Annotated in this window: 187 protein-coding genes and 1 pseudogene (1 of these 188 running past the window's edge); 97 read left to right on the forward strand and 91 right to left on the reverse strand. The window is 40.2% G+C overall.

Annotated elements, in window-relative coordinates; all coding sequences use genetic code 11:
• Positions 1–9: 9 nt before the first annotated feature.
• Together R9C00_02000 and murI are read right to left on the reverse strand one after the other, a co-directional pair.
• Positions 10–1,344, reverse strand: coding sequence for an FAD/NAD(P)-binding oxidoreductase (locus R9C00_02000; protein ID WPO36215.1), 1,335 nt, complete (start codon positions 1,342–1,344; stop codon positions 10–12).
• 236 nt (positions 1,345–1,580) lie between these two features.
• The gene (gene murI / locus R9C00_02005) at positions 1,581–2,420 is read right to left on the reverse strand and encodes a glutamate racemase (GenBank protein ID WPO36216.1); all 840 of its coding nucleotides are present in this window, start codon (positions 2,418–2,420) and stop codon (positions 1,581–1,583) included.
• Positions 2,421–2,644: 224 nt separating this feature from the next.
• Here murI and R9C00_02010 point away from each other — a divergent pair, with 224 nt between their 5' ends.
• The 3 genes from R9C00_02010 (at position 2,645) to R9C00_02020 (ending at position 7,883) form a co-directional block, all read left to right on the forward strand.
• Positions 2,645–5,281, forward strand: coding sequence for a transporter substrate-binding domain-containing protein (locus R9C00_02010; protein WPO36217.1), 2,637 nt, complete (start codon positions 2,645–2,647; stop codon positions 5,279–5,281).
• A 42-nt stretch (positions 5,282–5,323) separates the two neighbouring features.
• Positions 5,324–5,794, forward strand: coding sequence for a DUF2452 domain-containing protein (locus R9C00_02015; GenBank protein ID WPO36218.1), 471 nt, complete (start codon positions 5,324–5,326; stop codon positions 5,792–5,794).
• Positions 5,795–6,005: 211 nt separating this feature from the next.
• Positions 6,006–7,883, forward strand: a complete 1,878-nt coding sequence (locus R9C00_02020; GenBank protein WPO36219.1) for a glycosyltransferase — start codon at positions 6,006–6,008, stop codon at positions 7,881–7,883.
• A gap of 36 nt (positions 7,884–7,919) precedes the next feature.
• Here the strand turns inward: R9C00_02020 and R9C00_02025 are convergent, their stop codons facing one another.
• From R9C00_02025 to R9C00_02040, 4 genes are all read right to left on the reverse strand, one after another.
• The gene (locus R9C00_02025; protein WPO36220.1) at positions 7,920–9,230 is read right to left on the reverse strand and encodes a hemolysin family protein; all 1,311 of its coding nucleotides are present in this window, start codon (positions 9,228–9,230) and stop codon (positions 7,920–7,922) included.
• A 190-nt stretch (positions 9,231–9,420) separates the two neighbouring features.
• Entirely contained in the window at positions 9,421–9,900 is a 480-nt protein-coding gene (locus R9C00_02030; GenBank protein WPO36221.1) for a YcxB family protein, read from the reverse strand.
• A gap of 84 nt (positions 9,901–9,984) precedes the next feature.
• Positions 9,985–10,842: a carboxylating nicotinate-nucleotide diphosphorylase gene (gene nadC, locus R9C00_02035; GenBank protein ID WPO36222.1), complete on the reverse strand. Its 858-nt coding sequence runs from the start codon at positions 10,840–10,842 to the stop codon at positions 9,985–9,987.
• Positions 10,843–10,938: 96 nt separating this feature from the next.
• Positions 10,939–11,340, reverse strand: a complete 402-nt coding sequence (locus tag R9C00_02040; GenBank protein WPO36223.1) for a DUF4783 domain-containing protein — start codon at positions 11,338–11,340, stop codon at positions 10,939–10,941.
• A gap of 463 nt (positions 11,341–11,803) precedes the next feature.
• Between R9C00_02040 and tsaD the strand changes: the two genes are divergently transcribed.
• Both tsaD and R9C00_02050 read left to right on the forward strand, forming a co-directional pair.
• A complete protein-coding gene (tsaD, locus tag R9C00_02045) occupies positions 11,804–12,805 on the forward strand; it encodes a tRNA (adenosine(37)-N6)-threonylcarbamoyltransferase complex transferase subunit TsaD (protein WPO36224.1) in 1,002 nt (333 codons plus the stop codon).
• A 202-nt stretch (positions 12,806–13,007) separates the two neighbouring features.
• Complete coding sequence (locus R9C00_02050) at positions 13,008–13,775, forward strand: metallophosphoesterase (protein WPO36225.1); 768 nt, start codon at positions 13,008–13,010, stop codon at positions 13,773–13,775.
• Between the two features lie 77 nt (positions 13,776–13,852).
• Here R9C00_02050 and R9C00_02055 read toward each other — a convergent pair whose 3' ends face one another.
• Entirely contained in the window at positions 13,853–15,202 is a 1,350-nt protein-coding gene (locus R9C00_02055; protein WPO38757.1) for a Gfo/Idh/MocA family oxidoreductase, read from the reverse strand.
• Positions 15,203–15,458: 256 nt separating this feature from the next.
• Here R9C00_02055 and R9C00_02060 point away from each other — a divergent pair, with 256 nt between their 5' ends.
• Together R9C00_02060 and R9C00_02065 are read left to right on the forward strand one after the other, a co-directional pair.
• On the forward strand, positions 15,459–15,962 hold the full coding sequence (locus R9C00_02060) for a peptidylprolyl isomerase (GenBank protein ID WPO36226.1): 504 nt from the start codon (positions 15,459–15,461) through the stop codon (positions 15,960–15,962).
• A gap of 88 nt (positions 15,963–16,050) precedes the next feature.
• Entirely contained in the window at positions 16,051–16,257 is a 207-nt protein-coding gene (locus R9C00_02065; GenBank protein ID WPO36227.1) for a YwbE family protein, read from the forward strand.
• 14 nt (positions 16,258–16,271) lie between these two features.
• Here the strand turns inward: R9C00_02065 and R9C00_02070 are convergent, their stop codons facing one another.
• On the reverse strand, positions 16,272–17,192 hold the full coding sequence (locus R9C00_02070) for a chromosome segregation protein SMC (GenBank protein WPO36228.1): 921 nt from the start codon (positions 17,190–17,192) through the stop codon (positions 16,272–16,274).
• A gap of 354 nt (positions 17,193–17,546) precedes the next feature.
• Between R9C00_02070 and R9C00_02075 the strand changes: the two genes are divergently transcribed.
• The 3 genes from R9C00_02075 to groL all read left to right on the forward strand — a co-directional run bounded on the left by R9C00_02075 (position 17,547) and on the right by groL (position 20,446).
• On the forward strand, positions 17,547–18,212 hold the full coding sequence (locus R9C00_02075; protein ID WPO36229.1) for an outer membrane beta-barrel protein: 666 nt from the start codon (positions 17,547–17,549) through the stop codon (positions 18,210–18,212).
• 238 nt (positions 18,213–18,450) lie between these two features.
• Positions 18,451–18,729 carry a co-chaperone GroES gene (locus R9C00_02080; protein WPO36230.1) on the forward strand — a complete coding sequence of 93 codons (279 nt, stop codon included), beginning with the start codon at positions 18,451–18,453 and terminating at the stop codon, positions 18,727–18,729.
• Between the two features lie 70 nt (positions 18,730–18,799).
• A complete protein-coding gene (gene groL / locus R9C00_02085; protein ID WPO36231.1) occupies positions 18,800–20,446 on the forward strand; it encodes a chaperonin GroEL in 1,647 nt (548 codons plus the stop codon).
• 94 nt (positions 20,447–20,540) lie between these two features.
• On the opposite strand, the gene arsM is transcribed toward groL, so the two are convergent.
• The 10 genes from arsM to R9C00_02135 all read right to left on the reverse strand — a co-directional run bounded on the left by arsM (position 20,541) and on the right by R9C00_02135 (position 29,521).
• The gene (arsM, locus tag R9C00_02090) at positions 20,541–21,512 is read right to left on the reverse strand and encodes an arsenosugar biosynthesis arsenite methyltransferase ArsM (GenBank protein ID WPO36232.1); all 972 of its coding nucleotides are present in this window, start codon (positions 21,510–21,512) and stop codon (positions 20,541–20,543) included.
• A 136-nt stretch (positions 21,513–21,648) separates the two neighbouring features.
• On the reverse strand, positions 21,649–22,695 hold the full coding sequence (gene arsS / locus R9C00_02095; GenBank protein ID WPO36233.1) for an arsenosugar biosynthesis radical SAM protein ArsS: 1,047 nt from the start codon (positions 22,693–22,695) through the stop codon (positions 21,649–21,651).
• A 238-nt stretch (positions 22,696–22,933) separates the two neighbouring features.
• Complete coding sequence (locus tag R9C00_02100; protein WPO36234.1) at positions 22,934–23,275, reverse strand: arsenosugar biosynthesis-associated peroxidase-like protein; 342 nt, start codon at positions 23,273–23,275, stop codon at positions 22,934–22,936.
• A gap of 130 nt (positions 23,276–23,405) precedes the next feature.
• Positions 23,406–24,116: a DUF2064 domain-containing protein gene (locus R9C00_02105; protein WPO36235.1), complete on the reverse strand. Its 711-nt coding sequence runs from the start codon at positions 24,114–24,116 to the stop codon at positions 23,406–23,408.
• Positions 24,117–24,407: 291 nt separating this feature from the next.
• Positions 24,408–24,839 carry a hypothetical protein gene (locus R9C00_02110; GenBank protein WPO36236.1) on the reverse strand — a complete coding sequence of 144 codons (432 nt, stop codon included), beginning with the start codon at positions 24,837–24,839 and terminating at the stop codon, positions 24,408–24,410.
• A 49-nt stretch (positions 24,840–24,888) separates the two neighbouring features.
• Entirely contained in the window at positions 24,889–25,734 is an 846-nt protein-coding gene (locus tag R9C00_02115; GenBank protein ID WPO36237.1) for a TIR domain-containing protein, read from the reverse strand.
• 79 nt (positions 25,735–25,813) lie between these two features.
• A complete protein-coding gene (locus R9C00_02120) occupies positions 25,814–26,230 on the reverse strand; it encodes a GNAT family N-acetyltransferase (protein ID WPO36238.1) in 417 nt (138 codons plus the stop codon).
• A gap of 42 nt (positions 26,231–26,272) precedes the next feature.
• Positions 26,273–27,031, reverse strand: a complete 759-nt coding sequence (gene eutC, locus R9C00_02125; GenBank protein ID WPO36239.1) for an ethanolamine ammonia-lyase subunit EutC — start codon at positions 27,029–27,031, stop codon at positions 26,273–26,275.
• A 4-nt stretch (positions 27,032–27,035) separates the two neighbouring features.
• A complete protein-coding gene (locus R9C00_02130; GenBank protein WPO36240.1) occupies positions 27,036–28,406 on the reverse strand; it encodes an ethanolamine ammonia-lyase subunit EutB in 1,371 nt (456 codons plus the stop codon).
• Positions 28,407–28,513: 107 nt separating this feature from the next.
• Positions 28,514–29,521, reverse strand: a complete 1,008-nt coding sequence (locus tag R9C00_02135) for an AraC family transcriptional regulator ligand-binding domain-containing protein (GenBank protein ID WPO36241.1) — start codon at positions 29,519–29,521, stop codon at positions 28,514–28,516.
• A 182-nt stretch (positions 29,522–29,703) separates the two neighbouring features.
• Here R9C00_02135 and R9C00_02140 point away from each other — a divergent pair, with 182 nt between their 5' ends.
• The 5 genes from R9C00_02140 to R9C00_02160 all read left to right on the forward strand — a co-directional run bounded on the left by R9C00_02140 (position 29,704) and on the right by R9C00_02160 (position 34,387).
• The gene (locus R9C00_02140; protein ID WPO36242.1) at positions 29,704–30,165 is read left to right on the forward strand and encodes an SRPBCC domain-containing protein; all 462 of its coding nucleotides are present in this window, start codon (positions 29,704–29,706) and stop codon (positions 30,163–30,165) included.
• A gap of 133 nt (positions 30,166–30,298) precedes the next feature.
• Positions 30,299–30,682: a hypothetical protein gene (locus R9C00_02145; protein ID WPO36243.1), complete on the forward strand. Its 384-nt coding sequence runs from the start codon at positions 30,299–30,301 to the stop codon at positions 30,680–30,682.
• Positions 30,683–30,773: 91 nt separating this feature from the next.
• A complete protein-coding gene (locus tag R9C00_02150; GenBank protein WPO36244.1) occupies positions 30,774–32,498 on the forward strand; it encodes an SWIM zinc finger family protein in 1,725 nt (574 codons plus the stop codon).
• A gap of 185 nt (positions 32,499–32,683) precedes the next feature.
• Positions 32,684–33,475: an AraC family transcriptional regulator gene (locus R9C00_02155; GenBank protein WPO36245.1), complete on the forward strand. Its 792-nt coding sequence runs from the start codon at positions 32,684–32,686 to the stop codon at positions 33,473–33,475.
• A gap of 78 nt (positions 33,476–33,553) precedes the next feature.
• Positions 33,554–34,387 (forward strand): oxidoreductase, encoded by an 834-nt coding sequence (locus tag R9C00_02160; GenBank protein ID WPO36246.1) that lies wholly within the window; start codon positions 33,554–33,556, stop codon positions 34,385–34,387.
• Between the two features lie 50 nt (positions 34,388–34,437).
• Here R9C00_02160 and R9C00_02165 read toward each other — a convergent pair whose 3' ends face one another.
• Positions 34,438–36,822, reverse strand: a complete 2,385-nt coding sequence (locus tag R9C00_02165) for an ABC transporter permease (GenBank protein WPO36247.1) — start codon at positions 36,820–36,822, stop codon at positions 34,438–34,440.
• Between the two features lie 354 nt (positions 36,823–37,176).
• Here R9C00_02165 and R9C00_02170 point away from each other — a divergent pair, with 354 nt between their 5' ends.
• The 10 genes from R9C00_02170 to R9C00_02215 all read left to right on the forward strand — a co-directional run bounded on the left by R9C00_02170 (position 37,177) and on the right by R9C00_02215 (position 49,597).
• Positions 37,177–38,352: a hypothetical protein gene (locus R9C00_02170; GenBank protein ID WPO36248.1), complete on the forward strand. Its 1,176-nt coding sequence runs from the start codon at positions 37,177–37,179 to the stop codon at positions 38,350–38,352.
• A 137-nt stretch (positions 38,353–38,489) separates the two neighbouring features.
• The gene (locus R9C00_02175) at positions 38,490–38,939 is read left to right on the forward strand and encodes a GNAT family N-acetyltransferase (protein WPO36249.1); all 450 of its coding nucleotides are present in this window, start codon (positions 38,490–38,492) and stop codon (positions 38,937–38,939) included.
• A gap of 144 nt (positions 38,940–39,083) precedes the next feature.
• Entirely contained in the window at positions 39,084–40,337 is a 1,254-nt protein-coding gene (locus tag R9C00_02180) for an aminotransferase class V-fold PLP-dependent enzyme (protein WPO36250.1), read from the forward strand.
• A gap of 653 nt (positions 40,338–40,990) precedes the next feature.
• A complete protein-coding gene (locus R9C00_02185; GenBank protein ID WPO36251.1) occupies positions 40,991–41,887 on the forward strand; it encodes a hypothetical protein in 897 nt (298 codons plus the stop codon).
• A gap of 241 nt (positions 41,888–42,128) precedes the next feature.
• On the forward strand, positions 42,129–43,544 hold the full coding sequence (locus R9C00_02190) for a sigma-54 dependent transcriptional regulator (GenBank protein WPO36252.1): 1,416 nt from the start codon (positions 42,129–42,131) through the stop codon (positions 43,542–43,544).
• 123 nt (positions 43,545–43,667) lie between these two features.
• Positions 43,668–44,981, forward strand: a complete 1,314-nt coding sequence (locus R9C00_02195) for a Gfo/Idh/MocA family oxidoreductase (GenBank protein ID WPO36253.1) — start codon at positions 43,668–43,670, stop codon at positions 44,979–44,981.
• Between the two features lie 81 nt (positions 44,982–45,062).
• On the forward strand, positions 45,063–45,995 hold the full coding sequence (locus R9C00_02200) for a sugar phosphate isomerase/epimerase family protein (GenBank protein WPO36254.1): 933 nt from the start codon (positions 45,063–45,065) through the stop codon (positions 45,993–45,995).
• Positions 45,996–46,045: 50 nt separating this feature from the next.
• A complete protein-coding gene (locus R9C00_02205) occupies positions 46,046–46,717 on the forward strand; it encodes a potassium channel family protein (protein WPO36255.1) in 672 nt (223 codons plus the stop codon).
• Positions 46,718–46,820: 103 nt separating this feature from the next.
• Complete coding sequence (locus R9C00_02210) at positions 46,821–48,368, forward strand: hypothetical protein (protein WPO36256.1); 1,548 nt, start codon at positions 46,821–46,823, stop codon at positions 48,366–48,368.
• A gap of 281 nt (positions 48,369–48,649) precedes the next feature.
• Positions 48,650–49,597, forward strand: a complete 948-nt coding sequence (locus R9C00_02215) for a hypothetical protein (GenBank protein ID WPO36257.1) — start codon at positions 48,650–48,652, stop codon at positions 49,595–49,597.
• Positions 49,598–49,627: 30 nt separating this feature from the next.
• Here R9C00_02215 and R9C00_02220 read toward each other — a convergent pair whose 3' ends face one another.
• The 3 genes from R9C00_02220 to R9C00_02230 form a co-directional block, all read right to left on the reverse strand.
• Positions 49,628–50,233, reverse strand: coding sequence for a nucleotidyltransferase family protein (locus R9C00_02220; GenBank protein ID WPO36258.1), 606 nt, complete (start codon positions 50,231–50,233; stop codon positions 49,628–49,630).
• On the reverse strand, positions 50,220–50,912 hold the full coding sequence (locus R9C00_02225; GenBank protein ID WPO36259.1) for a VC0807 family protein: 693 nt from the start codon (positions 50,910–50,912) through the stop codon (positions 50,220–50,222). The genes R9C00_02220 and R9C00_02225 overlap by 14 nt, the downstream gene beginning before the upstream one ends.
• A 121-nt stretch (positions 50,913–51,033) precedes the next feature.
• Positions 51,034–51,927, reverse strand: coding sequence for an SMP-30/gluconolactonase/LRE family protein (locus R9C00_02230; GenBank protein ID WPO36260.1), 894 nt, complete (start codon positions 51,925–51,927; stop codon positions 51,034–51,036).
• A gap of 366 nt (positions 51,928–52,293) precedes the next feature.
• Here R9C00_02230 and R9C00_02235 point away from each other — a divergent pair, with 366 nt between their 5' ends.
• From R9C00_02235 to mtaB, 13 genes and pseudogenes are all read left to right on the forward strand, one after another.
• A complete protein-coding gene (locus tag R9C00_02235) occupies positions 52,294–53,343 on the forward strand; it encodes a hypothetical protein (GenBank protein ID WPO36261.1) in 1,050 nt (349 codons plus the stop codon).
• Between the two features lie 235 nt (positions 53,344–53,578).
• A complete protein-coding gene (locus R9C00_02240; protein ID WPO36262.1) occupies positions 53,579–54,793 on the forward strand; it encodes a M48 family metalloprotease in 1,215 nt (404 codons plus the stop codon).
• Positions 54,778–55,026 (forward strand): hypothetical protein, encoded by a 249-nt coding sequence (locus R9C00_02245; protein WPO36263.1) that lies wholly within the window; start codon positions 54,778–54,780, stop codon positions 55,024–55,026. Before R9C00_02240 ends, R9C00_02245 begins: the two co-directional genes overlap by 16 nt.
• Positions 55,027–55,335: 309 nt before the next feature.
• On the forward strand, positions 55,336–56,859 hold the full coding sequence (locus R9C00_02250) for an arylsulfatase (GenBank protein WPO36264.1): 1,524 nt from the start codon (positions 55,336–55,338) through the stop codon (positions 56,857–56,859).
• A 94-nt stretch (positions 56,860–56,953) separates the two neighbouring features.
• Positions 56,954–57,982, forward strand: coding sequence for an HAD family hydrolase (locus tag R9C00_02255; GenBank protein ID WPO36265.1), 1,029 nt, complete (start codon positions 56,954–56,956; stop codon positions 57,980–57,982).
• Between the two features lie 70 nt (positions 57,983–58,052).
• A pseudogene (locus R9C00_02260) lies at positions 58,053–58,685 on the forward strand (AAA family ATPase).
• Between the two features lie 66 nt (positions 58,686–58,751).
• On the forward strand, positions 58,752–59,045 hold the full coding sequence (locus tag R9C00_02265; protein WPO38758.1) for a hypothetical protein: 294 nt from the start codon (positions 58,752–58,754) through the stop codon (positions 59,043–59,045).
• A 219-nt stretch (positions 59,046–59,264) separates the two neighbouring features.
• The gene (locus R9C00_02270; GenBank protein ID WPO36266.1) at positions 59,265–60,197 is read left to right on the forward strand and encodes a DUF58 domain-containing protein; all 933 of its coding nucleotides are present in this window, start codon (positions 59,265–59,267) and stop codon (positions 60,195–60,197) included.
• Between the two features lie 5 nt (positions 60,198–60,202).
• Entirely contained in the window at positions 60,203–60,664 is a 462-nt protein-coding gene (locus R9C00_02275) for a DUF4381 domain-containing protein (GenBank protein WPO36267.1), read from the forward strand.
• Positions 60,665–60,669: 5 nt separating this feature from the next.
• The gene (locus tag R9C00_02280; GenBank protein WPO36268.1) at positions 60,670–61,671 is read left to right on the forward strand and encodes a VWA domain-containing protein; all 1,002 of its coding nucleotides are present in this window, start codon (positions 60,670–60,672) and stop codon (positions 61,669–61,671) included.
• Entirely contained in the window at positions 61,664–63,406 is a 1,743-nt protein-coding gene (locus tag R9C00_02285; GenBank protein ID WPO36269.1) for a VWA domain-containing protein, read from the forward strand. Before R9C00_02280 ends, R9C00_02285 begins: the two co-directional genes overlap by 8 nt.
• Positions 63,400–64,752, forward strand: coding sequence for a BatD family protein (locus tag R9C00_02290; GenBank protein WPO36270.1), 1,353 nt, complete (start codon positions 63,400–63,402; stop codon positions 64,750–64,752). Before R9C00_02285 ends, R9C00_02290 begins: the two co-directional genes overlap by 7 nt.
• A gap of 312 nt (positions 64,753–65,064) precedes the next feature.
• On the forward strand, positions 65,065–66,411 hold the full coding sequence (mtaB, locus tag R9C00_02295) for a tRNA (N(6)-L-threonylcarbamoyladenosine(37)-C(2))-methylthiotransferase MtaB (GenBank protein WPO36271.1): 1,347 nt from the start codon (positions 65,065–65,067) through the stop codon (positions 66,409–66,411).
• Here mtaB and R9C00_02300 read toward each other — a convergent pair.
• Positions 66,401–67,294, reverse strand: coding sequence for a DMT family transporter (locus R9C00_02300; protein ID WPO36272.1), 894 nt, complete (start codon positions 67,292–67,294; stop codon positions 66,401–66,403). The genes mtaB and R9C00_02300 overlap by 11 nt on opposite strands.
• Before the next feature lie 278 nt (positions 67,295–67,572).
• Between R9C00_02300 and R9C00_02305 the strand changes: the two genes are divergently transcribed.
• From R9C00_02305 to R9C00_02315, 3 genes are read left to right on the forward strand one after another with little or no spacing between them, the layout of a single operon-like run.
• On the forward strand, positions 67,573–68,112 hold the full coding sequence (locus tag R9C00_02305) for a sigma-70 family RNA polymerase sigma factor (GenBank protein ID WPO36273.1): 540 nt from the start codon (positions 67,573–67,575) through the stop codon (positions 68,110–68,112).
• Between the two features lie 47 nt (positions 68,113–68,159).
• Positions 68,160–68,573, forward strand: a complete 414-nt coding sequence (locus tag R9C00_02310; GenBank protein ID WPO36274.1) for a hypothetical protein — start codon at positions 68,160–68,162, stop codon at positions 68,571–68,573.
• 31 nt (positions 68,574–68,604) lie between these two features.
• The gene (locus R9C00_02315) at positions 68,605–69,036 is read left to right on the forward strand and encodes a hypothetical protein (protein WPO36275.1); all 432 of its coding nucleotides are present in this window, start codon (positions 68,605–68,607) and stop codon (positions 69,034–69,036) included.
• A 75-nt stretch (positions 69,037–69,111) separates the two neighbouring features.
• Here R9C00_02315 and R9C00_02320 read toward each other — a convergent pair whose 3' ends face one another.
• The 3 genes from R9C00_02320 to R9C00_02330 all read right to left on the reverse strand — a co-directional run bounded on the left by R9C00_02320 (position 69,112) and on the right by R9C00_02330 (position 73,267).
• Complete coding sequence (locus R9C00_02320; protein ID WPO36276.1) at positions 69,112–70,320, reverse strand: Gfo/Idh/MocA family oxidoreductase; 1,209 nt, start codon at positions 70,318–70,320, stop codon at positions 69,112–69,114.
• Positions 70,321–70,455: 135 nt separating this feature from the next.
• Entirely contained in the window at positions 70,456–71,796 is a 1,341-nt protein-coding gene (locus R9C00_02325; GenBank protein ID WPO36277.1) for a Gfo/Idh/MocA family oxidoreductase, read from the reverse strand.
• A 91-nt stretch (positions 71,797–71,887) separates the two neighbouring features.
• Positions 71,888–73,267 (reverse strand): DUF1080 domain-containing protein, encoded by a 1,380-nt coding sequence (locus tag R9C00_02330; GenBank protein WPO36278.1) that lies wholly within the window; start codon positions 73,265–73,267, stop codon positions 71,888–71,890.
• Between the two features lie 239 nt (positions 73,268–73,506).
• On the opposite strand from R9C00_02330, the gene R9C00_02335 reads away from it, so the two are divergent.
• Positions 73,507–77,553: a response regulator gene (locus tag R9C00_02335; protein ID WPO36279.1), complete on the forward strand. Its 4,047-nt coding sequence runs from the start codon at positions 73,507–73,509 to the stop codon at positions 77,551–77,553.
• 61 nt (positions 77,554–77,614) lie between these two features.
• Positions 77,615–78,658: a hypothetical protein gene (locus tag R9C00_02340; protein ID WPO36280.1), complete on the forward strand. Its 1,044-nt coding sequence runs from the start codon at positions 77,615–77,617 to the stop codon at positions 78,656–78,658.
• A gap of 90 nt (positions 78,659–78,748) precedes the next feature.
• Here R9C00_02340 and R9C00_02345 read toward each other — a convergent pair whose 3' ends face one another.
• The 6 genes from R9C00_02345 to R9C00_02370 form a co-directional block, all read right to left on the reverse strand.
• Positions 78,749–80,269, reverse strand: coding sequence for a RagB/SusD family nutrient uptake outer membrane protein (locus tag R9C00_02345; GenBank protein ID WPO36281.1), 1,521 nt, complete (start codon positions 80,267–80,269; stop codon positions 78,749–78,751).
• A gap of 133 nt (positions 80,270–80,402) precedes the next feature.
• Entirely contained in the window at positions 80,403–83,603 is a 3,201-nt protein-coding gene (locus R9C00_02350; protein WPO36282.1) for a SusC/RagA family TonB-linked outer membrane protein, read from the reverse strand.
• Positions 83,604–84,047: 444 nt separating this feature from the next.
• Entirely contained in the window at positions 84,048–86,585 is a 2,538-nt protein-coding gene (locus tag R9C00_02355) for an ATP-dependent Clp protease ATP-binding subunit (GenBank protein WPO36283.1), read from the reverse strand.
• A gap of 235 nt (positions 86,586–86,820) precedes the next feature.
• The gene (locus tag R9C00_02360) at positions 86,821–87,456 is read right to left on the reverse strand and encodes a WbqC family protein (protein ID WPO36284.1); all 636 of its coding nucleotides are present in this window, start codon (positions 87,454–87,456) and stop codon (positions 86,821–86,823) included.
• Positions 87,453–88,184: a tRNA (guanosine(46)-N7)-methyltransferase TrmB gene (gene trmB / locus R9C00_02365; protein WPO36285.1), complete on the reverse strand. Its 732-nt coding sequence runs from the start codon at positions 88,182–88,184 to the stop codon at positions 87,453–87,455. Before trmB ends, R9C00_02360 begins: the two co-directional genes overlap by 4 nt.
• Positions 88,185–88,621: 437 nt before the next feature.
• Positions 88,622–89,188, reverse strand: a complete 567-nt coding sequence (locus R9C00_02370; protein WPO36286.1) for a Maf family nucleotide pyrophosphatase — start codon at positions 89,186–89,188, stop codon at positions 88,622–88,624.
• Positions 89,189–89,581: 393 nt separating this feature from the next.
• On the opposite strand from R9C00_02370, the gene R9C00_02375 reads away from it, so the two are divergent.
• From R9C00_02375 to R9C00_02385, 3 genes are all read left to right on the forward strand, one after another.
• On the forward strand, positions 89,582–91,732 hold the full coding sequence (locus R9C00_02375; GenBank protein ID WPO36287.1) for a carboxy terminal-processing peptidase: 2,151 nt from the start codon (positions 89,582–89,584) through the stop codon (positions 91,730–91,732).
• A 497-nt stretch (positions 91,733–92,229) separates the two neighbouring features.
• On the forward strand, positions 92,230–93,207 hold the full coding sequence (locus R9C00_02380; protein ID WPO36288.1) for a hypothetical protein: 978 nt from the start codon (positions 92,230–92,232) through the stop codon (positions 93,205–93,207).
• Positions 93,208–93,214: 7 nt separating this feature from the next.
• The gene (locus tag R9C00_02385; protein ID WPO36289.1) at positions 93,215–94,144 is read left to right on the forward strand and encodes a DUF6175 family protein; all 930 of its coding nucleotides are present in this window, start codon (positions 93,215–93,217) and stop codon (positions 94,142–94,144) included.
• A gap of 107 nt (positions 94,145–94,251) precedes the next feature.
• On the opposite strand, the gene R9C00_02390 is transcribed toward R9C00_02385, so the two are convergent.
• From R9C00_02390 to R9C00_02400, 3 genes are all read right to left on the reverse strand, one after another.
• Positions 94,252–95,256: a hypothetical protein gene (locus R9C00_02390; protein ID WPO36290.1), complete on the reverse strand. Its 1,005-nt coding sequence runs from the start codon at positions 95,254–95,256 to the stop codon at positions 94,252–94,254.
• Positions 95,257–95,360: 104 nt separating this feature from the next.
• Positions 95,361–96,266, reverse strand: a complete 906-nt coding sequence (locus R9C00_02395; GenBank protein ID WPO36291.1) for an NAD(P)-dependent oxidoreductase — start codon at positions 96,264–96,266, stop codon at positions 95,361–95,363.
• 250 nt (positions 96,267–96,516) lie between these two features.
• The gene (locus tag R9C00_02400; protein WPO36292.1) at positions 96,517–97,002 is read right to left on the reverse strand and encodes a Dps family protein; all 486 of its coding nucleotides are present in this window, start codon (positions 97,000–97,002) and stop codon (positions 96,517–96,519) included.
• Between the two features lie 418 nt (positions 97,003–97,420).
• Between R9C00_02400 and R9C00_02405 the strand changes: the two genes are divergently transcribed.
• Together R9C00_02405 and R9C00_02410 are read left to right on the forward strand one after the other, a co-directional pair.
• Positions 97,421–98,500: a purine nucleoside permease gene (locus tag R9C00_02405; GenBank protein WPO36293.1), complete on the forward strand. Its 1,080-nt coding sequence runs from the start codon at positions 97,421–97,423 to the stop codon at positions 98,498–98,500.
• A 368-nt stretch (positions 98,501–98,868) separates the two neighbouring features.
• Positions 98,869–99,060 (forward strand): hypothetical protein, encoded by a 192-nt coding sequence (locus R9C00_02410; GenBank protein ID WPO36294.1) that lies wholly within the window; start codon positions 98,869–98,871, stop codon positions 99,058–99,060.
• Positions 99,061–99,155: 95 nt separating this feature from the next.
• Here the strand turns inward: R9C00_02410 and R9C00_02415 are convergent, their stop codons facing one another.
• The 7 genes from R9C00_02415 to R9C00_02445 form a co-directional block, all read right to left on the reverse strand.
• Positions 99,156–100,847, reverse strand: coding sequence for a glycoside hydrolase family 28 protein (locus R9C00_02415; GenBank protein ID WPO36295.1), 1,692 nt, complete (start codon positions 100,845–100,847; stop codon positions 99,156–99,158).
• Positions 100,848–100,895: 48 nt separating this feature from the next.
• The gene (locus tag R9C00_02420) at positions 100,896–102,155 is read right to left on the reverse strand and encodes a DUF4861 domain-containing protein (protein WPO36296.1); all 1,260 of its coding nucleotides are present in this window, start codon (positions 102,153–102,155) and stop codon (positions 100,896–100,898) included.
• 37 nt (positions 102,156–102,192) lie between these two features.
• A complete protein-coding gene (locus R9C00_02425; GenBank protein ID WPO38759.1) occupies positions 102,193–103,140 on the reverse strand; it encodes a pectinesterase family protein in 948 nt (315 codons plus the stop codon).
• A 37-nt stretch (positions 103,141–103,177) separates the two neighbouring features.
• A complete protein-coding gene (locus R9C00_02430; GenBank protein WPO36297.1) occupies positions 103,178–104,401 on the reverse strand; it encodes a glycoside hydrolase family 88 protein in 1,224 nt (407 codons plus the stop codon).
• A gap of 3 nt (positions 104,402–104,404) precedes the next feature.
• Entirely contained in the window at positions 104,405–105,751 is a 1,347-nt protein-coding gene (locus R9C00_02435; protein ID WPO36298.1) for a pectate lyase, read from the reverse strand.
• Between the two features lie 88 nt (positions 105,752–105,839).
• Positions 105,840–107,450 carry a RagB/SusD family nutrient uptake outer membrane protein gene (locus R9C00_02440; GenBank protein ID WPO36299.1) on the reverse strand — a complete coding sequence of 537 codons (1,611 nt, stop codon included), beginning with the start codon at positions 107,448–107,450 and terminating at the stop codon, positions 105,840–105,842.
• A 49-nt stretch (positions 107,451–107,499) separates the two neighbouring features.
• Entirely contained in the window at positions 107,500–110,619 is a 3,120-nt protein-coding gene (locus R9C00_02445) for a TonB-dependent receptor (protein WPO36300.1), read from the reverse strand.
• A 309-nt stretch (positions 110,620–110,928) separates the two neighbouring features.
• On the opposite strand from R9C00_02445, the gene R9C00_02450 reads away from it, so the two are divergent.
• Positions 110,929–115,284, forward strand: a complete 4,356-nt coding sequence (locus R9C00_02450; GenBank protein WPO38760.1) for a two-component regulator propeller domain-containing protein — start codon at positions 110,929–110,931, stop codon at positions 115,282–115,284.
• Between the two features lie 44 nt (positions 115,285–115,328).
• On the opposite strand, the gene R9C00_02455 is transcribed toward R9C00_02450, so the two are convergent.
• The 10 genes from R9C00_02455 to R9C00_02500 form a co-directional block, all read right to left on the reverse strand.
• Positions 115,329–116,441 (reverse strand): ABC transporter permease, encoded by a 1,113-nt coding sequence (locus R9C00_02455; GenBank protein ID WPO36301.1) that lies wholly within the window; start codon positions 116,439–116,441, stop codon positions 115,329–115,331.
• Between the two features lie 219 nt (positions 116,442–116,660).
• On the reverse strand, positions 116,661–117,767 hold the full coding sequence (locus R9C00_02460; GenBank protein ID WPO36302.1) for an ABC transporter permease: 1,107 nt from the start codon (positions 117,765–117,767) through the stop codon (positions 116,661–116,663).
• Between the two features lie 12 nt (positions 117,768–117,779).
• Entirely contained in the window at positions 117,780–118,511 is a 732-nt protein-coding gene (locus R9C00_02465) for an ABC transporter ATP-binding protein (protein WPO36303.1), read from the reverse strand.
• A gap of 2 nt (positions 118,512–118,513) precedes the next feature.
• Positions 118,514–119,440: an ABC transporter ATP-binding protein gene (locus R9C00_02470; protein ID WPO36304.1), complete on the reverse strand. Its 927-nt coding sequence runs from the start codon at positions 119,438–119,440 to the stop codon at positions 118,514–118,516.
• Between the two features lie 154 nt (positions 119,441–119,594).
• Positions 119,595–120,488 carry an HlyD family efflux transporter periplasmic adaptor subunit gene (locus R9C00_02475; protein WPO36305.1) on the reverse strand — a complete coding sequence of 298 codons (894 nt, stop codon included), beginning with the start codon at positions 120,486–120,488 and terminating at the stop codon, positions 119,595–119,597.
• A gap of 85 nt (positions 120,489–120,573) precedes the next feature.
• Positions 120,574–121,833: a TolC family protein gene (locus tag R9C00_02480; protein ID WPO36306.1), complete on the reverse strand. Its 1,260-nt coding sequence runs from the start codon at positions 121,831–121,833 to the stop codon at positions 120,574–120,576.
• A 32-nt stretch (positions 121,834–121,865) separates the two neighbouring features.
• The gene (locus tag R9C00_02485) at positions 121,866–122,480 is read right to left on the reverse strand and encodes a TetR/AcrR family transcriptional regulator (GenBank protein ID WPO36307.1); all 615 of its coding nucleotides are present in this window, start codon (positions 122,478–122,480) and stop codon (positions 121,866–121,868) included.
• Positions 122,481–122,656: 176 nt separating this feature from the next.
• Positions 122,657–123,529: an ACP S-malonyltransferase gene (gene fabD / locus R9C00_02490; GenBank protein WPO36308.1), complete on the reverse strand. Its 873-nt coding sequence runs from the start codon at positions 123,527–123,529 to the stop codon at positions 122,657–122,659.
• Positions 123,530–123,671: 142 nt separating this feature from the next.
• Positions 123,672–124,799 carry a hypothetical protein gene (locus R9C00_02495; protein ID WPO36309.1) on the reverse strand — a complete coding sequence of 376 codons (1,128 nt, stop codon included), beginning with the start codon at positions 124,797–124,799 and terminating at the stop codon, positions 123,672–123,674.
• Between the two features lie 52 nt (positions 124,800–124,851).
• On the reverse strand, positions 124,852–125,430 hold the full coding sequence (locus R9C00_02500) for a sigma-70 family RNA polymerase sigma factor (GenBank protein WPO36310.1): 579 nt from the start codon (positions 125,428–125,430) through the stop codon (positions 124,852–124,854).
• Between the two features lie 276 nt (positions 125,431–125,706).
• Here R9C00_02500 and R9C00_02505 point away from each other — a divergent pair, with 276 nt between their 5' ends.
• Positions 125,707–126,264, forward strand: a complete 558-nt coding sequence (locus tag R9C00_02505) for a hypothetical protein (protein ID WPO36311.1) — start codon at positions 125,707–125,709, stop codon at positions 126,262–126,264.
• A 217-nt stretch (positions 126,265–126,481) separates the two neighbouring features.
• Positions 126,482–126,661, forward strand: coding sequence for a hypothetical protein (locus R9C00_02510; protein WPO36312.1), 180 nt, complete (start codon positions 126,482–126,484; stop codon positions 126,659–126,661).
• 729 nt (positions 126,662–127,390) lie between these two features.
• On the opposite strand, the gene R9C00_02515 is transcribed toward R9C00_02510, so the two are convergent.
• On the reverse strand, positions 127,391–128,062 hold the full coding sequence (locus R9C00_02515) for an arginine-tRNA-protein transferase (GenBank protein WPO36313.1): 672 nt from the start codon (positions 128,060–128,062) through the stop codon (positions 127,391–127,393).
• Between the two features lie 536 nt (positions 128,063–128,598).
• Between R9C00_02515 and R9C00_02520 the strand changes: the two genes are divergently transcribed.
• The gene (locus tag R9C00_02520) at positions 128,599–128,892 is read left to right on the forward strand and encodes a hypothetical protein (protein ID WPO36314.1); all 294 of its coding nucleotides are present in this window, start codon (positions 128,599–128,601) and stop codon (positions 128,890–128,892) included.
• Positions 128,893–129,007: 115 nt separating this feature from the next.
• Here the strand turns inward: R9C00_02520 and R9C00_02525 are convergent, their stop codons facing one another.
• The 3 genes from R9C00_02525 to R9C00_02535 form a co-directional block, all read right to left on the reverse strand.
• A complete protein-coding gene (locus R9C00_02525; GenBank protein ID WPO36315.1) occupies positions 129,008–130,435 on the reverse strand; it encodes a glutamate synthase subunit beta in 1,428 nt (475 codons plus the stop codon).
• A gap of 79 nt (positions 130,436–130,514) precedes the next feature.
• Positions 130,515–134,942, reverse strand: coding sequence for a glutamate synthase large subunit (gene gltB, locus R9C00_02530; protein WPO36316.1), 4,428 nt, complete (start codon positions 134,940–134,942; stop codon positions 130,515–130,517).
• A gap of 427 nt (positions 134,943–135,369) precedes the next feature.
• The gene (locus R9C00_02535) at positions 135,370–138,303 is read right to left on the reverse strand and encodes an FAD-linked oxidase C-terminal domain-containing protein (protein ID WPO36317.1); all 2,934 of its coding nucleotides are present in this window, start codon (positions 138,301–138,303) and stop codon (positions 135,370–135,372) included.
• Positions 138,304–138,540: 237 nt separating this feature from the next.
• On the opposite strand from R9C00_02535, the gene bamD reads away from it, so the two are divergent.
• The 5 genes from bamD to R9C00_02560 all read left to right on the forward strand — a co-directional run bounded on the left by bamD (position 138,541) and on the right by R9C00_02560 (position 142,872).
• Complete coding sequence (gene bamD, locus R9C00_02540; protein WPO36318.1) at positions 138,541–139,392, forward strand: outer membrane protein assembly factor BamD; 852 nt, start codon at positions 138,541–138,543, stop codon at positions 139,390–139,392.
• 54 nt (positions 139,393–139,446) lie between these two features.
• On the forward strand, positions 139,447–139,758 hold the full coding sequence (locus tag R9C00_02545; GenBank protein ID WPO36319.1) for a DNA-directed RNA polymerase subunit omega: 312 nt from the start codon (positions 139,447–139,449) through the stop codon (positions 139,756–139,758).
• An 87-nt stretch (positions 139,759–139,845) separates the two neighbouring features.
• Entirely contained in the window at positions 139,846–141,054 is a 1,209-nt protein-coding gene (coaBC, locus tag R9C00_02550) for a bifunctional phosphopantothenoylcysteine decarboxylase/phosphopantothenate--cysteine ligase CoaBC (GenBank protein WPO36320.1), read from the forward strand.
• 7 nt (positions 141,055–141,061) lie between these two features.
• Positions 141,062–141,976 (forward strand): DUF4835 family protein, encoded by a 915-nt coding sequence (locus tag R9C00_02555; protein WPO36321.1) that lies wholly within the window; start codon positions 141,062–141,064, stop codon positions 141,974–141,976.
• A gap of 455 nt (positions 141,977–142,431) precedes the next feature.
• Positions 142,432–142,872: a hypothetical protein gene (locus R9C00_02560; GenBank protein WPO36322.1), complete on the forward strand. Its 441-nt coding sequence runs from the start codon at positions 142,432–142,434 to the stop codon at positions 142,870–142,872.
• 76 nt (positions 142,873–142,948) lie between these two features.
• Here R9C00_02560 and R9C00_02565 read toward each other — a convergent pair whose 3' ends face one another.
• The 4 genes from R9C00_02565 to rpmH all read right to left on the reverse strand — a co-directional run bounded on the left by R9C00_02565 (position 142,949) and on the right by rpmH (position 146,338).
• Positions 142,949–143,461, reverse strand: a complete 513-nt coding sequence (locus R9C00_02565; GenBank protein ID WPO36323.1) for a cupin domain-containing protein — start codon at positions 143,459–143,461, stop codon at positions 142,949–142,951.
• A 123-nt stretch (positions 143,462–143,584) separates the two neighbouring features.
• Positions 143,585–145,255, reverse strand: coding sequence for a S41 family peptidase (locus R9C00_02570; protein WPO36324.1), 1,671 nt, complete (start codon positions 145,253–145,255; stop codon positions 143,585–143,587).
• Between the two features lie 317 nt (positions 145,256–145,572).
• Positions 145,573–146,004, reverse strand: coding sequence for a ribonuclease P protein component (rnpA, locus tag R9C00_02575; protein ID WPO36325.1), 432 nt, complete (start codon positions 146,002–146,004; stop codon positions 145,573–145,575).
• Positions 146,005–146,179: 175 nt separating this feature from the next.
• Positions 146,180–146,338 carry a 50S ribosomal protein L34 gene (rpmH, locus tag R9C00_02580; GenBank protein WPO36326.1) on the reverse strand — a complete coding sequence of 53 codons (159 nt, stop codon included), beginning with the start codon at positions 146,336–146,338 and terminating at the stop codon, positions 146,180–146,182.
• A gap of 423 nt (positions 146,339–146,761) precedes the next feature.
• On the opposite strand from rpmH, the gene pgmB reads away from it, so the two are divergent.
• Positions 146,762–147,409 carry a beta-phosphoglucomutase gene (gene pgmB, locus R9C00_02585; protein ID WPO36327.1) on the forward strand — a complete coding sequence of 216 codons (648 nt, stop codon included), beginning with the start codon at positions 146,762–146,764 and terminating at the stop codon, positions 147,407–147,409.
• A gap of 83 nt (positions 147,410–147,492) precedes the next feature.
• Here the strand turns inward: pgmB and R9C00_02590 are convergent, their stop codons facing one another.
• Together R9C00_02590 and R9C00_02595 are read right to left on the reverse strand one after the other, a co-directional pair.
• Positions 147,493–147,906, reverse strand: coding sequence for a hypothetical protein (locus R9C00_02590; protein ID WPO36328.1), 414 nt, complete (start codon positions 147,904–147,906; stop codon positions 147,493–147,495).
• A 164-nt stretch (positions 147,907–148,070) separates the two neighbouring features.
• A complete protein-coding gene (locus R9C00_02595; GenBank protein ID WPO36329.1) occupies positions 148,071–149,135 on the reverse strand; it encodes a hypothetical protein in 1,065 nt (354 codons plus the stop codon).
• Positions 149,136–149,352: 217 nt separating this feature from the next.
• Here R9C00_02595 and R9C00_02600 point away from each other — a divergent pair, with 217 nt between their 5' ends.
• A complete protein-coding gene (locus tag R9C00_02600; protein ID WPO36330.1) occupies positions 149,353–152,745 on the forward strand; it encodes a two-component regulator propeller domain-containing protein in 3,393 nt (1,130 codons plus the stop codon).
• A 106-nt stretch (positions 152,746–152,851) separates the two neighbouring features.
• Here R9C00_02600 and R9C00_02605 read toward each other — a convergent pair whose 3' ends face one another.
• From R9C00_02605 to R9C00_02615, 3 genes are all read right to left on the reverse strand, one after another.
• Positions 152,852–153,664 carry a hypothetical protein gene (locus R9C00_02605; GenBank protein ID WPO36331.1) on the reverse strand — a complete coding sequence of 271 codons (813 nt, stop codon included), beginning with the start codon at positions 153,662–153,664 and terminating at the stop codon, positions 152,852–152,854.
• Between the two features lie 298 nt (positions 153,665–153,962).
• Positions 153,963–155,618 carry an alpha/beta fold hydrolase gene (locus R9C00_02610; GenBank protein WPO36332.1) on the reverse strand — a complete coding sequence of 552 codons (1,656 nt, stop codon included), beginning with the start codon at positions 155,616–155,618 and terminating at the stop codon, positions 153,963–153,965.
• A gap of 147 nt (positions 155,619–155,765) precedes the next feature.
• Positions 155,766–156,014, reverse strand: a complete 249-nt coding sequence (locus R9C00_02615; protein ID WPO36333.1) for a hypothetical protein — start codon at positions 156,012–156,014, stop codon at positions 155,766–155,768.
• A 300-nt stretch (positions 156,015–156,314) separates the two neighbouring features.
• On the opposite strand from R9C00_02615, the gene R9C00_02620 reads away from it, so the two are divergent.
• From R9C00_02620 to R9C00_02635, 4 genes are all read left to right on the forward strand, one after another.
• Positions 156,315–156,875 carry a sigma-70 family RNA polymerase sigma factor gene (locus R9C00_02620; GenBank protein ID WPO36334.1) on the forward strand — a complete coding sequence of 187 codons (561 nt, stop codon included), beginning with the start codon at positions 156,315–156,317 and terminating at the stop codon, positions 156,873–156,875.
• Positions 156,876–157,015: 140 nt separating this feature from the next.
• On the forward strand, positions 157,016–158,053 hold the full coding sequence (locus R9C00_02625) for a FecR domain-containing protein (GenBank protein ID WPO36335.1): 1,038 nt from the start codon (positions 157,016–157,018) through the stop codon (positions 158,051–158,053).
• Positions 158,054–158,334: 281 nt separating this feature from the next.
• Positions 158,335–161,745: a TonB-dependent receptor gene (locus tag R9C00_02630; protein WPO36336.1), complete on the forward strand. Its 3,411-nt coding sequence runs from the start codon at positions 158,335–158,337 to the stop codon at positions 161,743–161,745.
• Between the two features lie 67 nt (positions 161,746–161,812).
• Positions 161,813–163,237, forward strand: a complete 1,425-nt coding sequence (locus R9C00_02635) for a RagB/SusD family nutrient uptake outer membrane protein (protein ID WPO38761.1) — start codon at positions 161,813–161,815, stop codon at positions 163,235–163,237.
• Between the two features lie 94 nt (positions 163,238–163,331).
• Here the strand turns inward: R9C00_02635 and R9C00_02640 are convergent, their stop codons facing one another.
• From R9C00_02640 to R9C00_02650, 3 genes are all read right to left on the reverse strand, one after another.
• On the reverse strand, positions 163,332–163,604 hold the full coding sequence (locus tag R9C00_02640; GenBank protein ID WPO36337.1) for a hypothetical protein: 273 nt from the start codon (positions 163,602–163,604) through the stop codon (positions 163,332–163,334).
• 16 nt (positions 163,605–163,620) lie between these two features.
• The gene (locus tag R9C00_02645) at positions 163,621–165,051 is read right to left on the reverse strand and encodes an ammonium transporter (GenBank protein ID WPO36338.1); all 1,431 of its coding nucleotides are present in this window, start codon (positions 165,049–165,051) and stop codon (positions 163,621–163,623) included.
• 268 nt (positions 165,052–165,319) lie between these two features.
• Entirely contained in the window at positions 165,320–166,867 is a 1,548-nt protein-coding gene (locus R9C00_02650; protein ID WPO36339.1) for a VCBS repeat-containing protein, read from the reverse strand.
• 198 nt (positions 166,868–167,065) lie between these two features.
• On the opposite strand from R9C00_02650, the gene R9C00_02655 reads away from it, so the two are divergent.
• Entirely contained in the window at positions 167,066–167,317 is a 252-nt protein-coding gene (locus R9C00_02655) for a hypothetical protein (protein WPO36340.1), read from the forward strand.
• 63 nt (positions 167,318–167,380) lie between these two features.
• Complete coding sequence (locus R9C00_02660; GenBank protein WPO36341.1) at positions 167,381–167,749, forward strand: hypothetical protein; 369 nt, start codon at positions 167,381–167,383, stop codon at positions 167,747–167,749.
• A 4-nt stretch (positions 167,750–167,753) separates the two neighbouring features.
• On the opposite strand, the gene R9C00_02665 is transcribed toward R9C00_02660, so the two are convergent.
• Together R9C00_02665 and proS are read right to left on the reverse strand one after the other, a co-directional pair.
• A complete protein-coding gene (locus R9C00_02665; protein ID WPO36342.1) occupies positions 167,754–170,000 on the reverse strand; it encodes an ATP-binding protein in 2,247 nt (748 codons plus the stop codon).
• A gap of 196 nt (positions 170,001–170,196) precedes the next feature.
• Positions 170,197–171,672, reverse strand: coding sequence for a proline--tRNA ligase (proS, locus tag R9C00_02670; GenBank protein ID WPO36343.1), 1,476 nt, complete (start codon positions 171,670–171,672; stop codon positions 170,197–170,199).
• Between the two features lie 326 nt (positions 171,673–171,998).
• On the opposite strand from proS, the gene R9C00_02675 reads away from it, so the two are divergent.
• The 8 genes from R9C00_02675 to R9C00_02710 all read left to right on the forward strand — a co-directional run bounded on the left by R9C00_02675 (position 171,999) and on the right by R9C00_02710 (position 181,045).
• Positions 171,999–173,012: a hypothetical protein gene (locus tag R9C00_02675; protein ID WPO36344.1), complete on the forward strand. Its 1,014-nt coding sequence runs from the start codon at positions 171,999–172,001 to the stop codon at positions 173,010–173,012.
• Between the two features lie 245 nt (positions 173,013–173,257).
• Positions 173,258–174,847 (forward strand): hypothetical protein, encoded by a 1,590-nt coding sequence (locus tag R9C00_02680; GenBank protein ID WPO36345.1) that lies wholly within the window; start codon positions 173,258–173,260, stop codon positions 174,845–174,847.
• 143 nt (positions 174,848–174,990) lie between these two features.
• Positions 174,991–176,217, forward strand: a complete 1,227-nt coding sequence (locus tag R9C00_02685) for an HD domain-containing protein (protein WPO36346.1) — start codon at positions 174,991–174,993, stop codon at positions 176,215–176,217.
• A 72-nt stretch (positions 176,218–176,289) separates the two neighbouring features.
• Entirely contained in the window at positions 176,290–177,321 is a 1,032-nt protein-coding gene (gene lpxD / locus R9C00_02690) for a UDP-3-O-(3-hydroxymyristoyl)glucosamine N-acyltransferase (protein ID WPO36347.1), read from the forward strand.
• A gap of 86 nt (positions 177,322–177,407) precedes the next feature.
• The gene (locus R9C00_02695) at positions 177,408–178,802 is read left to right on the forward strand and encodes a bifunctional UDP-3-O-[3-hydroxymyristoyl] N-acetylglucosamine deacetylase/3-hydroxyacyl-ACP dehydratase (protein ID WPO36348.1); all 1,395 of its coding nucleotides are present in this window, start codon (positions 177,408–177,410) and stop codon (positions 178,800–178,802) included.
• Between the two features lie 201 nt (positions 178,803–179,003).
• Entirely contained in the window at positions 179,004–179,777 is a 774-nt protein-coding gene (gene lpxA, locus R9C00_02700) for an acyl-ACP--UDP-N-acetylglucosamine O-acyltransferase (GenBank protein ID WPO36349.1), read from the forward strand.
• Between the two features lie 96 nt (positions 179,778–179,873).
• Positions 179,874–180,485 carry an ATP-binding cassette domain-containing protein gene (locus R9C00_02705; protein WPO36350.1) on the forward strand — a complete coding sequence of 204 codons (612 nt, stop codon included), beginning with the start codon at positions 179,874–179,876 and terminating at the stop codon, positions 180,483–180,485.
• 107 nt (positions 180,486–180,592) lie between these two features.
• The gene (locus R9C00_02710; protein ID WPO36351.1) at positions 180,593–181,045 is read left to right on the forward strand and encodes a hypothetical protein; all 453 of its coding nucleotides are present in this window, start codon (positions 180,593–180,595) and stop codon (positions 181,043–181,045) included.
• A gap of 97 nt (positions 181,046–181,142) precedes the next feature.
• On the opposite strand, the gene R9C00_02715 is transcribed toward R9C00_02710, so the two are convergent.
• The 4 genes from R9C00_02715 to R9C00_02730 form a co-directional block, all read right to left on the reverse strand.
• Positions 181,143–182,069, reverse strand: a complete 927-nt coding sequence (locus R9C00_02715; protein ID WPO36352.1) for an aspartate carbamoyltransferase catalytic subunit — start codon at positions 182,067–182,069, stop codon at positions 181,143–181,145.
• A 170-nt stretch (positions 182,070–182,239) separates the two neighbouring features.
• Positions 182,240–182,782 (reverse strand): bifunctional pyr operon transcriptional regulator/uracil phosphoribosyltransferase PyrR, encoded by a 543-nt coding sequence (gene pyrR / locus R9C00_02720; protein WPO36353.1) that lies wholly within the window; start codon positions 182,780–182,782, stop codon positions 182,240–182,242.
• Positions 182,783–182,887: 105 nt separating this feature from the next.
• Positions 182,888–183,976: an adenylate/guanylate cyclase domain-containing protein gene (locus R9C00_02725; protein ID WPO36354.1), complete on the reverse strand. Its 1,089-nt coding sequence runs from the start codon at positions 183,974–183,976 to the stop codon at positions 182,888–182,890.
• 388 nt (positions 183,977–184,364) lie between these two features.
• On the reverse strand, positions 184,365–185,057 hold the full coding sequence (locus R9C00_02730; protein ID WPO36355.1) for a head GIN domain-containing protein: 693 nt from the start codon (positions 185,055–185,057) through the stop codon (positions 184,365–184,367).
• A gap of 297 nt (positions 185,058–185,354) precedes the next feature.
• Between R9C00_02730 and R9C00_02735 the strand changes: the two genes are divergently transcribed.
• The 5 genes from R9C00_02735 to R9C00_02755 all read left to right on the forward strand — a co-directional run bounded on the left by R9C00_02735 (position 185,355) and on the right by R9C00_02755 (position 189,283).
• The gene (locus tag R9C00_02735) at positions 185,355–185,915 is read left to right on the forward strand and encodes a hypothetical protein (protein WPO36356.1); all 561 of its coding nucleotides are present in this window, start codon (positions 185,355–185,357) and stop codon (positions 185,913–185,915) included.
• A 4-nt stretch (positions 185,916–185,919) separates the two neighbouring features.
• Complete coding sequence (locus R9C00_02740; protein ID WPO36357.1) at positions 185,920–186,543, forward strand: hypothetical protein; 624 nt, start codon at positions 185,920–185,922, stop codon at positions 186,541–186,543.
• On the forward strand, positions 186,544–187,452 hold the full coding sequence (locus tag R9C00_02745; protein WPO36358.1) for an alpha/beta fold hydrolase: 909 nt from the start codon (positions 186,544–186,546) through the stop codon (positions 187,450–187,452).
• A gap of 44 nt (positions 187,453–187,496) precedes the next feature.
• Positions 187,497–188,216, forward strand: a complete 720-nt coding sequence (locus tag R9C00_02750) for a hypothetical protein (protein ID WPO36359.1) — start codon at positions 187,497–187,499, stop codon at positions 188,214–188,216.
• Positions 188,217–188,323: 107 nt separating this feature from the next.
• Positions 188,324–189,283 carry an alpha/beta fold hydrolase gene (locus tag R9C00_02755; GenBank protein WPO36360.1) on the forward strand — a complete coding sequence of 320 codons (960 nt, stop codon included), beginning with the start codon at positions 188,324–188,326 and terminating at the stop codon, positions 189,281–189,283.
• Positions 189,284–189,303: 20 nt separating this feature from the next.
• On the opposite strand, the gene R9C00_02760 is transcribed toward R9C00_02755, so the two are convergent.
• The 3 genes from R9C00_02760 to rnhA all read right to left on the reverse strand — a co-directional run bounded on the left by R9C00_02760 (position 189,304) and on the right by rnhA (position 192,577).
• Positions 189,304–190,035 carry a transglutaminase family protein gene (locus R9C00_02760; protein WPO36361.1) on the reverse strand — a complete coding sequence of 244 codons (732 nt, stop codon included), beginning with the start codon at positions 190,033–190,035 and terminating at the stop codon, positions 189,304–189,306.
• 203 nt (positions 190,036–190,238) lie between these two features.
• Complete coding sequence (locus R9C00_02765; protein ID WPO36362.1) at positions 190,239–191,609, reverse strand: exonuclease domain-containing protein; 1,371 nt, start codon at positions 191,607–191,609, stop codon at positions 190,239–190,241.
• Between the two features lie 500 nt (positions 191,610–192,109).
• Entirely contained in the window at positions 192,110–192,577 is a 468-nt protein-coding gene (rnhA, locus tag R9C00_02770) for a ribonuclease HI (protein WPO36363.1), read from the reverse strand.
• Between the two features lie 223 nt (positions 192,578–192,800).
• On the opposite strand from rnhA, the gene R9C00_02775 reads away from it, so the two are divergent.
• Positions 192,801–193,247 carry an AraC family transcriptional regulator gene (locus R9C00_02775; GenBank protein ID WPO36364.1) on the forward strand — a complete coding sequence of 149 codons (447 nt, stop codon included), beginning with the start codon at positions 192,801–192,803 and terminating at the stop codon, positions 193,245–193,247.
• Here the strand turns inward: R9C00_02775 and R9C00_02780 are convergent, their stop codons facing one another.
• The 6 genes from R9C00_02780 to R9C00_02805 all read right to left on the reverse strand — a co-directional run bounded on the left by R9C00_02780 (position 193,248) and on the right by R9C00_02805 (position 199,107).
• A complete protein-coding gene (locus R9C00_02780) occupies positions 193,248–193,613 on the reverse strand; it encodes a DUF1304 domain-containing protein (GenBank protein ID WPO36365.1) in 366 nt (121 codons plus the stop codon).
• Between the two features lie 218 nt (positions 193,614–193,831).
• On the reverse strand, positions 193,832–196,015 hold the full coding sequence (locus tag R9C00_02785) for an amylo-alpha-1,6-glucosidase (GenBank protein WPO36366.1): 2,184 nt from the start codon (positions 196,013–196,015) through the stop codon (positions 193,832–193,834).
• A gap of 75 nt (positions 196,016–196,090) precedes the next feature.
• Entirely contained in the window at positions 196,091–197,188 is a 1,098-nt protein-coding gene (locus R9C00_02790) for a glycosyltransferase family 4 protein (protein ID WPO36367.1), read from the reverse strand.
• A gap of 34 nt (positions 197,189–197,222) precedes the next feature.
• Positions 197,223–197,471 carry a hypothetical protein gene (locus R9C00_02795; GenBank protein ID WPO36368.1) on the reverse strand — a complete coding sequence of 83 codons (249 nt, stop codon included), beginning with the start codon at positions 197,469–197,471 and terminating at the stop codon, positions 197,223–197,225.
• Positions 197,472–197,622: 151 nt separating this feature from the next.
• The gene (locus tag R9C00_02800; protein ID WPO36369.1) at positions 197,623–198,039 is read right to left on the reverse strand and encodes an Hsp20/alpha crystallin family protein; all 417 of its coding nucleotides are present in this window, start codon (positions 198,037–198,039) and stop codon (positions 197,623–197,625) included.
• A 288-nt stretch (positions 198,040–198,327) separates the two neighbouring features.
• Positions 198,328–199,107 (reverse strand): hypothetical protein, encoded by a 780-nt coding sequence (locus R9C00_02805; protein ID WPO36370.1) that lies wholly within the window; start codon positions 199,105–199,107, stop codon positions 198,328–198,330.
• Positions 199,108–199,656: 549 nt separating this feature from the next.
• On the opposite strand from R9C00_02805, the gene R9C00_02810 reads away from it, so the two are divergent.
• Positions 199,657–203,124, forward strand: coding sequence for a hypothetical protein (locus R9C00_02810; GenBank protein ID WPO36371.1), 3,468 nt, complete (start codon positions 199,657–199,659; stop codon positions 203,122–203,124).
• Positions 203,125–203,127: 3 nt separating this feature from the next.
• Here the strand turns inward: R9C00_02810 and R9C00_02815 are convergent, their stop codons facing one another.
• From R9C00_02815 to miaA, 4 genes are all read right to left on the reverse strand, one after another.
• A complete protein-coding gene (locus tag R9C00_02815) occupies positions 203,128–204,399 on the reverse strand; it encodes a hypothetical protein (protein ID WPO36372.1) in 1,272 nt (423 codons plus the stop codon).
• 119 nt (positions 204,400–204,518) lie between these two features.
• Entirely contained in the window at positions 204,519–204,905 is a 387-nt protein-coding gene (locus R9C00_02820; protein ID WPO36373.1) for a VOC family protein, read from the reverse strand.
• A gap of 67 nt (positions 204,906–204,972) precedes the next feature.
• Positions 204,973–205,905: a hydroxymethylbilane synthase gene (gene hemC / locus R9C00_02825; GenBank protein ID WPO36374.1), complete on the reverse strand. Its 933-nt coding sequence runs from the start codon at positions 205,903–205,905 to the stop codon at positions 204,973–204,975.
• Between the two features lie 137 nt (positions 205,906–206,042).
• Positions 206,043–206,954, reverse strand: a complete 912-nt coding sequence (miaA, locus tag R9C00_02830) for a tRNA (adenosine(37)-N6)-dimethylallyltransferase MiaA (protein ID WPO36375.1) — start codon at positions 206,952–206,954, stop codon at positions 206,043–206,045.
• Between the two features lie 156 nt (positions 206,955–207,110).
• On the opposite strand from miaA, the gene R9C00_02835 reads away from it, so the two are divergent.
• The 6 genes from R9C00_02835 (at position 207,111) to R9C00_02860 (ending at position 213,448) form a co-directional block, all read left to right on the forward strand.
• On the forward strand, positions 207,111–207,830 hold the full coding sequence (locus tag R9C00_02835) for a type III pantothenate kinase (protein WPO36376.1): 720 nt from the start codon (positions 207,111–207,113) through the stop codon (positions 207,828–207,830).
• On the forward strand, positions 207,823–209,082 hold the full coding sequence (locus R9C00_02840) for a hypothetical protein (GenBank protein ID WPO36377.1): 1,260 nt from the start codon (positions 207,823–207,825) through the stop codon (positions 209,080–209,082). Before R9C00_02835 ends, R9C00_02840 begins: the two co-directional genes overlap by 8 nt.
• 13 nt (positions 209,083–209,095) lie before the next feature.
• Positions 209,096–210,424: a hypothetical protein gene (locus R9C00_02845; GenBank protein ID WPO36378.1), complete on the forward strand. Its 1,329-nt coding sequence runs from the start codon at positions 209,096–209,098 to the stop codon at positions 210,422–210,424.
• Between the two features lie 293 nt (positions 210,425–210,717).
• Complete coding sequence (gene lptC, locus R9C00_02850) at positions 210,718–211,269, forward strand: LPS export ABC transporter periplasmic protein LptC (GenBank protein ID WPO36379.1); 552 nt, start codon at positions 210,718–210,720, stop codon at positions 211,267–211,269.
• A gap of 7 nt (positions 211,270–211,276) precedes the next feature.
• Positions 211,277–211,483 carry a hypothetical protein gene (locus tag R9C00_02855; GenBank protein ID WPO36380.1) on the forward strand — a complete coding sequence of 69 codons (207 nt, stop codon included), beginning with the start codon at positions 211,277–211,279 and terminating at the stop codon, positions 211,481–211,483.
• Between the two features lie 135 nt (positions 211,484–211,618).
• Positions 211,619–213,448, forward strand: coding sequence for an ABC transporter ATP-binding protein (locus R9C00_02860; GenBank protein WPO36381.1), 1,830 nt, complete (start codon positions 211,619–211,621; stop codon positions 213,446–213,448).
• A gap of 11 nt (positions 213,449–213,459) precedes the next feature.
• On the opposite strand, the gene R9C00_02865 is transcribed toward R9C00_02860, so the two are convergent.
• The gene (locus tag R9C00_02865) at positions 213,460–214,446 is read right to left on the reverse strand and encodes a DNA cytosine methyltransferase (protein ID WPO36382.1); all 987 of its coding nucleotides are present in this window, start codon (positions 214,444–214,446) and stop codon (positions 213,460–213,462) included.
• A gap of 152 nt (positions 214,447–214,598) precedes the next feature.
• Between R9C00_02865 and R9C00_02870 the strand changes: the two genes are divergently transcribed.
• Complete coding sequence (locus tag R9C00_02870) at positions 214,599–215,915, forward strand: phospholipase D-like domain-containing protein (GenBank protein WPO36383.1); 1,317 nt, start codon at positions 214,599–214,601, stop codon at positions 215,913–215,915.
• 58 nt (positions 215,916–215,973) lie between these two features.
• On the opposite strand, the gene R9C00_02875 is transcribed toward R9C00_02870, so the two are convergent.
• On the reverse strand, positions 215,974–216,513 hold the full coding sequence (locus R9C00_02875) for an SRPBCC family protein (protein ID WPO36384.1): 540 nt from the start codon (positions 216,511–216,513) through the stop codon (positions 215,974–215,976).
• Positions 216,514–216,851: 338 nt separating this feature from the next.
• Here R9C00_02875 and R9C00_02880 point away from each other — a divergent pair, with 338 nt between their 5' ends.
• A complete protein-coding gene (locus R9C00_02880) occupies positions 216,852–217,952 on the forward strand; it encodes a cellulase family glycosylhydrolase (GenBank protein ID WPO36385.1) in 1,101 nt (366 codons plus the stop codon).
• Between the two features lie 75 nt (positions 217,953–218,027).
• On the opposite strand, the gene R9C00_02885 is transcribed toward R9C00_02880, so the two are convergent.
• Positions 218,028–218,753 carry a DUF1080 domain-containing protein gene (locus tag R9C00_02885; protein WPO36386.1) on the reverse strand — a complete coding sequence of 242 codons (726 nt, stop codon included), beginning with the start codon at positions 218,751–218,753 and terminating at the stop codon, positions 218,028–218,030.
• A 301-nt stretch (positions 218,754–219,054) separates the two neighbouring features.
• Between R9C00_02885 and R9C00_02890 the strand changes: the two genes are divergently transcribed.
• The 9 genes from R9C00_02890 (at position 219,055) to glpX (ending at position 230,096) form a co-directional block, all read left to right on the forward strand.
• Complete coding sequence (locus tag R9C00_02890; GenBank protein ID WPO36387.1) at positions 219,055–220,749, forward strand: BamA/TamA family outer membrane protein; 1,695 nt, start codon at positions 219,055–219,057, stop codon at positions 220,747–220,749.
• Positions 220,750–220,774: 25 nt separating this feature from the next.
• The gene (locus R9C00_02895) at positions 220,775–221,920 is read left to right on the forward strand and encodes a DUF4271 domain-containing protein (protein ID WPO36388.1); all 1,146 of its coding nucleotides are present in this window, start codon (positions 220,775–220,777) and stop codon (positions 221,918–221,920) included.
• A gap of 28 nt (positions 221,921–221,948) precedes the next feature.
• Positions 221,949–222,740, forward strand: coding sequence for a uroporphyrinogen-III synthase (locus tag R9C00_02900; protein ID WPO36389.1), 792 nt, complete (start codon positions 221,949–221,951; stop codon positions 222,738–222,740).
• A 174-nt stretch (positions 222,741–222,914) separates the two neighbouring features.
• The gene (locus R9C00_02905) at positions 222,915–223,877 is read left to right on the forward strand and encodes a type IX secretion system membrane protein PorP/SprF (protein WPO36390.1); all 963 of its coding nucleotides are present in this window, start codon (positions 222,915–222,917) and stop codon (positions 223,875–223,877) included.
• A 155-nt stretch (positions 223,878–224,032) separates the two neighbouring features.
• On the forward strand, positions 224,033–225,073 hold the full coding sequence (locus tag R9C00_02910) for an SUMF1/EgtB/PvdO family nonheme iron enzyme (protein ID WPO36391.1): 1,041 nt from the start codon (positions 224,033–224,035) through the stop codon (positions 225,071–225,073).
• A gap of 256 nt (positions 225,074–225,329) precedes the next feature.
• Positions 225,330–226,163, forward strand: coding sequence for a gliding motility protein GldL (gene gldL, locus R9C00_02915; GenBank protein WPO36392.1), 834 nt, complete (start codon positions 225,330–225,332; stop codon positions 226,161–226,163).
• 37 nt (positions 226,164–226,200) lie between these two features.
• The gene (gene gldM, locus R9C00_02920; protein WPO36393.1) at positions 226,201–227,805 is read left to right on the forward strand and encodes a gliding motility protein GldM; all 1,605 of its coding nucleotides are present in this window, start codon (positions 226,201–226,203) and stop codon (positions 227,803–227,805) included.
• A gap of 6 nt (positions 227,806–227,811) precedes the next feature.
• Positions 227,812–228,735 carry a gliding motility protein GldN gene (gldN, locus tag R9C00_02925; GenBank protein ID WPO36394.1) on the forward strand — a complete coding sequence of 308 codons (924 nt, stop codon included), beginning with the start codon at positions 227,812–227,814 and terminating at the stop codon, positions 228,733–228,735.
• A 419-nt stretch (positions 228,736–229,154) separates the two neighbouring features.
• Positions 229,155–230,096 carry a class II fructose-bisphosphatase gene (gene glpX / locus R9C00_02930; protein ID WPO36395.1) on the forward strand — a complete coding sequence of 314 codons (942 nt, stop codon included), beginning with the start codon at positions 229,155–229,157 and terminating at the stop codon, positions 230,094–230,096.
• 19 nt (positions 230,097–230,115) lie between these two features.
• Here the strand turns inward: glpX and R9C00_02935 are convergent, their stop codons facing one another.
• A protein-coding gene (locus R9C00_02935; GenBank protein WPO36396.1) for an alpha/beta hydrolase crosses the window boundary here: on the reverse strand, positions 230,116–230,686 show its 3' portion. Its footprint extends 398 nt past the window's final position; 571 of the gene's 969 nt are visible here — the last part of the coding sequence; its start codon lies beyond the right edge, outside the window — the gene reads right to left on this strand; it ends in the stop codon at positions 230,116–230,118.

Below are 230,686 nucleotides of genomic sequence, written 5' to 3' on the forward strand. Positions count from 1 at the left end.
CATTTAAGGTTAAAGTCCTATGAGCTCCCTAAGCCTTTTCCTTCGCTTGAGCTCGATAGGATCAGAGGCGTTTTTGGAATTATAAAGTGCAACGACTTCGTGTTCATGGGTTTTGAAAAACTCGGGATCGAAGTTAGCAGCGGAAAGGTTTGCCAAAACATATTTTATATTCCGCTTTTCCCTGAGCCATTTGTCACAGACCTCGTGTCTAAATCGGATACCCATCAAATTTGCCCCAAGGAATTTACCCGAAGCTTTTTCATACACTAGCCGTATAGACTTTTGCCTATTTTCATGCTCCCAATAAATGCTTTCTTCCTTGTCAGACAGGATTGCAGGTACATCGCCGTAGGTTTGGTACTCTATATCAAAAAACTTGGCGGAGTTGAACCAAGGCCCTGGTCGGTAGACTTTCCTATTTCCCAAAATTACTTGAGCCAAGACTTCCCCATGCATCCTTCCGGTGTACCAAACTTGCTCCAATGGCTTTCTGCCTTCAATGGGTTTGGTAAATTGGGCGCAATCGCCAATGGCATAAATATCGGGTAGGTTAGTTTCAAAGTGATGGTTTATCAGTACGCCTCTTTCTGTAGCTATCCCAGACCCTTCCAAAAAGGAGATATTAGGGCGGACACCAGCGGTAAGTCCAACAAACTGGCATGAGATCTCTTCTCCACTACTAGTTATGATAGATTTTACCCTACCATTTTCATCAGGCCTTATCTCTTTCAACTCAGTTCCCAAGCGTAGGTCTATTCCGTTTGAGCGGATTTCCCTGTTCACCATGGCAGATTCTTCCGCAGGTAAAATCTTGTTCCAAAAGCTTTTTTCTCTCACCAAAAAAGTGACTGGAATATGGCGTGAGTGGAACATTTCGGCAAGTTCTATTCCTATCAATCCTCCACCAATAATCACAGCCTTCTTTAAGTCTTTCGAGTATTTTTCAATGTTTTCTAAATCTTGAAAACTATACATCCCCCCTACGCCCTTGAGGTCTTGCCCAGGCCAGCCAAACTTATTGGGTGTAGACCCGCAGGCAATCACCAGCTTATCATAATCGAAGGTAGTGCCATCGGAAAAACGGAGCTGTTTTTCTTCAGGAGAAACTTTTTCTACATAGTTATAGATCAGGTTGAGTCGATTTTTCTTCCAAAACCAATCTTCGTAAGGCTTGGTATTTTCAAATTTCATGTGCCCCATGTAAATATACATTAAGGCTGTTCTTGAGAAAAAGTGCTTGGTTTCGGCTGAAATGATGGTAATTTCCGCTTGGCTATCTTTTTTTCTAATGTGCCGAGCAGCTGTTACCCCAGAAATACCATTTCCAATAATGGCTATACGCATAGGTCAAATAGTTTCAGAGAGATATTGGTATGAAAAAGTTCATATTGGGAATTATATGGAGACTGTTTGTAAAGTTGTTAGCATTCGATCTTCAGTTTGCAAATTCGCTAGTGGTGTGAATTTCCGCTTCTTCTTGTTTACCTTTGCCCAAAAAACAGAGACAAAGCTCTTTTTTGATTTGGCTACATACCTAATTGAATTACGGCATTAATGGTTTCTTTATCCATCATTTTTTTTCAATTTCCATTTTTATTTGGAAAAGAAAAGGGTTCAATTTCCAGCAATGAAACCAGCTTTTTCAGGCTTTCTAAACTTCCGCTTCCATAAAATTCATGAGAAGGCTTTGTATAGGCTCTACTTAATATATTTTGTTCTTTCAAAACGGAGTGGACACGCTTGGCTACGGCAGGAGCAGGGTTCAGAATTTTAGCTTTTTCTCCTACTATTTCGGCTATCAACTCTTTCAGAAAGGGATAGTGCGTGCAGCCTAAAACGATCCTGTCAGCGCCAAAATCTATCATTGGGTTCACATAGCTTCCTACTAGTTTATTGCCCTTTTCAGTGTTCCATTCTCCACTTTCTACCAACTCTACCAAGCCCGTCCCAATCGTTTCTAGCACTTCTACCCCCCTGGCAAATTTTTCTTTCGTGTTGATGAAATGTTGTCCCTTTATCGTCCCTTCCGTAGCCAAGACTCCAATTTTACCTGTTTGGGTGCTGAGGGCAGCAGGTTTTATGGCAGGCTCCATCCCTACAAATTGGATTGGATATTTCTCTCTCAAATACTTAATAGCCGCCGAAGTTGCCGTATTACATGCTACTACTATGAGCTTGCATTTTTTTTCTAACAGGAAATTTACCACCTTTTCCGAGTGAGCAATGATGCTTGCAGTTGGTTGCGGCCCGTACGGGCAGTTTGCCGAGTCTGCAAAGTAGATCGTGTTTTCATGTGGCAAAATTCTTCTTATTTCTCGCCAAACGCTGAGCCCTCCCACTCCAGAATCAAAAATCCCAATGGGGGTATTTTGCTTTTCACTATTTTCCAAAGACATGTTTTCCAAAAGGTATTTGCACAATTTTTTTTCCTAAGATAATGGCTTGCTAGCTATCAATCCTATGCTTTTGTATAAATTAGCAGAAGAACTTAATTTCATTGTGAAAAATCACTTTTGCTATTTGCTCAACTTATGTATTCTGTTTCTTGGCAATGCAACTAACCTATTTGCCAAGCCGCACAAATATGTATTGCTACTTTAAAAGCTATATAGTCGCTAGCTCTTTTAGTTTTCCATTGTAAGGAATGAAAAATATAGTCAAACTCTTTTTGGTAATAGCTACTATCATTTTGGTGGGAGGGGGAGATGTGTTTTCACAGAATACGCCTCTTTTTTCTGGATTAAAAAGCCTTGAGTTTACCGAAGAAGAAAATGCTTGGCTAGCCGCCCACCCTGTGATCAAGTTTGGCTATACGCCTGACTATCTGCCCATAGAATATATGGAAGACGGTGTTTATAAAGGGCTGGCAGCAGACTACTTGCAAATAATTTCCGAGAAAACAGGGGTGAAATTTGAGCCTGTTCCAGAGTTGACTTGGAGTACTTCGGTGGAATTGTTCAAAAAAGGCGAGGTAGATATTTTGCCAGAATTGATAATCACTGAAGAAAGAAGTCAGCTGATGATTTTTACCAAGCCGTATATTCATTTCCCAATGGTGATTATTACCCGAAATGATTTTGGCTTTGTAAGCGAAATAAAAGATTTGAAGGATTATATAATAGCTGTTCCACGAGATTATTACATTAAAGAATATCTCGAAAATGACTTTCCTGAGATTGAGCTAATTATAGCCGATAACCCAGAGGCAGCCTTGAAGAAAGTATCGGTCAATGAAGCAGATGCGTACATTGGTCAGTTGGCTGTAGCCGATTATGTCATCAAAAAATCAGGATATTCAAACCTTAAAGTTGCCGCCCCTACCCAATACGATAATTTTGAAGCAGCCATGGGCATTCGAAAAGATTGGGTGGTTTTTAGGGGTATCGTACAAAAAGTATTGGATAGTATTTCTGAAGAAAGTAGTCAGGCAATAAAGAAACGATGGCTAGATGTAGAATTAGACTTTGAAAAAAAGGAGCGGGAGTTTCGGCAGAGGATGCGGTTGTTATCGCTGATAACTTTGGGAGTTTTGGTTGTAGCCACTTTTTGGACTATTTCGCTTAAGCGACAAATAAAAAAAAGAAGAAAAGCAGAGCAGGGACTTAAAGTACAAAAAGAGTTTATCCAGCGAGTGATAGACAATGATCCCAATTTAGTTTTTGTCAAAAATAGAGAAGGGAGGTTTATCTTGGTAAATAAAGCCACTGCCACTGCCTACAATACTTCTGTAGAGGACTTGCTAAATAAAACACTGGCAGAAAGCCATGTTCATGAACAGGAAGTAGCCGAATATACGTCGGATGACATCAAGGTGATAGATACTGGCTTGCCCATTGTCAAGGAGGAAACATTTACACGGGATGATAAGGGTGTAAAGTGGCTGCTAATCAATAAAGTTCCTATCAAAAATGAAGCAGGTGAAGTTTGTTCACTCGGAATAGCATCAGATATTACTGAGCTCAAACAGGCCGAAATTGCAATTAGAGATAGTGAAGAGCGCTTTAAAGCCTTGGCTGACTCAACTAATGAAGGGGTGATCATCCATAGTTTGGGGAAAGTACTTGGTGTAAATGATGTGTTTTGCTCTATGTTCAAGTTACAGCCAGATAAACTTGAGCAACTTCAGGAAGAGGACCTTATACAAGATGGACTGGAAGAAGGGGTCGCTAAATTTAAAGCAAAGAAAATGTCATTCAAATCTATTGACCTGATGTGCAAAAGGTCTGATGGAACAATTTTCCCAGCAGAGGTTTCGAGTAAGTTTATTGAATACAAGCAGCAAACCACACAGGTGACCACTTTTCGGGATTTGACTGAGAGGAAAAAAATTGAAGACGACCTAAAGGAGACCAACGAAGAATTGAGAGCTTCTGAAGAAGAACTCCGCCAGCAAAGCGAGGAGCTTTTGACAGTAAACGAGATGCTTGAAGCGCAAAAGGTAGAGCTAGAACAAACTATTGCACAATTGAAAACTGCTCAAGCCAAACTGATCAATGCTGAGAAAATGGCTTCTTTGGGTGTGCTTACCGCAGGAATTGCCCATGAAATAAATAACCCTGTAAACTTTGTGCAGTCGGGGATAAGAGGGGTGAGAAATAATTTGGAAGACTTGCTGGAGATAATTGGGAAATATAATGAGATCACTCCGGAAAATGCTTCACAGGGATTAGAAGAGGTAGCAGCACTGAAAGAAGAACTAGAATTTGATTTCATAGTAGAAGATCTCCAACAGGGCATAAAAGATATTTCTACCGGAGCTGAGCGAACAAGTGAAATTGTAAAGGGTCTTCGCACTTTTTCCCGCTCCGACGAGACAGCGTTGAAGTTTATCGATATTCATGAAAATATTGATTCTACCTTGGTTTTGCTTCGTAAGCAGTACAAAAATAAAGTTGCGATAGAGAAGGAGTATGGTGACTTACCTCGTATAGAAGCGTTTCCTGGAAAGCTCAATCAAGTATTTATGAATATACTTTCCAATGCCATTCAGGCAGTAAACGAGCATGGGAAAATTGTAATTTCCACTGAAATACTGGAGGGAAATACCATTCAAATTAAGTTTGCAGATAATGGAAAGGGAATGAGCGAAGAGATAAAAAGAAAAATGTTTGACCCATTTTTCACCACTAAAGAAGTAGGGGTAGGAGTAGGGCTTGGGCTTTCTATTTGCCTAGGTATTATCAAAGATCATGATGGTTCCATAGAGGTGGAGAGCGAAGAAGGAAAAGGGACTTTATTTATTATTTCACTCCCCATTGAGCACAAATCCAGTGAAAGTTAACCTTGTCTCAAACAAGTTTATTGAATAGAAGATTGTAAAGACATGAAGAAAAAAGCAATTGACATATCAGATTTCGATTTTGAGAAAGAAAAGTTAAAAACAACCGAAACGCCAAGTACATTACCTTATGCACATACGGTTGGTGGCGCAGTTATAAAGCCTGAAAATAAAGGCAAGATCAAAAGCAGAGCGATGATGGCGATGCAGCAACAGACGGAAGCCCAAATGGAGCAGCTTTACCAGCAGATGAAGCTACTTGCCGACCAAGCCAATGAGATAAAAGCGAAAGTGCGAATTTCCGAACGGATTTATATGGCTGAAATGTCTTTCGAACCATTGATAAACCATGTGTACCACCTTTACAAAAAAGAGGAAGGAAAAGATATGCTTTCGATGGTAGCTCCAGGCGAGTGGGGTAGAAAACAAAAGAAAATTGAGTTTTTGGCAACAGTAAAACTAATGGCAGATCATACTTGGGAGGTGCTAGAAAAAAATGAGGATGCTGTTTTTTAGATGTAAAAAACAGATAATCAAGTTGTTGTGTGTTTTTCAGAAAGCCGATAATGTATAATGTGTGGGCTTATTCTTTTCCAACAAATTTATTTTACAGCATTTTTCATAATTGGGAAAAAAATGTGCTATGATTACTATATTTACGAAAGAAGGTAAAAGAAACAACTGAAAATAGATTACTGGGAAAAAAAAATCAACAGCTTCAACTCTTATGACGGTGAAAAAACCAAACTCTAGCAAAGGCCTTGGTAGCAGGCAGATAACTAAAAAAAATGTTTCCAAAACTTTACTGACCGAAATAGCATGGGAAGTATGTAACCAGGTAGGGGGCATTTATACCGTCATTAGATCTAAGGTTCCCAGTATGATTGATTTGTGGGGAGAAAACTATTGTTTAATTGGTCCTTACGTGAACAGTAGTGTAAACATTGAATATGAAATCCAAGAAAACCCCAATGATCCATTTTATGTAGCTGCAAAGCGAATGCAAGACAAAGGCTTTGAGGTCTATTATGGAAGATGGTTGGTATCGGGGCGTCCCAAAGCTATTTTAGTAAACCCACACAGCATCATAGATAAATTAGGGGAGATAAAATTTGGGCTATGGGAAAACCATGGAATAGAAACTCCAGATGGTGATTTCATGCTCAATGATGTGCTCACTTTTGGCTTTATGGTGAAGCTGTACCTTGCCGAGCTTGCCAATGAAGAGGTTACTACAAAAAATATCATAGCCCATTTTCACGAATGGATGGCGGGCACGCCAATTCCAGATATTAGAAAGGAAAATATTCCTATCACAACGGTTTTTACCACGCATGCAACCTTACTGGGCAGGTACTTGGCCATGAACGATCCTTTGTTCTATGATTACTTAGGGTTCTACGATTGGCAAAAAGAAGCAAAACACTTCAATATTGAAGCAAATGTAAAAATAGAGCGAGCTGCGGCTCATGGCTCCCATGTTTTTACGACAGTGAGTGAAGTTACCGCTGCCGAATGTAAGCATTTGCTTGGGAGGGAGATAGATGTTATTCTCCCCAATGGTTTGAATATAGAGCGGTTCACAGCAATGCATGAGGTGCAAAACCTCCACCAAAACTTTAAGGAAATGATCCACGAGTTTGTGATGGGGCACTTCTTTCAGAGCTACGCTTTCGATCTTGATAATACATTATATTTCTTTACTTCAGGAAGGTTTGAGTATCACAACAAAGGTTTTGATCTTACCCTCGAAGCCTTGGCTAGGCTCAACTGGAAAATGAAGGAGCAGAACATTGACACTACGGTGGTGATGTTTTATGTGACCAAGAGACCGTTCCATTCTATCAATCCTTCTGCGTTGCAATCAAGGGCGATGATGAAAAAGATTAGGGACACCTGTGAGGCCATTGAAAAACAAGTAGGGGATAAGCTCTTTTACGCTGCGGCCATTAGCCCAGATCTCAAGCTCCCTTCGCTCAACGAGTTTGTGGACGATTACTGGAGGCTTCGCCTAAGAAGGACGTTACAGTCTTGGAAGTCGAATAGCTTGCCTTTGGTGGTGACCCACAACTTGGTAGATGATCAAAAAGATCCTCTGCTGAATTTTGTAAGAGAGTCTGATCTGATAAATAAGTATGACGATAGGGTGAAGATTGTATATCACCCAGATTTTATCCAAAATACAAACCCTCTTTTTGGAATTGATTACGATGAGTTCGTTCGTGGCTGCCACCTTGGTGTTTTCCCAAGTTACTACGAGCCTTGGGGTTATACTCCGCTCGAATGCATTGCCCGTGGTGTTCCAACGGTAACAAGTGACCTTTCTGGCTTTGGGGACTACGTGCTCAAAAATATGGAAGATTATGAAAATAACGGAATCAGCGTGATAAATAGGAGATACCGTAATTATGATGAAGCAGCAAACCAGCTTTGCGATTATATGCTAGACTTCGTGAAGCAAAATAGAAGAGATAGGATTTTGGAAAGAAACAGGGTGGAAAGAGCTTCCGAATTATTTGATTGGCATCACTTGACCTTGGCTTATGATCGTGCTTATTCTATAGCACTTGAGCGCCTTGAAGATGAAAAGAAAAATAATTCGTAAGGGAGCAGCAAGCAACTAAGAAATTATAACTATTCTTTATTGGTCCGATTTAGTTTCGGGATTTTTGATTGTCATTTTTACTTTGTCTATCCTAGCTCCATCTTTTGAGATAATCTCGAAGCTAAATTGGTCATTTTCTACTACATCTTGTAGTTCGGGAATATCTTCGTTTATATGCAAAATGTAGCCTCCTAAAGTATCGTAATCTCCCTCAGGGATTATAAATTTATACTCCTCGTTTAGGTCGTCAATTTCATTTCTTGCACTGAGCAAAAAGGTGTTTTCGTCTATTTTTTTGAATAAAAGGTCTTCATCGTCATATTCATCCACAATGTCTCCGAATATTTCTTCCATGATGTCCTCAATGGTCACTATGCCTGAAGTTCCTCCAAATTCATCTACCACTAAGGCTATACTTTTTCTTTCGGAAATGAACTTGATCATCAACTCATTGGCAAGCATAGTTTCAGGAACTATCACTATCTCATTTGTGACTTCAGCTATCTTTTTAGGCTTTTTGAAAAGATCCAAATGGTGGCAATACCCAATAATATTGTCAATTGAGTCTTTGTAGATAAGTACTTTAGAAAGCCCTGTATCCACAAAAATCTTCTTTAGCTCTTCTATAGGCTCGTTATCTTCTATAGCCACTATTTCCTTTCTAGGAATCATACAATCCCTCACTTTTACCCTTTTGAACTCAAGAGCATTGCTGAAAATTTGTTGGTCTACATCAGGAGAGCTTTCATCATTTTTACCAAGGTCTTCCCTCAAGTTCATGATGTAATTGTTGAGGTCAGTAAGTCCGAAGGCTTGTTTTTGCTCGTTGTATTCCAGCTTGAGCAGCTTGGTGATGAGTAGTTTGGATAAAATAACTACTACCCAGACTATTGGGAAAAATACGTAGTAGACCACCGTCATGGGGAAAACTGCTATGCTCAAAAGCTTATCAGGGTCTACTAGAGCTATGCTTTTGGGAAGGAACTCGGCAGTGGCGAGAACTAAGGAAGTAGAAAGGCATGTTTGGATGATGAGCACCAACGTAGTAATAGTTGACGTACCACTAATCCCAAGTTGTTCTGTTAAGAAAAACTCAATACTAGGTTCGAGTAGCTTTGCAAAGAAATAGCCGTATACTACAAGTGAAATCGTATTTCCAAGTAGCGTGGTAGAAATAAAATAGGAAGGATTGTCAACAAATTTGGATAACAAGCGCCCTGCTAGCAAGCCATTTTTCCGCTGGATTTCAATATGCAGGCGGTTGGCAGAGACGAAAGCGATTTCAACTGCTGAAAAGAACCCTGAAAAAATGAGTGATAAAATAACTAATTTCAGCTCTATGCTCATTCTGTTCTAAATCGAAATTGTTTGGTCAAAAGTGTAGGATAAACCTTTAAACATGCTCTAAAATACATAGAATATTCCAAATAAAATTGGGAAGCAGTTTCATTATTTACTACTTCCCAATTTTTGGTAATAACATATCGCCAACAAAATTGAATCAGTTTTACGTAATTCGGTCTTGCTGGAATTAACTTTACTTAAGGAGGTTTTTTCTTTTCAGAATTGTCTCCAAAAAGCGAATGTCATTTTCAGAACGCAAGATGGTAAACGGCAAATGAATAAATTGAGCCTTCGATAATACAAGTAGAAAAGCCTTTTTCGTCTTTTTTGCTCCTTGGATTTTGTCCCAAGTGATAGGCATTCCTTGCTTAGCATTTAGCTTCATCATTATCTGCCTACTGTCTATCTCGTAGGTCAAGCGCTCAAAAAGAACCTTGTTTTGTTCTAGTTGGGTTACTCCAGCAAATTGGACTAACCAAAAAAGAATGTAAAGGATTATGACGGTGATGGTGATTCCAAGGCACCAACCAAATGCAGGTGCATAAAAGATAGGGATTAGCATAATAGCTACTGGTACGAGCCAAGCCCACCACCATTCTATCATCACATTTTTAAAAGCCAGCCCAATGTAGGTGTTTTTGTCTAGCTGATACTTTTTAGTTTTTACTATCATCTAATTTATAGGTGTTTTAACAATATTAAAGGATAACCAAGCCTGCCAATAGCGTTGGGTTATCCAAATAGAAAATGTTTTTTTCTAGAATGCATTCAGACTGATGTCTAAAATACCAGCAGAGTGTGTAAGAGCCCCCATAGAAATGAAATCTACACCAGTTTCAGCAACTGCTCTAAGGCTTTTTTCGGTAATTCCTCCCGAAGCTTCTGACTGGCACCTTCCGTCTATGATGTCTATAGCCTTTTTCATACGCTCAGGTGACATGTTGTCGAGCATAATTACATCCACATGACCTGTTTCAGCAGCTTCCCTTACCTCATTGAAGTTACGGGTTTCTACTTCTATTCTTAGGTCGAGGTTGTGCTTTTTAAGATAAGCAACCGTATCGCCCACAGCCTTGGTAATTCCACCTGCAAAGTCAATATGGTTATCCTTGAGCATCACCATATCAAAAAGACCGTAACGGTGGTTGGTCCCCCCTCCAATTTTCACTGCCCATTTTTCGAGCAAACGGAAGTTTGGAGTAGTTTTCCTTGTATCCAGTATTTTGGCATTAGTACCTTCTATAAGTTTCACCATGCGGTTGGTGTAGGTAGCTATGCCACTCATACGTTGGGCGCAGTTGAGCACAAGCCTTTCTGCGGTAAGGATGGAAGCTGCTTTGCCCTTTACATAAAGAGCTACTTGGCCTCTTTCCACCTGATCGCCATCTTGGTTAAAAAGTTCAACTTCCAATTGGTCGTCTACATAGGAGAAAATGAGTTTTGCTAAATCCAGTCCAGCTATGATGCCGTCTGATTTTACCATCATACTCGCCTTTTCCCCCATTTTATCAGGGACTGTTGCTAATGTCGAGTGATCGCCGTCTTGGATGTCCTCGGCTAGAGCGGCCTCTATGAATGCGATACAGGCCTCTTCGGTTAAATATTCGTATTTCACGGTGCAAAAATAAAAAAAGACACTAAAAATAGTGTCTCTCTTTGCATCAATAAATTAATTGTTTTATAAACCTCGTTCATCAGGCGTATAAGCCTGTTATTCGTTACCAATGTCAAGCATATCTATGATGTGCTTGCCCTGTTTTTTCTTTATTAACATAAAAACCCTGAATTTCCCACCTCGGTAGCTGTAAGTAGCTATGGCAAATTGAAGTCCTTCGGGCGAGGATCCGCGGTGCACATATTGAAAATCGGTAGCTGGGTATTTAGCAAAAAAGTCACTAAGTACACCTTCAGCTTGCTGTTTATTGTAGCTCGATTTCTCATCGTTGAAGTTGATCTCTACCAAATCGTTGAAGTACTGGCTAATTGTTTCGACACTGCCAGATTTCATGCCTGTTTTGGTGCTTGCGATCACATCATCGCCTTGGGTAAAGCCCGTATTGAAACAGAAGCTCAAGCAAAGCGTGATTACTGGTATAGTAAGTTTCTTGTTCATAGGCACACTATAAGTTTTTTTGTAGGTCGTAGTATTTGTGAAGAGATTAGCGATTTATCAAACATCATTGTTAAAGCTCAATAAGTAAATTGAAGTTCCCAATAGTACTTAAGTTATTGGATGTTTGCTATATATGTTACATCAAATAACCCGCCATTTTAACTATTGCCTGACAAAACTGTACAATAAATACCTTATGAAGGTTTAATGCTATTTTTTATCAGAATATTGCAGAAAGAGCCAGCTTTCATAACAAAGAATTTTTTCTCAAATGTGACCTGTTTTCTTAATATGCGACATTTTCACATAGGCAAATGAAGACAGATGAAAAGAGAATTTTGACAGAAGTGTAGCTCCAAAAGGGTGGTTGTCGGTTCTAACCGGTGCAATTCTCTTATGCAATGGCCATGTAAAGTTATTGAATGTGTAACTTTGCATTAATTTATCAAAATCAGCAATAAAAATGAGTATTATTCTGGCAATTGAATCTTCTTGTGACGAAACCTCGGCAGCGGTAATTAGTGATGGTAAGGTTCAAAATAATGTAGTGGCTACCCAATCGGTACATGAGGAATACGGAGGTGTAGTGCCAGAATTGGCTTCAAGGGCTCATCAGAAAAATATTGTTCCTGTGGTAGAGAAAGCCATCAAAGAAGCTGAGATTAAAAAAAGTGAGTTGGATGCTATTGCTTTCACCCGAGGTCCAGGTTTGTTGGGGTCGCTTTTGGTAGGCACTTCTTTTGCCAAAGGTTTGGCACTTGCTTTAGGAATTCCCCTCATAGAAGTAAATCATATGCAGGCGCATATTCTTGCCCATTTCATAGAAGAACCGCAACCTAGTTTTCCATTTATGTGCCTGACGGTGAGTGGCGGGCATACACAACTTGTATTAGTAAAAAACTACTTGGAGATGGAGGTAGTGGGCGAAACCCAAGACGATGCCGTGGGCGAAGCATTTGACAAAACAGCCAAAATAATGGGCTTGCCCTATCCAGGCGGCCCTTTGATAGACAAATATGCACAGCAAGGAAACCCGTTGGCTTTTTCTTTTTCTAAAGTAAGGCACAAAGAATTAAATTTCTCTTTTAGTGGGATTAAAACGGCGTTCCTTTATTTTTTTAGAGATAATGTAAAAACGAACCCTGATTTTATACAAGAAAACCTTCACGATATCTGTGCGAGTGTGCAGTATACGCTCATCAATATTTTGATGGAACAGTTAGTAAAGGCTACGCGGAAATATGGTGTGAAAGAAGTGGCTATTGCTGGGGGTGTTTCAGCTAATTCGGGTTTGAGAAAAGCCTTAGAAGAAATAGGAAAAGAAGAAGGGTGGGCAACCTTTGTCCCAAAATTTGAGTATTGTACAGATAACGCTGCTATGATTGCAATGGCGGCGCATTATTTGTACGAACAAAAACAATTCGTAGGGCAAGATGTAAGTCCCATGCCCCGGATGAAACTTTAATAGAAATAGGTTATTACAAAATAAACCAAAAGAAAGCTCGTTCCCAGTGTGATTTCAAGCTTTAAGACTAAACCTACCCAGACAAACTTCCTCCGACAAAATTCTATTTGTCAGTCATTAACATTAAATTGTCTAAGAATTATTCACCAATAAACTTACTGGTAAGGAAAAAGCTTCGTGCCAGTTTTCAAACTATATATCTATGAGGGTTCAATACTGTTCCGACCTACACTTGGAAAACCCAGACAACTACAATTTTATTAAAGAAAATGGTATCCAGCCTGAAGGAGATGTCCTTATTTTGGCAGGGGATACTATTGAACTTGGGAGCAACAACGATTCCTACAAACATTTTTTTGATGATATTTCTAAAAAGTTTGAGCAGGTATTTATGATTCCAGGCAACCACGAGTTTTATGGGGGCGCCGATCCAGATGCTTATAATATTCCCATGAAAATTAAGGTCAGGAAAAATGTTTCCTTGGTCAACAATATGTCTGTGGTCTATAAGAATACAAATTTTCTCTTTACCACTCTTTGGTCTATGATCCAGCTTCGTAACGAAGGCATGGTGAAGCAGATGGTTCCTGATTTTAAATTCATAAAATCGAAGGGAAAAGCGCTGACCGTAGTTGGTTACAACTCTCTTTTCAAAAGGTCTTTAAAGTTTTTGGAAATGGCGGTAGATAGGAACGAAGCTGAAAAAACAGTGGTAGTTACCCATCATATGCCTACCAAGCTTTGTAATACGAAAGAATTTGCTGCAAATGACGAGTTAAATGATGCTTTCTGTGTGGAGCTTCATGATTTTATCTATGCTAGTGGAGCCGATTACTGGGTTTATGGGCATAGCCATCGCAATCGTCCTTCTGTGCAGGTGAACCAAACGAAGTTGGTCACCAACCAATTAGGCTTAGTGGAATATGGAGAGCATAATTCATTTGACCCGAAGGCAACTTTTGACGTTTAATTTTTCAAGAAAAAATATATAAAAAGAGCCGATTAGTTTCGCTAAGCGGCTCTTTTACATAAAGTCAAAGAAGGTTTTTACAGCTTAGGTAATTTCCATCCATTGTGGTATTCAGGGGAAATCATAGCGTTGGCTTCTTTGTCATCTTTAAACATGCCAGCTGCTTTGTCCCAATACACTTTTCTGCCTGTTTTGTAAGCAATATTTCCCATATGGGCATTAATAGCCGCCACACTTCCCGATTCTATCCAACACTTTAGCTTAGAGCGGTCATTTGCTTTAATAGATTCCACGAAATTTGCCGCATGCCTTTCTAAGGCGCTTGGCCCTCTAAAGTTTTGTCTGGGTATCGCATCAGTTTTATAAACCTGAATCCCTTTGTCATTTGTTTCCTTTTCAGGAATAAGCTCTAGGCCGCCTCTGTTCACCACGAGCGTACCCTTGTTGCCTATAAAAGCAATTCCCTCGGTATAGCCGTAGTTTCCCCCATCTATTCCCACCGCATGCTCCCAAAGCATAGAAAAGTTATCGTATTCAAAAACGGCTTGGAGCGTGTCGGGAGTTTCAGAAGCATCGTCGGGGTAAGCAAGCTTGCCGCCAGAAGCCATTACCGATTTTGGGGCAACAGCTCCCATTATGTAAAGGGCTATGTCAATTTCATGAACGCCCCAGTCGGTCATAAGTCCGCCTGCGTAGTCCCAAAACCAACGGAACGTGAAGTGGAACCTATTGGGGTTAAAAGGTCGCTTTTTGGACGGCCCTAGCCACATGTCGTAATCCACACCTTTTGGAGGAGCAGAATCTGGTTTTACAGGAACAGATTTCATCCAGCCTTGGTAAGCCCAAACCTTCACCAAGCGTATGTTGCCTAATACACCAGAATTCACAATTTCATGCGCTTTTTGGTATTGGAGCCCGCTTCGCTGCCATTGCCCCACCTGTACCATTTGCTTCGATTCTTTGGCAGCTTTTAGCATTAGGTTGCACTCGCCTATAGAGTTAGAAAGTGGTTTTTCTACATACACGTGCTTTCCTGCTTGTACAGCCTCAATCATGGGCAAACAGTGCCAATGGTCGGGCGTACCTATAATTACCGCATCAATGTCTTTGTCTTCAAGTAGTTTGCGGTAATCACCGTAAAGCTTAGGTTTTTTACCCCGGGCTTTTTCTACGTCGGCAGCGCGCTCTTCTAGCACGTTTTGGTCAACATCGCAAAGTGCTACGCATTCAATTTCATCCATGGCGAAATGTGCGCGCATGTTCGACCATCCCATTCCTTTGCAGCCTATTACGGCGAAGTTGAGCTTTTCATTGGCAGAAACTTTTTTGCGGTTGGTGGCAAATGCTTCGAGGGGGACAGTGGTGGCGAGCCCTGCACCTGCTAATAGGGAAGATCTTTCTAAGAACTTCCTTCTTGAATTATCCATTTTCATGTTTAGGGTTTGTGAGTATAAAAAAATGATTTACTAGAAGAAGACCTCCTTTAGAGACCTTCTTAACGCAATCTATCAAATTATTGTAATATTAAATAGAGCTGTGCCAAGCTTTAGCTTATTCCACATGTTTTCCTTTTTTTAGAGCCAAAGAATAGAAGAAGTGGCTCGTATTCATTGGCTTAATTACTTTTTTCCTGTGTTCTCTGCCCAATGAATTGTAGCTTTGCAAAAAAACACACATATTACTATGATTGAAGGTAACAACAAAGTGATTTCATTGACATACAATCTTTATAAAGATACTGCCGATGGAGAAATGATCGAATCTACCGAGGGCAAAGAACCATTGGTGTTTTTGACAGGTGCGGGGCAAATGATCCCCGAATTTGAGTCAAGTGTAGTTGGGCTTGCTGTAGGAGAAGAGTTTTCTTTCGGTATAAAGTCTGCAAATGCATACGGTGAAAGATCTGACGATGCAGTGCTTGATCTTCCTCAGGACATGTTTATGAACGAGGGTAAAATGATAGATGAAGTACAAGTTGGAAACATTTTGCCTTTGCAAGACAACCAAGGAAATGTACACCATGCAAGGGTACTTTCTATTAATGAAAATACCGTGACTATGGATGCAAACCATCCTTTAGCTGGACAAGATTTATACTTCACTGGAAGCGTCCTTGAAGTAAGAGAGGCTACTGCCGATGAGATTTCTCACGGACATGCGCACGGACCAGGTGGTCACCAGCATTAAGATGCCCTTTACCCAAAAGTCCCTTCAGATTGCTTTCTGGAGGGACTTTTTTATTTTTATGAATATGTTGTATTAAATCAGATTGACCATGCCAGATGGAAGAAAAAGAAAGGATATAGAAATAGGAATAGAGGTGGAAATAGTTCAAAAACAAGATCAGCGAACAGGGGAATTGACCTCGGGGTTTGTAGAAAAGATCCTAACAAACTCGGCACATCATCCACATGGAATAAAGGTGCGGCTAGAAACAGGTGAAGTGGGAAGGGTTAAAAACATCGTTGAAGAAGAATTTTAACCCTTCCTTCTTCTCTATTTAACTATAAAGAATTTTGAACCTATTTGGGCGCCTTCGGCATAAAATTCAGCTTTGTGCCTTCCTTTTTTGAACTCGCTCCCTTTGTTGTAGTCAAAAGTCACTTTTTGCATGCTATTGTCGAAAAGTATTTCCTGCGAAGCGGTGTAGAAAATTTCCTCTCCATCGTACATAAAAGTACCCGAACCCGCAGCGGCGTTGTAGAGTGCAGAACCTTCTGGCTCTATCACACGCATAATAATCGTTTTGCCCCCTAATTCCGCAAGTTTGTTATCGGCTAGATTGAAAATAACCCTAAGCACATCTATCGATTTAGCTTTAAACTCGGTGTCCTCTTTAGCCTTTCCCCTTGAGTTTACGGCTAAGAAAGTTATGTTTTCAGCCTTGAGTGCACCGGCAGCAGAGATTTTCTCTTCCATCTGCCCTTTCTCTTTTTTCAAGCTGTTTATTTCTTGGTTCAAGCTGTTCTTTTGCTCCTTCAAGTTGTAGTTTTCCGAGAGCAATTCTTCGTTCACTTCCTTGAATTTTGCGATCTCCTGATCCTTTCTTTTCAACAAAAACTCATAGCCTTCAATTTTATCTTTGATATCTATATAGCGTTGTTGAGCCATATCACGAGAACGGCGTAGTTCATCTTTCTCTTTTTCAAGTTCATCTTTAATGGTGAGCAACGAGTCTACGTTTCCCCCCAAAAGTTTGATTTCTTCTATCTTATCGTTGAGTTGGGTGCTTATAGAGTCGAGTTTGCCATAAGTAGAAAGTAATTCCATCTGCTTGTTTTCAAGCATCTCTTTGTTCTTCTGCTCGCTCTGCCTGCTCAAAAAGAACTGAACTCCATTGATAATGATCAAAATAGCCAGCACTACTATCACTAGCACTTTCTTGTTGTTATTACTTTTGTTTTCTTCTGCTGACATTTCCTCCGTCAATTTTGATTGGTTATTTATTTTCTATTCGTATTTACCTTTATAAAAGATGTAACCGGTTGATAATAAGAGTTATAGAGTGTGTTTTTGCTTGTGTGCATGTTTCTTGGCTCAAAATTAAGTCATTAGCTGTTGATTTCAAGGTCATTTAACAATTTTCAACTTTTTTAGCCTCTATTCCGCTTTGTTCAGTTTTTCCACTTTCTGGTTAAAAAATGCTACAGCAAGAGTTGGTTCACAATAAAAGAAAAATGAACTGCACAAGTAGAATTTGTACTTGGAAGAAGGTGTAGGTTTTAAACAATCGCTGTAAATTGCCCATCAATTCACTAAGCTCAGCTACAAATGAAGAAACTTATACCCTGTTTGTTTTTACTTTTTCTTACTCAACTCTCTTTTGCGCAAATAGAAATTTCATATGGTCCTAAGGTAGGAATAGGAGCATCTAGCGTGCTTATTGACGACATTAAGGCATCGGACGAACACGCTTTCGAATCCTTGGCGAGAAGTTCAAAATTTACAACCTTCAGCACCCAATTTGGGTTGTTTGCCAATTTTACGAAAGACCTACAAGGCTTCGATTATATATTTGTTCAGCCCGAGTTTTATTTCAGCTCTTTGGGAGGAAATGTTGGATATTATGATTCTTTAGGTGTTCAAACTGGCGAGCGCACAATCCAAAGCGAGCAGTATAGCCGAATAGACTTCCCGGTTTTAGTAGGCTACAAATTTTTTGGGGCGAAGGTCTACGGTGGTCCTTTGTTTAGTTATTTTCTTTCTTCGGGCTCTTCTCTCAATACCGATACCGACTTAGAGGTAGAGCGGAAGTTCAACTCTTCGGGGCTGGGTTTCCAAATAGGGCTAGGAGTAGATGTTGACGAATGGTACTTGGATTTGCGGTATGAAAATATGGGGAACATTGAAAAAGAGACCATAGTTGAAGGAGAAAGTTTTGACCTCAACACTCGGCTTACACAGTTTGCCCTCACCGTTGGCTACCGCTTCGACTAAGCTGTAGAGGCTTCCAAATATCAATTATGACATACTGTGCTTAGGGTTGTCAGTCCTCTCATGTAATATTGTCAGTATAATTTATGCAAAATGGCAGGAAAGTGCAGTGGCACGAGAAATGCTAGTTGGTGATTGAATTTATCATTGAAATAATGTGGTGGCAAACAAGTTTAGAAACTTGCTTGTTCATCACTTGAACTGGTTTTTATTGTTGAACCTTAAATTTAGGTAACAGAAAATGTCAAACGTAAACATTCAACCCCTAGCAGACAGAGTGTTGGTATTACCAGCACCAGCTGAAGAGAAAACTGCATCAGGTATTATCATTCCTGATACTGCAAAAGAGAAACCTCAAAAAGGTGAAGTAGTGGCAGTAGGTCAAGGCAAAAAAGATGAGCCATTGACAGTTAAAGTAGGCAACTCTGTGCTCTACGGAAAGTACTCAGGTACTGAAATCAACGTGGATGGCACTGACTACCTCATCATGAGAGAGTCGGATATCTTCGCTATCGTTTAAGGGAAACCCTCCCTCATCCTGATTTCACAATCATTATTTTAATTAGAAAAAAAACTAAAACATTACCAAAATGGCAAAAACATTAATGTTTGATTCAGAAGCGAGGACCAAACTGAAAAAAGGTGTTGACGCACTTTCAGAAGCCGTAAAAGTAACGCTTGGTCCTAAAGGAAGAAACGTAATCATCGACAAGAAATTCGGTGCTCCTTCAGTAACCAAAGATGGTGTTTCTGTAGCAAAAGAAATCGAATTGAAAGACGCAGTAGAAAACATGGGCGCTCAGCTCGTGAAAGAAGTTGCTTCTAAAACTGCCGACCAAGCAGGTGACGGTACTACTACTGCAACTGTTCTTACCCAAGCAATCTTTGTAGAAGGCTTAAAAAACGTAACTGCAGGTGCTAACCCAATGGACCTTAAAAGAGGTATCGACAAAGCAGTGAGCACTATCGTTGCTCAGTTGCGCGAGAACTCTAAGCCAGTTAACGATTCAAAAGAAATCTCTCAAGTAGCTACTATCTCAGCTAACAACGACTCAGAAATCGGTAACATGATTGCTGAAGCGATGGAAAAAGTTGGAAAAGATGGTGTGATCACTGTTGAAGAAGCTAAAGGAACTGAAACTGAAGTAAAAACTGTAGAAGGTATGCAGTTTGACAGAGGTTACCTTTCTCCTTACTTCGTAACCGACACTGAGAAAATGGAAGCTGATCTTGAAAATCCATACATTCTCATCTACGATAAGAAAGTTTCTACAATGAAAGACCTTTTGCCAGTGCTAGAAGCAGTTGCGCAAACAGGCCGCCCATTGTTGATCATCGCTGAAGACGTTGACGGAGAAGCTCTTGCTACGCTAGTAGTAAACAAAATCCGTGGCGCACTGAAAATCGCTGCTGTAAAAGCTCCAGGTTTCGGCGACAGAAGAAAAGCTATGCTAGAAGATATCGCTATCCTTACTGGCGGTACTGTAGTTTCTGAAGAAAGAGGCTTCAAACTAGAAAGCACTACTATCGATATGTTGGGTACTGCTGAAAAAGTACTTATCGACAAAGACAACACTACTGTAGTAAACGGAGCTGGTTCTGAAGAAGACATCAAAGGTCGTGTGAACCAAATCAAATCTCAGATAGACAACACTTCATCTGACTACGACAAAGAAAAACTACAAGAAAGACTTGCTAAGCTTTCTGGTGGTGTGGCTATCCTTTACATAGGTGCTGCTACTGAAGTAGAGATGAAAGAAAAGAAAGACCGTGTTGACGATGCATTGCACGCGACAAGGGCTGCTGTAGAAGAAGGTGTAGTAACTGGTGGTGGTGTTGCTTTGGTACGTGCCGTAGCTTCACTTGAAGGTATCGAAGTAGAAAACGAAGACCAACAAACTGGTGTGAACATCGTAAGAAAAGCGATTGAAGCTCCATTGAGAACTATCGTAGCTAATGCAGGCCTTGAGCCTTCAGTAATTATCCAGAAAGTACAAGAAGGTGAAGGTAACTTCGGTTACAACGCACGTTCTAACGAATATGGTGACCTAGTTGAGCAAGGTGTAATTGACCCAACTAAAGTTACTCGTTTGGCGCTTGAAAACGCTGCATCTATTGCTTCATTGTTGCTTACTACCGAGTGTGTAGTAGCTGACGAGCCAGAAGCAGAAGGTGCTGGTGGCGGAATGCCAGGTGGTATGCCAGGTGGCATGGGCGGCATGGGCGGCATGATGTAATCAAGCCTCCTCACAATAAGATTAAAAGGGAAGAAAGCTGTACTCGAAAGGGTACAGCTTTTTTTGTTTTGTTGAGACGCATAAGGCATTTTGCCTAACAACACCCGCCACCATCATAAAAATAAGTAGAATCAGAGATGAAAATATCTTCTCTTCCAAGGCTAGCGAGTGCACCAGCAGTTTTATCGCAAACAGCTAGCGGTTGGTTTTGCACCAACACATGTCCCTTTTTATCATCAAACTGTCGCTCATTGCCAAAGTAAATGGCAGTTTTTCCAGTAAACACACACGGTCCATCTTTGGGCATAGGGTCTTTAATAGCGCAAACTTCTAAGCTTTCAATAAAAATATTTTCAGTAGTATCATAATGGTTTGGAGTGAGCATGCGGTAAGGTCGCTTTGCCCTGATTTCTATCGTACCAAATCCTATATCGGTCAGAAGCTTGATATAGTCTTTCATGGGAATAGCTCCGCTGAGGCAGAGTGCCCGTAGCTTTTCATCTTGCTTCAAGTTTTCGGGCATGGTCTGCTCGCAAATAGGATCTGACATCACAAGTTTGCCATGGGGTTTGAGCACTCGGTACATTTCCGCCAAGGCTTTTTTCAAATCCTCGGTGTGGAAAATATTGAACAAGCAGTTTTGAGCGGCTACATCTATGGAATTATCTTCCACGGGCAGTTCAAGGGCATCACCTTTGTGCAGCTCTACAAAATCCGATTTGAACCAAGGGTTTTTGGCTTCGGCTTCTTTAAAGTTTTGGCGGGAAGCATCTAGCATTTCATCCACCACGTCTATCCCCACTACACCTCCTTTTTTCCTGCTGAAATAGGCAAATTGTAACAGCTCCATGCCTCCGCCTACACCCACATACAAGATAGTTGGATTGTTGACCAAATCACGAGGGTGAACGGTGCTGCCGCAGCCATAATTCATTTCCAGCATAATGTTCGGAATATCCAATTCGGGCAATTTCCAAACGGGTGTGGTGGTGCAGCAAAGTCCTACTTCTGGGGTAAGTGCCGCTTGTTTATAAACATCTTTGGTAGTTTCTAAATACGTTGTCATTTCTTTAGTTTTAAAAATTAGGATTATTTTTACACGACTTACGCATGCAGGGACAAACCCTTCAGAAATATCAGTGAACCATGCATTTCAATTGAAATTTTACTCCGAAATACTAGCTATTGCGTAAGTCTTATTATTAAGCAGTTTCCCCTCCACAACTTGAACCAGCACCTGCCGTACATCCGAAGCAATGTTGATTGATCACTATTTCCCGGTTGTTTATTTTGCCCAAATCAAAGTTTTTGATGTGGTTGGGAGCATTTGGTTCTAGCTTGAGATCCAACATTTGGTTAAAATCACAGTCGTAGAGATAGCCATCCCAGCCAATGGAGAGCGTATTGCGGCACATCACACCCATCGCCGCAGCGGGGTTGAACGCATTGACCAGTTTTTCCATATAGCTTTCATACTGGTCGTTATCCACCAAGTATTCCAAAAAGCGACTAACAGGTAGGTTGGTGATGGCGAATAAATTGTTGAATTCAATATCGTAGGTTTTCAGCCTTCGCTTGAACTCGGTTTCCAAGCCCGCTTGGTCGCCGGGAAGAAATGAGCCTGTCGGGTTGTAGACCAAATTGAGTGTTAACCCGCTACCTTCTTTTCCATAGCCTACTTCATTGAGCATCTGCAAGGCTTTTATGGAGCGTTCAAATACGCCCTCGCCTCGCTGGGCATCGGTGCGTCTTGCAGTGAAATAGGGGAGAGAAGAAACCACTTCTACTTGGTGCTTTTTGAAAAATTCAGGAAGATCATGATACTTTGGGTTAGCCAAAATAATAGTGAGGTTGCAGCGAACCAACACATGTTTCCCCATGGCGGTAAGCTCTTCTACAAACCACCTGAAATTCGGGTTCATTTCGGGTGCGCCACCCGTAAGGTCCACCGTGGGGATGTCTGTGCCTTTGAGTGCATCCAAGCACAGTTGCATGGTTTCCCGAGTCATTATTTCCTTTCGGTCGGGCCCGGCATCTACGTGGCAATGCTTGCAAACTTGGTTACACATTTTTCCCACATTCACCTGGAAAATATCAACTCCTGTGGCGGTTAGTGGAAAAATGCCAGTATTTTGAAGTTTCTCTTCAAAAGAATCGCCAATGGATGTATGGCTTAGGAAATCAACTTGGGCACTTGGTGAAGCAAGTTTGTTCCCTCTTTTTTGTAATGATAAAGTTGCAGTTTTCATGTTGTTTAAATTTTGAACAGTGAGATTTTAAGTACGTGGACATAAGAAAGCGTATAGTTGGACGAGGTTGTTTTTTCGTTAGGCGAGCGGTTCCCCGCCGGGACAAAAAATCTACGCATAGCAGAGCTACGTAATGATTTTTTATCGCAGACGGCTAGTCGAAGTATAACGGAAAAAGAAATAGTCCAAATTCACGATTTTTTGTGTTCAGGTACTTAAACCATTTCCTTTCACGGAACTACATGGTCAGGTCTTTCACCTTATTCATCATCTGTGTGCCGTGCACGAGGGAAGCCCCACCTCTAATGGCTACGGCTACATGTACAGCTTCCATCATTTGCTCTTCGTCAGCGCCTTTTTCTAGGCAATCGCTGCTGTAGGCATCTATGCAGTAGGGGCATTGCACGGTATGTGAAACTGCAAGGGCAATCAACGCTTTTTCCCGCGCGGTAAGCGCTCCTTCTTTGAACACGCTTCCGTAGTAATCGAAGAATTTTTTGCCCATTTCTTCTTGGAACTCGGTTACTTTTCCAAATTTCTTAAGATCTTCTGGGTTGTAATAACTTTTGTTTTCAGCCATGATATGTTGTGTTTTTGTGATTTTTAGAAAATAGGAACTAGACGGATTTTTCCTTTTGAGAAAACACGCCTAAGCCAATTGCTTTGGAAAAAGCACCTGACGATATATAGAAAATGAAAAGAGATAAAACTTAGCTAAAGGAAGGAGGTGCTCTCAGTCCAAAAAGGCTAAGGACTAGATTTTTCAGAAGAAAAAAAGTGCTTATTGGATAGAAAGAAGTAGTAGCAAACTTGATCAGCTGCGCTAACAGTTTTTGTAGGTAAGGGGCGATCAGGTTACTTTTTAACACCTTTACAAGATCGGCGGCCGAATCAATATCTTGTTTGCTTGAAAGTATTTCAATATCCAGTTGAGGTTGGCTAGAGCAAAGGCTCAGAAGTTCCCGGAAAACACTACTGGTTTGCCAGCTGATGTTTTTGAAAGCTTCGGGATCAAACGATTCTTGCTGAAGCCCAATAAGATACGTGCCTCCATCAGTTGCGGGACCCAGCACCACTTTTCCCCGTTCCAAAGCCTTGGCACTTTTCTGAATATCTTGGCTTGTGAGGCTAGGGCAGTCGCTGCCGATAGCAATTACTTGGGAAAACCCTTTTGCAAAAACGGATTGAATGGCATGGGTGAATCGCTCTCCAAACGTAATTCCTTTTTGGTCGGGCGTGCTAATGCAAAAGCTTGGATAAGGCGTTTGGGCAACTAGTTTTTTCGTGTGCTCAACTAAATGGGATGCGATGGTACGGTTCGTTTGAGTATTTACTTTTTGGGTAAAGCTTTTTTCTTTCGCCTCTTGGTGGGGAGTGTGCGAAAAGATTAATACAGCGGTATGGTTATTTTTAGTTGGCAAGAAAACCTAAGTACAAATAAGTAAATACTGGTTGAAACCTGCTCTAACAACACATTCCTAAAATTTTAGTTGCAATTTTTTTGATGAGTGTATGTGTGGTAAAGTAATAAGTATGGAAGCTATTTAAACTTTTTCACTGGTTATAGATGTAATACAGTGATTACCTGCTTCTTTAAAGAGTCTAGTTAATTGTTTGTTTTTTATAAATAGGTGCGACCTTTAGGTCGTACATTTTCGATATAATTAAAAGAGACTTTAGCCAAAAATTTAAATCAGTTCATGTCAAAAAAACTATTCATCTTGTTTATTCCTCAACTTATTGATCAACTGTTCACCAATAACAGTAATATCAGCTAACAAAGAAATAATTCGCTGCTGACTATCAAATTCATCATCTATTGAATTGGTTAAAGGATATAGTTTTCGTATACCCTTGTTTAAGTCCTTATTTGATTTAAGGCATTGATCGTAGGTGTTAATTTCTGCAACATGCGCAAACTTGTTTCTGATTTGTGCAAATAATACTAGCTTTTGAGCTTGGCTCTTCTCTAATATATTCATATCAACAATCAAGTTTATTTGTTGGTTTAAGGAAAGAGAACTGCTTTTAGTCCCTAAACTACGAGATGTATCTCTTTCAATCCCTAACCACGCGGCTAGAAATATAGAAATGTTGTATTCGATCTGAACGGAAATATCAATGATTTGATGTCTAGGTTCCAATTATGACACTTTTTTAAGTTTTTTATTAAAGGTGGCGTTGGTATTCAACTCACCCAATCGTCCCAATCACCTTCCCCATCCCAGCCTCAAAATTATCTCCGCTGATGTCCACGGTGAGGGATTCTTTGAACTTTCTTACTATTTCTGGCAGGTTGCTTTCCAATTGTTTGTAGCGGGAAAGCTCGTTTTGCAAATCTTCTACGCCACGTCCCCTGTTCAGCCTTTTTTGCATAAGTTGGCTTATTTCCGCGAGCTCATCTTCCACCTTGTCCAGCGCATCGTCTACAAACCCTCTTCCGAAAAATGAATTATCAATGGCGCAACCGATGAATTTTTTGTTGGCAATTCTTTCCCCTGTCAAAGTTAGTTGGCTTTCCATGGCTACCCAAGCAGAGAGTAGGCTATTGGGCGAGACCAAAGAAAGGGTCACGTCATTTTCCCGCACGCATTTTTCTATGAAGGATTTGATGTCTTCTCCAGCCCCCATCGCTTCCGAGTCGATGGTGACGGTTAGCCCAGCTTCTTCCAGTTTGGCTTTTACTTGTTGCGCCACTTCTTTATCCTTGTGGTTATAGGAAATAAAAACTCGCTTTCCTTGTGAGGAAGAAGAGCTAGGTTGCATTGCAGAGGTTTGGGTAGGTTGGTGTTCAAATAACTCGCTGTTATCATCCAAATAGCTTAGCAGGGCATAGGTAATTTGATTTTTGGTGCGATTAGTATCATCGGTTCTTGCAATGCCCATACGCTCATCTTTTAAGGCTTTGTTTAGCCTAGCCGACTGATGAGTAATATCGCTATGGATGTCGGTGCCTTCTGTGGCAACCAATAACTCTTTCACCGCTTTTTCAAGCTCACCATTGGCTATGAGTTGTTTCAGTTCTTGGATGGAGGGCATACGCATTTTTGTTTATTTCTTCCCGATAACATATTGTTTTGCCATCCAATCTACAAAATGCCTCGAGATTATCCAATACCTATTTTGCAGCCACTTTTTCCATAAAAAGTTCGGGTTTTTCAATCATCTTAAACCCGTATTGCTCGTACAGTCCGTGGGCATCGGCGGTAGCCAAGCCCCAGCGGTACAAGCCCTGAAGTTCTTCTTGTTTCATAATAGCGTCCATCAGCATTTTGCTCAAGCCCTTTTTTCTGTGTTTTTCCAAAATAAACACATCCATTATCCAAGCAAAAACAGCATAGTCGGTGGCTACCCTGGCAAAGCCTACTTGTTGCTCTCCGTGGTAAACCCCAAAGCAAAAGGAATGCTCAATAGACTTCCTTACGGTTTCTATCGTTCTTCCCTTTGCCCAATAAGAATCATTGCTGAGGTAGTTGTGGATAAGCGAAATATCCAGTTTGCTTTTGTCTGTTGAGATGTAATATTCTTGGTTCATGAAAAGCTATTTTTGATTTTTTCATAAACCTACAAACTGTTTTCATTTCTTCAAGCTGCCCAACTCTACTTTTAATTCTACTCCACTAATTTTTCGGGCAAATGATTGTTCAATCAAATAGCATAGAATGTTTGATGCAGCTTCATGGCTTAATCCATCTTCATGAATGTTGGAAATGCAATTCCGTTTTTCATCGGTAAGCCCAGGCTTAGGGGCGTAGGTGGTATAAATTCCCATACTTTGCGGTGAAGAAAGTCCTGGTCTTTCGCCAATCATTACAGCAGTGAATTTTGCTTGGAGTAGTTCTCCGATCTCATCGGCTATGGCTACCCTTCCTTGCTCTACCAAGGCGATGGCAATTTTATGTGTTTCAACATAAGAGGGGAGCATTTTTTTTAAGACCTCTATTGCGTGGTAGTTTACCCCATTGGCAGAAAGTCCATCGCTAATGACAAAAACAATGTCGAATGTGGAGTTTTCTTTTCTTAGCTTAATGATGGATGTTTTAGCCAGTTTTCTTCCCAAGTCAGGTCTTTTCAAATATTCTTGCCTATTCGAAACTCTACTCTTTAATTTAAAAATAGGGATACCTGACTGGGCGAACTGTTGGGTAAATAGTTCGAGGTCCAAATTGGAATAGATGGCATCTTTGGCGTGAGCATGTGCCAGTTTAAATGCGAGTACTTCGTTGAGCGGGAGGCTTCCTCCTACATTTCCTAAGGCAATTCGGGCTTTTGTAAATTCTTTCAGGCTCGCCCAAGGGTCTTCTTGTGCGTGCTGATTTTTTGGTTTCAGACTCATTGTTTTAGTAGCTATTGAGTAGATAGTGAGAAGTTGCGATTGGAAGTCTGTTGCCGTTTTCGTCTAAAATTCCCATGGTCAAAAGCCATTGTTCAAACTCAGCTGCAGGCCGTTTGTGCAAGGCTTTGCGTAGGTACATAGCATCGTGGAAAGAAGTAGATTGGTAGTTGAGCATTATATCATCGGCGCCTGGTACGCCCATGATGAAATTGCAGCCGGCCACCCCCAAAAGGGTCATCAAGTTATCCATATCGTCTTGGTCGGCTTCGGAGTGGTTGGTATAGCAAACGTCCATTCCCATGGGCAAACCAAGGGTTTTGGCACAAAAGTGATCTTCCAAAGCCGCCCGGATAATTTGCTTTCCATCGTAAAGATACTCAGGACCAATGAAACCTACTACTGAATTGACCAAAAAAGGGTTGAACTTTCTTGCCACGGCATAGGCTCGGGCTTCACACGTTTGCTGATCTACTCCTTGGTGGGCATTTGCAGAAAGGGAAGAGCCTTGCCCCGTTTCAAAATACATTACTTGCTTTTCTTCAGCGCATCTCTTTAGGGAAATGGCTGCTTCGTACGCTTCTTCTAACAAGGAAAGGTTCACTCCAAAAGAAGAATTGGTTTGTTCTGTTCCGCCAATAGATTGGAAAACAAGGTCTACCGGAGCTTTATCAATAATTTGCAGCGTGGTGGTCACATGACTGAGAATACAACTTTGGGTCGGGATGTCGAACTTTTGACGGATACCGTCCAACATGTGCAGCAAATTAGCAACTACGTCAGGACTGTCGGTAGCGGGATTAATTCCAATGACTGCGTCTCCGCAACCGTACATCAGTCCATCAATAATACTGGCGGCAATCGCTTTTGGATCGTCCACGGGGCTGTTGGGCTGCAACCGCACCGAGAGCCTTCCTGCTTGCCCCACCGTTGTTCGGAATTTACTTTCCACCACACATTTTTGGGCAACGGCTATCAGATCTTGGTTGCGCATAAGCTTAGAAACTGCGGCAACCATTTCTGGTGTAAGCCCTGAGGCTAGTTCTTTGAGGGTTTTGTTATCGGCTTCGTTGGTGAGCAGCCAATCTCGGAATTGCCCTACAGTAAAGTGGGAAATTGGTTCAAAGGCTTCTTTGTTGTGCGAATCAACAATTAGCCGAGTGATTTCATCTGTTTCGTAGGGAATGATTGCTTCGTCGAGGAAATTTTTGAGGGGTGCATCGGCAAGGGCATATTGGGCAGCTACTCGTTCTTCGTTGCTTTCTGCGGCAATTCCTGCCAAGGCATCGCCCGTGCGGAAAGGGCTAGCTTTCGCCAAAAGTGTTTTGAGGTCGGCGAAAATGTAGTTTTTATTATGAACAGTAAATGTATATCTCATCTGGCATTAATAGAAATTCTAATAAACTAAAGCTACTGAAAAGGAAGGTTGAAAATTGGTTTTCCATATTAAGAAAAGTTGAAGCTTCTTGTCAGCAAAAAAAGAACTCAAGTCTTCCTGAATTCCGAAGGCGTTTTCCCCGTCCAGCGTTTGAAAGAGCGGATGAAGGTACTCGTATCGGCATAACTAAGGAGGTAGGCTACGTCGCCTATGCTCAGTTCTGGATTTGCAAGGTAGTCGATCGCAAAATCTTTCCTAAGCTCGTCAATCAGTTTTTTGTAAGAATATCCTTCGTTTTTTAGCTTTCGCTGAAAGGTTCTCACGCTCAGGTTCAAGTGCCCAGCAACTTGCTCCACTGTGGGGAAATGTGGTTTGATCAAGTTAACCACCGAACGCCTTACCACTTCGTAAAATCCATTTTCCAAATGCATTTTTTCCTGCTTGTCATGTGCATGATTCACAAGAACTTTCAGTAGTTCATAATCGCTGGTGACTACCTTTTCCTCCACCTGCCTTTTGCTCAAAATCAGCGCATTTTCCTTTTGTCCAAACTTAAGTGAAGTAGTGCCCAACACCCTTTCTAGCTCCGCTAAGTTGGTGGGGCGCTCAAATGTCAGCCATATTTCTTTAGGCGTTTGTTTGTGGAAAGTAAGCGACTGAAATTCCCGAATGGTAAATGCCAAATACCCATATAAAGTATGTATTACGCTAATGGGCGCTTGTTTTTCCCAAAGAGGATTGGGCTTCAAACTAAGTTTGAAATAGTCTTTTTCTTCTGAAAGCAGAGTGGGCAGTGCACTGCAACCAAGGTTTGCAAACTCACAACAATATTCGAGAGCTTGCTTCACTGTTTGGCTCGTTTGCGCAATTTGGACAATCAGCCCCGCTGCCGAAAGGTTCAAACTTTCCCCAGCATGCAGCCCAAAAAGTTCATCGTTCGTTTCTTCCACCGCTGCTTTTAACACCTCATTATATTCTTCGGCACTAAGCTTACAATCTTCTTTGTAAAGTTCCTTGGCAGGCTTTCCACTTAGGGCAATTAGTTTTTCCAAATCAGCCCCTTGCTGCGCGGCAAATTGGGCAAGGTTCAACACAAATCTTCCATTGAAATGCATGGGTTTAGAAATTAGAGGTTGGATGCTAGGAGTTAGTAAGGGTCTTGTAGTTTCATACAAGACCGAAGTTAATGATATTTTTAAAACTGGCGCGAAATGCCAATTGTTTGGCGCTTGTAGCAAACCTGCCATCCTAGATTTTCGCCATTTTAGTATTGAACATTAATTCTAAAAAGGAAATCATGAAAACATTACGGTCAGAAATAGTTATTGAAGCATCGGCAGCGAAAGTGTGGGAAGTACTGATGAACCACGAAGCATATCCTGAATGGAATCCTTTCATCAAAAAGCTAAGTGGAAATGTTGCTGAAGGAAATCAAATTGCGGTGATGATCCAGCCTGAAGGGAAAAGTGCGATGGATTTTACCCCGATTGTATTGAAAAATGAGAAAAATAAAGAATTTCGCTGGTTGGGAAAACTGTTTGTAAAAGGGCTTTTTGATGGAGAGCATTTTTTCAAACTCGAAAAAATAGATGAACAAAAAACGAAGCTGATCCATGGGGAGAACTTTAGCGGGGTAATATCAGGCGTTTTGCTTAATATGTTGGGGGAAAGTACCCAAAAAGGTTTTGAACAAATGAATGAAGCATTGAAGCTACGTGTGGAATCAGCTTATTCTAACATAGGAATTCCTGCAAATTAGTTTATAGACTCTTACTTTCTCAACAGGTTTTACGACCAGTTACGGGTTTCTAGTTTTATGAAAACCTTCAGTAGACGCAGATTGTATTGAGTTGCTTTAATAAGATGAAGACGACATTTTAATTTAGAGTGTAATGAGAAACGAAGAAAAAAACTTGAGGGGAGCTTTGATAGCTAATGCTGTTTTCAGTTTTATAAGCGGTCTATTGTTTATGGTTCTCCCTCAGGAACTTGCCCAACTTATGGGCTTGGCTTATCCAGACTGGCTAGTTTTTATTGGGGTTGGCCTGCTAGGTTTTGCTATTATTATTTTGCTGTTGCTTTTTAAGCCAAGGTTGATTCCTGGCCAAGTAAAGGCAATTACTTACCTCGATTGGGGGTGGGTGATTGGGAGCATGTTACTCATTTTAATAGATCCGCTATACTTCACGCTCAAAGGCTTGGTGATAGTGGCGATGTTGGCAATGGTGGTGGCTACTTTGGCTATTTGGCAGGGCAAGGCTTTGGGGAGGTTGTAGAAAGGTGCTTTTTTGAAATTAAATCTCGAAAACTATTGAATTAACCTATGGTTTTGCTTTTTTGTAGTTGGATATTAACAAATACAGGAGCATGACTTTAAAAGATTTTGAGAACGAAGTGGATCAAGTGATACTCGAAAGAGGGTATGCTTATTTTTTGGAAGGGGCGGTAGAGGATTTGGAAAATACAGGTAGGGGAAATTGGTGGGCGAACGTTCAGGGCATTGATGAATATGAAGTGGAAGTGAAGACCCGGCAGACCCAAATAAAAGAATGGGAATGCGAATGTCCGTATGATCATGGACCTGTGTGCAAGCATGTGGTGGCTGTGTTTTATGCTATCCGCGATAATATGGGTGTGGCAGCAAAGAGCAAAAAAGAGGTGAAGGCTGCCAAGAAGGGAAAAGACCCTGTCGAAGAAATTTTTAAAAAAGCATCGAAAGAGGAACTTCAAGCTTTTATAAAAGCACAGTTTAGGAGTTCGAAAGGACTTAAAAGTTCTCTTTTGGTACATTTTGCCGAGTTGACTACCAGCGACCAAACTGAAATGTACCGCACCATAGTTCAAAATATTTATAAAGGAGGGAAGGGGAGGAAAAGTTATATTGACCAAACTGCGGAGAACAAAATAAATAAAGGCCTGAAGGACTTGTTGAAGAAGGCGGAAAAGGCTTTTGCAAGTAATGACCTTCCTCAGGCTTTGGAAATCAGCAAGGTGTTGTTGGAAGAAATCCCTGGTATCCTAAGTAAGATGGATTATGGATCGGCTACGGGCCAGTTACTTGGCGATGCCCATAATTTGTTGATGAATATTGGAGAAAAAGCTCCTGCTATGCTCAAAGACGAGCTTTTTGGCTATTACTTGGAAGAATATCCAAAGCCCAAGTATAAGAAGCTTGGCTTTGGGCAAGCACTTCTTGTTTCTATGCAAGGCCTAATCACCACTAGTTCTCAAGAAAAGAAATTTTTTGATCTCCTTGACAAGGAAATAGCGAATGAGAAAATAGATCATTATATCATTCCTTTGGTTAAGCTGAAAGTGGTTTATCTGATGAATGCTAAAAAGGAAAAAGAGGCTTTGGCATTGATGGAAGAGAATATACGCTTTTCTGAATTCAAGGAAATGTTGATCAATCTTGCTATCAAGAATAAAAACTTTGCAAAGGCAAAATTTTGGTGCAATGATGTTATTGCTGAGGCAGAGAGGGGCAAAAATAATCGCTGGGGAAGAAACTTCAATTGGGAATCCATTCTATTGCGTATTGCCGAAGCGGAAAAAGACACGGCAACTATAAGGAAATGGGCAGAGTTTTTATTTTACAACGATAATTTTTTGGAGGGTTATTATGAATCGTTGAAAGGAGCTTATTCAAAAGAAGAATGGGTTGCAAAGCGAGATGAGGTTATCGGTAAGTTGCTCAAAAAGACAGAGGACAAAGAACCGTTTTGGGTCATTCGGGAGAGGATTCTACCGACCCTTGCCAGCATTTATACATCTGAAAAATTGTGGGATCAATTGTTTGAACTGCTCCAAGAGAATTTTAAAGACTTGAGGTTGGTTTTCACTTTTGGCGAAAACATATTCCCTTATAAACCGAAAGAAGAAGTATTTAGCATATTTGAGAAAAGCTTGAAGTATTACGCACAAGAAACAGGTAAAAGCATTTATAATGATGTTATTAGGATAATGAAGACAATTGACAAAATGGAAGGTGGTAATATCTTAGTGGATAAGCTCATCAAGCATTTTAGGAATATTTATTTTAGAAGGAGGGCTTTTATGGAGAAATTGGACAAGGCTTTTGCTGGAAGATGATTTTTATGTCTGGAGTAAAACGGATATGGTTTTTTTGAAAGGACAATTTTAGGAGCTATCTTGGGCACTTATTTTTTGCACCAACCTCTAAGCTTATAAAAACTCCCTTCCCATATTATTCGATTGGGCATTTTATTAATCAGCCTGATAACCGTACAGAGTTTGAAATAACTCGCTTTGAGGAAATGGAAGAACCTGAAATTGATAGGGTTCACAAGCATACATTTTATGAGATTTTGTGGGTAGATGAAGGTAACAGTTCCCAAACGATTGATTACCAAACCTACGAATTGGGTATGCAAAGCCTATTTTTTATTTCCCCTGGGCAGGTGCATGTATTTGAAGAATGGCAACCGCTCAAAGGCGGGACGATCCTATTTACCGAAGATTTTTTCTTGCTCAACCAGCAAAATAAGGATACCCTGTTTGAATTGAGTTTTTTGGACAATGTGTATACAAACCCTTGCCTAAAACTTTCAAGTACGGAGTTTGGAGAAGTGCGACGTACGATTGAATTGTTGATTAAAGAGAAAAACAGGCAAGAGCCAAGTCTTCAAATTTTACAGTCTTTGTTAAAAGTGTTGTTGCACCAAATTCAGCGAAGCATCGATACGCTATCGGGGGGACGGATTCCCAAAAGACAGCTCATTCTGTTCAAGCAGTTTAGACAATTGGTAGAAGAAAAGTTTGAGCAAAACGTGACAGCGAGTGATTATGCTGAGGAACTCAATGTCACCCAACATCACCTAAACCGGGTAGTGAAAGAGGTAACGGGCAAAACGGCAACCGAAATAATTCGGGCTAGAAGTATGCTAGAAGTCAAGCGGTTACTCACCTTTACCGACCTTACAATCACAGAAGTTTCGGCTTCATTGGGTTACTTCGATAGCTCTTACTTTGCCAAGTTATTTAAAAAAGAAACAGGAAGCTCCCCGAAGGGTTTTAGGAATGAAATGTCCGAAAAATACCGAAACTAGTATTGCTTGTTCTAGTCTGATTTTTAGTTTCCATCCACTTTTGTGACATCTAATTATTTACGAACATAAAAGACATTCATGGAAAAGAGAATTTGGTTAATAACTGGTATTTCGAGCGGGCTAGGTAAAGAAATAGCTGAAAAAGTAATGCTTAATGGTGATTTTGTGGTTGGGACTTTTCGCCAATCCTCACAGGTTAGTGCTTTTAACAAGGAAAATAATGGTAGTGCTTTTGCCATAAAAATGGATGTGGCCGATGCCAATGAGGTGCAAAAGGCTATAGAATTGATAACGGAAAAGTTCGGAAGGGTAGATGTATTGGTGAACAATGCTGGGTTTGGAATAGCGGGGGCAGTGGAAGAAACCAGCGAGGAGGAAACCAGAAAAGTGTTTGAAGCAAATTTTTACGGCGCTTTGCGAATGACTCAAGGTATTTTACCGCTTATGCGAAAGCAAAAGGCGGGACACATTATCCAAATTTCATCTCATTCAGGTTTCAAATCATTCCCGGGATTTGGGATTTATAGTGCGAGCAAGTTTGCATTGGAAGGTTTTAGCGAAGCTGTGGCAATTGAAACTGCTCCTCTGGGAATTAAGGTAACCATTGTCGAGCCAGGTCCGTTCCGAACTGATTTCGCTGGAAGGAGTTTTGCCTTGGCAGCAAGGGAAATAGCAGATTATGCAGGTACTGCGGGTGTTTTTCGACAAAAAATAAAAGGGGTGGACGGAAAGCAAGAAGGTGATCCGAAAAAAGCAGCACAAGCTATTTTTGACTTGGTTGGTTTGGAAAACCCTCCGCTGAGGTTGCCGCTTGGAAAAATAGCTGTAGGAACTTTGCAGGCAAAATTAGATTCTGTTCAAAAAGATGTGGACGGGTTTAGAGAAATTGCGGAAAGTGTGGTGTTTGAATAAGGGGAATAAATTCTGGCCTGTTGCAATCCACAGCAGACCAGAATTGTTTTTTACTCATCGCGTAAGCAATCTACAGGATTGAGCAATGCTGCCCGTATAGAGTGGAAGCTGATAGTGAACAGGGCGATGGCTGCTGCCAGTACCGCAGCTACTACAAATACCGTTGGTGTCAAAATTGTTCTGTACTCAAAGTTTTCCAACCAGTTGCTAGTAAGCCAATAAGCAAGCGGCCAAGCCAACAAATTAGCTATAAGTACAAGTTTCATGAATTCGGTAGAAAGCATTAGAATGATGCGGGGAATGCTGGAACCCAATACTTTTCGGATGCCAATTTCCCTTGTGCGCTGCTCGGCTATGAAAGCAGCTAAGCCAAACAAGCCTAGGCAGGCGATGAACACAGCCAGCCAGGCAAAGCCTGTGATGAGCTTGGAAAAATGGACTTCGTTTTCGTAAAGCTGGGCAAATTCTTCATCGAAAAAGGTGTATTCAAAAGGATCGGTTGGATAGACTTCTTTCCATGTCTCTTCGATCTTTGCCAGAGTATTTTCCATCCCATTGGTCGCAACTTTTGCCACCACTCTGTTTGGGCTAGGGTTGTTCACAATCACTAGTGGCTCAATCTTGTGGCGCATGGAGGCAAAATGAAAGTCTTGCACCAAGCCAACAACGGTATATTCCGTTTGCCCAATGTTCACTTTTTTGCCCACAGGATTTTCCCAATCAAAAGAACTTGCAGCAGCTTGGTTCAAGATCATGGCTGCATCCTCGTCCGTTTGGAAATCTTTGGAGAAGTTTCTTCCTTCTAGTATTTCCATTTTCATGGTCGGGATGAATTGTTCGTCGCATGACATGATGCTATAGATCCACGGATCATCGTCGGAAGTGTAACCTTCGGGAATTACCCTCGTTCTGCCAAAGCCCTGGCCTGGAAGTGAAGATGCCCTACCGATGTCGGAAATTTCAGGATAAGCTTTGAGAGCAGTCAAAAATTCCTCCCCTTTTTCGCTCATTTCTCTGTTGTTGAACCTGAACTGGAGCACCTGTTCCTCGTCAAAGCCTTTATTTTTCGATTTGATATAATCGAGCTGGTTATAGACCGTAAGCGCACCAATAATCATGACGATAGAAACGGCAAATTGGGAAACCACCAAGATCCTACGCAAGGCAGCTCCCTTTCTGCTGGTAGCAAATTTACCTTTCAGCACTTGGGTAGGTTGGAAAGCCGTGAGCATAAAAGCGGGGTAAATACCGGCAAGAATACCTAGTAATAAAACAAAAATGATAATTCCTCCCACAATCAGGGGAGAGGAAAAGATGAAATTGAGAGCTGTTCCGTTGATGGGAAGCTCAACAAAACTATCCACTATACCAACGGTGAGCAAAGCGATGATCATGGAAAACAGACACATAAGAATGGCTTCGCTCAAATGCTGGAAAATTAATTCGCCACGCCTTGAGCCTAGCACCTTCCTTATTCCTACTTCCCGTGCACGTTTGGCAGAGCGGGCTGTAGTGAGGTTCATGAAGTTAAATGCAGCGATGATGATCACAAAAATGGCGACTGCCCCTAGCGAAAATACATAATCGAGGCTGCCTTTGTTGTTGTTCATGCCATCAAACAAAACGCCTTCCGATTTGAGGTGCGTATCTGCGAGGGGTTGCAGCGTAACTTTGAAGTTGCTCCCCACCTCGTGCGCTCGGATAATTTCCTCCATTTTGGCTTCCACTGCTTCTTCGCTGCTTGCATCGTTCAGCACTGCATACGAACTCATACTGATGTTGTTCCAAGAGTTGAGGTATTGCATCAGGCTGGTGTCGCTCTCGGCAGCTACCATGGCTACCATTACATCCATGGTGAGGTGAGTAGGCAGGTCAGAATCTGCCATAATACCCACTATTTCGTAGTCATTATCATCGTTCATTCTGAAGCTTTTGCCCATGGCTGTAGCAATATCTCCAAATGTTTTTTTTGCCATAGCCTCGGTCATTACTGCGGTGTATGGTTTTTCAAAAGCAGTATTTTCGTCGCCTTCTATCAACTGATAATTGAAAACATCGAAAAAGCCATCTTCTACGTAGAGCAAGTTTTCGGCAAAGAACTTTTTGTCTTTGTGCTGTAGCATTGTCCTCCCATTGCTGTTGATCCTCACCGTTTTTTCTACCTCGGGCAATTCGTCTTGCATAGTTGGCGCCAAAGCAGGGAGGGTAATCCCCACCAAGTTGCTCGATACGCCAAGTGCCTCGTCGATAGTGAGCACCCGAAATGTCCTTTTAGAATTGTGGTGGTGCTTGTCGTACGAAGTTTCGTGTAGTACATACAGGAGGATGAGCAAGCAACAAGCCATCCCGATGGAAAGCCCTACGATATTGAGCAGGGAGGTTTGGGCTGAGCGGCGGAGATGCCTAATAGCGGTAACGAAGTAGTTTTTCAACATGGTTTATGTAAGTTGGGGTTGACACTTGTTTCAAATACTATCAAATTAGACTTTCCCTTGTTGCTATTCAAGAGTAACTTTTTCGAGTGGGGATTTTTTTTGATGGGAGGTGTGTGGTGGGAAAGTTTATTTGGGAAACAATAAGCGAATATGGCTTATTAACATATTAAAGGAGTATAAGTAAGGCATTAAAGTAGGTTTGGAATACAACAAACTACAAACTATCTTTGGACAATTAGAACCACATCATATTAACCTTCCTCAACCCATAGGAATCTTCCTTCCCTTTTGCTTAGGGTATACTTTCCGTAAGGTATTTTTTGATTCACAATCAGCTTTTATACAATTATGAAGATGAGAAAACTAATTCTAATTACTTTTTTAGCATATCTAGGTCAGGGGCTTGCCTACTCCCAAATAATATTCGAGCAAGGGTATTTTATTGATAATGACGGGAAGAAAACAGAGTGCTATATTAAAAATTTGGACTGGAAGAATAACCCTACGAAATTTGAGTACAAACTAGCGGCAACTGGCGATATTCTACATGCTTCTATTAAAACAGTGAAGGAGTTTGGAGTAGCACCTCGTATCAAATATCAACGGTTTACTGTGGAGATAGATAAAACACCAAGCCAACTTAGCGACCTAGACCAAAATAGATCTTATAAGTTTGAGAAAGCTACCTTGTTTTTAAAGCCTTTGGTAGAGGGAATGGCGAATCTTTATCTGTACGAAGCGCCCAAGTTTAGGAAGTACTTTTTTAGTGTGGATGGCTTAAGCATAGAGCAGTTAAGGTACAAACAGTATTATGCGGAAGAGGGTAATATAGGGGAAAATGAGGCATATAAACAGCAACTAATAGCCTATATGCCATCAGCCAACATTTCGAAGGTAGAGATCATGAAATTAGACTATAAGGAAAATGATTTGATAAGGATATTCAATAAGTATAATAGGGAAGAAACTGGTGGAGAGTATGTAGAAAAAGAGGTTGAAAAGACCTTGACATCTTTCAAAGTTAAGGTTGGCCTAGAGTATTCTAGCTTGAAGATAGATAGTTATTTAGTACCAAATAAGTTATACGACCTTGGGAGTACGGAAAGTATGTGGCTAGGAGGTGAATTTGAAGTGGTATTGCCTTTTAACAAAAATAAATGGTCTCTTTTGGTTGAGCCGGCTTTTAAGAGTATGAAATTTCAGACTTCTGAAGGAAAGGCAGTGTACCAGTCATTTGATTTGGCATTTGGTCCGAATACTTATTTTCATTTGAGTGAAAAATCGAAGTTGTTTCTTAGGGGTGGTGCTGTTTTAGGGTTCACTTTAAACGGAGATAACCAAGTTGAAGTAAGCAGACCTTTGAAGTTAGATTTAACAGAGGTAAAAGGAAGTTTCTTTTGGGGGTGTGGTTTTGCTTTCGATAAGTTGAGTATAGAGTTGAGAAGGAACAGTAGAGGTGTTTTGGATAATTATAACGATTGGGCTTCAAAACTGACATCCACGGGGTTTATATTGGGCTATAGGTTGTAGGCATTTATTTGAGAACCCTTCGATGTTTCAAAAGAGTTGGAATGAGAATAGATAGGTGTTTTTTATCATGTATTTGTGAACTTTAAGAGGCCTCACTAATCGGTAAAGCTTTTTTTTAGCCAATCTTTTTTAGGAAAGTGAATATTCAATTAAGAAAAATAGAAGAAAGGGACTTTCCCGCCCTCATTGAATTGTTCAAGGAGTTTGCGGCGCTTGAAAAACGCCCTGAGAAAATGGTGAATTCCGTAGAGCAAATGAAGAAGGACAAAGAACTTATTAATGGTTTTGTGGTGGAGAGAGAGGGAGAAATCATAGCATTTATTACGTTTTATTTCATTTACTTATCGTGGACGGGCAAGGTGCTTTACATGGACGATTTGTATGTGACGCAAGAGAACAGAGGAAATGGACTAGGATCGAGGCTTATAAACGAAGTTATTTCATATGCTAAGCAGGAAAGGTGTAAGAAAATGCGTTGGGGCGTTTCGAATTGGAACAAAGCAGCTATTGATTTTTACAAAAACCTAGGTGCGGAAATAGATGAAGTGGAATTGAATTGCCATTTAAATTTGGCAGAAAGGGGGTAAAACAGCTATTGCGTGTAGATAGCTGGGTTATTTTTATTAATTTAAGCTATAATTCAGCTACAATTACTACTATTTACCTCTAACAAAAAATCAATGAAAGAACCAGCTTTAATTCGCAATCGGAGAAGATTTCTGAAACAAGCTATGATAGGAACAACAAGCGCACTTGCTTTGCCTACATTAGCAGCAGCTTCAATTCCTTCAAAATCAACTAGCTTACCCGAGTTTAAATCTGCATTATCTGCTTTTGTCCCAAACGAAGAAAAGTACTGGGAAATGGTGAAAAAGCAATTTACCACAGATGAAAATCTGACGGTAGTAAATGCAGCTAATTTATGCCCCAGCCCCTATTTTGTAAGTGAAAAGGCTACGGCGTTACTGCAAAAATTACAAAGTAATGTTTCATTCCAGAACAGGTCTGTTTTTAGTGAAGAGAGAGAAATAGCCTTGACCAAGTTGGCTAGCTATCTCAATTGTACTCAACCTGAAGTTGGCATCACAAGAAATACATCTGAGGCTAATAATATCGTAGTGCATGGTTTGGACTTGGGAAAAGGAGATGAGGTGGTGCTATGGGAACAAAACCACCCTTCCAATGGTACTTCTTGGGAAGAACAGGCGAAAAGGTTTGGTTTTAAAATAGTTTGGGTCAAGTTACCCTCCAACCCATCATCGAAAGAAGAACTGATTAAACCTTTTGCCGAGGCGATCAATAAGAATACACGAGTGCTTACATTTTCACATATATCAAATGTGTCGGGCATTGCACTGCCAGCTAAGGAACTTTGTGTCCTTGCAAGGGAAAAAGAAGTGCTAAGTTTGGTAGATGGTGCACAGTCGTTTGGTATGTTGGCTATTGATGTAAAAGATTTAGCCTGTGATTTTTATACGGGAAGTACCCACAAATGGCTGATGGGTCCATTGGAAAATGGCATTATTTACATGAAAACCGAAATGATTGATAAGGTGTGGCCTAGTATCATCACTGCTGGCTGGAAACCTGACAGTAATACCGTTGATGAGAAATTTTGTAAGCTTGGGCAGCGGAACGAGACCACAGCTTCTGCCATAAGCGATATTTTGGATTTTCATTTGTCCATAGGCAAAGTACAGGTAGAGGAACGGGTACGCGAACTTAATAGCTATTTAAAGGGAAAACTAGTCCAAAAACTGAAGAATATTGAATTTGTAACACCTATTTCTTCAGAGTTGAGTGGAGGGGTGACTATCTTAAAAATTCTTGGCAAAGAACCTAGAGAGGTATTTGCCAAACTTTATCAGGATTTTGGTATTGCCTGTGCACCTACTGGAGGCTTGCGTTTATCTCCAAATATCTACAACACCAAATCCGACATAGATAGGGTAGTGGAAGCGCTAGTTCAGATTGAAAAAGGATAATTGATTTTCAAAATATCTGTATAACTTATTAAACCAAAAGCTCCATCTAGTTATGGAGCTTTTGTATTTGAGTAGTTGATCAATTAGAAAATGTATCAGTGTTCGTCCGAGTATTTAGCTAATACAACTAGGTAAAGTTGAATTACCACCTGCCATTTGACTAAAAAGGCTTGATGATTAGGGCAAAAGAGCTTAAAAAAAATGTTTTTTTTCTAAAATTCTGACAAGGATTAGAAATAGTTGAAGTATGCATTATTCAAAAAAAGCTGAAAGTCTTGTATTTCTTTTCCCAATTCCCCAATTGGATTCCCTATTTGGTAAAATGCAATTAATATAGATCAGTCCCAGAAATATGAATAAAATCCCGTTTTGAGCGTTATAACAGTACAATTACCTACCAAACCAATCCATTGTTTATCCTACTTACCGAAAATAAAACAACTTTAATCGGGTTGTTTTAGGTCTTCTATCGAATTTGAATGCCTAAAAGCCGTTTTTCGGTACATCACTTGCATTTACACTTATTAAATGAATATCCACCAGTTATTTTTCTTCTTGCAAGGAATTTGAACTGTTTTTATTCGAAACGGGCTCAAAAATTACATCGAGCTATTTTGACAAAAGGTATAGAGATCAAAAATAAACTAATGGACATGGATCAGAAAGAATTAAATATCACAGGAGAAAAAGCCAACAAGATGGGGATCAATAAGGTGATCTTGCTTATTGCTCCTGCGCTTCTTTTGGTGATGAGCTTTTATACCATTTCTCAATTGAACAGTGAGATTGCTACGTATGTAAGCACTCCTAAATATGGTAATAGCCAAACTCGATCTTATACAGAGCAAGAAATCAAAGTAAAAGACGGAGAATATGAATACAAATATGTATTCAAAGACCATAAAGATAACCTAGTGACTTGGGACTGGAGTCTTAGGAAAGAGTTTGTAGATGAAATGAGTGAATCGTTTGGTGTGCCTGTTTCCGATGCTCAAGCTGGAGGTTCTGCTCAAGATATCGTGAACAGAAAAATGGCTATCAAAACAGGTCTGTTTTATGAAGCAGATGGTAAAATAGAACCAAATTATAAGGCAATAGCTGATGTTCATAATATAGTCGCCTCTCCTCTTTATACTCTTTCGGAAGAATATGCAAAAGAAATAGGTGGGAATAGGTTGGATCAAATTGAGACATTGCTCAAGTTTTGCCAAGACATGCCTTACCGCGAGCCACCAGAGAATTACAATGGAAGGTTGATAAAAGGAGTATTTCCCCCATCAATAAGCTTGACCAAAGGCTGGGGAGATTGTGACACCAAAGCGATGATTTTTGCGAGTGCACTTAAGAATAGTGAGGTGTTCAAACTGGTAGTGATTTATTTGCCAAACCATGTGCTGATAGGTGTAAGAGGCGTTCCAAGACCTTACCAGACTGCCGTAAAATTTAGAGGTGAGAGCTACATTGTATGTGACCCTTCTGGTATTAAAAGATTAAGGTTTGGGGAAAGACCTGAAAATGCTGGTCCAATTCAAATGATAAGGGCTATTTAACATTTATTTACTATTTTTGTTGGGTACTTAATAACAGGACAAAAGACCTCGTGTTTTTTGTCCTGTTGTTTTTGTTTTTTAATTAACTTGCTCTTATTAAATTAAGTGAATCCAACCAAACTACGCCTAATAAGTTACCAATGTGGAAGAAACAACACCTGTTTTAGATAGTTGTTGAAAATGATTTAGGTGTATTTTTTTACAAAACAAGCAGTGGTGTGCTTACTATCAGAAGAAAATTATGCCCAAAGTATTAATAGTAGATGATGATCCTTCGTTTTGCCTAATGCTCAAAAAGTTTCTTGAGAAAAATGGGTACGATGCCAAGGAAGTGTTGACGGCAAAGAGTTGCCTGCAATTGTTGATTACAGATGGGGATTTTGACATCATACTTATAGATTTTAGGCTTCCCGATTTAAATGGCCTTGAACTTCTCAAGGAAATAAAGAAAAAGAAACCGCAAGTTCCCGTAATCTTGATGACCAGCTATGCGAATATCCGCACAGCGGTAAAGGCAATGCAAATGGGGGCTTTTGAATATGTAACGAAGCCGATCAACCCAGATGAAATTTTAATTTCCATAAGGGAGGCGCTGGAAACTGGAACTGAAGAAGTAGCAGAACCAGCCAAAGCGGGGAAGGCAAAAGATACGAACACAAGTAAAAGACCCCCTCTTCCTAAATTCCAGTTTATTGAAGGAAACAGTTCCGAGGCGCTCGAAATCAAGAAATATATTGATTTGGTAGCCCCAACTAACCTTTCAGTAATTATTCATGGAGAGAGTGGGACGGGAAAAGAGTATGTTTCTCGTATGATCCACCAGCATAGCCGCCGATCAGATAAGCCATTTGTGGCTATTGACTGTGGGGCACTTTCAGAAGAGCTTGCGGCAAGTGAGCTTTTCGGTCATTTGAAAGGTTCGTTTACAGGTGCTATCAACGATAAAATAGGGCAATTTCAAGCTGCAAATGGCGGTACCTTGTTCCTAGATGAAATTGGTAACCTTTCATATGAAATTCAAGTGAAATTGCTGAGGGCTATCCAAGAAGGCATGGTGAGGCGGATAGGCAGCAACAAGGATGACGCAGTTGATGTAAGGATTATAGCTGCGACCAACGAGGATCTTTCTGAAGCTGCAAAAAGAGGGGATTTTAGGGAAGATCTTTATCATAGGCTCAACGAGTTTATGGTGATAGTTTCGCCACTGAGGAAAAGAAAGGATGATATAGGGCTTTTTGCCAAGCATTTCTTAGAGCGCTCAAATATGGAGTTGGAGAAGGATGTGAAAGGTTTTGACTTTGAGGTAATGCAAAAGTTCTTAGGGTATACCTGGCCTGGAAACCTTCGTGAGTTTAAAAATGTAATCAGAAGAGCTGTTTTGCTCACTCAAGGTGATTTAGTGATGTTGGAAAGCTTACCTGCTGAAATCATAAACCCTCCAGCAGAATCAGTTGCAAGTGCTCCTGAGCAAGAGACTGCTGTCCCTTCTGCAAACTCAGGTACGAACCTGAAAGAGATGATAGAGCGAAACGAGCGGGAAACGATTGTCCGAACGCTTGAGCAAGTGAAGTATAATAAATCGAAAGCTGCTAGACTTTTGAATATTGATAGAAAAACTCTTTACAATAAACTTAAGCAATACGGCATAGATGCTTAGCTAAGCCTATTTGCTTAGTGCTTATTCAGTTTTTTTAGTACATTTAGTAGGAAAAGCTTCTTTTTTAGAAAGGGGCTTTTCCTATTTTTTTGCCTAATACCAACATCGCAACTTATAAATAATATGAAAAAGAAAAATAACCTCGGGACATCAACACGAAGATCATTTATCAAAACTACAGGTACAGCAGCTTTGGGCTCAACCTTGGCTTTCAATATTATTATATCTAAAACTGTGTATGCTGGAAATAGCGATACCATAAAAGTAGGTTTGATAGGCTGCGGGGGAAGAGGTACAGGAGCTGCAAGCCAAGCATTGAATGCAGATGATAACGTGGTGCTCACAGCCATGGCAGATATATTTGAAGATAAACTGAAAAGCTCTTTGAAGAACCTGAAAAAGGAGCTTGATAAGAAAGTAAAAGTCGATGAAGACCATCAGTTTTTGGGCTTCGATTCCTATAATAAATTACTAGCAAGTGATGTTGATATGGTCATTTTGGCAACTCCTCCAGCCTTCAGGCCTGATCATTTGGCTGCTGCCGTAGAAGCAAGAAAGCATATTTTCTGTGAAAAACCTATGGCAGTAGATGCTCCAGGATTTAGGAAAGTGCTGGAAAGTGTGCAAAAAGCGAAGGATAAAAAGCTTTCTCTCGTTTCGGGGTTTTGTTGGAGGCATGACTTCCCCAAACAAGAGGCATTCAAACGAGTACTTGATGGAGAAATAGGTGAAGTGAGGAGTATTTACAATACCTACAATACAGGTGAGCTTTGGAGTAAACCTATGGAAAAAGGTTGGAGTGAAATGGAATATAAAATGCGTAACTGGTTGTATTATAATTGGCTATCGGGAGATCATATAGTAGAGCAGGCGATCCATAGCGTAGATATGATGAGTTGGGCGATGGGCGACGAGATTCTTCCGGTAAGCTGTACGGGAACAGGAGGGCGTCAGCAGCGAACCGAAGAGAAGTTTGGCCATATTTATGACCATTTTGCAATTACCTATGAATATGAAAATGGTGCAAAAGGATTTCATATGAGCCGCCAGCAAAAGTTCTGCGACAGGAGCTACGCCGTGGATATGAACGGGACAAAAGGTCGGGCAATTGTCGATTGCATTAAACGAATTCATAGGGTTGAAAATGGAGAAACGTGGAACTATAGAGGAGAAACCAATAATATGTACCAAACCGAGCATGATGTGCTTTTTGCTTCAATAAGAAAAGGAGATGCGGTGAATGAGGGAGTGAGGATGGCGAACAGCACCATGCTGGGAATTATGGGAAGAATGGCAGCTTACACAGGCAAGACTGTCACTTGGGAGGACGCGATTAAGTCGACAGAAGTGCTAGGTCCCAAAATTGACGAGTACAGTTGGGAATTGGAGTGGCCAACTACGCCAGTGGCAGTACCTGGAGTCACCAAATTCTTCTAGAACGTTACCCCTATTTATACCAGCTTCAACAACAGAGCTGGCAATTGGTTTTCTTCCTTTCAATTTCTTTATACCAATAGAATGAAACCTCAAATCTCTCGAAAAACCTTTCTAAGGTATGGAGTTGTAGCAGCTTCATTGCCTTTTTTTCCAACTGCTCTTACCGTTTGTGCTAAAGAAAACAAGGCTGCGTTTAGCCCTTTGGCAGGAAAGTTAAAAATAAAGAAATCGTTGAAATATGGAATGGTGCAAGAAGGCGATTCTGTGATGGACAAGTTCAAGTTATTGAAAGAAATTGGCTACGATGGCGTAGAGTTGGATTCACCCAATGACTTGGATAAGAACGAAATACTGGAAGCAAAAGCAGCAACTGGCTTAGAAATACCCGGTGTGGTGAATTCTGAACATTGGAAGTCACCGCTTTCTCACCCTGATGCTGATGTAAGAAAAAAATGCGTAGATTCGATGATAACAGCATTGCACGACTGTAAAGCCTATGGCGGAACTACGGTCTTGTTGGTAGCAGGAATGGTCAACGAGAATATTTCCTACAAGGATGCTTATAATCGCTCTCAGGAAGAAATCAAAAAACTGATTCCCATCGCTGAAGAAACAGGGATCAAGATTGCCATAGAAAATGTATGGAACAATTTCTTGCTTAGCCCACTAGAAGCAGCAAGGTTTGTGGATGAGCTAGAAAGCCCAATGGTGGGCTGGTATTTCGATGTGGGAAATGTAGTGAGGTATGGTTGGCCAGAGCACTGGATTCAGGCTTTGGGAAGTCGGATAATGAAGCTCGATATCAAAGAATACAGCAGGAAAATTCAAAAAGAAGAGGGTATTTGGAAAGGCTTCGGAGTGCCAATTTTGGAAGGTGATTGCAATTGGGCAGTAGTGGTTGATGCTCTAGAAAAAGTAGGTTATACCGAAGGTTGGGCTTCTGCCGAGGTAAAGGGAGGCGATAAAAAAAGATTGGTCGATATTTTGGAGCGCATGAAAACAATTTTTAGCTAACCTGTCTTATCTTCAAGTTTCTTTAAAAGGAGAACCAATTAATTTTTTAGATGAAAAGATTTAATGAGTTATTACACTCAAATCGAGAGAACAAGTTTTTGCCTTTTACCATTGCTCTTGCCTTTATTATCTTGTTTGAACCGTTTTTAGATGGAATCCAGACTAGTTTTCCCATAGTCAATACGTTGATCATGCTATCGCTTGTATTAGGAGTTTATAGCATTGGCTATGGGAGGGTAATGCTTAGTTTTGTCATCGTTTTAGTTGCTCTTACCATTGTTTTTAGCATATTGAAAGATGTTCTTCAGATGCGTATTTTTGGACTGCTTCAATACGGCTGTAATATCTTGTTTTTTGGTATTGCCGATTATCGCCTCATTAAATTTGTAGCAAAAAGTAAAAATGTAACCGCAAATATCATCTATGGAGCTATTTGTGGTTATTTGCTTATGGGTTTTATAGGGGCGATGTTGTTTGATGTTTTGACAACCATAGCTCCAAATTCTCTCGACTTTCCTTATACAGATCAGCCTGGCTTTCATGATTTTTTGTACTTCAGTTTTGTTACCCTTTCTACATTAGGCTATGGCGATGTAACTCCCGCTGCGGAAGTGGCACAGTCTCTTTCCATCTTGCTTAGTGTCACAGGACAGATGTATCTTACTGTTTTGGTTGCAATGCTGGTAGGCAAGTACCTTAATGACCAAAATTCAACGAAATAAACCCTTTTTGTTAACACTTGTAAAAAATGATCATTGTTTTTTAGCGTTACTCTTGAGTAATCAATCAGCCCGCAATGCGGACTACTATTAACTACTTAAGTTTATGGCTAACAAAAACAAATTGTCATTTTATAGAACACTGTTGGTTGCCGCCTTTGTTTTGGCAGTTTCCATTCCAAGTTTTGCGCAAGAAACCGAGACAGGGTCAGAAGATTTTGCTTCTTCTTTTTTCGATGACGAGCCCAAAAAAAAGGTAAGAGCACCTGAAGAAGGCGAGGATATGGGTGAATATGCACTCAGCTCTTTGGATAGCATGAATGTGTTCCGTACTAACTTTGGTATCACACAGGTGGGCGATCAGAAGTTTTTCGGGCTGAGGCTCCAACCAGAAATAGCCCTTGGCAAGCTAGGGTTTGGTTTAGATATTCCCGTGCAGTTCAATATGGAAGATGGTTCGTTCAGGACAGATGAATTCAAGGATGGCACAGGTGTATTGAGAATGGTTCGCTATGCAAGGTACGGTGTAAAAAGGCGGGATCCGGTTTATTTGAGAGCGGGTGACCTTACGGGAGTTTACCTAGGTTATGGTTCTCTTCTGAATAACTATACAAATTCGGTGAGTTTCGATAAGAGAAAAATTGGTCTGAACTACGATATCAAAATAGGAAAGCTAGCCGGTATCGAAGGAATGTACAGCGACCTTAACTTATCTTCTTTCAACCTAATGGGGATAAGACCATATGTAAGACCATTTGCCAAAATGCCAATTCCTGTTGTTCGCTCGCTAGAGATAGGCGGAACCTATATGCTCGATAAAGATAATACTCAAATTTCTTCTACGGTAGATAGCATGCAAGTAACCTATGGCAATGCATTTATTAAAGATGGAATGAAAGCTTGGGGTGCAGATTTGGGCGTAACATTCTTGAAAATCCCTTTTATTACTGCTATGGGTTCTATCCAATATTCAAAATTGCTCAAGAACGAGTCAGACTCTCTGGCAAATTACTTTGGCAGCCTTCCTTCGGAAGATATTATTGGAACTCCACTTGAAGATGGTTACCAGTCGGGAACGGGGTTAAGTATTGGCGTTAATGCTAAGGTGAGGTTCATTGCCAATATTTTTAGTTTGGATATTGGAGTAGATAGGTTGTGGTATTCTGATCATTACCTTCCTCAGTTTTTCGATGCGGTGTATGAAATGAATAAAGATGCCAAGGTACAACAATTAGGCTTTGCCAAAAGCATGAAAGGTATTTATGGAAATATGACCTTCAATTTACTTGACAAGGTAAGAATTGGTGGTAGCTTGCTTTACCCTGATGAAATTAGTGAAGAAAACCCTGCTACTGTACGAGTAAATGCCGAGGTGGTAAATTTATTCGAAAAGTTGATCTTGAAGGGAAGTTACATCAAAGGTAATCTAACTTCACTTGACGATGCACTTGTGCTAGATGATCGCTCTTTGGCGACAGTAAGAGCTGCTTATAGGTTGTACAAAGTATTAGTTGTAGGCGTTGATTATCACTGGACTTTCGCAAAAGTAGCAGATGGTTCATATCAACTTACCGATCATGTTACCCCTTATTTTGGATTGAATATTCCGTTGAATTTTGGAGGAAAGAAATCAGTCCCTGAGGAAAAAGAATAGTATAACTTTTATATGAAATGCAAAAGACGATGGGATAACCCCATCGCCTTTTTGTGTTATGAATTACGTAAATATTAATTTTTCCCACCCAGTAGCCTTTTAGATAAACCAAAAGTTGCAAATAGCTGCCCTTTGCTATTGTTTTGAAAACCTTTTTAGGTATTATGCAATCACAACTTTTACCAAATACTGAAATGAGCTGTTTTGTTAAACAATCATTCTTTGTTCATTTTTTTTACAAAATTAGCTATTGAGTATCTGTTAAAAACAAACATTTTCGAATGGAACAAACCTTAATGGCCATCGGGTTTCTGTTGGCAGCATACTCCGTGGTTGGTAATGACGTAATCCAAACCCTTGGTACTTTTCTTAGCTCCAATAGCAAACAAAAATGGTGGGTTCTTTGGCTTTTTGCAGGAAGTATTCTTACGGTTGTGCTGGTATATGGCTGGTTGAATTACAATGGGGATGTTTCGTATGCCCGCCTTTCTAAGGTGAATTTGCCCGTACCGTTCCACTGGTGGTATGTATTGCCTCCTTTGGTGCTCATGGTCATCACCAGGTTTGGAGTGCCTGTAAGTACCACCTTCCTTATTCTGAGTGTATTTTCATCTTCTACGGTAATTGGCAAAATGATTACAAAGTCGGTAATTGGCTATTTGCTGGCATTTGCCGTGGCTATCGTGATCTACTTTATCATCGCAAGGTTTGTAGAAAAGTGGTTCATCGACAATAAGATGAATACCGGTAAAAAATATTGGACAGTTCTTCAATGGCTTTCCACGGGTTTTTTGTGGAGTCAATGGCTTATTCAGGACCTTGCCAATATCTATGTATTCCTCCCTCGCCCACTTCCTGTCGAATACTTAGTGGCATCTTTAGCTGCTATTTTAGGGTTGCTTGCTTATATATTTTACAACAGAGGGGGAAGTATCCAAAAAATCATTACCACCAAAACGAATACGGCTGATATCCGTTCGGCTACCATCGTCGACTTTATCTATGGCTTTATTCTCTTGTTTTTCAAGCAGATGAGTAACATCCCGATGAGTACCACTTGGGTTTTTGTAGGTTTGCTCGCAGGTAGGGAGTTCGCCCTTACCTTTAGATTAGCGCATAGAGAATCGAAGGGCATGTATATTATGGTTCTTAAAGACTTGGGTAAGGTATTGCTTGGCTTGGTAGTGAGTACCATTTTAGTAGTGCTTATCAAGCAATTGGAGTCTTAGAAAGTGAAACAAAGCAGGCTGATCCATAGATCAGCCTGCTTTGTTTTCAATGTAATTTTGAAAGTCTTCTAAGGTATCGATATCCTTTGCCGCCTCAGGAAAAGGGATGCTTTGAATATCATCAGGGTTTGCTTTTACAATTAACTTTGCTCCTTTGTTCGCATTAAGCTTTAGCAAATCTGAGAAATACTTTTTCTTTAGTAAGATGGGCACGCCCACTATTTCCGAATAAGAAGAAGCGATAATACTTTTCTTGCTTGTTGAGGCAAGCTTTTGAAGAGCATTGATATGCTTCGAAGTCACAAAAGGTTGGTCTGCGAGCAGGAGCAAAACGGCATCCGTTTCAGGGTTCTGCTTCAAGGCAGATGCTAAGCCTGAGTTTATGGAACTGCCCATGCCATTTTCCCAGTTTTTGTTTACTACAATTTGAACAGGAAGGCTAGCCAAAACCTCTGTACAAGCTTCGGCATTTGCTCCCAATACCACAGTTACTTTTGTATTATCAGCGCTCAAAGCTGTTTTTGCGACACGCCGAAGCATAGGCTGCCCATTGACGGGCAAGAGCTGCTTTGGTTTTCCCATTCGAGAAGATTGTCCCGCAGCTAAAACTACTATGGAAAGCTTACTCTTTGACATTCAGAATATCGTTTAGCTCCAGCGAAGTGAGTTTTTGAATGCTTTTGATCAGCATCCACAAAGCTAGAAACATAATAAGAGTAGAAGGGACGGCGATTACGGGGAAACTCCAGAAGGTCATTTGCCCAAGCTCTTCGTTGAAGGCTTCTGTGCCAGCAGGGCTTTTTACCAAAACCTTGGCCAATACATAATTAAGTACTGCCGAAACTAAAAAGGAGGCAGCCACGAGGTAAGTGGCAAGTACCAGTTTTTTCTCAAAAACAGGTTTGCTATCTCGTTCGTCTAATATCTGATCTATTTTTTCTACATTGATCAACTGGTCATTATAAATCAGTTTTTTTACCAAAGGAAAAGGGGTCCAGAGGGAGATAATTACTGCCATGCCCAACACCAATGGAACTGCCGCTTCTTTTACGGCCACCCAGCTTGGGTCGAGTTGGAACAAACCAATCACGCCAGTGAGTAAAATACTTATCAGACCAATTACCGAAAATACATTCAATTTTTTCTGTTTGATGAAATCGTAAATACCATAGCCAATAGGGAAGGCAAGGGCAACTACTAGTCCAACAGCTGGGCCAAGTTTTTCAGGGGAGCTGAACTTCATCAAGATCATCACTGGGATAAGGATGTTCAGCAAGAGGTTCATCAGCGGGCTTTCTTTCTTCTTCTGCGTCATTACTCTAGTCTACAAGGTTGTTTTTGTCAAAGATACTGCGAAAAAATAAGCCCCAGTGCATTTTACCGTAGCAAAATACACTGGGGCTAGTTTATTTGACCCTAAGATAATGTTCAATTCATTACTTCCTAAACCTATATTGCTTTTTTCCTTTCACATTTGTGCGGATACTTAGCACTTTTCCAGCGGTTCTAGTTTCTTCTCTTTCTTCGTCGTCTAGTTCTAGCAGCGAAGTGGTGATAAACAATTCTTTCATATCGTCACCACCAAAGCAGCAGCTTGTTGGGTATTTAACTGGCAAAGGAATGTCCTCTATTTTATTTCCGTCAGCATCAAAGTGGGACAATTTGCTTCCTTCCCACATCGCTACCCAGAAACCACCCTCGCTGTCTATGCACATCCCGTCAGGATATTCATCTTTTCCAAAAACTATATGGTCTCTTCGGTTGGAAATATTTCCGGTTTCCAAGTCATAATCATAAGCCCAGATCACATGACGGTTGGTATCGGTAAGGAAAAACGTTTTTCCATCTACGCTCCAGTCCATCCCACTGGTAATGTAAATATCTTCTTCTAATTTTTTTGCTTTCTTGCCGGTTTCAAAGCTATAAAGGCTGCCAATAGGTTTGCTGCCATCATGCTTCATAGTACCTGCCAAAAATCTTCCTTTTGGATCTACCGCTCCATCGTTAAACCGAGTTTCAGGCAAGCTCTTTTCAGGGTTTTCCATAATCTCGAGGATATCAGCTTTTTCATTGTAGTAAGCAAATCCATCTTTCAAGGCTGCCACTACGCTTCCTTCGTTGCAAAGAGCCATCACGCCCAGTGGTTGGCCCATTTCGTAGCCTTTCACAACGCCGGTATTGGCATCTGCCTTGTAGTATTTTCCCCTCAGGAGATCGACCCAATAAAACTTTTTTGCTTTTTCGTCCCAAACCGGACCTTCGCCATGCTCCGAGCGGATGGCAAATCGATGTTTAACTTCGTACGAGTTTAAGATTTCGGTAGTTTTCAAATTATAAGGTTTATATTTTTGCTAAAACTTATTTGATGATTATTACGCCTGATTTACAGAATATTATACATTTTGCCATATAACTTAACAATCATTCAGTAGCTTAACTGTAAGAGCAGGGCTAGTTTCAGCTCTCAAAAGTACAATAAGTCGTACTGCTTCACTGAGCATTTTTACGGATAAATGGTAGGTGCTTCCTCATGATTATTATGTACTTTTATTAATCATCAATTTGTCGTTTATTTGAGCAAAACAATATAGAAACAATTATAGGTCGTAATGATTTGTGTACACTCAAATTCTTAAACTATGAAATATTGCCTATCTCTTGTCTTGTGTTTTATAACTTCGTATACATTTTGCCAGGTGTTTACGAACAAAGAAGTTGGTAAGAAAAATACCGAGTTAATAGATAGCCTGAAAAATACCGAATACCCTTACGTGCTTCCAATTTGGGGCGATAAAGCTACAAAAGCTGGATTTTCGCTGCCTTATTCTGCAGGGCTTGGGGTCAATTATTTGTGGCAAGAGTCAGAACTTGTCATCAACAACTTAAATGTTGGGTTCAATGGAAGTCAAAAGTATCTTCTTGATGATATTGTAAGGTTTAATGAAGCAACTTCTCGGTCAAATATTGTGAATTTTAGACCTGATGTATGGTTACTTCCTTTCTTGAATGTATATGGGATTTTTGCAAAGTCCAGTTCAAGTACTTTTGTTGACTATAGTATATATGCGCCTATTGGTGATGGATTTGAAGAAATAATAAACTTGACCTCTGAAGCAAAGTTTGATGGAACTTCCGCCGGTTTTGGCCTTACGCCAACAATGGGTGTGGGCAATGGCTGGATAGCTCTCGATATGAACTTTACCTGGACCGATATCGATGCGTTAGATAAACCTGCTTTCTCCTTTGTATTTGGCCCCCGGATGGGGAAGTCGTTTAAGCTTAAAAAGCCAGAAAGAAATGTGGCTATTTGGGTTGGGGGATTTAGGGTAAAACTCAATTCTGATACAAATGGTCAACTTCCTTTGGGCGATGTATTGGAAACAGAAGGGATTAATGAAAAATTAGACAATGGTTTTATCAGGTTAGAAGAGGCCCAAATGAAGCTTGATACTTGGTGGGCTGGGCTGACTTCTGTTGAGCAAAAAATTTATCAAGGAGTGTATGATAGGGGAAATGAAGCAATAGGAAAGGTTGGAGGTTTACTCACGGGTGTTTCCAATGCAGTTGACCGCTTAGAAGATTCTACTGTAGAATACACACTCGATAAGAAGCAAAAGAGCTTGTGGAATTTTTTGGTAGGATCTCAGTTGCAAATCAACAAGCACTGGATGATAAGAGCTGAAGCTGGATTTTTGGGTACTAGAACACAGTTTTTAGGAGGGTTACAATATAGGTTTGGATTTTAACTAAAGTATGTTTAAATTTTACCTATTTCACTGGAAATGAACATTTTATAGGGCGTAGCAGAAGCGTCTGCCCGGTTCAAAATAAAATTTTCCACTGGCTCGACACTCGGTAGCGCTACTACTGGGACGCCAGTCCGATACAAAATTTTCTTCCTTTGCGAGAGCCCCAAACTGAGCCGTTTCGGTTTTGGGCCGACACTCGGAAAACTTAAATTTTAAACATACTCTAATACATATGTTTCACACTAGCATTCAAAAAATAATTGCTTTTAGCATTAAGGTAGTTTTTGTTTTATTCTCTTTTTTGTTTGTACCTAAAGGTTTTGCCCAAAGTATAGAGTTAGATAAGCAGCTAGGGATAGAAAATGCCAAGATAGTAGAGGAACAGATGGGGATTGTAGATGACTCTATCATGACGGCTTACGTCAGTTCTGTGGGCAATCGGTTGGTTTCTGCTCTTGTAGATCCAATGTTCGAATTTCATTTTCATATAGTGGACGACCCAGTACCCAATGCTTTTGCCCTCCCGGGAGGATATGTTTATGTGACCCGTGGGATTTTGTCCCTTGTAGCCACAGAAGATGAGCTCGCTTGCGTAATGGCTCATGAGATTGTACATGTATTGCGGAGGCACTCCATAAAGCAGATGAGAAAAAGTATACTTCCTCAAATACTAGAATTACCAGGCAGGGTGGTAGGAGTGGTCAATCAGGATTTGGGGAATATATTGAGTGCACCTATAAAAGCGGGTAACAGTTTGTTTTTAGCTTCTTACAGTAGAAAACATGAAAACGAAGCGGATGAACATGGGGTTGCTATTGCAAGCAAAGCTGGCTACGATCCAAATGCACTCAAGCCTATTTTGACAAGAATTTCTGCGGCAGTAGAGCTCATGACAAATGAGCAAGAGAAAAAGAGTTATTTTGACGATCATCCTTTCACGCCCAAAAGAGTGAGCAACATCAATAAAACAGTGGAAAAACTTACTTGGGAAGAGACTCCAAACTTGTCACTAGATTTTCCTAAACCTATCGATGGCCTGATTTATGGTGAGAGTCCTCGATTGGGCATTTTCAAAGAAAATGTATTTATGCATCCAGAAATGGGTTTTGCCATCACCTTCCCCAAAGGATGGAATAACTACAATCAACCAACCACGGTGAGTGCCTTGAACAAAGATGGGACTGCTGGAGTGTTTTTAGGTTTGATAGACACTTCAAAAACTCCAGAGGAATATGCGAAGGAATTTGAGGCTGTTTTAGCGGAAAAATATGCTAATCTGTCGGTGAAATCCCGCCCTTATGAGAAAAATGGGAACAAAGGCTATTTGGTTTCAGTGGACGATACATCAGGAGAAGAAGTGATATTTATCCATTTTTGTGGCTTCAGGTGGGCGATAACTTGTTCAAAGTCATCGGGATTGCGCCAAAGGAAATGGAAGGAGAGCTAAAGGCAACGGCTGAGAGTTTACACCCACTTTCTCCCGAAGAAAGGAAGGATATTGTAGTTCAGTTTGTGCACATAGTGGAAGCAAAAGAAAACGAAACTTTCACAGAACTATGTAAAAGAACTTCATGTGTAGCCTCACCAGAAATAGTAGCCTTTTTAAATGGTATGAAAGCAGACCAATTACTTGCGAGGGGGCAAAAAGTAAAGGTCATTCAAGATAAGAGGTATAGGTAAGTTCTAATTTCTTGTCATATTAGTAATACTGTGTTATTCTAAAAGTAAAGTGTTGTATCTGTAGAAAATAATTTCTTTCTTGGGACAAGAAACATGTTTCAGACTTGTTTTTGGTAAAAAAAAATTAAACATTTACGATCAAATAGTACTTAGACATATCATAACAACCTAATTTTGAGAGACACTGATTTTTTCTAGAGTCTTCAAGAACTTTCCCAGCAGACTAAATCTTTCAAAAATACCCAACTACTCATTTGAAAGGATTGTAAACTCACTTTTACATATTTTTAATAACATATTTCTGAAACTATGAAACATTTGTTTACGCTATTGCTAGCGGTATGCACTTCTGTTGCTTTTGCGCAGAAAAAGCCTAACATCCTCGTGCTTTGGGGCGATGATATTGGCCAATCTAACATTAGTGCCTATACTATGGGGCTAGTAGGTTACCAAACTCCTAACATAGATCGGATTGCCAAAGAAGGAATGATCTTTACCGATTATTATGGCGAACAAAGCTGTACTGCGGGAAGGTCATCATTCATCACTGGGCAAAGCGTTTTCCGTACAGGTTTGAGTAAAGTTGGTTTGCCAGGAGCAGATCTAGGTTTGAGAAAAGAAGATCCCACTATTGCAGAAATGCTCAAAACACAGGGCTATGCCACGGGGCAGTTTGGTAAAAATCACTTGGGGGACAAGGATGAGCACTTGCCGACCAACCATGGATTTGACGAGTTTTTGGGTAATCTTTATCACCTCAATGCCGAGGAAGAGCCAGAATTGCCAGATTATCCAAAAGACCCTGAGTTCCGCAAGAAGTTTGGCCCAAGAGGGGTAATAAAGTCTTCGGCCGATGGTCCTATCCAAGATACAGGCCCTCTTACCAAAAAGAGAATGGAGACCATAGACGATGAGACTGTGGCGGCGGCTATTGATTTCATAAAAAGAAAAGAAAAAGAAGGTACGCCATGGTTCTGCTGGTGGAACGGCACACGTATGCACTTCAGAACGCACGTAAAAGAAGAGCACAGAGGGATTTCTGGTCAGAATGGGTACGGTGATGGAATGGTAGAACATGATATGCATGTAGGTGAGCTTCTGAAAGTGCTCGACGAGCTTGGGATTGCTGATAACACCATTGTTTTTTACAGCACAGATAACGGCCCTCACAAAAATACGTGGCCAGATGCCGGTGTAAACCCTTTCAGAGGGGAGAAAAATACCAACTGGGAAGGTGGCTGGAGAGTTCCTGCTATGGTAAAATGGCCAGGTGTGATCAAGCCAGGTTCTATCAGCAACGAGATCATGCATCACATGGACTGGATGCCAACTTTTTTGGCCGCTGCGGGTGACTCCAACCTAAAAGAGGACTTGCTAAAAGGAAAGAAAGGAGGGGATATGACTTATAAGGTGCACCTAGATGGGTACAACTTTATGCCTTATTTTAAAGGGGATGAAAAAGAAGGACCTAGGAACGAGATTTTCTATTTCTCGGACGATGGAGACCTTACTTCTTTGAGGTATAATGATTGGAAAATGGTTTTTTTAGAACAAAAATCTAAAGGTACACTGGATGTATGGGCAGAACCTTTTGTGCCTCTACGTGTTCCGTTAATTTTCAACCTGAGAAGAGATCCGTATGAGTTTGCTACTGTAACATCTAACACCTATTATGATTGGTTGTTGGATCATGTGTTCTTATTAGTTCCTGCCCAAGAATATGTTGGGAAATTTTTAATGACTTTTAAAGAGTATCCTCCAAGACAAAAAGCTGCTAGTTTCTCGCTGGATCAAGTGATGGAAAAGCTAGAGGCTGGGTATGATGGGAACTAAAAATTGATTTGATCTGAAGGTTGCGGGTAGGCAAACCGTGCTGGCTCGCAATCTTTTTTATATTTTCTCTCCTTATTTTTATTTAGCTACAATTATGGGCAAGTCTAATCATCCCTTCATCCTTTTTATTGCAATTCTTTTTTTCTTTTCCGCTTGCTCCGAAACCAAGCCTACGGAAGCACCACCCGAAGTAACCATTGACCCACTTCCTTCTTGGAATGATGGAGAAGCCAAAGCGGCAATAGTTGATTTTGTAGAAAAAGTAACCGATTCTAATAACCCTAGCTTTGTAGATGCGAAGGATAGGGTGGCTACGTTTGACAACGACGGCAACCTTTGGTCTGAGCAGCCGATGTATTTCCAGTTGCTATTCGTGATTGACAGAGTGAAAGAATTAGCCCCTGAGCACCCCGAATGGGCAGAAAAGCAGCCTTTTAAAGCGGTACTGGAAAATGATATGGAAACGGTAGCGAAGTCTGGCGAACATGGATTATTGGAGCTGATGATGGCAACTCATGCGGGAATGACTACCGAAGAGTTTGCCCAAACAGTGAAAAACTGGCTAGAAACGGCCACGCATCCTCGCTTTAAAAGACCCTATACCGAACTTGTGTACCAACCCATGTTGGAGCTGCTGTACTACCTTAGTGCCAATGAATTTAAAACATTTATTGTCTCAGGAGGAGGGGTCGATTTTATGCGTGTTTGGGTAGAAGAAGTATATGGAATCCCGAACGACCAAGTGGTGGGGAGCAGCATCAAAACAGAATTTGTGATGGACGAAAACGGTGCTAGAATAATGAGGCTGCCCGAAATCGATTTTATAGACGATAAAGCAGGAAAGCCTGTCGGTATTCATAAGTTCATTGGGCGGAGGCCTATTTTTGCCTCGGGCAACTCCGATGGCGATTTGCAAATGCTTCAATGGACAGATGCTGGCGAAGGAGCGAGTTTTAAGTTATACCTGCACCACACCGACTCGGTGAGGGAGTGGGCGTATGATCGAGAGTCGCATATTGGAAGACTTGATAAAGGCTTGGACGAAGCAGGGGAAAAAGGTTGGACGGTAATTGATATGCAAGAAGATTGGAAGTTGGTTTACCCTTTTGAGTTATCGAACTAAAAGTAGAGTCGAGGTAGGTCTTGGCTTTTATCACTAGAAACTACAAGCTGATTTTTCTAAAAAACAACCCCAAACCACTTCGGTAATTAAAAAAAATATGAGTGAATTATTAACCAAAATAGAAGAACTTAAATCGAGGATAAACCAATCCATAATAGGGCAGGAAAAAGTAGTAGAGAAGATTTTGGTGGTGCTTTTGGCAGATGGAAACTTATTGATGGAAGGCCTCCCCGGCTTGGCTAAAACCCGAGCTATAAAGAGCCTTGCCAAAAATGTAGATGCCAAGCTTAGCCGAATCCAGTTCACGCCCGATCTACTTCCCTCGGATATTACTGGTACAGAGATTTACCAACCTGACAATAAAGAAGAAGCTTTTGTTTTCCAACAAGGGCCAATCTTCGCCAACTTCGTACTGGCAGATGAAATTAACCGAGCTCCAGCCAAAGTACAATCGGCTTTGCTAGAAGCTATGGAGGAAAGGCAAGTTTCTGTAGCAGGAAAAACCTATCCTATGGATAAACTTTTTCTGGTAATGGCTACGCAAAATCCAGTAGAGCAGGAGGGGACGTATCCACTTCCCGAAGCCCAACTCGACCGATTTCTGATGAAAGTGGTCATTGAATATCCGAGTAGCAATGATGAAAAGTCTATTTTGAAACTGGTGAGAAGCGAAAGCAAGGGGCATGCTGTAAAGCAAGAAGCGATAGATAAAGAGGTGATTTTGCAAGCGAGGGAGGAAATCAAAAATGTGGAGACTTCCGATGCCATTGTGCAGTACATCGTCGATTTGATAGATGCGACCCGTTTTCCAAAAAAATACGGGGAAGAACTGGCTAAGTGGATTGAATTTGGCGCAAGCCCGAGAGGGACAATAGCCTTGGACAAATGCGCAAGGGTAGTCGCTTGGCTCAATGGTCGGGAGTATGTAACTCCAGACGATGTGCGGGAGATTATTTACGAAGTGCTTCGCCATAGGCTAATGTTGAGCTACGAGGCAAACGCTGAGGGAATTACTCCCGAAAAAGTGATAGATGAAATATTGAAAGTAGTAGCTGTTGCTTGATATTATTTAGAGGTTAGAAGCAAGAAGTAGTTGCTCTTATGAATCATTTTCTAACCACTTATAAAAGATCTTTTAAAGAAGAAAGCTGGCGCGAGCGTCTCGCTCGTGCCTTAAAATTGGCCTCAAGTGTTCTTTGAACGGTTTCAAAGTTAGCTTGTCATTTTAACTAATACCTACCCCCTTTTTTATTCGAAGATATCATTTGAAAATTCTTTTGTTATGCATTACCCACCCCAAGTAGTCGCGTCTTTGCCAGAGCTAATGAAGCTCGAGTACCTAGTGAGCAGGGCGGGACTTATGCCCAAAAAGCCTGTTTATTCGGTATTGGCGGGACCCTATGCATCTAAGTTGAGAGGGCGAGGATTGGATTTTGAAGAGGCGAGGCTGTATGTAAATGGTGACGACATCCGGAACATAGATTGGAAAGTGACGGCTCGGACCAAAAAGACACATACAAAGGTTTTTAACGAGGAAAAAGAACGGCCAAATTTTACCATAGTAGATCAGAGTAGCTCCATGTTTTTTGGGTCGGTGGAGTTTACCAAATCGGTGATAGCTGCTCAATTGGCGTCACTTTCAGGCTTCAAAGCACTTTCCAAAGGTGATCGCTTTGGCGGGATGATTATTTCAGATGATACTACCGAGTTAGTTAACCCTAAGCGAAACCGGAAATCAGTCTTGCGCTTTTTGCAGCTAATGGTAGAGGCAAATGAGAAAGCTGCCCAGCGAGAGAAGATCCATGCTGAAGGAAATACCTTAAATAAGGCTCTTTTTCAAGCCATAAAATCTATTAGTCATGATAATGTGATAATAGTGATCAGCGACTTTAGTAGTGCCGATGAAAAAACGGTTCAGCACCTTATCAAGTTAGATCAGCACAACGATGTAATTGTAGCCGTCATCAACGACCCTATGGAAGAGGCAATTCCCGACAACCCATTTTTGTTTTCGGATGGGGACAAACAAGTATTATGGAAAAAAGGAAAACAAAAAAGCCACGAAACATTTCGTGAGCAATTTGAAGATCATATCAGTTTTTTCAAAAAGAAATTAACTACCTACAAAATCCCTGTAGTTTCACTCGATACGCTTAGTTCGGCAAACGAGCAATTGAAAACAGTTTTTTCAACTTTTGCCAACAGACACAAATAAGAAATATGCTTGAAACCAACCAAGATATTGGTCAGCTCATAGAGCCACAAACAGTAGCATTTACTTTTGATGCCCTTGGGTGGTATATTTTAATGGCTGTGGGCTTTTTGATATTTGGGATAATGATGGCTGTTAGGTGGGCATCGTACAAAAAAAACAAGTATAGAAGAGAGGCTATTGCCCAAATAGATGACTGTGCGAAGGATGAAAAATTATCCATCAATCAAGTGAATAAAATCTTGAAACAGGTAGCTGTTCATACTTTTGGTAGAGAAAAAGTGGCTGCTTTGTACGGGCGAGAGTGGGTGGCTTTTTTAAACCAAAAAACAAAAAAAGCATTTTTCGAGAAAGAATTGGCTGATTTTCTGTCCATTGCAAATTACCAGAAAAGCAGGTTTTTGGAAGGGAAAGAAAAAGAACTTCTGAAGCACAATGCCGTCAAATGGATTGAAAACCATAGGAGTTAGATTAGATGAAGGAAACTTTTGAAATAGCGTATCCGTGGGTGTTCTTTTTGGCACCGCTCCCCTTGTTGGTTATTTGGCTTATACCTCCGCTCAAAAGGCGGAAAAAAGCCTTGGTAGTGCCTTTTTTGGAAAGGGCAGGCGCTGCAACGGGGCAAAAACCTCGGTCGGGGGCGTGGATAACTCCTCGCAACTGGTTTCGCTGGGTTTCTTTGTTTGTGCTGTGGTTGTTGCTATTGGCGGCGGCATCTTCCCCACAGCTGGTTGGCGAGCCTGAAATGAAAGTTAAAACCTCCAGAAACTTTGTGATAACGGCAGATATTTCCTTCAGCATGGCAACCAAAGATTGGGAGCTAGATGGCAAAAAAGTTACCCGATGGGAGGCTCTGAAAAAGGTGCTGGGCGATTTTATTGACCAAAGAGAAGGGGACAGGATGGCATTGATTTTCTTTGGAACAAATGCCTATTTGCAAGCTCCGCTCACTACCGAACTGGATGTGGTAAAATGGCAACTCGACCAAACCGATGTGGGAATGGCGGGGCAAATGACCAGCATAGGAAAGGCTATTGCCTATTCCCTCCAGCTTTTTGAAGCGGATACTTTGGAGCAAAAAGTGATCTTACTCCTTACCGACGGGCAAGATTCGGGCAGTGAAATTCTTCCGTTAGATGCGGCAAACATGGCGGCGGGGGACAGCGTGGTGGTTTATACACTGGGCATAGGTGACCCTACTTCTTTAAATTCGGACTTGGATGAAGGTACGTTGAAAGAAATTTCGAGCCTAACCAATGGGAAATATTTTAGGGCAATTGATGAGGAACAACTCAAAATGGCTTATAAAGAACTGGGCGAGCTAGAGCCGATAGAATATGAAGAAGAGGATTACAAACCTGTTACGCTTTTGTATTATTACCCGTTGATGGCTTTCTTGGTATTTAGCTTAGTATTCTTTTTTGTGATAAGCTTTCGGAATATCATTATGCAAAAATTACTTTCGAGCAATGGATAGATGGCTAGAAACTGACTTCTCGGAATTTCATTTCCTCCGACCAGATTGGCTTTGGGCTTTTGTGCCTATGCTTGTGGTGCTGTTACTGCTTTTTTTCTCGCAAAGAGAAAATGAAAAATGGCTAAAAGTGATTCCTGATCACCTTCGGGAGTTTATGACCAAAAAAGGGAGTAAATGGGCTGTGGTGCTGCCGATTTTCACCTACGTGCTAGTGGTTTCGCTGGCGGTTCTCGGCATAGCTGGTCCTACTTGGGAACGGGTGGAAGTGCCTGGGGCAAAGACAGAAGCCATGCTATTGATTGGGATAGACCTTTCTAATTCGATGCTGGTGGAAGACATGCAGCCGAACCGATTGGAGCGGGCAAAGTTCAAGATAAAAGACTTACTAGATGCCAAACCAAGGGCGAGAACGGGAATGTTTGCCTTTGCGGGGACAGCCCATATCGTCATTCCTCCTTGCACCGATTCCAAACTGATTTTACACCATCTCGAAACACTGTCGCCTGCCATGATGCCCATTTTGGGGACAAATATGGAGCAAGCAATAAGCCTTGCCGATACGATATTGAGCAGGACGGTTGCCCCAAGTACGCTGCTGCTCATCACCGATAATATTGAACAAGAAGATGTTTTTTATCTTGAAAAATTGGTAAACGAAACACCTCACAGCATAGAACTTTTGGCAATGGCTACACCGCAAGGCGGAGCTGTTCCTTCGTATGGGAAAAGAATTTTTTTTAAAGATAAGGCAGGAGAAAAAGTAGTTTCCAAACTTGACCCCGAAGTGATTTTTCAATTACAGAACCATCCCAAAATTAATGTAAATACGCTTACGCTCGACAACTCCGATATGGAGATTATTGCCAAGAAAGTTCGGGACAATTTGACATTCCAAGAAGAAGATGAAAAAGACGAAAAGCTTTGGAAAGATGTTGGTTTTTACCTGCTCATTCCGCTGTTGGTACTGATTCTTTTTTGGTTCAGAAGAGGGTGGGTAGTGGCGGCAAACCTGGTATTTTGTTTGGTGCTGCCTTCTTGCGGCGAGGTAAAAACGTGGGAAGATCTGTGGTATAGCAAAGACTATCAAGCGCAAAAAAGCTACAATGAAGGTGACTTTGAAAAAGCGGCAGCACTTTACCAAGATCCTTTTAACAAGGGCGTAGCCTATTACAAAGCGGGGAATTACGATGCAGCAATTTTTGCCTTCGAACAAGACACTTCTTTGAACTCGCAGTACAACAAAGGCTTGGCTTTGGTGGCTGCCCAGCGTTTTGAAGAAGCCCAACAGGTTTTTGAAGAATTGGCAGAAGCACATCCAGAATTCGACGCAGCTAAAAAAAGCCTGAAACAGACAGAAGATCGGATGATGGAGATCGATTCGCTGCGGAGTATCGACCCAACTTCTACGAGGCTACCTGAGAACAAAAAAGAAGACCAACCTCCACTTAACGAGCGGACTGCCAAAGGTGAAGACGAAGAATTGACTTCCGACACGCAAGTAGATGAGTTGCCCGAAACGGGTGATAGGGTGACCGATGAGGTGGAAACGGGTGTGCGAAAAGCGGAAGAATTGGAGCGGCCTCCCGAGGATTTTGAGTCTGGAGCTGGTGAAAAGGCTTCGAATGTGCTGCTTCGCAAAATTTCGGACGACCCTTCAGAATTTTTGAAGAGGAAATTTAAATATCAGGTAGAAAAGTATAAGTTAGATTCGGTAAAGACCAAAAATAGATGGTAAGGTTTGTTCAAATAAGCTTGTTGGTGTGTGGATTACTGCTGGGGAATATTGCCAAAGCACAAGTGGAAGCTTTTGCCACGGTAAAGGTTTCACCACGGGAAGTGGTGGTGAAGCAGCCGGTGAAAATCACCATCACGGTACTGACGGCTACTTGGTTTACCTCACCGCTCGACTATGGGAACTTACAGATCACAAATGCCTTCACCATCCCTTTCCAGCGAACCCAAAGCGGAATTCATTACATTGACAAAAAAAAATATGCTGGGCTGGAATTTTACTACATCGTTTTTCCCTACGAAGCAGGAGAGTTTACTTTCCCTCCCCTCGAAATAAAAACCACTTCACCGCCCGAGGGCGATTACAAGGCTGTTCCCGTCACCATTCGCACCAAAGCGGTCACGTTTAAGGTGAACGAAGTCCCTGCTGGAAAAGATGCTGACCATTGGATGGTAGCCAAAAGCGTTTTTATCAATGAAAAATGGAATAAACCATTGGATAAACTGAAGGTGGGCGACGTGGTGGAAAGGACCATTACGATCCGAGCGAATGGAACACTTCCGTCTTTTATTGAACCCTTGGACATTGAGAAACCCGAATTTGGGAGTATTTATCCTAAAACCGCAGAGCTGAAAGACCAACGGGACGACAAAGATGCTAACGGAACGAGGATAGAGCGGTACAGCTATTTGTTGGAAAAAGAAGGCGAGTTTGAAGTTCCTGCGGTGAAGATGGAATGGTGGAATCCATACCTCAATAAAAACTATTTTAGGGAAACAAAACCTCGGAAAATCAGCATTCAGCCTAATCCAGATTTAGACGTGCTAGCTTCGCTGAAGGACTCGCTCGATGCCCTGAATAGGGCAAATGCCCCCGAAGAGGAAGAAGCCGAAGCAACTTATTTTGGTTTGAGCTTGAAGGAATTATTGGTTTTGCTAGCGATTGGTTTGGTTGTTCTTTGGCTTCTTATCAAGCTCTTTTTGCGTGTGATAAAGTGGCAAAAAGCCAAAAGAGAAGCGTACAGGAAAAGTGAAGAATTTTGGTTCGATAAGTTTGAAAAGTCGGTGGGGGCAGATGACCCTAAGGCAAGTTTGAACAGCTTATATGCTTGGTACGACCGGTTTAGGGCTGGAAAATATGCGCCTAATCTGCGTGATGCTTCCTCTGAAGATGAGCTTGAAAAAGAAACAGAGAAAGTAGAACAAGCACTTTTTCATAGCCCTGCCGAAAGCCTTCCTAAAAATGACTTGAGCCAATGGGCAAAAAAGGTGGGACTTCTCCGAAAAACCTTGAAAAAAGAGAATTCAGTCAAAGCAAAAGGGCATTCTTTAGATGGGCTGAACCCGTAGTCTTTTATCTTGTAGCCTTCAGGTTATTCCCGCTCTAGTTTCTAAACTCTATTTTCATTACCTTTGCAGGTTCTTAGGCTGTTGATATTGAGTAGTTCATCCAGTTAATTCTGTCGAATAATTTGGCGATTTTTAAAACAGTACGTCGTTAAAAATACTCGTCATAGCTTCCAGCTATGCCTGCGTTTTTTGCCTCGTTCTGTTTCTAAACTCATCCAAATTCTTCCGACACTATCAACTTGATAAACTACTGAGTTGGTTTGGAGTAGGGGACAAAAACAGCTATCATTTATTCAAAAAGAGGATATCCAGATGGGTACTTTTGCAGAGAAAACGAACAAGAAAGTTGCTTTTTATACATTGGGCTGCAAGCTCAACTTTTCGGAAACGTCTACCATTTCCCGCAAGTTTGAGGAAAGTGGCTACCAAAAAGTTGCATTTGAAGATACGCCCGACATCTTCATCATCAACACCTGCTCGGTGACGGAAAATGCCGACAAGAAATGTAAGCAAGTGGTGAAGTCTGCCAAAAAGATTTCCCCCGATAGTTTTGTGGCTATCATCGGCTGTTTTGCCCAGCTCAAGCCCAAAGAAATTTCAGAAATCCCTGGGGTAGATGCTGTTTTGGGTGCAGCTGAGAAATTTAGGCTTATCGAATTGCTCGATGGATTTGTGAAAGAAGATGCGCCAAAAGTGTTGGCTTCGGAAGTGAGTGAGGCAAATTCGTTTGTAAGTGGCTATTCGCTCAACGACCGCACGAGGACTTTCCTAAAGGTTCAAGATGGCTGCAATTACAACTGTACGTTTTGTACTATTCCGCTGGCTAGGGGAAAGAGCCGCAGCGATACCATTGAAAATGTATTGAAAAATGCGAGGGAAATTTCCCAAACCGATGTGAATGAGATTGTGCTCACAGGGGTGAATTTGGGTGATTTTGGAATTATAGATGGAAGAAGAAAAACGAGCTTTTTTGAACTTGCCAAAGAACTAGACAAGGTTGAGGGAATTGAACGATTCCGTATTTCTTCTATCGAACCTAATTTGCTTGCTAACGAGATTATCGAATTTGTAGCGCAGTCCGAACGATTTGTACCGCATTTCCATATTCCGTTGCAATCTGGTTCAGATAAGTTATTGGAACAAATGCGCCGCCGCTATCGCCGCGACCTTTACACAGACAGGGTGAGGAATATCAAAGAATTGATGCCTAAGTGCTGTATAGGTGTGGATGTGATCGTAGGTTTTCCTGGGGAGACAGAGGAGGAGTTTCTGAACACCTATAATTACCTCAACGAGCTGGATATTTCATACCTGCACGTGTTCACCTACTCGGAACGGAACAATACCGAGGCAGTAGAAATGGGTGGAGTAGTGCCAATGGCAGAGAGGAACAAACGCTCTAAAATGCTCAGGATTTTATCGGAGAAAAAGAGAAGGGCTTTTTATGAAAAATACTTGGGGGAAACTGCTACGGTTTTGTTCGAAAAAGATATTGATAACGACCTTATCCATGGCTTCACCGAAAACTACATCCGAGTTGCAGTTCCTTATGATCCATCGCTTGTGAATCAAGTAAGAAGGGTGAAACTAGGGGAAATCAACGAAAAAGGGCATGTGCTTTCGGAAGTGTTGGAAACAGAGGTGGTTGTTAGCGAGTAGGAACGTACTTTTTGGCAATGTGGTAAAAAAGAATTGCCCCAATAATAATAGCTGAGCCTTCGTAAAAACTTAGGCTCATTTTTTCGCTTTCACCCAAAAAAATCAGGGCAATAATCATCCCGTACACAGGAGAAAGGTTAGCCGTGAGCGTTACGATATAAGGCGAAACCGATCGCATTAGCTGAATAAACTTGGAGTACATGTACACCGAAAAAATGAGTACCAGTACTAATATCAGCAAGGCATCTCTTGGCGTAAGGTTAAGGTTTATGTTCCAGTTGGAGTCGAATACGAAATAGTAGATAGGCGCAAGGGCAATAGTTCCCAGCCAAGCTCCCGCCATTTGGTAAAAGCTAATGATGTAGTGATTGTAGTTTCTACTAAGCCGAGCATTTATAATGGTAACAAGCGCACCAAAAAAACCAGCTATTATACTGACTGTAAGTCCTATAGGATGTTCAAAACCTTGCCGGGTAATCACTACTATACCGAGAATAACTAGCAGTGCCGTAATAATCTGGAGGTAGCTAAACTTTTCTTTGTTGACAAAAGGCGTGATAAAGCTCGTCCAAAGTGGTGATGTCGAAATCCCAATGAGGCAGACCGATGCGTTGGAAATTTTGGCGGAAATAATGAGAAGAATCCAGTAAATGGCAGTAAGGACACCACTCAACATTAATCGTAATGACTCTTCTATGTTGAGCCTGATAGTTACTTTTTTGAAATAAAGCATACTTCCCAAAAATAGGGTAGCAACAATAGTTCGATAAAAAACGATTTCAAATGCAGGAATACTTATGTATATAACAATTACTGGAATAATACTGCTCAGCAGAATTATCAGGTGTAGCCATAAGTAATCACTAAAATTTCTGGTGAGCATTTGGGGAATCTAAAGTACCAAGTCTGCATTAATCGAAAAATCACTAAAAAACTATTTATATTTCTTAGCACCTTCCATATTGCAATATTGAAAAAAGTAACCTAAAAAAATAAGGTTATGCTCAAAATCATTGAAAGTAAGGTGTTTTAGCTTAATATGGCTAAAGCGCGAAGGAGAATAGTCAAGTTTTCTTTAGCGATTAAACTTTTGGTGGAGGAGTTTGTCAAAAGAGGAAAACTAACTAACGCTGTTGCCAAAACCTTTAAATCAAACTTTACTTGGAAGATCAAGAACTGCTAGAGAAATTCAGTGACCCTGCTACGAAGCACTATGCCTATAATTTGCTGGTGAGGAAGTATCAGGAGCGGGTGTATTGGCTAGTGCGCAAGATGGTGATAAACCATGAGGATGCGGATGACCTTACTCAGGAGGTTTTTATCAAGCTATGGAACAAGTTAGATTCTTTTAAAGGAAATTCGCAGCTTTACACTTGGATTTACCGAGTGGCTACCAATGAGTGCCTCAATTTTTTAACTAAGAAAAAACGTAAATACTTCATCCCAATCCACGATGTAGGTGCTGAACTTTCCAGCCAGATTGATAGCGGAGCTTATATTTCGGGGGACGAGGTGCAGAAAAAATTGCAAAAAGCCCTGCTGAAACTACCCGACAAACAGAGGCTAGTTTTTAATATGAAATACTTCGAGGATATGCCTTACAAAGATATTTCGGAAGTATTGGGGACATCTGTGGGAGCATTGAAAGCATCCTATCATTTGGCAGTTAAAAAAATTGAGGCGCAGTTAAGCGACGATTAAACCATTCGCTTTTTTCTTAATCTTAGTAGTATAAAAAAGGAGAAAAAATGAAATTAGAAGATATAGATAAAGGGAATATTTTTCAAACTCCAGAAGGGTATTTTGAGGAGTTATCTACCAAAATACAGGCGAGGGCTGCAAAGCGATCAAATACTAGGTTGGAACAGGCTTTACCTATTTTTAAAATAGCCTTTCCTTCACTCGCTTTTTGTCTGCTACTTTTTTCTTGGTTTTATTTTACTCCAAAGGAGGTAGAGCAGGAGCAAGATATTTTCTCGTCTTTGAGCAAGGCTGATATTAAATTGTATTTGATGGAAGAAGATATCAGCCCTGAAGAACTGGTGGAATTAGCTTCGCAAACTAACGACCCTGTAGGGCTTTATCCGGGCGAAGAGTTGGAAATTACCCCCGAAGTGATCGAGCATTTTATCGATATTGAAGATATAGATGAATATTTGTAGTTGAAATAGAGAAAAAAAAGTCATGCAAAAAATGAATATTATCCGATTGGGAAGTGTACTGCCCCTGCTGTTAGTAGGAACTATAGTTTTTGCCCAACCCAAAAGTAAAGAAACTAGGGAGAAACTGAACCAATACAAGGAGCAGTATATAAGAGAAACATTGGCACTTACGGATGAAGATGCAGCCAAGTTTTTCCCAATTTATAATACTTACGAGGAGGAAAAAAGAACGAACAGGATGAAGCTCAATAAGCTTAAGAGAGGCTTTATGGCTAAATCGGACGAGCAACTTACCGCTGACCTATCAACCATGATGGCCGTGAAGGAAGAAGAGCTTGCTATAGAGAAAAAGTTCCTCGACAAGTTTATGGAAACATTGACCCCACGCCAAGTAGCTGCTCTGTATTATGCAGAGACTCAGTTTAGGAAGAAATTATTAGAAAAGTACGGTCAAGGAAATTGATTGGTATGGAGTACAACATCAAAAAAGCCCGATAAACTAGGTTTGTCGGGCTTTTTTGATGTTGGCAATGGAAGGTTATACATTATACTCATCCTTCCAATAAACTCTTTTGTCGGTCATGATGGCATCTAGTGCCATAGAAACCGCAAATGAAGCTTTAGCTCCAGTCTGGATGTTGGAAATAGGTTCGGTGTTGTTTCGGATTGAGTCGGCAAAATCGACCAAGGCTTGCTTGGAAGGATCCATATTGTCCGATTTTATTTCAATGGACTCGTCCTCAGCCATCATTTTCCTAATAGTGGCTCCGCTCACGCCATCTACCACGCCAAGTTCTTTTTTCTTTTTGCCCTCTAAGTAAGCTCTAGCATCGTCGTAGCCCAAGAACAAGGTCGCTTCATCTCCAAATACTTTGATACGGTAATCGGAATATGAATTGAAGGTGAGGCAAGTATAGGTGGCCTTTACTCCTCCGGGGTAATTGAAAATAACACGGGTGTTATCATAGGTTTCTCTACCATCTTTCCAGTAGTCTATTCCTCCCGAGCCTATTACACTTTCAGGATGCGAATCGGTCACCCAGTTGGCAAAGTCTATTTGGTGAGATGAAAGCTCGGCTAGTAAGCCTTTGGAGTACTCGCGGTACATCCTCCAATTTATCAATCGCTCATTTTTTGGATCATCAACTTTTCTTCTCCAGTCCCCGTTTCTGTTCCATTGGCATTCAAAGCCCATCACCTTGCCTATGTTCCCTTCTTTAATAAGATCGACCACTTTGGTGTACAACCTAGAGCTGTGGTACTGGTGGCCTGTCTGGAAGATTAAATCCTTATTTTCTTTAGACTTGCTGACCATCGCCAATGCTTGTGCGGCATCGTAGGCCATAGTTTTTTCGCAATACACATGCTTGCCAGCATCAAGGGCATCAATGGCCATTTGGGAATGCATGGAAAGCGGAGTAGAGATAAGAACGGCATCAACATCTTTATCCTCTAATAGCTTTCGGTAATCGACGTAGCCTTTCGCTCCTTTCCCAATAAGCTCCTTCGCTTTATCAAGGTTCTTTTGTCTTACATCACAAGCAGCTACCATCTGTATGCTCGGGACATCTTGCATGATTTTCATTAAGCCACGACCTCTGCTGCCTGCGCCTATTACCGCAAGGTTCACTTTATCGTTAGCCGAATGGCTTGCGAAGTTTTTGGCAATAGCTGGAAAACCTACGGCTAAACCTGTGAGTGCTAAGCCACTTTTACCTATGAATTTTCTTCTATTAATTTCATTCATACTTACTTGATGTTTTATTCGAAGTTGGGTTGTGAAGTAATTCCCTCCCTGCTTATTTTTAGAAGGGAGGGAATAAATTTACTAAAGTTATTTGTTAAAGGAGGCATTGAGTTCAACTTCTAAAGGTTGCTTTGCTTAAATAGTTGGTTCCCATCCTTTTTCGTATTCTCTGCCCCAAAGTTTCATAGCAGCTTTGTTTTTAAGAATATGTCCATTTTTAGGATCGCATATCAAGTCAGATTTTGTGCGGTAAGAAATGTTGGCCAAATGCCCCATTAAAGTACTTGTAGCTCCTTCGTCAATTGGTGAGTTTTGCTTTACCGTTCCTTTTACAGCTTCTAGAAAGTTTTTCACATGCAAGTTAGTGGCATTACCGCCGCCGCCTAGGCCAGTAGTTGAGCTTATAGAACCCGCCTTCACTTCTTTTTCCATTTTTCCACTTCTGTCATACAACTTGTAGCCATTTCTATCTACAAATACAGAACCTTCTGTTCCGTAGATGATAGTTCCACGTCCGGCACCGTATGTTTTGAAGCTGTTACGGCTCCTTCCGTCCCATTGGATGATCTTCTTGCCAAATTTAAACGTAGCATCCATAGTATCATACATTTGCCAATCATCGTCCGAATAATGAAACTTGTCAGCGTTTACAGACACATGGTCAGGGAAGTCTACTTGCAATGCCCAGCGGGCAATATCTATTTCGTGTACAGAGTTGTTGCCTGTTTCACCTGTACCAAACTGCCAGAACCAGTGCCAGTTGTAGTCGAAGAAAGCATCTAAATATTCACCCCTTGGAGCAGGTCCTTGGAATAAATCCCAGTCGAAGCCTTTGGGAACAGGAACGGCTTTGGTGTTGTATAAGCTAGGACGATCATTAGAATAAAAAGCAATAGCTTGGTATGCTTCGCCTATTACGCCATTATGAATGTCTTTTATTATTTCTTGTGACTCAGGTGCAGAGCGTTGCTGATTTCCCATCTGGACAATCTTATCGCTGTACTTTTTTTGGTAGGCTACCAAAAGCTCACCTTCGCGAGGGTTGTGGCTACATGGCTTTTCTACGTAAACGTGTTTTCCTGCTTCTAGAGCCATCCATGTGCCCGGTGCATGCCAGTGGTCAGGAGTGGCGTTGATAATCGCATCTACTTCCTTGTCTTCAAGTACTTTACGAATGTCTTTTTCTTTTTTAGGAGTGTAGCCCAATACGTCATTGAGCTCTTTGCCAAATTTGTCCATTTGGGGGAGGTAGATATCACACACATATTTCACATCTACTTTATCTTTCAGCATCTCAAAAGCATCTTTCATGGCTCCAGCTCTCCTCTTACAGCCAATTTGGGCAACGGCTACTCGATCGTTTGCACCTAAAATTCTACCATAGCTTTTTGCTGAAAGCCCTACCATGCCTAAGCCTAGCGCGCCTGATGCAAGCGTTGTTTTTTTTATGAAGTTTCTTCTCGAATCGTTTTTCATATTTATGTTTTTTGAGTAAGTCGGGTTTGATAATGAAGGGTTAACCATTTAAGGCTAACCCTTTTTTGGTGGGTATTTGCGCTTATATTTATTATAATTCTTTGATTTTCACGTTTTTGAAATCTACTTTGTCGCCGTGGTCCTGGAGAAGAATGTGGCCAGTTTCTGCTTCGCCAAAGTTTGGCCAATCTTTGTATTTGCTGTAAGCAACCAATGCTTTCCACATTTGAGTGCCCCTTTCGTATTCTATTACTTTGATTCCATTAAGGTAGTGGGCTACTTTGCTTCCTCTCACTTCTACGCGAGCCCTGTTCCAAGAACCTATTCCGTTAGATCTTTTTTGTCTTAGGTGTGGATCGAAAAGAGTGCCGTTGGCAGGAATGAGGTCATATAGAGAAGCAAGCGTCCTGTTTCCAGAAACACCTTTTTTGGCATCCGGATGCTTTTTGTCGTCCAAGATCTGGAACTCGCAGCCAATAGCCGAACCTTTGCCCGTGTTGAGATCAGGATCTACAAAGTATTTGATACCGCTATTAGCTCCTTCACTCAGCCTAAAATCTACTTCCAAAATGAAGTTTTTGTATTTTTTCTCAGTTACAATGTCACCACCGTTTTCAGATTCAGCACCATCACTTGCCTTAACCGTAAGGATACCATCGTTCATTTCCCATCCTTTTTTAGGGAATTCGCCGAGCTTAGCACCTTTCCATCCTTTGTTTGTTTTTCCGTCCCAAAGGAGTTTCCAGCCTTCTGCTTTTTCAGTATCAGTAAGTTGGTTTTTTAGGTAGCTCACTTCCCTTACTCCCTTCATAGGCTTGCGGTTCTTTTCCAAGCCTTCAGTCATGATTCGGATGTTTCTCCAGCGGATTTCCTTTCCTGCTTTTTCTTCATCATTGCCAATACTATGGACTTGTAAGCCAATGAACCCTTCGGCGGTAAGATCATCGATCACATTTGATACAGGAACGTCGTTTACCCACGTGCGGATAGAATTTCCTACAGCTTCCACTCTGTATTTGTTCCACTCACCATTTTTGTAAGCTTTTTTAGCAGGTAAGTTGTATTCGAGCGGGTATAACCAACCTCGGCGGGCTTCATCGAATATGCCGCCAGACCAGCTTCGTTGTGAATCGTCGCATTCTACTTGGTAGCCATGCACGCGCCCATTGTTATATTCGGGGAGGCTGTTGCTTCTTATCTGCACGCCAGAGTTTAGACCTCTGTCCATTTTCATCTCATATTCCAAGATGAAATCGCTGTAATATTTTTTGGTGGTTAAAAAGGTATTGGCAGTTTTTATTTTACTAGTACCAATAATCTGACCGTCTTCTATGTGGTATTCGGCATCACCATTGAGGACTTTCCAACCTTTAAGATTTTTTCCGTTGAATAGTTCTTCCCATTTTCCATCTTGGGCTTGAAGTCCTATTGCCATTATTAATAGGAGCGAGAGTAAAGAAATGTTTTTCATTTTCAAAATTTAAGTTTGTACGATTTTTAGTAAAAAATTAGGGTATTTGTGAGGTTACAAATGTACTAGCTGAGCTAGGAGGTAGGGAATGGTTTTGGTTCATATAGCGTCTGATTTGTGTCAAAATGTTATATTTATGCTATGAAACAGCTGTTTTTTGTTTCAAGACACAAATCTACCGCTTGTATACTATGTCTTCTTCAAGGCATAGTATTATAGGTTAGCGAGTTAATAGAAATATGAAGGTGAGAAGTAGAAAACTGTTCTTATGGGTAGTTCTTGTAGTGGGAAGTTTGGCGGCTTCTGCGCAGCCAGCTTATTTCCATCATTACAATTCTTCCAATGGTCTTTCGGAAAATTCTGTATTCAATATTGCCCAAGACGATTTGGGGTATATCTGGCTCAGCACGCTCAACGGACTGAACCGTTTCGATGGTTATGAGTTCAATACATTTAAGCCCGAGCCAGGTAAAGAAGGCAGTATCAGTAGCAATTATATAGGAAAGCTTGCAAAAGGAGTTGAAGGGAACATGTGGATAGTTACTAACACAGGCCAGCTCAACCGTTACCTCGCCGCTTCTCAAGCTTTTGAAGTATTTCCTGACTCTATCCTTCCTAGAGGTTTGCAAAATTCTGAAGGAATGGAGGGCTTGGCAGATGGTCAACTGCTAATTGCAACTGATAACAAGTTGATTGTCTTTGATCCAGATACACGTTCGATCACGCCTGTTTACCTTCCCCTGCCTGTAGTCTCGGTGCAAAGCTTAGCAAATGGTATGCTTTGTATAGCTCACAAAAATAGCCTTGCTTTTTACCAATGGGAAGAGCCTTTAACCCTCAAAAAAGTCTACGAAGTTGGGGAAAAGGTATTTGCTTTTAACTTTTATGAGAGTGAGTGTTATTACGCTTCTAGATCAGGCGTGCACCGTCTGAAAAGTGATTTTAGCAGTAATGAACTTCTATTTGTGTTGGACGAACTAAGTGCTTCACAAGTGCCAGAAAGGAAAGTGACCGACATTTCTTATGATGGGGAGCGCTACTGGCTTATTTCTCGCAGGGCTTTGTACAGCGTAAGTTTGGAGGAAGGAGTTTTTAAATTTGAGAGCCACAAGCCAAATGCAAATAGACGAGGGGCAATAGTTGGTGAACTTATTCAGCAATTGTTTACCGATGCGCTTGGAAATACTTGGATTGTTACCTTAAAAAATGGGGTGAATATTTATAATAAAGCAAGAAATAGGTTTGGCTATTATTTTGTCCCTCAAAATTTTGATGAAGAATACTCTGACCCCATCCGGGCAATTCTACCTTTAAAGAAAGATGGCTATTTGGTAGCGTTTGACCGGTCGGGATTGGGTTTGATGGATGCCACAGGGCAGCATTTTACCCCTATTGAGGTTTATAGTGAGCAAATAGAGACCTTTTTCCGATCGATGTATAGAGATAGCCAAGGGAATATTTGGGTAGGGGGCGGAGCAGGTTTGTACTTGTACGATGAAGAAAAACAAACGCTTACCCTCGATGAGGTAACTAAACGCTGGTCTGAAAATATTCGGGCAAGGGTATTAAACGAGTTTGAACCAGGGGAGTTGGTGATTGTAGGGGCTTATATGATATCCTTAGACTTAGCTACTAAAGAGGTTACATTGTACCCTAACCTAGAAGGTAGGCAATTTTCTGCTTTCCGGGATGTGGAAAAAGACAGCGAAGGGAATTTTTGGTTGGCGACAGATCAGGGAGGAGTAGTGTTTTTTTCGGAAACTGATCCAGATAATATTCGAGTTTATAATGTAGAAAATGGTCTTTCAGATAACAAGGCTTATTGCCTGGTGAAGCTTGATGGGAAAATGTGGGTAGGCACGCATAATGGCTTGAATATTATTGATCTTAAAACTAAAAAAATAGAGAGACTTTATGAATCGAATGGGCTGACGGATAATGTAATCTATGGAATCTTTACCGATGAAAAGGGCTATGTTTGGATAAGTACAGGCAGGGGCTTGAACCGTATCAATTCTCAAACCTTGGAAGTAGATGCTTACCTCCACGATTTCTATTTTATGGACGATGCTTTTACCCAAGGGGCTGATGGAAGTATTTATTTTGGTGGGTATACAGGTTTTGTTTCTTTCCACCCTAAGAATTTTGGGCAAAAACCTGAAAGCCCTAAGCCCATCATTCACTCCTTCAAGTTGTTCAACCAGCTTATATTGCCTGGGCAAGAGTTTGAAGGAGAAGTGATGATATATGAGCCAGTTTATCAGTTAGATAAGCTTTCGCTAAAGCATACGAATAATACTTTTTCCTTTGGGTTTGATGCCGTTCCTGTGCTTAGTCCCAACCCAGTTCGTTATCGCTACAAGTTACTCAATTACGAAGACCGCTGGATATATGCCAACCCCGATAATCGACAGGCTTCTTTCACCAACGTACCTCCTGGGAATTATACTTTGCGGATTGAAACTTCCCTCATCGATTCGGATTGGGGGGCATTTTACAAGGAAATAGACATTGTAATCCATCCGCCTTTTTGGGCTACACTTTGGTTCAAACTACTTGTTTCAGCCTTTGTAATAGGAATACTTGTTTTGTTGTATTACTTGCGCTTGGCGCAGATAAAAAGGGCTAACCAAGAGCTAAAACAGCAGGTGGATTTACAAACTTCGGAACTGAAAAAGCAGAACGAGGAAATAGTGAGGCAAAAGGATGAAATGGTAGAGTTGGCCATGAAAGTCCACGCTGCGGATGAAGCCAAACTGAATGTATTTACCACGGTTTCCCATGAGTTCCGTACACCTCTTACGCTCATTATGGGGCATCTGGAAATGCTCCTTACCAAGGAATCGAAAAACCCTACAAAGTCCCTTTCTATGGTGAAGGACAATGCAAAAAGGCTACTTCGCTTGACGAACCAACTGATTGAAGTGCGAAAAATTGACCAAGGAAAATCTAGGCTGCATGTTTCTCATTTCGACCTTAGTAAATTTTGTAAAGAGCTATTTGAAAGTTTTGAACCTTTGGCTAGTAAGCGAAATATCCGACTTCACTTCTTGGATTATTTGAAAAAAAAAGATGTTTGGCTCGACCCTGACAAACTGGAGCATATTTGCTATAACTTGATTTCTAACGCGATCAAATACAGTAGAAAAGGGGGGAACGTAACCCTTAGGTTAGAGGAAGGTGAAGCAGAGGTGTTGCTCAATTTTGAAGACGATGGAATTGGGATTTCTTCTAAAGAGTTACCCCATATCTTCGATAGTTTTTACCGCTCAGAAGCGGGGCAGGGGATAACCGGGCATGGAATTGGGCTCACGCTAGTGAAAGTTTTTGCCGAGCAAATGCAAGGGAATGTGAAGGTAGAAAGTGAGTTGGAAAATGGCAGTTGTTTTAGCGTAAGTTTTAAAAAAGGAAAAGAGCATTACCCTGCTGAAGTGCTGAATGGAAAAAGACAAGTTAGCGCAAAGCCTGCGAAATTAGAGAAAGCTCCTATGCCATCGTTTGAGTTGCCAAGTTCAGGGGCGAAAGTACTGGTGGTGGAAGATAATTTTCAACTAAGGGAATATATACGGGAAGTACTTTCGGCGGAGTTTGCCGTGCAGGAAGCGTCAAATGGAGCAGAGGCGCTGAAAATAGTAGACAATGAAAGCCCTGCATTGGTGGTTTCAGACCTTATGATGCCTGTGATGGATGGTCTGACTTTTGGTAAAAAAATAAAAGAAAACCCGCTTTCGGCTCATATTCCGCTTATTTTGCTTACTGCCAAAACCGATACCGAAACCAAGATAAAGGGCTTTGGCACTGGGGCAGATGATTTTATAGAAAAGCCTTTTGAGCCTGCATTGTTGCTAGCGAGGGTGAAAGCCTTGCTTCATAACCGCAAGTCGGTAAAAACTTGGGCGGAAGATGATTTGCTCAAAGCAGCCGATACCCTCAAAATTGGCAGTACCGATAAGGCATTTCTGGAAAGTGTGAAAAATTGTGTGAAAGAAAACCTTTCCAATCCTGATTTTTCCATAGAAAAAATGGGAAATGAGTTGGGCATGAGCCGCTCCACTTTCTATCGAAAGTTCAAGAGCTTGACAGGACTTTCTGCCAACGAATACCTCAAAAAAGAACGCCTGCGAAAAGCATCAGCCCTTTTACAAGAAGGGAATATTCCAGTTTCTGCGGTTTGCTTCGAGGTAGGCTTCCAGAGCCAAGCCCATTTTCGGACTAATTTCAAAAAAGAATTTGGCACTACGCCCTCGCAGCATAGAGCGGAGGTGGGGGTGAGAAAATTTGGTTAATAACTCAAAGTAAACTCCACAAAATCCTGTACTTTCGAGGTACTGACATCGACCTCGCTTTATGAAAATTGTATATTATATCTTTGCTTCAGCATTGTTGCTGTTTTTACTTTTCCATTTTTCTTCCTCTCAAAAACCTGAGAAAATAACCATCAATGGTTTGAGCCTTGTTGCCCCTCCTCAGCCAGTGGATAGTACTTCTTTCAGTTCGGTAGTGGAGGTGGGTGCTTCATGGGTTGCGGTAATTCCCTATGCTTTTAGCATGAAAGGCAAGCCAAATGTACATTTCGATGCGGAAAGGCAGTGGTGGGGCGAGCATAGTAAAGGAGCGACTGCTCAAATCCAACTGGCGAAGGCCAAGGGACTGAAAGTGATGTTGAAGCCGCATGTGTGGGTGAGGGGACAGGGTTGGCCTGGTGATTTTGAGTTGGAAACTGAGGAAGATTGGGGAGTGTGGGAAAAGGATTACGAAAGTTATATTTTGAAATATGCCCAACTCGCCGATTCGCTAGAGGTAGAATTATTCTGCATTGGCTGTGAGTACAGAAAGGCAGTGGTTGCTCGACGGGAGTTTTGGGAGGGGTTAATCAATAAAGTAAGGGGATGTTTCAAAGGAAAGGTAACCTACGCTTCCAATTGGGATAATTACCAAAACGTAGGATTTTGGGATAAGCTCGATTATATAGGGGTAGATGGGTATTTCCCCCTGAGCGAGCAAAAATCGCCAACGCTAGATGAGCTTTTAACTGGCTGGGAAAAGCCTAAAAACGAACTGGTAGCATTTGCTGAAAAACATGAGAAGCTTTTGCTTTTTACTGAAATAGGCTATGAAAGCACCGATTATAACACTGCGGGTCATTGGATAAAAGACAAACCCAAAGAGCCAAATGAATCTCCCCAGGCAATTGCCTACCAAGCTTTTTTTGAGATTTGGCAAAAGGAAGAAGTATATGCCGGTGCATTTTTTTGGAAATGGTATTTGACCGAACGGAAGGGGCGAAATTATGAAACTGGATTTACACCGCAGGGGAAGGACGCGGAGGGGGTGTTGGGGGAAGTATTTGGGGGGATAAAAGAATCAAAGTTTGATTTAGAAAGTAATTAGAAGGGTAGATAGAAAGAAAAAAGTCCAACGAGTAAAACTCGTTGGACTTTGAAATTTTCGTAATATAAATTAACTGTATTGTTACTACAATTAAATATCTCCCAGTGAAATTTCAGGGTTATTCTGAATTTCAGATTGGGGGATTTTTACAGATAACTCGTCACTATCGATAGCCAAAGTTGTGTTTGGGATATGAATGTGGTTTGATCCTGTCACTATATCTATTTTATTACGCTTTTTAAGAAGGTAAGACTTACCTTCGGCAAAGAACTCAATTCTAGTTTGTAAGATGATTTCATCCAATAATGCTTGTCCAGAAAGTCCATCTATATACGAAGCATCAGGAACTCTTTCCTCTACTACTGCCTTAAGAGAAGTCCTTGCACCAGCTTCATTTCCTGATTTTGCTGCAGATTCGGCATGTAACAAATACATCTCCTCAATACGCATATAAACCAAGTCAGAAGTTACTACTCTAGAAGCTCCACCAATTTGTCTTTCAGGAGAGTAAAATTTATTTACAGCTACATAATCGTCAGCGGAAAAAGCATTGAACTGAAATTTACGGATATCATCTGCAGGTATTGCATTGTATAACTCAAAGTTGATACTCTTATAATCACCAGCCCAAGCATAGCTGTAAGAGAATAAATCCATTTTACCCCACCAAGAGGTAAGACCGAGCCCCATATCAGAGGTTAAATCAGTCCCCCACATCCAGCTTGGATCACTTACGTCATTGAAGCCATTGGTTAAATCTGTTAGTGGTATTTCAACATCGTCTAAATCAAGGAAAGTACCTTGCTCTTCTTTGATCTTAATACTATAGCTACCTGTATTGATTACAGCCTCAGCTTGTGCGGCAGCATTTGCGTGATCTCCCATGGCTGCATAAGTATATGCTAGTAACCCTCTAGCAACATCTTGATTTACTGCAAATTTACCATCCCTTGAGAATCCATCTAACAAGGTGATAGCATCAGTTAAGTCTGATACAATCAAGTTGTAAACATCGCTAGTAGGAGAAAGTGGTTGGTTTGGTACACTTGTATTTCTGTATATGGGGAGTAACATTGAGCTTTGATCATATTCCTCATCAAAATACTGGGCTAGGTAGAAATAGCCATAAGCACGCATTGCTTTAGCTTGACCCATAATATACTGACCCTCTACTGTTTCTGGAGTTGCATCTTCTCCACCAAGACCGTCTATGACAAAATTTGCACCAAAAATAATTCTGTAATAGTATCTCCAAAACTGATAATTGTCTAATTGAGTATAATCTACAGTTATTTGATATTGGGTAAAAGTTGAATACCATCCGTAGATTGTATTTCCTAGTACCAAATCTCCTGAAAGGAAATCACTCATTATATCATAACCCTTCTGTCCGAAATCATCAGCACCTGTAGTACCTCCTGTTTCAGGAAGATACATGTTTGCATATATACCTTGTAAGTTAGATGCTTGTAAAGCTGGGTTTATCTCTGAAATCTCTTCTATCCTATTGGCAGAGATAAATTCCGATGGCTCAGTTTCTAAAAATTCATCTGAGCAACCTATCGTAAAAATTGCGAATGCAATTATGGAAATAATGGTTTTTTTACTCATGATATTATATTTATAAAGACTTATAATTCATTTTGCTTTTCGATACCTATTATATTAATGAGCTAGGTATAAAGGTCAAATGTATGACCGGTTAACCCGAAAGACTAAATAGATAAGTCGTGTAAAAACTTTTTTAAAATTTGATTTTTCCTCCTAAAGTAAAGGTTGTAAGAGGGTCGTAAGTATAGCGGTTAGAATCGCCTTGGATATCTGTTGTTGGATTAAACCCATCTCTTTTCGTCGTTAAGAATAGATTATCACCCGCAACAAAAACATCGAAGCTTTGAATTCTTAACTTTTGAGTAAGAGTTTGTGGGAATGTATATCCTAGACGGACGTTAGAAAGCGTAAAGTAATCTGCTTTTGTTAGGAAACGAGTTGATCTAGAAGAATAGTTTTGGGTCAAATCGTTGTCGTATCTAGGAACATCGGTGATGTCTCCTTCTTGTTGCCATCTATTCCTAATATCGGTATGAAAATTACCTTGTCCCACTTGGTGATTATTCATTAAATCGGCATAAGCGTTGTCATAACCATATCCACCAAGTTGATATCTAAATAGTACTTGAAGATTAATACCCTTATATCCAGCGTTTAAGTTTAGGCCTCCACGTACATCAGGAATTGCAGATTTTCCAACAAACTTTTGAGTGGCAGTGGAATAAGCATTAGTAGTAGTTGCTAAAACATTAGCGTTTGGTTTTTCAGCTAAGTATTCAGTCATTGAACTTATTTCTTCTCCTTCTGTGTAAGCTCCATCACCGTCCAAATCATCATAGTTTAATACCCAAAGAGCATCACCGTTGGCAGGATCAACACCAGCCCATTCTCGCATGTAATAGTCATACATAGAATATCCTACAGCTCTTCCATAACTACCAGAAATATCCAGTGTTTTTTGCTCTCCTGTTGCAGGGTCTATAGGCATTTGAGTCAATTCATTAGAAAGGATTTCACCATTTACTCTTAGGTCAAGGTAAAAATCAGTCTTATTTAAGATGTGCCCTGTGAAGTCAAATTCTATACCTGAGTTTACTAATTTTCCATCATTTACAGTAATGATAGCATAACCCAATGAAGGACCTACTCTACGATCAAAAATTAAGTTGTCAGTAGATTTATTATAATAATCAATTCCAAAATCTAAGAATTTACCTATTTTTCCTTCTACACCTGCTTGGAACATTTTTGCAGTTTCCCAAGTCAAATCAGGATTACCTTTGGTGTCAAAAGTTAATGATGGGGTGCCATTTAGGTTTGTTATTTCAAACAAGTCATACCCAGGGTAATACTCTTGTCCCTGATCACCAGTGATTCCGTAACTAGTTTTTAATTTCAAGAAGTTGATAGCATCGACATCTAAAAAGCTTTCATTAGAAATAACCCATGCTGCTCCAATAGAACCAAATGTTCCCCACTTATCATTAACAAACCTAGAAGAACCATCAGCTCTAATACTTCCCGTAACGTAGTAAGTATCGTTGTAGTCATAGTTAACTTGTCCGAAATAACTTTCTATGGCATAACCTTCTGTATAGCCAGATACTTGTGGGTTTGCTACACCATTGTTGAGGTCAGTGCCAAATGGATCGACAAGTTGTGCTATAGATGCAGTAGAATATTCTCGTGTCCATTTGTTGCTCTCATGTGCTGCCAAAGCTTCCAATGAATGGCTACCAAAGTCTTTGTTGTACCTTAGCAAGTTAGTAAAGTTGTAGCTATTTGTCTGTGTGAAAGATTTGAAAAGTGTACCATTTGCAGACTGTCCTGGACCAAAGAATGGTGAATCTAAATTCTGGTAATCACTTTGTCTAAACTGCCATCCAAAACGAGATTCGAAAGTCAAGTTTTTAGTGAAGTCAATGTTTATGTTAGCATTCCCATTTAAATCGTGAGTAATTCTATTAAAGATACTTATCTCTGCGTCAGAGATAGCGTTGGTAAGACCTCCAAAGCCTCTTTTTTCACCATAGTCATACACTGACCCACCATAATATTGGTTGTCGATTTTATCACCGTTTTCATCTCTTAAAAAGAGCGGATAAATAGAAGGGATGTTATCCACAAACCAGAAAATACTACCTGAGTCTTCTGTTTGACCTGCATTGTTAGTTTCTCCTCTTGAATAACCTACGTTAAACCCTCCCGATAACCACTCCTTTGCTTGGTGATTTACATTTACTCTTGCAGATAACCTTTCAAAATCAGAGTTAATAGAGTAACCTATGTCTTTCAAATACCCAACTGAAGTGAAGTAATTTGTTTTTGCATCACCACCTCCAATTCTAAGGTTTGTCTCCTGTCTAGTAGAGTTTTGGAAAGCATAATCTTCCCAGTTTTCTGGGTCATACTTTCTTGTAACGCCAGGTCTTACCATACCGGTTGCTGGGTCTATTAATTCGCCTCCATCAGCAACATTCCACATGTTGTAAAAGGGATCTACACCAGTTCCTCCATCAAATAGAGCTGCGTTCGCATAAGCAATAGGATCAGCTTCTTCGTTTTGAATACCACGTTGTCTGAGATTGTCCCAACCAATGGCAATATATTCATCAGGAGAGGTTATTTTGCTGTATCTTGGTAATGATGATACGTTACGTCCAATTTTTGTGTCTACTTCAATATAAGTCTGACCACTAGCGCCCTTCTTTGTATTTACTAAGATCACGCCATTAGCCCCCCTTGATCCGTAGATGGCAGTTGCTGTTGCATCTTTAAGAACGGTCATGCTTTCAATATCGGCAGGGTTGATGGCGTTGATACTCCCATAATATGGTACACCATCTACAACGTATAATGGGTCACTATTACCATTTATTGAGCCAATACCACGAATCCTAACAGTAGCAGAAGCACCTGGTTGACCAGTAGTATTGATTACATTCACACCTGCAACTTCACCAGCTAGAGCTTGAGAGATGTTAGATATACTCTTTCTGTTCACTAGTTCCGCATCTACTTGTGTTAGTGATCCCGCAAAAGACTGCTTGGTTGCTGTACCATAACCTACTACAATTACTTCTTGTAGTACTTCATCATCGCTCTGAAGGGTTATGTTTAGTTCTGAATTTGAACCGATGGCCACTTCTTGGGTTTGAAACCCAATATAGCTGAAAATCAGGGTAGTGGCAGAGGCAGGGACGGTCAACTTAAAGTTGCCATCAATGTCGGTAATGGTACCAGAGGTTGCATCACCTTTAATTATGACGTTTACGCCCGGTAGCGGAGATGAGTCCGCTTCTCCAGAAATCACCTTACCTGTGATCGTCCTATCTTGTGCCCATGCAGGTAGCATAAGCCCAAGGGCGAGGACTAATAGTAATACTCGCTTCATAAGTTTGTAATTTAAATAATTGATCTGTTTATAAATGGTTAATTAATCCTTATCAAAGGCCTCATGTACAATTTGAAGCTAAAGTTAATTTAAAATCAATTCAAGGTTGATTTGTAGTTAGTAGATAATCACAATAATTTGGATTATTTGATAGTCAAAAACAATGATGTGAAAGAACGTTTAGTTGTAGTCTGATTGGATAGTCCCTGTTTGGTGACTTAGGTGTATGGTTGGCAAAAATACAATGAAGTTATTAGTAATACAAATGGATCCTAATACTGAGAATGACTAAGGAGCACTTTAGAAAGTAAGTTTATTAGTGGGATAAGTTTTGTTTTTTTAGCATGAAACTCAAGCTTTTCAGCATAAAAAAACAGGCAGTTAAAAAACTGCCTGTCTTGATGAATTGTTTATAAAAATGTGTGATTTGTTCACATTTTATTTTTAAGTCTTAGCTTCGGACTTCTTTCTTACCGTCACCTTGAGCTCTTTTGCCTCTTTGTCATAGTCTGCTAGAAGAGTGTCTCCCTCAGTTATCTCGTTCTTTAGAAGCTCCTCAGCTATAGGGTCTTCCAAGTACTTTTGGATAGCCCTGTTCAAAGGTCTTGCTCCATACTGTGGATCGTATCCTTTATCGCTTAGGTAATCTTTTGCCTCTTCGCTTAGCTCTAGCTCAAAGCCTAAATTATTTAAGCGTTTGAACAACTTGGCTAGTGAAATATCGATGATTTTGTGAATATGCTCTCTTTCCAAAGAGTTGAATACGATCACATCATCAAGCCTGTTCAAGAACTCAGGAGAGAATGCTTTTTTAAGCGCACTCTGGATAGTAGACTTCATCATATCATCCTGATGATCCATCTTGGCTTTTGAAGCAAAACCGATTCCACTACCAAAGTCTTTCAAGTCTCTCACACCAATGTTTGAGGTCATGATAATGATAGTATTTCGGAAATCAACTCTCCTTCCTAATCCATCTGTCAAAATACCATCGTCCAATACTTGTAAGAGTAAGTTGAATACATCTGGATGTGCTTTCTCAATCTCATCAAGAAGGACTACACTATAAGGTTTTCTTCTGATTTTCTCAGTTAGCTGACCACCTTCTTCATATCCAACATATCCCGGAGGCGCTCCTACCAAGCGAGATACAGAGAATTTTTCCATGTACTCACTCATGTCTATTCTTACCAAAGAATCGTCTTTGTCGAAGAGATGAGAGGCTAGTACCTTGGCAAGTTCTGTTTTACCAACACCAGTAGGTCCTAAGAATATGAAAGAGCCGATTGGCTTTTGAGGATCTTTCAGACCAACTCTGGTACGTTGGATAGATTTAACCAATTTTTTAATGGCTTCATCTTGACCAATTACCCTGTCCATGAGCTCATCGCCCATGCCGAGTAGCTTCACACTTTCATTTTGTGCTAACTTGCTAACAGGAATGCCCGTCATCATGCCAATTACCTCGGCAACACTTTCCTCATCTACAGGATAAACCTTTTCGTTGGTTTCTACTTCCCAGCTCTTTTTAGCTTCTTCCAGTTGGTCGAGTAGCTTTTTCTCTTTATCTCTAAGCTGTGCAGCCTCTTCGTACTTTTGGCTTTTTACAACCTTATTTTTCTCCTTTTTAATATCTTCTATTTCTTCTTCAAGTTTCAAGATATTATCAGGAACGTGGATATTATTGATGTGAACTCTAGCTCCAGCTTCATCCAATACATCGATGGCTTTATCTGGTAAGAATCGATCGCTAATATACCTATCCGAGAGTTTTACACAGTTTTGTATTGCCTCTTCGGTGTACTGAACTCTGTGGTGTTCTTCGTATTTTCCTTTGATGTTGTTAAGGATCTCAACAGTTTCCTCAGGAGTGGTAGCATCTACCATCACCATTTGGAACCTACGCGCCAAAGCACCATCTTTTTCTATATACTGGCGATATTCGTCCAGTGTAGTAGCTCCTATGCATTGGATTTCTCCTCTTGCAAGGGCTGGCTTGAACATGTTAGAAGCGTCTAGTGATCCAGATGCGCCTCCCGCACCAACTATGGTGTGGATCTCATCAATAAATAAGATTACTTCAGGAGCTTTTTCCAACTCGTTCATTACCGCTTTCATCCTTTCTTCAAACTGGCCACGGTATTTTGTGCCCGCAACCAAAGAAGCCAAATCAAGCGTAACTACACGTTTGCCAAATAGCACCCTAGAAACTTTTTTCTGTACAATCCTCAAAGCAAGACCTTCGGCAATGGCAGTTTTACCCACGCCAGGCTCACCTATTAAAAGAGGGTTGTTCTTTTTCCTGCGGCTCAAGACTTGGGCAACACGCTCAATCTCATTTTCCCTACCAACAATTGGGTCAAGCTTTCCTTCTTCGGCAACCCTTGTGAGGTCTCTACCAAAGTTGTCAAGCACTGGGGTACGAGATTTCTCCGCTTTGCTACCGCCTTCGCCTCTACTTCCACTGCCACCTCCTGGGCTACCAGTGAACATCCTACTGCTGTCGTCATCAGGATCGTCCGTGTCTGGTCCAGAAATCGGGTTTTCGCTGTGGTATTCTAGCAATTCTTTGATCACCTCATAGGTAATATCGAATTTATGCAAAATCTGTGTGGCAAGGTTATCCTCATCCCTTAAGATAGAAAGCAGCAAATGCTCGGTTCCTATCAGTTGGGCTTTAAATATTTTCGCTTCCAGATATGTTATCTTCAATACTTTTTCCGATTGGCGAGTAAGGGGAATGTTTGCTAGGTTTTTAACATTATGACTTGCAGTGCCCCTTGTGGCCTGCTCAATAGTCTCACGAACTTCTTCGAGTGACACGCCTAGCTTCTTTATCAAAGCGATAGCAATGCCTTCCCCCTCACGGATCATGCCTAGCAATAAATGCTCGGTGCCGATATAATCGTGCCCCAAGCGCAAGGCCTCTTCCCTGCTCAAAGAAATCACTTCTTTTACTCGGTTAGAAAATTTTGCCTCCATAGTATGGTTTTGGATATAATAATGGTCGTTAAAATTAATTTAACCTCTATTCAAATAAAAGGATACAAAACGATTTATCTTAAATAATTCGTAATGTTTTTATAAAGTCTGCCTTTCCAATTCAAGATTATGAATATATTATTGGACTTTTCTATGATGTTGCAAATTTTGCTTACTTATTTTAAGAAATAACCTAAAATCGCCTCATCAAAAGATCTTAACCGAAACAGGCCTATTACACGAATAGTTTCTGCGACTTTATAATCGCCTTCGAATTCGGTCCTTCATTGAATAACAAGTCAATTACACTTAAGTTTTCAATAAAGTTATCAGTGAACAACTGGTGATAGGGGGTTGCATGAATGATACCACCCGAGGATTTATCGCTTATCACTGACCTAAAGTCACGAATTCCTTCTGGTTTGTCTGTTTGGTAGCTGTCAGTTTGGCTAAGCTCTGTGCCGAGCTTCAGGTATTTCAGACAAAGTGTCAGCAAGTCTAGGTTTAGTTCAAACAGGAAACGGTGGTTTGTGTAAATAATTTTGTAAAAAGCGCCTTCATAATGTTCAAAAAATGGAGCGTTGGCATAAGCGGAAGTAATTGCTCTCCAATGTCTATTTTGCCACTTTTCGGTATAATCTATTTGTATATCCTTTATTTTTTGAGGCTTCCTTGCTCCAATTACTGGCACGGTAAGTCTATCCACCTTGTTGGTTGTTTGGATATAGGCTCTGTTGCGAAGGCTTTGCCGCTGGAAGTTTTCTTCCGCTTCTAAAATCACTTTTTGGCTGTTTGCCATTACCGTAAAAAATGCCACATTGGGCAAATAATGCAATTCTATTAGCGATGTGTTTATTTCTTTCCCGCTCATATTTCTTCCTTACTATTCTCTGGCACAACAAAGCTTGGCTGCTCTTCAGCAAGTTTTGCTTTCAAATAATGAATTTTATGTCCCTTTTTGGTGAAGATACTTTCAAAGCGTGTTTTTATGTTATGGTGCTCGGCATAAAGTGGTGATTCGTATAGGTCAAATGTCTTTTCCAGTTCTAGTACTTCAAGTTTTTTTATTTCCTCCAAAGAATATTCAAAAAGAGGTTGGCTATCGGTTTTGAGGCGGATCCATCCACCCGGTTTCATTATTCGATGATAGATACCCATGAAACGAGGGTTGGTAAGGCGGCGTCTAATATCCCTCTTCCGAGGTCGCGGATCTGGGTTGATGATCCAGATATCGGCTACTTCATTTTCAGCAAAAAGATCTTCCAAATGGTGGATTTTTGTGCGTAAAAAGCCCACGTTTTTTAAGCCTTTTTCCTCTGCCTGCGAGCTTCCAAACCAAAGCCTATCACCTTTTATATCTATTCCTATGAAGTTTTTGTTTGGATAAATCTCGCCAAGACCTACGCTGTATTCCCCACGCCCGCAGGCAAGCTCCAATACGATATCGTTGTCATTTTGGAAAAATAACTCGTTCCAATTTCCCTTTATGTTTTCGAAAAGTTTCTTTCCTGCTTCAAGCACATTGTCGCTTGCTTTCACCCCCGAGAACTTCTTCTTTTTGCTCCTCGCCATTTTATTCTTCTGATTGATTTTATGCAAAAATAAAACATTTTAGGAATGCTGGGAGAAGCTAGAGGTTGGAGCTAGGAAATAGAAATATTCGTGAACAGAAAAATCAGTTATAGAAATAAAATATATACAACAAAAGCCGAAAAAGGTTGCTAACTCTAGTGCTTTTGCAAGTTCCTAATCGGGTTTCACCAAAAAGCTTTTGAGTTCCTCTTGTTACGGCATAGGTTTGCTGGTAATTATTTTAGAGCCTCTGGATAGTATTTTTTCTTCTTTTGGGTTGGAGGTGAGGTAAATAGTTTTTTCCACTACTCGCTCTTTCTCGGGTGCGAAAAGAAAAGCCAAGGCAACAGCCAGGATCACAACAGCAGCGCTAGCATAAGCAGGGATTTTGTAGGCAAATATTCCTACCCAAGCAGGCCGATGCTTTTGCTTAAATTGGGCAAGTAAAGCTTGTTTTGGATATGCTATATAAACTTCTTCAAAGCCGTATATAATTTGTCGAGCGGCAGGCCTACCACATTATAATACGAGCCCTCAATTTTTTCTACACCAACCATCCCAATCCATTCTTGGATGCCATAAGCGCCCGCTTTGTCGAAAGGCTTGAAGTTTTTGATGTAAAATTTAAGTTCGGTTTCCGAAAGGTTTTTAAAAGTCACTAATGTTTCGGAGCTAAAAAGGGTTTGCTTTTCGGTGGTGGTGAGGCAAACCGCCGTGATCACCGAGTGGGTGTTGCCCGAAAGTTCTTTGAGCATTTGCAAGGCTTCTGTCTCGTCTTTGGCTTTGCCGTAGAGTTTGTTGCCTAGCACCACAATAGTATCGGCTGTGATCACCACTTCGTCGGCACTCATATCGTCTTCAAAGGCTGAGGCTTTCATCCTTGCCAAGTACTCCGCCACTTCTTTCACAGGGTGGGTATTAGGAAAAATCTCCTCTATTTTTCTTTTCCTTACCTCAAAATCAATGTTGATCGATTTGAGCAATTCTTTTCTTCGGGGAGAGTTGGAGCCGAGGATTACTTTTTTCTTCATGATCTGAATATCTTTAAGGATTAAACTCTTGTTTACAAAGGCATGTTCATCTGATAGTTCATTTGTAAGGTTTTACGCAAAAGTTAAAAAAATAAAAAATTAAATCTTTCTTTTTAAATTGAGCGTTTATCAAAAATAGAATACTATTTCTTTCCGTAAACTTCCTAATAAAAATATAGTAAAATCGACAATATTAAAATACTATTTGCCTTTTATGCCCGAACAACGGAGCTTTAGGGCAAGCTTATTGACCTTTTCTGCTTGGTTACACAAGACCAACGCCTTCTTACATAAGGTATCTGCGGAGTTGTAAAAAGAACAAAAAAAACATTATTTAGTCTTATTATCGTGGGTTTGACGATCTGTGGCTGATTAAATCAAAACTAAATACACATGAAAAAGAAGCTGATATTTATCGCTGTTCCTACTGTGCTCATTCTTATTTTTAGCTTTTCTATTTTTAAGAGCGGACCAGATGGCAGTGATAAAACACTAGTACTAAAGGATATTATCTTTAGGGGATTGATTAACAAAGCTCATTTCAATACCGTAGAGCTGAATGATGATTTTTCCCGCAAGGCATTCGACCAATACCTAAAAAGGGTTGATGGAAACAAGCATTTTTTCATCAAAGAAGATGTGAAGAAGCTGGAGCAATACAAGGATAAAATTGATGATGAGCTGAACGGCCAGCCAAACCCTCTATTGGTGACAACAATTGGCATTTGGGATCAGCGTGTTGCTGAAGCAGAGCAGTATTATAAAGAAATCCTAGCTACTCCTTTCGACTTTGACCAAGATGAAAAGGTGGAATTGGATGGAGAAAAAAGAGAATACGCTTCATCTACAGACGAACTGAGAGAAGAGTGGAGAAAATACTTGAAATACCAAGCTTTGCTTCGTTATTACAATAAAATAGAAGGCCAGGAAAAAGAAGCAGAAGCGGCAAAAAAGGAAGGGAAAGAATTTACCCCAAAAACCAATGAGGCACTTGAGGCCAGCGTAAGGGAAGAGTTGCTAAAAAGCTATAACAACTACTTCGATAGGTTAAATAAAATGGATCACGACGATAAAGCAGCAGAGTACATCAATGCTATTCTTACGCTTTATGGCCCTCACACCGAGTTTTACCCACCAGAAGAAAAAGCCAATTTTGATATAGACATGTCAGGTCAGCTAGAGGGCATAGGCGCTCAACTGAGTTTGATAGATGGAGAGGTTAAAGTCGTGAGAATTGTACCCGGTAGCCCATCTTGGAAGAAAGGTGAGTTGAAAGAGGAGGACGTGATAATGAAAGTGGGGCAAGGTGACGAAGAGCCTATTTCGGTAATGGGAATGCCGTTGAAAGATGCGGTGAAGATGATTAGGGGCAAGAAAGGAACGGAAGTTCGCCTGACCATCAAAAAGCCAGACGGAAGAATCACTGTTTATTCGATTATAAGAGATGTAGTGGTGTTGGAAGAGTCCTATGCCAAATCGGCGATTATCAACCATAAGACTTCTGGTAAAAAAATCGGAGTGATCCATCTGCCAAGTTTCTATGCCGATTTCAGTGGGAAAGGCGGAAGAAGCTCTAGCACGGATGTAAAAGCAGAGCTTGAAAAATTGACCAAGCACAACCCAGATGCGATTTTGATCGATCTGAGGTTCAACGGTGGCGGTTCTTTGCAAGATGTGGTAGATATGACAGGTTACTTTATAGACGAAGGGCCAGTGGTGCAAGTAAACAGCAAATTGGGTGCGCCAACTATTTTGAAAGACAAATCGAGAGGTGTGGTATATGATGGACCGCTAGGCGTGATGGTGAACCACTTTAGTGCTTCGGCTTCGGAGATTCTTGCCGCAGCTTTGCAAGATTACAACCGTGCGGTGATCATCGGTAGCGAATCTACTTTTGGAAAAGGAACGGTTCAGCGCTTCTTGGAATTGGATTACTATCTTAACTCTAGCTACAGCCATTTGAAGCCACTTGGTTCGTTGAAACTGACTATCCAAAAATTCTACAGAATTACAGGAAAGTCTACCCAATGGAAAGGTGTTCGCCCAGATGTGATCTTGCCAGATACTTACGATTTCATCGATATTGGAGAAAAGAGTTTAGATTTTGCCTTGGAATATGACGAGATCGTTCCTCAGAAATTCACGGCACTAAACGATAACATCGACAAAACTGTCCTTTCGGCAAAAAGCCAGAAAAGAGTGAAGGACAATGAAATCTTCCAACTGACCGTAGAGAATGCGAAGAGGTTGCAAAAGCAGCGTGATAAAACGAGCCAAACCCTCAACTTTGAGGAATTTATGGTGGAGCAAAAGAAACTGGAAGAAGAAGCCAAGAAATTCAACGACTTGAAGAAGGTTCACGAAGATATGGAGGTTGTATCGGTAGATACTTTCGACGAAAGCTCAGAGCTGGACAAAATCAGAAAAACTAACATGGAAAGGTGGTACAAAGAATTGAAAGAAAACGTGTACCTCTACGAATCTATGCTAGTGATGGACGATTACACCAACAAGCTTTCAGTAGCTCAGACTGGTGCTGAGTAAGCAAGTTTAGAAATAGTAAAAAGTCCTTCCTGCTACTAGCAGGAAGGACTTTTTTGTGTAAAAATACCTGAGTCATCCTGAACTTGATTCAGGATCTCTCTCCCACACATCAGTAAGGGTTTGCAAATCTCGAAAAAAGGTGCAGCAACCTTATGCCCAACCTCGATAATAGAGCTTTTATGCAATAATGAATTCCTTCTTTTGAATTTAAGGAACGTACTGAATTATTGTGTAGAAATAGATGTGTTAACATTTAATTGCTTCTCAACCTTGGTTAAGCTTTTCTATTTCCTTATATTTAATATAGAACAATGAATCAGCTTTGGTTTATTTTTACTAAATAGCTTAACTACTCACACACTTGTTGCTATAAGTGTAATTGCTCCTTCCAAATTAATTACTATTCTACCACCGTACCCTGCTGATGATAGTGGTAAGTGGATAGAGAGACTTCCTGTATTTGATCAACTCACTTTCTAACATAAACTCAAATAATCATGATTAAAATCAGACTATTTATAGCTCTCTTTATGCTATTTTGTATTTCTACTTCTCAAGCCCAAGTAATAGAAAAGGTTGTAGGTATCACGCCAGTTGCTTATACAAGAACTACATCTAACAGAGATGATGCATTGCGATTGTACAATTACATTCTCAATGCAATGCAGCAAACCAATAGGTTGAAAGTAATTGATAGGCCATTGGGAGGTAAGCATGTAGTTGCAGAGCTTTCTGAGCAAACTAATTCTTCCCATGCCCTAGGGAATGTGGTAAAACAAGGTAAGCAACTTGGGGCAGATTATGTTTTTTTTACTCAAGTTAATACGGCAAATGTACTTACCATAAAAACGAAGGAGGGTGAACTAAAGGGGTATGAGGGTAATTTGTCCATATTTGTAAGGGTGCTTAGTGTAGAGACAGGAGAGGTGGTTTCTACTTCTGTAATCACCCCCAAAGGGGTCACTCCAGTAGAGGGAGCACTTGAAGAAACATTAAAATTAGATGCAAATGCGTCTAAAGTAGGGAATATCTTTGATGTAGGAGGACTTAGTGATTCTCCAGAAGAAGCACTAAGAAAAAGCATGGAAAAAATGGAAACGCAAATAAGAGTATTTGTGGATGAGACTTTCCCTCTAGAAATGTTGATTGCTAAAATTGAAGAAGTTGAACATGGGAAAAAGACACAAACAGAAGTATTTATCCTTGGTGGTAAGTTAACTGGTCTGCGAACAGGCGATAACCTGATTATAAAAGAAATAGTAGAAAGACATATTAAAGAGAAGATATATCACGACGAAGTGGAAAGGGGAAAGCTTAAGGTGATACGTGTGAGCCAAGATTTAGTAGTTTGCAAAATAACAGACGATTCTGATTTGGTTCTGAGTATCTATGAACAAAAGCCCGATATGCTCAAAGTGATCTTTATTCCTAAGTCTGATGTATTTGGATTTGGTTTCACCAAAGGGAAAAAATAACAAGCAGATGCGAATATTTAGCCCTTTTGTAATATGTCTTTTCCTCCTCTGTTCGGACGCAATGGGGCAGGAAAACCAAGGTGTTCAATTTCAGTATTTTTCCATGATGGTCTTACCTTACACGGTAGAGGGGGATAGGATTGAAAAAAAGCTAGAGGAATCGCCAAAGTTGAGGCATGCCATCACCCAGATTGAGGATATGTACCTTTCCAAAGGGTTTCAAGTATATGATTTTGCAGCCCGGTTAGAAGCCTACTGGGATACGGAGGGCTTGCAAGAAAGTACAGGTTATGATACAAAAGCGGGCTTGCTTAATTTCTCCAAGCCTGATATTTATACGGAACTGGAATTCAAGGCTATCGATTGTGGTGGTGGGCAGAAAAAAGCGAGACTTTCCCTCAAAACTTATATGACCAGTTCAGGCAAATTACTCGTGAATAAGTCTGGCGATACCAATTGCTTTTCGGGGGTGGGAGATGAAATGATTTTGTTGGAACGGGCGGTGATGGATATGGAAGAGGAATACACGGCTACTTTGAAACGAGCACTTGATAATATGGCTACTATGGGACAACCAGTTGCTTATAGTATTACCATAGATGATAATGTGAGTTTCGATTTCAACGACAACGTAAAAGCTGATATAGAAGGCGTGGAAGAAGAAGGTGCTTTGGCGGAAATTTTGTCAATTTGGCTAGATGAAAACGTGATTTTCTACAAATCTACAGGAAGTACTTCACAGCTAATGAAGTTTGACGAAGTTCGCTTGCCTCTTATTGACTCCAAATCAAAAAGGGTATATAACGTGGAAAAATTTAATAGAGATTTTCGCAGGTTTATAATCAGCAAAGTGAAGTTTGCTGACCTTCCTGAAGAAACGATCAGCGCAAAAGTGCAGAGGATAGGAGGTGTTACCGTAGTTCATCTGACAAATTAGGCGCCTGAATAAAGTGTTTCGGGATTAACAAAGGGGCTCACCTAATTTAATTATTAGGTGAGCCCTTTTGTTTTATTGACCAACGATGTTCAAAACCTACTATGGAGCTAAGGAAGATCCATTTTTTTGCTTTTTAAAAAGCCGATGAGTTTTTTGTTCAAAATAGCTTCTGGGTTAGTTTTGATAGCTCCACTTTCCTTAAGCACTGGAGTCCAACTATATACTACTTCTTGAGAGCTTAGGTTGATAATGACAACTTCGAAGGGGGCGCTGATAGATGTAGAACTGCTGCCTTCTTGGGTTTCCACTTCCCCTTGGTTCACAAGCATCAAGTATTTTGGGGAAGTTCCATGTTTTATGGAGGAATAATCTCCGCCCATTACCTTGTCGAAAGTTCCGCTGCTTATAAAGGATGATTTGACTACCTGATTACTTGCTTTTAATCCTTTGGCTTTCATAAGCTGGCTTACCGAGCTTGCAAATTGACTGTTGGCTTTATTTTTCGATTTATAGACAACCCCTATAGGGTAGCTGCTCGATGGATTAAAATAGGAAACAGGTGTTTTTTTTACTGGAGCTGGCTCAGTCTTTTTTTCTTCGATAATTTCTGCCTTTTTGCTAGTTGAGATGGTTGAAGGTGATGCTACTACTACCGTGGTTGTATCGTCAGTTGTGTTCTCAGGATTTTTCGCAACTGGCTTTTTATCAGAAAAGTTAACCCATGTAACTATTCCTCCACCAATAAGGATCACCAAGGTAACAATGATGATTAATGGAACTGGTAGTTTTTTGGTAGAAGAACTTTGTATTTGAGATGGTGAATTGGCTTGGGGTGATTGAGCTTGAGAACTGAATAGGTCATCGGGAAGATCATCTATAAAAAATCTTAATGACGCTGTTAATCTGTTATTTTCCAGTTCATAGTCTTCTCTACGAATAGTTCCTGCCCTATTCTCCTTTTCCATCCTATTCCAACGACTCTTTATCTCCATATAATCATTCTGATAATCAGTATATGCAGGGTATTCTAATTGGTTGAGATAATGAAATAATTCTTTTATCTTATTGTGACTGAATAGGTCTCTAAGTGTAGGTTTATCTATTTGACTCATTGGTTCTTTTTGTTTTATAACAATTTAAAGATTTTTAGTATAAAAAACCAATGACCTTCAAAACATCAATTAACTTTGAAGTAAATAGATGGATAAACGGTGTTTTAAAGCGTCAAATACTCCTCAACATTCGCCAATACCTTTTCCGAAAGCCTTCGGAAGGCAGCATCGGTCATGCCCGAGATACGGTCGATGCAGATCACGTTGGGGAGGGCTTGGTGGGCTGCTTCGTTGCCCAGTGCGCCGTCTATGTCCACTATGGCGAAGTTGCCTGCTTGGCTTGCCCATTTGCTAAATGCATCTATCTCGTAAGTAGCACCCAAGGAGGTGTTGATTAGTACCGAGTTGGGTTTCATTAGGTCAAATTCTTTTTTGCCCAGCAAATGTGTGTTTCTTGGCAGGTGCGTGGTGATGGCATCGGCTTGGGGGAGCAATTCTTCGAGCGGAGCATAGCGAATGTGGACAGTTTCTAGGTCGGGTTTTCTGGTTCGACTGAAATAGAGCACGTCCATCCCAAAAGCCACGGCTACTTGAGCGACCATGCTGCCCAGCGTCCCCATGCCTATAATTCCCAAGGTTTTTCCCTTTAGCTCCGTTTGTTTGGGCTTCCACTGGTGCTTGCCCATTCCCTTGCCAAGGTTGATGAGTTGGGCGAATACAAACTCCACCACGCCCTCGTCGCCATAGTCCCGCACGCCTTTTACGGTGATTCCCCGCTTTTCCGCCGCATCAATATCCACATTTGCCGATTCCTTGCTGTAAAGGCTGCAACACATACCTATATATTGAAGGTTAGGGGCTTGCTCTATTACGTTGGCGGAGATTTTAGTCCCCCAGCTCACCAAAAATGCATCGGCATCGCCAATCCGCTCAACAATTTCTGCATCGGAAGCAGGCGGTTCGTTGAAAAGCTTGATGGGCTTCTCGGAATAGCGGGCGAGCTTTTCCAAAGCCCAAGGCTGCAAGTTGGTATTGTCTACGCAGACTATTTGTTTGAATTGTTTTTCCATAGCAAAGGGTAGAAATAGATTTGCCCAAACCTAGTGTTTGTAGTTCGCTTTGGCAAATGGGAGTTTGAGATGCACACTGGGGGAAGAGGGCAAAGTCCAAGACCGAAATGGCTGGTGCGAGGGGTGGCTTGGCTGCACGGGACGAGCCTTGCGTGAGTGTGCCCAAAGACACAACATATAAAAAAGCCCAATACTATAAAGTACTGAGCTTAGTGATCGAGTTGAGTAAATTTATTTTTTGAAGCTTAACTTATGCCAGCCAAGCTCTAAACATCCAAATTGTTTTTTCTATACCTTCTATCAGTCCGCTGGCGAGTGAAGCTGTGCCTTCGTCGTTGTTTTCGCCTGCAAGCTCGAGTAAGCCTCTTAGTTGACCTAGAAGTTCCTGATTGTTATCTATCACTGCTTTTACGGCTTCTTCTCCATCCGAAATATCTAGGAGTGCTTTGATATACGTCTGCTCTGTATACTCAGCAAAGCTATGTAGTGGTCTTCCGCCCAAGGTGAGAATGCGTTCGGCAAGCTCGTCTATAGTGCCGGCCGCCTCATCGTATAAGCCCTCAAACTTCTCGTGAAGAGAGAAAAATGCTTTTCCTTTGATGTTCCAATGGAAGCCTCTCAGGTTTTGGTAGTAAAACTGATAGCTGCTCAATAATGTATTTAATTTATCGACTACAACTGCTGATTGTTGTGCGTCAAGTCCGTTTAGTCCTTCTGTTAAAACTGCGTTTTTCATTTTTGTTGAATTTTTATAGTTAAAAAATACATAGCCGATTGTTCAGCTATTGTTAGTGAAAGGTTTATGCCTTATTGATTACAATACAAAGATAGGAGGTAGAGATTATATATAAAAATTATAATTTTTATATATCTATAATTAAAAGTTATATAATTATTTTGTTCTCCACCATAATAACTATTGAAAAAAAATTATTGTTCGGCTTGTGTGGAGGAAAAAATATGATTTTTAGCATGTTTTGCCAATATTGATGAGGTCATGAGCTTGTTTGGTGCTGAAATGAGGCGACTTCAGGTGACCTGTTTCTAAAATCATAGGCAGGCTCTCATTTCTCCTTATACTTCCCTTTCTTTGCCAAAAAGAAGGCAACAACTTTTGACAGGAATATTTAATTCACATTTTAACCAACTGAAAGATGACTTTAAGAAAAGCAGTTTTGTTGACTATGATACTTGGCTTGGTAGCAGCCTGCCAAGAAAAAAAGGTGGTAGAGATACCTGCAAAAATCCCTGTAAAGGTGGTAGTGATTTCTTTGTTTGAGCAAGGAGAAGACGAGGGAGATAAGCCTGGTGAGTTTCAGTACTGGGTGGAAAGAGTCCCACTTGCCGAAACTATTCCTTTTCCGCAAGGCAATCGCAACCTTCGGTACAATAGCGAGAAACAGATTTTGGGTATTTGTGCGGGAATTGGTACTGCCAAGGCTACCGCATCTATCATGGGCTTGGGGATGGATCCTAGATTTGACCTAAGCAAGGCGTACTTTATAGTAGCTGGAATATCGGGGGTAGATCCAGAAGATGCATCTACAGGCTCGGCTGCTTGGGCAGAGTGGCTTGTAGATGGCGATCTGGCTCACGAGATAGATGCAAGGGAGATTCCTGAGGACTGGACGACAGGTTATCTCCCTCTTCGCCGTAAGGAGCCCTATGAGCTTCCTGCAAGAGCTGATAACGAAGGCGAGGCTTACCGTTTAGATTCGGGCTTGGTCAATTGGGCTTTTGACCTTACAAAAGATATTAAGCTAGAAGATACTGGTGATATAAAGAAAATGAGGGAGAAGTATACGGAGCACCCGAATGCTCAAAAGCCGCCAGTAGTAATGAAAGGCGATCAACTTGCTGCTATGACGTACTGGCACGGTGAGTTGATGAACGACTGGGCGAATGACTGGGTGAATTACTGGACTGAAGGACAAGGTAATTTTGTGACCTCGGCAATGGAAGATACTGGTGTAATGAGAGCATTGCTTTATTTGGGCAAGGCGGGAAAGGTTGACCCGCAGCGCTACTTGGTGCTAAGAACCGCTAGCAACTTCACTATGCAGTACCCTGGCTTAACGGCCGCTCAAAGCTTGGCAGGTGAAAAGCTGGAAGGTGAAGTGGGGTATTCTGCTTTTATTCCTTCGCTGGAGGCTGCTTGGAAAGTGGGGAGCAAGGTTGTTTTTGAGCTTTCAGACAACTGGGAGAAGTACGAAAACGAAATTCCTCATAAATAGTCACATTCCTCTATTTATCTTACATATATGTTTTGAGGTGTATATCGTAAACTAAGTGATGTAAGAATTTGAGAAAAAAATAAAAAAAAATGAGTGATTTTGCTGTTTGATGCAATATTGAGATTTCTGTTGCCGTTATGGTGGTGTAATGTTTGAAATAAAAAGGACTGATTATTGAATATCGTTAACAAAGGCTTAAACCTTGTTTAGATCTCAAGCTAGGTATAACGAATAATAAATGGCACTTTTGTTTCAATTCTTACTAATAACAATTAAATTGTATAGCGTAAATGAAAAGGGATATTTTAACTGAAATCCAATTTTGTTAGGCTATGCAAAAATGATTTCAAACTAAACTTTATACAGCCATGTCAACAGAAGAAAAATTAGAAACTATGGAAGCTGAAGTGAAAGAGCAATTGCAGGATGAGGATTATTACTACGGTCATGTAGAACCTAGGTATCCTAAGTCTTACGAAACTGTTATTTCATCTGCAATCCTTGTAGGAACACTCTTAATAATGGGGGTATTATTACTTTCAACAGGAGTTTTCGGATAAAGAATAATTCTTTTATTTCAACGAAATAAAAGCGCTCTGTAGGACAGAGCGCTTTTTTTATGCAGAGTTTCCAACTTTCGTTGGGTGGTATTATTCTATTTTTCCAATCCGCTGATAAGCGATGGGTCAATTGATGAATTTGTGATATTGATATGTTTGTTGGTTTTTCCTTCAATACTGATTACGTGCTGCCCTTTGTTCTCAACAATATCAGCAGCTAATGCATCTACAGTGACATCGTTGCAGTTGAATATTGTCAATGCTTTTCCTTTCTGTAGTTTGATATCTATGCCTTTCATAGTAAAAGCATCAGAATTGATGAGGAACATTCCTTTGTTTACCTCAAAAGTTGAATTTTCTAAGCTAATGTTAGACAAATGCTTTTCGGGCAAGCCTTGGAAAAAGGCGGCTATTTCGGAGTTGCTAACATGGATTTCCTTGAGGGAAATATTTTTGAACGCAGGAGTTTCTTCTGTTACAGGAGGGAGATCCTCTTCGGTGTCCTCTATATTATTCTTCCCGCCCTTTGTGTCTACAGGAGATTTCCCTTCATAAAAAGAGTTGAATTTGATGGCTTCTGCGGGAATATTCATCATATCAATTTTTGAGATGAAAATGTCTTCTACAACCCCGCCTCTGCCTCTGGTACTTTTAAACCGTAGCCCTATGTCAGTTCCTATGAACGTACAGTTGGAGATATGCATTTTTTTCACTCCACCCGACATCTCGCTACCAATGGTAAAACCTCCGTGACCGTGGAAAACGATGTTGTTCTTGATGATTACGTTTTCTGTAGGCATGCCTCTTTTTCTTCCATCCTCGTTTTTCCCAGATTTGATGCAAATGGCGTCATCGCCCACATCAAATGTATTGTTGTAAATCAGGGCATTTTTGCAAGATTCTAAATCCAGCCCATCGCCATTTTGCGAGTACCAAGGGTTTTTGACGGTCAGGTTTCTGATGATCACGTCTTCACACATCAGTGGGTGAAGGTTCCAAGCAGGAGAATTTTGGAATGTAGGGCCATCGAGCAATACCTTTTTACAATCGACCAAGCTTAGGAGTACTGGTCTCATAAAGTCTTTTACTTTCTCAAATTCTTTAGGGTCGTCAAAATTTGGGACATTGAAATTATCCTTTTGGTCTCCTTTTCTAGATGATTCTGAAGGATACCACGTCTGTTTGTTTTCACTCAGTACTCCACCAGACTTTACCAATTTGTTCCATTGGTTTTCTGTAAGCTTACTTTTTTTCACTGGTCTCCAAGCATCGCCCGAACCGTCAATAATCCCTTTTCCTGTAATGGCTATGTTTGTTAAGTCTTTGCCATAAATAGGGGAGATGCAGCGGTAGGTGTCAAGCCCTTCAAAACTGGTTTCTATAAGTGGATATTCATCAAAATCTTTACTAAAAACGAGAAGCGCGCCATCTTCAAGATGAAGGTTGATGTTGCTTTTGAGCTGGATAGGGCCTGTAAGCCAAACACCTCGTGGGATTATCACTTTTCCTCCACCCTTTTTTGCAGCCATTTCTATTGTAGAGGTAATTGCCTCTTTATTATTGGTGATGCCATCACCCACAGCACCAAAATCAGTTATTTTGACAGAATAATCTTTAAAGGAAGCTTCTTTTACCTTGGGCATTTCAAATTCTATGCCCGCATATATATTATCTTTTTCTACTAACTGAGGTGCGTTTACTGGAGAGGAGGTATTGCAGGAAAATAGGTACAAGGCAAGCCCTGCCATCACCATTCTTCCTTTCCATTTTTTTAGTGGGTTTTTCATTTTCATGTATCTTTTACTGATCTATTAATTTATTAAGGTGTATATTTTTTATAGCTGAACTTTTACTGGTTGAGCTAATTTTTTTGCTGTTTGTTTGATGTATTCAATAAATTCAGCTTCACTTTTTATTCCTCCTTTTTCACCTTCCCAAGCTCCTAAGAAGTAGTAGTCCAGCTCGTTTGTTCCCGAATTTATTTTTACAATATGGCTATGCTCATCTTCTCTAAATCCTTTAAAATCTTTACTTGCAAAAAAGACAGCTAATCCTAAATTGTCATTATTCAAACTTTGTTTTCCATAAGTTGCAATGAAGCCCCATTGGCTCTCATCTCCTTGTTGGGTAAAAAGGGTTGCGTTGTCATCTTTTACTATTCCAGTGCAGTAATTTGCCAAGGCTTCGCTCACTTGGAGCTGGTGGTGGCTAAGGCGAGTACCAGCATGGATACTGAGGTTTGATTCTAGGTCTATGGAAAGTCCTGCCACTTTCCAGCCGAAATAGCTGGTTTTGATAGAAGAATAAATACTGCCATTTTCAGCTATTTTACAGGTTATGCTGTCTGTTTTGTCAATTCTGGTGGCATGGTCTTCTTCAAATACCCCAAAAGCTCCGATGCCCAAAGATTTGCCCACTTTCAACACATCCATGCCCCAAGGTTCTTGTTCGTGGTACGAGTCAAACCCATCTTGTCCTACGTCTTGGAGTACAACATCATGCGTGCTTTTGCCAAAAATATCCGTTGCATTTCGCCAGTCGAGGTAAAAGCGGTAGCCTACTAAGTCGGACTCCCACCCAGGGCCTTCGTACCTGATGTAAAAAGAATGGTCGGTGTGCTTATCAGGTACTCTCAATTCATTTATGTTCTGAAATGTCCCACCTTGATATTCAAACTGTTCATTACCATTTTTTTTCACCACTTCTATCCATTCCCCACCTTCTTTCACCGAAATTTCAGCCTGCGTTTTTTTAGCAAACTCCTTTCGTTTTTGTCCCTCTACTTTTTTTAGTTGGAATTGAAGTTCCGATTTGGCTGAAATGCTGTCTATAATAAATAGTAAAGCCTCGCCCATAGTCTGAGAAGCTATTTCCTCATTGTTAAAAAGTACAGCTATTTCTGTTGCACTTGTATCGTTTAGTATGTTGGCTATTTGCTCCTTATCAATACTGACTAAGCTGTTTCTCAGCAAAATATCGCTTGAGTTGGCTATGCTAAAAGTGCCCTCCTTTGTAGGTTCATTGCTAAATTCCTTCTTTGCACACTGGCTAAAGAAGAGAGGGAATAACAGAAGAAAAAGTATATACCTAGACATATGAATAATTTTTTAAGTAAAGAGCTTGGTTAATAAATTAATGGTCATAGTTCAAGACGGAGTTTTTATTAGGAATCCATCCATCAAATATTTTTTGCAGTGAGTAATGTGAAAGATCTTCTTTGGTCAATTGCTTTGCCCACGGAACTCTTGAAGCAGGGCTAGCCCCTTCTCCTTCCGATTCGAACTCTGCATAAAAAGATGTTTTTTCAGCATCAGGCTTGTTCCAATTATGCCACCCTTCTGGGCGTATATGCTTGCCCAGTTGGCATTTTAAAAAGACGGTTTGCGCATAAGGGCGCCATGGTCTGCCGAGGTAAACTGACTGGTCGGGAGCATCGCCCGTAAGTTTGCAGTTGATAAATACAAACCCATATTCTTCGCCCAAAAGGGTAGAGGCGGCCGTGATATATTGTCCCCCAGTTTTGGAGAATATCTCACAGTTTTCGAAAACAGCCGTGCTCCAGCCAAATATGAAATCGGTAGTTCCTTCTATGTAGCAATTGAGGTAATATTGCCTGCTTCCTTGCCCGTGGGGGTAGAGCGTATCTTGAAATCCTAGGAATTTGCAGTTGGAAAAGAAAACTTCATCGCCATCTACCCTTACGGCTACTGCTTGCCCCACAGCTCCCGATGAGTTTTCGAAAGTTATATTCTCCGCTTGAAAGCCACTTCCATAAATAAAGAAGCTAGAAGAGCCAGAAGTACCCAAGGTCTCTCCAAACTGGTTCTTTTTCGAACTATAATCGTCAAAAGTCAGTATGGTCTTCTCTACGCTTTCGCCAATGAACGAAATGTTTGTTTTGGTTTTGGGAAGGATAAGTTTTTCCTTGTACACTCCATTTTTTATAAAAATCGTAGTTCTGTTTTTCCTCAAATGAGGAGCATGGTCAATGGCAGCTTGCACAGAGGTGAAGTCTCCTTTCCCATTGATGTCAACTATGACGTCGTAATCTTGAGCGACTGCATTGTAACAAAAGAGCATAGAAACCAGGAACAGAAATAATAGATATGTTTTGCTTTTATAAATCACTTTTTTCTGCTTTTTCAAATTCTAATGAAGCCATTATGAAAGGACCTACGCCTTTTGGGTCGTTGTCTCTGATAATTTCATTCACATAATACTCGTAGCTACCGTCTCTGTATGGGTTGCCGCCCAAACCAGCTACTCCGCAAACTTGGGTAAGGCTGATAGTGCCATCATCATTCTTTTGGATGAGATCGCTTACAATCGCTTCGTATCCTTTTTTGCCTGCATCCAAGTATTTTCCATCTAAATAGCCCTTGTTGGCAGATTTTAGTAAGAAGTAGCTGAACATGCTAGATGCCGAGCCTTCTAAATAGTTTCCTTCATCGCCAGGTCTGTCCATCACTTGCCACCACAGTCCTGAAGCATCTTGATTGGCAATGATCGCATCAGCCATTTTTTTGTGGATTGAAAGAATATCGGCACGTTTTGGGTGGTCTTCAGGGAAGAAGTCCAGCACGTCTACCAAAGCCATGGCAAACCAGCCCATTGCCCTGCCCCAAGCATGAGGTGAGCGACCAGTTTCAGGGTTTGACCACTTTTGCTCCCTTGACTCGTCCCAACCGTGGTAGTACAAGCCTACATTTTCATCCCAGGTGTATTTGTCAATAAGATAAATCTGCTTGGCTACATCGTCGTAGATTGCATGCTCGCCAAATTCAGTAGCATATTGGGCTAGGAATGGTGAGCCCATATACAATCCATCAAGCCACATTTGCGAAGGGTATCTTTTCTTGTGCCAAAAACCGCCCTCTGAAGTGCGTGGATGTTCACGCATTTGATCCCTTAATGTTTCTATCGCTAGTTTGTACTTATCTTTGTTCGTTTCCTTATAAACCTCCATCACAAACTTTCCCGGATTCACCCTGTCTATGTTGTAATCCAATTTTCTGTAGGTTAGGATTTTACCGTCGTCCATAATCATGGAGTCAGCATAAAACAGCACATAATCGTAATATTTCTGATTCTTTGTTTTCTGCCACACTTTCCACACAGCCGAGCAAACTAATCCGTTTGAGTATTCCCATTTGGGCTTTTCTCGGAAATCTAGCAGCCGAGGATCGGGGTTTCTCTTCAGCTCAGAGTCTGCCATTTGTACATAAAGAGGACTCTCTTTTTGAGATTCTTCGACAGCGGGTTGGCTGTCAGTCTCTTTTACCTTTTGTGAGCAAGAGGCTAGGGTAATAAAAAGAAATAGGATAGTAATATGCTTTTTCATATATCAATTTTTTTTGATCAGTTCATTTAAGTAAACCTCTATATTAGTATAATTCTTACTGATGGAATACAAGGCATGATCGGTGTTGTCTTTCGGGTCTAGGTCATGCTTTGCTTCCCATTTATCGGGCATTCCATCTTTATCAGTATCAGTGTTAAAATTGTATGTTTTCAACTCAGGCCATCCGCCAACATCCGTTTGGGAGTCGATAATTCCTTTGTGTTCAAAGCCAAATTCTGCCAAACCTTCTTTCACATTCTTCAAAACTCTGCTGTCCACTATGTCCCTAACCAAGCTTGCCCCAGCATGTAGCAGTACGTGCGTGTAGGCATCTTGAGCCGTTTCAGTTTCAATATCCAAAACTAGTATGGGTTCGTCAGTTCTAGCTGAATCGGGGGCATCTGCTACTACGCCTTTCCAGTTGTCGGTGGTAACAGTAGAGTTGCCGTCCAATATGTTTCCTTCCAAATAATATTTCCCGTAGGGCGACCAAGGGTTTAAAATTCTTCCTTTTTTAGAGGTAGAAGTAGCAGGGCCGGGCTTATAATAATTCCCAACTATGTTATGGTTGCCTTCTTCTCCTGCATATGAATTGTTGTCTTTCCAGTTATAGACTACATTGTTCCTGAAGTCAACAACTTCATTTTCTGGGGATTTGTGGTATCTAGCTCCGCAAAACCTAGGGAGCCTGCTTTTGTGGTGAGCCAATAAATTGTGGTGGAACGTAGCACCTTTTCCGCCCCAAATTCCTCCGTAGCCATGTGCTCCTTTTTCATGTACAGAGTGGTTCATACTTTCCGAAATGATGCACCATTGCATGGTGAAATTCTCATTGTCATAGCAAGAGGCTACTTCATCGGAAGCCCAGCTAAAGGAGCAGTGGTCGATTATAATGTCTTTTTGACGAAGCACACTGATGCAGTCGTCTTGTTGTTGTTCCAAATCACCCATTCTTATTCTTAGGTATCGGATGATTACGTTTGAAGAGCTAACTTTTAAAGGGTAGTTTTTGAGGCAAATACCATCTCCTGGAGCTGATTGACCAGCGATAGTAAGGTCGCCGTGGTTGATTTTAAGCTCAGATTTGAGCTCTATAGTACCCGATATGTTGAACACTATTATTCTGGGAAATTTTTGCTTAATGGCTTCACGTAAGCTGCCTTTTCCACTATCGTTGAGGTTGCTTACTATCAAGACTTTTCCTTCTCTTCCACCGGTAGTGTATTTGCCAAAACCTTCTGCTTCGGGAAATGCCAATACGGCATCCTCTCCTTTATGGGAAAAAGTTAGCGCACCGTACGATGTGAAAGTGAAAAAAGCTAGTCCAATAAGTAGTATTTTGAAGTCCATGCTGCTTTGGTAAAGGCTTCTATCCTAGGTCATCTGTGCCTAGGATAGAAGTTTGTGTTTATGATATATTACTCAATAGATAAACTATCTAGTAAGCAGGGTTTTGAGGGAAGTCTTTGTTTTGGTTGAGGTCCAATGCACTTTGAGGAATTGGTCTCAAGATTTTAAGTTCACTGCCCGCTCCATTAAAATTTGACTGGTTTATCAAAGGATTGTGGGCAGAAGCTCTTTCTACCAACTTTCCAGTTCTTTTCAAATCGAACCACCTTTTGTACTCGCCTAGTAGCTCTCTGCCTCTTTCGTCCAAGATGTAATCAAGGTCGAATTCGCCAGCAGTGGCAGGAGTAGCATTTGCACGGTTTCTTACCGTATTAAGTCTAGCCAAACCAGTTCCAGCATCGCCAGTACCAAGGTATGCTTCAGCAGCTACCAAGTAGGTTTCTGCAAGTCTTGAAACAATTACATCTCTTGCACTTGATCTATCCTCGCTAAATAGTGATGATGGATCATCAAATTTTTTCACAATAATGGTATTGAAGTTATCAGAAATATCACCACCTTCAGGGTCGTGAGTGCCATATTTGTGGTAGTTAGCAGAAGGGTTTGCGGCTGAATAAGCAGCACTGTCTGCATCGGTAAACCAAGATGGCTCAAAGAATTCGACAACTGTAAGTCCGCTTTTGTCTTCTACGTCAAAATAATCGTAGTACCTTTCGTAAACCTCAGTCATGAAAGTTCCTTCCCAACGCTCATCACCTTCTTCAAAAAGATCGAGGCAAAAACGAGTAGGGCATAGGTTATATGATTTATAAGGAGCATCACCTGCTACTTCATTACCACCCAAGTAAGAGCCAGACCATTTCTGTTGTTGGCTACCAAGGTCTGTAGGGTCGGTGCTGATTGACGCTTCGTCGAATTGGATAGAGAACAATACTTCTTCGTTCATCTCATTGCCGGGTGTCCAAAGCTCTTCAAAAGAAAGGTTCAAAGACTGGCCGGCAATGGCAGCATCAGCATAAGAAGCCGCTTTTGAAAAATCATCGCTTGAACCGAAAGGCTCATAAGCTCTAGTTAAGTAAACTTTCGCAAGCATGTCTTGTACTGCTCTTTTGTTCACACGACCAGAGAACGCTCCGCTTTCTACTACATTTACAATAGCCTCTAATTCTGAAATGATGAAGGAGTAAACTTCTTCAGCAGAGTTTCTATCAAAACTTGTTTTTGCTTCAGCAATCATCTCCGTAATCAAACTTACGCCACCGTAAGTCTGAACTAACAAGAAATATGCATTTGCTCTTAAGAACCTGATTTCTCCAACTCTTTGAGGCAAGTACTCGGTTTGCTCGGTAAGTTCTGCAAAGTGAAGGGCTGTATTAGCTCTCTGAATGGCAACAAAACACTTGTTGTAAAGAAAGTTTACACCTTCTGAAGCTGAAGTAAGGTCAGAATATTGGCTAAGACCGACTGGCTCAGGGTTTCTACCCTCCATATATAAGTCTGTTCCCGCCATGAATAGCCAAGGATCTTGTCCATAAATTTCCCTGAAGGCAGAATAATTGGCGTTTACCAGAGATCCGTATCCGTCAGGAGTTAGGTAAAATGCTTCTGCTGCTACATTTGACTTGTTTTCTTCTTCTAAATAATCTTTGCAGCTAGTAAAAAAGAATAATAAACTGAATATTACTATTAATTTTTTCATTGTATCATATTTTAAATTTGAGAATAACAAACGTGATTTGAACTTGAATTTAGAATTTCAAGCTTAGCCCAAATTGAGTAATAACACTCGATACACCACCTCTATCCAATGAGGCGTCTGCCCACTCAGGATCGTATCCTTCATAATCAGTGAACACTATTGGGTTCAACACATTTACATATACTCTAAGTTGTTGCATTTTCAGTTTGTCAAGCACTGGCTGGGCAAATGAATAGCCAAGGGAGATGTTATTTACTTTTACATAAGAGGCATCTTTGTAATAGCCTACTCCATCATTTCTCCAGTAAGTACCACCGTTTCTTCCCTGAGGATAACTGTTAGAGGCTTGTGGGGTAAGTCCATAAGGGTTTTCAGGAACATACCAATCTGCAACATCTAACTTTTGACGACCACGGTCACGCATATCGGTAAAGTTTGCATGGAAGTTACTGTACGCTAGCACACCTTGGTTGCTTGTAATAGTGAAATTGAAATCGAAGTTATGTACTTGCAGACGAGAAATGATACCTCCTGTCCAATCTGGGTTAAGAGATCCTAAGAATACACGGTCATCATTAGGGTCGATTTTTCCATCATCGTTCACATCCACCACTTTTGCTTGTCCTTCAGATTGGTTATATTCTGCTGCTTCAGCAGCTTCAGATGCTTGCCAAATACCATCAAACTGGTAGTTGTAGTGTACATCTATAGGTTGTCCGATGAACCAGCCATTTCCTACATCATCACTTTCAGACTGTCCATAGATTTCCTGGATTTCATTGTTGTTTTTAGTGAACGTGAAGATCGTTTCCCAACGAAAATTAGGCTTATCTATGTTTACAGTGGTCAACATCAGTTCCACACCTGAGTTTTTCACCTTTGCTGCATTAGATGTAATACTAGAAAAACCTGTTTCTGATGGAAGTTTTTGGCTTACGAGCAAATCATTAGATATTCTGTTGTAGTAATCGATACTACCTACAATCCTGTGGTTAAGGAAACCGTAATCAACACCTATGTTTGTTTCAGTAGTTTTCTCCCAAGTCAAAGCCTTGTTTGCTATAGAAGAAGATACCCAGCCATTAGCTGCTGTACCATCAAAATCGTAATAGGTTTGTTGGTTAAGTGTGTTGAGAGTGGTATAAGGGCTTACGCTATTGTTACCAGTAGTACCATAACTCAACCTAAGTTTCAAGTCTGTAAGAGCAGTAGTTCCTGATAAGAAACCCTCTTCATTCAATTTCCATGCAATAGCTGCAGAAGGGAAAGATTCCCACTTGTGGCCTTCGGCAAGCACAGAAGCGCCATCCCATCTGTTTGAAACCGTAATTAAGTATTTGCCTTTAAAAGCATAGTTTACCCTTGCTGCAAATGAAAGCAACCTAGAATCATAAAAATTTGAACCTAAATTGTAAGTAGAAGCAATACCAGAACCTACATTATAAAACTGAGTGTCGAATGGCTGTTGCTTAGAAGAAGCAAATGAAGTTTCAGTTGTAGTTTCGAAAATACTATGCAATAGCAAGGCGCTAATTTTATGATCACCAAACTCTTTGTTGATATCCACTTGGTTATCCCAAGAGAAGTTGAAGTTCGTAAAGTTAGATACTTCTGAAGAAGCTTTATTCTCATTTTTACTTCCTACTTCTGTCAGTGCAGTCCAAGATTTACCCCTTTTGTATGTTTTCAGTCCACCAGAGAAGGCTGTTCTGAATGAGAGCCATTCGAGTGGTTGGTACTTTAAAAATGCATTGGTAATCACGTTCCATTGTTTGGTCTCGTCTCTTGAGTTAGCAATCTCGAGCAATGGATTGTAAGTACTTGTTTTATTTACTACAAATTGACCATCTACGTCAGTCAATTTGCCAGGCTGGGGGAAAAGATCACCAATAATGTCCTCGTCGTTTTCGTCAATTGACCAAGGGTGTAAAAAAGGGCTCAGCCTAAATGCTTGGCGCATACCGTTTGAACTACCTCGTTCTATTGTACTTTGTGAAACTGAAACTGTTCCACCAGTCATAAATTTATCGCTGAGCTCTTGGTTAATGCTTGTACGGAAGGTGTATTTGTCCAGTCCTTCGTTGTCAATGTTACCAGTTTCGTTTTGGTAACCTAATCCTATATTATAAGAAGACCCTCCGTTTCTGTGGTTAATAGTCAAATAGTTATTAGACTGATGCCCAGTTTTCAACACAGCATCGTACCAGTCAAAACCATCCAGCTCTTCAAATCTCCTTCTAAGCACCCTGTTTGAGCTAGGAGAAACAACTGCATCGTAAAATTCATCTGGGTTGGTTACAGTATTTGAGTTTACAGTTGCAACGTAGGCTGACAAATGGTAATCTCTCCACTTCTCATAGCTCATCATTTTAGGAAGCCTTGCTGGGTCTTTAAAACCATAAAAGGCATCAAATGAAACACTTGTTCCGCTTGGTACATGTACACCACCTTTGGTTTGTATGATGATCACACCATTTGCGCCACGAGAGCCATAGATAGCCGAGGAGGATGCATCTTTCAAAATATCCATCTTGGCAATGTCTTGTGGGTTTAAGAAATCAATGTTGTCAACAATTACTCCGTCTACCACAAAAAGAGGAGAGTTGTTTGAGCCTAGGGTACTCTTACCTCGAATAGTAACATCAAAGCTATCACCTACACGACCAGTAGAGTTAGAAACCTGTACACCAGCAACACTACCTTGTAGCGACTGGACAGGGTTAGTAACTCCTCTTTCAGTAACCGTTTTTGAGTCAACGCCTACAATAGAGCCAGTAAGGTCACTTTTCTTTTGCGTACCGTAACCAATTACTACTACTTCGTCAAGCTGCTCGAGGTCTGCTTCGAGTATAATATTGAAAGAGGTTTGGTCACCTATGGCTACTTCTTGAGCTTTAAAACCAATGTAGCTAAAAGTCAATACTGCATTTTTCGAAATAGAAATCGCAAAATTTCCATCAATGTCACTGATAACTCCTCGTGAAGTCCCTTTCTCCAAGATGTTTACACCAGGAAGAGGTTCGCCACTGTCAGAGGTAACTGTTCCACTTACTTTTACTTCATCTTGTGCGTAGGCAAAACTTAAGAAGGAGAGTTGAATTGCAAGGGCGAGAAATAATGTCTTAGCAAATTGCTGTAACCCCTGTGCTAGAGGTAGAATGTCTTTCATAATTTTCATATTTTAGTTTGAGAATAAGACAAGCATTATTTTCTTCGCTTGTCTAACTAAGTTAGTATTAGCAATTATAAAGGGTTTGTCTATTTTTGGAGGGGGGCGAACTGTTTGATATGTGGGGGTGAATTATCACTGTGTGTATTTTGGGGGTTGTTTTTTAGATTTGCATGGGCTGAGTTGCTTAAACTTGGCTTCTTAATAAAGAAAATGGAAAGTCCAATGCATGAGAAGTGTTTGCTAGTCTCATTTTTTAAAAACATAAGACTATTATTAGTTTTATGTGTGAGCGTGTGTCTGGGTATTATGCATGTAAATGCTCAGGGAAGATATCACTTTGAGCAATTGGGAACGGTTGATGGATTGTCCCAAAAAAATGTTCAAAGCATATTTTGCGATACTAGAGGGTTTATGTGGTTTGGCACATGGGGTGGCCTGAACCGCTATGACGGAAGGGAGTTCAAGGTATTTAGGTTTGATCCACAAAAAAAGAAAAGCCTTACCAATAATAGGGTGATCGATATTTGGCAAGATCACCATCAGAAAATATGGGTGAAGACGAACGATGGCTACATTCATTACCTTATAGATGAACTTTACGAGTTCGAGACCTTTCCCTATTATTTAAAGTCCCTTGAAGAGAAAAATAGTACCATTACTTGCTTTAGCGAAACTTCTCAAGATGAAATACTTCTCGGCTCCAGTAATTCAGGGCTGTATTTTTTAGAATATGATTCTGCAACTAGCCGCTATACTGACACACAGTACCTAAACCGTGGTGAAACGGCTCTCAGTAGCAATACGGTTAATTTCATTGTACATGATGTACACAAAGATATTTGGATAGGTACACCTAAAGGTCTCAACCATATTTCCCGCAACGAGCTCCTCAAGCCTGAACCCAGTTTTTCCCACTTTTGGTTAGACTATCATTTCACCGTAGCCCTTTCGCTCAATTCTGTCCTATACTTTGGCACAAGACAAAAAGGTATTATTACTTATGACCTCACTACAGGTGGGTTTGGTAATTCGGATAGCAGCTTTGATGAGTTTAACGGAAAGGAGATTTCACATATAAGTGCTTTAAACCCACAGCTTTTACTTATCGGAACCAAAGATCATGGTTTATATATTTATGATTTGAAGTACAAGAAGTTGGAGAATCATTTTTTAGAAGAGGAGACTATAAAAAAGGTGTATAAAGATTCTTATGCTTCCGTATGGATAAATACAGAAAAATTTGGCATCTATCGCCTAGATTCCTCTTTGGCGCATATCCAGCATTATGAGCTTATGCCCGACGAGCTTCATAGAATAGTGGTGGATGAGCGCCAGTTTCTGTACGAAGACTCGCAAAAACAGATCTGGATTGCCACTCATGGAGGAGGGTTGACTTTATATAACAGGGCGGAAGATGAATTTGAGGTGTACACCCACAACCCTCGAAATAGCAAGACGATTAGCTCTGACAATATTTATTGCCTTACAGAAGATCATTCGGGAATGCTTTGGATAGGTGCGGGCTATCCTGATGGTGGTGTAAACAAGGCGATTACTTCGAGCAAAGCATTTACGAAAGTAGAGCTGGAAGAAAATAGTTTCAATGAACATGAAAATATAGTGCGCTCTCTTATGCAAGATCAGCGCAATAACCTATGGGCAGGTACAAAGTCTGGTGATTTGTACATTTTGGATTCTAGTTATAAAACCCTCGCCAAGTTTGAAAACCTACCACTTGTACAAGGAGTAAAGCCTGGGCAAAATATATATACGATGCTACTTGATAGGCATGGTTATATTTGGATAGGTACTAAAGGAGGAGGTGTGTTTGTGAGCGAGAAAACCTTGGGCGAAATTGATTATAACTACCAAAAATTGCGCTTCATAAATTATGTGCACGAACCTGATAATCCAGCCTCTTTGAGTAGTAATATTATTTATTCCCTTATAGAAGACAAGAAAGGGAATATCTGGATAGGTTCATATGAAGGAGGAGTCAATAGGGTAATAAAAAGAGATAATGAGCAGCTTAGTTGTATAAGGATTCATGCAGGAAATTCTGACCTCACCAGTGATTTGGTGAGGGATATGTATCAAGATCGTGAGGATCGCCTGTGGATAGCGACCTCTTTTGGGTTGAATATGATTGACTTAAGCGGAGAACTAGGGCATAGTTTTAAGGTTCACCCATATATTTATGAACCTGATAGGACAACCAGTTTATCGTACAATGATGTTATCCATATTTTTGAAGATTCGCAAGATGGTTTATGGTTTGGAACGCTGGGTGGAGGGGTTAGTAGGCTAATAAACTCGGATCCTGATTCCTTGGTGTTTGAGCATATTAATAAACAAAAGGGATTGGTAAATAATGTGGTGTATGGTGTGATTGAAGATGTTTCTGGAAAGCTTTGGTTTAGCACGGACAATGGCCTTTCTAGGTATAACCCTTTAGACAGTACTTTTGATAACTATGACAGAAGTAGTGGATTGGATACCGATACTTTTAATGAAAACACATTGCTGCAGACATCGAGTGGTGAGCTGCTTTTTGGTTCTAATGACGGGCTGCTGGTAGTTACTCCAAAAAGTATTTCCAAAGAAAGTTTTGAGCCCCCGCTTGTCTTTACCAATTTCCTTATTTTTAATAAAAATGTAGATATCAGTGATCCTGATTCGCCTATAAAGCAGACGATAGAAACGCTTGACAAAATTGAGCTAGAACATTTCCAATCGAGCTTTAGCATTGAATATGCAGCCTTAAGTTACTTTGCCCCTTCTAAAATAAAATACTCCTTTATACTGGAAAATTTTGATATTGACTGGAACGATGTAGATAACCAGAACAAGGCTACTTACACCAACCTTTCTCCCGGGAAGTATGTGTTTAAGGTGAGGGCGGCAAATTGGAATAGTCGTTGGGGAGATCAGGTCGCGAGCCTTCATATTACTATCCATCCTCCATGGTGGAAAAAGCCGATCATGTATGTCTTGTACGCACTATTTTTACTGGTAGTATTTGGAGTGGTCAAGCGATCGTATTCTAACTACTTAAAACTTCAGAATGACTTGAAAGTAGAAAAGCGTGTAAATGAGATCAAACTACAGTTTTTTACCAATATTTCTCATGAAATAAGGACACCTCTCACCCTGATACTCGGACCTATCCACGATATTTTAGAGTCCATGGATATTTCGAAAAGTGTGGCTGCCAAACTGCATTTGGTTGAAAAAAATGGACAGAGGATGTTGCGTTTGGTCAATCAGTTGTTGGATTTCAGGAAGATCCAGCAAAATAAAATGAACCTTCACATCCATAAGGTTGACCTCACGAAATTCTTAGAGGAAATTGTTGAGAATTTTTCTCTGGTAGCAGAGCACAAAGACTTGGAACTTAAGTATAAACATGAAAGTAAAGAGTGTGAAGCATGGGTAGACCCTCAAAAGTTTGACTCGGTTATTTTTAATATTTTGTCCAATGCCATCAAGTTTAGCCCAAGAGGAGGTAAAGTAGAGGTTAATTTGAAAGTTGATGACCCAAAAGTGGTATCGATTGCTGTTTCGGATAAGGGGAAAGGGATTCCCAAGTCTAAAATGCACCAGTTGTTCCAGCGGTTTACGCCCCTCACGCAAGAGGACGATGAGTTTGGAGGAACGGGCATCGGGCTTGCTTATGCCCAAGAAATAATGAAGATGCACCAAGGCGCAATTTTGGTGAATTCGGAAGTAAGCAAAGGTTCGGTGTTTACGGTAAAACTATTGAAGGGAAATGACCATTTCGATGCCAAAGAACTTGAATTATCGGATGAGGTTAAAACTTCATGGAAACAAAAACACCGAAAAGTCATAGAAGATGAGATAGAGGAAGTAGTGACATCGGAAAAAGAAAAGAGCAAAAAGCTGAATCTTCTGATTGTTGAAGATAATGACCAAATTTTGAGCTATTTGAAAGAAAGTCTCGCAAGTGAGTATAATATTTCTACTTGTCTGAATGGAAAAGAAGGGTTGAACTATGTGGAAAAGCAACTTCCAGATTTGATCATTACTGACTTGATGATGCCTGAAATGGGCGGGCTAGAAATGGTTCAGCACCTGAAAGATTCGATAGATACTTCCCACATTCCCGTGATTATGCTGACGGCAAAATCGACGTTGGAAGATCAGATTATAGGAATTGAATCTGGTGCAGAAGCTTATATTTTGAAGCCGTTCAACATGACATATGTGAAAGCGGTAATTTCCAATTTGCTGAAGCAAAGAGATATTATAAAAGGAAGGTCAGTTTTTGGGAAAGAAAAAAATGAGCTGGACCAAGTAGTTATTTCCTCAAAGGACGAAAAATTTTTGGAAGATATAGAAAAGGTGGTGATGGAAAATTATTCCGACCCCGAGTTCACTATTGACAAATTGGTAGAGCTTAGTTATGTGAGCAGAACTGTTTTTTATCATAAAATAAAATCACTGACAGGGCTAACGCCGATAGAGTTTTTGCGACAAAAACGGATGAGTATTGCCGCAAAATTCTTGTTGGAATCTGATTATAATATTTCAGAAGTTGCTTTTATGATAGGCTACAACGACACCAAAACCTTTAGCAAACGCTTCAAGCAACTTTATAAAGTGACCCCAAGTCAGTACAAAGAGGTTGAGGCTGAAAAGTAGAGATCGCATTTTGTCAGCAATCTTATGTTACAAAAAAAAACGAATTAACTACTCTTCCGATAACTAATCACCGCCCAGCCATTGAAAAAGATGGCAAAGCCACAAAGGGCGGCGAATTGGGGGAGAAGATCATAGAAGCCGCTTCCTTTTAGGTAAACCATTCGTAGTACTTGGATGATGTATTTGAGGGGGCTGAAATGAGAAATAAACTGCGCCCAGTCGGGCATGTTATCCACTGGGGTGTAGAGCCCACTCATAAAAATGAAGGTGAGCACAAAAAAGAACATCATAAACATGGCCTGCTGTACTGTGACGGCATAGTTGGAAATGACCAATCCAAAACCTGAAAACGCGAGGATGAAGATGGTGACAAATAGGTATAAAGTTCCCACAAAGCCTACGGGGATGAGGTTCCATGCAAAATAAGCAACGGCAATACCGATGGTGAGCACCACATAGCCCGCCAACCAATAGGGAATAAGTTTGGAGATGATGAATGTGAGTTTTTTAACTGGAGTCACGTTCATTTGCTCTATAGTTCCATTTTCTTTTTCCCCCACTATATTGAGCGCGGGCAAGAATCCACAAATCATGGCGAGTACCATTACCATAATTGCAGGAACCATAAATACCGAGTAGAGCAAGCTGGGGTTGTACCTATACAAAGGGATGATACTCAAAAAAGAGGACTGGAAACTACCATGTGTTCCCATCAGTTCCATTCGGATATCTGCATTGTAGTCGGAGATGATCCTCGCTAAGTAGGCTGTGCCAAGTCCGCCCTTATTTCCATTGACCGCGTTGGCGGAAATCATGAGCGTACTTGCCGATTCTTTCACCAAGTTTTTCTCAAAGTTGGCGGGGATTTCCAATATCAAATCTGCTTCGTCTGCTTCTATGGAGGCCAAAGCTTCTTCATAGTTGGAAGAAACATCGGTGATATTGAAATAGCCCGAAGCAATCACTTTTTGGACAAGCGTTCTCGTATATGAGCCCTTGTCATGATCTACCAAGCTTAGGTTTATGTTTTTCACCTCAAAATTGGTAACCATGGGGTAGATCAATAAGGCAGTAAGCGGGAACATAATTACCATTCGGGGTACGAATGAGTTCCTGAAAAACTGCTTGAATTCCTTTTCTAATAAAAATCGTAGCATGGCTTTTCTATGAGTTTAAGGGTATGGTCTTTTTTATTCACTCATTTAAAATATCTAATGGAATCTTGTAGTTGCTTGTTACTCGTTGCTAGTTTTATTTGAAATCCTAAGATGTAGTAAATGCTTGGCTAATAGTTCTATGAAGAATGTATATTGAAAAGTGGACGTAAAGAAAACCAGTAACCAGTAATTAGAAACAAGCAACCAGCAACCAGAAGACTACTCAAGCCTGATTTTAAATTTTTTCAAACTAACTGTAATGAGCACCACAGCCATTATAGAAAGGATGATCATTTCCTTTATGATGGACTCAAATCCCAGTCCTTTTATCATCACATTTCTCATGGCCGTAATGTACCACTTGGCGGGAATGATCTGCGCCACATATTGAAGTGCTATTGGCATGTTTTCGATAGGGAACATTAGGCCTGAAAGTAATATTACAGGCATCAGTAATCCCATTACGGAGAAGAGCAAAGCTACCAATTGGGTATCGACCATGGTGGAAATGAGCAAGCCGAGTGCAAGTGCTACAAAAATAAAGAGAAGAGAAACGAATACGATAAGCCAAAGGCTGCCAACAATAGGTACTTCCAATACAAAAACAGAGAGTAACAATACGTTTGTGAGGTTTACAATCGAGATTACAAAGTAGGGAACTACCTTGGAAAGTATGATAAGTACGGGAGGCATGGGCGATACGAGAATAATTTCCATAGTTCCCATTTCTTTTTCTCTGGCTATAGATACGGAAGTCATCATGGCACAGATGAGCATCAAAATCATCCCGATTACCCCCGGAACTATGTTGTAAGCCCCTTTCATGGTGGGGTTGTAGAGTAACTTTACCTCAGGATGAATGCTAAAAGGAATATTTTGCATATTGAGTGCTTCCTGCTGGTATTCCCTGATAATATTGGATGCGTAAGAAGTAAGTGTAGAAGCTGTATTTGGGTCGGTTCCGTCGGCGATGAGCTGTATTTGGGCATCTCCAGTCCGCAGCATATTTTCATTGAATTGCTCGCTGAAGACTACCAGCAGCCCAATTTTCCCCTCTTTAAAAACCGTTTCTATTTGCTCGGGCTTGTCGAGGTAGCCTGTGAGGGTGAAGTATTCATTTTGCTCCATCTTATTGGTGATTCCTTGAGTGGCGTCGTCTCGTGAAGGGTCATATACAGCAAATTTCGTGTTCTTGATTTCGGTGGTAATGCCAAAGCCAAAAAGGATAATCATGGCAACGGGGAGTGCCAAGAGTATCATCATTGTCCAGCGATCGCGGAAGATGTGGTAAAATTCCTTTTGGGTAAAGACTAAAAACTGTTTCATGAAAATGTGTGCTTAAGATCGTTCCGCTTTTCGGGCGAGTTTTTGAAATACCTCGTCCATATTATTAGCCTCAAATTGTTCTTTCAAGTTTTTAGGGCTGTCTAAGGCTTCTATGCGACCATCAACCATGATTGAAACTCGGTTGCAATACTCGGCTTCGTCCATGTAGTGGGTGGTCACGAAGATGGTGATTCCCCTGTCGGCAGCATCGTAGATCAGTTCCCAAAATTGCCTTCTGGCAGCAGGGTCAACTCCTCCTGTGGGCTCGTCGAGAAACACAATTTTGGGTTCGTGGAAAATGGCAGCTGAAAAGGCAAGTTTCTGTTTCCAGCCCAAAGGCAAGGATTTTACCATCGTATTTTTCTCTTGCTCAAAACCCAATTGTTGTAATAGTTTATCCGTTTTTTTTCCAATTTCCTTTCGGCTCATCCCATAGATGCCTCCGTAGAGCCGCAGGTTTTCCCATACTTTCAGGTCTTCGTACAGGGCGAATTTTTGGCTCATATAGCCAATGTTTTTCTTTACATTTTCCGACTGCTTTTCTATATCAAAACCAGATACTTTGCCTTTGCCAGAGGTTGGTTTGCTCAAGCCGCAAAACATACGCATTGCCGTAGTTTTCCCCGCTCCGTTTGCCCCCAAAAAACCAAATATCTCTCCTTGTTCCACTTCAAGGGAGATGTTGTCCACAGCGGTGAATTGCCCAAATATTTTCGATAAATTCTCTGCTACAATTACCTTCATTTTTAATCAGTCAATTCCATAAAACAGTCTTCTATTTCTGCGGTAATTTTCATTACGCTTACATCCGTATGATTCATGTTTATTAGCTCTTTTTCTAATACTTTTTCATTGAAATCATCTCCTTTTTCGGTTAGGCTGTTTTTACTAACCGTGATATGGTGAGTATCCCCAAAGGCAAAGCAACTAAGGACATGTGGATGCTTGCGCAAGTCTTTCAGCAGTTGGGACATATTGTCACTACGCACTGCCCAAAGTGTGTTTTTATATTGTTTGACGATGTTTTGCGGGGTGTCTATTTTGAGGAATTCGCCATGTTGGATGAGTGCAATCCTATCGCAGAGGCTAGCTTCATCCATATAGGGTGTAGATACCAAAATGGTAATTCCCTGCTGCTTAAGCTTGCTGAGCATATCCCAAAATTCCTTTCGGGAAACAGGGTCCACTCCTGTAGTAGGTTCATCCAAAAAGAGTACTACAGGTTTGTGGATAAGTGCACAGCTCAAGGCCAGCTTTTGTTTCATCCCACCAGAAAGAGCACCTGCCCTTCGGGTTTTGAATGGCTCTATTTGCTGATAAATATCTTTGATCAGGTGATAGTTTTCTTTTATGGTCGTATTGAAAATAGAAGCGAAAATTGTTAGGTTTTCTTCTACCGTGAGGTCTTGGTAGAGTGAAAATCGCCCTGGCATGTACCCAACTTTATGGCGTATGCTTTTAAAGTCTTTCACTACATCGTCACCATCAATAGTTGCGGAACCCGAGTCTGCAAGCAGCAACGTGGTAAGGATCCGGAAAAGAGTAGATTTCCCAGCGCCATCTGGTCCGATAATCCCAAAAATCTCACCTTCCTCCACCTCAAAGCTAATGCCCTTCAAGGCTTCCACTTCGCCGTACGTACGCTTTAGGTCTTTTACTATTACTGATTTCATTGGTAGCGGTTAGAAACAGTCTTTTTGATACACGTATGCTTTAATAATTTGAACTAGCTCTTATAAGGTTAGAATTTTATAAGAAGTTAGAGGTTGAGAATGAGTTCTTCATATATTCTATTTTTTCTAATTTCTAGCCTCCAGCTTCTAACCTCTAAAACTTCACTCCACCATACATTCCTATTTTCAGGTAGCCATCGTTAGGAACTGCAACTTTTACTGCATAAACCAAATTGGCGCGTTCGTCTTGAGTCTGGATTGTTTTTGGGGTAAATTCCGATTTGCTCGATATCCATGTTACCTTGCCTTGGTATTCTTTATTTTCTTCCTTGCCAAATTCGGCGAGTACCTTGATTTCTTGACCGATTTTTAAGTTGGTTAGTTGATCGGAGGTGACATATGCTTTTAAAATCATATTATCCATGTCGGCTATTTTGAAAAGAGCTTTCCCCGTAGCGGTCATTTCTCCTTCTTCGGCATATTTTACCAACACGGTTCCATCAATCGGACTTTTGACCTTGCACTTTCCAAGCTGGTCTTCCACTTGGGCAATTTGCACATCAATGGTGTTTACTTGTGCGTCTATCGAGCTGGAGCTTTTGTAAAGGCTACTTTTTTGGGAAACTAGCCTAGCCTTCAAAATCTGGATTTGAGCTTTAATATCATCCAATTGCTTTTGGGTTGCCACATCGCCTGCCAACAGTTTTTCTATCCTTTTTTCTTCATATTCCTGCTTAGTGATTTCTCTTTCCGTTGCTGCAATCTGCGCACTGATATCGGGTCGGCTTGCCTGCACTGTTGCTTGCTGAGCTTTTAGTTGCAGTTTTTGCAAATACAATTGGGTAGTGTCTATTTGCCCTACCAACTTCCCTTTTTTGAGTTCTTCACCTTCATCTACCTGGAGGGAAAGGAGTTTCCCATTGGCTTCTGAAGAGACTATAATTTCCGTAGCTTCGAATACCCCTGTGGCATCGGTCAACTTTTCTTCTTCGGTACAAGAAAGAAGAAGAAAGGAGAGCAAGGTAAAAACTGAAAGAGCGGTTTTCATTTATTTATGCGTTTTTGAATTTCTGTGTAATGTTGAATAAGCTTTGGTTTTAGTCCCAACCTCTAATTTCTAGCCTATCAAATAATCAATTGCCAGATTTGTTTTTGTATTGATAAGCTTTCATAAGATATTGCAGCTCATGCACTACCAAATTTTGCTTCGCAAGGCTTTCGTCATTCACTTTGTCCAGCAGTTGGGACATGGTGCTTACCCCGTTTTCATACTTTACATCGTACGACTTTTTTATACTGCTTTTTAGCTCCAGCAACTCCTTGTCTTGCGCTATCAGTTTCTGATATTTTTCCAGTTCAAGTCTCGTTTGCGTGAGCATTAGGTCAGTGTTAAAAAGAAAGGTCTCTCGTTGGTTTTGTACTTGTTGGAGCTTAATTCCTGTTAGCTTTTTGTTGTTATTGTTCCTGTAAAGGCTGCTCAAACTCCAGTTAACACTCAGCCCGCCCACCAAAATATTATTGAGGGTTGAAGCTCCAAAATCTACCCCTGGCTGTATAAATGTCCCAATTCCCATAATGCCCACTTTGGGGTACATTATTGCTTTATCTATTTTGCTTTGGGCTTCTATGAGAGCTTCGTGGTTCTGGAAAAGCGTAAGCTCAGGACGGTTGATTCCTTGGTTCAAGAAAGAATTATCGAGCACGGGGCGTGCAAGCATGGCATCCGAAGCTATAGGCTCGCCAATCATTGCAGCAAGCATGTTCAAATAAGCACTTCTGTTAAAGTTCAGCTCTTCCATGCGCTGTTCTGTATTGATTACCTCTACTTTCAGTTCATCAATGTCAGACTTGAAGGCCGTTCCATTTTCCACAGCCACTTCCACCCGCTGCATATTGCGTTGGAGTGTTCCTTTCAGTATTTCTAGTTGTGCTATTTGTTCGTCTATTAGGAGTGTCCCAAAAAACAAGTTATTTACCCGTTCTTCAAGACTATAGAGAGATACTTCGAGGTCAGCAGTTTCCATGTTTGAACTTGCTTCTATCACTGCCTTGCTGGCTTTTGTAATTCCTCCGTCCCAAAGAGGTTGGTTGAGCTGCACGAGGGAAATCATATTGAAAGCTGTGTAGGAAGACGGTTCACCGCCGCTTGGGGGAGAAAGGCTTGGCAAGCCATTGATAACCCCTCCAATGAGAGTGATATCGAGTTGGGGTAGGAAATTCTTGTTGGCATTTGATAAAGAAAACTCCTTCGATTGCTCTATGAGTGCAAATTGCTTGATGAGGGGGAAATTCGCCCTTGCTTTTTGTTGGCAACTGTCCAAGGTGATTTGCCCAAAAGCAAGCCCCGAAATGAGGAAATAACCTGTAAAAAGTAATGTTAAAATGATTCTCATTTGTTTGGCTATTATTCTTTAATAAAAGGAAATCAGGGTTTTATGCTTCGGATAATGATTGCGATATTTTCGTTTTTCCTTCGCTGTTGAAGTTCTTTGAATGTTTCGTCTGAAATGCCCGTAATGGTTTTGAATATGGGTTCAGCCAAAAACACAATGATGTTCAGCGAGACGATCGTCATCAGTAAATCGTGGATATTCATTGGGCGCACCGTTCCCTTTTCAATTTCGATATCCAGTTCTTTCTGCATGTGCTGAAAAACTAGTTGGGGCATGTCCCCCAAAGCCGTTTTGATGCTTTCCATCCTCTTTGGGTTGGTATTTATTTCGTGGAAAAGCATCAAGGGGAGCTTGGGATTTTCCGAAACTACATCGAAGTGAGAGGCGATTCTCTTCTTTAGCTTTTCCTCAAAAGGCAGGTCTTCATTGTTTATTTGTAGCAAACTATTGATGAAGTACTTCATCTTTTTTTCGAAAATAGCTTCGAACAAACGGTCTTTGGTTCGGAAATAATAATGTACCAAAGCTTGGTTACATCCCGCTTCCTTGGCAATTTCCGTGGTAGAAGTTGCCTTAAATCCCTTATCCAAAAACAGTTTTGTTGCTGCTTCCAGAATAACCTGCTCCATGTTTTGCTCTGTGTTCATTATTTTATTTAATAAGTCTATTAAATAATGCAATTAACGCTTTAAAACAGATACGAGTCAAGGGTTTCCGTGATTATTTTTTTGGGGTCGGAAAATGGATTGGGGGAAGGGCAGATAAAAGCCCGCTCTTTTCATGAAAAGAGCGGGCTGAGTTTATTCTGACTTAGAAGTTTTGCTTACAAACCAGCAACTTCCATTTTTCGGTCAACTTTTTTCACCAAGCCTTGCAACACTTTGCCTGGTCCGCATTCAGTGAATTTGGTAGCACCATCAGCCATCATGTTCTGAACGGTTTGTGTCCACCTTACAGGTGAGGTAAGTTGGGCAATCAAGTTTGCTTTGATGTCCTCAGCCTTGGTGTAGGGTTTGGCGTCTACGTTTTGGTAGATGGGGCAAATTGGATCTTTGATGTCTGTTTGGGCAATAGCTTCGGCAAGCTCTTGGCGAGCTGGTTCCATCAGCGGAGAGTGGAATGCTCCACCAACTGGAAGTGGAAGGGCACGTTTTGCACCCGCTTCTTTCATTGCTTCGCAAGCTGCTGCTATGGCTTCGTTTGAGCCAGAAATCACCAACTGACCAGGGCAGTTGTAGTTGGCAGGAACTACCACGCCTTCTATTTTTTTACAAATTTCTTCTACCTGCTCATCGGCAAGTCCTAAAATAGCTGCCATAGTAGATGGGTTTGCCTCACAGGCTTTTTGCATAGCTTCGGCACGCTGGCTCACAAGTTTGAGGGCATCTTCAAAACTTAAAGCTTGGCTAGCTACCAACGCAGAAAACTCGCCTAACGAGTGGCCGGCAACCATATCGGGAGTGAAACCTTCCGTGGTAAGAGCCAAAATAACAGAGTGGAGGAAAATTGCAGGTTGGGTAACATTGGTTTGCTTGAGGTCTTCAACTGTTCCTTCAAACATGATATCGGTAATTCGGAAACCCAATATTGAATTGGCTTTTTCAAAGAGATTTTTGCCTTTTTCGGAATTTTCATAAAGGTCTTTGCCCATTCCTACGAATTGGGCGCCCTGTCCAGGGAATACGAATGCGTTCATAACTATATTTATTTCGTTAAGATTTTATGGTAGAAAAAAATCGGTGGATTCCGTCAAAAAATCCCCGCAAATATAGGCAGACCAGTGGTATATCTTGGCAGAGAATGGAAATTATCCGTATTGGGAGACAGGATAGCCTAGTTTATTCTAAAAAGCCTTCTGGCATAATTTGCTGTAACTTGCGAGTGGCGTCTTCGTATTTTTCCTCTTCCATTAGTTCAAGTACTTGCTCAAGTTCCTCTTTGGGAAGAATAGGGGGGATGAAGGTTTTTACGACAGTAAGTCTGTTTTTGGCTGTGTCATAAATTTCTCCTTTTAAGTAAGACAAGCCACTTAATATGAGTGCATCTGTATTTAAAGGGTCTTCTTCAAGTGCAGAATCACAGGCAAGCGCAGCGTCAACGTATTTTCCATCAATGAATAAGTTTTTAGCTTTTTTTAGATCTCTAGACGTTTTTTTACGAACATCTTTGGCTCTTTTCATACTCCTGCCAGTAGCCACCGCTTCTTCTAGTTTTTTTATCTCTCCAGCTTCCAGCCTTTGGACCGAAACAATGGATGAATCAATCATATTTGAAGCTCCTGCAGCTACTTCATCTTCAACTACAACTATTACATCTTCCAATATCTCCTCTTCTTCGTCAACTTCAAAATCGTCTTCCTCCTCAATTTCTTCTACCTCCATCACATTTTTTTCCATTGTAATAGCAGGAGGAGCTGCCTGCGGCACCGCTTGTTTTTTAAGAGCTATCCTTTTTTCTTCTTTAAAAGTTGATTTTGAAGTTTCTGCTTCACCTGCTGCTTCTTGGCTTTCAGCCGAAGAGGCAGTAGGCATTTCAAGCGTAGGTTTTTGATCAGCCATTTCCATCTCATTGGCAGCACTAGGTTCTTCTGCGGCTGGCATTTCTTTTTGCATAGCCAGCTCATTAGAACCTTCGTTGAGTTGCCAAATGAATACCGAAGTAATGGTGAAAAGTAATATGAGAGAAGCGGCAATGGAGAAAGCTGGTTTTCTATACCATACTACTAGTTTGGGCTTCTGCTTAGCTCTATTGGTTATTTTTTGATTGAGTTGATCCGTAATATTTTGTAGGCTTTCATCATTTCCAAACTCATCAAAACCTTCAAAGGCATCAGTAGCCAGCTCACTTTCCAGCAAGAATTTTTCCACCTTGTGGCGGTCTTTCCCTTCCAATTTACCGGCTCTATAGTCGAGCAGTTCTTGGAGAGTCGGCTGTTGGTTGCTACTATTTTTGTCTTCGATTGCCATTTCTTTTACTTAATCACCAAAGTATTATAATTGTTGTTTTTGCGCTTCTTTCCTAACCTATGAACAAGGTTAAAAGAACACTCACTAATTTCGATAGTTGAATTTTCAGGTTTCTACGCCCATTTTGCAAAAAGCTTTTTACCTGTTTCAAACTAAAGCCCGTTTCGTCTACTATTTCTTGGTACGACTTTTCTTGGATATAGAATAACTCTACGCATTGCTTCTGCTCAGGACCAAGCTCATCGAGTGCAAGAGGTAGTTTCTTTAGCCATTTCGCCATATCGTCTTCATCATTAAGATGCGAAAAAGAGTCTGATTCCATATCGGCAACCAATTCTTTTTGGAAAAGATCGTTTTTTTGATCTACAGACTGCCTTTTGCGAAGCTCCATCAGGCAAAAATTTCGGGAGACTTGGAAGAGCCAAGCCTTGAAGTTATGTACCTCAAATTGCTTGAGGTCTTCCAGTAGCTTTTCGAAAATTCTCGTGACAGCATCTTCGCTTTCTTCCCTGTTTTTGAGGTATTTGAAGCAAGCGCCAAACACCAAGTGAGTGTAGCGAACATACAGTTCGCCCACATATTCCGCATTGTGGGTTTGCTTATAATGGGTTATCAATTCTAGGTCGCTCAAGTTCTTCTAAAGGCTTTTATGCAGATGGATTATCAAAACCAGATTGTTCTACTAATAAACCAATTTCTTAATGGAATAATGAAAAAATGATTTACTTTAGAATAGATATGGGCTTGTTGGTGAGGTTCTTGCACCAGCCCAAATATAATGCGAATGTACGTACAACAACTACCATCCGCATTTTTTTTAAACAACACTAACATTGTTTGCCCTATACCACAACGTTGGCCTATGAGTTTTAGGAAGGATAAACAAGAGTTCAATTAAATACTTAACATGATGAAAAATAGTTTATTAGCACTAGCATGCCTAGTATTAGTATCAATCAGCACCGAGTCCTTTTCTCAAGTAGGTAAGCGTTTTCCAGAAGTTTCAGGTTGGACTCTCGCCAACAAAACCATGGGCATTCCTTCGAGCACCCAAGGCAAGGTTACCTTGGTGGGTGTCGCCTATTCTAAAAAATCGGATCAATTGCTCAAAGGATGGTACGATCCTATTTATAAAAACTTCATCAACCCTACGCAAATGGCGTTTTTCGGCGATGATCCATACGATGTGAATATCTACTTTGTAGCCTTGCTTAAAGGGATAACAAAAGCTGCTACTGGTTCGATTGTTCAAAAAATGGAGAACGGTATAGATAAGAAATATCATGAAAATATTTTGATGTACCAAGGGAAAATATCTTCCTACAAATCGGAATTAGGTTTAGGTAAAAAAGATGTTCCCTACTTTTTTGTGTTAGACAAAGCGGGGAAAGTCCTTTACAAAACGTCTGGGGCTTATTCGGCAAAAAAAATGTATGAAATCAAGTCTGCCATTGATCAATTTTAGTCATAAGTAAAGCGGTATATATGATAAGCCCAGAAAATTCTGGGCTTATTTTTTGATCAAAAGTTCCGATTTTTATGTTTTTGCAGCCTGTTTTGTTAAAAGGTTAAAAAAATATAAAAATATTTGTCATGCATATTAATTCGCTTGTCTTTTAATGCAGGGGAAAGACCCTACCAATATAGAAATCACTCTCTAGGTATATAAAAAATAGAATATTATGATCGTATCTAATCACAACAAGCCAAAGGGTATTTATAGGCACATTAGTGAAAACAATGGCAACCGTTCTTATTTTAATAAATTCGAATCAGCTGTTAAGAACTATGAGATCATGGTTCATGAAGAAAGGCTAAGGCGCAACATGGCTTTCAAGTTCAAGTTTGAAAGTTTCAATTAATCTTCCCTAAAGGTTTTTATCCACCTATACTCAAGGTATTAATCGCCCTCAATTCTAAGTAAAGAATTGAGGGCGATTTTTTTATATCCCATTTCTCAGTTTTGATACTTGAAAGGTCTGTTAAATAGAAGATGCCTATAAGTAAAGCGATAATGCTTGCGAAGACTTGGGTAAGGGCAAACAGGAGATGGTAATATTAAGGAGGGTTTGAAGCCATTGCTTTATTGTTCCAGAGGAGCAGGTTATATGCCGAGGATGTGGTAAACAGATCATTTAATAAAAAGGGTCTGTAGCTTGAAACTACAGACCCTTTGTTTGGAGTCAAGTAGCCTTAAAAGAAAAGAACTCGCCCCAATTTTGGAACGAGCTCTCTGATTTAACAATTAAACCAAATAATCCTTAAAATATCCTACTTGAAGATTCAAATGATCTTACTCATCTAAATCATCGATACAAATATATTTTTGTTTTTTGAACCTGCCTAATCTTTTGGATTAACCATCAGATATTATCGATAAACCTGTTGAATGCTAGGATGAAGATTTTTGATTTTTTCAAAAACAACCCAAACACGTTTAAAAGGCTAGTTTTTAGTGTTTTTTTATACTGGAATTGGATGGAGTTCTGTTCTTAGACAAAGTTACTTGCTGCTTCAGATTCCCATAACAAATTAGAGTTTGACCTCTCGTCTGTTGGTTGTTTGGCAAATATGGGACTGTTCTTGGTATTTTACAATTTATTTATGAAAAAATACCAATTGTTTTTCCAGTCGTAATATTGAGTTCCAGCGAAGCGCTTTTTATAGTCGTAAAAAGAAGGGGTGTCGTAGCAGTAGCCGTGGTAATAAAAAGGCTTACCTAGTTCAAGTGCATAGTCTATTTCTACTAGCATAGTGTAAATTCCAAGGCTATAAGTTGAGTAATTCAGATCGTACATTCCATAAATGCTTGAAATACTTCCTTTGCCAATATCGAAAAAGCTTTGGGCTATTAGTTTTTCGCCATCATAAACACGAACCTCTTTTGCCTCACAGGGTTTTGTAGCTGGTTCTTCCGAAAGAAAGTTATAAATACTGTTGGGTACGCTTTCTTTAAACTTTGTTTTGTGTTGCTCAAAAAGCTGGATTGAATCAATATCAATTTGGATAGGGTTTATACTTGTCTGGAAGACTTTGTTCTTCGAACGTATTTTACGGAAGCTCTTAGAGTGGGAATAATGTGGCAAGCTAACCCTGAGAGGAAGGACTTTGCAAAGTTGATCGTCATAAACACTTAGGCTATATCTGAAAAAATAGCTTCCAAAATGCCGCCAGCCCAAGGCGAGTGATTTGTCAAGAGCCGCAGGGCTAATTGTATCCAGTTCCTTCTGATCGTTAATCCAAACTAGGTGGTGTGCTTCCATGGTAACCTTACTTCACTTCTTATTGAATTGAAAGATAATAAGAGCATGTTTAAATTTTACCTGTTTCGCAGCAAACAACCACAGAAACGTCTGTCCGATTCAAGAACCTCATTTCAAAATGAAATTCTTCAATAGTGCTACTACCGAGTGTCGGCGCAGTTGAATTTTTTTTCTTCGTGAGAGCCTCAAAGCGGTCCGCCGCTGCGGTGATCGCTTTCACTTGAAAGCTTAAATTTTAAACATGCTCTAAGCTGAAAATATTTTGATAAACTTTCAAAAAAAATATCTGAAAAATATTTCAAATTCGACAGATAAGTTTTTCTTTGTCCTTCGTTTCATGCGAAAAAACAAACGGTTTTTTTTAAGTTGGAAGCTCCCTTTTTTAAGGTATCGCTGTCCAACTGTTTATTGCGAGCTATCCAGAATTGGAATATTGGATTGTGTGAGAAGGGCTGAGATAGATGCTTTGATAGTGCATTGTTTTATTCTCTTTACTTATTATTTTCTTACTAATTTATTTTAATTCTTTATGAAAGATGGACAGTAAAAAAAGGATCATCGTAGATTACAAAACCTTGCCTCTTGATGTGCTTGAGGCAATTGCAGCCAAATATCCTGATGGGTATTCCGATAATGACATCATTCGGTTTAAAAATGCAAAAGGAGACGCTATTTCCGCCATTCGTTTGGAAACGGATGAAACCATTTATATGATAAAAGTAAGTGTTCAGCTAAGAACTATGATGGAAGAGTACGACTCAGACGACAGTGAAGAAGACGAAGAGGATGAATATGAAGAAGTAGAAGTAGAGGAAGAAATGGAATCATAGGTATTCCGGTTCTCATATTGAAGTTTTTGTTGTATTGAGCTATTTGCCTATGCAAAATGATACAAAAAACCGAGCTGTTGAAGGCTCGGTTTTTCTCTTTATAAAGGAGTTGTTTTTATGCTTTAATAGCCTTTGATTCTGTTTCAAACAGCTTTGCCAAAATGCCCATAGCGGCTTCTCTTCCATCTAGTGCAGCGGTCACAACCAAGTCGGCACCTCTTACTCCATCGCCTCCGGCAAACACACCGTCTTGTGTGGTTTCTTGGTTGTCGCCAATTACTACTGCTCCCCACTCATTTGTTTCTATGCCATTGTCCGCCAAAAATTTCATTTTTTGGTTGTTGAAACCTAATGCCAAGATGATGATGTCAGCATAAAGGATATATTCAGAGCCTTCTATCTCACGGATTTGGGCACGTCCACCTTTTTGCTCTACTAGCTCTGTTTTCACAAATTTCACCCCAATCACGTTTCCTTCTTGATCGGCAACAATATTTTTTGGCGAGGTTTGGAAACTGAACTCGACACCTTCTTCTTTGGCTGATTTTACTTCCTTACGGCTACCAGGCATGTTTGCCTCATCCCTTCTGTACACACACTGAACTTTGCTAGCGCCTTCTCTTATGGAAGTCCTTACGCAGTCCATCGCGGTATCCCCACCACCAATTACTATCACGTGTTTTCCTTTTACTTGGTAGCGGTGGTCGTAGTCAATATCCATCAATTTCTTTTGGATATTGGTAAGGAAAGGAACAGCCATATAAACGTTATTGGCATTGTAGGTATCATCGTCTAGCATACGCCCTTCTGTTGCGCCCATGCCCAAGAATACAGCATCATGCTTTTTGCGAAGGTCTTCTAACTTCACATCCTCTCCAATTTTGGTGTTGAGGTAAAGCTCCATTCCTGCTTTTTTGAGAAGGTCAATCCTACGCTTAACAGACTCTTTTTCCAGTTTGAAACCAGGGATTCCGTATATAAGCAAGCCTCCTGCCTGATCAGCAGCTTCGTACATCACAGGTTTTACTCCTGCTCTTAGCAAGAACGTGGCACAGCTTATACCTGCAGGTCCTGAACCTACTATAGCGACTGTTTTGTCAGATGAGATGCCTGGATATTCGGGCACAAACCCTTTCTCGAAGCCTCTTTCTGAAATTGCTACCTCAATAGAGCCAATGGTGATGGCACCGTGGCTAGACATTGTACCAAATTCATTTTCATTGAGTGTACAAGCTCCTTCGCAAAGGCGATCGTGAGGGCAAATCCTTCCCAAAATCTCGGGAAAAGGAGAAGTCTCATTCGATATATCAAAAGCAAGTTTGAGGTCTTTTTCGGCAACAAACTTTAACCATTGAGGGATGTTGTTACTAAGAGGGCAACCAGTTGAGCTACAGTAAGGGTTGCCACACTGGACACACCTACTGGCTTGGGTCGCACTTTCCTCTTGGGTATACACAACACTGATCTCCCCGAAGTTGGTTATACGTTCGTTTGACGGTTTGATTACAGGGTCAATTCTTTCTAATTTGGTAAATTCGTACATAGCAAAATGCTTAGATTTTTTATTGCCTTTACCCATTAAGGTACGGATAAAGGCAGGTTATTTCTTTAAAATCCCTATATTAATTGCCTTCCATTGGGTTCAAAGGTGCTTTCATGTCCTTAGAAGTAACCATGTAGAAGTAGCGTAACTCTTCCCTAAAGTGTTCCAAAATGTATTTGGCAACTGGACTTTGGGTTCTGAAGTGGTAGCTTCTTAGGATCTTCTTGAGGTAATGACGGCCTTCATCTCCTTCATCGGTATCGATACGCTCAGCCTTGATCAGCTCTTGGTTCATTTTATCAATGAAGTTTTGTTTCTTATCGTAAACAAAGGCAACGCCGCCAGTCATACCAGCACCGAAGTTTGTACCCGTTTCACCTAAGATAACAACGGTACCGCCCGTCATGTATTCACAAGGGTGGTCACCAGTTTCTTCTACTACAGCCAGCGCGCCCGAGTTACGAACGGCAAACCTTTCACCGACTTTACCAGCTACAAAGAGCTTTCCACCTGTAGCACCGTAAAGACATGTGTTACCTGCCAAGCTATAGCGTTTGTCGATATTTTCTGGTGTGATGATGATATGACCGCCGCTCATGCCTTTTCCTACATAGTCATTGGCAGTTCCTTTGAGGTGGATGAGCAGCCCGTTGATCATGAATGCACCCAAAGACTGGCCAGCAGTTCCACTCAAGTTGATCGTCACGCTTTCTTTCGGCAAGCCTTTGTTGCCATAGTAGTCAGCAATAGTTCCGCTTATGCGAGCTGCAAAACTCCGGTTGGTGTTTTTTATTTTATAATGAACAACCGTTGGGAATTGAGGGTCTTTGATGGTAGGCAAAAGTTCTTGTAAGATTTTTTGCTCATACTCATTTGAATCGAAGGGTTCATTCCTTTCTGCAGTTCTTATGTTCTCGCCAGGAAGGTTGTCAAGAACCCTGTCGAAGTTGAATTTTTTGGCAAATTCGTCATTTACAACAGAAAGCAAGTCTGTGCGACCGATGATGTCATCCATTTTAGTATAGCCAAGCTTAGCCAAAATTTCTCTTACTTCTTCAGCCATTGTCTGCAAGTAATTGATGATACCATCAACTGTACCACGGTAGTATGAGCGCAACATTTCGTCTTGCGTAGCAATACCAACACTGCATTTGTTGAGGTGACATACTCTCAATATTTTACATCCAATAGCTGATAGGAGTACTGTTCCGAAGGCAAATGACTCTGCACCAAGCATTGCCGCTTTCACGATGTCAAGCCCGGTTTTAAGACCTCCATCAGTTTGAACTTCAACCATATTACGGAGGTGGTTTGCTTTGAGCGAGTTATGAGCTTCCGCTAAACCAAGTTCCCATGGGTTACCCGCAAACTTGATAGATCCAAGCTGTGCTGCACCTGTTCCGCCTTCTGCACCTGAGATAATGATTTTATCAGCATATGCTTTAGCTACTCCTACCGCAATTGTTCCTACTCCTGCAGTTGAAACCAATTTCACACTCACTCTTGCTTGAGGGTTGATTTGTTTCAAGTCAAAAATCAACTGTGCCAAATCCTCAATAGAATAAATATCGTGGTGAGGAGGGGGTGAGATCAAGGTAACACCTGGGATGGTACATCTTAGCGAGGCAATTAACGGAGAAACTTTAGCTCCAGGAAGTTGACCTCCTTCGCCCGGTTTTGCACCTTGCGCTACTTTAATTTGTACTTCCTTAGCGCTCCTTAAATACTCTGGAGTAACTCCAAATCTACCTGAAGCGATTTGTTTTATCTTACTATTTTTGATAGTACCATACCGTTGTTTGTCTTCGCCACCTTCGCCTGAATTTGAATAGCCGCCAATGGTGTTCATTGCTTCCGCTATGGCCTCGTGGGCTTCTTTGGAGATAGATCCCATACTCATGGCAGCCGAAGTGAACCTCCAAGTAATTTTATCTATAGGTTCTACTTTTGAAATATCAACAGGTTCACGGTCAGATTTGAATTCGAAGAAGTCCCTGATCATTTTAAGACCACGTCCGTTAATCCTATCTCGAATAGCGTTATAATCATCTTGCTTACCTGTTTTGGCAAATTTGTAAACCGAGCGAGCTACGTCAGGAGAAAAATCGTGGTATTCTCCTTTGTCCATGTACTTATAAAAACTACCTACTTCAAGAGGGTATAGTTTTTTGATGAAATGGCGCTCGTAAGCTTTTTTATGGTATTTGTTTATTCTAAATTCAATATCGTCGTAGGTAAGGCCGGGAATGAGCGCTTCCGAACCGTCGAAGCATTCCGCTACAATTTCCTCGCTTAAACCTATGGTGTCGAACAATGCCGAGTTGTGGTAACTCTCGATAGTTGCAATACCCATCTTCGACATGATTTTGAGCAATCCAGAGTTAATTGACTTCTGAACTTTAGAAAGAGCTCTTTTTGCTTCAAAGTTTTTGATCTCTCCTGTTTTATTGAGCCTATCTATTACAGAAGCATAAGTTAGGTAAGGATAGATTGAGATAGCTCCAAAACCAAGCATTACGGCACAAGAGTGTGAGTCATAAACTTCACCTGTGATAGCGATGATGGAAACTTTGCTTCTGAGCCCTTTCTTAAGGAGTAAGTTATTGAGGTAACCTACAGCTAAAGGCATAGGGATTAGATAGTTATCTTTTGATAGAGACCTGTCATCAAGAAATACTACGTGAACCTCGTTATTTTTTACCGCATCTACCACGTTTTCTCCTAGTTTATAAAGAGAAGCTTTTAGGTCTTTTTTGAAATCGGTATAGAAAACTTTGTTTTTGTAAACGGGATCGTAAAGTGGGTTGCCTACGCTACCAAATGCTCTCAGTACGTCCAATTTCTCTTTTGAAAGCAGCGGGTTCATCGTTTTGAGACGGTGAGCATTGTCTGGACCATCTTCCAAAACATTGTTTTTAGGACCGTAATTCACACTAGTTGACATGACCATTTTCTCCCTAATTGGGTCAATAGGAGGGTTGGTGACCTGTGCAAATTTTTGCCTAAAGAATTCTGAGAAACTTCTTTGGTGCTTACTGAAACACGCCAAAGGAGTATCGTCACCCATTGAACCTGTTTCCTCTTTTCCATTGATGGTCATCGGGCCAATCACGTTTTCCACTACTTCGTTGGTGAAGTTATGGTAACGCTGCATATCAACCAGATTATCGTACTTGTAATCCTCAAAGTCTGAGAAGTTCTTATCGGCATGTTCCATTAAGTAAGCACTGTTTTCATTCAGCCACTTGCTATATGGGAAAGAATCTTTGAGGTAATTGTTGATCTCAAAGTTCTTGAGAATTTTTCCGTATTTAAGATCCACGCCAATCATCTGCCCACTTTTCAGTTTGCCTTGCTCATGGATGTTTTCATCTTCTACATCAAGTACACCATATTCACTACTGATTATGATTCGGCTATCGTTAGTGATGATGTATTTAGAAGGTCTCAAGCCGTTTCTGTCCAAAATACAGCCTAAGTATCTACCATCGGTGATGTTGAGAGCTGCTGGTCCATCCCATGCCTCAAAATTGGTAGAAGTATATTCGTAGAATGCCCTTAGTTTAGGATCCATATGCGGGGCGTTTTGCCATGGCGCAGGCACCATGCTCCTCGCTGTTTTGAAGAAATCCATTCCGTTGACTGTCAAGAACTCAAACATGTTATCAACTGAGGCACTATCACTGGAGCCTTCTTCCAAAATAGGAAGCAGGCGATCCATTTCTTCTTCGGTAAATATTTTACTGTCGATTACTTCGCTTAGTACCTTAACATTAAACCTGTTGGCCTTTATTGAGTTGATCTCTCCATTATGTGCCAAACATCTAAATGGTTGTGCCAGTCGCCAGCGAGGCAAAGTATTGGTAGAAAAACGTTGGTGGAAAAGCGCAAAGCTAACTTCGAAATCGTCTTCCTGAAGATCAGTATAAAAATCGATAAGGTAAGTTGGCATCACCAATCCTTTGTAGGAAACAACCTTATCTGAAAATGAAGCTATGTAAAAATCATTGTCGTCTTTTAGCGCATGTTCCGATTCTTTGCGGGCTAGGTAGAGCAAAGAACTGAAGCGCTTAGTAGCCATTAATGAGTTAGGAACTACAAACGCTTGTGTGATTTGTGGAAGAGATTCTTTGGCTTGGTCGCCTAATACCTCTACATTGACAGAGACCTTTCTATAGAAAAGAACTTTTAAGTCATTTTTTGCACATATCTCTGTGAATACTTCACGTTGTTTATCGTCAGTGATGAACAACATTGCTACAGCATAAATATCAGGAAGGTCAAAGCCGTTCATTTCGGCTATTCTCTTCATGAACTTATCGGGCAGGGAGAATAGGATGCCACTACCGTCGCCACTCTTTCCATCGGCGGCAATAGCTCCACGGTGAATCATTCGCTCAAGGGCAACCACTGCGTCGAGGGTCATTTGCCTTGAGGGCATATTGTTGATATTGGCTATGAGGCCACATCCACAGTTGTCTTTAAAAGTATTTTGATAATCCATCATTAGGAAGATAAATTAAAGTGCTTTTCAAAAGAAATACCTCTTTATATAAAGAGAGGAAAAAAACGACTAATATTTGTGTATGCGGATGCTATCTACACTTAATCGGTTTTACAAAAATAAGAGTATTTATTAATTTTTTTTGACTTTTTGATAAAAAGTTAAATTTCTATGAAATAAACCTCGCTAAAATCTGTTCTGGTTGCGATTTTTTCAACAATTATGTTGTAAATATGATATTTTTAAAATTAAAAACAGGCTGAAACGACCCAAAAATCCTGTTTTTGTACAAGAATACTCCTATTTAATATCAGAAATATTCAAAAAAAATAACCAGTAATTAGAATTGGATATTTCTCGGCTATCTCTTTGGAATCTTGTTTTTATTTATGTTATGAGTTGAGGTTATATACCTTTCTTCATCTTCAAATTATACAAGAGCATTCCACAAAACTTCAAGCGTGTGAATGGCTTTCCTGCCCGTGCCATCTTTTATCTGATGCCTACAGCTAGTGCCAGGAGCCGCAATGATCACATTATCAGGCTGCTTTCTTACGGTTGGGAACAGCACAAGTTCGCCAACTTTCATTGAAACTTCGTAATGCTCTTTTTCATAACCAAAAGAGCCTGCCATGCCGCAACAGCCAGAAGGAATCATATGAACCTCGTAGTTTGCGGGCAACGTAAGCATTTTTTTTGTAAATGTTAATGATGATAAAGCTTTTTGGTGGCAATGGCCATGAACTTTTACTAACTGCTTTTCTGTGGTAAAATATGAAGCATCTATTTTTTTCTTATCGGCTTCGTTGGCTATAAATTCATCTATTAAATAGGTGTTGGCGGCAATTTCTTTTGCGGCTTCTTTTAGTTCAGCAGGAACTAGGTCGGGATACTCATCTCTAAACGTAAGGATAGCCGAAGGCTCAATTCCCACCAAAGGAGATTCTGGAGTTACTTTTCCAGCCAATAGTTTTACATTTTTAGTCGCAATCTCTTTTGCGTTTTTTACCAAGCCTTTTGAAAGCGAAGCTCTTCCACTTTCTATATGGTTAGGGATTTCAACAGCATAATTTAGCTTTTCTAGAAGCTGCACAGCTTTTATTCCAATAGGCGTATCATTGAAGTTGGTGAACTCGTCGCAAAAGAGCAAAACTTTTCCATTAGCCCCTTTTAAAGGTTTAATGTTCTTTTTTGCCCATTTTTTTAGCGTGGTGCTATGAAGTTGGGGAATTGGTCTTTCTTGTGCAAATCCGTTTACCTGCTTTATTAAACTACCGGTAAGCGAGTTTTTTATCAAGAAATTGTAGATGCCCGGAGCAATAGATGCCAAATTATTTGCCTTGACAACATTTGCGATCATCTTTGAGCGGAAAGGAACACCTTTTTGTTCATAGTGATGTTGGTAGAACTCTGCTTTTAGACGAGCCATGTCCACATTGGAAGGGCATTCGGACTTGCAGCCTTTGCACGAAAGGCAGAGGTCGAGTACTTCTTTTACTTCTTCGTGGGCAAATGGATTGCTTTCGGTAGGGCGCGTCAAAAACTCACGTAACACATTGGCTCGGGCTCTTGTTGTATCCTTTTCGTTGCGAGTAGCCATGTAGCTGGGGCACATAGTCCCTCCAGTAAGTTCACTTTTGCGGCAATCGCCCGAGCCGTTGCACATTTCGGCAGCTCGGAGATATCCTTGAGTGTTGCTGAAGTCAAAGTAGGTTTTGAAATTAGGTGTTTTTTGCCCAGCATCGTACCTTAAAGAAGTGTCCATAGGAGGTGTTCCTACAATTTTTCCAGGGTTGAAAATCCCTTTTGGATCCCAAACTTCTTTTACTCGCTCTATTAGTTTATAATTCTTATCACCTACCATGTATTGGATGAACTCCCCTCTAAGCCTTCCATCGCCATGTTCTCCACTTAGCGAGCCTCTGTATTTTTTTACCAACTTGGCAATTTCTTCTGCTATGAGCCTAAAAAGTCGGTGTCCTTCTTGGGTTTTGAGGTCGATGATAGGGCGGAGGTGTAGTTCGCCCGAACCAGCATGGGCGTAGTGCACACAGTAAAGGTCATTTTTCTTAAGTATTTTGTTGAAATCTGCGATGAATGCCGGAAGGTCTTCAACATCTACGGCCGTATCTTCAATTACTGGGGCAGGTTTTGCATCGCCAGGAAGGTTGGATAGAAGTCCTAACCCAGCTTTTCGTAGTCCCCATACTTTTTTTACGTCGGCGCCTGTCACCAATGGGTAATCGTATCCGTAACCTTCTTTTTTCAAATCGGCTATGAGTGCATTTACCGATTCATCCATTGCTTTGGGAGTATCCCTTGAAATTTCTACCACCAAAATTGCCCCAGGATCACCGTTTACAAAAAAGCGGTTTTGACGGTGTTCGATATTTGTTTTTGTGCATTCCAATACATAATGATCCATCAGCTCACAAGCCGAGGGGTTGTGCTTTAGGGCAACAAGGTTGGCGTGCAGCGATTCGTCAACAGTTTCGAAATGAGCGCAAACTAGCGTTTTGTAAGCTGGAGGCGTTTTATCAACATGAATTTTTATTTCGGTGATAAAAGCCAGCGTTCCTTCCGAGCCTGCGATTAACTTGCAAAAGTTGAAAGGTTCTTTGCCAGCGGTAAATGGTGCTGTTTCTAATAAAAGATCAATGGCGTAGCCTGTATTTCTTCTGGGGATAGACGGTTTGGGAAAACCATCTCTTATTTCTTGTTGGTTGGATGTATCAGATAAAATTTCTTGTAGCTCCTTGTATATAGCTTGCTCTAGGGGGCTTACAATATTTTTTCCAGCACATTTTTTTTCAAATTCCTCATTTGTAAGTGCTTTGAATGTCACTTCGCTGCCATCGCTCAGAATAGCTTCCACTTCCAAGAGGTGTTCACGTGTGCTTCCATACACTACTGAGTTTGAGCCACAAGAGTTGTTGCCTACCATTCCGCCAACCATAGCGCGGTTGGCAGTGGAAGTTTCTGGTCCAAAAAATAATCCTTGAGAGGCGATTGCTCTGTTCAGTTCGTCCCTTACCACACCTGGTTGTAACCTCACCCAACTCTCTTCCTTGTTTACTTCTAATATTTTGGTGAAAGTGCGAGAAACGTCGACCACTATCCCACTGCCGACTACTTGTCCCGCTAGGGAAGTACCTGCTGTTCGAGGAATTAGCGATATGTTTTCGGTGTTGGCAAAGTCGATAAGAGTTTTTATATCGGCTGTATGTTTAGGGAAAGCGACGGCTAGTGGAAGTTCTCTATAAGCCGATGCATCAGTTGCATACAATACTTTCATAGTATCGCTGTAATGTAGCTCTCCTTCAAATTGCTTTTCAAGCTTGGTAAGTACAATATCTCTTTTCATTTGTTTCGGCTTATTTTTTGGCTCAAGACATCCTTTTGGCTTTTTTTCTCATTCAATTATAAGATGAACAAGAGTCGGAAAAAGGAGATGATATGGTTTTCTTTGATTAGATGAATGCCAAAAATAAGACAACATGTCGATTTTTATAGGGAAAAGCGACCAATAAGTAGTTAAAAAAAATTGATTGAATACGATAGACTTGCTAATAACAACTGACCACCTTAACTTTGCGGTTCGATGAAAAAATCTGTATATATAATATTATCTATTGCGGTACTTACTTTGGGCTCGTGTAGTAACCTGACCAAAATAATGAAAAGCAATAATATCAATGAGAAGTACAAGGCAGCTATAAAATACTACGAAAGTGGTGATTATTATCGTGCTGGGTTACTTTTTGAGGATTTGTTGCCGAACATGATTGGTAAGCCAGAAGCAGAACAAGTTCAGTTCTACTTTGCTTATTGTCACTATTATCAGTCTCAATTCGAGTTGAGTGCCCATTATTTCAAAAGTTTCCACGATACGTATCAGCGAAGCAATTTTGCTAACGAAGCGCTTTACATGCATGCCTACTCGCTATATAAAGCAACTCCTGAATATAACCTTGACCAGTCGAATACAGAACAGGCTATCCAAGCTGTGCAGGATTTCTTAAATATGTATCCTACTAGCAACTATGTATCTGAAGCCGAGGACTTGATAAAGGAGTTGAGAGAGAATTTAGAAGTGAAAGCTTACAATATAGCTAAGCAGTATCAAAAACTTAGGAGATACAAAGCTGCTGTAATTGCTTGTGATAATTTCCAAAAGGATTTTCCCGATTCAGATTATAAAGAGGAAATAACCTACATGAAAGTTCTTTCTCAGTACGAAATGTCAAAGGTTAGTTTACGATCTTTGCAAAAAGAGCGTTATGAGGAAGCTGTTGAATATTATTATTACTTTTTGGACAAATATCCTGAAAGCAAATACTTGAAGCCAGCAGAATCTATTTATAAGTCTTGCCAAAAAGAACTAGCAAGTCTTAATGCGCTTCAAAAAGCGAGCAAAAAAAAGCTTCAGAAAAAAGAGAAAGACAAGGTCTAGTCATGTTTCTGAAAGCTTATTCTTAAACCTGAAATATTTTAATTAAATAATTATATGGCAAACGCATCAATCATCACCAGAGACGTACCAGAACTTACTAAAGATACTGGCAATGTTTACGAAGCTGTAGTTATAGTTTCTAAGAGGGCAAGGCAAATAGGCACTAAACTCAAAGAAGAACTCAATAGCAAATTGGCAGAATTTGCCACCACGGTTGATAACCTCGAAGAAGTATTCGAAAACCGTGAGCAAATTGAAATCTCAAAATTCTATGAGAGAATGCCAAAACCAACAGCTTTGGCTATAGAGGAGTTTTTGGAAGGAAAAGTTTATTTCCGTCGTCAAGATGAACTTGGTGAAGACTAAGGTGATTCTCCTAAAAAAGCGACCCATAATTTTACTTTCAACAGTGTAGCCTTTAGTTTAGCCCTAGGATTATTCAAAAGGCGAAATATGTTGAAAAACAAAAAAATACTTATCGGAGTGACTGGTAGTATTGCAGCTTATAAAGCAGCTTTGCTCATAAGGTTACTCAAAAAGCAAGGAGCTGAAGTGAAAGTCATTATGACCGCTTCAGCTTCTGATTTTATAAGCCCCCTTACTCTAGCAACCCTTTCCGAAAACCCTGTTTATACTGTTTTCACCAAAGAAGAAGATGGAACTTGGCATAGCCATGTTGAGTTAGGTTTATGGGCAGACATTTTTGTAGTTGCTCCAGCTAGTGCCAATACTATGGCTAAAATGGCGAATGGTCTTTGCGATAACCTTCTTTCAGCGGTGTATCTTTCTGCAAGATGTCCTGTTTTTGTAGCGCCTGCTATGGATTTGGATATGTTTGTACATCCATCCACTCAACAAAACCTCAAAACCTTAAAGGGTTTTGGACATGAAATAATAGATGCGGAAACTGGGGAGTTAGCCAGTGGGCTGGTAGGGAAAGGGAGAATGGCAGAACCTGAAAATATTTTGGAAATTATTCTGAAGTTTTTTGAAGAAGATAAGCCCTTGAAAGGAAAAAAGGTGATGATTACCGCTGGTCCAACTTATGAGTATATTGACCCTGTGCGCTTTATGGGGAATGGCTCTAGTGGGAAAATGGGCTACGCTATTGCAGAAAAAATGGCAAATTTGGGTGCCGAAGTTACTATTGTCAGCGGTCCGGTTTCAGGCATAGATGTAAAAAGTGATATAGAGATCAAGAAGGTTGTGTCTGCTGAAGATATGTTTACTGCTTCTTTAGATATTTTCCCTCAAGTAAATGTAGCGATTTTTGCTGCGGCAGTTGCCGACTATACTCCAGTTGAAAAATCGCCTACTAAGATCAAGAAAAATGATTCTGAAATGAATGTGGTGCTCAAAAAGACCAAAGACATTGCGAAGGAACTGGGGAAAATAAAAAAAGAAGGACAGATTTCTGTAGGCTTTGCATTGGAAACAGATAATGAGCTTGAAAATGCAAAAAATAAGCTAGCTACAAAGAATTTTGATTTCATTGTACTGAACTCTTTACAAGATAAAGGAGCTGGTTTTGGGCATGATACCAATAGGATTACAATTGTAGAAACAGAAAGAGAAGTTGCTTTTGATTTGAAATCGAAAGCCGAAGTAGCCGCAGATATCGCAAATCATATTGTAAATTTGATAGGTCTGAAAAATAAATAGTAGTTGAATGAAGAAACTGATCTATATAAAGGTGTCTTTACTTGGAGTATTAGTGATGTTTTTTTGCACATCATTACTTGCTCAAGAACTTAATTGTAATGTCATTATCAATGACAAGCGGGTACAGACGCAAGAGCGGCAGATTTTTGCCGATATGCAAAGTGCGATCTCTCAGTTCATGAACACGACGAAGTGGACAAACGATAATGTGTCGGAAGAAGAGCGGATAAAATGTAATATCTTGATTACTCTGGGGAAGAATTCTACTGTAAATAGGTTTGTAGCAGACGTCCAGATACAATCTTTACGCCCTGTGTATGGCACTGACTATGAAACACCTTTGCTCAATTTTTTTGATAGCAAGTGGCAGTTTGAGTATAATGTTTCCCAACCATTGATTTTTGCTGAAAACACATTCACAACAGAGCTTACTTCATTATTAGCATTTTATGCTTATGTAATCATCGGTATGGATTACGATACTTTTGAAAAAGGTGGAGGAACTCCATACTATGAAAGAGCATTGAATATTGTAAGTAATTCCGAGCAACAGGGCGGAGGACCTGGATGGACATCCCGTGGTGATGTTAGAGATAGGTACTGGTTATCTGAAAATTTAAATAGCCCACTATTTCAAGATTTCAGGGATGCCCTATATATATATCATCGTTTGGGGATGGATTCCTTCTTAGAAGACCAAGATGAAAGCAGGAGTCAAATTTATGCTTCCTTGGAAAAAATAAATGCAGTGAAGACCGTTTCACCCTCATCCGTTATGCTTAATGCTTTTTTTGATGCCAAGGCTGCTGAGCTAGTAAATGTGTTCTCCAAAGGCAATATGGAGCTAAGGCAAAAAGCTGTTGACCTGCTTAATAGACTCGATCCGCCTAGTAGTGGAGATTATAAGAAAGCCCTTAAGTAAGTAATTAAATCCACAAAAGGACAGATTCTTTGCCAAAAAAAACCTGAGATGTCGGCTAATCAAGTATTTACTTGTATCTATTTACTGCTGAAAACTCTAAGTGTTTTTTGGTAAAAATACCAATTGAGCAGTTGGATTATTTAGAAGGGGATGTTTGTATGCGATAAAAACAAAGCCCTGAGTATGTGTTTGGTTTTTAAAAAGCTAGGGTTTTATGTTTTTGTGGGCTTGGATTCACTGAAAAAGATCCTTATTTAAATCTAAATGTACTAACAATTATTAAGGATAATTCCTTCTCTGATTACATACGTAATATTTTGTTTGTTTAAGAAAGCAAATTGACTGCACTTATTCAAAGTATGTCGTTATAAAAGTGCTTACGAGCATAGGTGGGGTTTTCCTCGCCTCACTAACAACACTTTAGTAAATGGATTTTAATTAAACTGACAAACAAATTGAAAAAGACAGTAAACCGTTCAATCAGAATCTTTATAGCCTCGGTATATATCCTAGGGGGCTTGGTGTTCTTCAAACAGAATTATAAAGACCACCAGTTTATAGAAGAGCTTAAGCAAGAAGGAGTTGCTACTACTGCTGTAGTTAAAGACGTAAAAATAACGAAAGATGGAATTTGTCCTTTTATCGAGTTTAAGGTAAGCGAAGGTGAGAAAGTAGCATTCTTGGCATTCGAAAACGAAGAGGTTGAAGTAGGTGAAACTGTTGAGGTGAAATATAACCCTGAAAATATTCAGCAAGCAGCAATTCTAGCTGACTTGGAGAATTACCCAAGAAATTTCAAAGAGTCCGTATTTGGAAGTGCAGTATTTTGTGCAATCTGCCTTTTTGTATCGGTATTTACCCTAACCAGCAAACGATTCAAATTACAAATAGCTTAATTGCGATATCACAACTAAATTACAATGCCTCTTCAGCTTTTGGAGGGGCATTTTTTTGTATAAAAAAACTCAAAACCTATTGTCTAGTCAGCTTTGAGATTAAAGCTTCATGCTCTGGATAGGTAGCAGTGAGTTCATTGTATTTTGCCAACTCAAAGTCCTCAAAATCAAATCCAGGTGCTACAGTGCAGCCTACAAGTGCATATTCATTCCCTTCTTTCATTCTTGAGCCAAACCATGTGCCTGCTGGGACAACTGCTTGGAACACTTCTCCTTCATCGGCATTGCTTCCCAAATGTATGTCTTCTCTAGCTCCATCTGGGTGGATTATATGGACTACCATGCTGTCCCCGTAATAGAAATGCCACAGTTCATCGGAGGCTATTTTATGAAAAGCTGAGAAGTTTCCGGATTCAATCAAAAAGTAAATGGCAGTGGAGAAAGCTCTTTTCCCAGCGTACCTATCGGGTAATGCTTCTTTGTCAATTTTTTCGTTGCTAATGTAAGTTTGCTTGAAATACCCTCCTTCAGGATGTGGCATTAACTCAAGTTTTTTTACCCAATACTCTACTGGCTTTTTTTCCATCATAACCGAAGAATAGCATTTGAAAATGAATTCAAATATATGGATGAAATTTAAAAATTTGGTTGGGACAAAAAATAAGGACTCAGAAATGAGTTCTTATTTTTTGCAGCTTACTTTCTAATTCAATTAGTCTTTGAAAGTTCCAGGTGATAAAACAGTAGAGTAATTATCGGAATCGCCTAGAAGCGCTACTGCTGTTTGGATATCCTTATCGTAATCAAAAGTTGCTTCAATCGCTCCCCTTTGCAAGTAATAACGAGTGGCAATTTCAATTTCGATAAACTTCTTTATTTCATCTTTGAACTTGAACAAATCCGAATCCTTGTTGTGGGAAATCTTGGTTTCAAGATCAGTTATTTGGGCTTGTATATCATCGTAGTATTTTTCCGATTTTGCATTTGCCACGAATTCATTCAACAAATATTCTACTTTTGTAGTGTAGTCATATTCCTTGTCACTCAACCACTTGGCAAATTCTTGATACTGGCTGTCTGTTAATGAGAAAGCTTTTGCATCAGGTATAGATGGGTGGTTGTAGTAAAAATCAGTTGCGTAATCGAAAATCAATCCCTTGTTAATAAGAGTACGAGTGATTGGTGCTACACTTTCGTATTCAGTGCTTAAATCAGGGTCAATTCCCCCTCCATCAAATACAATTCTTCCGCCTTTAGTCTTAAAAGCAACCCTTAGAGAGTCAGGTACTTTATCTGCTTGTCCATTTTCATTGCGGTGCGAATAGTCAATTTCCTGTATGCATCTTCCACTAGGAATATGGTACTTAGCTACTGTTACCTTAAGCTTGGCATTGTATGAAAGTGAACGAGTAGCTTGTACAAGACCTTTTCCAAAAGATCTTTTTCCTATCAATACTCCTCGGTCATAATCTTGAATAACGCCTGCAACAATCTCTGACGCTGAAGCACTCGACCTGTCAATTAGTACGGCAAGAGGAATTTCTGTATCAGTAGGGTTGTTCAATGCTCTATGAACCTTATTCCAATCCTTGATTTTACCTCTTGTGCTTACTATTTCAGAAGACTTTGGCAGGAATAAGTTAGATATGTTGATGGCTTCGCTTAAAAGTCCACCAGGGTTGCCTCTTAGGTCTAGCACTATGCTAGTAGCTCCTTGTTTCTTAAGATCTAATAATGCACTTTTTACTTCTTTGCTAGCATTTTGAGTAAAGTCAGTAAGCTTGATCAAGCCAATGTTCTCTTGTACCATGCCATAATAGGGCACATTTTTTAGCTGGATATTTTCCCTTTTTAACGTAAGGTCAAAAGCAGAGATTTCATCGGGGCGTTTGATCTTAAGGTTTATTTCAGAACCTGCCTGCCCTTTCAAAAGCTTGCTGATTTCATTGATAGAAAATTCACTGACATTTATGCCATCAACTTCTAGTAGCTCGTCACCTATTTTTATACCTGCTTTGTCGGCAGCAAAACCTTCATTGGGCATGATGATTTTTATCTTGTCGCCTTTTCTACCTATAATGGCTCCAATCCCTCCATATTCACCAGTGGTCATCGTCCTGTAATCATCTATTTGATCTTCGGGGATGTAATTAGTATAAGGATCTAGTGTGCCTAGCATAGAGGCAATACCTGTGTTTACCAAGTCAGTTGGGTCGATTTCATCTACATAATAGCGGTTGACCTCCTTGAAGAGTGTGGTAAAAATGTCAAGATTTTTGGCAATCTCGAAGTATTTGTCTGAAGGTCTGAACGCAAACAGGGATGCGACAGAAACGATGATCAAAATTGCGAATTTGAATTTTCTCGACTTCAACTTTCCCATAGTAACTTAAAAAGATGTTTTAAGATTTAATGTAAGCCAATTTTATGCAAGTTTTATAAAAAACCAATAACTTTTTAAGTTATGTGGGTTTCTGTAGATGAGCAAATGGCTTTATTTATCATTTGTATTGCTAATACTTTAGTATTAAATATAGCAATGATTTATAGTTTTTGAAAATCTGTATGCTTAACAAACCTTGCTAATTATCTGAAATTAGCCAAGCTCTATTCAGCTAATACGAGATCTGCATCCAGATGAGTTAATGTTTTTTACTAACAACGCTTTTACGATAAAAGGTTTGTAGGTAGCTAGTTTATTTAAGATTGATTTTTCGGGTTGGAGGCTAATGCGACCTTTTCAAGTGCTTTTATTAGTTGCTTTTCTATCTTGTCAAAAGGCAATATGGTCTTGTCTACATAAATGATTGCCAGTGACTTAATAGTGTTTTTTTTCTCACTATCCCAAACGGTATTTTTATTCAAACGATAAGCTTCCCGTATTCGTCTTTTAATCAAGTTCCTATCTACTGCCTTTTTGAAAATTCGCTTAGGGACAGATATTAAAACCTGCGGAAATGCAACATATTCGTCTGTTTCTGAAAGTAAGACAAACAACACCTTGAAAGGGTGGGAAAATTGGCTCTTTTTTGAGGTAAATACCTTTTGGATCTCTTTTCTTGAAGAAAGCCTTTCGGTCTTAGGAAAAGTGAATAGGTGATTTTGGGAAGGGGAATATGAGGATTCACTCATAAAATACAAGCCAAGTATACTGTGAAAAAGCTTGGATGGGAATAGGCAGAACTGCTTTGTTTTGATATCTGTTGCATACACAAAACAAGCAAACACTAAAGATACCACGCAGAAGTGGAATTAGTATTTGCTTGTTTATAAGTATGAATACATAGCACTTGGCTATGGAAGATCCTTACGCTTTGTGTCTACGTTCGCTAGAAACGCTTAGTTTTTTTCTGCCTTTAGCCCTTCTTTTGGCTAAGACAGCTCTACCAGCAGGTGTCGTCATTCTTGAACGAAACCCATGTTTGTTTCTTCTCTTACGGTTCGATGGTTGATATGTCCTTTTCATGGATGTTCTGTTTTACTGCTATCTTTTTTGAGTTTGCAAAGATAGATATTTTTAGTAAAAAACTAAAAGTTGTCTTTAAAAAATGAACGAGTTTACATGAAATTCATGATTTTGAGAAAAAACAGGTAGAAATAGTGGCTTCGACGAAGGGTTCATCGAAGTAAATTGATGTTTACCGAGCCATTGGTCTGGTTGGTCGAATGCAGACATCTAGTCTGAAAATAGCCCCGTTAGTATTAGTGAAGTTTGGATGGTAATAAACATCCAATTTCAAGTAGGATATTTTAAGGATTATTTGGTTTAATTGTTAAGGAGACCCCATCTCGATTCGAGGTGGGGTCTTTTTTTGTGTTTTTTCTTGCCTTTAATATCCAGAAAGCTACATTCGTACAAAAGTATTTTTCCTCTTAACACATAAAAGACATGGCATTAGCAAAGGCTTGTATTTTTGACCTTGATGGGGTTGTAGTTGATACGGCAAAGTATCATTATTTAGCTTGGAAACGCTTGGCAGAAGAGCTTGGTTTTGATTTTACAAAAGAAGATAATGAACTCCTTAAAGGGGTGAGTAGGGTTCGGTCTTTCCAAATTATACTTGAAATAGGAGGGAAAGAACTCTCAGAAGAGGCTTTTCAGGAGGCAATGGATAAAAAGAACAAGTGGTATTTAGAGTATATCTATAAGATGACGCCAGAGGAAATCCTTCCTGGGGTCTCAGACTTTCTTTCATTATTGAAAGACAATGGGATTAAGATAGCTTTGGGCTCAGCGAGTAAAAATGCGAAAACTATTTTGGAGCAAATAAAGATGCTGGACGCATTTGATGCCATAGTGGATGGAACGCATGTGAGCAAACCAAAACCTGATCCTGAAGTATTTTTGATAGGAGCTAAGGAGCTGGGAGTAGAACCTACAGAATGTGTAGTGTTTGAAGATGCAATAGCTGGCGTGGAGGCAGCTAAAAATGGCAATATGCATTGTATAGGTGTAGGAGATCCAGAAGTATTGGGTAAAGCCGATTTTGTAATATCAACCTTCGAAGGCTTGGGATTGGATAGAATTGATTTTTAGATAAAAAAAGCCCCAAATGTTATGTATAACTTTTGGGGTGCACTTCACATTGCAGGGCTTTTCACTTATGAACCTTTGGTAGGTTATTGTTTTCTTAAGTCGAACATTTTGGCTTGAAGCATAGACGCATCAAAGCTATCTGTCGATTTTTTGCCCAATGCCATGCTTTCCATGTACCAAGCTACCGCTTTTTCTGGAAGGTTATTCACTCGGTAATAATCACCCATTACTTCAGTATTAAATTGGGTCTTTTTTATTTCAATTGATTTGTGAATCCATTCAGAGGCTTCTTTCATGTTTACCTTCTTTTTAATGCACAGTTGAGCTGCTTCAGCTAGTGTTTTCCAATCATCGGGTGCTGCTTTTTCCACAGAGGCTCTAGCTTTTTCAACTACTTTTTCTCCGCCTATAGAGGCAAATAGATGGTTGCCAGAAATAATTAAAAGTGCTGCGGTAAATAAGGAGATTTTTTGGGATAAGCTTGTTACAGATTTCATAATTAGATAAGTTTTATGTTTTGTAATTATAGTTTGACACTACTTACCCTTTGTGCAAATCTGCTATCTTTTTTGTTTAATAATTTGTAAATCAGTTATTTATATCGAGTACTCTTATCCTTGATGTGTACGGATTCTTACACAGGTCGCCAAAAGCGTACATATCACCTAATTGGGGTTACCCTAACCTGTTCATCCAGAACCTTTTGACATAAGCCAAGGTCCAAGTCAGTATAGTTTAGGAAGTAAACATGATCTATTTGGCAATCAGGGTTGTCTTCCATATAAGCTACTGCTGTGTTTATGAGTAAATCAGCGGTTTGGAATAGGTCTCTTCCCGCAGTTCCCGTGCCCATAAGTGGAAATAGGATGCTTTTTGGATTAAGCTCCTTGTATTCGGCAAGTTCGGCTTCTTTTAGACAGCTTACTATGCAATCTTGAATATTTTCAATAGGCAAATACCCATGTCCTGGCTGTCCCCTAGATGAGGCTACATGAAAAACCTGTTTAACATTATTGCTTCTTTCCAGTTCCCCCGCAATGGTGGATATTACTGCTGTAGACTCCACTCTCAGTATGCCTACAAGTTTAGCTTTCAGTTCTTCGTAGATCGTGTCTTTGTCTACCATTTTGGAAACTTTATGGCGACTTGCTCCTAAATAGCGGATAATTCCCGAGATGGAGTTGTCGTAAAAGCGGGCTAGCTGCATGTTTGTATTTTCCGAATTCACCCAGATGTCCACTTCATCTACTTGTGTGATATTTCCCGTTATTAACCGGATTTCTTTAGAAGGAACCTGCTTTATTTTATACCTGTAGATGTCTTTAAAGGCGAGTGGTTTTGCTATCCTCTTTCCTTCCTTGCTGTTGTCCATCATGGTTTGCTGTGCCCGTTCTCTTTTGAGTTTGTCGAGGTCAGCCCTTAGTTTATCTGTATCTATTCCTTTGGTAGAGGCTTTTACCCCATAATACCATGTAAGAATAAATGCACCAAATGCGCCGCCTACCTTGAAGCCCATAAATGAACCATCTGCTTGGGCGCTTGGAAAAAAGAAGGAGATGAGGAAGGCAGGAAAGATGGCGATTAAAAGCCAGGTGATTACTATTGCGCTATTAAAATTTTTTCTATTTGTATCCTTGGAATAGTAATAATAAGAGAACAGTCCTAAAATGAGGCAACTTACAGCAACTGCTACTATGATATTTTGTGCAACGTCTTTTACGTCCATTTGGCTAAAAATTATGTCTAATTCCCAATTTTCAAAAAATACCTTTCATTTCAAATAGAATACTTGGGAAAATGTCTCGCTAGCAAAATTTTCTGCTAAAAGTAGCTGTGAATACTTTCCATGTAAGGTATTCAAAAATATTTTATCAATATAGCGTTAAGCTCAAAGCAACCGAGTTCGCTTTTTAGTGCAAAGAACTACTTAAACTTTACTCCCAATGCTAAAGTACATTATAGGCTTTTACTTGCTTTTCGCTATAACTGGAAGGGTGTTTTCCCAAACCGAACAAGTGAAATTTGAGCACTTTTCAATCGATAATGGAATTTCCCAAAGCACCATTCGCTCGCTCATGCAAGATAAAAATGGGTTTGTTTGGGTTGCTACGCAAGACGGGCTTAATAAATACGATGGTTATCAATTTACCAATTATTATTTTGACCCGAATATTAGCGGAACACTTTCCAATAATTTTGTGATGGACTTGCTGGAGGATTGTGATGGGGGAATTTGGGTAGGTACTAGAAGGGGAGGACTTAACTTTTTTGATGTAGCTACTGAAAAGTTTAAAGCATACACACACTTGCCTGAGAGCAAATTCACGATCAGCAATAACCAAGTGCAAACCTTGTATGAAGATTCTCAGAAGCGTTTGTGGATAGGTACTGCCCACGGTTTGAATTTGTACAATAAGGAAAAAGATCTTTTTGAGCGATTTTTTCTAAACGCTGCCCATAAGGATACCCCGGCAAACTCTGTAAGATCAATTTTGGAACTTAGCAAAGGCAAGTTGTTAATTGGTACTGGAGGAGGCTGCTACCTGTTCGATGTAGAGAGCGGTTCTTTTGAAAAGGTAAACGGTGTAGAGGAAGGCGTAAATGTGTTGTATGAAGGGGAAGAGAAAAAGCTTTGGGCAGGTACAGAACAGGGACTGTTTCTGTTGGATAGAGTAGATAAAACTTGGGAAAAGCTAGCGCTTGAAGGTGACTTTTCTATAACCTCTATTGCAGCTTATTCCAAGGAATGGATGTGGTTGGGTACTGCTGAGAATGGATTGATTAGTTACCACATTCCCTCCGGGGAAAAGCAGGTTTACACCAATAGAAAAGGAAAGGTATATAGCCTTTCGCATAATCATATCTATACTATTTTTAAAGATAATAGCGGTACGATGTGGGTAGGCACGTACAATGGACTCAATAAATACGATGAAGCCGTTCATTATTTCAAAGCTTATTTTCATGACCCTTTGGATGACAAAACTCTAGCCAATGATAATGTAAGAGGAATTACTACCGACTCCGAGGGCAAAACTTGGGTAGCGACCAGAGGTGGGGGGGTGAGTGTGTTGAAGGGAGATGAAGTAGTTAAAAAATATAAGAGAAGTGAAGGGCTGCCCGACAACAGGGCAGAGGCGGTTTTTGTCGATAGCGAAGGAAATATTTGGGTTGGTTTGCAAACAGGGCTTTGCTTGCTAAATCCTCAATCGGGTGGAGCTACCTTTTTCCAGTCACCAAAATCGACTCCACTATGGGCAGAAAACAACCATGTCCACGAAATTTTTGAAGATACAAAAGGGCAACTTTGGCTTGGAACCTTAGGAGGTTTGAATAAGTTCGATAAGGCTTCGGGTAGCTTTGAAGTATATCAGGATGATGAAAGCGACAGCTTGGGGCTTAGGGGAAACTACGTGAGGGCAATTTTTGAAGATAGCCGTGGACTGCTTTGGGTAGGGACGTACGACGGACTCAACCAGTTTTCTTTTGGGGAAAATGGCAAACCCTCCATTAAACATTTCCAACACAAAACATGGGATAGCAATAGCCTAAGCTACAATTATGTGAGGACGATCCACGAAGATGGCGATGGAAATATTTGGGTGGGAACAGCCGGTGGAGGCTTAAACAAACTAACCGTTTCGGCAGATGGAAGGGTATCGCAATTCGAGCGTTTTTCTACAAAAGAAGGCTTGGCAAATAATAGTATTTATGGGATTTTGAGTGATGGAGAAGGGCTGCTTTGGATTTCTACCAATAAAGAATTAGCCCAGTTCAACCCCAAAAAGAAGACCTTCCGAACTTATGGTATTAAGGATGGTTTGCAATCCAATGAGTTTAACCAAGGGGCTTATCATAAAGATGCAAAAGGTAATATGTACTTTGGTGGGCTTAGTGGCCTGAGTGCTTTCCACCCCAGTCAAGTAAAAGAAAATACCTTTGCTCCTCCCATTGTACTTACAGAGTTTAGGCTTTTTGGGAGTAAGGTGCCAATAGGAAACATGGATGGGCGGAAGCTACCTGTATTGGAAAAGCATATCAACCAGACTAGAGAAATTCTTCTCAATTACGATGAAGATGTGTTCACTTTCGAGTTTGCCGCACTCAATTTCCGTCATTCGGAGCACAATCATTACGCGTATAAGATGGAGGGCTTTGATGAACGTTGGCATAACCTGGGCAGTGATCGCACCGCTACATTTACCGGGCTACCTCCTGGCGAATATGTGTTCAAAGTAAAAGCTTCTAACAATGATTTGGTCTGGAACGAAGAGGGGAAAGCCATACAACTAACCATCAGTCCTCCATTTTGGGAAACCGCTTGGTTTAGGACTCTCGTACTTCTGCTCATTATCTTGTTAGTCATTTTGGTACACAAACTACGAGTGCAGAACATCAAAAAGCAAAAAGTGAAGTTGGAAGGCTTGGTGGAAGTACGAACAAAAGAACTAAGAGAAGAGAAGGAAAAGGTAGAAGCCTACAACAAAGAAGTATTGATTAAGAACAAAGAGATAAGCGAGCAAAAAGAAGAGCTTGAGCATAGGAATATCAAGATCATGGATAGCCTTCGTTATGCAGAGACCATTCAAAAAGCCATCTTGCCCGAAGACTATAAAATCCGAAAAGCTTTCGATGAGTTTTTTGTTCTTTACCGACCCAAAGATATCGTTTCAGGAGATTTTTATTGGTTCTCTAAAGTGGATACTACCGATGAGCAAGGCAACCGAAAAGAGGTTTCTATCTCTGCAGTGATCGATTGTACTGGGCACGGCGTGCCTGGAGCCTTCATGAGCCTGATAGGAAATGCCATCCTCAACGAAATAGTGAACGAGAACAAAGTGACGGATGGAAAGCAGATTTTGGATATGCTTAACAAGAAAATCTACAAATCGCTAAAGCAAGAAGATGAGCTCAATACCGATGGAATGGACATGTGCTTGGTGACTATTGAGAAAAAAGATGAAAACGAAAGCCTGATCAAGTTTTCGGGTGCTAAACGCCCACTATTTATTTATCAAAAAGCAACAGAAAAAATCACCGTATTGCCAGGGGCCAGGAAGTCGATTGGTGGAAAACAGCGCCACAATAAGTTTTATGTAAACGAAGATTTTGTGATTAAAAAAGGAGATATCCTTTACCTCACCACAGACGGGTTGGTAGATCAAAACAACCGTACTGGGGACAAGTTGGGTAGGGTTAGATTACTGAAGTACTTACAAAAGATAGCGACTAGCCCCTTAGAGACTCAAAAAGAGGAACTGGAAGAGTTGATAGAGCGCTATCAAAAAAATGTGGAGCAGCGAGATGACATTACCGTGATGGGGATCAAAGTGTAGAAAGGCTTCACTACTGAGTGCTTGCATTAGTTGAATACAAAAAAAAGTAGTACAGCCTTGTTCTGCACTACTTTTCATCATCTATTTAGCTAGTTTTTTGGTAGGGTTAGAGAGGTTCGTTTACGAAGAAAGTTTCTCCAGCACCGCCTTGACCTTTTACATTTCCTCTAGTTTGCTCATCGGGAGTGAAATGGTATAATGGGCTGCCTTTATATGTCAATTGGTAACCTAGGCCGTCTTCTCTATTGATTATTTTAAAATCTGTTTTGCTAAGCGTAGAAGGTACTATAGGGTTTTCTTGTCCAGCAAAAGGAGGCCAAACTTCGGCACATCCACCGTTGCAATTGCTAACGTTGGTTTCATCTTTTACAGATTCGTACAAACTTACACCGAGGTTATCTATTAAATAGATTACTGGATCTGCACCTTCCGTTACAGATTTTCGCCCTAGCATTACCGTATAATCGGGCTTTCCAACATAGAATACCCCATTTTTGCCATCACCTGAAATTTCGTTGGGAGTTTCAAGTTCTCCATCCCCTTCAGGTGAAAAATAGTAGAGAGGCCAACCTTTATATGTGATTTGTTTTTGACCATCTTCACGAACAGTGGTACTAAAATCACTTTTGTCCAAGCCTCCACCGAATTCCATGTCGTTTACTTCACCTACTAGCGGAGGCCAAACTTCGGCACACCCACCGTTGCAATTGCTTGTTCCAGTTACATCACCGGCAAAAAAGTATAGCGATTGGTTTTTCTGGTTTACCAAAATATTTCCAAAGCTGCCATTGCTTATGATTTGAATTTTGACTGCCTGATCCTCTGGGATTTCTACTTCGTCTTCTTTACAACTAACAAGTAGGCTCAGTAGGAAAAAAACTAAGGCTAACGTTTTGAGGTTTTTAAAATACGTGTTCATTCTTTTTAAAATTTAAGTGTTAAATGGATTATGTTGAGTTGTTGTCTAAGTTTGATTTAGTTTTGGTGATACCCCTTGATTTAGTGATGTTTTTTCGGGGAAATAGTACCCAAGCAGGATGCTAAAACAATTTGCTCTGCTTGGAGTGGTTGTTGGTTTTGTTTGTACAAAGGTAGGGGGCAAATAAGCCTCGCGATTAGCATTAATACGCCTAATCCATTAACATTTCCGACAACGAGATGTAGAAACCCGACAGGGTTACAAAATTTCCGACAAAGGAGGTGTAGCAGGGTAGGTGTTACAAGTCAGATGGGCTTAATCCGAATTCTTTTTTAAAGCATTTGGAGAAGTAAGAAGGGTTGGAGAACCCTGTTTGAAAAGCGACATCAGCTATATTATAGTCACTTGCAAGTAGGAGTTCTTTGGCGCGGTGCAAACGAACGGAAGAAATCAGTTGGATAGGAGATTTGTTGGTGATGGCTTTGAGCTTTCGTTGCAATTGCCTTTCGCTTATGCACATTTCCCTGCAAAGCATTTCTACTCCAAAAGACTCATTATCTATTTGGGCATCAATACACTGTAATACATTTTCCAGAAAAGAATCATTTTTGGGAAGCATTTTTGGGGTGCTGGGTTCAGGTTGGGTGCCAGCATCCAAATGGTCTGTTACTTTGAACAAGGAAAGCATTTCCCCAGAAGTAGGGGCAATAGTATTTTTATGCTGGGCAATATGTAAACCTGCTCCCGAAAGCAGGAATTTGACAGCTTGCGTAATCAATATTTGGTCGGGCTTTGCCTGCTGGAATATCGACTCAATGAAATCTTGTGTTTCCCCACTGATTAAGTGAGACTCATCCACTGAGCTTTCTTTGATGTGAATTCCTATGGCAAGTTGCAGGTTCAATCGTTTTAAAATCTCAACCAATTCTATACTGCAATGAACCGCTTTGCTTGGCCCTTCAAAAATGGCTGTAAAAGAATGGTTGTCAAATTGTACAACCTTGCCTCTGTATTGGGTGACAATTTGGTTGATAAGTTCCTGAGAGCTGGCGTTGCTTGCGCCTGTCGAGAGATTGCGGGCAGCTACAATGGTGAAAAGTTGCTCATCATATTTTCTTTTGGGCTTTGTGTTCAAAATAAAAGTCCTCATTTCTTCCAGTATCTTTTCCGTGTTTCCCGCCCAAAATAGGTGGTCACTTCCCTCGAACTCGACAAATTTTGCGCCTTTGATACGTTCAGCAATAAACCGTCCTTCTTCTATTTTTACATCAATATCATTCGTACGCTGCATCAATAGGGTAGGGACTTTTATAGACCCCAAAATATCAATGATATCGACTTGGGTATTCATTTTGGTAAGTACCATGGCAGCGCTTGGGCTAGCTCCCGAGCGAAAATAATTAGCCAACCAATCCATAAATGTCTTGTCATGGGCTTTGGAAGGAGCAAGCGATTCTAGGCCCATATCGCCACTTCCCCAGCTATTTTCGATCATATCATACACCAACTGACGCTCTTGGTCGGTAGGTGCCCAAGGGTAGTCAGGAGCGTACCTGCGTTTGGCAAATACGCCAAAAGTGATCAGGGAAATTACCCGATTGGGGTAGGTAGCGGCAAAAAGTGCAGAAACTGATCCGCCTTCAGAATGTCCGAACAAAACAGCTTTTTCAGACCCAACTGCGTCCATTACCGCTCGGAGGTCGTCCATTCTTTCTTCTAGTGTGGAAAGCTCTACAATTCTGTCGGAAAGTCCCGTACCGCGCTTATCGAACAGAATGACACGGGCTATTTTGCCCAGTTCTTGTAGGAAATTTACTAATTCAGGGCAAGCCCACATCCAATCGATATTAGATACCCACCCAGGAATATAAACCAAATCAATTGAGCCTGAGCCAAATACCTGGTAGGCTATATTGATACGACCGCTCTTGGTATATTGAGTAGCTGGTTTCATATATACGTTTGCTTGAAAAATGTACTTTTTAAACTGTGTGCCTATGATACGATAAACAATCTTTTGGGTTGGATTAAGGCATGTTGCAACACCGAAGATAACAGAAAAAAATTACTAAATCCAAGTAGATTTAGGCGTTTTCTATTGTTATAGACCAATATTAAGCCAACTTTCAAATTGATCATAATACAAGTGATCCTTACTATCTTTCACTTTTTCAGTAGGATCAAAAGCTCGTACTCCGCTGTTTTTCTTCTTTTCATAGCAGTAGGTTTTATTATTTGTGGTTTGGTGTTGCGTTAATCGAAATTTTGCAGCGAAACAGATATAATTTAAATATGCTCTAAACCGCAAAATAGCTTCTAAATAATTTGATTTACTTGTATCGATCCTCATTTTTCCTCTGTAGCAGCTTGGATTTTACCCCTAGATTCAGAATAATTCTCAAGTTTACACTTTAAATAATTTATTTTTCACACATTTATACGCCAGTCCATCCTATTCTTTATTATACAAGGTTTTTTTATACGTGATAATGATTATTTTGGGCTGTAGTTATGTATTTCATGTCTAATTATTGATTGCTTTAATTTTTTAAGTTTTGGGTTAGGTAGCCATATAGCTAAAATCTTTTAGCTAATTCAGAAAACCCAAACTACATTTGTTAGGAGTAGAAAGCAGCTATGGAATTGTAGAATGCAAAAAGGTCAACGAAAAAGCGATGAACTAGCTCATTGGGAGGGCTTTCAAAAAGGGGATAAATCTTCTTTTTTAGAGCTTTATGACACCAATTACGAGGTGCTGTTTGTGTATGCCCAAAAAATAGCAAAGGACAAGCAATTGGCAGAAGATTGCATTCATGACACCTTTCTGGACTTATGGGAAAAAAGAGGGAAATTAGGTCATGTGAAAAACTTAAGAGCTTATCTTTTTACTTGCACAAGAAATATAGTGCTCCAAAAATTAAAAAAATCAAAGTTAGAAAATACAACTGGTGACGTAGGTGATTTCTTATTTGGTCTTGAGTTTTCGTATGAAGATTTACTGATTAAAGAACAGGCTTTTGAACAGACTAAAAAACAGTTAGAAAATGCGGTTAATGAATTGACTAACAGACAGAAAGAGATTATTTTTTTACGCTTTAATAATGGCTTGAGTTACGATGAAATAGCCGAAATAACTTCCTTATCTATCAGGCGAGTATATAATGTAGTTCATGAAGCATTGCTTGTCCTTCGCAAGAACCTCAAAAAATAATTTATTTTTTTTATTAAAAACTCGGTAAAACCTTACTCTGTTTCTATCAACTAAGTGAAGGGCTTGGTAAGTATAGCCTAGTCTTCAATTACTATATTGATAAAACTTAGACATTTCTTCACAATCATCTACTTTTCGAAATGGGATTTATAAATTATAACAATGCTGCTGATTTCGCTTCTGATGAGTCTTTTCAGGCTTATGTAGATGGAACGAGCGAATCGGACAGGGACTTTTGGGAGAAATGGGTTTCTGCCCATCCTGAAAAATCGAAAGAGATTTTGGAGGCTAAGCAGTTGTTAGCTGTTTTGAAATTTGATGAGGAATTGCCTACAGTAGAATCAAAAGAAAAGGTGAGGAAAGGCTTAGAAAAGCATCTGAGTACATTTCACGAACCTAAATCAAGAACAATTACTTTTTGGACAGTTTCTAGGAAAGTTGCAGCTGTTTTAATTGGCTTTGTATTTTTATCGATGGGAGTGCTTTTCTATCAAAATATAGGAAACAGTAAGAAGGGTGAGCTAGTGGCCAAAGCTAAATACATAGAGCGAGTAGCTGAAAAGGGGGCTAAGATGACGATAACCCTAGGCGATGGATCTAAAATAAAATTGAACTCTGGTAGTAAACTGATTTTTCCCGATCATTTTGCCAAAGATAAAAGAGAAGTGTTTTTGGAAGGTGAGGCATTTTTTGAAGTTGCCAGAGATGAAAATAGACCGTTTTTGATTACAACCGGCGATGTGGTTACAAAAGTACTCGGTACCTCTTTTAATATTAAAAATTACACCGGTAACAAAGTAGAAGTGGCTGTTGCCTCAGGTAAAGTATCCGTAAAAGAAAAAGGGGCTGAAAGTGCCAATGAAGTTTTGCTGTTGCCTTCAGAAATGGCAACTTATGAAAAAGGCCGCAAAACCTTAGAGAAGGGTTCTTTTGATGCTGAGGAGCTACTTTCTTGGAAAGATGGTGTTATTGTATTTAAAAATGCTGACTTCAAGGAAGTACAGGAACGCTTAGAGCGCTGGTATGGAGTGACTTTTATCATCAATAAAAAGCCTGATTACCAAAAAGAATACAAAGGTAATTTTACTAATAAATCATTAGAAGATGTACTTGAAGGTGTTAGCTTCGGCTTGGGCTTTAAGTACAAAATCGAAGGAAAAGTAGTAGAGATCAACTAACCGACTGGCTATTAACGACTAACAGGCTAAACTTAACTAAGAACATTAGGGTTGTTAAGTTTATACTAATAACTAAATTTTTTTTAGTCTAAAATTATATATGAAAATGAAAGAAGTTATAGACTCCTCTTAAAAAGAACTATGCCAGCCGCTCGGACGCAACTGGCATAAAACTCAATAATCCTTTCAATATAGATACCCCAAAAGTTTGCCGACTTGCTAAGTGTAGCTATTGAAAGAGCTTCCTTATAAATACTTATTTATCAAAAGCACTTAAAAATATGAAATTGAAAGTAATACGACAACTAATTGCCATGTCAAAATTCACCTTTTATGGCATTTTCTTGCAAATATTATTTTGCGGAATGCTGCTCGCTAACAATGGAAACGCTCAAAACAAGAGTATAGATGACATCTATGTCTCTGTCGATCTTGAGAATAGGAGCTTAGTAGAGACCTTCAATACTATTGAAGAGATTACGGATTTTTCTTTCGCCTACAGCCGTAGGGTAATTGATAAGGAAAAACGGATTACGGTAAGTATGGACAATGAGACGCTAGGTGATTTGCTTCGGTTTTTATCGAAAGAGACAAATTTGAAGTTCAAAAGAGTAGATGAAAATATTCATGTGAACAAAAAGAGTATTTTTATGACCTCGGTAGAGGAGCAAACTCTTCTTGCTAATGACATTCTACAATCAACAGTATCGGGTACGGTTATTTCGGGAGAGGATGGCGGACCATTGCCAGGCGTAAGTATCCTTATTAAAGGTACTGCTACGGGTACTACTACTGACATAGATGGAAAGTACACATTGAATGCTCCTTCAGGATCAACTTTGCAGTTTAGTTACATTGGTTTTATAAGCCAAGATATTGAGGTCGGTAGCCAATCTCAAATCAATATAACCTTAGAGCCAGATTTGGCTCAACTAGAAGAAGTTGTTGTTGTTGGTTATGGTACACAAAAACGTGCAGAAGTAACAGGGGCAATATCTTCAATTGGAGCGGAAGCTATCAAAGAAGTACCGATTACTTCAGCTGAGCAAGCTTTGCAGGGTAGGGCCGCTGGTGTAACTGTTGTAAGTAATGGTCAGCCAGGTTCTGCACCAACTATCAGGGTTAGGGGGCTTGGTACGGTAAACGATAACAATCCTTTGATAGTAATTGATGGAATAGTTGGCGCCAGTTTACAAGACTTGAACCCTAATGACATAGAGTCAATGGAAGTGTTGAAAGATGCTTCTACCACTGCTATTTATGGGGCTAAAGGAGCAAATGGTGTAATCATGATTACTACTAAAAAAGGTAAGACTGGCAAAGCAAAAGTTAGCTTTGAAGCATGGGCAGGTGTTCAAACTCAAAAGAAACGTTACGATGTATTGAGTACCGATCAATATATTCAATATGCAACTGATATTGGAAATCTTCAAGATCCTGTGGCTATTCCTGCTCGTATTACCGACCCTCAGTACTCTTCTTATTTGCAAAATAATACAGACTGGCAAGATGCTATTTTCCAAGACGGGGCAATGCAAAACTATAATGTAAGCTTGTCAGGAGGTGGAGAAAGCAGTAATTATATGTTTTCTACTGGATATACTGATCAAGAAGGAATAGTCACCTCTACCGGATTTAAGAGGTTTAATTTTAGAGCCAATAGTGATTTTAAAATAGGAAGGTTGAAAGTAGGGGAGACAATGTCATTGTCTTTCAATAAATCAAACCCTTATTTTGATCAAGGCGGTCGTTCAATGATCGAACATGCTATTAAAATGGCTCCTTACCTCCCTGTATTTAATCCAAATAACTTGGGGGGGCATCAAGGACCTCTTTCGTCATTGGATAATCAAGATGCTGAAAATCCACATAGATCTCTGGTTCATGGTTTAAGAGAGAATGATTCTGAGAACCTTATGGGTACTTTATTTGCGGAATATGAAATTATTGATGGATTGAAGTTCAGGACACAAGGCGGTCTGAATTATACTACTGGAAGAACCAATAATTTCATCCCTTCTTTTGATGATGCGCAGAACGATGGTGGTGGTCAGCATTTCCAAGACTGGGCAGATGTAACAAAAAACACAAATAAATTTGAGTCTGTTATATGGACTAATAGCTTGACTTATTCCAAAACATTTAATGATGTACATAATTTTAATGTCTTGGCTCTTGTGGAGTCTTATGAACAGACATATTCTTCTATAGATGCTAATAGCAGAAATTATGTGACAGATGAAGTAAACCAGTTGAATCTGAGCCAGGCTAGCTTAAGTTCAAATAAGTATGAGTATGCTCGTTATGGTTACCTTGGTAGGTTGAACTATAACTATGATGGTAAATACATTTTTGCTGTTTCCTATAGACGTGATGCTTCTTCAAGGTTCGGACCTAATAATAGATGGGGTTCTTTCCCATCTATAGCAGCCGGATGGAGAGTGAGTGAAGAATCTTTTATGTCAGGTGTGGATATGGTAAGTAATTTAAAATTGAGAGGTAGCTGGGGTAAAGTAGGTAACGATAACTTAAATGAATACAGGTATGCATCAAACCTTACCAATGATTATAACTATCATTTTGGTGATGGTGGTTCATTGGCTAACGGTACTACAGGTGCTGGACCTGCTAGCCCTGACCTAAAATGGGAGGAAACTACAATGCTCAATTTGGGTATTGACCTCGGGCTATTATCTGATCAAATAACAGTATCGGTTGAATATTTTAATAATACTAGTGATGATTTATTAATGGACTTGCCACTTGCCCCTTCCTTGGGTTTTCATAATGCTAATCTTCCTAAGAATGTTGGTTCAGTTGAGAATTCAGGCTTTGAAATCACGCTTGGTTATAATGATATTGAGGGAGACTTTACTTGGTCTGCAAATCTTAATCTTTCCACTACTAGCAATAAAGTACTTGATTTGGGTGGTGTTGACCAATTAGCAGGTGGTGGTTTTGAAAACCAAAATATTTCAAGAACAATCGTAGGAGAGCCAATGTTCCACTTCTATGGTTACGAAATGATAGGAATTTACCAAGATCAAGCTGATGTAGATAATAATCCCTCACATGGAAATGCGCAACCTGGTGACGTGAAGTTCAGAGATATAAGTGGTCCTGAAGGTGTGCCTGATGGGCAGATCACGGCAGATGATAGAACTATCATTGGTAATCCCTTCCCTAAGCTGAACTATGGTTTTTCTGGTAATGCAGAATACAAAGGGTTTGATTTCAGTATGTTCATTGTAGGGGTCTCTGGTAATGATATTTACAATACCAATATCTACGACTTACAGGGAATGACAAGGTTGTTCAATGCAGGAACAGAAGTGTTGGATAGATGGACAGCTCCTGGGACTTCTAATACCATTCCAAGAGTACTTGGTGCTGGAGAGAACGTTTCTGTTTCTAGCCGTTTTGTTGAAAAAGGTTCTTATTTACGCCTAAGAAATATCTCATTAGGATATACACTTCCAACTAATAATATCCTCAATGGTAGTATTTCTAAACTTAGGGTTTATATCAGTGGACAGAACTTGTTTACCATTACCGATTATACTGGCTTAGATCCAGAAATTGGCACACATGTTACCACAGACCAAAGAGAAAGGAACTTTCAGTTAGGTATTGATCGTGGTAACTATCCTTTGCCTAAGTCTTTTGTAGGAGGTATACAAGTTTCATTTTAACTAAAACCAGAGAATAATCATGAGATATAAAAAATATATAACACCATTTGTTGTAACAATTCTTTTGATGGTTTCATGTAAACCAGATTTGGATTTGGTAGATCCAAATCAGCTGTCACCAGATACTTTTTTTAAAAATGAAGTACAGTTACAGTCAGCTGTAAATGCAATCTATGCCAACTTTCAAACACAGGGATTGTATACAAGACACATGTTTTTTATGCTTGACAATATGTCACATGAAAACGCAGGAAATCCTCAATTAGAAGCTGATAAAGTTCAATACTTGGATTTTTCTTTTCCTACAGATCATGGAGCTATATTCCAATATTGGGACAATTGCTATAGAGGTATTAATAAAGCTAACTTTGTGCTAGACAATGTCGAAAACACTGAAAATGTAACAGATGCAGTGAGGAATAAATACAAAGGAGAGGCGATGTTTTTAAGGAGTCTGTATTATTTCTTCTTGGTAAGAAGGTTTGGTGATGTGCCTATATATACGACTATAGAAACCGATCCAAAAGGAAGGAGTCCGAAATCAGAAGTGTATCAGTTAATTAAGGATGATTTGTCTTTTGCTGCGGCGAACTTGAGATCAAAAGGGGATGAGGCTGATGCTGGCAGACCAACTTCAGGAGCTGCAAATGCCTTTTTGGGCAAGGTACACCTTTACTTAGGGGAGTATACTGAAGCCAAGGCTGCATTTGCAAAAGTGACGGGGTATGCGCTTACCGATAATTTTTATGATAATTTTATGGAAGAAACGGAGTGGAATAGTGAAACTGTTTTTCAAGTAAACTTTACGGGTAATTTTGGTGGTTCTAGTTGGGGATCTACAGGTACTGGTACAGAAGAAATAACTTTTAGAGCGCAAGAGTATGGCGTTACTTGGTTCAATGTGTACCCAGCTGACAAGACATTAGACGAGTTTGAAGATGGTGACCCAAGGTATGCGGACAGTTTCTGGTCAAACGGAGATATCTTTGATCCTAATGGAGAGGCAGTTGTTGCTGAAATTCCTCGGGGAAGAAGAGCTGCATGGAAGAAATATTCTCAATACTACAAACAAGCCAATTCTGATATGCAGTCGGGTATCAACTTCAATGTGATCCGTTATGCTGATGTATTGCTGATGATGGCTGAAGTAGAAAACGAATTGGGCAATATTGCTGCTGCAGTTGATTACCTAAACGAAGTGCGTAACAGACCTTCTACTAGCATGCCTAACTATGGCACTGCTGAAATGAATGCTATGTACCCAGTAACTACCAAAGCGGAGGTAATGGATGCAATCATTCACGAGCGCCAAGTAGAGCTTTGTGGTGAGCAAGTTCGCTTTGATGACCTCCTAAGGTGGGGGAAAGCAGCAGATTTCTTAGCAGGTACCGGTTTTACAACAGGAAAGTCTGAGTTATTTCCAATACCTCAAAATGAAATAGACAGGAACGAAGTATTGTCTAATGCTGATCAAAACCCTGGTTATAAATAATATTTAAAATTCATCACATTACACTTTGACAAAATTAAGAAAGCCCCATGCTGGTTGCGTGGGGCTTTCTTTTGTTTATAAAACCAGTGAAGGATCAGCTTGATATTTTTTCTTTTACAGATGAATCAGTGCTGCTAGTTTGTGGTGTTTGTGATTTTGTCTTTCTTTCGTTCACTTCCCTCACCAAGGCTTTTAATCCGTCTGTAAGAGAGATGATCTCTCCGTCTTCATCTATAAAGGTTACTTTTTTTTGAAGTACCAATTGGGTACGTTCGTAGGGCGAAATAGCTAGGAATTGCTCAAGGTGTAACAAGTTATGCCCCCCATTGCTTTTTTGTACCGAAATCTGATCAATTTTTTTGTCCATTTCTGCAGAGTTTTTGTTAGTTTTCTTCACTTCCCTTTTGTGGCATTTCACTTACCTCATCTTCGTTTAGGCCTGCCATCAAGTGGAGCAGTTCCTGTTCGCTGAGGGCTTCCTCTTCTATCTCGTCTACATACTTTTTGCCATAGTCTATCCCTTCTTTTTCTTCTATAGGAGAAACTCGAAGGCCTACAGTAGCTTTAAGAGCTTTAAACATCACAAAGGCAATAGCACTTGTGAAAATGAAACAAACGGCAACTCCCAAGAATTGTACTCCGAGTTGTTGAAATCTAGGTAAAGCTAATAGCTCTTCTTTCCCAAAAATAGCTACTGCCAATGTGCCAAATACTCCTCCAAATCCATGAACGGGAATTGCACCTACCGGATCGTCCAATTTCCATTTCTTTATAAGAAGATCGAAGGTGTAATTGTGTATTAAGCCAGCTAAAATACCTATAAGTAGAGCATTTCCAAAGCTTACTACATTTGCACCTGCCGTAATAGCAACAAGACCTGTTAAAATTCCACCCATTAGCTTTCCATACAAGTCGGCTTTCTTTTGGAAGAAGTAACTGTGGAAAAAAGCCGAAATACCTGCGGCAGCTGCGGCAAGGTTTGTATTGAGAATGATTTTTTCTACGCTGCTATCTAAAGCAAGGGTACTACCACCATTGAATCCCCACCAGCCTAGCCAAAGTATAATTACCCCGAGGGCAGAATAAGCGAAGCTATGGGGTCTGAAATCTCTAACTTTTCCATCTTTGCTATACCTGCCAAGCCTTGGACCAACTATCCAAATCCCTACTAATGCTACCCAAGCTCCTACCGAATGAACCACGGTTGAGCCTGCAAAATCCATAAATCCTAGATCGGCTAGCCAAGCAGGGTTATTTCCAAAAAAGAGGTTGCCCCAGGCCCAATGTCCAAATACGGGATATATTACCAAGCCCATTACCAGAGAAGCAGTGAGGTAGGGCACAAAGCCTGTTCTTTCAGACATTGCTCCTGAAACTATGGTAAGTGCTGTACCTGCAAAAGCCAACTGGAACAAGAAGAAGGTAATGCCAAGTGGGCTACCGCCTTCGGCACCCTCTACGCCATCGGCCATGAACAGGTCTGTTCCTATAAAACCTCCAGCAGAATGACCAAACATAAGTCCAAAGCCAATTAAGAAAAAAGCGACACTTACCACCACCCAGTCAACAAGGTTTTTCATGCTAACTACGGTGCTATGTTGGGTACGTACCATCCCAACCTCTAAGCACTTGAAACCCGCTTGCATAAAAAAGACCAACGCAGCAGATATTAATATCCAGAGCCGGTCTAGGTTTAAGGTGATTGAAGCCTCATGGGGAGTTGGTTCAGAGCCTGCCATAGCTGGAATATAAAGGAATACTATTAGCAAAAGCAATGAGAAAATTTTGAGTGTTAAGGGGAAAACTGTTTTCATAAATTTTTTGGTTGAGAAATTAAGTCATGTGGTTAGTTGAGTAGGCAAATTGTTTGTTCCTGTCGAGAACATCCATCTTTAGGGTAAGGGGCTGCGGTTTCGCAGGTAAGTTGAGAACGTGATGAAGTAAGGTTTATGCGGTTAGAAGGGTGGAAAATGTGTTTATACGCATGTTTTTTTAGAAAAAAAATGAGTTTAAGAATAAATAAACATTGTTGATGCTTGTTTGTATAGATTTAATGGCTGGAAAACTGTTGAAAGGGAGTGGTTATTTTGTGTTATTTTCTAGTAATAAAATTGAAAAAGGGCTGATTTTAAGGTTGTATTTTGTTTGGTCTGGCATAAAATAAGACATGACCAAACTGTTGCCTAATGCAATATCAATATCTCCATCTCCATCATAATCGTTTCGGTCCGCTATGAGCCAGCGACCTTTGGTAGCCCCTTCAATTGTTTGAGCCTTAAACTCAAAGTTATCTTCATCAGTTCTTTCCAAATAAATAAAGCTTTCTTCGGGAGTGTTTTCGTAATCTGGGAAATAGGAGATGCAGGCAATATCTATGTCCCCATCAAGGTCATAATCTTCGGGCATGGCTTTGAATGGTCCGTTCATGGAGTAGAAATACTCCTCTTCAAAAGTTGGGGTTTCCTTATCTCCATTATTTAATAAAATGCTCACGCCATGATAGGGCTTCAAAATAGGTACGCTATAATCACCGTTATCGCCATTTACATAAACAATATCTTCCAGCCCATCTTTGTTCATATCAACAAGTTCGTAATAAGAAGAACCGTGGGAAGGGGGAAATGCATAGACTTTGCTTTCTTTAAAGTTGCCTTTTCCATCTCCTTTATAGAAAAAGAACCCTTCATCGCCTTGGGCCATCAATGCCAAAATATCCATAAACCCATCTTTATCCAGGTCAACTACATCGGTTTTTAATGCTCCAGGAAGAGCTCTTAGCATATGTAAATTGTAGCCTTGTTCAGTGTTTTCGTACCAAGCAAGTGAGCCTTGCATGTAGCCAAAGCCACTAACTACAATGTCTTCTCTGCCATCGTCATTAAGGTCTCCATACGATGCATGAACAGGGCGGGGAAGTTGAGAAAGAATAGCAGTAAGTTCGCTTTTTGTATGTTGGAATATTTTTCCTCGTTTCCAGTCATTTGGGTGGATGTTGCCCATGGTAAGCACTTGGAAGCCATCTGAAATAATATTCAAGTGGCTTGGTGCTCCATCAAGTTGAAATTCTTCGAAGCTGCTATTTTTCAGGTTGTACTTAAAAAGCTGATTTTTTAAGGCGTCACCGTACCAAAGTTCAAAGGGCTTTTCCCCAAATTTTACCAATGAGCCAGAAGGTTTTTCTATGTGAGGAAATTGGATAGCTTTTTCGTTAAAAAGAGCAAGAGGTTCACTCTCAATTTCGGTTTTTGGAGTTTTGAGAGAATCAGGACTTAGGCTTAGGTAAAAATCTTGGATTTTGAACCAATCCTCAAGCGTAACCATAGATTGGCTGGGGAACAGGCCATTTGCCTTTAGCATGACCATGTGTTCCATTTCGGCAGCAGAAGATGAAAGCCCCATTCTTGCACCCATTTTTGGCAATATCTCCTCCCATATTTTTTTAGGCAATAACTTGGGTTTAGGAAATTGGTGGCACAAAACGCAATATGTTTTGGCTAATTTTTCCCCTTCCCTAAGTCTTGCTTGCTGCGGGTCTTGCCTCGAACAAGAAGCAGTGATGGTTAGTATAGTAATGACAGAAACTAAGGTAGGAATAAAAGGTAGCCAGAAATAGATTGGTTTGGAGATCATAAAGGTGACAGCTCAAAAATAGCACTTGTAAAATATAAGATTAGTTGTTTTTTAACTACTAACCAAAGTTTATGTTAGAGACATTTTAGTAAAAACAATTTGCGTCCCTTCCTTGAGTTTTTATAAGAAATGAGACTTATAAAAAACGAGTTGTTAACTTATAACAGACCATAATATGATAATTTAAGGTTTTAGTATATGAATTGTCCAAGTTGTAATGCCGTTTTGAGTGGGGAGAATATCAATATTCAAACGGATTTGGCGCATTGCCCCGGCTGTAACCATATTTTTAAAATTTCAGATGCCGTAGTTTCAGATGTAGCTACAGGGTTTGATATAAACAACCCTCCAAAAGGAGCTTGGATAAGAAAAGATATGGATCAGATGGTAGTAGGGGCAACAACTCGCTCACCAATGGCTTTTTTTCTAGTCCCTTTCATGTGCATCTAGTCGGGAGATTCTTTGTGTGGAATATATGGTTCACAAGTTCTTTCTGGTGAGTTTGATCCTTGTATGTCCCTATTTGGAATTCCCTTTTTGATTGGTTCGGTAATTTTTTGGAGTTTGGCGCTTATGTCTATTTGGGGAAAAGTGGAAGTGACGTTTGATAAAAGAGGAGGGAAGGTCTTTACAGGTTTGTGGCAAATAGGGCTTACCAAAAGGTTTGCTTGGGAAGATATCTCAAAGGTTACAGAAGCGCAATCGGGTTATTCGGCGAAAAATGGCTTCAAAAACAGAACGAGCGGAACGGTAATTAGGCTAGAAGGCAAAAAGAGAATTTCTTTTGGAGTAGGCTTGAACGAGAGCCGCCGCTATTATTTGCTGATGGCAGTGAAAAATATTTTGGGTAAGAAGAAGTCGGGTAGGAGTAGGGCTATGTAGCTGCCTAAGCTTCTGATGTTTGGGTTACTTTTCCCGAAGCGGTGTTTTCCTCTAAAGGTTGCTGCTTGGGAAGGGAAATACGGAAAGTGGTTCCTTCACCAATGTGGCTGTCCACTGTAATTTCTCCATTGTGGTTTTTGATGATTCCGTAGGCAATAGAAAGTCCTAGTCCTGTTCCTCTGCCCACATCTTTTGTAGTATAGAATGGTTCAAAAATTCGTTGCTGGGTGTTTTGGCTCATTCCACAGCCTGTATCGCTAATGTTGATGAGCACATTTGCGTCATTGCTAATGGTTTCTATCGTAATCTTACCAGCACTTTCATGCTGCTTTCGGCTATCTTCTATAGCATGGATGGCATTTGCCAAAATATTCATAAATACTTGGTTGATAGGCCCAGGAAAGCATTCGATAGTTTGAAGTGCTGGGTCGTATTTTTTTTCAATGTTGATATGGTTTTTGATTTTGTTTTTGAGCAAAATCAAGGTGGAATCTAGCCCCTCGTGTAAGTCAACCGTTTTGGGCGATTCTTCATCTAGCCTTGAGAAGTTTCTTAGGCCATTTACTATTTCCCTCGTTCTTTTTGCCCCTTCTTCCATCCCCATCAATAAGCTTTCTATTTCTTCAGTCAAAAACTCGAGGTCTATTTCTTTTTTATAAGCCTCTACCTCTGCTAGCCCTGCTTTAGGGTCATCCGAATAAAGCAGTTTTCCATATTTGGCTAAAAGCTCTTTTATTTCTTCAATATCTCTGCGGAGCGGTATCACATTAGCTGAAACAAAATTGATAGGGTTGTTTAGTTCGTGTGCAATACCCGTGGTAAGCTGACCAAGCGAAGCCATTTTTTCAGACTGGACAATAGCCGTTTGTGCCGATTTGAGCTGGTGGTGGGCTTCGTCGAGGTCTTCGTACGTTTTACCAAGTTCTTTGTGCGCTCGCCTTTTTATGATAAAAAGCTTGTAAGAAACTGTGGAGGCTACAAGCAATATGATAGTAATGGCGAGTAGAAATCTTCGTACATGAGTTTGCTTGTCTAGCTCTGCTTGCTGGTTGAGCAATAAGATGGACTGCTTGCTTTTTTCCATCTGTAATTCCCCTATTTGCTCGGCTTTTGCTTCTATTTGGTAAGAGGCTCTCAATGAATCAAACAGGCGTTTTCTTGAAAGTTCCAGTAGCTTTTCTTGGGCGGCTATGTACAGTTGGTAGTATTTTAATGCTGTTTTATAATCTCCTTTTTTAGTAAGGTCGTTAGCCAGTTTTTGGTACTCATTTCGTTTGGCTATCAGTTCTTTTCGCTCGCTTTCGTCTGGTTGTATTTTTTTTATTTCTTCTAACAGTTGTTGTCCATAGCCAGATGTCGTTTCGAGAGGCTTTTTTTGCGCCTTGGGAAGCGTATCGGGTATAGTTATTAGGCTATTGTTTTTTACAAAGGGAGTATCTAGCTTTATTTCAACGGGTGGTTGCTCTATAATTATAGGGGTGTCTATAGTATCGGAAAGCCTAGGCTCAAGGGATTCCACATAGCGTAGAGTAGCTTCGGCGGCTTCTATGTTTCCCATTTCCAAAAATAGTTCGGCAACGTGCTGGTAAGTGTCCAGCACTTTTAGGCTATCGCCTACGTCTTCGTACCAGCGGATGGTTTTGAGGTAATATTCAGTGGCGCGAAGTAAGTCTCCCTCTTCTTCGTATTTCTGCGCATTTTTTTCAAAATATCCAATAATCACATCTCGCTTTTTGTCTTGGTATTTTTTGCCTAGTTCCCAAGAGTTCATTTCGTTTTTTATATCCTGCCACCATTTGGGCGACTCTTTTTGAGGAGTTTGTGTGCCTTCTATGCTTTCTAGGACACTTTCTTGCCCTTGCAGATCATCTACTTGGTCATAAAGATCAAGGCTTTGGGACAGGCTTTCAATGGCATCTTCGTCTTTGCCAAGTCGGGAATACACTTTGCCTTGCAAGTGAAGAGCGAGCGCTTTTTGCCTGATAATGGTTGAATTATTTTGTGAAGTAAGCAACTCGTCAGAAAGCTCGATTGCATCTTCTGTCAGTTGCAAGCATTTTTTCTCTTTATCCTCCTGTAAACTTCGCTGTGCAGCTAAAATCAACAAAGAAAGTTTGTCGCTTCCTTCGGCTTTGCTTGCTTGTTGTTCCAAGGTTTTTGCATCTTGAGCAACAGCAACACCTCCTCCAAGCATGGAGGAGATAAGTACGGTGCAAAGTAATATGTTGCGAAGAGCTTTTACCATTTCCATAAATCTAAGCAATGACGATGAATTGACCGAAAAAAAAAGTGTGTGGTGCTTAAAATTAGGTGATTAAGAGGTGTTAAGAACTGATATAACGTGTTAGCAGAAATGTGGTTTCATTTCTGTATGAGCAAAAAACGCTCCTATCCCAAAGGAAAGGAGCGTTTGAAGAGCTAATACTATTTTGGATAGAAGATAGTATTTAATATGCTATTGCGAAAAGAACCCTGCGTTTCGAAGGTTTTCCAGAGTAGATACAAGTACCTTCTTCTTCAGGAGCATCGAAAGGGATACACCTAATGGTGGCCTTTGTTTCGGTTTTTATCTTTTCCTCTGTTTCGGCAGTACCGTCCCAGTGAGCTAATACAAACCCTCCCTTTTTAGAAACTATTTCTTTGAACTCCTCATAGTCGTCTACTTTGGTAGTGACCTCCGAACGGAAATTCAATGCTTTCTCGTAAATGTTCTTTTGGATATCTTCCATCAAGAACTCTACGGTGCTTTTGATCTCGTCTATCTGATACGTTTTCTTTTCTTTTGTATCTCTTCTGGCTACCTCCACCGTACCATTTTCAAGGTCGCGAGGACCAATGGCTATTCGTACAGGAACACCTTTCAGTTCCCACTCGGCAAACTTGAAGCCTGGTTTGTACGTATCACGGTCATCGTACCTTACGGTAATGCCCAATTGCTGAAGCTCTTCTTTAATAGCGTTTGCCTTTTCGCTGATCTTCGCAAATTGTTCGTCGCCCTTATAAATAGGTACGATTACCACATGAATAGGAGCAAGTTTTGGAGGGAGCACCAAGCCGTCATCGTCGGAATGAGCCATAATGAGCGCTCCCATCAAACGGGTACTCACACCCCAAGAAGTTCCCCAAACTAGTTGTTGTTTATTTTCTTTATCTAAGAATTTTACATCAAAAGCTTTGGCAAAGTTTTGCCCTAAGAAATGCGAAGTTCCAGCTTGAAGAGCTTTTCCATCTTGCATAAGAGCTTCTATACAAAGCGTATCTACTGCTCCTGCAAATCGCTCGGTTGCGGTTTTTGTTCCTTTAACCACAGGAAGTGCCATGTGCTCTTCGGCAAAATTTGCATAGATGTTTAGCATTTGCTCGGTTTCTGCACGTGCCTCAGCCTCTGTAGCATGGGCAGTGTGCCCTTCTTGCCATAAAAACTCTGCTGTACGTAAGAATACACGAGGCCGCATTTCCCATCTCACCACATTTGCCCATTGGTTTACAAGCAAAGGGAGGTCACGGTAAGACTGAATCCAGTTCTTATATGTGCTCCAGATTACTGTTTCAGAAGTTGGCCTTACGATCAACTCTTCTTCCAATTTCGCTTCAGGGTCAACCACCACGCCTTTTCCATCTTCACTGGCTTTTAGGCGGTAATGGGTTACTACAGCACATTCCTTGGCAAAGCCTTCTATATGTTCTTCTTCTTTACTCAAGTAAGACTTTGGGATAAAAAGAGGGAAGTAGGCGTTCATATGGCCTGTGTCTTTGAACATTTTGTCAAGCGTTGCTTGCATTTTTTCCCAAATAGCATAGCCATACGGCTTGATGACCATGCAACCCCTCACCGCAGAGTTTTCCGCTAAGTCGGCTCTTTTAACCAGTTCATTGTACCACAGAGAGTAATCTTCACTTTGCTTAGGTATTCCTTTCGCCATTATTCTTGTGCTGTTTTAGCTTTTAACATTTCAATAAAAAATCAACCTCATTTATCCTTATCCAGCTATATGAAGGTTTTTTGCTATAATACAGGTTCACTTTTAAAAGAAGTACAGGTTTATACATGCCTATTATATTAGAATCAGGTTTTCTAAACCAGTATTTTTCTTATATTTGTTTGAACTTAAAGGTTTGTCCCAACCTTATTGTATTAAGGAGCGTCTTATTAAATGAGGGGCAAATATAATTGATTTAGATAAGCCTTGGAGTTATTTGACGAAAAACCATATAAATTGATATTTACAATTTAAAAGAGTTATAAAAAATGAAAATCAAACTACTATCAGTATCAGTAATTGCGACTTTCATGCTAGGGTCTGTGGCTGTAGCCCAGGAGTACGATGACTTGTATTTTTCCAAAAAAGATAGGAAAGAAATGCAGGAATTAACTGCCAGGGTAGTGAAGCCAAGTACAGATTTTGGTGTGCAAAACCAACCCACTTCAAAATATGCTAACCCAGACTTTAATGGCGGCGCTACTGTTGGAAATACATATACTCCAGCATACAACTACTATGATGAGTCTGTTGCACAAGATGGACCTTTGTACAATGACAATTATCAGCCAGGTATGAATAACTGGAACAGGTATGGAATGAACAGTCCTTTTTACGATCCATTTATGAGTCCTTATGGTTCTATGAACCCGTATTATGGAGGAATGGGAATGATGAATCCTTATTATGGGAGTATGATGAATCCATACTACGGAATGGGCTCTGGTTGGAACATGAACATGGGTTATAGCTCAATGTTTGGACCAAGTATGGGAATGGGATATAGTAGGATGCTTACTTCTGGCTTGTCAATGGGATTGTACACAGGTATGAACTCATTTGGTTATGGCGGTTACCCAGGTTATGCATTTGGAGGTTATGGCTATCCAGTTTCATATGCTTACCGTCCTGTGGAGGTATCAAGAGTTCCTGCAAAAACAAGGATGACTTCTGCTCCAATGCAACGCAAAACAATTGCTCAGGCAACAGCGACACCAGATGCTCAAAGAAAATACCCTTCGAGGATAAGGAATTTTGATGCTAGGAATGCTAGTTCGACTCCAGCTTCCAATGGAAGGTATTCTCGCTCCTCTTACAATAGCAATGGCAACAATAGTTGGTCTACTCCAACGAGAAGATCTACTGGTAATAACAGCAGCTGGGGAAATAGCGGAAGCAGTCCTTCATATCGTTCGACTTCGTCTTCTCCTAGCTACAGCAGACCTGCTAGCTCAGGACAGAGTAGTCCAAGTAGAGCTACAAGAAGTATTAGAAGAAATTAATAGAGATTAGAGAAATATTATTTTTGAGGCGAATTGGGCATGATCCAATTCGCCTTTTCTTTACCAACTTAACTGATTTTGAGTTCTATTAAGGCAGATTGTGGTCTGTCGATATTTTTTAGCCTTCAGTTAGTAACATTAGTTTAGGAGGCTTAGTTAGATTGCGAATACCTCTTGGTTATTATTATCAAGAGTTTGCTGAAAAGCATTGTGCTAAACTTTTTATAAAAACAACTAAGGTAAGTATGAGATATTTGAATAAGGTTTATTTATTCACCTTCATCTTGTTTTCAACGAGCTTCACCTACCTAAAGGCCCAAAATATAGATATAAATGCTTTTGGCTATTACAACGAAGCTATACGGTTTTCTCAAACTTCTTTTACAGGTACGGCCCGTTTTCAGGGACTGGCGGGGGCAGCAGCCTCTTTAGGAGGGGACGTTTCAAGTGCGGCAATTAATCCCGCAGGCTTGGGCTTTTTCCGAAAATCGGAGCTGTCTTTTACACCAGCATTTGGCTTTAACAATTCGAGTACCGAATATTTAGGAGAAACTACAAGTGACTCTAGGTTCAATATGAATTTGAGCAATTTGGCAGTTGTATTTGCCAGCCCAAAAGATGGCTTGAGTGTAAATAAAGGTGGCGCTTTTTCTATCTCCCTCAGCCGGATAAATGATTTCCATAATGAAATTACTTACCAAGGGGTAAATACCGAAACCCAGATTGTAGATTACTTTTTGGAGCAAGCAGATGGAGTGCCTTGGACGGTTTTGGATGAACAAGGAGAATCTGGTAATTTGACAACATTGGGCTTGGCTTATTTTACCTATTTAATCAATCCCGATTACTTTGAAGATCCAGGAGAGCAAGATTCATATGTGACGTATATTGGTCTAGTGCCAACTGCTCAACAAGAAACCATTAAATCAAAAGGTGCCCAATATGAATGGAATATTTCTTATGGGGGAAACCTTGATGATACCTTTTATTATGGTGTAGGTTTAGGTATCCAAACTTTGAGGTATAGCAGGGATCGTGAATATTCCGAGACTATCAATGATACAGAGCCAAATATGACCGACCTTCTTTTTATTGATAGATTAAGTCAATCAGGAATTGGGGTGAACCTGAAGGCTGGTGTTATTTACAGACCGATAGATGCTGTGAGGGTAGGCGTTAGTTTTATTTCACCTACATGGTATAGCATTACCGAAAGCTATTCGGAAGAAATGTATGTGAGCTACGATAACTTAGTTATTCCTGTAGGCTTTGAGGATGGTGAAGTGATTACTAAGAGGCTGTCAAATGAGAATGTTGTCCCGCCTCCTTACGAAGACTTAACTTTTTCATTGAAAACACCTTATAGGTTAAATGCAGGGGTTTCATTCTTTTTTGGAAAAATCGGCTTTGTTTCAGTTGATGGGGAGTATGTCGCTTACAATTCTGCTAGTTTAAACAAGCCACGTTACAAAATAGATGGCGCTGATGCTGGTTTCAATTTTGATGCGGACAATAGAACGATTGAGAAAAATTTTGCACAAACTGTTAATTTAAGAATAGGGACAGAATTTAGGATAAAGCATTTAAGGCTACGAGGAGGTTTTGCCTATTATAGTGATCCGCAAGCAGATAGTAATTTATTAGCGAGCTCTCACAAATATTTCACAACTGGTATTGGTTTTAGAAATCAAAAATTTTACACAGATTTTACTTTAGTGGGAGATTTTTTCAAGAAAGAAAGAGAACCATATACACTTTTTACTCGTCCTAATCCTACAGCATCTGCCAAACTATCAAAAGTAAGGGCGCTATTCAGTTTTGGCGTATTTTTCTAAAGGACACAAGAAACGGAATCTAAAAGCTATAAAAAGAGACTTAGGAGTGTTTGTGCTTCCGAGCCTCTTTTTTTATAAAAATGATCACTTTTTCTTAACAAGATTTGCCTTAACTTAGCGAAAATCGCACGGTAAAAATTCTTATGAAAAAGAAAAAAATCATCAATGATCCAGTATATGGTTTTTTAAGTATCAAAAGCCCATTGATCTATGATGTAATACAACATCCTTATTTTCAGAGGCTTAGGAGGATAAAGCAACTTGGATTGACAGACTTTGTGTATCCAGGCGCGCTTCATACCCGTTTTCATCATGCTTTAGGAGCCATGCATCTAATGGGGAATTGCCTAGAAGAGCTTCGCCGAAAAGGAAGTGAGATATCTGAAGATGAATATGAGTCGGCGCTGTTGGCAATTCTGCTACACGATATAGGCCATGGTCCTTTTTCCCATGCGCTGGAGTCGAGTATTCTGAAAGGAGTGCACCATGAAAGAATGTCCATTTTGCTAATGGAATATCTCAATAATGAATTTGGAGGTAAGCTCAGTACCGCCATCCAAATGTTCAATAATACCTACCCAAGAAAATTTTTCCACCAATTGATCTCTAGTCAGCTCGATATGGACAGGCTAGACTACCTCCAAAGAGATTGTTTTTTTACCGGGGTTATTGAGGGAAAGGTCGCATTTGATAGGATTATCAAAATGATGGATGTGAACAACGACCAAGTGGTGATAGAGCAAAAAGGGATTTATAGTGTTGAAAACTTTTTGAATGCTCGTCGCCTCATGTACTGGCAAGTGTATTTGCATAAAACAACAGTTGGGACGGAGCAAATGCTCATTCAATTAATCCGTAGAGCAAAATATCTTGTGCAACAGGGAGAAGATGTTTTTGCTACTTCTACCCTCAAGCTATTTTTAGAAAAAGATATTGGGGTAGAAGATTTTAATAAGGATAAATACCTTTCTGCTTTTGCCGCTCTCGATGATTTCGATATTTGGGGAAGTATAAAAGATTGGGTGAAACATTCTGATATAGTTCTTTCAGGATTAAGTGAAATGTTACTCAATAGAAAGACATTTAGGGTGGAGCTTACCAATGAGGGCCAATCTCCTGAAAAAGTAGCTCGGATAGAGAAAAGTATCCAGCAATACTACAATATCACTGAAAAGGATATTCCATTTTTGTGTACATACGGTGTGATTTCTAATTCGGGTTACATTCCTGATAATCAAAATATTATGATAAAAATGAAGTCAGGGGAAATAATAGATGTGGCCAAAGCATCAGACTTGCCCAATATAGAGGCACTTAGCAAAATTGTGAAAAAATACTATTTATGCTACCCTAAAGTCTTATCTTTGTAGCTTTATAGGGATTATATAAAAGCATTAGTGCTTAATCCATGTTTTGTAAGAAAAAATTGTGCGACTGAATAGATGGAATTTAGCATACAAGAAGTAGCCGGCTTGTTAAACGGGCAAATCGAAGGAGATAGTTCCGCAAAAGTAAGGACAGTAGCCAAGATTCAAGAAGCGGAAAGTGGTTCCATTTCGTTCTTAGCAAACCTTAAATATGAAAAATTTCTTTACGAAACGAAGGCTTCTGCGGTCATAGTTAGCAAAGATTTTGAAGCCAAGAAAGAGTATCTGACCACTCTTATTAGAGTAGACGATGCTTATTCTGCATTTAGTGCTTTGCTCGAAGAGTACCAAAGGTTGGCTTCATTGGCAAATATTGGAATTGAAGACCCTCACTTTCGCCACGAGTCATCTACCATAGGCGAAAATATTTACTTAGGTGCCTTTGCCTACATCGGTGCCAATGCCAAGATCGGCAACAATTGCAAAATCTACCCTCACGTATATATTGGTCAAGGTGTGACGATCGGTGATAATACGATTATCTATCCAGGTGCCAAAATTATGCAAGATACCGTGATTGGGAATTATTGTACCGTTAAGCCCGGTGCAGTGATTGGTAGCGATGGGTTTGGATTTGCACCTCAAGCAGATGGTACGTACAAAGCTGTTCCGCAGATAGGAAATGTTGTGCTAAACGATCATGTGAGCATAGGGGCAAATACGACTATTGACTGTGCCACTACTGGTTCAACAGTGATAGAAGATGGTGTGAAAATAGATAATCTCGTACAGGTAGCACACAATGCTAAAGTAGGAAGCAATACAGTGGTTGCTGGACAAACTGGCATCTCTGGTTCAACTGAGGTAGGAAAAAACTGTCGAATAGCTGGTCAAGTAGGATTTGTAGGGCATATTTCTATTGCAGATAATACTACTATTGGTGCTCAGTCGGGAATTATGAAATCCATTGAAGAACCAAACTCTACAGTTTTCGGCTCTCCGGCACTTGAGCTGAAAGAGTATATGCGCTCATTTGCCGTCTACAAAAAACTACCAGAGTTTAGGAAGAAAATAGAGGCTTTAGAAAGATCGCTGTTGGACTCATAAAGCACTTCGCACTTCGATTTAATAAAGAACACATAGACTAAAGCTCGACAGGGCTTAATAAGGAATAAATTTATTAGAACATTTTTATGCAAACGAAACAACATACTATTAAGGATAGGGTAACGGTTTCTGGTGTTGGAATTCACACAGGAGCTCATGCCAACATGACTTTTGTGCCTGCGAAGCCAAATCATGGTATCAAATTCAAGAGAGTAGATTTGGATGGTCAGCCGACCGTAGATGCCGACGTAGATAATGTTGTTGATCTATCGAGAGGAACTACCATTGAGGAAAATGGAGCAAGGGTAAATACTGTGGAGCATACAATGGCTGCCTTGGTAGGCTTGCAAATAGATAATGTACTGATAGAAATTGATGGTCCTGAGCCTCCAATTATGGATGGTAGTTCTATTGAATTTATCAAAGCCATACAAGCAGTAGGTTTAGAAGAACAGAATGTTACAAGGAATTTTTTCGAAATTCCTGAAAGCGTTTTTTATAAAGAAGACGACCGCCAAGTTGAGCTGGCAGCTTTGCCAAACAGCGACTATAGGGTTACGGTGATGGTTGATTACAACTCGCCCGTACTTGGAAGTCAGCACGCATCTCTTAACCACATAAGCCAATTTGCCGAAGAAATTGCTTCTTCTAGAACTTTTTGTTTCTTACACGAGCTAGAGTTCTTGCGTCAGAACAATCTGATAAAAGGAGGGAATTTCCACAATGCTATTGTTGTGGTGGATAAAATAGTGGAGCAGTCGGAATTGGATGAGCTAGCAAAACTATTTGAGCTCCCTAAGGTGGAGGTAAAAGCAGAAGGTATTCTCAATAATGTGGAATTGAGGTACAATAATGAGCCAGCAAGGCACAAATTGCTAGATTTGATAGGTGACCTTGCATTAGTAGGTCGACCACTTAAAGGTCAGATATTGGCAGCTCGCCCAGGTCATGCGGCAAATATCGCTTTCGCTAAAAAGCTAAAGCGTTTGATGCTGAAAAACGATAAACAAGAAACACCTGTGTACGACCCAACTTCCGAACCAGTGTTGGATATCAATCAGATCACACATGTGCTTCCTCACGATTACCCTTTCCGTTTGGTTGATAGGATTATCAGCCTGGACGAGAATTCGGTTTCAGGTATAAAAAATGTAACGATCAACGAACCATTTTTTCAAGGTCATTTCCCAGGGAATCCAGTGATGCCCGGTGTGCTTCAAATTGAAGCTATGGCTCAGACAGGTGGAATTTTGTTGCTCAATACAGTGGATAACCCAGAGCAATATTGGACTTACTTTATTGCGATTGATAGCTGTAGGTTCAAGAAAATGGTAACACCAGGTGATACAATGATTATCAAGTGTGATTTGCTAGCTCCTATCAGGAGGGGAATAGCTAAGATGAAAGGAAGTGCTTATGTAGCAGGTAAACTGGTATGTGAGGCTACGCTTTCTGCTTGCTTGGTCAAAAAAGATATGTAGTCTCTTTAGGGTAGGTGAAAACTTGATTTTATTATAAAAAGAAGAGTTATTGAATAATTGAGAAAATATTATTTAATTGCCTCTGATGCTTAAAACTCAAATTTTTTATAATATTGCCGAATTGTTTTCATCTACCTTTTTTTATTCTATTAAGCGGTTACCTAACTAAAGTCAAGCCGCTTATTTTACTAAATTCAGATAATGCACCACCCACTTTCAAATATACATCCAGAAGCAAAGATTGGCGAAAATGTGACTATCGAGGCTTTCGTTACCGTTGAAAAAGACGTTAAAATCGGAGATGGCACATGGGTAGGTCCAAATGCCTGCATTTTAGCTGGGAGTAGAATTGGGGAAAGTTGCGAAATCCATTCGGGTGCCGTAATCTCAGGGAAGCCTCAAGACCTAAAATATAAAGGTGAAGAAACCCTGACCAGGATAGGAGATAATACGGTCATCAGAGAATTTGTGACTATAAATAAAGGGACGAGTGATCGGATGGAAACTGTGGTGGGAAGTAATTGCCTGCTTATGGCATATGTGCATATTGCGCATGACTGTTTGTTGGGAGACCATTGCATAATAGCCAACTCTGTTCAAATTGCTGGGCATGTAGAATTACACGACCATGCCAGAATAGGAGGTACTACTGCAGTCCATCAATTTGTAAAAATAGGAGCACATACCATGGTAGGTGGTGGTTCATTGGTAAGAAAAGATGTTCCTCCATACATTATTGCGGCAAGGGAGCCCTTGATTTACAGTGGCGTGAATTCTGTAGGTCTTTCGCGACATGGTTTTGCACCTGAAAGAATTAATTTGATACAAGAAGCTTATAGGCTTTATTTCCTCAAAGGTAATAATAAGACCGCAGCTCTTCAGATGATAGAAGAACTGGATGATTGTGAGGAAAAAAAGAACATATTGGACTTCATTCGCTCCTCAGAGCGAGGAATTATTAAAGGTTACCATTAATATTTTATTACTACTTCTCTCTCCCAGTTTGGAAGTCGCTACTTTTTACATACTCCTCTTCTCTAAGTCTATCACTAATCAAATCTATTTGCTTAAATGAACATCTTGTTGGAAGATATTGGCAAGAGATTTAATAAAAATTGGATATTTAGACATATCGGTATTGAGTTTGAAAGTGGGCAAGTTTATGCTATCACAGGTAACAACGGAAGTGGGAAAACTACCCTGCTGAAAGTGATTTCTGGCATTTCCCAATCATCAGAGGGTAAATTAAGTTACTCTAAAAATAATACTGCAATTGAAGCAGAAGCTGTATTCAAGTACCTAACCTTTGTAGGACCGTATACAGAGCTCATAGAAGAGTTTTCCTTAGTAGAAATAATTGATTTTTATGCTAAGTTGAAACCTTTGACCATTGAGAAGGGTCTGTTGATAGACAGGCTTGGTTTCGATTCTGTAAAAAATAGGTACATCAAAAACTATTCTTCGGGGATGAAACAAAAAGTTAAGTTAGGCTTAGCATTGTTTACCCAATCTGATTTACTTTTACTCGACGAGCCTACTTCTAACTTTGATGAGAGTAATACAAATTGGTACTTGGAGATGATGGATCAACAAAAAAATAAAACAATTATCATCGGTTCTAACCAAACTTATGAGTACGGTTTTTGTAATGAAGTTATAAACCTTAATAATTTTAAAAATTAGGTTTCGTTTAGAAAGCAAAGCATTGAAGAACATTGTTTAGGAACTTATTTTCTTTAATTTAGTGAGGCGAATTTATATTTGAATTTATAACCATAACTTATTTACTAATGAAATTTTTAAGATATATCTTGTTATTAGCAAGCGCAACTTCATTATTGTTTGCTGCTGCATGTAGTAGTAGTGATGATCCAGAGCTTACCACGGGTCAGAAAATGAGTAAAACCTGGGTTATTACTTCTGGTGCACCTGTAGATGCAACTGGATTTGAGATCACTTTTACTACTGATGATGCAGGGCTACCTGCTACTTATTCAGTAACTCCCGCTGGTCTTGATGGTTTAGGTATGAAACCAAATTATTATTCAACTACAAATTCTGGATCTTGGGAGTTTAATGCAAGTGAGACAGAAATTACGTTTGAAGCAGGTGGTGCAGGGGAATCTGTAGTAAGTGTATCAGGAATTTCTGAGACTACGCTTACACTTAGCTGGACAGCGCCAAAAGATTTAGATAAAACAGCTGAAGAACCTTATACTTACCAGCTTTCTCCAAAGAACTAGTAAAGTAAGTTTGGTTTCTATATAAAAGAAAAGCAGGTCATGTACATTACATGACCTGCTTTTTTATGTTTTTGCAAAATAAGCTTTGAAGGCTTTGCTATCTTTTTTGTGCTAACAAGAAGAGGACTGCCATTCTAACCGCAACACCATTTTCCACTTGTTCTAATATAATGGAATGATCAGAATCAGCTACATCGCTGGTAATTTCCACTCCACGGTTGATAGGTCCTGGATGCATAATAGTAATTTGCTTATCTAGGCTATCGAGCAATGCCTTATTTACCCCAAAGTACATAGAATACTCCCTAAGGGATGGAAAGTGTTTCGCTTTTTGCCTTTCTAGCTGAATACGAAGAATATTGGCTATATCGCACCATTGAAGTGCTTTCCTAATATCAGTTTCAACCTTGATTCCAAGTTCCCCAATATATTTTGGAAGGAGGGTAATAGGTCCACATACCATTACTTCTGCACCTAGTTTTTGTAGGGCAAAAATATTGGATAGAGCTACCCTTGAGTGAGAAATATCACCCACTATCACTACCTTTTTTCCAGCTACCCCGCCTAACTTGTTGTGGATAGAAAAAGTATCTAACAGAGCCTGGGTAGGGTGCTCATGCGTACCATCTCCTGCGTTTATGATATTAGCATCTACTCTTGAAGAAAGAAAATGTGGGGCACCAGGGCTCGAATGTCTCATCACAATCATATCCACTTTCATGGAAAGAATATTCTGTACGGTGTCCAGCAAGGTTTCCCCTTTTTTTACCGAACTAGAAGCAGATGAGAAATTGATGACATCGGCTGAGAGCCTTTTCTCGGCAAGTTCAAAAGAGAGCCTTGTACGAGTAGAATTTTCGAAAAATACGTTGGCAACCGTAATATCTCTGAGTGAAGGCACTTTTTTGATAGATCGGTTGATAACTTCTTTGAATTGGCTGGCAGTATCAAAAATCAGGTGGAGGTCACTCTCGGTGAGGTCTTTAATTCCTAACAAGTGCCGAACGCTTAAGCTTGTTGCCATAGAAGGAATGAAGTTTTTTACTTACGGTCGCAAAGCTAATAAAAATGAACTATTTGTTAATTATACTCTGCAAAAATGATTGGTAAAATTCATATATCAATTTACAGCTAGCAGTTTAAAAAAGGGAGGTAGAATGACTTGGGTAAATTGATATATAGCCTTTTTACAGTCTAAACTTTGTTTACCATCCTGATGCAATCTTGCTCAAATCCTTGCTCTTTCCATTCTACTATCACTCGTTGCGATTGAATGGTATTTACATGTTTCCCCACATAATTAGGCTCAATGGGCAGGTCGCGGCTATATTTCCGGTTTATCAAGGTAAGCAACTCTACTTTTTGGGGCCTGCCAAAAGCGAGCATGGCACTAATGGCAGCACGTACGCTTCGTCCTGTGTAAAGCACATCATCAATTAAAATGACTTTTTTTCCTTCTATAATGAAAGGAATATTCGTCGAGTTGGGGTTCAAAGGCTCGTCTCGTCTTCTGAAGTCATCGCGGTAGAAAGTAGTATCGAGCTGACCTACGGGCAGTTCAAGCCCTAGCCTGTCGTTAAGTCTGTTTTTGATCCGCTCAGCCAAAAATATTCCTCTAGGCTGCATGCCTATTATGGCGGCATTATCAAACTCATCGTAGTTCTCAATAAGCTCTTCACAAAGCCTACCAATAGTGATATCTAATAATTTCTGGTCTAAAACTGTGATTTTTGCCATAAAGCAAAAGTGTTATTTTTAATAAAAGTCTTGGGATTAAGCCTTTGCTTGAAAAAGCAGGCTGCTAAAATACTCAATTTCTAATATAAGGATGGTAAGCAGCCCTTAGAGTTTCTTGTTGAGTACCTCGTGGACAAGAATTTTTTCTTTTTTCCCTTTTACCGCTACAGGTTCCCATGTCTTGGTTGCCACCAACTGTTTGGTTTTTTGCCATACATCATCACTTATCAAGATAGTATTTGGAAATTCCTTCGTAAGCATTTCAATCCTTTTTCCCGTATTTACGGTGTCACCAGTGAACGAATATTCTATTTTATCTTCAGATCCAAGGTTACCCGCAACCACTTCTCCCGAGTTGATGCCAATTCCCATATCTACATGGCGGGTAAGTAGGTTTTCGTGCGAAGCATTGAGCGTTTCGAGTTTTTCCATCATCTCTATGGCACAGATCACCGCATTTTCTTCATTATTAGGGTACGAAACCGGTGCTCCAAAAACGGCAAAAATCTCATCACCTACAAACTGGTTTACCACACCGTTGTGTCGCTTGATCACCGCCGTCATAATAGAATAGTATGCATTGAGGAAAGAAACCACCTCCTTCGGAGACATTTCCTCACTCATACTTGTAAAGCCTCTTATATCACAAAAAAGCACAGTGATTTCCCGCTGCTCGCCCTCAAAAAATGATTCTTCCGTATCGTTCAGTGCCTTTTGTACAATGGGCTCGGGCACATATTTCATGAACAGTTTAAGCGTCTTTTCTTGTTCTTCAACCTTGCTTTTTAGTTGCATGATCAAGCCTTTGTTCTTCTGTTGCAATGAGTGGAGCTGGCGTGCATTTTCAATGGTCATTCTCAACTCATTCTCATCCCATGGCTTGGTGATGTATCGAAAAACTTTTCCTTTGTTTATCGCATCAATAATAGCTTCAACATCGCTAAAGCCTGTGAGTACCATACGAATAGCTTCCGGATACATAGGAAGGGTTTTTTCCAAAAACTGAACCCCCGTCATTTCAGGCATTCGCTGGTCGCTTATGATCAAGTGTACTTCATGCTCTTTAAGCAGCTCTATTGCTTCAGTGCCGCTCAGGGAGGTTAATATCTTATATTCTCTCCTAAACGCAGCCTTGAACGAGATCAGGTTTTGTTGTTCGTCATCAACATATAAGATAGTGAAATTCTTGTCCATGCCTTTGATGTTTTTCTCGCCCAATCAGTTATGGGCAAGCAAAATTGCAAGAAAAAATGTTATATGGTTTAAAAACAATGTTCGCCAAAGTGGAAATACAAACCGTTTAGCTATAAATCATTGGTAATCAAGGTTAAGGTCTCTTGCTTAAAAAGAAGGAGAGCCTCCCAAGGCTGTAAAATAAAGTTTTTTCACGCAAAAAGAAAGAAGTATCTTTTTAAAGAAATGTGGGAAGTACCAGATACCCATTTCAACTAAAAAATAATCCTAATATCCTGTCCATATAGCTCGTAAAAGGAATATTTCTCTTTTTGCCCCTTAAAAAAACGACAAAAAAGGCGGCTAAATAAGGCCGCCTTTCCATATTGAAAAATGAAGTTGCAATTGATTAATCTACCTTAACAACCTTCCCGCTTCCGTTGGCATTGATTCTTATTTGAGGGTCACCTTTATAATATACTGACCCACTTCCATTTATATCGACATCTAGGTCTTCTTCTACCCACATTTCGCAATCACCCGATCCGTTGATTATAATGCTTGAAGCTTCCGAAGAAAGCGTGAACGCTTTAATATTTCCCGAGCCATTAATTCTAATATCGTTCGTTCCTGTTTCTCCACCCAAGAAAAGATCGCCAGACCCGTCTATTGAGCAAGAAACCTTTTCGGCTTTAATGGTGGGGAAGGTAAAGTTTCCCGATCCGTTTATTGTAAGGTTAAGGTCTGATGTTTTTACACTGTCGGCACTGGTAATATTTCCAGAACCGTTGAGGTTAAACCCAAAAATCTCAGGTGAACCAGTTTCTATGTAAATACCATCGTGTGTTTTGATATTGTACCCATTTTTTATTCCTATTTTTAGCTCTGAGCCTTTTACTTCTATTTCCATCACATCCAAAATATTGGGTTGAGCAGTAATTTTAACCAAATAATCGTTCGATTGGCTGTAATACACATCTGCCGACATATCGGAACTGATACTTGAAAAACCCGTTAATCCATAATCTCTTGTGATTTTTTCCCCCTCGCCGGTTATATTATTGTGGCAAGAAGCTATTACCATCACTAAGCCAATTAACATTAAAAAGATTGATTTTTTCATCATAAACTAATTTAAATAAAGCTGTACGGATACGATCTTATTCCGCTATTACTCAATTTGACTAACCTTTCTTTGAAACCGCCTTTTGCCTATATGGCAACGAAGATGTGGTTTACCCTTAAAACAGGCAAAGCTTTTTTTCGAACGGAAAAAATTGGGTGTGAAAAAGTAGTAGAAACTATTGGGGAAAAAAGTAGAAAATAAAAAGTCGCTTTTAAATAAGAAATTGGATAGGTTTAGCCATTACATTTCTAAGTATTTAAAACTGCTGAAAATTTGAACGCATTCTCCAGACGAAATCTTCAAGGAAAGAAAGTCTTGTTACTTTTCCTGCTTACCAACTTTGTTTATGCTTTTATGTTGGTAGTGACCATTCCCCAGTTGCTTATTTATTCCAACGGCATACTTATAATGGACATGATGCCCACGGGGTATGACCTAGCCCATGTAACTGCACTGCTTGGAAAAATGGGGCAAGAAGGACGAAGCTTTTACCTCTTCCGCCAAATCCCAACCGACATGATTTACCCCGGGTTATTCGCCATTTCTTATAGTTTGCTCTTAGGCTATTTCCTCAAAAAAGTAGGGAAGCTGGAAAGTAAGTTGATTTACCTGTGCTGGCTACCCATTTTGGCAGGCGTTTCCGACTATTTGGAAAACTTCGGTATCATTAATCTCCTCATCAACTTTCCCGACATTTCCTCTGCCGTGGTTGCGCTTACAAATGTTTTCACTATTCTAAAAAGCGGGTTTTCCACGCTCTATTTTGTGGTGCTAATAGTTGTATTCATAGTGTTTGTGGTAAAAGTTATAGGTGGAAACTTGAGTAAGAAATAATAAGATGAAAGATCTGCAAAATATATGGGAAGAGCTGGCTGCAAAGTATTGTGACGATGTTTTGTTGGTTGAAAAGCTTTGGAGAGAAATTGAAGTAAATTATTCTTCGGAAAAAAGAGATTACCACAACCTTTCCCACTTGGTTTATATGTTTGGGAAAGCATTAGGATTTGAGAAGGAAATCGAAGATTTCGATATTCTTGCTTTTTCCATTTTTTACCACGACATCATCTACAAAAATTCAAAGAAAAATAACGAGGGAAAAAGTGCCGAATTTGCAAAAAACAGACTCGAACTATTAGGCATCCCACCCGAAAAAATTGCAGCTTGCCAAGCCCAAATTATTGCTACAAAAGCACACGAAACTTCCCAAGATTCGGACACCAACTGGTTGCTCAATTTCGACTTGGGGATTTTGGGAGAAGATACAGTGGCTTATCAGGCCTACACACAGAACATTCGTAAAGAATACGCTATCTACCCCGATTTCCTGTACAAAAAAGGCAGGGCAAAAGTGGTAAAACACTTTTTGGAAATGGAACATATTTTCAAAACCACGCCTTTCCAAAATAAGTATGATCAACAAGCGAGAAAGAATTTGGAAACTGAACTAAAAGCATTGATTTAAATGAAAAAGAAACTTCTGATTTTTTCAACTCTATGCCTTTTCATAGGATTGTTTTTGGCAGATTACCTTGGTCCGAGAGCTATTATCCAAACCCATGGAGGGGTCTATTCCCTCCTCCGACCTAAAAAAAGCAAAGGCTTGCCAAAAGCAGAAGACTATGGGCTGAAGTCAGAAAAGCTGGAAATACAATCGCAGGATGGCTTAAATTTAAGCACATTGCTCATCCGAACAGATAGCCCAGTGCAGAAAGGAACGGTGATTTTTGTGCATGGAATTAGAGCCTATAAAGAACGATTTTTCCCCGCTTGTCAATTCCTTTCTGCCCAGGGTTACAATTCAGTACTTATCGACCTGAGGGCACATGGGGGAAGCGAAGGAGAATTTTGCACCTTTGGTTTTAAAGAAAAAGAAGACATCAAAACCTTGGTCGATTCCCTTACCAAAATTGATGGTCTAAGCCGGCATATCGGTATTTGGGGACAATCGCTGGGTGCGGCGGTATCCCTCCAAGCCATGGCTGTCGACCAGCGAATTCGGTTTGGCATCATCGAAAGCACCTTCTCCAGTTTCAGGCAAATTGTGTACGATTATGCAGATTATCATTTGGGGTTAAAAGCCCCTTGGCTCTGCGATTACCTCATCTGGCGGGCAGAATCTATAGGTGATTTTGAGGCTGATAAAACAGTTCCCTCCCTTGCTGCAAAATCAATAACCCAACCAGTACTAGTAGTTCACGGCATCGAAGACCGACGAATCAGCATTGCGTACGGAAGGCAAAACTTTGAAAATCTAAAAAGCGAGAAAAAAGAGTTCTTGGAAATCCCCAAAGCAGGTCACATGAACGTTTGGAAAGTAGGAGGGGATGAATACTTTGAAGAGGTGTTGAGGTTTGTGGAACGTGAACTATAACTAAATCGCTACTTTCATCTTTAGTAGCAATAAGCTGAATTTTGATGATGAAAACACGCTTGTTTACATTTTTGTATTTCTCAGTTTTTTTGATCGGATGCGGGCAAAAGAATACATCAGATTTACGAATTGAGTTTAAGGATCAGTATCAGGAAACAAATTACTATGGTTCTGTTTCTATATTGGAGTTAGAAACAAATGAGCTTGAATTTTATCATTTGGATGGTGGTAAATTGGAATTAAATGATGTGAATACAGGTGGCTATGTTTTATGTTATTTCAATGTTTTTAAGGAAAGCGTTATGTATCCTTTAACAGTGAACAGTCATGTGAAGTGCGAAATTGAAATAGATCTGACTGTAAATTATTTGAGGTCTTATAAACAGAAAGAGTATAAGGTGGATCACCTTGAAGAAGGGGATACACTTCAAATATTTGGATTTTCACACTTAATGAGTTTGGAAGATGTAAGTGAAGAAGATGTGATTGAAATATGGAAAGAAGATTCTTCTTTCATCGCATTAGTGCCAATGGTTGAAAGTAGAATTGACTCTATTGAAAAGAGAAAGAGGAGAGATATTACTCAAAATGTAGATTTGATAAGAGGTTTTGAGCTTCAGTCGAGTGTGATTTCTTCTCTTAGTGATGGCTGGCATAAGGACACCTTTTATTTAGTTGTTTCCCAAGATTCAGTGATTTTTCATCTGCATACTTATGATTGGGATGCTCTAAGTTATTTATGGAGTGAACTGAATAAAGTATAAAGAGTTTGTTGAAAAATGGAAATGTAGTAATATTTTAGAAAATCTTGAAGCAACTAAATTTAGTTACTGATCTTCATTATAGTTTTGTCTTTTATTATTTTCACCCCATGCCCATCATCAACTCAACGGATTATTCCCCACCCATTCCTTTCAGAAACAAGCACCTCAATACGGTGTATCCAGCCCTTTTTAGGAAGCTAGATCCCTTGCCATTTGAGCGGGAACGGTTCACCACGCCCGATGATGATTTTTTGGACGTGGATTGGTTAAGAGGCGGAAACCGAAAGTTAGCAATTTTGCTGCATGGCTTGGAAGGAAGTTCCGCATCAAGTTACATATCTGGTTTGTCCCAAGCTCTTTTGGCTCAAGGATGGGACATTGCCGTCATGAATTTTAGGAGCTGTAGTGGTGAGGTAAACCTTAAGTTGCGCTCCTACCACAGCGGGGAAACGGAAGATTTAAAGTTCCTTATTTCCCAAGCACGGGAAAGTGGCATGTACGGCGAACTGGTGCTCGCTGGCTTTAGCTTGGGTGGAAATATAGTGTTGAAATACGTGGGCGAAGAAGCTGAGTTTTTACCTAAAGAAATAAAAGCTGCGCTGACCTTTTCCGTGCCCTGCGACCTTGCAGGAGGGGAAAAAGCAATTGGGAAATTATATACCAATATGTTTTTGAAAACACTCATTCCCAAAGCATTGGAGAAAATTGAAACGCACAATGTAGGTTTTGACAGGGAAAGAATCAGAAAAGCAAAAACGATTTGGGAATTTGACAACATTTTCACGGGGCCAGTTCACGGTTTTGAAGGAGCAGACGACTATTATCAGCAATCGAGCAGTTTGTTTTACCTAGAAAAAATAAAGGTCCCTACCTTTCTCTTAAGTGCGATAGACGACCCATTTCTCTCAATTTCTTGCCTTCCTTTCCAAAAAGCTGAGGCGCATAAAAGTTTCTTTTTAATGGCTCCTCGTTTTGGCGGACATGTAGGTTTCGTACAGTTCAATAAGCAGAAGCTTTACTGGAGCGAGCAGCAAGCATTGAGGTTTTTGGAGGAAAAAATTGGCTAGGAACTGAAGGGTGCTTTTAACTATGCTTTGTTGATTATTTCATTGACAAAAACCTCTTGGCCGATAGGATAGGAAGCAGGTCCAAATTGGTTATAGATGGCGACGTCAGCAGCATCTCGACCATATCCAATTGCTACATATCCCCCTTTTTTTCCAGTTTGGGTTGCGTCAAAAGTATACCACCTATCAGCAATGTAGGCTTCAAACCATGCATGAAGATCCATAGGTTCGAGCTTGTGTAAATAGCCTACCACAATGCGCGCAGGAATACTGAGACTTCGGCAGAGAGCTATGCCCAAATGCGAAAGGTCACGACATACACCCGATTGCTTTTGATGGACTTCTATGGCAGAAATAGGTGTATCGTTAAGCCCTGGTTCGTAACGGATATTGTTGCGGAGCCATGCTTCAATGGCATCTACTTGATTATAACCTAGCTGGAAACCTGTTGTAATTTCATTTGCTAATTTGCTCAATCTATCCGACTCACAGTATCTGCTAGGAAGCAGGTAACTAAGTACCGAATCTGGTAAGTCCTTGATATCTACAAAATGACCTCCAAATAATTGGTCGATATAATCGGAGATGTGTACTTCTGCAGATGTGTGAATGGAAAAAGTGCCTTTGGGTGCAATCAATCGCTGGCAAAGATTGCCATACAGGTCTGTAAATTCGAAGACAGGGACACTTGGCAGAATTTTATATTCCTCACGAGCGACCCATTGTTGAGCACCGCTTCTAGGCCGTAACATTAATACAAAAGGTGTGGGGACGGTAATTTCGAACGATAACTTACAGCTTGTTTCTAACCACATGGGTAAAATCTTTTTTGAGAAAAAGAGATATAAACTCAACTGAAAGTAATATCTGAATAAATGTCCACAAAAAAGGATGTAGGGCTAAAATTCTTAAAATTTAAACATGCTCTAAAATCAAAAGAGTTGTTTCTTCTCGGTTAGTACCTGATAATTTTCTCCATTTTCCTGCTACGGATAAACTGGCTTAGAATTTTTTTGCTGTCCTTATGTTCGGGGTATTCTGTAATTACTGCTTCTAGTGCTTTTTTTGAATTCACCCCTTCGGAAATATCGATGTAGCCAAAGCCAATGTATTTTCCTTTATTTACTTGAACTACAGATCGTTCCATAAGGTCACGCCCTTTGTCTATAATGAACAGGCTGTCATGGCCAAGTTGGAGCCAAGTTATGGCGCGCATAGCTCTTTGGTTGTATTCTTCTGGTTTCTCTTCTGCGATACAAGCTCCATTACATTCATTTACCGAGTACTGAAAACAAGCTCCTTTTTCATTAGATAATCCCGCTTTTTTCGCGCAGAGTGAGAATTTTTTCACCGCACTTTCCACTATCCCAATACCATGCTTTTTTGAGTAGAGCTTGGTGAAAGGCTCGCCATGTTCGGGCAATATTTCTGAAATATGAAAACGAATGTATCCATCACGGTCTGTATAGTCGTACAAACCCATTTTGAATTTCGACTTTTTTTGCCCCGAATTATAAATTGGCTGGTACTTTTTGATTTCTTCAGATTCTAGCAAAAGAGCAATCAGCTCGCTGCCTGTTATTTCATAGCTAATATCGAATACCTCTTTTTTGAGATACTGGGAAAGTTTAGAGCCAGATCCATTGAAGTGGGACATTACCCTTGCCCTTATATTTTTACTTTTCCCCACATACAGCACTTTTCCGTCCTTATCGTGCATATAGTAGACACCTGTTTGGTCTTCGAGGTTTTCTATTGATTCCTGTGGGATGTTTGCGTGATATTCCTTGCTGTAAGTATCTATTTTCAGCATGCTTTCCACTATGTCATCGTAGTTGTTTTTGAGAATAAGCTCAAAAATCTTTACGGTGGCAAGCGCGTCGCCTCCCGCCCTATGGCGGCCATTCAGCTCTATGCCCAGCTCTTTGCTGAGCTTTCCTAGGCTGTATGATTGCATGCCTGGAATTAGCTTTCGGCTAAGGTCTACTGTACAAAGGCTATTTCTATAAAAATTGTAGCCCAGTGCTTTGAACTCGGCTTTGAGAAAATTATAATCGAAATTGCTGTTGTGGGCCACAAAAGTACAGCCTTCGGTAATTTCTACTATTTTTTTAGCTACTTCGTGGAAAAGTGGGGCATCTTCTACCATTCGGTTGGTGATGCCCGTGAGCTTGGAAACGAATTTTGGAATGCGGATTTGAGGATTGACCAAGGTCACAAATTCGTCAACAATCTGCTTGCCATCGTGTTTGTAAATGGCTATTTCAGTAATTCTATCTTTTGTTGAAACACTTCCAGTACTTTCTATATCAACTATTACATACATATTCAACTACTTCGCTCTAACCTAAAAGCTCTCAGGGTCTTTTTTATCAAATAACGACAATTGCTTTAAAAAAGGCCTGATTTTTTGTTTAGTGGCTTTTTCGTCGCACAAGTGCAAAATGATATCGCCATAAGAAAATTTGACCTGGTATTTTTCATTAAACTTTTCCCTATACGCCTTCAAAAAGCTTTTTTCCTGCTCGGAAAGGCTAATCGAAAGTTTCTCCGGTCTTTGTTTTTTTTGTTTTTTATCACTCATTTTAACTAAAAAACACTACAAAAATCTAGATATTGAAAGGAGCTTTGCATTCTAACGGCAATATCTTAATACTGATACGTAAAGCTGATTACAATCAGCGAACCAAGCCCTACAGCAAAAATACAAAATCGGCTATATATACCGCTACAAATTTGAAAAGGAGGGCGTTTATTCTATTTCTCCATCATCTTTGTAACTCTGCCCGAAGGGTTAAGAGACCTTCCCTTTTTGCGGTTGGGCTGCTAAATAGTATTTTCAAAACCTACATCAACCTTTAAGTCACTACCTTCGGCAGCATCTACTGCCAGCTCATCGCAGCGTTCATTTTCGGGGTTGCCAGCATGACCCTTCACCCATTGGAACTTCACTCGGTGTTTTTTGTAAAGAGGAATAAATTTTTGCCATAGGTCGGGATTTTTTTTGTCTTTAAATCCCTTTTTTACCCAGCCCCAAAGCCAGCCTTTTTCCACGGCATCCACTACGTATTTCGAATCCGAATAGATGAGGACATCAACTCCGGCGACCTTCAATGCCTCCAATCCTTTTATCACTGCCAAAAGTTCCATGCGGTTATTGGTGGTCTTGCGGAAACCTTCTGAAAGCTCTTTTCGCATTTTGAATTTTTCGGAAATGAGCACTGTCCCATATCCGCCGGGTCCAGGGTTGCCCCTAGAAGAACCATCTGTGTATATTACTACTGAATTTGCCATGTCTATAAAAATAAAATAGTTGCACGAACAGCAAAGATACAAGAATTGGATAGCCCTTGCTCAAATTTCTACAATACCCTGAGCCAATGCCAAGCTTTATGGCATTTTTAAGCAGGTATTAATACCTACATGGGGTGTTTTTTGGAAAAGTATCGATATAATGATAGATAGGAGTATCGATTTTAGGTTTTTTTATCTTTCATAAAGAAAGATAAATTACTACATGAACTTTGCCGATGATATTGTTGATCTCTGCGATGTCCCACATAAAAGAATCTTTGAATGTGCTTTATTATACTACCTCAAGGAAACTAATTCTATTGTTCTCCGCATTGCTCGAATAGAGTCCTTTCTTCGTGCTTTTTTACATAAAATAGAAAGCTCTGCCTCAGATAGGATACTGGAAGTGAACCTTAGTGAGCGGAACCTCCGAAGGGTGTTTATGAACCATACGGGGGTCAGCCCGAAGGTTTTTGCCAGCATTACTCGTTTCAATTCTTGTGTGAAGGAGTTGATGATGTCGGAAAAAAAAGATTGGATAGGGATAGTAGTAAAGCACGGCTACTACAACCAGTCTCATTTTATCAAAGAATTCAAAAAATATTGTGGTCAAGCTCCTGCTAGTTTCAAAAGTAAATTTGAAACCTTTGATCGGTTTTTTAGGCTTTAGCTACCTCGCCAAAAGGACAATTGCAAGCGCAATGATTGCAGGGACTGCTTGTACGGTAAATATTTTTTTGGAAGCGGTGAGTGCCCCGTAAATTCCGGCAACTATTACGCAGCCCAAAAAGAAAATGGCGACATTAGAACTCCATGCCTGATCTGAAATAAAGTACGTCCAAATCAGACCAGCGGAAAGGAAACCGTTGTACAGTCCTTGGTTGGCGGCCATGCTTTTGGTTGGAGCAAACAAATCTTCGGGAAATTTTTTAAATGTTTTCTTGCCCAAAGTTTCCCAAGCAAACATTTCCATGTAAAGGATGTATAAGTGCTCAATAGCTACAAAGCCAATCATGATTTTTGATACTATTTCCATAGTTACTTCTTTTCTGAAAAGTAGATTTTTTTTGTTAGGACAGGCTCAAGGTAAGTATAAAATATGGAATACCAAGAGTTGAGTTTTGCAGGGTTTAAATCAAGGTTTTGTTCCGTCCTAAAATAAGTCGAAATACTGTCAACTTATTTTAGGACGGGACAGCAACAAAAAAAGATAGTTAGGGTAACCCAATTGCCTTTTTTGTGTTTTGTGCCCATCTATTTAACCACAGTCAGTTTCCACCCTTCGGGAGAGTTTTCCCAGTTCACACCTACCATTTGGTCGTGGTTGTGCCTCACCAAGTGGAGGTTCACGAACCCATTGCCTACCAACAAATTTTTGATGGTGATTTCTTCTAAATAGGAAGGCAAAATGGGCTTTTGAAAGGATATTTCTTTGGTAAGAGGGGAGATTTTGATTTGGAGTACGGCTTTAAGTAGCATGAACACAGCGGCAACTGACCAAGCTTGCGGCGAACAAGCCACTGGGTACGATGTAGGTCCTTCCCCTTTTCTCCTTTCCATTCCACAAAAGAGCTCGGGCAGGCGCTGAAGCGGAATAAAAAGCGAAGCATCGAACAGCCCTGTCATTAGTCTGAGAGCCTGTTGCTGAAAGCCATAGCGGGAAAGCCCTGAGGCTATCAAGGCAACATCGTGGGGCCAAACCGAACCGTTGTGATACGACATGGGGTTGTACCTCACTTCGTCTGAAGATAGGGTGCGTATTCCCCAGCCGTTGAACATATCGGGCTTGAGCAAAGTAGCTGCTAATGCCTTGGCTTTGGAAGGGTCGGCTATGCCTGTATAAAGTACATGACCTGCATTAGAAGATTTCACTCGGCAGGGCTGTTTGTTGCCATCTAGGGCAAGTACGTAGCAATTTAGCTCTTTGTCCCAAAAGCGTTCGTTGAACTTTTCTTTTAGTCTTTTTGCTTCATCTCTCCATTGGTTGGCAAGGGCATGTTCGCCAAAGGTTTTAGCAAGGTTTGCCCCATGGATTTTTGCTGCATACACATAGCCTTGCACTTCGCAGAGGGCAATGGGAGGATCGGCAAGTTGTCCATTGCTGTGGGAAACGGAGTCATGGCTATCTTTCCAGCCTTGGTTGGTCAGCCCGTTTTTTGCCTTGTGCTTATATTCCACAAACCCATCTTGGTCAAGATCGCCGTATAGGTTAATCCACTCTAAAGCTTTTTTTATGTTGGACCAAATTTTTTTGAGCGTCCCCAAATCGGCAGTGCGCTGGTAATATTCCCCTGCCAGCATCACGAATAGTGGTGTAGCATCTATAGTACCGTAGTATTGGCGAAAGGGTACTTCGTTTAAGTTAACCATTTCTCCGCCCCGTGTCTCGTGGAGTATTTTTCCTGGCTCTGCATCGTTTTCCTCGTCTAGCTTGTCCGACTGGCAGGCTGCAAGGTAGAGCAGTGTATCCCTTGATAAATCGGGGGCTACCCAAAGCGTTTCAAGTGCTGTGATAATTCCGTCTCTTCCAAAGGCTGTGTTGTACCAAGGAACTCCCGCATAGGGATATTTCCCAAAAGGCGTATCTGCCATGAGGGAGATAAGGTCGGATTTGGAACGGTTGAGCCAGTGCGAAAACTGTTCGTTGGAAGTTTCGATGGTCGGGAAATACGATTTGTTTTCTTCCAAGCTAGGCTCTACTTGCGGTCGGAGATGTTGGTAGACCTTGGTTTCAAAATTGCCTTCTCCTTCCTCAAACGCAATGGAATAATCGAGGGCAATGGTTTGCTTTGGAGGTAGGCAAAGGTCAAAATATACTTCTTCACCTTCAAACTGGTGAAACTCTTGTCCAAAAGAGATATTGGCTTTTCTGCTGATATTGTCCAGCCCGTGGTAGCAAATCACTACCTGTTTGTTGCCTATTTGCTTGTTGCTATCTAGCATGCCTCTTTTTTCCCTTTTGAGTCCCCTCACCTCAAAAATATCCTTAAAATCGCCAGAAAAAGTGAGGGAGAGTTTTAGGGAAACAGCTATTTCCCCAAAGTTTTGAAGTTCTATTTTTTCAAGGTAAACCCCATTTCTTACAAACTGGCTTCTGCGTATATGTGCGGTTCCGTTTCTTAAAAAAGTACCATCGGCTAGGAGCAAGTCAGGGTTGGTAAGGTCTACCGAAAGAATCTCATTTTCTTCCTTTATGTTGGAACTGAGCAATGTCAAAGCTTCTCCTTCCAGCTTCAAAGCCAATGTGTTGATGTACCGCGTATCTTTGTGGTAAAGCCCATGCACCGCCTTTCCAAGCGGCAAAATATCACCCATTCGGCTAAAAATTCCGAATGTGCCACAGTGATTGAGCACCTGCACCCTGTCGTCTATGTAGCCAGGGTCAAATGCCCACTCTTTTTTCGAGTGCTTAGGTTGGTTTTCTACTGTATTTGTCATCGTTTGTTTCTTCGTTCATTCTAACTAGTGTGTTAATAGCTGAGGTACAGCTCAGACCATAGGTTTTTTTGTGGATCAGTTTGCTTTCTTCATTCTATAGCCGTTTGAAAGTACCCGATGGTTTCCCTTGCGCAAGCGTTTCGCTTTTTTCGAGAGCAAATCCTCAAAAAGTACTAGGTAGTTACTTGCCATAACCGAAGCAGAGAACCTCCGTTCAAAAGTTTCTCTTACAGTGTTTCTATCGATCAGGTCGATGTTTTCCAAAGCGGTAACGGCTTCGTCCGCAGATTTTACAATGAACCCACTTTCTCCTTTGTCAATCACTTCGGGTACAGAGCCGTGTTTAAAGGCTATCACAGGTGTGCCGCATGCCATCGCTTCTATCATTACCATTCCAAAAGGCTCAGGCCAGTCTATAGGGAAAAGTAGGGCTTTGGCATTACCCAAAAACGCCCCCTTTTTATCTTCTCCTATTTCACCAATAAACTCTACGCTTGGGTGTTCCAGCAAGGGTTTGATTTTTTCTTCAAAATATACTTGGTCAGCCTTATCCACCTTTGCCGCAATTTTGAGTTTTATGCCAGCTCTTATAGCGATGGCTATTGCTCGGTCGGGTCGTTTTTCAGGGGAGATTCTACCAATAAAAGCTGCATACTCACCGTCTCCATTGCCTTTTTTGTAAAGGTCGAGAGGCAAGCCATGGTAAACCGTCCTGGTCCAATTGGCTTTTGCAGGTAGGAGCTTTCGCTGGGCATTAGAAATAGAAACCAAAGGTTGTTGGGAAAATTTCCTGTAAACATACGCCAAGTCGGGTATGTCTAGCCTACCGTGCAGGGTAGTAACGGTAGGCATTTGGCATTGCGCCGAAAAAGGGAAGTGGAGGTAGTCTGTATGGAAATGAAGTATGTCAAACTCTTCGGCTTTTTCTATGACCTCTTGCATTTGAATAATGTGATGCGCTAGGGGGGCTTTTACCTCTGGGTTGAGCCGAAGGGCTTCGGGGACGTGGCTCACCAGCTTTGCCGATGTGTTGGAGTCTTTGGAGGCAAACAAGGTTACTTCATGCCCTTGGGCTACCAACTCTTCTGTAAGGTATGAAACTACTCGCTCGGTTCCTCCATACATCTTCGGTGGCACCGATTCATATAAAGGTGCTATTTGTGCTATTTTCATTATTTATACTATTAGAGTCCAAAAATATGTTTTGTTATGCAACCCATTGTGAATTAAAGGTGGTTGTGGGTTGCGAATCGTAAAGTTTTGCGGCTTCAAGTTTGGGAAAAGGGTGGAGTATCTTGTCGAGTTTATTTTCCCAAAGCCATTTGTCCAAACACTCCTTTTCGTACCTGCTCAAGCAGTTTATCGCTTTTTTGTACTCTTTGTTAAAAATATCCTTGTCAAAGCTTACTTTGCTTAGAATAGTCTTATAATACTCCAAAAATGAAAATTTGCTCATATCCAACAATTTACGTTATACAAGCTTGCTTATAACAAAAAGGTAAAGGTTAGTGGGCGTACTCCGCTAAATGGCATGCTCACGGAATTTCCGTGGGCATGCCTAACAATGGAAAAGTGTACAGGCAGTAGTGTGTGCTGCTTTTACCATGTTACGAGATGCATATGGTCTTAACAGGTTTACGCTTAGCCTCCTCTTTTTTAGGAATTATCATGGATAGGATACCATTTTCATATTTTGCCGCTACCTTGTCAATTTCTACAGTGTTGGGTAAATAGAAAGAGCGTACAAAAGAATGGTAGGAGAACTCTCTTTGTACAAATGTTCCCTCTTCTTCAGGTATATCCACCTGAATATTCAGTGTGCTGTTGTTGAGTTCAATTTTAAAATCTTTTTTGTTCATTCCTGGGGCTGCCATGTCTACGTGGAACTCCTCGTTGGTTTCGTAAATATTTACTGGAGGAACGTAGTTGCCCTCGATAGAGCGGTTGGGCCATCCGCTTAGACTTCTTCTGAAGAAATCATCGAAAAATGAATCTTGCCACAAACTTCTTTTAATGATATCCATAGCTTTTCAAATTTTAATGTTTAACAATTCAACAAAAGATATTAGCTAAATCGATGCCTCTAGGAGAGGCACATCAAAAATCCAAATAGGATGAATCTCAAAAAATGGATTTGTTACTGAAAGTATATTTCAATTGCTATGCCAGTTGGAAATGTGGGCAAAAACATACTGACGATGAGAAAAAATGACAGTTTTAATTGAAAAATTGTCAGTATGGCTCCTGACAGGGAATGGGAAATTGTTCCACTAGCTAAGAAAATAACTGCCTCGCTAGTGGAACAGCTTGTTCTATTCTTCCTTCTTAATCTTCATCAGTGCCTTGTCGTTTATGCCGTATTGTAGGGCGAGGGTGGTGAAGAAGAAAATGCCCAAATCGCTGAAATCGGTCATCCTGAACCGTGAGTCGTAGGCAACTATGTATTTTTTGAGGTGGAAAGAGGCTACCAAGAGGGTGATGCCAAATGCCAAGCTTGTGATATACGTGACGATGGGCTTCACCACGGCAAGCGACTCGTTCCCAAAACCTAGGTACAAACCGTAACTGGAAAAGAGGAGCGACCAAGTAACTATTAGCCAGTTGCCATATTTCTTGCCCAATTGTTCTCCTTCTTCTCCGCCTATGGTTTTGAAAGTGTTCGAAATCCAGTAGATATTATAAAATCCGAAAGTGAGCAGGTTGAAAAAGAAAATGCTGAACAAAGAACCCTTGTCCCGTATTCCTTTTTCTTTTGGTTCTACCAAAAATAAAATAAGGCTCAGCCCTATGAAAGTCATTCCTAACAAATAGAAAACGGAAGAGAGGTTGGTAGGCACTATGTAATATAGGCTGTTGTAAAATTCCTCTATGCCAAGGGCGTTGTAGCTGGTGTCGTTTGCCAGCCTCAAGCCTTCAGCAAGGAAACTGGTGATATTGGAAAGTGCAAGCATCAAAAAACCTAGGGGGAAATAACTTTTGAGCTGGTTTGGTAGCTTGTTGTTGTGTTTTTGGCACAGCAGAAATAAGGTGGCATATAAAATAGTATAGGTGCTGATTCTTATCAAATAATGAAATTCGTTCAGTACGTCCATTGTAAAAGGGTTGATTGAATAAATTGAATAATAGTTTAGAAAGGTAACGATTGGAGGTGGGTTAATTGGATGGATTAGTTCTTTTTGGTTTGGATGCCCATTCATGTCATTCCCATGAAAATGGAAATCTCTGTTCTATTATTTGCAATAATTTGGTGCATGGATAATTGCTGCCGTATAATGAAAAGCCTTGTAAAACAGTAGATTGAAGAGAGGGTTATTTGCATTTTCCCTGTCTTATTTTGGTCAGCCCAAAGCCTCGAAGAGGCGATATGATTATAGCTATCTACAAGACTAAAACATAGCCCTGAAGGGGCGAAATAATATGTCGCCCCTTCAGGGCTAGTTTATGTTTTTGCCATTTTCTATAATTATATCGTCCCTTCGGGACTTTGTTTTTCAGTCATACAAACACTCTACAGGCAGCAGTTGAAATGGCTCTGTTTTTCTCTTTCCCAACTTCTACCCCCTTTTTTTGCTCTTAAAAAATACGAGTGATTATCTTGCGGAATGCGAAAGGCTTTACTACTGTTAAGCTTATTGGGACTGATGGCTACTGGCTCTTGGGCACAGGTGAACAACCTTCGCTGCCAGTGGGTGGCTTTTCAGCAGGAGGCTATCCAGCCCGATTCGCTCACCATTGCTCCCGAAAGCATTGTGATAAAAGCAACACAGCCAGCCAGCTCTTTCCCAGAGCAGTTTTTTATCGCAAGTTACAATCCGCAGAAAAATGAAATGGTTTTGAAGGTGAAAGAAGGGGTTTCTCCTTCAGTTTTGCCTGATTCTATTCTGATATGTTACCGGGTTTTTCCTATCAATTTCTCCGAAAAAATATTCAACCGGTCCCAAGCGGTGTACGATACGGGGGGGTATAGAAATGTATTCCAAGACTTGCAAGATGTGCCCGTGGCCACTCCTCGTGAAGAACTTTTCCCAACGGAGGGCTTGAACAAATCGGGGAGTATCACCCGTGGGATTTCGGCGGGGAACACCCAAGATGCCTTTGTGAACTCTGCCTTAAACCTACAGTTGGAAGGAAAGCTATCCGATGATCTGGATATTAAGGCAGTTTTTTCCGACCAAAATGTGCCTTTTCAGCCCGAGGGAAATACCTTGCAGTTGCAGGAGTTTGACAAGGTATTTATGGAATTGAAGCATAAAAATGGGAAGCTAGCAGCGGGAGACATCGTATTACAGAATGATTCTTCGGAATTTATGCGCTATTACAAAAACGTGCAAGGCGGGCAATTACAGCTCAATTTTGAGGATACTGTCAAGCGTATTTCTTCCAATACCCGCATTGGTGGGGCGATTGCGAAAGGGCAGTTTCGTTCTCAGCAAGTTGAGCCGCTGGAAGGGGTGATGGGCCCTTATCGACTTACTGGACCAAACAATGAGCGGTTCATTATTGTGATAGCCAATTCGGAAAAAGTGTTCTTGGACGGAAGGCGACTGACAAGGGGCTTCAATTACGACTATGTGATTGATTACAATACAGCAGAAATTACGTTTATGAATACGGTGCTGATTACCAAGTTTTCCCGAATCAGGGTCGATTTTGAGTTTTCGAACCAAAACTATAACCGTTCGATCTTACAGGCTGACCACCGACAGAAAGTGGGGAAGGTGGAGGTTTATGCCCAAGCTTACCAAGAAAAAGACAGCAAGCAGAACCCTTTGCTTTTCCAACTTACCGAAGAAAATCAACGGCTGATGCAAGAGGCGGGCGACCAGGCGATAGTGATTGCCCCAGGCGGTGCGGATACCGTGGGCGAGTTTAACCCAAGCCGGATTTTATATACCCAAATTGATACCACGGTCGGGACGGAAAGTTTTCAAGTATTTAGACGGGCAACCTTGAGTGATACTTCACTCTATACGGTTACTTTCTTGGATTTGGGGCAAGGGAATGGGAACTATCAGGTTTCAACAGCTCCTACCAACGGGCGAGTGTTTGAATGGGTAGTTCCGCTAAATGGAATACCTCAGGGCACGCACGAGCCGGGTAGGGCGCTTGTTCCTCCCAATAAAAAACAACTCCTGACGGCGGGGGCAAAAGTGCATCTGACGGGCAACGATTATGTGTTTGCCGAAGCTGCTTTTTCCGACCACGACCTAAACCTATTTTCTAGTTTAGATGCCGAAGACAATAAGGGTTTTGCGGTGAAAATGGGCTACCGAAACCAAGGGCGACCTGTTCACTTTTTGGAAGGTTACCAATGGACGGGCGGGATAGATGTTGAATTTGATAATGAATATTTTCGTCCCATTGATCGATTTCGCTACATCGAATATGATCGGGATTGGTCGGTGAACGATACGGGACCAGCCGAGGACAAGATTTTTAATGTACGCCTCGGGCTGAAAAAAGACCAGCAAAATACGATTGATTACCGCTTTTCCCGCAGGCAGCGTGACCTTGCTGCCGACGGTTGGCAACAAAGTTTGGTGCTTAACAAGCAGCTGGGAAAGCTCCAATTGGTTTCCAACGCTTTTTTGCTAGACAACGAGTTGGGTGGGGAGTTGGAAGGAAGAAAATCGGAGTGGGCGAGGGTAAAAGCTGATTTATCTTTCCGAGGGGAAAAACTGGTGCCGGGGTATATTTACCAGCTCGATAAGAACAGGATTTACCAAACGGCAACCGACTCTGTGGTAAGTACGGCGATGAACTTTGAAGAGCACCTTTTTTACCTACAAAGCGGGGACAGCTTGAAAACGAAATTTCGGATAGATTACAGTTTGCGGGAAGATAAATCTCCTCAGCAGGGAGAGTTACAAGCAACGAACCAAGCAAGTACGCTAAATATTTCTGCAGGGAAGGATGGGAAAAAGGGGAAGTTTCGCTTTTCGGTGGTGTATAGGCAGTTGGAGAATTTGAACTTGGCAGGTAATCCAATTGAGGAAACTCTGAATGGGCGATTCGACTGGTCGCAGCAATTTTTGGATAGGCATATTCGCAGCGAGCTGAGTTATGTAACAGGGTCGGGAAGGGAGCTGAAGCGGGAGTTTATTTTTGTGCAGGTAGATGCGGGGCAAGGCACGCACACCTGGCGAGACGACAACGGTGACGGCATCCAAGACCTCAACGAGTTTTACCTCGCCATCAACCCTGATGAAAAAAACTATGCAAAATTTTTCACCCCTACCGATGAATATATAGCTGTTTTCCACACTCAAATCAATTATAGGCTCAATATGGAAGGTCCTCGCAACTGGGCAGAAAAAGGTGGTTTCAAATCCTTCGTATCGAAGCTTTCCTCGGTTTCATCTATTACCATCAATAGCCGAATTAGTGATAGCGATATTTTGGCGAGGCTTTTCCCTTTCTTGGTAGAAATACCTCCTGAGAGCCTTTTGGCAAATAATACCATTTTCCGAAACACCCTTTTCTTCAACAGAAAAAGTCCAGTTTATGGTTTTGAGGGAAGGGTTTTGTATTCAGACAATAAGCAATTACTTACCAATGGATTTGAGCAGCGCACCAACGAAAACTATGCGTTGAGCTACCGCTGGAACGTCACTAAAAAGGTAAATACGAAGCTGGAGGTGGAAACGGGTTCGTTGGGGAATATTTCCGATTTTTTGGAGAACAGGAATTACCAGATAGACCAGCAAAAAATAGGGGGGGAGGCATCGTACCAACCTGAAAATAATTTGAGGTTCACTTTCCAGTACAGCTACAAGGTAAAAGACAATGCGTTGGCTATAGCCGAAGAAACTGCGGAGGAAGCTACTTTTCACGAGTATGGCTTCAATGCACGCTGGGCGAAAGCGGTGAAACGCTCCATAGTGGGGAGTATCAAAGTGAGCGATATTCAGTTTGTGGGGAAGGAAAATACGCCTTCGGGCTATGCCATGCTGGAAGCGCTGCGGCCAGGTACCAACTTTACATGGTCGGTGAGCTGGCTACAGCGCTTGGCAAATGGCTTGCAACTCAATGTGTCGTACAACGGCAGGCAATCCCCCAATCAGCAGATGGTGCATTTGGGAAGAATGCAGGTGACGGCGTTGTTTTAGGGTTTATTGTCCGAATCTGTATGCAAACATGAGGAATAACCTGTTTACCTTGGAATTAAGTGCGATACTTTCCGACATTCCATTAGATTGTTCATATCTCAATTCGATAGAAGCTTTATTTATAGAACCACCAAGTCCTACAAATATGCCTTGTTCATGTTTTCTTGAAAATTCCACTGCTGGCTTATATTCTACCGATTCTCTAGAATAAAACTTGCTTTCCTTTTTTGTTGAGTTAGTAGTACTTACAGCAAGCCCATTTGAAATTCCAAGGTTTATATGCCATAATACACGCTTACCAATTATTCGATAGCGTAGCATGTTTTTGAGGTTTAGATAGCTGTAAGCAATATTTGAATAGTATATGTTATACTCATTTTCAGATTCAATATTTTCATAGGTGTTTTCGAACTTGTAAGAGGTATAAACCAGTTCATTATTGATTGACCATTTCCCTCTATTTCTTGGTAAAACAATATCTGCAAATCCACCAAAAGTAAAGTTGATAGAGGCTGGGTAATCATGATTAGTAATGTGCCTGTCTGAATTTCCTTCAAAATTCAATTTGGTAGAGGTGACCCCTGCTAGCACACCTAGGTTTACTTTTACTTTCTCTTTTGTTTTTGTGTATTTCACTTCTCCACCCAGACAGTTGTTGTATTCTGTAAAAGCTTTTATTAATGATTTTTTGTTGTATTTAAGCGTAGAGATCAATGAATTGATCTTCTCGCAGTCCTGTAAATAAAAAGATAGTTGACCTTGGAATCTCTTTACCTCGGCTGTTACATCTCCTGTCTTCCCCATTTTTTTATACCTCTTATAGTATAATAACCTGATTTTCCCTTTTTCTAAAAAATAGAACTGCACCTCACTGCGGTAGTCTAGGTAATAGTACAATGTTTTGTTATTAACCGCTTCTTGCAGAACTTGTAAAAAGGTAGTGTCTTGCCTAAGCTTGATTTCTGGTGTTCGGCTAAGTTTTTCAAGTTTGTTTGACTCGTTATTCGCTTGTACAATAGCACCTTCGTAAAGGTCATTGGCAACAAAAAAACGCTTAATGTCTAGTGGGGAATATTGGTGTGAAGTACCACTTTCATCAACAAAAGTGATTTCTGACGGATTTTTCTCCCAGTTTTGGTAATCAATTTGTCCCATTAACGAATCTCCTTCTGCAGTGATGATTTGTGCCGGTTGGAGATTTATTTGGGCGTAGGAAAACGATGTTAAAAAAGTCAGAGAGCTGACGATGCAAAATAGTGTAATGTACTTTTTCATAGGGTTTGTAGCTGGTTTTGATTTGTACAAACTTACTGTGTCAAAGTTTTTAATCCACTTTGTTTTGAGTTAATAACTTATAAATCCCTAATTTTAGGTATAGTGTTATCAACATATTACTAGATTTCATACAGTTCAAGCGGTAGCCCATCTGGATCTTCAAAAAAAGTAAAGCGCTTGCCCGTGAGTTCATCGGTGCGGATAGGCTCGGTGTTGATTCCGTGTTGAGTGAGGTGGGCAATGGCTGTTTCGATGTCGTCTACCTCGAAGGCGAGGTGTCGCAAACCTACTGCTTCGGGGTAAGAGGGTCGGACAGGAGGGCTGGGGAAGGAAAAGAGCTCGATTTGGTAAAGCCCGCCCACTTTCAAATCCAACTTCCACGAATCTCTTTTCTCTCGGTAAGTTTCTTCCAACACTTCAAAACCCATCACTTTGGTATAAAATGCCTTGGAACGAGGGTAATCCGTACAAATAATAGCGACGTGATGAATTTTGTTGATGTTCATTTTCTATAAAAAAATGATTGCTGGTTACTAGTTTCTTGTTGCTAGTTTTTTTAGAAAAGCGACTGACTTATTTATTACCCTTAATTTCCGCCAACAATTCCACCCCGCCATTTTCCAATACGTAATTGGCTAGCTTTTCCCCAATATCAGCAGCTTCTTCCAACGTGCCTTCAAATGTGTTTTGGATAAGTTGGCTGCCATCGGTGGCAATGAGTCCGCCGGTAATGCTTATACGCTTGGTTTCCATATCGGTTTGGGCGAGGGCAAAGGCGGGGATACTGCATCCACCTTCCAGTTTTCTCAAAAATGCCCGTTCGGCTAAGAGCTGGAATTCGGTTTCGGTATGGTTGATAGCTTTTCTAATTGCCTCTTTCGCTTCGGTAGATAAATTGGTATGGGCTTCAATCGCCACCGTTCCTTGTCCCACGGCAGGGATGAAGTTGTTGGTGGGGAATTCATGGATGACCATTTCTTCGTAACCCATTCGGTGAACACCGGCATAGGCGAGCACCAACGCATCACACAAGCCATCTTCCATTTTTTTGATTCTGGTCTGGAGGTTGCCTCGCACATCTACCACCTTCATGTTGGGGAGGTATTTTTTCAACATAGCCACTCGGCGGACGGAAGAAGTCCCTAAGGTGAGTGGTTTTTCTGGATTAAAAGAGGTGGTTTTAGAAACCAGTACATCGTGTATTTTTTCCCTTTTGGAAAATGCAATAAGTTCGAAGCCTTCTGCCAAGCTAGATTGAACATCCTTGGCACTGTGTACCGCAATATCGATATCGCCGCTAATCAATTGATCTTCTAGCTCTTCGGTGAACACGCCTTTGCTCCCAATTTTTGCCAAGGTGCGGTCGAGGATTTTGTCTCCTTTGGTTTCAATTGTGATGATTTCTGTTTCCAAACCCGATTTTTGCAAAAGCTCTTCCACATAATAGGCTTGCCAAAGGGCGAGTTTGCTGCCTCGAGTCCCTATTTTTATCTTTATTTCTGACATCAATGTAAATTAAGTTGCCTCACCTGTTTTACTATCGACCTGCATTTCCATTTATTTAGGTTTTCCCAGTTGCTGGTTTCTAGTTATTGGTTACTGTTTTCTTTATTATAAAATATCCTTGATACTGAATATGATTTTCAATCAATTTTCATTTCATTTTCCACAAAGCTAATTATTTCTGGCAAGTGTTCGGGGTGGAACCAGCGAATGCCCTCCTCTTTTCTGAACCAAGTCATTTGACGCTTGGCATAGCGTCGGCTGTTTCGCTTCAAAAGCCGTACGGCTTCCTCCCAATCATGTTTTCCATCTAGAAAATCAAAAATCTCGGAGTAGCCTACGGTCTGTAGGGCATTTAACTCTTTGAAAGGATAAAGGGATTTTGCCTCTTCGAGCAAACCCGCTTCCAGCATCAGGTCCATGCGGAGGTTTATGCGCTCATACAGCTCTTCCCGAGGTCGGTCCAGCCCTATTTTTATAATGTTGAAAGGGCGTTCTGCCTTCTTTTTGTTTCGGTAGGAAGAAAAAGGCTTGCCCGTTCCCCGTTTCACTTCCAAACTTCTGAGAACTCGCTGAGGATTGCTTTTATCAACTTCGCCATAATATATAGGGTCAGTAGTTTCTAGTTCCTTTAGCAGTTTCGCCAAGCCGAATTCTTTTATTTCCTCATTTAGCTGCGCCCGAATATTAGGATCAATGTCTGGAATTTCGTCAAATCCTTCACACACTGCTCTTATATACAACCCCGAACCTCCGGCTAGGATGGCAAAGTTTTTCTTCTCGAATAGCTTGTCGATCTCTACCAAAGCATCCTTTTCAAACTGTTTTGCATTATATTCTTGAGAGACTGGCAGAAAATCGACCAGATGGTGCTTGGCTTGGGCTAGCTCCTCGGGGGTAGGTCGGGCAGTGCCAATGTTCATTTCGTGGTAAACTTGCCTCGAATCAGCATTTACGATCTCCGTATCGAAATGCTGGGCAAGCTGGATGCTCAGGGAAGTTTTTCCGCTGGCAGTAGGGCCACAAATGACGAGAAGGTGTTTTTGGGGCATGGTTGCTTTTCTTTTTTTGTAAAGGTAGCAAATCAGGAAAGAAACAGTTTTGAGATTTTAATGAAGCCTCGGGCTGTTGACCAGGGGTAGATTTTCAGGATTAATTAATGAGGGGCGAAAGTTCCAGTCGAACATATTCTAGCATAACTTTGCCAAATGGCTAAAAAACTAGCAATTGATATTGGAAATACATTTTCGAAAGCGGGTTTATTTGAAGGCGAAGAGCTTTTGGAAGTGAAAGAAAGGTTAGGAAAAGTCGATTTATTGTGTTTTGTGAGAGATATTCGACCAGATTTTGTAATTATTTGCAACGTTGGGGGCGGAAAATTGAATTTTTTTGAAGAAATTGCAGATGATTTTCAAATCACTTATTTGGATTACACGACTCACCTGCCTATCCAAAATGATTATGCTAGCCCTAAGACGTTGGGGATGGATCGAATAGCAGCTGCTGTTGGTGCATATTCATTATACCAATCACAATCAAACCTTATAATCGATTTAGGGACATGCGTTACCTATGATTTTATCACAAAGCAAGGCGTGTACAAAGGAGGGCGGATATCGCCAGGCATGCGATCGAGGTTTAGGTCTATGCATGAATTTACAGGCACGTTGCCTATGATAGAAAATGCAGAGGCAGAGTTGAATGTAGGCAACGATACGAGGTCGTGTATGATAAGCGGGGTGGTGAACGGACTAAGAGCAGAAATAGAAACCTGCATAACCGATTTTAAAAGTGAATTTGGAGATTTTAACGTCATCTTGTGTGGGGGCGATGCAAAATTCTTTGAATCTAGGATAAAACGAAGCATCTTTGTAAATCAGCATTTAGTACTACACGGGCTGAATCGAATTTTAGAAACAAATGATTAGAAAGAATATAGTTATTATTTCACTGGTATTGTGGGGTTCTGTGTCAGTTTTGGCTCAGGGGGCAAATTCACCTTACTCTATCTTAGGACTAGGGCATTTACAGCACATGGGCAATATTGCCAATAATGGAATGGGTGGTATTGGTGTAAGCAATAGCCATGCTTTGCAAAGCAATACATTAAACCCTGCCAATTTGGTGAGCAATAAAATTGTTTATTTTGATGCTTCGATGATGGGTGAGTTTAGGCAAACCGAGCGTGGAGACAGCAAACAAACTGACTTTGGAGGCAATCTTATGCATTTGTCATTTGGCTTTCCCGTAACTAGAAACTGGACTATGGGGTTTGGGCTTAGGCCGGTCACTTTGGTGAATTATGAGATTTCAACTTATGAAAAGCTCCCTAATACACCAACATTCGTAGAATATGAGTATTTGGGGGATGGTGGAATTACCCAAGCTTATTTTTCTAACGGGATAATGTTAGTAAAAGGGCTTTCGGTAGGATTAGAAGCGACCTATAATTTTGGCTCTATAAATAGGCAAACCCGCTCTAACCTCGACGATGGATCTAATGAATATACAGTAGGTATTTTTAATAGAAGGTCTTTCTCTCAAATTACTTTTCTGCCAGGAATTCGATATGCAGCGCAAGTAGGAGAAAAGTTTTTTGTAAATTTGGGAGGAACGTACAAAATGTCTACTGAGTATGCTGTGAGAGACTTTGAGGCCATTGAAAGAAGAAGTGCTTCTTCAGATGCCCGAATAGTTTCCGATACGCTCATGGATGTGAGAAGTAAGGTGAAAATGCCTTCGGCACTGAACATGGGTGTGAGTATTGAAATACCTTATAAATTTGTTTTTGGAGTAGATGTTTCACTTCAAAAATGGACGGACTTCACAGAGACGGATGGGGCTAATCCTTATAAAGATGCAATGGAAGTGAGGAGTGGTTTAGAATGGACACCTGACTACACATCAGTGTCCAGTTACCTCAAAAGAGTGTCTTATAGAATAGGAGGGGCTTATAAAGAGCTGCCTTATGAGTGGAATGATAAGGTATTGAATGATTATAGTGCAAGCATGGGAATGTCTTTTCCTATGGGTAGAGGATACTCTACATTGAATCTTGCGCTTATTTATGGTGTTTTAGGTAATGGTGATAATACTTCGATCAAAGAACAATATGCGAGGTTTAATTTTGGCCTCACGATTAACGATCCAAATTGGTTTATAAGACGTAGAATAAATTAAAACGAGCACAATTATGAAAGTCAAATCTTTTTTAGCCCTAGCAGGAGCTTTATTGTTTTCATTCCACCTCATGGCACAGAGTCCCGATGATGGATGGAACTGGGGATCAGACCCAGGCACTGCCAAAGAAAAAAATGTATTGTACAACGATGCCATGACAATGGGCGACTTTGAAGGGGCCGTTGCTCCCTTTGAATGGTTGTTGACCAATACCCCAGATCTCAATAAAGCGATCTACATCAATGGAGTGAAATTGTACAATGAACTTCTTGATAAAGCAGAAAAAGCGAAAGACGAGGAGAAAGTTAGAGCTTATCAGGATAAAATTATGTCGCTTTATGAAGACCGTATGAAGTATTATGGTGAAGAGGCTGATATTACTGACAGGATGGGTAGGATTGCCTATTTCTACTGGAAAGATAGAAAAGACGATGCTGAAAGATGGCCAAGGATGCTTGAGCTTTATAGCAAAGCAGTTGAGCTAAAGGGAAATGATGTGTATCGTAATAACTTGATCTTTTTGATGCTTGCGTTGGTGAACAACAAAAAGAACTTGACCGAAACTGAGATTTTGGAGCAATACGATAAAATGAGTGAAATAATTGAGTACAACATCAAAAATGACCCTAAGCCTGATGCTTGGAAAAGTACTCAAGATAAAATTGATGGTTTACTTAGCAAGGTTATTACCATCGATTGCGAATTCGTAAGAACAAACTTTAAAGACAAGGTTGAAAACAACCCAGAAGATATCAAAACGTCTAAAAGGGCTTTCAAATACATGCTTGCTGATGGGTGTACTGACGATCCCTTGTTTTTGAAAGCAGCAGAAAATATTTTCGATGCTGAGCCAGATGCGGGTATTGCCAACTATTTCTCTAAAAAATACTTGAAAGACAAAGAATACGATAAGTCTATCGAGTGGAAGCAAAAAGCATTGGAGCTAGCTGGTGATGATGCAGCTATGAAAGGTGAGATTCAAATGGATATAGCTAAAGTTTACGGTGTTCAAGGTAGAAAATCACAAGCAAGAGCTGCAGCGTATGAAGCATTGAAAGCTGATCCTAACTTAGCATCAGAAGTTTATTCTTATATAGGTGACTTGTACTTTACTAGTGGCAATGACTGCAAAGAAATGAACCCTGTAAAAGCTAGAGCGGTTTATTTGGCAGCATACGACATGTACCAAAAAGCTGGTAACAGTAGTAAAATGGCTCAAGCTCGTGCCCAGTTCCCTTCAATGGGTGAAATCTTTACTGCTACTATGAGCGAAGGTGATGCTATAGAAGTTGGTTGCTGGATTAACACTACAACTACTATCAGGAAACGTCCAAAAGAATAGTCCTGATTCTAAATATTTAACAAAGGCGCTTGGTACTACACCAAGCGCCTTTGTTGTTTTTATAAGAAGTGCATAAAGTATTTCCAAAAGGATATTGTCGATAGTAAGAATCAAATTTCTTCTTCTAATTTTGCATTCTCCTTGTATTATTTGTCTAAGAACAACAGACGAACGGTTTAAAGGAGTCGTATAAATTAAAATAATACGTTGAGGCAGTCTATATATGGATGTTCCCCATAAATTAAAAGATCGAATTTGTGTAGATAGAAATGAATAAGAGAAAAAGATTGAATTTGAAAAATATAAGTTGGCTTTGCCTCATGGTATTTGCCTTTTTGGTTTCATGTGAAGAAGAATCGGTGGATAAGCAAGAGATAGTTGAAGAGTTATCAGATAGCCTACCTGTTAGGGTTTTTAACGACGTATCGATGCTCTACAGCCAAAATTCTATGGTAAGGCTCAAACTTGAGGCTCCTATCCAAAACCAGTACGAAAACCAAGATGAGGATTACCCAGAAGGATTATATCTTGAAATTTATGATTCCCTAGGAGTAAAGACAACCTCGTTGGTGGCAGATCAAGGGAAGCACGATGTAAAGTCACATAAATTCAGGGTGAAAGGGAATGTGGTTGTGATTAACTTTGTAGAAGGAACCAAACTTGAAACAGAGGTGCTGAATTGGGATCAGGCAAGTGAAACCATCTATACGGATACGCTTACACCTGTTGTAATCACTACCCCGAAAGACGTTATAAATGCCAATGGTCTAACTGCCAACCAAGATTTTTCCGAATATGAAATCACAGGCGGAGTAACTGGTATTTTTACCCTCAAAGACGAATAAGCTCCTAATGAATACACAACTCTTTTTTTTCTCTATTGCGGTAGTGCTTTTTATCATAGGCGTACACCAAACGTTTTATTATGGTTTGCGGGAAAGCTATTGGGCTTATATGCTTAGTTTAGGTAGCTTTTTTTACTTTCTCTACAAAAAGGGGCAGGAAAAAGAAAAGGATGAATCAACTTCAAATGCTACCAAAAAGAAGGGTGAAAAATAGCTTTTGGTTATGTCATTGCCTCTAATGATTTTTTTCTTGCGGCAATAGCCTAAAGCTGAATTTGCTAACTTCACACCAAATTATGACTTGTGGCTTTATTTTCAACTACTTCTGCCACACATCAAAAGAAATTTTATGAAAACCTATCTCAGGATATTTTCCTTTGCCAAGCCTGTAGCGAAATACGCTATACCTTATTTTCTGTTTTCCATTATAGCCACAGTTTTCAGTGTATTGAATTTTACACTGTTGAAACCGCTATTTGATATGATCATTGGGAAAGTAGATGTAGCAGTATTGGAAAAGCCAGCTTTTTCATTGAGCATTGATTACTTTATTGATCTTTTTAATTTTTACCTGGGCAACATTGTGGTCGAGAATGGGCCCCTCGATGCATTGAAATTTGTATGCTTGGTGATGATCGTTTCAGTACTGCTTTCCAATGTGTTCAACTATATTTCCATAAGGATACTGGAAGATTTGAGGGTCAATACCATCCAAAATATTCGGAATGAGATTTACTTTAAACTCGCAAACCTAAATATTGGCTTTTTTTCCAAAAATAAGCGTGGGGATATCGTATCGAGGGTTTCTACAGACGCTTACGAAGTAGAATCATCCATAGCCGATAGTTTTAAGGCGATTTTGAAAGAACCCATGGCAGCCTCAACTTTTTTTATAGCCATGTTGATTATTTCGGTTAAGCTTACCCTGTTTACTTTCTTGGTGATCCCTATTGCAGGGGGAGTTATAGCCTACATCATCAAACTCCTGAAAAAAGATGCGGAAAATAGTCAGGAAAGTTTAGGGAGGCTTATTAGCATTATCGATGAAACATTGGATGGTGTTCGCATAATCAAAGCTTTCAATGCGATTGATTATGTGCAGAATAAATTTTTAAAAGAAAATGAGTATTACTCGAATAAGACGCGCGCACTTGCTTACAAAAGGGAGTTGACCTCTCCAATTTCCGAGTTTTTCGGAGTTATTACCGTTGCTAGTATTGCCTTTTATGCAGGTAGCTTAATTATCAGCAACGAATCGGGGTTGGATGCCAGCCAGTTCCTTGTGTATATCGCATTGTTTTCACAAGTACTCAGGCCCATTAAATCGATGACTTCGGCTATAAGCAGAATCCAGCGAGGCTTGGTGGCAGCAAGAAGAACTTTTGAGCTATTAGATGCTGAAAATGAGATTGTAGATAACCCAAATGCGAAAACAATCCAGTCTTTTGATACGTCGATTAAGTTTGAAAAAGTTGGCTTTGCCTACGAAACTGCTAAGGTGCTGGATGGAATTGACTTTACCTTAGAAAAAGGAAAAACGATTGCGTTGGTAGGTCAGTCGGGAGGAGGAAAATCAACCATTGCCGACCTTATTCCACGATTTTATGATATTCAGGAAGGAAAAATATTGATTGATGGGAAAGATATTCGAGATATCAGCTTGGATTCATTGCGTGAGCAAATGGGAGTAGTTACCCAAGAATCGGTGCTGTTTAACGATACTATTTTCAATAATATCGCTTTTGCTGCGCCAGATGCAAGTCTTGAAGATGTTATCCAGGCAGCAAAGGTAGCCAATGCCCATGAGTTCATTATGCAGATGGAAAATGGCTATGATACAATGGTAGGTGACCGAGGTATGAAGCTTTCGGGTGGGCAACGCCAACGAATAAGCATAGCAAGGGCTATTTTTAAAAATCCTCCTATCCTCATTCTCGATGAGGCTACTTCTGCCCTCGATACCGAATCTGAAAAATTGGTGCAAAGTGCCCTCGAAAACCTGATGAAAAGCCGAACCTCATTGGTGATAGCCCATAGGCTCAGTACCATCCAAAATGCCGATGAGATTTTGGTGTTAGATGGTGGGAAAATCATTGAGCGAGGGCTACATTCGGAGCTGATCTTGAAAGACAATGGTACGTACAAGAAGCTCACAGAACTTCAGTCGGTGGACAAGTAAATAAGAGCTTTCTACTTTTCTTTCAAGTCTTTGAAAATGGCTTTGCCCAGATGATAACCTAGGTTTACGGGAACAGCGTTGCCAATCATTTTGTACCCTGCTGCAAGTTTTTTGTAGTGAAAAATAAAGTCATCGGGGAAAGTTTGGATACGTGCGCATTCTCTCACGCTTAGGCGGCGGTAAAGGTGCTCAGCTCCTTCTTTAAACTTTTGTTTGTCCTTTTCCACCTTCACCATTTTAGGGGCTTGGGGGTGCAAAGGAGCATGCCTTCCGCCTGCTTGAATAGTGAAGGAAGGCTCATCCCAACTTCTCACCCTGTTTCTTGATAAAAAGATGGAGGAGAACCCTCCAGTCATGTACTCGTGGTTTGGGACTTGGCAGCTTGCCTCGTTAGTGTAGTTTTTTTCTAATGCAGGGACAACATTTTCTTGTAGGTCGGCAATCGCATCGCCAAGTTTTGGTTGTTTGGAAAGTGGAGGAGGGAAGTTGAATTCTATGCCCAAATCGGCTCTGTATCCCACAAAAATCACTCTTTTTCGTTCTTGGGGCACGTCATAATCTTTGGCATTGAGCAATTGGAAAGAAAGTGTATACCCAGCTTCTTTAAACATGTTTTTGATGTTTTCCAAGGCTGTATTGTGCCTTCCTGCCAGCATTCCTGAAACGTTTTCTGCCAAAAAAAACTTAGGTTGCTTGTCTTGAAGTATTCGGATAAACTCGAAAAACAGCTGACCTCGCTTGTCGGAAATTCCCCGGAGAGCGCCTGCTTCGCTCCAGCTTTGGCAAGGAGGTCCGCCGATTATCCCGTCGCATTCAGGTACTTCTTCTGAGGTTATTTGCGTAATGCTCCTCCTGTCCAATTGAGTGTGAGGATGGTTCTTTGCATACGTTTCCCAAATTTCTTTGTCGTATTCATTTGCCCACACTACATCAAACCCAGCTTTGGTAAACCCTAAATCCAACCCGCCTGCACCCGCAAAAAAAGAAACTACCTTCATATCCAACTTTTTTGGGCAAAAATAAAATACTAAAGCTCATTTTGGAAATAAAAATAAGAGCAAGCCTAAATGATGCAAGGTGCTTCCGGCTTTACTGATGCAACAAGTGCTTATAGTAGTCGTTGCTATAGTGTGTTATCAAATAAAGGTTTATGCCATTTCAAGCTTATTTTGATGGTCCAGATAAATACGATGAACAGTTCGTGTTTTACAAAGAAGGAGGCTCTCCGCACTTGCTCCAAAAGCTTCTTCAATTGCTAGAAGTAAATAAAAATGAGCTTTTGGAGGTCAACTTGTGTTGGTATTTGTTCAATAACCAAGTTCTTCATTCGTACCTCAAAAAACTAGCTTCAGAAGGTGTGAAAGTAAATGTGATCACCATTCCACTAGAAGGCTATGATGCGGGCAAGCCTCAAAAATTAACAGCTTTGCATTCAGGAAAAAAATCTGCTGAAGCGTATGCTAAATATGATTTGGCCAAAGAGATCTTTAAAGAGTATTACCATTCTGAATACGCCTCAAATTATCGAATTTACTTTTTCCCCCACATGTACGTCAGAAGTGAGCGGGTCAAAAAGTTTTCCAGAGGCGCATTCCCTTATTCTTTACATACAAAGGCCGCTTTTATCAAGAAGAAAAATGGAAGCTTGTTAGCGCTAAGTTCTTCCAATTTGGCTGTGAGGGATTTGGTGAAGTACGAGTCTTTGGTAGTATTGGAAAATGAGCAGCGGTACGTGGAAAGTTTTGAGCGGTTTTTTGACGACCTAAAAAATAATAGCATAGATATTAAAAACTATAAACAGGAAGGAGTGAGTGCTTCTCACAGTTTTAGGTTTTTGCCACCTAAGAGCAACTATCTTGCCCATTTTTCATCGCCATTTTACAGAAATTCTGCGATACAAATGGAGCAGGAGTTGCTTTCTGTTTTGTCGAGAGCAAAGAGAAGGATCATCGTGTGTGCCCAGCATTTGGCTGCCTTTAATTTCCGAGACCATAAACATGGAAAGTTGCGAGGGGGAATATTGGGGGCAGCTATTCAGATGGCTAAAAAAGGAGTGGAAGTTACCTGCCTTTCTCAAACATTTGCCTCGGAAAATGAAGTTGACTCAGTGGGAAAGAAGCTTGGGGAATACCGTAAGCCAGCGAATACAAGTCATTTCAAAGCTTTCTTTTCCGAATTAGCTTTTTCTCCTAATACAGCTTATTATGTGAATAAGTATTGGCATTCAAAATTTATTATAGTCGATAACTTATTAGTGTTTTGTAGTTACAATTTTACTCCTACCCAGTTCATTTTTTTGGAGAAGGTGAAGATTAACAGTTTTAAAGAAATGCCTAATTGTAGGTATAAAGGAACGCATTGTGAAGTGTCGGCTCATGTACTGATCGACGATGTGTCCATAGTGAAGCAGTTCATCAATAATCTTGCTTCTGTTTTGAAAAGCAAGGAAACGTTGAAGGTATTGTAAATATAAAAGCCACCAGTATTCTGATGGCTTCCAAAATGCAATTGGAATTTGAGAAAGACTATTGTTCTAAAACTCCCTTCAAGTTTGTTAATCCTTTTTCCAAGTCGTTGCCAATCATTTCTTCCATGTTCATCAGCGGAATCATGAGGTTCATAGGGTAGTCCATATGGCCGTGAAATCCCCATTTTACTTTAGTTTCGGTAGGGGAAACCGCCTCGGTGATCATATAAGCGGGCTCGGTCGCTTCAAAAGGCTCGAAGAACCGTAGCTCAAAATCGATTCTCTCTCCCTCGGTGATTTTGATAATTTCTTGTTCACCTCTGCCAACTTCGGGATGGTCACTATCCCAAGTTGCTACAAAACCAACTGTACCGTCCGTGCCTTTAAATTCCTTTTTCATGTCGGGATCCATTAGTTGCCAAGTACTGTATTTGTCTTGATTTTTCAAGTATTTTACGTAGTCAAAAACTTCGGCTTTGGGTAAGTTAACAGTAACCTCCCGCTCCACTGAATAATCTTTTTTTACAACGGCAGCAGCAATGAGAACTAGTGCAACAACACCGAAAATCACAAATAGTAATCCTTTTAGAATTTTCATTCACAAAAGTTTTTAGGTTAAAGAAGTGTCAGTAGTATGCCTCGTAATCAGTAGGAATGGTGTCCCAATTATAATTGATTTTCTTATGCAAGGCAATTCTTTTTAGCTCAATGATTTAAATGATAATGTGGGTAACTCTATTTGTTGATTAATACACTCATAAATGAAAATGAATAAGTGGCTTAAGATTGTGAGAATTTCCTGAGTTGTTCATTTTGAGTTTTTTTCTACTTTAGACAACTTTTATTTGTGAAGCGGTAAATTTCTTCAAACCGTGACTCTTTTTAGTATGAGCTTTTTGCATAAGGCAGATTTTTATCACAAATAACCCACAAAAAATGAAAAGACGAGATTTTATTAAAATATCTGGTGCTGCTTCAGCTATAGTAGCCTCAGGAATTCCCCTTTATTCTCAACCTTCGCTTCAGTCCATCACAGCCTCAAATATTCCTAGATGGAGAGGGTTTAACCTTTTGGAAATGTTTACCGAACATGGCAACTCCCCTTTTAGAGAAGAGGATTTTGAGATAATGGTAGATTTAGGTTTTGATTTTGCCCGTATCCCCATGACGTATTGGAACTGGAGCAAGCCAGACAATTGGATGGAAATAGATGAAGATGAGTTGAAGAGGATAGATGATGTGGTAGAGCTTGGAAAACAATATAATGTGCATATCAACTTGAATTTGCACAGGTTGCCTGGCTACTGTGTAAATCGTGCTGATATGGAGCCGCATCTTTTGTTTGGAGAGGACAAAAGTGGGAGGCAAAAAGCCTTAGAAGCTGCGAAATATCATTGGAGGATGTTAGCCAGGCGATATAAGGGGATTCCTAATAGAGAACTGAGTTTCGATCTGTTAAATGAACCTCCTTTTTCAGATTCGGAGGCGATATATGTTGAAGTTGCTAAAGCGTTGGTTGCTGTAATTAGGGAAGAAGATCCAGAAAGATTGATAGTGGCAGATGGGTTAGATTTGGGGCAAACACCTGTGATGGGCTTGGCAGATGTTGGATTGGTGCAAAGTACACGGGGGTATTTGCCAAAGGCAGTGAGTCATTATACAGCTACGTGGGTACCCGAAAATGAATTTGAGACAAAGGAAATACCTATCTGGCCTTTGCTTGATGACAAGGGAAATACTTGGGATAAGGAGAAATTGAGGGGTGAGTTCATCGAAAAATGGAAGCCTTTGACCGAAAAAGGAGTGAAGGTACATGTGGGCGAATGGGGAGTTTATAAAAACACACCGCATGATGTAACCCTTGCTTGGATGGAAGACGTACTTTCCCTCTGGAAGGAGGCAGACTGGGGGCAGGCGCTTTGGAATTTACGGGGTGATTTTGGAATTCTAGACTCTGGAAGAAAAGATGTGGTCTATGAAAATTATAAAGGGCATAAGTTAGATAGGAAAATGTTAGAGCTTTTGAGGAAGTATTAAGCTTGAACCAATTTATAGAAAAAGCCTATTCTAGTTAGCTAGAATGGGCTTTTTCATTTTCTGTCTTCGGGAGCTTTATAATTCTCTGATTCTGATATTTCTGAACCAAACTGGGTCTCCGTGATCTTGGAGGGCAATGTGTCCAACAGCATTTTGCCCATATTGAGGCCATTGAGTGAATTTACTGTTTTGGTATTGCTCTTCCCATTCAGGGCTACCAAATTCGTAATCAACTACCATTGTTCCGTTGAGCCAGTGTTCCACTTTTCCATTGTTTATCACTAGTCGCACTTTGTTCCATTCACCCACTGGTTTTACGGTCTCTTCAGAGCACGATTTCATATCGTAGTTATCTCCGGCACGGTGTGTCTTTATTTTTCCATCTGCATGACCTTCGTTGTCAAGTACTTGCATTTCGGGTCCAGAGTGGTAAGTTGCACCAAGCGTATCGTGTTCCACTACTCGGTACATAATGCCACTGTTGCCATTCTCAGATATTTTCCATTCCAGTTCAAGTTCAAAGTTTTCAAACTTTTGTTTGGTAATAATGTCACCTGCACCTTTGCCTGTGAGTGAGATTACACCATCTTCTTCTTCCCAAATAGGAGAAACATCCTCTTTTTTGAAGTTTCGCCACTTGCTTAAGGGGAGGGGAATCCATTCAGCTTCTGGCTCTGCTTCTTCTGTTGCAACTACTTCTTCTTCGGAATGCTCTTCTGTTTGTGTAGGTTTTGAGCATGAGGCAGCAAAGAGTGCAAATAATGCGATAGTAATGCTGATTTTAACTTGTTTTTTTTTCATTTCATTATCGATTTTATTAAGTGATTAGCTATAAATTTAGTCATGCTAGACAATAAAACTTGGTTTATTTTTAAAAAAATAGGGAGGTCAAATGTTAATACGGTACTTTTAAAAAATGAACATTTGCATCTAAAAGGTACATGTTAATTTTTTTTTTACATAGCGTAATAAATATCCGGTTTTTCGGGTAAGATAACTACTGAAATCTGAAGGTTTGAAAAAAAAGATTTTTCTCTGTTTATTGGTTTTTACTGCTATAATGGTTGTTTTTGAAGCAGAGTGCTTAGGCCAATCTTTAAAGTTGGAATTTGCATTGGATGCTAGCGAAGCTGAATTGCTTAAAAAGTATAGCTATAATGATGTATTTGAAGATTCGGCTAGCTTGATGGATGAGCTATACATACTGGTGGAAATCATAAGAGAAGATGGGTTTCTATTGGCAAATATAGATAGTATAACAAGGAATAATGCTATTTTTCGTGCATTTGTTACTATGGGGAGTCAGTACAAATGGGTAAAGTTGAGAAGAGGAAATGTGCCAGATGCAATGCTGGATAGAGCTGGTTTCAAAGAGAAGTATTTTGATGGAAAAGAGGTCAGTTTGAAGGAGTTGAATAACATGAGAAAAGGCTTAATAACATATGCTGAAAACAATGGTTACCCCTTTGCTTCGGTTGTGTTGGATTCGTTTGAATTGGATGAATCGCATATTTCTGCTTCATTATTCATGACTCCAGGTTCTCAAATCTATTTCGATAGCTTGATAGTGGTTGGTGAGGTGAAAGTGAAAAGGGAATTTCTGACTTCTTACCTTAAAATGAATAGAAAAAGCCTTTTGGGAAAGCAAAGAAGTCCAAAATTATTCAACCAAAACTTGATAGATGCTGTTGAGGAAAAGATCATTTTGACACCTTATTTGAAGATGACAGCCCCGCCATCTGTTATTTTTGAACATCAAAAAGCTTTTGTGAAATTATACTTGGAAGACGAAAAAGCCAGTGAAATAGATGGAGTGGTAGGGCTTTTGCCAAATACAGGAAATGATAACTCCTTGAAAATCACGGGGCAATTTTTGGTTTCTCTTTACAATCCTTTTGGTACTGGAAAAAAAATCTATGCTAGGTGGCAGCATGTGAAAGCGGCATCGCCTGTGTACGAGCTTGAATATCTTCATCCGGATTTGCTGAGGACTGGCGTGGATGTTTCATTTAAGCTAAATTCACTGAAAGAAGACTCTACCTTCAATACGATTGCTTGGTCAGCTGGCTTAGGTTATCCTCTTGGTAATAGGGCATATGTACGTTTTTTTTATGAATCACTGTCCAGTAACGTATTGCAAGAAGAGGGTTTTCAAGTAGCGGGAGCTTTACTTCCCCAAAGGACTAAAACCTCCATTAATTCTTATGGGGTGAGTTATGCTTATACCTCGTTGGATGATCTGTATTTCCCAAAAAAAGGATTGTCTGTTGACCTAGAAGTGCAATTAGGTAGTAAAAACATTATCCCAAACCCCGAATTTGCCGATAGTGTGTATGCAGGTCTTATTCCAAATACAACTCAACTTGGGGCTAAAGGTGAGATGAAGAAATATTTTGGACTGGGGAAGTATTTTTCTGTTTTGTATAGAAACAAAACAGGTGGGCTTCTTAATGAACAGCTTTTTTTGAATGATTTGTATAGAGTAGGAGGGTTGGCTAGCTTGAGAGGTTTTAACGAAAATCAGTTTTTTACTTCTTTTTATTCCGTAAATACATTAGAATTTCAGGCGCATTTCGAGAGGCAATCATTGTTTTTCTTATTTGCAGATCAGGCTTTTATCACTACTAAGACCACCGAGGGGAATGAGACTGATCAGCCGTTGGGAATTGGTGCAGGGATGGCTTTTTCGACAAAATCAGGTATATTTACCTTAGTTTATTCGATCGGTCAAACCAAGAGCGAATCTTTTAATTTTTCAGCCTCTAAAATTCACTTTGGGTTGACAAATAGATTTTGAATAGGAAGTTAAAATTGATGAAAAGTTGCTAGAAACAAGGCAAAAGAGAATATTTATAATTTTTGTGACGGTGCTTTGCTTATTTGTTGTTGGCAAGGCAAAAGCGAACCAGAGCGTGATAGAAGACTTGTCAGAAGATTGGTCTGTTTATGATGTTCGCTTGGAGGGATTTGTTCCTTACCTTTCTGATATTCATAGAAATGTGAAGAGTATTTATATGCCTCTTTCTCTGGATCAATATAGAGGGAATTTACTGAGTATTTCATCTATTGATGGAGCACACCTTTTCTTCAATAACAAACTGGTACAGTTGATGGAAGGAGATGACTTCACTTACTATTCTGTAGATAGTTTATTGTCTGCTCAAAATCAAGGGTTTATACAGGTTGCTATTTATTCTCCCACTTCTTTTGATAACATACCTGCACTTAGAGTGGTAAGTGAAAAGAGCAATGCTTCTGTTGTGAGTATAGATCGGGCTGTTTTTACACCTAACAAGATACAATCTGACTACAATAAAGAATTTGTAGTGATTTTTAGTTTGGGAATTTTGTTTGTGTTTAGCGTAGTCTTACAGAAAAAGAATCCTTTTGGGGGATTGATTGAGATAGGTGCGATTTTAGCCAAGATGTTGAAATCGAAATCAATGCCTGAAAAGTACTCTACAAGATATGTACTCTATTTTTTGTTTTTTTTCAGTTTGAGTTTTTCATTTCTTTTGGTGTTTTTGAGGGAAAGCTCCGATTTGTTTAGAGAGTCTTCCCTAGTGCTCAGTAACTACTTAGGAGGTACACTGTTCCTTGTGAGTACTCAGCTATTTATATTGATATTTGTTTTGATGTTATTAAAGCTATTGATTATAAGGGTTTTATCAAGCCTTTATGGTTTTGCTGGATTGGCTGATATACATACGTTTGAGTATATCTCTTTCACCCATTTTTTTACTACAATTTTTTTGTTGGGTGGGGTAATGCTTAATTTGTTACCAGTAGATATTCCCATGGAAGTAGCTGTAGCTTTGCTATTTGTAGTAGTGTTTTTTAAGTCTCTTTTTATTGTAATGCGAATCAACAGGCTACTTACTTATAAAAAAGTGTATTTATTTTCATATTTTTGCATTACGGAATTCATTCCAATACTTTTTGCATTAAAGTTTTTTATAAACATTTAATTTAGTCGATTAACTAAGAATATAGTTTATGGCAAATTCAGGACTTACGGATTTTGAAAGTAGAGCGAAGAAAGCAGTGAAGTCTATTTTGGTTTCGCAACCCCAGCCCAACAATCCTAATTCACCTTATTATGAGCTTGGTAAAAAATACAATATCAAGGTTGATTTTAGACCCTTTATTGAAGTAGAAGCTGTTTCGACTAGAGAGTTTAGAAAACAGAAGATCTCGATTTTAGACCATACGGCAATCATTTTTACAAGTAGGCATGCTATCGATCATTTTTTCAATATCTGCAAGGATATGAAGATAGAAGTTCCAGCAGATATGAAATATTTCTGCATATCGGAACAAACAGCGCATTACTTACAAAAGTATATTGTAATAAGGAAGCGCAAGATATTTACTGGGAAGAAGACAGCTAAGGATCTTCTGGAAGTAGTAAAGAAACATAAAAACGAAAAGTTCCTTTTCCCTTGCTCAAATATAAGGAAGAGCGATATTCCTGATTTTTTGAAGGAAAGTGGAAGTGAGTTCTCCGAAGCAATTATATACAGAACAGTAGCTAGTGACTTATCGGACTTGGCTGATGTGAATTATGATATAATCGCATTTTTCAGCCCTTCAGGTATTAATTCGCTTTTTGCCAACTTCCCCGATTTTAAACAAAATGCCACCCGAATAGCTGCCTTTGGACCTACTACAGCTAAAGCGGTAAGAGATAATGACTTGTTTTTAGATATTGAGGCACCTATGCCTAATGCTCCTTCTATGACTGGAGCTATCGAACTTTACATTAAAAAGGCGAACAATATTAAATAAGGTTTCTATACATATTCAAGTATATTCCCACTTTTTTTATAAATGCCATGTCATAAAAGTACATGGCATTTTTTTTTTGCGTTATGGGATATATATTAAAAAACAATTTGCCGCATTTTAGATTAAAATATTGAATAAATGTGGCTATATTGATTGCGGAATATTAATTAAACTATGAAAAAGTTACTGTTACTACCAATCATTCTACTTACGTTAACTGCTCTACATGCTCAACAAGACCCGCAGTTTAGTCAGTACATGTTTAACCAACTTTACCTTTCTCCAGCTGCCGCTGGAATTAATGCGGAAGATATTGAGTTCACTGTAATTCACAGATCTCAATGGTTAGGCTACTCACCAAGTTTTGATGATGGCGGCGCGCCAACTACTCAAGTAGCAAGTGCAAGTATGCCTCTCACAAAATATAATCTAGGCTTAGGCCTGAATATGGTTAACGATCAGCTCGGAGCTGAAACCAATCAAACCTTTAGGCTTTCATTGGCTTATCAATTAAAATTGAAGAAGGGTGTTTTGGCACTCGGGGTAAGTGGGGGTATGTATAATTATTCCATTGATTTCGATAAGTTAAGGTTTGTAGATCCAGATGATCCTTTTAATAATCAATCAGGTAAGCAAAGCCAATTTACACCAGATTTTTCCGCAGGTCTTTATTTTAAGCCCAATAACAATAAGTTTTATCTAGGTGTAGGTGTAAACCATTTAAATGAAGCAGAATTTACTTTTGATACTGACGAGGGATATAACACGTTGAAACAACATTTGAATATATTTGGCGGTGTGAATTTGGATCTAAGTAGAACAGTGGTTTTAACCCCATCCTTCATTGTGAAATCGGATATGAATGTATTTTCTTTTGAGGCAAGTGCTATCGCAACATTTAATCAAAAAATATATGCAGGATTATCTATGCGTGAGCTGGAATCGGCCATCGCATTAGTAGGTTTACATTTATTAAAAGATAATAAGTTAAGAGTAGGTTATGCGTTTGATTACACGTTAGAGGCTAGAAATGCTAAAGAAACAACCTCACATGAGATATTATTGACCTATAGACTTAAGGCGTTCACACCTTTTCAACCATCAATTATTAGAACTCCTCGATTCAGGCACGAGTAAAAAATAATTTGGTTTCATTTTTGTATAAGTCCAGATGTCTGTCTTTATAAATTATGAAAAATGTACTTCAATTCAGGTATAATAAAATCATTAAAATTTTGTTAGCCATTTAGTCAATAACTTTCGTTGAATTAGAGCTTAATTTAAATATCATCATGAACAAACTGTTTAATTCCAAAAAGCTTTTTTATTACCTTGCTTTAGTAGTATTACCTTTTCTACAAAGCTGTATTTTCGGTGGGGGCAAAGGTGATAACGGTGAACTAGTAGGTGTACCTGATAGGGAAGGGTTTGAACAAACTATCCCTTATGGAATGACTTACGTTCGTCCTGGTACTTTCCACATGGGGCAAGCCGATGAAGATATCACATCTTCTAAGATAAACTTGAACAAGCAAGTAACCATAGGTGGTTTCTTTATGGATGATACTGAGATTACAAATAATGAGTATCGTCAATTCATTAATACTATGCTAGAAGCATCTGATACTAGTTCTGATTGGACTTATCAAGATGTGATGGCTTCTCTTTATCCAGATTCATTAGTATGGGAAAAAGATTTTACTTATCACTTAGGTGATCCGCTTGTAAGATATTACTGGCAACACCCTGCATTCGATGATTATCCAGTTGTAGGTGTATCATGGTTGGCAGCAAAAGAGTTTTGCGAATGGAGAACTGATTATTTGAACGAATGGAGAGAAGGAGAAGGGATGTTCCCAATGCCTAACTTTAGGTTGCCATCTGAGGCAGAATGGGAATATGCTTCAAGAGGAGGTCTTGACATGGCTAAATATCCTTGGGGCGGTCCATATGTTAGAAATGGTAAAGGTTGTGCACTGGCTAACTTTAAGCCTGGTAGAGGTAATTATTATGATGATGGTTTTTCTTACGCCGCACCGACAGCTGCATATTTCCCTAATGGATTTGGTCTTTATGATATGGCTGGTAATGTTTCAGAATGGTGTGAAGATGCATTCCATCCTGCTAGTTACCCAATCGTTTGGGATTTGAACCCTACTTACTTCGATGATATGGAGTTGAGAAAAGTAGTTAGAGGAGGTTCTTGGAAAGATATATCTTTTTACATAGAAACAGGTACTAGGTCATATGAGTACAGAGATACGGCTCGTTCTTTTATTGGCTTTAGATGTGTGATGACGCACTTAGGACGTTCATCTGGACTAGAATTTTAAATTGAATAAATAAAGCCTATTGGATATAGGTAATATCTGGTTTAAGATAGGCTTCTTTTTAATATACATCTACTATCAGTACAATTTATTTCAATAGTAGGTGCAAATACAAATAAAAATTTTATTCATTAGTAATTAACTTATATACTAAATAAGTTTTGATGCTGTTAATGAAATAAATTATATTGCTTAGTCTTCTATTAAAAGGCTTCATACCTAATTAAGAATATTAACCAACTAGTAACTTTTAAGAAAAATGAGTAAACACAAGGAAACAAAACTTGAATGGTTTTATAGGGTTGTAATTCCTAAAGCAACAAGTGTAGGTGCTTCAGTCGTTGTAATTGGAGCTTTATTTAAAATTATGCACTACCCTGGTGCTGGTATTATGCTCTCAGTAGGTTTGATCACTGAATCAGTTATCTTCCTTTTCGGTGTATTCCAGCCATCACCTCCACCAGAAGCTCACTACGACTGGTCAAAAGTTTATCCAGAGTTAGCTGAAGAAGCTGCTCCAGCAAGTCTCCCTTCTAAAAAGAAAGGTGTAGTGCAAGAAACTCCTGGTAAAGGTGTAGTGGCTTTAGGTGCTATTGATAAAATGCTAGAAGAGTCAAGCTTAGGTCCAGACGTATTCAAAAATTTTGGTGCTGGAATGAAAAACCTAAACGAGACTGTTAGCAAAATCAAAGATGTGTCAAATGTAGCAGTAGCTTCAGATGATTACGCAAGAAGCTTACAGTTAGCTACTAAGAATATAACAGAGCTTAATAAAGCATACTCTACAACTGTTTCTGCGATGAACGAAATGTCAGATTCATCTAAAAACGCAAAAGAATACCATGCCCAAGTTCAAGTTATCACTAAGAACTTAGGCGCATTGAACGCTGTTTATGAGATGGAATTGAAAGATGCAAATAGTCATCTTAAAGCCATGAACAAATTCTACGGTAACCTTACTACTGCGATGGATAGCATGTCTGAGGCTAGCAAAGAATCTCAGCAGTTCAAAACTCAAATTTCGCAGCTTACAAATAACTTGTCTTCACTTAATAAAGTGTATGGCAATATGCTAACAGCTATGAAGGGCTAATTTAAGGTATTATTTAATCATCTAAATCTAGAATATTATGGCAGGAGGCGGAAAAGAAACCCCCAGGCAAGCAATGATAGGGATGATGTACCTTGTCCTCACAGCACTACTAGCTTTGCAAGTAAGTAATGCGGTATTGGATAAGTTCATCTTTATCGACCAGAGTTTGAAACAGTCGGTATTATCGTCTGCTCGAAATAACGACGGTCGTGTATCGGCAATAGAACAACAAGTAGATAAACGAGGTAAAAAGGCTCGTGATGTTGAGGTTTTGAAAAAGGCTAAATTAGTTCAAGCAAAAACTCAAGAAATGGTTGATTACCTTGAGGGTGTTCGTGAAAAAATTACAGAGGTAAGTGGAGGCGTAGATCCAGAGACCAAAAAGTTAACTGGAGCTAAAGATTATGACAAGCAGATGCTTTACACGTTAGGTGTGGAAGGCAAGAAGAATGGTGAAGCTTACAAAATGAAAGAAAAATTAAACGGCTTTGTTAAGGAAATTAATGCTTTACATGCCGATTTAAATTTGACTCCATTAGCGCTTGACGCAAACGAAATTGAGATTTTCAAAAATGATCCTGATCAAAAGAAAAAGGATTTTGCTCAATTAAACTTTGACCACACTCCAGCTGTAGCATGTTTGGCGATTATTAGCCAACTTCAAACGGAGGTCACTAACGCTGGCTCTAAAGCTTTAGAAGTATTGGCTGGTGAAGTAGGGGCAGATGAACTGCGTTTTGATAAAATTATGGCTGTAGTTAGCCCTGAATCAAAAGTTGTTGCTGCTGGTACTAAATATCGTGCAGAGATGTTTTTGGCTGCTTCTTCTTCAACTACCAAACCAACAATGACTTATAATGGCAAAGCAATTAAGGTTGAGGATGGTAAAGGTATCATTGAATTTACTGCAAATGCAGGCTCATATGACAAGGAGAATAAGTCAGTACAAAGGTGGAAAGGTTCAATTACTATTGCGGCTCCTACTGGAGATACAACACTACAGATTGACGAGGAATTTATTGTTGCAAAACCTGTAATTCAAGTTCAATCTGGTTCAGTTCAGGCACTTTATATGAACTGTGGTAATGTTCTTCAAATCAATGTTCCTGCATTAGGCAATGCTTATGCTCCTTCTTTTGCAGCATCTGGAGCTTCGGTTATCAAAGGAGCTAAGAAAGGAGCTGTAACAGTTGTGCCTAATAAAGGAAAAGTTACTTTAAGCGTTTCAAGTGGAGGTAACAAAATTGGTACGGAAAGCTTTAATGTCAAGAGAGTTCCTAAGCCTACAATTAAACTATTAAGCAAGGGAAGACCTGTAGACTTGAAAAATGGAGTAAATGCATCGGGCATGCCTAGGTCATTGACGGCTAAGTCTATTCCTGATGAAGATTTTGCTGCGTTCTTACCTAAAGATGCTCGTTACAGAGTAACTAGCTGGGAAATTAGCCACGCAAGAGGTAGAAGGGCTATAGGTGTTAAAAAAGGTACTTCGGAAACTGTTAACATCAATGATTTTGCTGCGAAAGCAAAACCTGGAGATCGTATTGTTATTGAAATTAAGAAAGTTGCTAGAATGAACTTTCAAAATAAAGTTGAAGACGTTAAGGGTGTTTCTGATATTATTACTATACCAATTAACTAAACTCTAATGAAAGTTTTTATAAAAAACGTTTCTTTGGTTATTGCTTTTGTATTATTAACGAGCTTAGGCTATTCACAGGCTGAATTTGCTAATGATGATAAGGCACCATTGAGCCCACATTCTATTCGTCAAGTAAGAAAAGCTGATGTGATGTATAATCAGTCAGTTTGGTTGAGAGTCGATTTGAGGGAAAAAATGAATGAGCCATTCAAAACAGAAGGTAATCCCATTACAAAAATCATTATTGATGCTGTAAAAGCTGGTATTATCAGACCTTACAAGAATGATTCGTTAGTTACAAGAATGTCAACACAGGAATTTAATGATAACTTGAAAATTCCTGGTGTTGAAGATATGTCTGAAGAAGACGAAGCCATGTTTGGTGGCGGCGGAGATGATTGGGGTGGTGGCGGAGATGCTGGCGGCGGAGATGATTGGGGTGGTGATGCCTGGGGTGGCGGAGATGATTGGGGTGGTGAAGGTGGCGGTGCCGCTGCTGATGCTGCACCTGATGAGTTCTTTGCCAAAGACATGTATATTCTTGAAATTAAAGAAAATAGGTACTTTGATAGGAAGAGAGGTAGAATGTATTACGATATACAATCTATAACCGTAGTAATTCCTGGTGATCTTTATCCTACTGGTATTGAAAAACCAATCGCAACATTCAGTTACAAAGAGTTAGTCTCTAACGTATTTGTAGATAATCCAGCTGCAACTTGGTTTAACCCTCAAAATACAGCCATGCACATGAATTACTATGATGCTTTTGAAATGCGTCAGTTTATGGGCAAAATAGTGAAGTTTGCTAATCCGAAAAATAAATTCATCGATGAAATTTACGATGGTAACCTTAAGTTAGGTTTAGCTAAATCTCAAGAGTTTGAGTATAAGCTTCTCGAGTACGAATCAGACTTGTGGTCAAATTAATTTTTCTTAAAAAAGACTCTGATTTAATAGAAATCCCTCAGAACATTTGTTCTGAGGGATTTTTTGTTTTTAAAACTTCCGGTTTTGATTCTTAGGCTCTTAATCTTTATGATTTATAGATAATAAACAAGAGAATCTCCATTTTATAGAGTAAAAGTCAAAAAAGTTATTATTTAAGTCCGTGTATTTCGACTGTTTCTTTTTCCGCTATGTTTCGACTAGCCATCCGCGATAAAAAATCATTCTATAGCGCTCGACTAACGAAAAAAACTCGTCCAAATACACGTTTACTTATGCCCAGTTACTTAAAAGTAAGGGATGTTGAGCCATTTCAATACTTAAAAAATCCTAACTTTGAGAATAAAGACTAGTTCAAGGTTTATAACTAGTCTTTATTCTCAATTTATCAAAGTTAAAATATGGATTACGTAGCGAAATCACTAGTAAAAATTGTAGGAAATGCCGCTATTGCAGCATACCCACATATAGGTACAGGAGGGAAAGAGGAAGGGGATCAAGCTGCTGTAGATGCTATGAGGGCTGCTTTTGAAGGAATTGAGATTGATGCCATAGTTAGAGTAGGAGAAGGTGAAAAAGATGAAGCCCCTATGCTCTATGTAGGAGAAAAACTAGGTGTAGGAACGGGATTGAAATTAGATATTGCCGTTGATCCTATAGAAGGAACGAGCTTGATGGCTGCTGGAAAACCTAATGCGATAGCTGTTATTGCTGTAACAGAGCAAAATGCTTTTTGGGATGCAGGAGATGCTTACTATATGAATAAGATTGTAGTAGGAAAAGAGGCAAGTGCGGTTATTGATATTAATGCTTCTATTGATCAAAATTTACGAGCAATAGCAAAAGCTAAAGGAAAAAGACTAAATGAGCTAACTATTTACGTACTTAATAAACCTCGGCATAAGGGGCTTATTGAAGAAATTGAAGCACTTGGTTCAATTGTAGCATTACATGATGAAGGCGATGTAATAGGATCGGTATTGGCTCTTATAGATAATGGTGGAGTTGATGCACTGATGGGGATAGGTGGAGCTCCTGAAGCGGTAATAACAGCTGCGGCTGTGAAAGCGATAGGAGGAGGTATGCAGGGTAAACTAGTTCCACAAAAAGATGATGAGAAAGTAAAACTTATTGATTCAGGTATAGACCTTAGTAAGGTATTGTATCTTGATGATTTGATTAACTCAGAGTATGCTGTTTTTGCCGCAGCAGGTGTTACAACAGGTCCTTTACTAGAAGGAGTTTCTTTAGAAAATAATCTTTATAAGACAGAGGTAATCATAATTGATTCTAATTCAGGTATCCATAAAGAATTCTTCACCATTACGCTGAGTGAATGTTAGAAAAACTACCCACGTATCATTATTTTTTCCGAGATAGAATAAAGTCTGTAATCCAAGTTTGAATTTCGGACTTTTGAACCTCATTCGCTCCAGCAAAAGCATGGTTTACATTTTCTAAAAGGTGAAATTCATTTTCGATTCCTAAACTATCTAGTTTTTTCTTGAGCAATTCACTCTGCATAAATGGAACTACCTGGTCGTTATTTCCATGAATAATGAGAACCGGAGGGCAGTTTTTATTCAAATAATAAATAGGTGAGTAGTGGTCAGTAAACTCTTTGGTGAGAGCTGGGTTTTCCTGAGGATCAAAACCAAATAGCAGTTTAGGTAAATCTAAGTGCTCATGTACTGAAGGAGGTAGCTGCTGGAGTACTGCATCAATACTATCGAGTAATTGCATGTGATAGAGGTCATCCAAGTTGTTAGGTCCATAAATATCAACTACAAAATCTAGGTCTACTTTAGGATAGGGCAAGTCAAATTCAGAAGGCTGTGCAAAGGCATTCATCATGGCAATATGGGCACCAGCAGACTCACCAATTACTCCAAAATAATCTAAGTCAAGTTGCAAGTTGTCTGCATTGTTGGAA

This window comes from Flammeovirgaceae bacterium SG7u.111 (assembly GCA_034044135.1).
Lineage (GTDB): Bacteria > Bacteroidota > Bacteroidia > Cytophagales > Flammeovirgaceae.

Bases quoted from the DNA above. Each gene is read 5' to 3' on its own strand.
- R9C00_02495 (WPO36309.1), bottom strand. From the start codon at position 124,799: ATGGCAATCGAAGACAAAAATAGTAGCAACCAACAGCCGACTCTCCAA.
- R9C00_02475 (WPO36305.1), bottom strand. From the start codon at position 120,488: ATGAAAACCGCTCTTTCAGTTTTTACCTTGCTCTCCTTTCTTCTTCTT.
- hemC (WPO36374.1), bottom strand. From the start codon at position 205,905: ATGTCAGAAATAAAGATAAAAATAGGGACTCGAGGCAGCAAACTCGCC.
- R9C00_02000 (WPO36215.1), bottom strand. From the start codon at position 1,344: ATGCGTATAGCCATTATTGGAAATGGTATTTCTGGGGTAACAGCTGCT.
- R9C00_02440 (WPO36299.1), bottom strand. From the start codon at position 107,450: ATGAAAAAATTAATAGTAATATTCAGTTTATTATTCTTTTTTACTAGC.
- R9C00_02615 (WPO36333.1), bottom strand. From the start codon at position 156,014: ATGAGGATCGATACAAGTAAATCAAATTATTTAGAAGCTATTTTGCGG.
- R9C00_02425 (WPO38759.1), bottom strand. From the start codon at position 103,140: ATGCTCTTTTGTTACAATGCAGTCGCTCAAGATTACGACGTCATAGTT.
- R9C00_02340 (WPO36280.1), top strand. From the start codon at position 77,615: ATGAAAATTGTATATTATATCTTTGCTTCAGCATTGTTGCTGTTTTTA.
- groL (WPO36231.1), top strand. From the start codon at position 18,800: ATGGCAAAAACATTAATGTTTGATTCAGAAGCGAGGACCAAACTGAAA.
- R9C00_02255 (WPO36265.1), top strand. From the start codon at position 56,954: ATGGGCAAGTCTAATCATCCCTTCATCCTTTTTATTGCAATTCTTTTT.
- coaBC (WPO36320.1), top strand. From the start codon at position 139,846: ATGTTGAAAAACAAAAAAATACTTATCGGAGTGACTGGTAGTATTGCA.
- R9C00_02910 (WPO36391.1), top strand. From the start codon at position 224,033: ATGAACAAACTGTTTAATTCCAAAAAGCTTTTTTATTACCTTGCTTTA.
- R9C00_02835 (WPO36376.1), top strand. From the start codon at position 207,111: ATGGCTAAAAAACTAGCAATTGATATTGGAAATACATTTTCGAAAGCG.
- R9C00_02685 (WPO36346.1), top strand. From the start codon at position 174,991: ATGAAAAAGAAAAAAATCATCAATGATCCAGTATATGGTTTTTTAAGT.
- R9C00_02655 (WPO36340.1), top strand. From the start codon at position 167,066: ATGAATTGTCCAAGTTGTAATGCCGTTTTGAGTGGGGAGAATATCAAT.
- R9C00_02275 (WPO36267.1), top strand. From the start codon at position 60,203: ATGCTTGAAACCAACCAAGATATTGGTCAGCTCATAGAGCCACAAACA.
- R9C00_02555 (WPO36321.1), top strand. From the start codon at position 141,062: ATGAAGAAACTGATCTATATAAAGGTGTCTTTACTTGGAGTATTAGTG.
- R9C00_02025 (WPO36220.1), bottom strand. From the start codon at position 9,230: ATGAGCATAGAGCTGAAATTAGTTATTTTATCACTCATTTTTTCAGGG.
- R9C00_02375 (WPO36287.1), top strand. From the start codon at position 89,582: ATGAAAAAGAAGCTGATATTTATCGCTGTTCCTACTGTGCTCATTCTT.
- R9C00_02190 (WPO36252.1), top strand. From the start codon at position 42,129: ATGCCCAAAGTATTAATAGTAGATGATGATCCTTCGTTTTGCCTAATG.
- R9C00_02330 (WPO36278.1), bottom strand. From the start codon at position 73,267: ATGAAAAACATTTCTTTACTCTCGCTCCTATTAATAATGGCAATAGGA.
- R9C00_02120 (WPO36238.1), bottom strand. From the start codon at position 26,230: ATGAACCAAGAATATTACATCTCAACAGACAAAAGCAAACTGGATATT.
- R9C00_02150 (WPO36244.1), top strand. From the start codon at position 30,774: ATGACTTTAAAAGATTTTGAGAACGAAGTGGATCAAGTGATACTCGAA.
- R9C00_02160 (WPO36246.1), top strand. From the start codon at position 33,554: ATGGAAAAGAGAATTTGGTTAATAACTGGTATTTCGAGCGGGCTAGGT.
- R9C00_02820 (WPO36373.1), bottom strand. From the start codon at position 204,905: ATGAACATCAACAAAATTCATCACGTCGCTATTATTTGTACGGATTAC.
- R9C00_02790 (WPO36367.1), bottom strand. From the start codon at position 197,188: ATGAAAATAGCACAAATAGCACCTTTATATGAATCGGTGCCACCGAAG.
- R9C00_02730 (WPO36355.1), bottom strand. From the start codon at position 185,057: ATGTTAATTGGCTTAGTGATGGTAATAGCTTCTTGCCACAATAATATA.
- R9C00_02590 (WPO36328.1), bottom strand. From the start codon at position 147,906: ATGAAATCTGTAACAAGCTTATCCCAAAAAATCTCCTTATTTACCGCA.
- R9C00_02840 (WPO36377.1), top strand. From the start codon at position 207,823: ATGATTAGAAAGAATATAGTTATTATTTCACTGGTATTGTGGGGTTCT.
- R9C00_02855 (WPO36380.1), top strand. From the start codon at position 211,277: ATGAATACACAACTCTTTTTTTTCTCTATTGCGGTAGTGCTTTTTATC.
- tsaD (WPO36224.1), top strand. From the start codon at position 11,804: ATGAGTATTATTCTGGCAATTGAATCTTCTTGTGACGAAACCTCGGCA.
- R9C00_02405 (WPO36293.1), top strand. From the start codon at position 97,421: ATGACTTTAAGAAAAGCAGTTTTGTTGACTATGATACTTGGCTTGGTA.
- R9C00_02220 (WPO36258.1), bottom strand. From the start codon at position 50,233: ATGTCAAAGAGTAAGCTTTCCATAGTAGTTTTAGCTGCGGGACAATCT.
- R9C00_02080 (WPO36230.1), top strand. From the start codon at position 18,451: ATGTCAAACGTAAACATTCAACCCCTAGCAGACAGAGTGTTGGTATTA.
- R9C00_02240 (WPO36262.1), top strand. From the start codon at position 53,579: ATGTTTCACACTAGCATTCAAAAAATAATTGCTTTTAGCATTAAGGTA.
- R9C00_02605 (WPO36331.1), bottom strand. From the start codon at position 153,664: ATGAACACGTATTTTAAAAACCTCAAAACGTTAGCCTTAGTTTTTTTC.
- R9C00_02115 (WPO36237.1), bottom strand. From the start codon at position 25,734: ATGCCCTCCATCCAAGAACTGAAACAACTCATAGCCAATGGTGAGCTT.
- R9C00_02335 (WPO36279.1), top strand. From the start codon at position 73,507: ATGAAGGTGAGAAGTAGAAAACTGTTCTTATGGGTAGTTCTTGTAGTG.
- R9C00_02675 (WPO36344.1), top strand. From the start codon at position 171,999: ATGAAAATCAAACTACTATCAGTATCAGTAATTGCGACTTTCATGCTA.
- R9C00_02740 (WPO36357.1), top strand. From the start codon at position 185,920: ATGAAAGATCTGCAAAATATATGGGAAGAGCTGGCTGCAAAGTATTGT.
- R9C00_02170 (WPO36248.1), top strand. From the start codon at position 37,177: ATGAGAAAACTAATTCTAATTACTTTTTTAGCATATCTAGGTCAGGGG.
- R9C00_02180 (WPO36250.1), top strand. From the start codon at position 39,084: ATGATAGGAACAACAAGCGCACTTGCTTTGCCTACATTAGCAGCAGCT.
- R9C00_02870 (WPO36383.1), top strand. From the start codon at position 214,599: ATGCCATTTCAAGCTTATTTTGATGGTCCAGATAAATACGATGAACAG.
- R9C00_02245 (WPO36263.1), top strand. From the start codon at position 54,778: ATGGAAGGAGAGCTAAAGGCAACGGCTGAGAGTTTACACCCACTTTCT.
- R9C00_02345 (WPO36281.1), bottom strand. From the start codon at position 80,269: ATGAGTAAAAAAACCATTATTTCCATAATTGCATTCGCAATTTTTACG.
- R9C00_02325 (WPO36277.1), bottom strand. From the start codon at position 71,796: ATGAAAAACGATTCGAGAAGAAACTTCATAAAAAAAACAACGCTTGCA.
- R9C00_02620 (WPO36334.1), top strand. From the start codon at position 156,315: ATGCAAAAAGGTCAACGAAAAAGCGATGAACTAGCTCATTGGGAGGGC.
- rnpA (WPO36325.1), bottom strand. From the start codon at position 146,004: ATGAGTGAATCCTCATATTCCCCTTCCCAAAATCACCTATTCACTTTT.
- R9C00_02545 (WPO36319.1), top strand. From the start codon at position 139,447: ATGGCAAACGCATCAATCATCACCAGAGACGTACCAGAACTTACTAAA.
- R9C00_02140 (WPO36242.1), top strand. From the start codon at position 29,704: ATGAAAACATTACGGTCAGAAATAGTTATTGAAGCATCGGCAGCGAAA.
- R9C00_02250 (WPO36264.1), top strand. From the start codon at position 55,336: ATGAAACATTTGTTTACGCTATTGCTAGCGGTATGCACTTCTGTTGCT.
- arsS (WPO36233.1), bottom strand. From the start codon at position 22,695: ATGAAAACTGCAACTTTATCATTACAAAAAAGAGGGAACAAACTTGCT.
- R9C00_02750 (WPO36359.1), top strand. From the start codon at position 187,497: ATGATGAAAACACGCTTGTTTACATTTTTGTATTTCTCAGTTTTTTTG.
- R9C00_02435 (WPO36298.1), bottom strand. From the start codon at position 105,751: ATGGACTTCAAAATACTACTTATTGGACTAGCTTTTTTCACTTTCACA.
- pgmB (WPO36327.1), top strand. From the start codon at position 146,762: ATGGCATTAGCAAAGGCTTGTATTTTTGACCTTGATGGGGTTGTAGTT.
- R9C00_02565 (WPO36323.1), bottom strand. From the start codon at position 143,461: ATGATGGAAAAAAAGCCAGTAGAGTATTGGGTAAAAAAACTTGAGTTA.
- R9C00_02525 (WPO36315.1), bottom strand. From the start codon at position 130,435: ATGTACGAATTTACCAAATTAGAAAGAATTGACCCTGTAATCAAACCG.
- miaA (WPO36375.1), bottom strand. From the start codon at position 206,954: ATGCCCCAAAAACACCTTCTCGTCATTTGTGGCCCTACTGCCAGCGGA.
- gldL (WPO36392.1), top strand. From the start codon at position 225,330: ATGAGTAAACACAAGGAAACAAAACTTGAATGGTTTTATAGGGTTGTA.
- R9C00_02410 (WPO36294.1), top strand. From the start codon at position 98,869: ATGTCAACAGAAGAAAAATTAGAAACTATGGAAGCTGAAGTGAAAGAG.
- R9C00_02705 (WPO36350.1), top strand. From the start codon at position 179,874: ATGAACATCTTGTTGGAAGATATTGGCAAGAGATTTAATAAAAATTGG.
- R9C00_02225 (WPO36259.1), bottom strand. From the start codon at position 50,912: ATGACGCAGAAGAAGAAAGAAAGCCCGCTGATGAACCTCTTGCTGAAC.
- R9C00_02065 (WPO36227.1), top strand. From the start codon at position 16,051: ATGCCAGATGGAAGAAAAAGAAAGGATATAGAAATAGGAATAGAGGTG.
- R9C00_02775 (WPO36364.1), top strand. From the start codon at position 192,801: ATGAACTTTGCCGATGATATTGTTGATCTCTGCGATGTCCCACATAAA.
- R9C00_02630 (WPO36336.1), top strand. From the start codon at position 158,335: ATGAAATTGAAAGTAATACGACAACTAATTGCCATGTCAAAATTCACC.
- bamD (WPO36318.1), top strand. From the start codon at position 138,541: ATGAAAAAATCTGTATATATAATATTATCTATTGCGGTACTTACTTTG.
- R9C00_02360 (WPO36284.1), bottom strand. From the start codon at position 87,456: ATGAGCGGGAAAGAAATAAACACATCGCTAATAGAATTGCATTATTTG.
- rpmH (WPO36326.1), bottom strand. From the start codon at position 146,338: ATGAAAAGGACATATCAACCATCGAACCGTAAGAGAAGAAACAAACAT.
- R9C00_02800 (WPO36369.1), bottom strand. From the start codon at position 198,039: ATGGATATCATTAAAAGAAGTTTGTGGCAAGATTCATTTTTCGATGAT.
- R9C00_02135 (WPO36241.1), bottom strand. From the start codon at position 29,521: ATGCATTTCAATGGAAGATTTGTGTTGAACCTTGCCCAATTTGCCGCG.
- pyrR (WPO36353.1), bottom strand. From the start codon at position 182,782: ATGGCAAAAATCACAGTTTTAGACCAGAAATTATTAGATATCACTATT.
- R9C00_02470 (WPO36304.1), bottom strand. From the start codon at position 119,440: ATGAAATCAGTAATAGTAAAAGACCTAAAGCGTACGTACGGCGAAGTG.
- gldN (WPO36394.1), top strand. From the start codon at position 227,812: ATGAAAGTTTTTATAAAAAACGTTTCTTTGGTTATTGCTTTTGTATTA.
- R9C00_02815 (WPO36372.1), bottom strand. From the start codon at position 204,399: ATGAAAAAGTACATTACACTATTTTGCATCGTCAGCTCTCTGACTTTT.
- R9C00_02760 (WPO36361.1), bottom strand. From the start codon at position 190,035: ATGTTACGGCCTAGAAGCGGTGCTCAACAATGGGTCGCTCGTGAGGAA.
- R9C00_02465 (WPO36303.1), bottom strand. From the start codon at position 118,511: ATGAAGGTAATTGTAGCAGAGAATTTATCGAAAATATTTGGGCAATTC.
- R9C00_02900 (WPO36389.1), top strand. From the start codon at position 221,949: ATGGCAAATTCAGGACTTACGGATTTTGAAAGTAGAGCGAAGAAAGCA.
- fabD (WPO36308.1), bottom strand. From the start codon at position 123,529: ATGAACGCATTCGTATTCCCTGGACAGGGCGCCCAATTCGTAGGAATG.
- arsM (WPO36232.1), bottom strand. From the start codon at position 21,512: ATGACAACGTATTTAGAAACTACCAAAGATGTTTATAAACAAGCGGCA.
- R9C00_02665 (WPO36342.1), bottom strand. From the start codon at position 170,000: ATGGAAATGGTAAAAGCTCTTCGCAACATATTACTTTGCACCGTACTT.
- R9C00_02745 (WPO36358.1), top strand. From the start codon at position 186,544: ATGAAAAAGAAACTTCTGATTTTTTCAACTCTATGCCTTTTCATAGGA.
- R9C00_02290 (WPO36270.1), top strand. From the start codon at position 63,400: ATGGTAAGGTTTGTTCAAATAAGCTTGTTGGTGTGTGGATTACTGCTG.
- mtaB (WPO36271.1), top strand. From the start codon at position 65,065: ATGGGTACTTTTGCAGAGAAAACGAACAAGAAAGTTGCTTTTTATACA.
- R9C00_02315 (WPO36275.1), top strand. From the start codon at position 68,605: ATGAATATTATCCGATTGGGAAGTGTACTGCCCCTGCTGTTAGTAGGA.
- R9C00_02610 (WPO36332.1), bottom strand. From the start codon at position 155,618: ATGAAACCAGCTACTCAATATACCAAGAGCGGTCGTATCAATATAGCC.
- R9C00_02280 (WPO36268.1), top strand. From the start codon at position 60,670: ATGAAGGAAACTTTTGAAATAGCGTATCCGTGGGTGTTCTTTTTGGCA.
- R9C00_02485 (WPO36307.1), bottom strand. From the start codon at position 122,480: ATGAACACAGAGCAAAACATGGAGCAGGTTATTCTGGAAGCAGCAACA.
- R9C00_02370 (WPO36286.1), bottom strand. From the start codon at position 89,188: ATGAAGAAAAAAGTAATCCTCGGCTCCAACTCTCCCCGAAGAAAAGAA.
- R9C00_02285 (WPO36269.1), top strand. From the start codon at position 61,664: ATGGATAGATGGCTAGAAACTGACTTCTCGGAATTTCATTTCCTCCGA.
- R9C00_02185 (WPO36251.1), top strand. From the start codon at position 40,991: ATGGATCAGAAAGAATTAAATATCACAGGAGAAAAAGCCAACAAGATG.
- R9C00_02450 (WPO38760.1), top strand. From the start codon at position 110,929: ATGCATGTAAATGCTCAGGGAAGATATCACTTTGAGCAATTGGGAACG.
- gltB (WPO36316.1), bottom strand. From the start codon at position 134,942: ATGATGGATTATCAAAATACTTTTAAAGACAACTGTGGATGTGGCCTC.
- R9C00_02810 (WPO36371.1), top strand. From the start codon at position 199,657: ATGGCTACTGGCTCTTGGGCACAGGTGAACAACCTTCGCTGCCAGTGG.
- R9C00_02755 (WPO36360.1), top strand. From the start codon at position 188,324: ATGCCCATCATCAACTCAACGGATTATTCCCCACCCATTCCTTTCAGA.
- R9C00_02880 (WPO36385.1), top strand. From the start codon at position 216,852: ATGAAAAGACGAGATTTTATTAAAATATCTGGTGCTGCTTCAGCTATA.
- R9C00_02355 (WPO36283.1), bottom strand. From the start codon at position 86,585: ATGGAGGCAAAATTTTCTAACCGAGTAAAAGAAGTGATTTCTTTGAGC.
- R9C00_02015 (WPO36218.1), top strand. From the start codon at position 5,324: ATGAAGAAAAAAGCAATTGACATATCAGATTTCGATTTTGAGAAAGAA.
- R9C00_02725 (WPO36354.1), bottom strand. From the start codon at position 183,976: ATGGACAAGAATTTCACTATCTTATATGTTGATGACGAACAACAAAAC.
- R9C00_02060 (WPO36226.1), top strand. From the start codon at position 15,459: ATGATTGAAGGTAACAACAAAGTGATTTCATTGACATACAATCTTTAT.
- R9C00_02430 (WPO36297.1), bottom strand. From the start codon at position 104,401: ATGAAAAAGCATATTACTATCCTATTTCTTTTTATTACCCTAGCCTCT.
- R9C00_02570 (WPO36324.1), bottom strand. From the start codon at position 145,255: ATGGGAAAGTTGAAGTCGAGAAAATTCAAATTCGCAATTTTGATCATC.
- R9C00_02100 (WPO36234.1), bottom strand. From the start codon at position 23,275: ATGGCTGAAAACAAAAGTTATTACAACCCAGAAGATCTTAAGAAATTT.
- R9C00_02640 (WPO36337.1), bottom strand. From the start codon at position 163,604: ATGGACAAAAAAATTGATCAGATTTCGGTACAAAAAAGCAATGGGGGG.
- R9C00_02460 (WPO36302.1), bottom strand. From the start codon at position 117,767: ATGAAACAGTTTTTAGTCTTTACCCAAAAGGAATTTTACCACATCTTC.
- R9C00_02070 (WPO36228.1), bottom strand. From the start codon at position 17,192: ATGTCAGCAGAAGAAAACAAAAGTAATAACAACAAGAAAGTGCTAGTG.
- R9C00_02595 (WPO36329.1), bottom strand. From the start codon at position 149,135: ATGGACGTAAAAGACGTTGCACAAAATATCATAGTAGCAGTTGCTGTA.
- R9C00_02625 (WPO36335.1), top strand. From the start codon at position 157,016: ATGGGATTTATAAATTATAACAATGCTGCTGATTTCGCTTCTGATGAG.
- R9C00_02520 (WPO36314.1), top strand. From the start codon at position 128,599: ATGGACAGTAAAAAAAGGATCATCGTAGATTACAAAACCTTGCCTCTT.
- R9C00_02445 (WPO36300.1), bottom strand. From the start codon at position 110,619: ATGAAAGACATTCTACCTCTAGCACAGGGGTTACAGCAATTTGCTAAG.
- R9C00_02660 (WPO36341.1), top strand. From the start codon at position 167,381: ATGTCCCTATTTGGAATTCCCTTTTTGATTGGTTCGGTAATTTTTTGG.
- R9C00_02515 (WPO36313.1), bottom strand. From the start codon at position 128,062: ATGGAAGCACACCACCTAGTTTGGATTAACGATCAGAAGGAACTGGAT.
- R9C00_02885 (WPO36386.1), bottom strand. From the start codon at position 218,753: ATGAAAAAAAAACAAGTTAAAATCAGCATTACTATCGCATTATTTGCA.
- R9C00_02215 (WPO36257.1), top strand. From the start codon at position 48,650: ATGGAACAAACCTTAATGGCCATCGGGTTTCTGTTGGCAGCATACTCC.
- R9C00_02205 (WPO36255.1), top strand. From the start codon at position 46,046: ATGAAAAGATTTAATGAGTTATTACACTCAAATCGAGAGAACAAGTTT.
- R9C00_02765 (WPO36362.1), bottom strand. From the start codon at position 191,609: ATGTATGTAATAGTTGATATAGAAAGTACTGGAAGTGTTTCAACAAAA.
- R9C00_02480 (WPO36306.1), bottom strand. From the start codon at position 121,833: ATGAGAATCATTTTAACATTACTTTTTACAGGTTATTTCCTCATTTCG.
- R9C00_02300 (WPO36272.1), bottom strand. From the start codon at position 67,294: ATGCTCACCAGAAATTTTAGTGATTACTTATGGCTACACCTGATAATT.
- R9C00_02385 (WPO36289.1), top strand. From the start codon at position 93,215: ATGCGAATATTTAGCCCTTTTGTAATATGTCTTTTCCTCCTCTGTTCG.
- R9C00_02635 (WPO38761.1), top strand. From the start codon at position 161,813: ATGGTTTCATGTAAACCAGATTTGGATTTGGTAGATCCAAATCAGCTG.
- R9C00_02420 (WPO36296.1), bottom strand. From the start codon at position 102,155: ATGTCTAGGTATATACTTTTTCTTCTGTTATTCCCTCTCTTCTTTAGC.
- R9C00_02415 (WPO36295.1), bottom strand. From the start codon at position 100,847: ATGAAAAACCCACTAAAAAAATGGAAAGGAAGAATGGTGATGGCAGGG.
- R9C00_02380 (WPO36288.1), top strand. From the start codon at position 92,230: ATGATTAAAATCAGACTATTTATAGCTCTCTTTATGCTATTTTGTATT.
- R9C00_02155 (WPO36245.1), top strand. From the start codon at position 32,684: ATGGAAGAACCTGAAATTGATAGGGTTCACAAGCATACATTTTATGAG.
- R9C00_02350 (WPO36282.1), bottom strand. From the start codon at position 83,603: ATGAAGCGAGTATTACTATTAGTCCTCGCCCTTGGGCTTATGCTACCT.
- R9C00_02865 (WPO36382.1), bottom strand. From the start codon at position 214,446: ATGAAGGTAGTTTCTTTTTTTGCGGGTGCAGGCGGGTTGGATTTAGGG.
- eutC (WPO36239.1), bottom strand. From the start codon at position 27,031: ATGAGTCTGAAACCAAAAAATCAGCACGCACAAGAAGACCCTTGGGCG.
- R9C00_02210 (WPO36256.1), top strand. From the start codon at position 46,821: ATGGCTAACAAAAACAAATTGTCATTTTATAGAACACTGTTGGTTGCC.
- R9C00_02650 (WPO36339.1), bottom strand. From the start codon at position 166,867: ATGATCTCCAAACCAATCTATTTCTGGCTACCTTTTATTCCTACCTTA.
- R9C00_02510 (WPO36312.1), top strand. From the start codon at position 126,482: ATGATCGTATCTAATCACAACAAGCCAAAGGGTATTTATAGGCACATT.
- R9C00_02680 (WPO36345.1), top strand. From the start codon at position 173,258: ATGAGATATTTGAATAAGGTTTATTTATTCACCTTCATCTTGTTTTCA.
- R9C00_02310 (WPO36274.1), top strand. From the start codon at position 68,160: ATGAAATTAGAAGATATAGATAAAGGGAATATTTTTCAAACTCCAGAA.
- glpX (WPO36395.1), top strand. From the start codon at position 229,155: ATGGATTACGTAGCGAAATCACTAGTAAAAATTGTAGGAAATGCCGCT.
- lpxD (WPO36347.1), top strand. From the start codon at position 176,290: ATGGAATTTAGCATACAAGAAGTAGCCGGCTTGTTAAACGGGCAAATC.
- R9C00_02130 (WPO36240.1), bottom strand. From the start codon at position 28,406: ATGAGATATACATTTACTGTTCATAATAAAAACTACATTTTCGCCGAC.
- R9C00_02645 (WPO36338.1), bottom strand. From the start codon at position 165,051: ATGAAAACAGTTTTCCCCTTAACACTCAAAATTTTCTCATTGCTTTTG.
- R9C00_02860 (WPO36381.1), top strand. From the start codon at position 211,619: ATGAAAACCTATCTCAGGATATTTTCCTTTGCCAAGCCTGTAGCGAAA.
- R9C00_02600 (WPO36330.1), top strand. From the start codon at position 149,353: ATGCTAAAGTACATTATAGGCTTTTACTTGCTTTTCGCTATAACTGGA.
- R9C00_02040 (WPO36223.1), bottom strand. From the start codon at position 11,340: ATGAACAAGAAACTTACTATACCAGTAATCACGCTTTGCTTGAGCTTC.
- R9C00_02075 (WPO36229.1), top strand. From the start codon at position 17,547: ATGAAGAAACTTATACCCTGTTTGTTTTTACTTTTTCTTACTCAACTC.
- R9C00_02695 (WPO36348.1), top strand. From the start codon at position 177,408: ATGCAAACGAAACAACATACTATTAAGGATAGGGTAACGGTTTCTGGT.
- R9C00_02505 (WPO36311.1), top strand. From the start codon at position 125,707: ATGATGAAAAATAGTTTATTAGCACTAGCATGCCTAGTATTAGTATCA.
- R9C00_02710 (WPO36351.1), top strand. From the start codon at position 180,593: ATGAAATTTTTAAGATATATCTTGTTATTAGCAAGCGCAACTTCATTA.
- proS (WPO36343.1), bottom strand. From the start codon at position 171,672: ATGGCGAAAGGAATACCTAAGCAAAGTGAAGATTACTCTCTGTGGTAC.
- R9C00_02010 (WPO36217.1), top strand. From the start codon at position 2,645: ATGAAAAATATAGTCAAACTCTTTTTGGTAATAGCTACTATCATTTTG.
- R9C00_02165 (WPO36247.1), bottom strand. From the start codon at position 36,822: ATGTTGAAAAACTACTTCGTTACCGCTATTAGGCATCTCCGCCGCTCA.
- R9C00_02055 (WPO38757.1), bottom strand. From the start codon at position 15,202: ATGGATAATTCAAGAAGGAAGTTCTTAGAAAGATCTTCCCTATTAGCA.
- R9C00_02905 (WPO36390.1), top strand. From the start codon at position 222,915: ATGAAAAAGTTACTGTTACTACCAATCATTCTACTTACGTTAACTGCT.
- R9C00_02715 (WPO36352.1), bottom strand. From the start codon at position 182,069: ATGGCAACAAGCTTAAGCGTTCGGCACTTGTTAGGAATTAAAGACCTC.
- R9C00_02535 (WPO36317.1), bottom strand. From the start codon at position 138,303: ATGAAAAGAGATATTGTACTTACCAAGCTTGAAAAGCAATTTGAAGGA.
- R9C00_02030 (WPO36221.1), bottom strand. From the start codon at position 9,900: ATGATAGTAAAAACTAAAAAGTATCAGCTAGACAAAAACACCTACATT.
- rnhA (WPO36363.1), bottom strand. From the start codon at position 192,577: ATGGCAAATTCAGTAGTAATATACACAGATGGTTCTTCTAGGGGCAAC.
- R9C00_02845 (WPO36378.1), top strand. From the start codon at position 209,096: ATGAAAGTCAAATCTTTTTTAGCCCTAGCAGGAGCTTTATTGTTTTCA.
- R9C00_02805 (WPO36370.1), bottom strand. From the start codon at position 199,107: ATGGACGTACTGAACGAATTTCATTATTTGATAAGAATCAGCACCTAT.
- R9C00_02780 (WPO36365.1), bottom strand. From the start codon at position 193,613: ATGGAAATAGTATCAAAAATCATGATTGGCTTTGTAGCTATTGAGCAC.
- R9C00_02270 (WPO36266.1), top strand. From the start codon at position 59,265: ATGCATTACCCACCCCAAGTAGTCGCGTCTTTGCCAGAGCTAATGAAG.
- R9C00_02200 (WPO36254.1), top strand. From the start codon at position 45,063: ATGAAACCTCAAATCTCTCGAAAAACCTTTCTAAGGTATGGAGTTGTA.
- R9C00_02320 (WPO36276.1), bottom strand. From the start codon at position 70,320: ATGAATGAAATTAATAGAAGAAAATTCATAGGTAAAAGTGGCTTAGCA.
- gldM (WPO36393.1), top strand. From the start codon at position 226,201: ATGGCAGGAGGCGGAAAAGAAACCCCCAGGCAAGCAATGATAGGGATG.
- R9C00_02390 (WPO36290.1), bottom strand. From the start codon at position 95,256: ATGAGTCAAATAGATAAACCTACACTTAGAGACCTATTCAGTCACAAT.
- R9C00_02050 (WPO36225.1), top strand. From the start codon at position 13,008: ATGAGGGTTCAATACTGTTCCGACCTACACTTGGAAAACCCAGACAAC.
- R9C00_02145 (WPO36243.1), top strand. From the start codon at position 30,299: ATGAGAAACGAAGAAAAAAACTTGAGGGGAGCTTTGATAGCTAATGCT.
- R9C00_02020 (WPO36219.1), top strand. From the start codon at position 6,006: ATGACGGTGAAAAAACCAAACTCTAGCAAAGGCCTTGGTAGCAGGCAG.
- R9C00_02395 (WPO36291.1), bottom strand. From the start codon at position 96,266: ATGGAAAAACAATTCAAACAAATAGTCTGCGTAGACAATACCAACTTG.
- R9C00_02195 (WPO36253.1), top strand. From the start codon at position 43,668: ATGAAAAAGAAAAATAACCTCGGGACATCAACACGAAGATCATTTATC.
- R9C00_02795 (WPO36368.1), bottom strand. From the start codon at position 197,471: ATGAGCAAATTTTCATTTTTGGAGTATTATAAGACTATTCTAAGCAAA.
- R9C00_02785 (WPO36366.1), bottom strand. From the start codon at position 196,015: ATGACAAATACAGTAGAAAACCAACCTAAGCACTCGAAAAAAGAGTGG.
- R9C00_02875 (WPO36384.1), bottom strand. From the start codon at position 216,513: ATGAAAATTCTAAAAGGATTACTATTTGTGATTTTCGGTGTTGTTGCA.
- R9C00_02455 (WPO36301.1), bottom strand. From the start codon at position 116,441: ATGCTACGATTTTTATTAGAAAAGGAATTCAAGCAGTTTTTCAGGAAC.
- R9C00_02400 (WPO36292.1), bottom strand. From the start codon at position 97,002: ATGAAAAACGCAGTTTTAACAGAAGGACTAAACGGACTTGACGCACAA.
- lpxA (WPO36349.1), top strand. From the start codon at position 179,004: ATGCACCACCCACTTTCAAATATACATCCAGAAGCAAAGATTGGCGAA.